The sequence below is a fragment of the Klebsiella sp. BIGb0138 genome (assembly GCF_004342285.1).
Classification (GTDB): Bacteria; Pseudomonadota; Gammaproteobacteria; order Enterobacterales; family Enterobacteriaceae; genus Klebsiella.
Window position 1 is genome coordinate 343,424 of the sequence record NZ_SMCV01000003.1, and the last position, 216,122, is coordinate 559,545.

Annotated in this window: 192 protein-coding genes, 7 tRNA genes and 6 pseudogenes; 93 read left to right on the top strand and 112 right to left on the bottom strand. The window is 58.0% G+C overall.

Features of this window, described 5'->3' with window-relative positions; all coding sequences use genetic code 11:
• The first annotated feature begins 167 nt into the window (after positions 1-167).
• The 6 genes from EDF73_RS09710 to EDF73_RS09735 all read left to right on the top strand — a co-directional run bounded on the left by EDF73_RS09710 (position 168) and on the right by EDF73_RS09735 (position 6,314).
• Positions 168-662 (top strand): DUF1097 domain-containing protein, encoded by a 495-nt coding sequence (locus tag EDF73_RS09710; protein WP_132728650.1) that lies wholly within the window; start codon positions 168-170, stop codon positions 660-662.
• Between the two features lie 159 nt (positions 663-821).
• Positions 822-1,778: a LysR substrate-binding domain-containing protein gene (locus EDF73_RS09715; RefSeq protein ID WP_132728652.1), complete on the top strand. Its 957-nt coding sequence runs from the start codon at positions 822-824 to the stop codon at positions 1,776-1,778.
• A gap of 150 nt (positions 1,779-1,928) precedes the next feature.
• A complete protein-coding gene (locus tag EDF73_RS09720; protein ID WP_243655212.1) occupies positions 1,929-2,273 on the top strand; it encodes a DNA breaking-rejoining protein in 345 nt (114 codons plus the stop codon).
• Between the two features lie 557 nt (positions 2,274-2,830).
• A complete protein-coding gene (locus EDF73_RS09725; RefSeq protein ID WP_132728655.1) occupies positions 2,831-3,754 on the top strand; it encodes a sugar ABC transporter substrate-binding protein in 924 nt (307 codons plus the stop codon).
• A gap of 33 nt (positions 3,755-3,787) precedes the next feature.
• Entirely contained in the window at positions 3,788-5,272 is a 1,485-nt protein-coding gene (locus EDF73_RS09730) for a sugar ABC transporter ATP-binding protein (protein WP_132728656.1), read from the top strand.
• 19 nt (positions 5,273-5,291) lie between these two features.
• Positions 5,292-6,314 (top strand): ABC transporter permease, encoded by a 1,023-nt coding sequence (locus EDF73_RS09735; RefSeq protein WP_207896633.1) that lies wholly within the window; start codon positions 5,292-5,294, stop codon positions 6,312-6,314.
• A 66-nt stretch (positions 6,315-6,380) separates the two neighbouring features.
• On the opposite strand, the gene EDF73_RS09740 is transcribed toward EDF73_RS09735, so the two are convergent.
• From EDF73_RS09740 to EDF73_RS09770, 7 genes are read right to left on the bottom strand one after another with little or no spacing between them, the layout of a single operon-like run.
• The gene (locus tag EDF73_RS09740) at positions 6,381-7,607 is read right to left on the bottom strand and encodes a Zn-dependent hydrolase (protein ID WP_132728660.1); all 1,227 of its coding nucleotides are present in this window, start codon (positions 7,605-7,607) and stop codon (positions 6,381-6,383) included.
• The gene (locus tag EDF73_RS09745; RefSeq protein WP_132728661.1) at positions 7,604-8,086 is read right to left on the bottom strand and encodes an L-2-amino-thiazoline-4-carboxylic acid hydrolase; all 483 of its coding nucleotides are present in this window, start codon (positions 8,084-8,086) and stop codon (positions 7,604-7,606) included. Before EDF73_RS09745 ends, EDF73_RS09740 begins: the two co-directional genes overlap by 4 nt.
• Positions 8,087-8,103: 17 nt before the next feature.
• Entirely contained in the window at positions 8,104-9,261 is a 1,158-nt protein-coding gene (locus EDF73_RS09750; RefSeq protein WP_132728663.1) for a branched-chain amino acid ABC transporter substrate-binding protein, read from the bottom strand.
• A gap of 27 nt (positions 9,262-9,288) precedes the next feature.
• Positions 9,289-10,008 (bottom strand): ABC transporter ATP-binding protein, encoded by a 720-nt coding sequence (locus EDF73_RS09755; protein WP_132728664.1) that lies wholly within the window; start codon positions 10,006-10,008, stop codon positions 9,289-9,291.
• A complete protein-coding gene (locus EDF73_RS09760) occupies positions 10,001-10,768 on the bottom strand; it encodes an ABC transporter ATP-binding protein (protein ID WP_132728666.1) in 768 nt (255 codons plus the stop codon). Before EDF73_RS09760 ends, EDF73_RS09755 begins: the two co-directional genes overlap by 8 nt.
• Entirely contained in the window at positions 10,765-11,871 is a 1,107-nt protein-coding gene (locus tag EDF73_RS09765; protein ID WP_132728667.1) for an ABC transporter ATP-binding protein, read from the bottom strand. Before EDF73_RS09765 ends, EDF73_RS09760 begins: the two co-directional genes overlap by 4 nt.
• A gap of 9 nt (positions 11,872-11,880) precedes the next feature.
• A complete protein-coding gene (locus EDF73_RS09770; protein WP_132728669.1) occupies positions 11,881-12,831 on the bottom strand; it encodes a branched-chain amino acid ABC transporter permease in 951 nt (316 codons plus the stop codon).
• Between the two features lie 171 nt (positions 12,832-13,002).
• On the opposite strand from EDF73_RS09770, the gene EDF73_RS09775 reads away from it, so the two are divergent.
• Positions 13,003-13,932, top strand: coding sequence for a LysR substrate-binding domain-containing protein (locus EDF73_RS09775; RefSeq protein WP_132728671.1), 930 nt, complete (start codon positions 13,003-13,005; stop codon positions 13,930-13,932).
• 14 nt (positions 13,933-13,946) lie between these two features.
• Here the strand turns inward: EDF73_RS09775 and EDF73_RS09780 are convergent, their stop codons facing one another.
• The 7 genes and pseudogenes from EDF73_RS09780 to EDF73_RS09805 all read right to left on the bottom strand — a co-directional run bounded on the left by EDF73_RS09780 (position 13,947) and on the right by EDF73_RS09805 (position 19,465).
• Positions 13,947-14,951: a LacI family DNA-binding transcriptional regulator gene (locus EDF73_RS09780; protein ID WP_132729021.1), complete on the bottom strand. Its 1,005-nt coding sequence runs from the start codon at positions 14,949-14,951 to the stop codon at positions 13,947-13,949.
• A 30-nt stretch (positions 14,952-14,981) separates the two neighbouring features.
• Positions 14,982-15,099 (bottom strand): annotated as a pseudogene (locus EDF73_RS27655) (hypothetical protein); the annotation flags it as partial.
• Positions 15,090-15,248 (bottom strand): annotated as a pseudogene (locus EDF73_RS09785) (PTS transporter subunit EIIB); the annotation flags it as partial. The pseudogenes EDF73_RS09785 and EDF73_RS27655, both read right to left, overlap by 10 nt.
• A 143-nt stretch (positions 15,249-15,391) precedes the next feature.
• Positions 15,392-16,315, bottom strand: a complete 924-nt coding sequence (locus EDF73_RS09790; protein ID WP_132728672.1) for an aminoimidazole riboside kinase — start codon at positions 16,313-16,315, stop codon at positions 15,392-15,394.
• Between the two features lie 142 nt (positions 16,316-16,457).
• Positions 16,458-17,261, bottom strand: coding sequence for an ABC transporter ATP-binding protein (locus EDF73_RS09795; protein ID WP_132728674.1), 804 nt, complete (start codon positions 17,259-17,261; stop codon positions 16,458-16,460).
• Complete coding sequence (locus EDF73_RS09800) at positions 17,258-18,286, bottom strand: iron ABC transporter permease (protein ID WP_165905692.1); 1,029 nt, start codon at positions 18,284-18,286, stop codon at positions 17,258-17,260. Before EDF73_RS09800 ends, EDF73_RS09795 begins: the two co-directional genes overlap by 4 nt.
• A 60-nt stretch (positions 18,287-18,346) precedes the next feature.
• Entirely contained in the window at positions 18,347-19,465 is a 1,119-nt protein-coding gene (locus tag EDF73_RS09805) for an ABC transporter substrate-binding protein (RefSeq protein ID WP_132728678.1), read from the bottom strand.
• A gap of 271 nt (positions 19,466-19,736) precedes the next feature.
• Between EDF73_RS09805 and EDF73_RS09815 the strand changes: the two genes are divergently transcribed.
• The 6 genes from EDF73_RS09815 to EDF73_RS09840 all read left to right on the top strand — a co-directional run bounded on the left by EDF73_RS09815 (position 19,737) and on the right by EDF73_RS09840 (position 24,594).
• The gene (locus EDF73_RS09815; RefSeq protein WP_132728680.1) at positions 19,737-20,159 is read left to right on the top strand and encodes a hypothetical protein; all 423 of its coding nucleotides are present in this window, start codon (positions 19,737-19,739) and stop codon (positions 20,157-20,159) included.
• 209 nt (positions 20,160-20,368) lie between these two features.
• Positions 20,369-20,851 carry an RcnB family protein gene (locus EDF73_RS09820; protein WP_132728682.1) on the top strand — a complete coding sequence of 161 codons (483 nt, stop codon included), beginning with the start codon at positions 20,369-20,371 and terminating at the stop codon, positions 20,849-20,851.
• A gap of 26 nt (positions 20,852-20,877) precedes the next feature.
• Positions 20,878-21,153 (top strand): hypothetical protein, encoded by a 276-nt coding sequence (locus EDF73_RS09825; protein WP_132728684.1) that lies wholly within the window; start codon positions 20,878-20,880, stop codon positions 21,151-21,153.
• A gap of 380 nt (positions 21,154-21,533) precedes the next feature.
• A complete protein-coding gene (locus tag EDF73_RS09830) occupies positions 21,534-22,712 on the top strand; it encodes a M20 aminoacylase family protein (protein ID WP_132728686.1) in 1,179 nt (392 codons plus the stop codon).
• A gap of 19 nt (positions 22,713-22,731) precedes the next feature.
• On the top strand, positions 22,732-23,508 hold the full coding sequence (locus EDF73_RS09835; protein WP_132728688.1) for an ABC transporter substrate-binding protein: 777 nt from the start codon (positions 22,732-22,734) through the stop codon (positions 23,506-23,508).
• 132 nt (positions 23,509-23,640) lie between these two features.
• Entirely contained in the window at positions 23,641-24,594 is a 954-nt protein-coding gene (locus tag EDF73_RS09840) for an aldo/keto reductase (RefSeq protein ID WP_132728690.1), read from the top strand.
• Between the two features lie 47 nt (positions 24,595-24,641).
• On the opposite strand, the pseudogene EDF73_RS09845 reads toward EDF73_RS09840, so the two are convergent.
• Positions 24,642-24,907 (bottom strand): annotated as a pseudogene (locus EDF73_RS09845) (MoaF C-terminal domain-containing protein); the annotation flags it as partial.
• A gap of 315 nt (positions 24,908-25,222) precedes the next feature.
• On the opposite strand from EDF73_RS09845, the gene EDF73_RS09850 reads away from it, so the two are divergent.
• The 6 genes from EDF73_RS09850 to EDF73_RS09875 all read left to right on the top strand — a co-directional run bounded on the left by EDF73_RS09850 (position 25,223) and on the right by EDF73_RS09875 (position 33,673).
• Positions 25,223-26,305: a YncE family protein gene (locus EDF73_RS09850; RefSeq protein ID WP_132728692.1), complete on the top strand. Its 1,083-nt coding sequence runs from the start codon at positions 25,223-25,225 to the stop codon at positions 26,303-26,305.
• A 56-nt stretch (positions 26,306-26,361) separates the two neighbouring features.
• Positions 26,362-28,560, top strand: coding sequence for a TonB-dependent siderophore receptor (locus tag EDF73_RS09855; protein ID WP_132728694.1), 2,199 nt, complete (start codon positions 26,362-26,364; stop codon positions 28,558-28,560).
• Positions 28,561-28,709: 149 nt separating this feature from the next.
• The gene (gene pheP / locus EDF73_RS09860) at positions 28,710-30,086 is read left to right on the top strand and encodes a phenylalanine transporter (RefSeq protein ID WP_132728696.1); all 1,377 of its coding nucleotides are present in this window, start codon (positions 28,710-28,712) and stop codon (positions 30,084-30,086) included.
• A 189-nt stretch (positions 30,087-30,275) separates the two neighbouring features.
• Entirely contained in the window at positions 30,276-31,481 is a 1,206-nt protein-coding gene (locus EDF73_RS09865; RefSeq protein ID WP_165905693.1) for an MFS transporter, read from the top strand.
• A 15-nt stretch (positions 31,482-31,496) separates the two neighbouring features.
• A complete protein-coding gene (locus EDF73_RS09870; protein ID WP_132728700.1) occupies positions 31,497-32,525 on the top strand; it encodes a sugar phosphate isomerase/epimerase family protein in 1,029 nt (342 codons plus the stop codon).
• Positions 32,522-33,673, top strand: a complete 1,152-nt coding sequence (locus EDF73_RS09875; RefSeq protein ID WP_132728702.1) for a Gfo/Idh/MocA family oxidoreductase — start codon at positions 32,522-32,524, stop codon at positions 33,671-33,673. The genes EDF73_RS09870 and EDF73_RS09875 overlap by 4 nt, the downstream gene beginning before the upstream one ends.
• Before the next feature lie 39 nt (positions 33,674-33,712).
• Here the strand turns inward: EDF73_RS09875 and EDF73_RS09880 are convergent, their stop codons facing one another.
• Positions 33,713-34,129, bottom strand: coding sequence for an Exc2 family lipoprotein (locus EDF73_RS09880; RefSeq protein WP_132728704.1), 417 nt, complete (start codon positions 34,127-34,129; stop codon positions 33,713-33,715).
• Positions 34,130-34,391: 262 nt separating this feature from the next.
• Between EDF73_RS09880 and EDF73_RS09885 the strand changes: the two genes are divergently transcribed.
• Positions 34,392-35,372, top strand: coding sequence for a LacI family DNA-binding transcriptional regulator (locus EDF73_RS09885; RefSeq protein WP_132728706.1), 981 nt, complete (start codon positions 34,392-34,394; stop codon positions 35,370-35,372).
• 3 nt (positions 35,373-35,375) lie between these two features.
• On the opposite strand, the gene EDF73_RS09890 is transcribed toward EDF73_RS09885, so the two are convergent.
• Together EDF73_RS09890 and EDF73_RS09895 are read right to left on the bottom strand one after the other, a co-directional pair.
• Positions 35,376-36,620: a mechanosensitive ion channel family protein gene (locus EDF73_RS09890; protein ID WP_132728708.1), complete on the bottom strand. Its 1,245-nt coding sequence runs from the start codon at positions 36,618-36,620 to the stop codon at positions 35,376-35,378.
• Between the two features lie 77 nt (positions 36,621-36,697).
• Positions 36,698-38,125, bottom strand: a complete 1,428-nt coding sequence (locus tag EDF73_RS09895) for an MFS transporter (protein ID WP_132728710.1) — start codon at positions 38,123-38,125, stop codon at positions 36,698-36,700.
• Between the two features lie 109 nt (positions 38,126-38,234).
• Between EDF73_RS09895 and EDF73_RS09900 the strand changes: the two genes are divergently transcribed.
• Complete coding sequence (locus EDF73_RS09900; RefSeq protein WP_132728712.1) at positions 38,235-39,104, top strand: helix-turn-helix transcriptional regulator; 870 nt, start codon at positions 38,235-38,237, stop codon at positions 39,102-39,104.
• Positions 39,105-39,136: 32 nt separating this feature from the next.
• On the opposite strand, the gene EDF73_RS09905 is transcribed toward EDF73_RS09900, so the two are convergent.
• Positions 39,137-39,907 carry a DeoR/GlpR family DNA-binding transcription regulator gene (locus tag EDF73_RS09905; protein ID WP_132728714.1) on the bottom strand — a complete coding sequence of 257 codons (771 nt, stop codon included), beginning with the start codon at positions 39,905-39,907 and terminating at the stop codon, positions 39,137-39,139.
• Between the two features lie 288 nt (positions 39,908-40,195).
• On the opposite strand from EDF73_RS09905, the gene EDF73_RS09910 reads away from it, so the two are divergent.
• From EDF73_RS09910 to EDF73_RS09940, 7 genes are all read left to right on the top strand, one after another.
• A complete protein-coding gene (locus EDF73_RS09910) occupies positions 40,196-40,927 on the top strand; it encodes a ribulose-phosphate 3-epimerase (RefSeq protein ID WP_243655213.1) in 732 nt (243 codons plus the stop codon).
• An 11-nt stretch (positions 40,928-40,938) separates the two neighbouring features.
• Entirely contained in the window at positions 40,939-41,496 is a 558-nt protein-coding gene (gene hxlB / locus EDF73_RS09915) for a 6-phospho-3-hexuloisomerase (protein WP_132728716.1), read from the top strand.
• Between the two features lie 16 nt (positions 41,497-41,512).
• A complete protein-coding gene (locus EDF73_RS09920; protein ID WP_132728717.1) occupies positions 41,513-41,932 on the top strand; it encodes a mannose/fructose/sorbose PTS transporter subunit IIA in 420 nt (139 codons plus the stop codon).
• Between the two features lies 1 nt (position 41,933).
• Positions 41,934-42,407, top strand: a complete 474-nt coding sequence (locus tag EDF73_RS09925) for a mannose/fructose/sorbose PTS transporter subunit IIB (protein ID WP_132728719.1) — start codon at positions 41,934-41,936, stop codon at positions 42,405-42,407.
• 10 nt (positions 42,408-42,417) lie between these two features.
• Complete coding sequence (locus tag EDF73_RS09930) at positions 42,418-43,215, top strand: PTS mannose/fructose/sorbose transporter subunit IIC (protein WP_132728721.1); 798 nt, start codon at positions 42,418-42,420, stop codon at positions 43,213-43,215.
• A gap of 8 nt (positions 43,216-43,223) precedes the next feature.
• A complete protein-coding gene (gene manZ, locus EDF73_RS09935) occupies positions 43,224-44,060 on the top strand; it encodes a PTS mannose transporter subunit IID (protein WP_132728723.1) in 837 nt (278 codons plus the stop codon).
• A 108-nt stretch (positions 44,061-44,168) separates the two neighbouring features.
• A complete protein-coding gene (locus EDF73_RS09940; protein ID WP_132728725.1) occupies positions 44,169-45,212 on the top strand; it encodes a DUF2157 domain-containing protein in 1,044 nt (347 codons plus the stop codon).
• Here EDF73_RS09940 and nfsB read toward each other — a convergent pair.
• From nfsB to EDF73_RS09955, 3 genes are all read right to left on the bottom strand, one after another.
• On the bottom strand, positions 45,209-45,862 hold the full coding sequence (gene nfsB, locus EDF73_RS09945) for an oxygen-insensitive NAD(P)H nitroreductase (protein ID WP_132728727.1): 654 nt from the start codon (positions 45,860-45,862) through the stop codon (positions 45,209-45,211). The genes EDF73_RS09940 and nfsB overlap by 4 nt on opposite strands.
• Positions 45,863-45,990: 128 nt before the next feature.
• Complete coding sequence (locus EDF73_RS09950; protein ID WP_132728729.1) at positions 45,991-46,371, bottom strand: MmcQ/YjbR family DNA-binding protein; 381 nt, start codon at positions 46,369-46,371, stop codon at positions 45,991-45,993.
• Complete coding sequence (locus EDF73_RS09955) at positions 46,371-46,952, bottom strand: TetR/AcrR family transcriptional regulator (RefSeq protein ID WP_132728731.1); 582 nt, start codon at positions 46,950-46,952, stop codon at positions 46,371-46,373. The genes EDF73_RS09950 and EDF73_RS09955 overlap by 1 nt, the downstream gene beginning before the upstream one ends.
• 189 nt (positions 46,953-47,141) lie before the next feature.
• Between EDF73_RS09955 and EDF73_RS09960 the strand changes: the two genes are divergently transcribed.
• Together EDF73_RS09960 and EDF73_RS09965 are read left to right on the top strand one after the other, a co-directional pair.
• A complete protein-coding gene (locus tag EDF73_RS09960; protein ID WP_132728733.1) occupies positions 47,142-48,242 on the top strand; it encodes an MBL fold metallo-hydrolase in 1,101 nt (366 codons plus the stop codon).
• Positions 48,243-48,274: 32 nt separating this feature from the next.
• On the top strand, positions 48,275-48,616 hold the full coding sequence (locus tag EDF73_RS09965) for a RamA family antibiotic efflux transcriptional regulator (protein ID WP_004859189.1): 342 nt from the start codon (positions 48,275-48,277) through the stop codon (positions 48,614-48,616).
• Between the two features lie 36 nt (positions 48,617-48,652).
• On the opposite strand, the gene EDF73_RS09970 is transcribed toward EDF73_RS09965, so the two are convergent.
• Entirely contained in the window at positions 48,653-50,797 is a 2,145-nt protein-coding gene (locus EDF73_RS09970) for a TonB-dependent siderophore receptor (RefSeq protein WP_132728735.1), read from the bottom strand.
• Positions 50,798-50,951: 154 nt separating this feature from the next.
• Here EDF73_RS09970 and EDF73_RS09975 point away from each other — a divergent pair, with 154 nt between their 5' ends.
• On the top strand, positions 50,952-52,568 hold the full coding sequence (locus tag EDF73_RS09975; RefSeq protein WP_132728737.1) for an alpha/beta hydrolase-fold protein: 1,617 nt from the start codon (positions 50,952-50,954) through the stop codon (positions 52,566-52,568).
• Here the strand turns inward: EDF73_RS09975 and EDF73_RS09980 are convergent.
• Positions 52,503-52,751, bottom strand: coding sequence for a DUF1158 domain-containing protein (locus EDF73_RS09980; protein ID WP_132728739.1), 249 nt, complete (start codon positions 52,749-52,751; stop codon positions 52,503-52,505). The two genes, EDF73_RS09975 and EDF73_RS09980, sit on opposite strands and share 66 nt — an antisense overlap.
• Positions 52,752-53,261: 510 nt before the next feature.
• Here EDF73_RS09980 and EDF73_RS09985 point away from each other — a divergent pair.
• Genes EDF73_RS09985 through EDF73_RS09995 form a run of 3 tightly spaced genes read left to right on the top strand, consistent with a single transcriptional unit; the run spans position 53,262 to position 60,220 of the window.
• Positions 53,262-55,976 (top strand): cation-transporting P-type ATPase, encoded by a 2,715-nt coding sequence (locus tag EDF73_RS09985; protein ID WP_132729027.1) that lies wholly within the window; start codon positions 53,262-53,264, stop codon positions 55,974-55,976.
• A gap of 58 nt (positions 55,977-56,034) precedes the next feature.
• The gene (locus EDF73_RS09990; protein WP_132728741.1) at positions 56,035-57,114 is read left to right on the top strand and encodes an efflux RND transporter periplasmic adaptor subunit; all 1,080 of its coding nucleotides are present in this window, start codon (positions 56,035-56,037) and stop codon (positions 57,112-57,114) included.
• Between the two features lie 13 nt (positions 57,115-57,127).
• The gene (locus tag EDF73_RS09995) at positions 57,128-60,220 is read left to right on the top strand and encodes an efflux RND transporter permease subunit (protein WP_132728743.1); all 3,093 of its coding nucleotides are present in this window, start codon (positions 57,128-57,130) and stop codon (positions 60,218-60,220) included.
• An 80-nt stretch (positions 60,221-60,300) separates the two neighbouring features.
• On the opposite strand, the gene EDF73_RS10000 is transcribed toward EDF73_RS09995, so the two are convergent.
• Positions 60,301-61,023, bottom strand: a complete 723-nt coding sequence (locus EDF73_RS10000) for a phosphodiester glycosidase family protein (RefSeq protein ID WP_165905694.1) — start codon at positions 61,021-61,023, stop codon at positions 60,301-60,303.
• An 83-nt stretch (positions 61,024-61,106) separates the two neighbouring features.
• Positions 61,107-62,222, bottom strand: coding sequence for a YbdK family carboxylate-amine ligase (locus EDF73_RS10005; protein ID WP_132728747.1), 1,116 nt, complete (start codon positions 62,220-62,222; stop codon positions 61,107-61,109).
• 538 nt (positions 62,223-62,760) lie between these two features.
• Here EDF73_RS10005 and EDF73_RS10010 point away from each other — a divergent pair.
• Genes EDF73_RS10010 through EDF73_RS10040 form a run of 7 tightly spaced genes read left to right on the top strand, consistent with a single transcriptional unit; the run spans position 62,761 to position 70,803 of the window.
• Positions 62,761-64,425: an ABC transporter substrate-binding protein gene (locus EDF73_RS10010; RefSeq protein ID WP_132728749.1), complete on the top strand. Its 1,665-nt coding sequence runs from the start codon at positions 62,761-62,763 to the stop codon at positions 64,423-64,425.
• Positions 64,426-64,442: 17 nt separating this feature from the next.
• Entirely contained in the window at positions 64,443-65,396 is a 954-nt protein-coding gene (locus tag EDF73_RS10015) for an ABC transporter permease (protein ID WP_132728751.1), read from the top strand.
• Positions 65,397-65,398: 2 nt separating this feature from the next.
• Positions 65,399-66,292 (top strand): ABC transporter permease, encoded by an 894-nt coding sequence (locus EDF73_RS10020; RefSeq protein WP_132728753.1) that lies wholly within the window; start codon positions 65,399-65,401, stop codon positions 66,290-66,292.
• Positions 66,293-66,295: 3 nt separating this feature from the next.
• Positions 66,296-67,339 (top strand): ABC transporter ATP-binding protein, encoded by a 1,044-nt coding sequence (locus tag EDF73_RS10025; protein ID WP_132728755.1) that lies wholly within the window; start codon positions 66,296-66,298, stop codon positions 67,337-67,339.
• A complete protein-coding gene (locus EDF73_RS10030) occupies positions 67,329-68,339 on the top strand; it encodes an ABC transporter ATP-binding protein (protein WP_132728757.1) in 1,011 nt (336 codons plus the stop codon). Before EDF73_RS10025 ends, EDF73_RS10030 begins: the two co-directional genes overlap by 11 nt.
• A gap of 21 nt (positions 68,340-68,360) precedes the next feature.
• On the top strand, positions 68,361-69,545 hold the full coding sequence (locus EDF73_RS10035) for an amidase (protein ID WP_132728759.1): 1,185 nt from the start codon (positions 68,361-68,363) through the stop codon (positions 69,543-69,545).
• The gene (locus tag EDF73_RS10040; RefSeq protein ID WP_132728761.1) at positions 69,535-70,803 is read left to right on the top strand and encodes a Zn-dependent hydrolase; all 1,269 of its coding nucleotides are present in this window, start codon (positions 69,535-69,537) and stop codon (positions 70,801-70,803) included. The genes EDF73_RS10035 and EDF73_RS10040 overlap by 11 nt, the downstream gene beginning before the upstream one ends.
• A 102-nt stretch (positions 70,804-70,905) precedes the next feature.
• Here the strand turns inward: EDF73_RS10040 and EDF73_RS10045 are convergent, their stop codons facing one another.
• Positions 70,906-72,372, bottom strand: a complete 1,467-nt coding sequence (locus EDF73_RS10045) for a PLP-dependent aminotransferase family protein (protein WP_132728763.1) — start codon at positions 72,370-72,372, stop codon at positions 70,906-70,908.
• 233 nt (positions 72,373-72,605) lie between these two features.
• Between EDF73_RS10045 and EDF73_RS10050 the strand changes: the two genes are divergently transcribed.
• From EDF73_RS10050 to EDF73_RS10065, 4 genes are read left to right on the top strand one after another with little or no spacing between them, the layout of a single operon-like run.
• Positions 72,606-73,457: a transporter substrate-binding domain-containing protein gene (locus EDF73_RS10050; RefSeq protein WP_132728765.1), complete on the top strand. Its 852-nt coding sequence runs from the start codon at positions 72,606-72,608 to the stop codon at positions 73,455-73,457.
• A gap of 47 nt (positions 73,458-73,504) precedes the next feature.
• Entirely contained in the window at positions 73,505-74,146 is a 642-nt protein-coding gene (locus EDF73_RS10055; RefSeq protein WP_132728767.1) for an amino acid ABC transporter permease, read from the top strand.
• Positions 74,147-74,160: 14 nt separating this feature from the next.
• Entirely contained in the window at positions 74,161-74,826 is a 666-nt protein-coding gene (locus EDF73_RS10060) for an amino acid ABC transporter permease (RefSeq protein WP_132728769.1), read from the top strand.
• Positions 74,819-75,580, top strand: a complete 762-nt coding sequence (locus tag EDF73_RS10065) for an amino acid ABC transporter ATP-binding protein (protein ID WP_132728770.1) — start codon at positions 74,819-74,821, stop codon at positions 75,578-75,580. Before EDF73_RS10060 ends, EDF73_RS10065 begins: the two co-directional genes overlap by 8 nt.
• A gap of 44 nt (positions 75,581-75,624) precedes the next feature.
• Here the strand turns inward: EDF73_RS10065 and EDF73_RS10070 are convergent, their stop codons facing one another.
• Positions 75,625-76,389: an SDR family NAD(P)-dependent oxidoreductase gene (locus EDF73_RS10070; protein ID WP_132728772.1), complete on the bottom strand. Its 765-nt coding sequence runs from the start codon at positions 76,387-76,389 to the stop codon at positions 75,625-75,627.
• 180 nt (positions 76,390-76,569) lie between these two features.
• On the opposite strand from EDF73_RS10070, the gene EDF73_RS10075 reads away from it, so the two are divergent.
• Entirely contained in the window at positions 76,570-77,907 is a 1,338-nt protein-coding gene (locus tag EDF73_RS10075) for an aspartate aminotransferase family protein (RefSeq protein WP_132728774.1), read from the top strand.
• A gap of 30 nt (positions 77,908-77,937) precedes the next feature.
• Here the strand turns inward: EDF73_RS10075 and EDF73_RS10080 are convergent, their stop codons facing one another.
• The 5 genes from EDF73_RS10080 to EDF73_RS10100 all read right to left on the bottom strand — a co-directional run bounded on the left by EDF73_RS10080 (position 77,938) and on the right by EDF73_RS10100 (position 83,024).
• Positions 77,938-78,642 (bottom strand): ABC transporter ATP-binding protein, encoded by a 705-nt coding sequence (locus EDF73_RS10080; RefSeq protein ID WP_132728776.1) that lies wholly within the window; start codon positions 78,640-78,642, stop codon positions 77,938-77,940.
• Positions 78,629-79,465, bottom strand: coding sequence for an ABC transporter ATP-binding protein (locus tag EDF73_RS10085; protein WP_132728778.1), 837 nt, complete (start codon positions 79,463-79,465; stop codon positions 78,629-78,631). Before EDF73_RS10085 ends, EDF73_RS10080 begins: the two co-directional genes overlap by 14 nt.
• Complete coding sequence (locus EDF73_RS10090) at positions 79,458-80,291, bottom strand: ABC transporter permease (RefSeq protein ID WP_132728780.1); 834 nt, start codon at positions 80,289-80,291, stop codon at positions 79,458-79,460. The genes EDF73_RS10085 and EDF73_RS10090 overlap by 8 nt, the downstream gene beginning before the upstream one ends.
• Complete coding sequence (locus tag EDF73_RS10095) at positions 80,291-81,340, bottom strand: ABC transporter permease (protein WP_132728782.1); 1,050 nt, start codon at positions 81,338-81,340, stop codon at positions 80,291-80,293. Before EDF73_RS10095 ends, EDF73_RS10090 begins: the two co-directional genes overlap by 1 nt.
• Before the next feature lie 115 nt (positions 81,341-81,455).
• A complete protein-coding gene (locus EDF73_RS10100; RefSeq protein ID WP_132728784.1) occupies positions 81,456-83,024 on the bottom strand; it encodes an ABC transporter substrate-binding protein in 1,569 nt (522 codons plus the stop codon).
• Positions 83,025-83,220: 196 nt separating this feature from the next.
• Here EDF73_RS10100 and EDF73_RS10105 point away from each other — a divergent pair.
• Positions 83,221-83,527: pseudogene (locus tag EDF73_RS10105) on the top strand (GNAT family N-acetyltransferase); the annotation flags it as partial.
• Between the two features lie 113 nt (positions 83,528-83,640).
• Here EDF73_RS10105 and betA read toward each other — a convergent pair.
• From betA to betI, 3 genes are read right to left on the bottom strand one after another with little or no spacing between them, the layout of a single operon-like run.
• Positions 83,641-85,305 carry a choline dehydrogenase gene (betA, locus tag EDF73_RS10110; protein WP_132728786.1) on the bottom strand — a complete coding sequence of 555 codons (1,665 nt, stop codon included), beginning with the start codon at positions 85,303-85,305 and terminating at the stop codon, positions 83,641-83,643.
• A gap of 14 nt (positions 85,306-85,319) precedes the next feature.
• The gene (betB, locus tag EDF73_RS10115; RefSeq protein ID WP_132728788.1) at positions 85,320-86,792 is read right to left on the bottom strand and encodes a betaine-aldehyde dehydrogenase; all 1,473 of its coding nucleotides are present in this window, start codon (positions 86,790-86,792) and stop codon (positions 85,320-85,322) included.
• An 11-nt stretch (positions 86,793-86,803) separates the two neighbouring features.
• Positions 86,804-87,397: a transcriptional regulator BetI gene (gene betI / locus EDF73_RS10120; protein ID WP_132728790.1), complete on the bottom strand. Its 594-nt coding sequence runs from the start codon at positions 87,395-87,397 to the stop codon at positions 86,804-86,806.
• A 128-nt stretch (positions 87,398-87,525) separates the two neighbouring features.
• Between betI and betT the strand changes: the two genes are divergently transcribed.
• Entirely contained in the window at positions 87,526-89,559 is a 2,034-nt protein-coding gene (gene betT / locus EDF73_RS10125) for a choline BCCT transporter BetT (protein WP_132728792.1), read from the top strand.
• A 144-nt stretch (positions 89,560-89,703) separates the two neighbouring features.
• Here the strand turns inward: betT and EDF73_RS10130 are convergent, their stop codons facing one another.
• The 8 genes from EDF73_RS10130 to EDF73_RS10165 form a co-directional block, all read right to left on the bottom strand.
• Complete coding sequence (locus EDF73_RS10130) at positions 89,704-90,489, bottom strand: SDR family oxidoreductase (RefSeq protein WP_132728794.1); 786 nt, start codon at positions 90,487-90,489, stop codon at positions 89,704-89,706.
• A 35-nt stretch (positions 90,490-90,524) separates the two neighbouring features.
• Entirely contained in the window at positions 90,525-91,322 is a 798-nt protein-coding gene (locus EDF73_RS10135) for an SDR family oxidoreductase (RefSeq protein WP_132728796.1), read from the bottom strand.
• A gap of 64 nt (positions 91,323-91,386) precedes the next feature.
• A complete protein-coding gene (locus tag EDF73_RS10140) occupies positions 91,387-92,454 on the bottom strand; it encodes an ABC transporter permease (protein WP_132728798.1) in 1,068 nt (355 codons plus the stop codon).
• A gap of 17 nt (positions 92,455-92,471) precedes the next feature.
• A complete protein-coding gene (locus tag EDF73_RS10145) occupies positions 92,472-94,016 on the bottom strand; it encodes a sugar ABC transporter ATP-binding protein (protein ID WP_132728800.1) in 1,545 nt (514 codons plus the stop codon).
• A 1-nt stretch (position 94,017) separates the two neighbouring features.
• Positions 94,018-94,638: a DUF2291 domain-containing protein gene (locus EDF73_RS10150; protein WP_132728802.1), complete on the bottom strand. Its 621-nt coding sequence runs from the start codon at positions 94,636-94,638 to the stop codon at positions 94,018-94,020.
• A gap of 43 nt (positions 94,639-94,681) precedes the next feature.
• Positions 94,682-95,617, bottom strand: a complete 936-nt coding sequence (locus EDF73_RS10155; protein ID WP_132728803.1) for a D-ribose ABC transporter substrate-binding protein — start codon at positions 95,615-95,617, stop codon at positions 94,682-94,684.
• Between the two features lie 134 nt (positions 95,618-95,751).
• Positions 95,752-97,272 carry an FGGY-family carbohydrate kinase gene (locus EDF73_RS10160; RefSeq protein ID WP_132728804.1) on the bottom strand — a complete coding sequence of 507 codons (1,521 nt, stop codon included), beginning with the start codon at positions 97,270-97,272 and terminating at the stop codon, positions 95,752-95,754.
• A gap of 362 nt (positions 97,273-97,634) precedes the next feature.
• Positions 97,635-98,585: a sugar-binding transcriptional regulator gene (locus EDF73_RS10165; RefSeq protein WP_132728805.1), complete on the bottom strand. Its 951-nt coding sequence runs from the start codon at positions 98,583-98,585 to the stop codon at positions 97,635-97,637.
• Between the two features lie 365 nt (positions 98,586-98,950).
• Between EDF73_RS10165 and EDF73_RS10170 the strand changes: the two genes are divergently transcribed.
• Both EDF73_RS10170 and EDF73_RS10175 read left to right on the top strand, forming a co-directional pair.
• Positions 98,951-99,781, top strand: coding sequence for a transketolase (locus tag EDF73_RS10170; protein ID WP_132728806.1), 831 nt, complete (start codon positions 98,951-98,953; stop codon positions 99,779-99,781).
• Positions 99,774-100,709 (top strand): transketolase C-terminal domain-containing protein, encoded by a 936-nt coding sequence (locus EDF73_RS10175; RefSeq protein ID WP_132728807.1) that lies wholly within the window; start codon positions 99,774-99,776, stop codon positions 100,707-100,709. Before EDF73_RS10170 ends, EDF73_RS10175 begins: the two co-directional genes overlap by 8 nt.
• Before the next feature lie 56 nt (positions 100,710-100,765).
• On the opposite strand, the gene entD is transcribed toward EDF73_RS10175, so the two are convergent.
• The gene (gene entD, locus EDF73_RS10180) at positions 100,766-101,389 is read right to left on the bottom strand and encodes an enterobactin synthase subunit EntD (protein WP_132728809.1); all 624 of its coding nucleotides are present in this window, start codon (positions 101,387-101,389) and stop codon (positions 100,766-100,768) included.
• A 139-nt stretch (positions 101,390-101,528) separates the two neighbouring features.
• Positions 101,529-103,769, bottom strand: a complete 2,241-nt coding sequence (locus tag EDF73_RS10185; RefSeq protein ID WP_132728811.1) for a TonB-dependent siderophore receptor — start codon at positions 103,767-103,769, stop codon at positions 101,529-101,531.
• Positions 103,770-104,007: 238 nt separating this feature from the next.
• Between EDF73_RS10185 and fes the strand changes: the two genes are divergently transcribed.
• From fes to entF, 3 genes are all read left to right on the top strand, one after another.
• Positions 104,008-105,252 (top strand): enterochelin esterase, encoded by a 1,245-nt coding sequence (fes, locus tag EDF73_RS10195; RefSeq protein ID WP_279387995.1) that lies wholly within the window; start codon positions 104,008-104,010, stop codon positions 105,250-105,252.
• 98 nt (positions 105,253-105,350) lie between these two features.
• Entirely contained in the window at positions 105,351-105,569 is a 219-nt protein-coding gene (locus tag EDF73_RS10200) for an MbtH family NRPS accessory protein (protein WP_132728815.1), read from the top strand.
• Positions 105,566-109,447 (top strand): enterobactin non-ribosomal peptide synthetase EntF, encoded by a 3,882-nt coding sequence (gene entF / locus EDF73_RS10205; protein WP_132728817.1) that lies wholly within the window; start codon positions 105,566-105,568, stop codon positions 109,445-109,447. The genes EDF73_RS10200 and entF overlap by 4 nt, the downstream gene beginning before the upstream one ends.
• 134 nt (positions 109,448-109,581) lie before the next feature.
• On the opposite strand, the gene fepC is transcribed toward entF, so the two are convergent.
• The 3 genes from fepC to fepD are packed head-to-tail and all read right to left on the bottom strand — an operon-like array spanning position 109,582 to position 112,369.
• The gene (gene fepC / locus EDF73_RS10210; RefSeq protein ID WP_132728819.1) at positions 109,582-110,376 is read right to left on the bottom strand and encodes an iron-enterobactin ABC transporter ATP-binding protein; all 795 of its coding nucleotides are present in this window, start codon (positions 110,374-110,376) and stop codon (positions 109,582-109,584) included.
• Positions 110,373-111,365 carry an iron-enterobactin ABC transporter permease gene (gene fepG, locus EDF73_RS10215; RefSeq protein WP_165905687.1) on the bottom strand — a complete coding sequence of 331 codons (993 nt, stop codon included), beginning with the start codon at positions 111,363-111,365 and terminating at the stop codon, positions 110,373-110,375. Before fepG ends, fepC begins: the two co-directional genes overlap by 4 nt.
• On the bottom strand, positions 111,362-112,369 hold the full coding sequence (gene fepD, locus EDF73_RS10220; RefSeq protein WP_132728821.1) for a Fe(3+)-siderophore ABC transporter permease: 1,008 nt from the start codon (positions 112,367-112,369) through the stop codon (positions 111,362-111,364). The genes fepG and fepD overlap by 4 nt, the downstream gene beginning before the upstream one ends.
• Positions 112,370-112,605: 236 nt before the next feature.
• On the opposite strand from fepD, the gene entS reads away from it, so the two are divergent.
• Positions 112,606-113,847 carry an enterobactin transporter EntS gene (gene entS / locus EDF73_RS10225; protein WP_132728823.1) on the top strand — a complete coding sequence of 414 codons (1,242 nt, stop codon included), beginning with the start codon at positions 112,606-112,608 and terminating at the stop codon, positions 113,845-113,847.
• A gap of 103 nt (positions 113,848-113,950) precedes the next feature.
• Here the strand turns inward: entS and fepB are convergent, their stop codons facing one another.
• Entirely contained in the window at positions 113,951-114,895 is a 945-nt protein-coding gene (gene fepB, locus EDF73_RS10230) for a Fe2+-enterobactin ABC transporter substrate-binding protein (protein WP_243655214.1), read from the bottom strand.
• Between the two features lie 204 nt (positions 114,896-115,099).
• On the opposite strand from fepB, the gene entC reads away from it, so the two are divergent.
• From entC to EDF73_RS10270, 7 genes are all read left to right on the top strand, one after another.
• A complete protein-coding gene (gene entC / locus EDF73_RS10235) occupies positions 115,100-116,278 on the top strand; it encodes an isochorismate synthase EntC (RefSeq protein ID WP_132728827.1) in 1,179 nt (392 codons plus the stop codon).
• Positions 116,279-116,287: 9 nt separating this feature from the next.
• Positions 116,288-117,895, top strand: a complete 1,608-nt coding sequence (gene entE, locus EDF73_RS10240) for a (2,3-dihydroxybenzoyl)adenylate synthase EntE (RefSeq protein WP_132729031.1) — start codon at positions 116,288-116,290, stop codon at positions 117,893-117,895.
• A gap of 13 nt (positions 117,896-117,908) precedes the next feature.
• The gene (entB, locus tag EDF73_RS10245; protein WP_132728829.1) at positions 117,909-118,760 is read left to right on the top strand and encodes an enterobactin biosynthesis bifunctional isochorismatase/aryl carrier protein EntB; all 852 of its coding nucleotides are present in this window, start codon (positions 117,909-117,911) and stop codon (positions 118,758-118,760) included.
• Positions 118,760-119,515 carry a 2,3-dihydro-2,3-dihydroxybenzoate dehydrogenase EntA gene (gene entA / locus EDF73_RS10250; protein ID WP_132728831.1) on the top strand — a complete coding sequence of 252 codons (756 nt, stop codon included), beginning with the start codon at positions 118,760-118,762 and terminating at the stop codon, positions 119,513-119,515. The genes entB and entA overlap by 1 nt, the downstream gene beginning before the upstream one ends.
• Entirely contained in the window at positions 119,516-119,929 is a 414-nt protein-coding gene (entH, locus tag EDF73_RS10255) for a proofreading thioesterase EntH (protein ID WP_132728833.1), read from the top strand.
• A gap of 236 nt (positions 119,930-120,165) precedes the next feature.
• The gene (gene cstA, locus EDF73_RS10265) at positions 120,166-122,271 is read left to right on the top strand and encodes a pyruvate/proton symporter CstA (protein ID WP_132728836.1); all 2,106 of its coding nucleotides are present in this window, start codon (positions 120,166-120,168) and stop codon (positions 122,269-122,271) included.
• Between the two features lie 49 nt (positions 122,272-122,320).
• On the top strand, positions 122,321-122,518 hold the full coding sequence (locus EDF73_RS10270) for a YbdD/YjiX family protein (RefSeq protein ID WP_032688939.1): 198 nt from the start codon (positions 122,321-122,323) through the stop codon (positions 122,516-122,518).
• 92 nt (positions 122,519-122,610) lie between these two features.
• Here EDF73_RS10270 and EDF73_RS10275 read toward each other — a convergent pair whose 3' ends face one another.
• The gene (locus EDF73_RS10275; protein ID WP_132728838.1) at positions 122,611-123,708 is read right to left on the bottom strand and encodes an oxidoreductase; all 1,098 of its coding nucleotides are present in this window, start codon (positions 123,706-123,708) and stop codon (positions 122,611-122,613) included.
• A gap of 163 nt (positions 123,709-123,871) precedes the next feature.
• Here EDF73_RS10275 and EDF73_RS10285 point away from each other — a divergent pair, with 163 nt between their 5' ends.
• Genes EDF73_RS10285 through EDF73_RS10300 form a run of 4 tightly spaced genes read left to right on the top strand, consistent with a single transcriptional unit; the run spans position 123,872 to position 128,710 of the window.
• Entirely contained in the window at positions 123,872-125,374 is a 1,503-nt protein-coding gene (locus EDF73_RS10285; RefSeq protein WP_132728842.1) for a sugar ABC transporter ATP-binding protein, read from the top strand.
• A complete protein-coding gene (locus EDF73_RS10290) occupies positions 125,371-126,369 on the top strand; it encodes an ABC transporter permease (protein WP_132728844.1) in 999 nt (332 codons plus the stop codon). Before EDF73_RS10285 ends, EDF73_RS10290 begins: the two co-directional genes overlap by 4 nt.
• A gap of 19 nt (positions 126,370-126,388) precedes the next feature.
• Positions 126,389-127,456 carry a sugar ABC transporter substrate-binding protein gene (locus EDF73_RS10295; protein ID WP_132728846.1) on the top strand — a complete coding sequence of 356 codons (1,068 nt, stop codon included), beginning with the start codon at positions 126,389-126,391 and terminating at the stop codon, positions 127,454-127,456.
• Positions 127,457-127,465: 9 nt separating this feature from the next.
• Positions 127,466-128,710: an LVIVD repeat-containing protein gene (locus EDF73_RS10300; RefSeq protein WP_132728848.1), complete on the top strand. Its 1,245-nt coding sequence runs from the start codon at positions 127,466-127,468 to the stop codon at positions 128,708-128,710.
• A gap of 55 nt (positions 128,711-128,765) precedes the next feature.
• On the opposite strand, the gene mtnK is transcribed toward EDF73_RS10300, so the two are convergent.
• Positions 128,766-129,965, bottom strand: coding sequence for an S-methyl-5-thioribose kinase (mtnK, locus tag EDF73_RS10305; protein ID WP_132728850.1), 1,200 nt, complete (start codon positions 129,963-129,965; stop codon positions 128,766-128,768).
• A 103-nt stretch (positions 129,966-130,068) separates the two neighbouring features.
• On the opposite strand from mtnK, the gene mtnA reads away from it, so the two are divergent.
• The 4 genes from mtnA to EDF73_RS10325 all read left to right on the top strand — a co-directional run bounded on the left by mtnA (position 130,069) and on the right by EDF73_RS10325 (position 134,645).
• Positions 130,069-131,100, top strand: coding sequence for an S-methyl-5-thioribose-1-phosphate isomerase (gene mtnA, locus EDF73_RS10310; protein ID WP_132728852.1), 1,032 nt, complete (start codon positions 130,069-130,071; stop codon positions 131,098-131,100).
• Between the two features lie 386 nt (positions 131,101-131,486).
• Complete coding sequence (locus tag EDF73_RS10315) at positions 131,487-132,098, top strand: methylthioribulose 1-phosphate dehydratase (RefSeq protein ID WP_132728854.1); 612 nt, start codon at positions 131,487-131,489, stop codon at positions 132,096-132,098.
• A gap of 25 nt (positions 132,099-132,123) precedes the next feature.
• Positions 132,124-133,620: an FGGY-family carbohydrate kinase gene (locus tag EDF73_RS10320; protein WP_132728856.1), complete on the top strand. Its 1,497-nt coding sequence runs from the start codon at positions 132,124-132,126 to the stop codon at positions 133,618-133,620.
• Entirely contained in the window at positions 133,617-134,645 is a 1,029-nt protein-coding gene (locus tag EDF73_RS10325; protein WP_132728858.1) for a 2-hydroxyacid dehydrogenase, read from the top strand. Before EDF73_RS10320 ends, EDF73_RS10325 begins: the two co-directional genes overlap by 4 nt.
• Before the next feature lie 15 nt (positions 134,646-134,660).
• Here the strand turns inward: EDF73_RS10325 and EDF73_RS10330 are convergent, their stop codons facing one another.
• The 5 genes from EDF73_RS10330 to EDF73_RS10350 are packed head-to-tail and all read right to left on the bottom strand — an operon-like array spanning position 134,661 to position 140,128.
• Positions 134,661-135,605 carry a PfkB family carbohydrate kinase gene (locus EDF73_RS10330; protein ID WP_132728860.1) on the bottom strand — a complete coding sequence of 315 codons (945 nt, stop codon included), beginning with the start codon at positions 135,603-135,605 and terminating at the stop codon, positions 134,661-134,663.
• A gap of 11 nt (positions 135,606-135,616) precedes the next feature.
• Complete coding sequence (locus EDF73_RS10335; RefSeq protein ID WP_132728862.1) at positions 135,617-136,615, bottom strand: ABC transporter permease; 999 nt, start codon at positions 136,613-136,615, stop codon at positions 135,617-135,619.
• Positions 136,615-137,601 carry an ABC transporter permease gene (locus EDF73_RS10340; protein WP_132728864.1) on the bottom strand — a complete coding sequence of 329 codons (987 nt, stop codon included), beginning with the start codon at positions 137,599-137,601 and terminating at the stop codon, positions 136,615-136,617. Before EDF73_RS10340 ends, EDF73_RS10335 begins: the two co-directional genes overlap by 1 nt.
• Positions 137,598-139,103, bottom strand: coding sequence for a sugar ABC transporter ATP-binding protein (locus EDF73_RS10345; RefSeq protein WP_165905696.1), 1,506 nt, complete (start codon positions 139,101-139,103; stop codon positions 137,598-137,600). Before EDF73_RS10345 ends, EDF73_RS10340 begins: the two co-directional genes overlap by 4 nt.
• 44 nt (positions 139,104-139,147) lie before the next feature.
• Positions 139,148-140,128 carry a sugar ABC transporter substrate-binding protein gene (locus EDF73_RS10350; protein WP_132728868.1) on the bottom strand — a complete coding sequence of 327 codons (981 nt, stop codon included), beginning with the start codon at positions 140,126-140,128 and terminating at the stop codon, positions 139,148-139,150.
• Between the two features lie 416 nt (positions 140,129-140,544).
• Here EDF73_RS10350 and EDF73_RS10355 point away from each other — a divergent pair, with 416 nt between their 5' ends.
• The gene (locus tag EDF73_RS10355; RefSeq protein ID WP_132728869.1) at positions 140,545-142,863 is read left to right on the top strand and encodes a molybdopterin-dependent oxidoreductase; all 2,319 of its coding nucleotides are present in this window, start codon (positions 140,545-140,547) and stop codon (positions 142,861-142,863) included.
• A 51-nt stretch (positions 142,864-142,914) separates the two neighbouring features.
• Here the strand turns inward: EDF73_RS10355 and EDF73_RS10360 are convergent, their stop codons facing one another.
• Positions 142,915-143,457, bottom strand: a complete 543-nt coding sequence (locus EDF73_RS10360) for an acireductone dioxygenase (protein WP_132728871.1) — start codon at positions 143,455-143,457, stop codon at positions 142,915-142,917.
• Complete coding sequence (gene mtnC / locus EDF73_RS10365; protein ID WP_132728872.1) at positions 143,454-144,143, bottom strand: acireductone synthase; 690 nt, start codon at positions 144,141-144,143, stop codon at positions 143,454-143,456. The genes EDF73_RS10360 and mtnC overlap by 4 nt, the downstream gene beginning before the upstream one ends.
• Positions 144,144-144,313: 170 nt before the next feature.
• On the opposite strand from mtnC, the gene EDF73_RS10370 reads away from it, so the two are divergent.
• On the top strand, positions 144,314-145,459 hold the full coding sequence (locus EDF73_RS10370; protein WP_165905697.1) for a pyridoxal phosphate-dependent aminotransferase: 1,146 nt from the start codon (positions 144,314-144,316) through the stop codon (positions 145,457-145,459).
• Here the strand turns inward: EDF73_RS10370 and EDF73_RS10375 are convergent, their stop codons facing one another.
• The 4 genes from EDF73_RS10375 to dsbG all read right to left on the bottom strand — a co-directional run bounded on the left by EDF73_RS10375 (position 145,460) and on the right by dsbG (position 149,287).
• A complete protein-coding gene (locus tag EDF73_RS10375; RefSeq protein WP_132728875.1) occupies positions 145,460-146,086 on the bottom strand; it encodes a ParB/RepB/Spo0J family partition protein in 627 nt (208 codons plus the stop codon).
• Positions 146,071-147,294 (bottom strand): phosphoadenosine phosphosulfate reductase, encoded by a 1,224-nt coding sequence (locus EDF73_RS10380; RefSeq protein ID WP_132728877.1) that lies wholly within the window; start codon positions 147,292-147,294, stop codon positions 146,071-146,073. The genes EDF73_RS10375 and EDF73_RS10380 overlap by 16 nt, the downstream gene beginning before the upstream one ends.
• A 154-nt stretch (positions 147,295-147,448) precedes the next feature.
• Entirely contained in the window at positions 147,449-148,348 is a 900-nt protein-coding gene (locus tag EDF73_RS10385; RefSeq protein WP_132728879.1) for a LysR family transcriptional regulator, read from the bottom strand.
• A gap of 192 nt (positions 148,349-148,540) precedes the next feature.
• Positions 148,541-149,287 (bottom strand): thiol:disulfide interchange protein DsbG, encoded by a 747-nt coding sequence (gene dsbG, locus EDF73_RS10390; protein ID WP_132728880.1) that lies wholly within the window; start codon positions 149,285-149,287, stop codon positions 148,541-148,543.
• Positions 149,288-149,696: 409 nt separating this feature from the next.
• On the opposite strand from dsbG, the gene ahpC reads away from it, so the two are divergent.
• Both ahpC and ahpF read left to right on the top strand, forming a co-directional pair.
• Positions 149,697-150,260, top strand: a complete 564-nt coding sequence (gene ahpC, locus EDF73_RS10395; protein WP_086871483.1) for an alkyl hydroperoxide reductase subunit C — start codon at positions 149,697-149,699, stop codon at positions 150,258-150,260.
• 241 nt (positions 150,261-150,501) lie between these two features.
• Positions 150,502-152,067 carry an alkyl hydroperoxide reductase subunit F gene (ahpF, locus tag EDF73_RS10400; protein ID WP_132728882.1) on the top strand — a complete coding sequence of 522 codons (1,566 nt, stop codon included), beginning with the start codon at positions 150,502-150,504 and terminating at the stop codon, positions 152,065-152,067.
• A 68-nt stretch (positions 152,068-152,135) separates the two neighbouring features.
• Here ahpF and uspG read toward each other — a convergent pair whose 3' ends face one another.
• The 4 genes from uspG to dcuC form a co-directional block, all read right to left on the bottom strand.
• Complete coding sequence (uspG, locus tag EDF73_RS10405) at positions 152,136-152,564, bottom strand: universal stress protein UspG (protein WP_132728883.1); 429 nt, start codon at positions 152,562-152,564, stop codon at positions 152,136-152,138.
• Between the two features lie 195 nt (positions 152,565-152,759).
• Complete coding sequence (gene rnk / locus EDF73_RS10410; protein ID WP_132728885.1) at positions 152,760-153,170, bottom strand: nucleoside diphosphate kinase regulator; 411 nt, start codon at positions 153,168-153,170, stop codon at positions 152,760-152,762.
• 189 nt (positions 153,171-153,359) lie between these two features.
• Entirely contained in the window at positions 153,360-154,157 is a 798-nt protein-coding gene (gene rna, locus EDF73_RS10415; protein WP_132728886.1) for a ribonuclease I, read from the bottom strand.
• An 82-nt stretch (positions 154,158-154,239) separates the two neighbouring features.
• Positions 154,240-155,613 (bottom strand): anaerobic C4-dicarboxylate transporter DcuC, encoded by a 1,374-nt coding sequence (gene dcuC / locus EDF73_RS10420; RefSeq protein WP_132728888.1) that lies wholly within the window; start codon positions 155,611-155,613, stop codon positions 154,240-154,242.
• Between the two features lie 290 nt (positions 155,614-155,903).
• Here dcuC and pagP point away from each other — a divergent pair, with 290 nt between their 5' ends.
• Both pagP and cspE read left to right on the top strand, forming a co-directional pair.
• Positions 155,904-156,479, top strand: a complete 576-nt coding sequence (pagP, locus tag EDF73_RS10425; protein ID WP_165905688.1) for a lipid IV(A) palmitoyltransferase PagP — start codon at positions 155,904-155,906, stop codon at positions 156,477-156,479.
• Between the two features lie 195 nt (positions 156,480-156,674).
• The gene (gene cspE / locus EDF73_RS10430; protein WP_004859511.1) at positions 156,675-156,884 is read left to right on the top strand and encodes a transcription antiterminator/RNA stability regulator CspE; all 210 of its coding nucleotides are present in this window, start codon (positions 156,675-156,677) and stop codon (positions 156,882-156,884) included.
• A 57-nt stretch (positions 156,885-156,941) separates the two neighbouring features.
• Here cspE and crcB read toward each other — a convergent pair whose 3' ends face one another.
• The gene (gene crcB, locus EDF73_RS10435) at positions 156,942-157,325 is read right to left on the bottom strand and encodes a fluoride efflux transporter CrcB (protein ID WP_132728891.1); all 384 of its coding nucleotides are present in this window, start codon (positions 157,323-157,325) and stop codon (positions 156,942-156,944) included.
• 90 nt (positions 157,326-157,415) lie between these two features.
• Between crcB and EDF73_RS10440 the strand changes: the two genes are divergently transcribed.
• Together EDF73_RS10440 and tatE are read left to right on the top strand one after the other, a co-directional pair.
• On the top strand, positions 157,416-158,204 hold the full coding sequence (locus tag EDF73_RS10440) for a deaminated glutathione amidase (RefSeq protein ID WP_132728893.1): 789 nt from the start codon (positions 157,416-157,418) through the stop codon (positions 158,202-158,204).
• A 127-nt stretch (positions 158,205-158,331) separates the two neighbouring features.
• On the top strand, positions 158,332-158,538 hold the full coding sequence (gene tatE, locus EDF73_RS10445; protein WP_041144572.1) for a twin-arginine translocase subunit TatE: 207 nt from the start codon (positions 158,332-158,334) through the stop codon (positions 158,536-158,538).
• A gap of 238 nt (positions 158,539-158,776) precedes the next feature.
• Here the strand turns inward: tatE and lipA are convergent, their stop codons facing one another.
• From lipA to leuS, 14 genes are all read right to left on the bottom strand, one after another.
• Positions 158,777-159,742 carry a lipoyl synthase gene (lipA, locus tag EDF73_RS10450; RefSeq protein WP_132728894.1) on the bottom strand — a complete coding sequence of 322 codons (966 nt, stop codon included), beginning with the start codon at positions 159,740-159,742 and terminating at the stop codon, positions 158,777-158,779.
• A 280-nt stretch (positions 159,743-160,022) separates the two neighbouring features.
• Complete coding sequence (gene lipB, locus EDF73_RS10460) at positions 160,023-160,667, bottom strand: lipoyl(octanoyl) transferase LipB (protein WP_132728896.1); 645 nt, start codon at positions 160,665-160,667, stop codon at positions 160,023-160,025.
• Positions 160,668-160,770: 103 nt separating this feature from the next.
• A complete protein-coding gene (gene ybeD / locus EDF73_RS10465; RefSeq protein ID WP_004859527.1) occupies positions 160,771-161,034 on the bottom strand; it encodes a DUF493 family protein YbeD in 264 nt (87 codons plus the stop codon).
• Between the two features lie 113 nt (positions 161,035-161,147).
• On the bottom strand, positions 161,148-162,347 hold the full coding sequence (gene dacA / locus EDF73_RS10470; RefSeq protein WP_132728897.1) for a D-alanyl-D-alanine carboxypeptidase DacA: 1,200 nt from the start codon (positions 162,345-162,347) through the stop codon (positions 161,148-161,150).
• A gap of 142 nt (positions 162,348-162,489) precedes the next feature.
• Positions 162,490-163,599 (bottom strand): endolytic peptidoglycan transglycosylase RlpA, encoded by a 1,110-nt coding sequence (gene rlpA, locus EDF73_RS10475; protein ID WP_132728899.1) that lies wholly within the window; start codon positions 163,597-163,599, stop codon positions 162,490-162,492.
• Between the two features lie 10 nt (positions 163,600-163,609).
• Positions 163,610-164,722 carry a peptidoglycan glycosyltransferase MrdB gene (gene mrdB / locus EDF73_RS10480; RefSeq protein WP_132728901.1) on the bottom strand — a complete coding sequence of 371 codons (1,113 nt, stop codon included), beginning with the start codon at positions 164,720-164,722 and terminating at the stop codon, positions 163,610-163,612.
• Complete coding sequence (mrdA, locus tag EDF73_RS10485; protein ID WP_132728902.1) at positions 164,722-166,623, bottom strand: peptidoglycan DD-transpeptidase MrdA; 1,902 nt, start codon at positions 166,621-166,623, stop codon at positions 164,722-164,724. The genes mrdB and mrdA overlap by 1 nt, the downstream gene beginning before the upstream one ends.
• Positions 166,624-166,650: 27 nt before the next feature.
• Positions 166,651-167,118, bottom strand: coding sequence for a 23S rRNA (pseudouridine(1915)-N(3))-methyltransferase RlmH (gene rlmH / locus EDF73_RS10490; RefSeq protein WP_132728904.1), 468 nt, complete (start codon positions 167,116-167,118; stop codon positions 166,651-166,653).
• Positions 167,119-167,121: 3 nt separating this feature from the next.
• Positions 167,122-167,439 carry a ribosome silencing factor gene (gene rsfS, locus EDF73_RS10495; RefSeq protein ID WP_132728905.1) on the bottom strand — a complete coding sequence of 106 codons (318 nt, stop codon included), beginning with the start codon at positions 167,437-167,439 and terminating at the stop codon, positions 167,122-167,124.
• 221 nt (positions 167,440-167,660) lie between these two features.
• Complete coding sequence (locus EDF73_RS10500) at positions 167,661-168,290, bottom strand: adenosylcobalamin/alpha-ribazole phosphatase (protein ID WP_132728907.1); 630 nt, start codon at positions 168,288-168,290, stop codon at positions 167,661-167,663.
• Between the two features lie 95 nt (positions 168,291-168,385).
• The gene (gene nadD, locus EDF73_RS10505; RefSeq protein ID WP_165905689.1) at positions 168,386-169,036 is read right to left on the bottom strand and encodes a nicotinate-nucleotide adenylyltransferase; all 651 of its coding nucleotides are present in this window, start codon (positions 169,034-169,036) and stop codon (positions 168,386-168,388) included.
• Positions 169,029-170,060 carry a DNA polymerase III subunit delta gene (gene holA, locus EDF73_RS10510; protein ID WP_132728909.1) on the bottom strand — a complete coding sequence of 344 codons (1,032 nt, stop codon included), beginning with the start codon at positions 170,058-170,060 and terminating at the stop codon, positions 169,029-169,031. The genes nadD and holA overlap by 8 nt, the downstream gene beginning before the upstream one ends.
• A complete protein-coding gene (gene lptE / locus EDF73_RS10515) occupies positions 170,060-170,650 on the bottom strand; it encodes an LPS assembly lipoprotein LptE (protein WP_132728910.1) in 591 nt (196 codons plus the stop codon). The genes holA and lptE overlap by 1 nt, the downstream gene beginning before the upstream one ends.
• Before the next feature lie 14 nt (positions 170,651-170,664).
• On the bottom strand, positions 170,665-173,247 hold the full coding sequence (gene leuS / locus EDF73_RS10520) for a leucine--tRNA ligase (RefSeq protein ID WP_132728912.1): 2,583 nt from the start codon (positions 173,245-173,247) through the stop codon (positions 170,665-170,667).
• Between the two features lie 223 nt (positions 173,248-173,470).
• Between leuS and EDF73_RS10525 the strand changes: the two genes are divergently transcribed.
• The gene (locus EDF73_RS10525) at positions 173,471-173,953 is read left to right on the top strand and encodes a zinc ribbon-containing protein (protein ID WP_132729037.1); all 483 of its coding nucleotides are present in this window, start codon (positions 173,471-173,473) and stop codon (positions 173,951-173,953) included.
• A 64-nt stretch (positions 173,954-174,017) separates the two neighbouring features.
• Here the strand turns inward: EDF73_RS10525 and EDF73_RS10530 are convergent, their stop codons facing one another.
• The 9 genes from EDF73_RS10530 to miaB form a co-directional block, all read right to left on the bottom strand.
• The gene (locus tag EDF73_RS10530; protein WP_045854468.1) at positions 174,018-174,743 is read right to left on the bottom strand and encodes an amino acid ABC transporter ATP-binding protein; all 726 of its coding nucleotides are present in this window, start codon (positions 174,741-174,743) and stop codon (positions 174,018-174,020) included.
• Entirely contained in the window at positions 174,743-175,417 is a 675-nt protein-coding gene (gene gltK / locus EDF73_RS10535) for a glutamate/aspartate ABC transporter permease GltK (RefSeq protein WP_132728914.1), read from the bottom strand. Before gltK ends, EDF73_RS10530 begins: the two co-directional genes overlap by 1 nt.
• Before the next feature lie 2 nt (positions 175,418-175,419).
• On the bottom strand, positions 175,420-176,160 hold the full coding sequence (locus tag EDF73_RS10540; protein WP_132728916.1) for an amino acid ABC transporter permease: 741 nt from the start codon (positions 176,158-176,160) through the stop codon (positions 175,420-175,422).
• 163 nt (positions 176,161-176,323) lie between these two features.
• A complete protein-coding gene (locus EDF73_RS10545; RefSeq protein WP_132728918.1) occupies positions 176,324-177,232 on the bottom strand; it encodes an amino acid ABC transporter substrate-binding protein in 909 nt (302 codons plus the stop codon).
• 385 nt (positions 177,233-177,617) lie between these two features.
• Positions 177,618-179,156, bottom strand: coding sequence for an apolipoprotein N-acyltransferase (lnt, locus tag EDF73_RS10555; RefSeq protein WP_132728922.1), 1,539 nt, complete (start codon positions 179,154-179,156; stop codon positions 177,618-177,620).
• Positions 179,157-179,178: 22 nt separating this feature from the next.
• Entirely contained in the window at positions 179,179-180,057 is an 879-nt protein-coding gene (corC, locus tag EDF73_RS10560) for a CNNM family magnesium/cobalt transport protein CorC (protein WP_132728924.1), read from the bottom strand.
• 101 nt (positions 180,058-180,158) lie between these two features.
• Entirely contained in the window at positions 180,159-180,626 is a 468-nt protein-coding gene (gene ybeY / locus EDF73_RS10565) for an rRNA maturation RNase YbeY (RefSeq protein ID WP_132728926.1), read from the bottom strand.
• A complete protein-coding gene (locus EDF73_RS10570; protein WP_132728928.1) occupies positions 180,623-181,669 on the bottom strand; it encodes a PhoH family protein in 1,047 nt (348 codons plus the stop codon). Before EDF73_RS10570 ends, ybeY begins: the two co-directional genes overlap by 4 nt.
• A 153-nt stretch (positions 181,670-181,822) precedes the next feature.
• Positions 181,823-183,247 carry a tRNA (N6-isopentenyl adenosine(37)-C2)-methylthiotransferase MiaB gene (gene miaB / locus EDF73_RS10575; protein WP_132728930.1) on the bottom strand — a complete coding sequence of 475 codons (1,425 nt, stop codon included), beginning with the start codon at positions 183,245-183,247 and terminating at the stop codon, positions 181,823-181,825.
• A gap of 208 nt (positions 183,248-183,455) precedes the next feature.
• Between miaB and ubiF the strand changes: the two genes are divergently transcribed.
• Positions 183,456-184,631, top strand: a complete 1,176-nt coding sequence (gene ubiF, locus EDF73_RS10580; protein WP_132728932.1) for a 3-demethoxyubiquinol 3-hydroxylase — start codon at positions 183,456-183,458, stop codon at positions 184,629-184,631.
• 101 nt (positions 184,632-184,732) lie between these two features.
• Here ubiF and EDF73_RS10585 read toward each other — a convergent pair.
• From EDF73_RS10585 to nagB, 12 genes are all read right to left on the bottom strand, one after another.
• Positions 184,733-184,807, bottom strand: a tRNA-Gln gene (locus EDF73_RS10585).
• A gap of 36 nt (positions 184,808-184,843) precedes the next feature.
• Positions 184,844-184,918 (bottom strand) — tRNA-Gln (locus EDF73_RS10590).
• A gap of 46 nt (positions 184,919-184,964) precedes the next feature.
• Positions 184,965-185,041, bottom strand: a tRNA-Met gene (locus tag EDF73_RS10595).
• Positions 185,042-185,061: 20 nt separating this feature from the next.
• Positions 185,062-185,136: transfer RNA gene (locus tag EDF73_RS10600), tRNA-Gln, on the bottom strand.
• Positions 185,137-185,172: 36 nt separating this feature from the next.
• Positions 185,173-185,247 (bottom strand) — tRNA-Gln (locus EDF73_RS10605).
• Between the two features lie 110 nt (positions 185,248-185,357).
• A tRNA-Leu gene (locus EDF73_RS10610) sits at positions 185,358-185,442 on the bottom strand.
• 9 nt (positions 185,443-185,451) lie between these two features.
• A tRNA-Met gene (locus tag EDF73_RS10615) sits at positions 185,452-185,528 on the bottom strand.
• Positions 185,529-185,754: 226 nt separating this feature from the next.
• Complete coding sequence (gene asnB, locus EDF73_RS10620) at positions 185,755-187,419, bottom strand: asparagine synthase B (RefSeq protein WP_132728934.1); 1,665 nt, start codon at positions 187,417-187,419, stop codon at positions 185,755-185,757.
• 279 nt (positions 187,420-187,698) lie between these two features.
• Positions 187,699-188,451: an HAD-IIA family hydrolase gene (locus tag EDF73_RS10625; RefSeq protein ID WP_132728936.1), complete on the bottom strand. Its 753-nt coding sequence runs from the start codon at positions 188,449-188,451 to the stop codon at positions 187,699-187,701.
• A gap of 45 nt (positions 188,452-188,496) precedes the next feature.
• On the bottom strand, positions 188,497-189,717 hold the full coding sequence (locus EDF73_RS10630; RefSeq protein ID WP_132728938.1) for an N-acetylglucosamine repressor: 1,221 nt from the start codon (positions 189,715-189,717) through the stop codon (positions 188,497-188,499).
• A gap of 7 nt (positions 189,718-189,724) precedes the next feature.
• Positions 189,725-190,873, bottom strand: coding sequence for an N-acetylglucosamine-6-phosphate deacetylase (gene nagA, locus EDF73_RS10635; RefSeq protein WP_132728940.1), 1,149 nt, complete (start codon positions 190,871-190,873; stop codon positions 189,725-189,727).
• A 117-nt stretch (positions 190,874-190,990) separates the two neighbouring features.
• On the bottom strand, positions 190,991-191,791 hold the full coding sequence (gene nagB / locus EDF73_RS10640) for a glucosamine-6-phosphate deaminase (protein ID WP_132728942.1): 801 nt from the start codon (positions 191,789-191,791) through the stop codon (positions 190,991-190,993).
• A gap of 313 nt (positions 191,792-192,104) precedes the next feature.
• Here nagB and nagE point away from each other — a divergent pair, with 313 nt between their 5' ends.
• Both nagE and glnS read left to right on the top strand, forming a co-directional pair.
• Positions 192,105-194,126, top strand: a complete 2,022-nt coding sequence (gene nagE / locus EDF73_RS10645) for an N-acetylglucosamine-specific PTS transporter subunit IIBC (RefSeq protein ID WP_132728944.1) — start codon at positions 192,105-192,107, stop codon at positions 194,124-194,126.
• 178 nt (positions 194,127-194,304) lie between these two features.
• Complete coding sequence (gene glnS / locus EDF73_RS10650) at positions 194,305-195,972, top strand: glutamine--tRNA ligase (RefSeq protein WP_132728946.1); 1,668 nt, start codon at positions 194,305-194,307, stop codon at positions 195,970-195,972.
• 200 nt (positions 195,973-196,172) lie between these two features.
• On the opposite strand, the pseudogene EDF73_RS27660 reads toward glnS, so the two are convergent.
• Positions 196,173-196,331, bottom strand: a pseudogene (locus EDF73_RS27660) (methionine synthase); the annotation flags it as partial.
• A gap of 96 nt (positions 196,332-196,427) precedes the next feature.
• Between EDF73_RS27660 and chiP the strand changes: the two are divergent.
• A complete protein-coding gene (chiP, locus tag EDF73_RS10660; RefSeq protein ID WP_132728948.1) occupies positions 196,428-197,831 on the top strand; it encodes a chitoporin in 1,404 nt (467 codons plus the stop codon).
• Positions 197,832-197,878: 47 nt separating this feature from the next.
• The gene (gene chiQ, locus EDF73_RS10665; RefSeq protein ID WP_132728950.1) at positions 197,879-198,211 is read left to right on the top strand and encodes a ChiQ/YbfN family lipoprotein; all 333 of its coding nucleotides are present in this window, start codon (positions 197,879-197,881) and stop codon (positions 198,209-198,211) included.
• A gap of 75 nt (positions 198,212-198,286) precedes the next feature.
• On the opposite strand, the gene EDF73_RS10670 is transcribed toward chiQ, so the two are convergent.
• The 3 genes from EDF73_RS10670 to EDF73_RS10680 form a co-directional block, all read right to left on the bottom strand.
• The gene (locus EDF73_RS10670) at positions 198,287-199,096 is read right to left on the bottom strand and encodes an SDR family oxidoreductase (RefSeq protein ID WP_132728952.1); all 810 of its coding nucleotides are present in this window, start codon (positions 199,094-199,096) and stop codon (positions 198,287-198,289) included.
• A gap of 33 nt (positions 199,097-199,129) precedes the next feature.
• The gene (gene iolD, locus EDF73_RS10675) at positions 199,130-200,974 is read right to left on the bottom strand and encodes a 3D-(3,5/4)-trihydroxycyclohexane-1,2-dione acylhydrolase (decyclizing) (RefSeq protein ID WP_132728954.1); all 1,845 of its coding nucleotides are present in this window, start codon (positions 200,972-200,974) and stop codon (positions 199,130-199,132) included.
• 157 nt (positions 200,975-201,131) lie between these two features.
• The gene (locus EDF73_RS10680) at positions 201,132-202,070 is read right to left on the bottom strand and encodes a MurR/RpiR family transcriptional regulator (RefSeq protein WP_132728956.1); all 939 of its coding nucleotides are present in this window, start codon (positions 202,068-202,070) and stop codon (positions 201,132-201,134) included.
• Positions 202,071-202,415: 345 nt separating this feature from the next.
• Between EDF73_RS10680 and EDF73_RS10685 the strand changes: the two genes are divergently transcribed.
• The 7 genes from EDF73_RS10685 (at position 202,416) to EDF73_RS10715 (ending at position 210,091) form a co-directional block, all read left to right on the top strand.
• The gene (locus EDF73_RS10685; protein ID WP_132728958.1) at positions 202,416-203,849 is read left to right on the top strand and encodes an NAD-dependent succinate-semialdehyde dehydrogenase; all 1,434 of its coding nucleotides are present in this window, start codon (positions 202,416-202,418) and stop codon (positions 203,847-203,849) included.
• Positions 203,850-203,858: 9 nt separating this feature from the next.
• Positions 203,859-204,677, top strand: coding sequence for an aldolase/citrate lyase family protein (locus EDF73_RS10690; protein ID WP_132728960.1), 819 nt, complete (start codon positions 203,859-203,861; stop codon positions 204,675-204,677).
• Complete coding sequence (locus tag EDF73_RS10695; RefSeq protein ID WP_132728962.1) at positions 204,677-205,669, top strand: hydroxyacid dehydrogenase; 993 nt, start codon at positions 204,677-204,679, stop codon at positions 205,667-205,669. Before EDF73_RS10690 ends, EDF73_RS10695 begins: the two co-directional genes overlap by 1 nt.
• Positions 205,670-205,695: 26 nt before the next feature.
• The gene (iolG, locus tag EDF73_RS10700) at positions 205,696-206,691 is read left to right on the top strand and encodes an inositol 2-dehydrogenase (RefSeq protein ID WP_132728964.1); all 996 of its coding nucleotides are present in this window, start codon (positions 205,696-205,698) and stop codon (positions 206,689-206,691) included.
• A 167-nt stretch (positions 206,692-206,858) separates the two neighbouring features.
• A complete protein-coding gene (locus tag EDF73_RS10705; RefSeq protein ID WP_132728966.1) occupies positions 206,859-207,785 on the top strand; it encodes a substrate-binding domain-containing protein in 927 nt (308 codons plus the stop codon).
• A gap of 71 nt (positions 207,786-207,856) precedes the next feature.
• Positions 207,857-208,909: a sugar phosphate isomerase/epimerase gene (locus EDF73_RS10710; RefSeq protein WP_132728968.1), complete on the top strand. Its 1,053-nt coding sequence runs from the start codon at positions 207,857-207,859 to the stop codon at positions 208,907-208,909.
• A 9-nt stretch (positions 208,910-208,918) separates the two neighbouring features.
• A complete protein-coding gene (locus EDF73_RS10715) occupies positions 208,919-210,091 on the top strand; it encodes a Gfo/Idh/MocA family oxidoreductase (RefSeq protein WP_207896627.1) in 1,173 nt (390 codons plus the stop codon).
• 42 nt (positions 210,092-210,133) lie between these two features.
• Here EDF73_RS10715 and EDF73_RS10720 read toward each other — a convergent pair whose 3' ends face one another.
• Positions 210,134-211,150, bottom strand: coding sequence for a substrate-binding domain-containing protein (locus tag EDF73_RS10720; protein WP_132728970.1), 1,017 nt, complete (start codon positions 211,148-211,150; stop codon positions 210,134-210,136).
• A gap of 144 nt (positions 211,151-211,294) precedes the next feature.
• Here EDF73_RS10720 and EDF73_RS10725 point away from each other — a divergent pair, with 144 nt between their 5' ends.
• A complete protein-coding gene (locus EDF73_RS10725) occupies positions 211,295-212,440 on the top strand; it encodes a phytanoyl-CoA dioxygenase family protein (RefSeq protein ID WP_132728972.1) in 1,146 nt (381 codons plus the stop codon).
• A gap of 62 nt (positions 212,441-212,502) precedes the next feature.
• Here the strand turns inward: EDF73_RS10725 and fur are convergent, their stop codons facing one another.
• The 4 genes from fur to ybfF form a co-directional block, all read right to left on the bottom strand.
• Entirely contained in the window at positions 212,503-212,955 is a 453-nt protein-coding gene (gene fur, locus EDF73_RS10730; RefSeq protein WP_004859602.1) for a ferric iron uptake transcriptional regulator, read from the bottom strand.
• A 292-nt stretch (positions 212,956-213,247) separates the two neighbouring features.
• Positions 213,248-213,778 (bottom strand): flavodoxin FldA, encoded by a 531-nt coding sequence (gene fldA, locus EDF73_RS10735; RefSeq protein WP_207896629.1) that lies wholly within the window; start codon positions 213,776-213,778, stop codon positions 213,248-213,250.
• A gap of 149 nt (positions 213,779-213,927) precedes the next feature.
• Positions 213,928-214,221, bottom strand: a complete 294-nt coding sequence (gene ybfE, locus EDF73_RS10740; protein WP_132728976.1) for a LexA regulated protein — start codon at positions 214,219-214,221, stop codon at positions 213,928-213,930.
• A 133-nt stretch (positions 214,222-214,354) separates the two neighbouring features.
• The gene (gene ybfF / locus EDF73_RS10745) at positions 214,355-215,128 is read right to left on the bottom strand and encodes an esterase (protein WP_132728978.1); all 774 of its coding nucleotides are present in this window, start codon (positions 215,126-215,128) and stop codon (positions 214,355-214,357) included.
• A 183-nt stretch (positions 215,129-215,311) separates the two neighbouring features.
• Here ybfF and seqA point away from each other — a divergent pair, with 183 nt between their 5' ends.
• Together seqA and EDF73_RS10760 are read left to right on the top strand one after the other, a co-directional pair.
• Positions 215,312-215,860 (top strand): replication initiation negative regulator SeqA, encoded by a 549-nt coding sequence (seqA, locus tag EDF73_RS10755; protein WP_132728982.1) that lies wholly within the window; start codon positions 215,312-215,314, stop codon positions 215,858-215,860.
• 32 nt (positions 215,861-215,892) lie between these two features.
• Positions 215,893-216,122: pseudogene (locus tag EDF73_RS10760) on the top strand (phosphoglucomutase, alpha-D-glucose phosphate-specific); the annotation flags it as partial.

Sequence of the window (216,122 nt, forward strand, 5' to 3'; positions counted from 1 at the left end):
TAAACGTCCTGATTATTGAATAATTTTTAATAGTCGATACAGGCTGTGCGGTAGTGCAATGTTTGTTTCTTTGCCGCGATAGTCCTCAGTACAAGCGGGGTTTCTTTGTATACAGTTGCCTGACGAAATCAATATTCAGCAACGGCTAAGATGATGAGGAGGGAGAGATGAACGGACTCACCGCAACGGGGGTTACTGTCGGCATTTGTGCCGGGGTCTGGCAGCTGATCTCCTCGCTGGTTGGGCTTGATCCGAGCTGGGGTCTGCTCGGAACGATTGGCTTCGTCGCCTTTTGCAGTTTTTATGCCGCAGGCGGCGGTAAAGAAGGGTTCATCAAGAGCCTGTTTGTTAACTATTCTGGCGCGGTCTGGGCGTTTCTCGCCGCACAGGCGGCGGCGGGGATCGCATCGGGCAGCGGGATGTCGAACTTCTGGGCGAGCGTGGTGACCACGGTACCCTTCTCCGCGGTGATTGTCTGGCAGGGACGGTTTGCGCTCACTTCTTTTATCCCCGGCGGCTTCCTCGGGATGACCTTATTTTTTGCCTCCGGGCTGAACTGGTCAGTGACCCTGGTGGGCTTTTTCGCCGGTAACTGCGTCGGACTGATTTCGGAATATAGCGGGCGTAAGCTGAGTGAAGCGACCTCTAAAAGCCAGCCCTGAGTCCTGTGCCGGCAGAGGATCTTCATTGTGCGCGTGGCGGAAAATAGTCCGTAGGGTGTTAAAAGTTATTCAAAAATGATTGCCTGACGATCGCAACGGCGCATACATTCAACGGCAGGGCCGAATGGAGGGTGGGTTAATGAGACAGGGCGCGGGCGCATGAACTCAATTTTTACTGAAGAAAATCTGCTGGCGTTTACCACGGCGGCGCGATTCGGCAGCTTTAGTAAGGCCGCGGATGAGCTGGGGCTGACGACATCGGCCATCAGCTACACCATTAAGCGCATGGAGACGGGGCTGGACGTGGTGCTGTTTACCCGCAATACCCGCAGTATTGAGTTGACCGAGTCCGGCTACTATCTTTTTCGCAAGGCCACCGATTTGCTCAATGATTTCCACGCCATTAAGCGCAGCATCGATACCATCTCCCAGGGGATTGAAGCGCGGGTGCGCATCTGCATTAATCAGCTGCTGTATACCCCGCGACATACCGCACGCCTGCTGCAGGTGCTCAAAAAACAGTTTCCAACCTGCCAGATTACCGTGACGACGCAGGTGTATAACGGCGTCTGGGATGCGATAATCAACAACCAGGCCAATATTGCGATTGGCGCGCCGGATACGCTGCTTGACGGCGGCGGTATTGATTACACCGAAATTGGCGCTATCCGTTGGGTGTTTGCTATTGCCCCGGATCATCCGCTGGCCTTTATCCCGGAGCCAATATCGGAAAGCCAGCTGCGCCTCTATCCCAATATTATGGTCGAGGACACCGCCAGCACCATCAATAAGAAAGTGGGCTGGCTTTTACATGGTCAGGAGGCGATTCTGGTCCCGGACTTTAATACCAAATGCCAGTGCCAGATCCTCGGTGAAGGAATCGGCTTTTTGCCGGACTATATGGTCAATGAGGCGATGGCGGAAAACAGGCTGATTATCCGCCAGATTCATAACCCGCGTCAGGATTCGGGGATGCTGCTGGCAACCCAGCATGCGGCCACCGGGCAGGTGACCCAGTGGATCAAAAAACAGTTTCGTCCGGGCGGGATATTAAGCGCGATTTATGCTGATTTACTCCACCGCGAGGCAGAGAGTCAAAGCATCAGAGGAAAATAGTGGCAACCGGTTTCCCGGGAATATTGTCCGCATACCTGATGTGATATAACACCCTGTATTAAAACAGAAGGTGTTAATTAAATGAAAAATTTAAAGTTAATTGTTGGTGGTTTGATCTGCGCAGGTTGTTTATTCACACCGCTATGGTCAATGGCAAATTATAAAATCAATACGCTACCGGTTCACTTCGCTAAAGGAACCGATGGGGCGACCATCAAAAACGCGGTCAGCGGTGCCGATGTGAAAGACTATACGCTGGTGGCGAAGGAGGGGCAGATGATGCACGTCAGTATGAAAAGCAAATGGCCTCATCCCTGTTTCAACGTTATCAACCCGGCAAACGAGACGATTTTTAACGGTTCGATGACCGAAGGTGCCTTTGAGCAACGTCTGGCAACCGGCGGAAAGTATACGGTGCGTGTTTACCAGATGGGGGGAGCGCGCGATGAGGGAAAAACCAGCGGCTATGAGCTGGAATTGAAAATCACCCCGTAGAATATCCTCAACTCTCTGCTTATCGCTTACCGATGAAGAACATCCCCTGCGGGCGGTGTTCTTCATCGTCAGCGTCTCCGCGCTAACCCCTGCACCCTGCTCTCATTACCCGGAATAACGGGACTAATGTTTCAAATATCCTCTTTATAACTATGGGTAATCGCTTCGCCCACAATGCCAGTGCCAGGCCGTTGGCTTGTGCGCAAACTGTCGGTGGCCTCTCATTTTTCGCTCGTTTATGCAGCAATGTTAGAGATCTGTCAAAGTTCTGTTATCGAGTGGTTTTAAAATTTTCATTTCAGTTATTTAATTATAAAAGTTTCATATGTGTTGTTAATGAAATAAAACAACTGAAATGTGACTGGCGATAAAATGCATGATTAATGAACTGCTGTTTTGATAATTCATTACAAATCAATTGAATTCAGCCGTTTTAATCCGCGTGGCTGCGTCGCTGCTGGCGGTGGAGACGACCGGTGACAGACCGCCGCTTAACGAAACGAATTTTTCATTTTATCGCAATGAACTGGCATATCACTGACCCTTAAGGATCAACTATGAACATCAAGAAAACGATTATTGCCTCTTTGTTAGTCTGTATGTTACCCGCTGCGGTCATGGCAAAAGATATTTCCATCGGGGTTTCCATGGCGCTGTTCGATGATAACTTCCTGACCATTCTGCGTACCGCCATGCAGAAAGAGATGCAAAAAGACGGTGTGAAATCGCAGGTGGAAGATGCCAAGGGGGATGTATCGCAACAGCTACAACAGGTTCAGAACTTCATCGGTCAGGGCGTCGATGCCATTATTGTCGCCCCGGTTGATACCGATGCGGTGAAACCGATTATCGATCAGGCCAGCAAAGCCGGCATCCCGTTGGTGTTTGTTAACCGCCGGCCACAGGTTCCACTGACGGACAAAATGGCCTTTGTGGGCTCAGACTCCGTGCTCGCGGGACGCCTGCAGATGGAAGCGCTGGCGAAAGCGATGAACGGCAAGGGTAACGTGGCGATTCTGCTGGGCGATCTGGCGAATGAATCCACCCGCGACCGAACTAAAGGCGTTGAAGAAGTCGTGGCGAAGTATCCGGATATTAAAATCGTCCAGAAGCAGACCGCGAAGTTTATGCGTAACGACGCCGTTGACGTGGTGAGCAACTGGATGACCAGCGGTGAAGATATCCAGGCGATTGCGTCCAACAACGATGAAATGGCTATTGGTGCCCTGCAGGCGCTGGGCAGCAACCCAAATCATATTCTGATTGCCGGTGTCGATGGCACGCCGGATGCCCTGCAGATGCTCAAAAACGGCAAGATGATCGCCACCGTTTTCCAGGATGCCAAAGGTCAGGGAGTCGGGGCGGTTGACGCCGCCATCAAACTGGCCAACGGTGAAACAGTAGCAAAAGTCATCGATGTCCCTTTCCAGCTGATTACCAAAGAGAATATGTCTGAGTTTATCAGTCGTAATCAAAAATAATCATTCCAGGACCCGCGGTACGGAGGTTGATCTATGAACGCTTTTGCACTTGAAGCCGAAGGTATCAGCAAGTTCTTTCCCGGCGTGAAGGCGCTCGATAACGTCTCATTACGCGTGCGCCCGGGAACGGTGCACGCCCTGATGGGGGAAAATGGCGCCGGCAAATCGACGCTAATGAAGTGCCTGATCGGGATTTATCGTCCCGATAAAGGTGCCATTCGGGTGAAGGGCCAACCGGTACAGTTTCAGGACACTATGGACGCGCTGCGCTCGGGGATCTCGATGATCCACCAGGAACTGAATCTGGTGCCGCACATGACGGTCGCGGAGAATATCTGGCTGGGCCGCGAGCCAATGAAGTTTGGCTTTGTCGATCATCGTCAGCTTACCCGTCAGACCCAGACGCTGCTCAATAAACTGAATATCCGTCTCTCCGCCGACCGGCTGGTGGGCGATCTGAGCATCGCCGCCCAGCAGATGGTAGAAATTGCCAAAGCGGTATCGTGGAACGCGGATATTGTGATTATGGATGAGCCCACCTCGGCGTTGACCGAAGGGGAGGTGGCGCACCTGTTCACCATCATTCGCGATTTACGCGAGCAGGGCAAAGCCATTATCTACATTAGCCACAAGATGGATGAGATTTTCACCATCACCGATGAAATCAGCGTTTTCCGCGACGGCGCCTGGGTGGGGAGTAAACAGACGACAGAGTTTACCCGTCAGTCGTTAATTACCCAGATGGTGGGCCGCGAACTCACCCAGCTATTCCCTAAATTTAATAACACCATCGGGGAGGAAGTCCTGACGGTGCGCAATCTGTCGCGGAAAGGCCATTTCGAAGACGTCAGTTTCAGCGTCCGGCGAGGGGAGATTCTCGGCGTGGCTGGATTAGTCGGGGCCGGGCGCAGCGAAGTGATGGAAACTCTGTTTGGCATGGCGCATTTCGACAGCGGTGAAGTGCTGATTGATGGCCTACCGGTCACCATCGACTCGCCCTCGGTAGCGATTGAAAAAGGGATGGCGCTGCTGACGGAGGATCGCAAAAAGTCCGGGCTGTTCCTGGTGCTGTCGGTGATGGAGAACATGAGCATCGTCAATATGCCGGAATATATTGGCAAAAGCGGGTTCGTCAAACATATGAAGATGGCGGAAGACTGCATGGAGCAGATCCGGCGCCTGAATATTAAAACGCCGACCATGGATCAGATTATTAATAACCTGAGCGGCGGTAACCAGCAAAAGGTGTTGATTGCCCGCTGGCTGTTAGCCCAGCCGAAAATATTAATTCTCGATGAACCGACCCGCGGCATCGACGTGGGAGCGAAAGCGGAAATTTATCACCTGATTAGCGAACTGGCGAACCGCGGCGTCGCGGTGATTATGGTCTCTTCCGAACTGCCGGAAATTCTTGGCATGAGCGACCGGGTGATGGTCATGCACGAAGGACGTATTACCGGCATCCTCGATAAAGACGAGGCCGATCAGGAAACCATTTTGTCGTTGGCATCCCATTGAGGCGTAGAGAATGAGCAATATGAAATTGACTGCAGCATCTGCAAATGAGCGACCTTCTTTCCTGGATAGTTTGCGACATAAGCTACCGAAAGATACCGGTATATTTATCGTTATGCTGGCGATCGCCCTGACGTTTGAAATTGCCGGCTGGTACGTCCGCGACCAGTCTTTCCTGCTGAATACCAACCGGCTGGTGCTGATTGTTCTGCAGGTCGCCATTATCGGGATTATCGCCGTTGGCGTCACCCAGGTCATTATCACCACCGGGATCGACCTTTCGTCTGGCTCGGTGATCGCCCTGGCGGCAGTGGTGGCGGCCAGTCTGGCGCAAACCTCCGATAGCCTGTCGCCGATGTTTCCGTCGCTGGTTAACCTGCCGGCGGTGATCCCGATTTTCGCCGGGATTGGCGTAGGGCTGATCTGCGGATTAACCAACGGTTTTCTGGTCACCCGTACCGGGATCCCGCCGTTTATCGCCACCCTCGGGATGATGGTCTCGGCACGCGGCCTGGCGCAGTATTACACCCAGGGCAATCCAATCAGTTTCCTGTCGGATAGTTTTACCTCTATTGGTCAGGGGGCGATGCCGGTGATCATTTTCTTCGTCATCGCCGCCCTGTTCCACGTGGCGCTCAAACATACCCGCTACGGGAAATATGTCTACGCCATCGGCGGCAATATGACCTCGGCCAAAGTGTCCGGCATCAACGTGAATAAGTATCTGGTGATCGTCTATACCATCGCCGGCGCCCTTTCTGGTCTTGCCGGGGTGGTGCTGGCGGCGCGCGTCAGCAGCGGGCAGTCCAGCATGGGGATGTCTTATGAGCTGGATGCTATCGCTGCCGCGGTTATCGGCGGCAGTAGCCTGATGGGCGGGGTGGGGCGCATCACCGGTACGCTGATCGGCGCGATGATTCTGGGCCTGATCAAAAGCGGTTTCACCTTCGTCGGCGTCGATGCTTACGTCCAGGATATCATTAAGGGCATTATTATTGTGGCGGCGGTCACTATCGATATGCGCCGCAACCGTAAAAAACACTAAGTCATATCCCAGAAATGGCCCGTCGTGTTGCCACTGCGGGCCATTTTGTTTGTCAGGCGCGCGGGATTACGGCTCTCTGGCGGCCTGCAAAACGCTGTGCAGCAGGACGTTCGCCCCTTTTGCGGCCCAGTCGGGGTGAATATTCTCCGCTTCATTATGACTAATCCCTTTCTCGCAGGGGATAAAGATCATACTGGCGGGCGCGACTTTGCTGATATAGCAGGTATCATGCCCGGCGCCGGAAACCATCCGCCTGGCGCTGTAGCCGAGCGCCCGGACGGCCTGTTCGCTGCGCGCCAGACACTGCGCGTCGAAAGCGATCGGGGCGTAGTCAAATATCCGCTCAACTTCGGCCGGGACGCCGCGCCCGGCCAGTTCGGCCGCGGCGCGATGCAACGCCTGCTCCATCGCCTCGAGGGCGCTGCTTTGCGGATGGCGGAATTCGACGCTGCATTCGACACGCCCCGGCACCACGTTGCGCGACCCCGGCGTCACCTGCACCATGCCAACGGTAGCCCGGCCGTCCGGTTGATGGGCAATGCCAATCTGTTCTACCGCCAGCGCCAGCCTGGCGAAAGCGGTCAGCGCATCGCGACGGCTGCCCATCGGCGTGGTCCCGGCGTGGGCCGCGAAGCCTTCCAGCGTGATAGTGAACCAGCGCTGGCCCATGGCCGCATGCACCAGCCCGATATCAACTCCTTCTTCTTCCAGAATCGGCCCCTGTTCAATGTGGACTTCGTAGCAGGCGTGGAGCGGAAAGGCCTGCGCCGGACGTGCGCCGCGGTAGCCGATAGCCTCCAGCGCCGCGCCGACGCTGATGCCGTCGCGATCTTCACGGGCGAGAGCCCAGTCTTCGCTGAATTGCCCGGACCAGACGCCGGAGGCGAGCATCGCTGGCGCAAAACGCGCCCCTTCTTCGTTGGTCCAGTTCACCAGCACGATATCGCGCTCGGTTTCTACGCCCTGGTCGTTGAGGCTGCGCAGCGCCTCCAGCCCGGCCAGCACGCCATAAATCCCGTCATAGCGGCCGCCAAGGGGCTGCGAATCGACGTGCGAACCGGTTAAAACCGGCGCCAGCGCCGGATTGCGACCCGCCCGGCGGATAAACATGTTACCCATGCTATCCACGTCGCAGCGAAAACCGGCTTCCCGCGCCCACTCGCGCAGCAGATTACGCGCCTGCCGGTCTTCTGCGCTCAGCGCCAGTCGGGTCACGCCGCCCGCCGGCGTTGCGCCGAGGAGGGCCATCTCGTTAAGCGTCGACCACAGGCGTTCGCTATTGACGGTGATCATGGTTTGTCCTTTTTTACGCGATAGCGGAAGTCGCAGCACGACCCGCCCTGCATGATGGTGGTGGTGCGGGTCAGCTCGACGTCCGGCGCGTAGCCGACGATAAATTTGTCATCGCGGGCGCACGAGAGCAGATGACCAATCTCACCCAGCCCCATTTCGTGATACATCTCGGCGTAGCGGCAGCGGTTGACGTTGTAGTTGTACTGCTGGTCGTCGGCGTCCAGTACTTTGACCTCCAGGGCGTTGTCTTTTTCCCACAGGTACTGCAGGGCGACAAAGCTGCGGATGTCCGCGCCGTTGGGCTCTTTGCTGGCAAACGCTTTTCCCGCCTCGATCGCGGCGTTCTCGATAGCTTCGCCAATCACCGCCTGCGCGCGCGCCTTGCCGATCTCGCGCACCAGGATGTCATAAATCGGCTTAATAATTTCTGCTTCAATTTTGCGGCGGGCGAGAATGCCCAGCTCATTATTATCACTCATCACATTGCCTCACTGCGTTACTGCGTTTTGGCACCGCCGAGTATGGTTTGCGGCTGCCATTTACCTTCAACGACCTTATAAACGGTAAAGGTCGGCGACTTGAGGTTACCTTCTTTATCAAAGGCGATTGGCCCGGTGACGCCGGAATAGCTGATGGCGCGCAGCGCGGGCAGATAGTCGGCCGGATCGACGGAGTCAGCTTTTTCCATCGCCGCCACCAGAACGCGGGTGGCGTCGTAGGCAAACGGCGCGTGGAGCTCGATATGGGTGTGATAGCGATCCTGATAGGCCTGCTCGAAGGCCTTACCGCCCGGCATCTGCTCAACCGGCAGTCCCGGCTCCAGCGCCACCACGCCATCGCCCTCTTTTTGCGCCAGCTGCAGGAAGGTCTGGCTGACGAAGCCGCCGGCGCCCATCAGGGTAGCGTTCATACCCAGCTGTTTGATACGCCGCGCCAGCGGAGCCGCCTGGCTGTCGACGCCGCCGAAGAAGATGAGATCGGCATTTTTGCTGCGGATAGCCGTCAGCACGGCGCTGAAGTCGACGGTTTTGTCATCGACATACTGACGGTCGACGATTTTTATCCCCTGGGCGGCCAGCGATTTAATGAACTCGTCGGCCAGGCCCTGGCCGAAGGCGGTGCGGTCATCAATCACCGCAATGCGTTGCGCCTTGAGGGTTTGCACCGCGTACTGTCCGGCGAACTGGCCGCCGTCGTCATCGTGACCCATCACCCGGAAGCTGGTATCGAAGCCCTGTCTGGTATAGGCGTGCCCGGTGGCCACCGGCGCCACCTGGGCAATACCCGCATCATGATAGACGCGGGCGGCGGGAATACTGGTACCGGTATTCCAGTGGCCGACCACGCCGGCGACGCCGCTATCCACCAGGCGCTGGGCCACGGCTACCGCGGTGCGTGGGTCCGACTGGTCGTCTTCGGATTGCAGCTTGAAGGTCACCGCTTTGCCGCCGATCGTCGGGTGCTGCTTGTTGATATCGTCAATGGCCAGCCGCGCGCCGTTTTCCAGATCCTTGCCGATACGCGCGGAAGGGCCGGTCAGCGGGCCTGCCAGGCCGATAATGACGGTCTCGCTGGCCGCGGACCACGCGGCAGATGAGGCAAAACCACTGAGCAGAATAGCGGCGCTAAGCGCACTGATGTTTACTGTTTTCATTATTTTTCCCTGATGCTGGTTGGTGTGTTAAGCGGGCATTTCGCCCAAATAAATCTGTGCGATACGGTCGTCGGCCAGCAGCGCCTGCGATGCGCCGCGCTCAACAATGCTGCCGCTGTCCATGACCCACGCGCTGTCGGTGGCCTCAAGCGCCAGGCGCGCGTTTTGCTCAATCAGCAGCAGGGCCACGCCGCGCTGACGCAGGGTGGCGATAACGCGAAAAACGTTCTCGACCATCAGCGGCGCCAGCCCCATCGACGGTTCGTCGAGGATCAGCAGACGCGGCCGGCTGAGCAGGGCGCGGTTCAGCGCCAGCAGCTGCTGTTCGCCGCCGGAAAGCAGCCCGGCCAGCTGATGCTGACGCTCGGCAAGACGTGGAAACCGGGTGAAGATCTCGTCCATCTCCTGGCGGACCGCCGCGCGATCGCGGCGTAGCCAGGCGCCCATTTGCAGGTTTTCCAGTACGCTCATGCGGGTAAAAATGCCGCGACCTTCCGGCACCATCACCAGGCCCTCGCGCAGCAGGGATTCGGCCCGGCATTTGCGGACCGCTTTGCCGTTGAAAAGAATCTCGCCGCTGAAGGGTTCCAGCCCGGTAATGGCGCGGACGGTGGAGCTTTTCCCCGCGCCGTTGGCGCCAATCAAGGTGGCCTGTTCGCCCGCTTTAACGCTGAACGAGACATCGCGTACCGCCTGAATGCCGCCGTAGTGCACCCCAAGGCCGGTGACGGTTAACAGATCAGACATGGGCGCTTCCTCCAAGCCAGGCGGCGATCACCGCCGGATCGCGGCGTACGGTATCCGGCGTGCCGCTGGTCAGCGTTTTGCCGTAATCAAGAACCATCAGGCGATCGCAAATGCCCATCACCAGTTTGACGTCATGCTCAATCATCAGCAGGGTTTTACCGTCGTCGCGAATGCGCAACAGCAGCTCGCCAAGCGCCATCTTCTCGGCGGCGTTCATCCCGGCGGCCGGTTCATCCAGCGCCAGCAGACGCGGGTCGGTAGCCAGCGCGCGGGCAATTTCCAGCCGCCGCTGGTGGCCGTAGGCGAGGTCGCAGGCGCGGTAGTGGGCAAACTGCGCGATGCCGGTATATTCCAGCCAGTGCCACGCCAGTTCACGGGTCTGCGCCTCTTCGGCGCGCGCGCGCGGGTGGCGGCTAAGTGCGGCCCACAGTCCGTTACGGGTACGCACGTGACGGCCGACCATCACGTTTTCCAGCACCGACATCTCATTAAACAGCCGCACGTTCTGGAAGGTGCGGGCGATGCCCGCCGCGGTCACCTTCGCGATATTGTGCGGAAAATAGGGCCGACCGGCGATGGCGAACTCGCCGCTGTCCGCCGGATAAAGCCCGGTAATCAGGTTAAAGCAGGTGGTTTTCCCCGCGCCGTTGGGGCCAATCAGGCCATAAATTTCGCCTTGATTGATGCTCAGCGACACGTTATCGACCGCCGTCAGGCCGCCGAAGCGTTTCGACATATTACGTACGCTTAACAGGCTCATGCTTTCGCTCCCTGACGGCGTGCCGGCCAGATCCCCTGCGGACGCAGCAGCATCACCAGCACCAGCGCCAGGCCGTAGAACAGCTGCCGTAGAATTTCCGGGTCAATCAGCACTTCGCCAAACAGCGCCTGTTGTACCGGCGCGGCCTGACTGCGGAGCAGTTCCGGCAGCGCGGTGAGCAATACGGCGCCGAGGATCACCCCCGGGATGTGCCCCATGCCGCCGAGGACCACCATCGCCAGTACCGCAATCGACTCCTGCAGGGTAAAGGATTCCGGGGAGACGAACCCCTGGAAGGCGCCGAACAGCGCCCCGGCAACGCCGCCGAACGAGGCGCCAATGGCGAAGGCCAGTAGTTTGTAGTTACGCACGTTGATGCCCATGGCGCGGGCAACATCTTCATCTTCGCGGATGGCGTGCCAGGCGCGGCCGATACGGGAGTGCTGCAGGCGCAGGCAGACGAAAATAATCGCCACAATCACCAGCATCAGCAGGTAGTACCACAGCCACAGCGCCGGGACTTTAAAACCGAACCAGTGATAAACGCCGCTAAACTTCAGGCCGAACAGATTCAGCGTATCGACGCCAGAGATCCCTTTGGCGCCGTTGGTGATGTTGACCGGGCGGTCGAGGTTACGCATCAGGATGCGGATGATTTCACCGAAGCCGAGCGTGACAATCGCCAGATAGTCACCGCGCAGCTTCAGCGTCGGCGCGCCGAGGAGGATGCCGCAGCCCGCGGCGACCAGCGCGGCAAGCGGAATAATCAGCAGCCACGAGGTATGCAGGCCGTCGGGCAACCAGGTCTGTAGCCCCGGGAACGCCTCCAGCAGATGTGGGGAGGCGAGCAGAGCGGCGAGATAGGCCCCTACGGCGTAGAAGGCGATAAATCCCATATCCAGCAGGCCGGTGTAGCCGACCACGATATTCAGTCCCAGCGCCAGCATGATGTAGAGCAGGGCAAAATCGATAACCCGCACCCAGTAGTTGCCGCCGAGCTGGCTGGCCACTATCGGGGCGATCAGCAATGCGCAGATAAACAGGGCCATACCGGACCAGAAGCGGCGCGAGACGGCGGGAGCATCTAATTGTACTGTGGTCATGATTGTCTCCTATGCCCGGTGCGCCACGCGCTCGCCAAGTAAACCGGCGGGACGGAAGACCAGCACCAGAATCAGCACCATAAAGGCGAAGATATCCTGATAGTTGCTGCCGAAGACGCCATGGGTCAGATCGCCGAGATAGCCGGCGCCCAGCGATTCGATAATCCCCAGCAGCAGGCCGCCGACCATCGCGCCGCGAATATTGCCGATCCCGCCGAGCACCGCGGCGGTGAAGGCTTTAATCCCGGGCAGGAAGCCCATCGAGAAACCGGCGCTGCCGTAGTTGCTGGCCATCATCACCCCGGCCAGCGCCGCGAAGATGCCGCCGATGGCAAAGGTGAGGCTGATAATGGCGTTGGGGTTGACCCCCATCAGCGTGGCGATGCGCGGGTTTTCAGCCACCGCCCGCATGCCGCGGCCCAGGCGGGTAAATTCCACCAGCAGCCACAGACCGAGCATGACCGCCAGCGCCAGCGCGACGGTAACGATACCGGTGACGGTGATAATGGCCGGCGGATGCGCCTCGCTGCCGTGAGTGATGGCGATCGGATCCATCGGCAGAATTTGCGGAAACATCAGCGGATTGCGGCTCCAGATAATCATGGCGACGGTCTGCAGCAGCACCGATACGCCGATCCCGGAGATCAGCGGGGCGAGACGCGGGGCATGACGCAGGCGACGATAGGCAAAGCGCTCTACCGCCATCGCCAGCAGCGCGCACACCGCCATGGCCAGCATCAGCGCCAGCGCCAGCTGGGCCAGCGGCGGCAGGCCGGGAAAATGGGCATGCAGCGCATTCATCCCGGAAAGGGTGGTTAATGCGCCCACCATCAGAATATCGCCGTGGGCAAAGTTAATAATGCGCAGAATGCCATACACCATGGTATAGCCGAGTGCGATCAGGGCGTAGATGCTGCCGAGCATGACCCCGTTGATAAGTTGTTGTATGAGAGTGTCCAACTGAAGTACCCGACAATGTGCTCAAATTACCGCTACCCTCTTACAAATGAATTAAATTGTAAAATACGGATATATTCTTTCTTATGATGATTGTGAATTTAACTATCATTATGATTTTTAATAATATTAAATAATGAGATGACGGGCGTTTTGCACTAAGAAAATCAACATATGAAAAAAACAGAACAATTAAGCGAGCAGGCAGCGGCTCCGCAAAGCCTGCTGAACAACGATCCGCCGCTACGTGCGGTGCGGGCATTTGAAGCTATCGCTCGCCTGGGCAGCGTGACCCAGGCCGCACGCGAACTGGCGATCTCGCCGTCAGCGGTAAGCCACCAGCTGAAGGTGCTGGAGGAGTATCTGCAAATTCCGCTGACGGAAAGAGCGGGGCGGCGGCTGACGCTCAGCCAGCAGGGGCGGGAGTACTACCGCTCGATCCGCGCGGCGTTTAATGTGCTGCGCCAGGCCACCGAGCACCTGGTCGATCAGGCCCAGACCCAGCAGGTCACCATCAGCCTGATCCCGCTGTTCGGCATGGGCTGGTTCATCCCCCGGCTGCCGTCATTTGTTCACGCTAACCCGCAGACCGAAATCAATGTGCTCTACGCCAACCACCGCAACTACCTCAGCGATGCCTCGGATATGTCTATCCGTTTTGGCGACGGGCATTGGGTGGGGTATCAGAGCGAAAAACTGATTTCCGGCAGGATGGTGCCGGTATGCAGCCGGGCGTTTCTCCGCCTGCATGGCCATATTGATACCCCGGAACAGCTACTGCAGATGCCGCTCCTGCATGATGAGGAGCGCACCACGTGGAATCAGTGGTTTGTTCAGCAAGGGGTAAAACGCCCGCCGCGCTCAACCGGGCCGCTGTTTGAAGACGGTCTGCTGACCCTTGCGGGCGTGCAGGCCGGCCTCGGCTGCGCCCTGATGCGCGAACCGTTAATCGCCCCCTATCTGAAAAGCGGCGAGCTGGTGAAAATCTTCGACGCGGCGATTGAGGATGGCCGGGATTACTACCTCTGCGTGCGTCACGACAGCGACATGACGCCCAACGGTAAGCTGCTGCAGAGCTGGCTGCGCAACGAGGCGCTAAATTAAGCGCCTTGCGCAGGTCAACGGTGGCGGATCTGCAGCGTCGCCGGCAGGTAGCGCTGCAGCGGATCCGGCGTTTTCCCGTCGATAAGCTGGCTGAGCAGGTCATAGCAGTGCCACGCCAGCTGGCGGTTGTCCTGCTGGACGGTATCGATACGCAGCGACAGCGAGTCGTAGAGATAGTGATCGTCAAAGCTCGCCAGGTGAATGTCGGAATCCAGTAAATGGTGCTGGCTCATATAGCGCAATACCCCTTCCAGCAGGCCGCAGGCGGCGGTAAACAGCGCTTTCGGCGGGCGACCGAGACGCGCGCACAGCGCGGCGAACATCTCATAGCCGGAGCTCGGATGATAGTTACCGTTAATCACCCATTCGGGACGCAGCTCGACCCCCGCGTTTGCCAGCCCCTGGGTGAAGCCCGCCAGGCGGTCGCGCGACGGCGAGAGGCGCGGCTGCCCACCGAGGAACCAGAACTCATCGCTGTGCCCGGGGGCAATGCGCGAAATCAGATCCGCCGTCGGGCTGATGGCGTCGGTCATCACCAGCGGCAGGGGGCTTTCGCTGGGGCAGCGGTCAAACAGCACCACCGGCAGCTGTTCGCTAAGTTTGCGATAATCGGCGTCGTTGTGCAGGCAGGAGGCGACAATCAGACCGTCAACCTGACGGGCAATCATATTATTGACCACCACGTTTTCCTGGGCCGGGTTTTCATCGGTACAGGAGATAAGCAGCTGCACCCCGGCTTCGCGACAGAGCATTTCAAGCTCGTGAGAGAAGACGGCAAAACCGTAGTTGGTGATTTCAGGTACCACCAGACCGATGGTATGGCTGCGGTTATCGCGCAGCGAACGGGCGTGGATGCTGGGCTGGTAATGTTGTTCGCGGGCAATCGCCAGCACCCGCTCGCGGGTTTGCCGGGCGACACGGAGCTCTTTGCCGCGACCGTTCAGCACCAGGCTGGCGGTCGCTTTTGAGACCCCCGCCAGCCCGGCGATATCTTTAATGGTAACGCGTTTGGTTTTCATCACGGCAACATGCGCCTGAAATTAAAACGCTTATTCTACCATGCATGGACGCAGCGGCCAGTAGCAGAATGTCATCGGGCGCTGCGCCGTTGAATACGATCTGCGCGGGATAGCGCGGGAAGCAGCGGCAGCTCATCACCCCTTTACCCCCTCAATTTTGCCGATGGCCTGCTGCCTGGCCAGCGCGCCATTCACCAGAACCAGGCGCAGCCGCGTGGCGCAGGGTGCGGCGCTGGCAATATTGTCCTTACCCCCCAGAAGCGGAAGCCGCGAGCGGGAAATCTGCTGAAAATCCATAATCCCCTCTGAATGCATGATTATTTTTGCGCAGCTGACGGTGCGGATTGCGCCCGTCGCGGCGGCGTGGGTTATGTTGGCTAAACCGGTTTAATCAGTGTGGCGGAGATAACAAAGCGGGCCGCAATATCGGCCCGTGAGAATCAGAACTGACGGTTAAGATCGCGCTGGTAGGGCAGGGCGGTCATGGCGCCTTTGGCGGTGGTCGCCAGCGCTCCGCAGGTTTGCGCCAGCGCAATGGCGGGTTCCAGCGTCGCCGCATCCGTCGGCATGCCGCGGTCGGCCAGGCTGGCGAGCAGCCCGGCAACGAAGGCGTCGCCGGCACCGGTGGTATCAACGCTGACCACCGGCCTGGCCGCAAAACGCGTCACCTGCTGCTGGAAAGCGGCGAGCACGCCCGCTTTGCCCTGGGTAACCAGCAGCAGCGCGGGCCGATAGCGCTGGGTCAGGGTGGCGATCCCCTGCTCAAGATCGTGGCTGCCGCTGATGAACACCAGCTCTTCCTCGGAAAGTTTCACCACGTCGGCCAGCGTGAGGGCTCGATCGAGGCTGGCGTGCAGCAGTTCCACATCCTGCCACAGATCGGGGCGGATATTCGGGTCAAAGCTGACCCGCCCCCCGGCATGTTTGATCTGTTCCATCGCGGTGAACGTGGTGCTGCGGCTCGGTTCGGCGCTCAGCGCGATAGAGCAGACGTGCAGCCACTGGTCTGGGGCAAACGCCGGGAGATCCTCCGGCTGCAGAAACAGGTCCGCGCTGGGGCGAACCATGAAAGTAAAGGTTCTTTCGCCCTGATCGTCGAGATCGACCACCACGGTAGAGGTCCGATGCTGCGCATCGCGCTGCATATAGCGAATATCCACCTGCTCCTGGCTGAGCGTTTGCTGCATAAAGCGGCCAAAGGGATCGTCGCCGACGCGGCCAATAAACCCGCTATGGCCACCCAGGCGGGCGATACCCACCGCGACGTTGGCCGGCGCGCCGCCGGGGCACTGCAGCAGGCGTCCTCCGCTTTCCGGCAGCAGATCGACAACCGCATCCCCAAGAACCCATACTTTTGCATTCATGCTGATTTCACCTCAATGCTAAACTAAATTAAACCGGTTTAGCTTATTAAAACATAGCTTGCTGACGATCGGAACGCGGCGATCGAGAAAGTGCGAGGCAGGGCAAAAAAATAGCTCTACTGACGCGGCGCCGGAGGCAAGCTTACGCCGCCGTCCGGGCCAGACCGTCGATAATCACCTGCATGATCCCCTGCGAACAGGGTTCGATACGCCCGCGTACGCCGTATACCGCGGCGAGTATCTCCGGGGTAATGACCTGCGAAGGGGCTCCGTCGGCCAGCAGCTGTCCCTCTTTTAGCATCAACACATGATCGGCATGACGCAGGGCGATATTAATGTCGTGGACCACCACCAGGGTGATGATATTACGGCTGCGGGTCTCCCTGCGCACCAGATCCATCACGTGAAACTGATAGTTCAAATCCAGGGCGCTGAGGGGTTCATCCAGTAGCAGCAACGCCGGCTGGCGGATAAGCGACTGGGCCAGACCGACGAGCTGTTTCTGCCCGCCGGAAAGCTGGTCAAGGTAGCTCAACGCCAGGTGCTCAATACCCAGCTGGCGCAGCAGGGACATCACCTCCGCCTGCTTATCCGGGCGCATAAAACCCCCGGCGGCGCGCTGGGCGACGATAATCGACTCCAGTACGTGCAGATGGACGCCCGCAGGCAGCGTTTGCGGCAGATAAACCACTTTTTCCGCGCGGCGGGCGAACGGCAGCGCCAGCAGATTTTCCCCGGCCAGCGACAATTCCCCCGTCGACGGACCGAGGCCCGCCATCGCCCGCATCAGGGTCGATTTTCCACTGCCGTTAGGGCCGAGAAGGGCGGTGATTTGACCGCACGGCAGGTGAGGGACCGTCAGATCGCGGATAACCTGACGTTTCGGATAGCCGGCGCTGAAGCGGGTGAGCGCCAGCCCCGGCGGCGCAGCGGTATACTGGGTCATACGTTCCCCCGGTGGCGTAAAATAATACTCAGGAAAAAGGGGACTCCGACCAGCGAGGTGACGATACCCACCGGAATAATGGCGCCGGGGATCAGGTTCTTCGACGCCACCGACGCCAGCGAGAGTACCAGGGCGCCGATGAAGGCGCTGGCGGGCAGATAAAAGCGATGATCTTCGCCAAAAATCAGGCGCGCGATATGCGGGGCGACGAGGCCGATAAAACCAATCGGGCCGACGAAGGCTACCGCCAGCGCCGACAGGATGCTGATGCGCAGTAGCGTGGTCAGCCGCAGGCGGCGAACGTTAATGCCGAAGCTGATGGCCCGGTCTTCGCCGAGGCGCAACGCGGTCAGTTTCCACGCGCTCATCATCGAGAGCGGCATGACCACCGCCAGCACGGCCAGTAAAATTCCCACCTTTTGCCATGAGGCGCGATCGATACTGCCCATGGTCCAGAACACCAGCCCCTGTAAGGTATCTTCGTTAGCCACAAACTGCAGCATCGACACCAGCGCGTTAAAGGTAAAGACCAGCGCGATACCAAACAGGATCACCCCGGAGGTGGCCACCTGGGTCCAGCGGGTAATTCCATCCAGCAGCAGAGCCGCCAGCAGGGCGAAGATAAAGGCATTGGCGGAGATAAACCACTGGCTGGGGATCCCCGGAATGCCAATCCCGAGGACGATGGCCAGCGCCGCGCCGAACGCCGCCGCCGAAGAGACACCAAGGGTAAAGGGGCTGGCGAGCGGGTTATTGAGGATGGTCTGCATCTCCGCGCCGGCGAGACCGAGCGCGAGCCCTACCACCACCGCCATCAGGGCGTAAGGCAGACGAATATCCCAGACGATCGCCCGCGTTCCGGCGTTCGCGCTGTCGGGGTCCGTCAGGGTTTGCCACAGCGTATGCAGCGGCATTCCGGAAGGCCCCATCATGAAGTCGAGCAGCAGCGAAGCGCCGATCAGCAGAAGTAACAGCAGCATAAAAGCGATGCGGCGGCGCAGGATCCGGCGATAGTTTAGCATCACCTCATCAGCTTCCAGCTTCAGAGCGTCGATGGCGGGTTCTGTGGTCGCACTCATGGGCGTTTACTCACCTTGTTTCCAGGAGAAGACGAACGGCAGATCGGGCAACGTGGTGAAGTGACGCACGATGTAGCGATAGGTCTCGTCCGGGTTCAGGGTGCTAAAAGAGTGCGGATAGATATCTTTCGCCAGATATTCCATGCCGACGATATTCCACGGATGATTGTAGAAATGGTGGTAAACTCCGTAGGCACGCTGCGCTTGCACCGCCGGGATCTCGCTGACGCCGGTACGCGCTAGCAGCTTCTGCCCCTGGGCGTTAACCGCCTGCTGGCTGACCTGGTAACCTAACGGCAGCACCTGACTGTTGCCGCGTTTCGAGCCGGTCATGATGTAAGCATCGGGTTTCAGACTGATAATTTTTTCCAGCGCCGCAAAACCGGAGGCGCCTGGCAGGACCTGTGAGCCAATATTATTGGCGCCTACCGCTTCCACCAGACCACCCCAGCCGCTGTGACCGTGGGTAAAGCAGCAGGCGTCGCTGTTCCCGGCCAACGCTTCGACAAACACCGTGGCTTTCGGCGACAGGGTGGCCGTTTTCTGCTGGATTGCCTGCAGGTGCTGACGATAGTAATCGGTATAGGCTTTGGCCTGGCTCTCGCGGTTGAGCACCCGGCCAAGCAGATCGATACTTGGGGCGGTATCTTTGGCAGGATTCACTTCATAATCAACAAATAACACCGGAATATTCAGCGCAGCGAGCTTACTGATAACGCCGCTTTCCGTCAGCGCGGGCTTAGCGCGCAGCTGAGCAATCATCAGATCGGGCTGGCGGGAGAGGACGCTTTCGAGGTCGACATTGCCTTTGTCGCTAAAACCCATATCAAGAATCGTCGCCGACTGCGGCCACTTGTGCTTTAGCATTTCCCAGGTAGCCACGTCCTGTTTCTTTGCCAGGTTATTCCAGGCCACGACCCGTTGAAAAGGGTTATCGCGGTCCAGCAGCGCCAGCGTCATCAGGTCTCGTCCATCCTGCAGAATGACGCGCTGCGGCTCGTGCTGGAGGGTAATACTGCGGCCGTCGAGGTCGGTTACCGTGAGGGGATACTGCGTGGCGTAGCTGAAAAAGGGGGCTGCGATCAAGGCTGTAAAAATAAATGAGCTTACTGATTTTCTTGCCATAAGGTGAGTTCCGTTTGCGAATTTATAAATATAATGATTTTGATAATTATTCGCGGCTGAAAATAAACGGCAGGTATATGAGGCCGGAATTTCATAAAATGTAACAAACTTGTTAGGGCTAACGGGCTGCCAGAGGCGCGGCGGTGGACTAGTCTGAAAAGCCGATGGGAAGCGCAAAGGATGGTTTTAAGAACTATCCCTAAAGTCATCACCAGAATCTTCTGCCATGATGGTGACGACTCATAACATTAAGCACGTTAGAGAGGAAATTATGAAAAAAGCAATGATTGCGTTATCTGCGATTCTGGTAGCAGCCCCTGTTTTGGCTGCGACAACACACGCTACTGATGACACCGTCGCGGCGGCCCATGAAGGGGCTAATACCGCGAAGGAAAAACTGCACCAGGCTCAGAACGAAGGCGATGAGCTGAAGCTGAAATCGGAACACGCGGCGCAAGGTAAAAGCGACAGCGTCGGCAGCCAGGTGAGCGAAGGCGCGCAGAAAACCTGGAATAAGACCAAAGAAGGGACCGAGAAGGGTTGGGACAAGACCAAAGAAGGGACCGAAAAAGGCTGGAATAAAACCAAGGCCGCCACCGAAAAAGGGTGGGATAAAACCAAAGAAGGCGCCGCCAAAGGCTGGGATAAAACCAGGCAGGGTGCTGAAGACTTAAAAAATAAAGTCACTGAATAATCACTGCCGGTTCGTTATAAAAAGGTCGCGAAAGCGGCCTTTTTTGTTCCTCATGATCTCATCCCTCTGCTTCCTGCCTCTCTCGCCTGGTTATCCTTTTCGCGTCGGAGACGCTTCACCAGCCTGCCAGGAATCGTCCTGGTTATCCTGATATTCACTGTTTCTCCACATTGCGGCGGTACAAAAGGAGATATATCAGGAGGTGTACAATGAAAAAGATGATTTCTCTGGCTGTGATCGTGTCCTGCGTATTGAGTTCGTTGGCGTATGCCGAAGGGCCGAATGACAACCGCAACCCTGGCCAGCAGCAGGAGTGGCAGAAGGGCGCTGGCCACGGTGGTCAGGACGGTAATCGTCAGCAGGGGCCGGGTAATAATGGCCCGCAGGGGTATGCCGATAACCGTGGCGCGGATCGCGGCAATCACGGCAACGGCCGGGCGCAGGGCCAGTCCCATCCGGATCGCCACGAACAAGATCGCTTTACCTGGAACGGCAACGATTTCCGTAAAGGGCAGCCGGCACCGGAGCATTTCCGCGGCAATGACTATCGGATCAGTGACTGGAACGATCGCGGCCTGCCGCGGCCCCCTCAGGGTCAGCACTGGTCATACATTAACGGCAACTATGTCCTGATTGCGGCAGCCACCGGCATCATTACCTCTATTCTGGTGAACGGCGCGCTGAGTCGCTGATCCCCCTGCCACGACATCTGACCACCATGAGCTCCTCTCTCGTCACGGGAGAGGGGACGCCCTGCGGAGTGATGCGCTTTTTTATTCAGCCCGTCATCCGGGCAGGACTTATCACCGTTGACCACTGCCTGCACGGTAAGGCCTTTCCCGGTAAGTTCGTACGCCTTACTTTCGACGGCAGCGAAGAGATCTCGTTGGCGACGCCGTTTGCCGGGGCGGCGGCCGGTGCGAACCCGGTATCATTATATTTCGCCGCGCCGTTGGTTTCCGCACCGATCATAAATATGCTGTTCTCAGTGTGATATTTGTAGAATAAACATGTGTTAATAATCTCTTATTTAAATGTTTATATTTTAATATAGCCCTTAGGTTAGTCTATTTCACTGTTAATGGCTTACTTAATAGCATGGCCTCTTTGGCTTATTCTCCTGCCGACACACATTGGATTTCATCTGGCGCTATGCCGGGTAACTCTCTGAATAATCATTAGTAAATGAGATGAGGCCGGTTCCAGAAATCAGAAATCTTGCTTGCATTCAACGCTTATCCAGATAAGTTATGGAGTCTGAGTATCTTCGCCATACGTTAATCTGCAGGTGTGCTGGCTTTTTCACTGACCTGGCCGCCCGTGGTCTGATGCCTGAATTATGCAGAATATTGATTCTATTTCCCGGAGACCGGCATGACCGATTTTGTGATTCCCGAAATTAAAGCAGCTGAAGAAGAAATGATTGCGATCCGTCATTATTTGCATGCCCATCCGGAATTAAGTCTGGAAGAGTTTAATACCAGTGAGCTGGTGGCGGGGAAACTGGCGGAATGGGGCTATACGGTGACCCGCGATGTGGGGAAAACCGGGGTGGTGGGGACCTTAACCAAAGGCAACTCGCCGCGGACCATCGGGCTACGCGCCGACATGGATGCGCTGCCGATCTTTGAAACCACCGAATTACCGTGGGCCAGCACCGTGCCGGGCAAAATGCATGCCTGCGGTCATGACGGCCACACCACCATTCTGCTGGCGGCGGCGAAATATATCGCCTCGCCGGCCTGCCAGTTTAACGGCACGGTACATCTGATTTTCCAGCCGGCGGAAGAGGCTATCGGCGGCGCCGACCTGATGATTAAAGACGGTCTGTTTGAACGCTTCCCGTGCGATTGCGTATTCGCCCTGCACAATATGCCGGGGCTGCCGGTCGGCAAGCTGGGCTTTTATGCCGGCAACTTTATGGCTTCGGCCGATACGGTCAAGATCACCATCCATGGCTATGGCGGCCACGGCGCTCATCCTGACCGTGCGGTCGATCCGATTCTGACCGGTTCCGCGTTGGTGATGGCGCTGCAAAGTATTGTGGCCCGCAACGTGCCGCCGGGGGAAACCGCCGTGGTGACCGTCGGGACCTTCCAGGCGGGGATCGCTTCCAACGTGATCCCGGAAAGTGCGGTGATGGAGCTGACCGTGCGGGCGATGAAGCCCGAAGTGCGCGATCTGCTGATTAGACGCATTACCGAGATCGCCGGGTTCACCGCCAAAAGCTACGGCGCAACCAGCGAGATTGAGGTCTATGACTCCTATCCGGTGCTGACCAACAGCGCGGACGAAACCGCCTTCGCCAAAGCGCTAGCCCTGGAAGTTTTTGGCAGCGAGCAGGTGCTGCCGGCGATTTCGCCGATGAACGCCAGCGAGGATTTCGCCTTTATGCTGCAGGCGCGTCCGGGCTGCTATTTCCTGCTGGGCAACGGCGAGAAGGGCGGCAAGGGGAGCTGCATGGTGCATAACCCAGGCTATGACTTTAACGATGACATTATTACCACCGGCGCGTCGTTCTTCGCCCGGTTAGTTGAAACACACTGCCGTTGATCTCTGGAGCTCGTAAATAATGAAAAAATCTCTTCTGCTGTGGGTCGCGCTGATGGCGTCAACATCGGCGCTGGCCGCAGAACAAAAGGAAATTCGTTTTGGCGTCGATCCCACTTTTGCGCCGTTTGAATGGAAAGACCCGCAGGGCAAGCTGGCGGGTTTCGATATTGATTTAGGCAACGCCATCTGCCAGCAGCTGCAGGCGAAATGCGTGTGGGTGGAAAGCAACTTCGACGGTATTATTCCGGCGCTGAAGGCGCGCAAATTCGACGCCATTCTCTCCGGTATGTACATGACCGAGAAGCGCAAAGAGCAGATCGCCTTCAGCGATAAGCTGTATAACGGCCCGGTGTTCCTCGTGGCGCGCAAAAATACGCTGACCGGTAATACGCCTGAGCAGCTCAAAGGCAAAACCATCGGCGTGGAACAAGGTTCGGCGCAGGAGACGTACGTCAATCAGCACTGGCGTCCGGCGGGGATTAACATTGTGGCCTACCAGGGCGCCGACAGCGTGGTGCGGGATCTGGAGTCCGGGCGTATCGATGGCGCGGTACTCTCCGGGATGATGGCCGACTACAGCTTCCTGCAGCAGCCGCAGGGTAAAGACTTCGCCTTTGTCGGCGGAAGTTTGCAGGATAATACACTGTTTGGCGCCGGCGCGGCGATTGGTCTGCGCAAAGATGACGAAGCCCTGCGTCAGGAAATTAACGGTGCGATTGCCAAAATTCTTGCCGACGGAACCTATAAAAAACTGTCGGGCAAATATTTTAGCTTTGACGTCTATTCCGGGACATAATGTGGTAATGCGTCCGGCGGGCATCAACCGGCCCGCCGCAAGATTCCTTTTCTGACTATCCAGTGATTGTCCTTTATCAGCCCTCGCGGTGTATCGAAGGATACAGAATATAAGCGATAAGGAGTGCACGGCATGAATACACGTCCATTGGGCAAAACCGGATTTTCCATCGCCCCGCTGGTCTTCGGCGGCAACGTTTTTGGCTGGACCTGCGATGAAAAAACCAGTTTTGCCATTCTTGATGCTTTTGTCGACCACGGCTTTGATGCCATTGATACCGCGGATGTTTACTCCCGCTGGGCGGATGGCAATCAGGGGGGAGAGTCTGAAACCATTATCGGCCGCTGGCTCCAGGCGCGGCCTGCCATGCGTGATAAGGTAAAAATCTTCACTAAGGTAGGCTCTGATCTAGGGCTTCCCGGGCAAAAAGGGCTGAAAAAAGCCTGGATCCAACAGGCGGTGGACGATTCGCTGCGCCGTCTGAATACCGATTATATCGATCTTTACTTTGCCCACTGGCCGGACCCGGAAACGCCGGTCGCCGAGACCCTGGACGCTTTTCAGGCCCTCCAGCAGGCGGGAAAAATTCGTGCGATGGGGGCATCCAACCTTGATGCGCAGCAGCTTTCCACCGCGCTGGAAGTAGCGCGTAAAGAGGGGCTGCCGGCCTGGCAGGTGCTACAGCCGGAATATAACCTTTATCACCGTTCCGCGTTCGAAGGCGCGCTTTGCGACCTGTGCATCAGCCGTGAGATTGGCGTTGTCACCTATTACAGCCTGGCTTCCGGTTTCTTAACCGGTAAATATCGCCAGCAGTCCGATCTGGCGCAGAGTCAGCGCGGTGGCGGCATCGGTAAATATCTTAATCCGCGCGGAATACGCATTATCGACACCCTGGAAGAGGTCGCCGGCCAGCACAATGCCAAACCGGCAGAAGTGGCGCTGGCCTGGCTGATGAGCCGCGAAGGGGTCACGGCGCCGATCGCCAGCGCGACCAGCGTGTCCCAGGTGGAGAGCTTTGCGCGGGCGGCGCATCTGACGCTGAATGCCGCTCAGCTCGCCCGCCTGGAGATTGCCAGCGCCTGATCGTCTCGTGCCGGAGCCTTCAGGCTCCGGCGTTTCCCCGATGATACGTGGTGTGTCATATTCAGCATTTGCGCGCTGGCTCCCTGCGGGAAATTGCTCAGCGCGGCAAAATCGCTTCCCTGATAGCCCATGATCTTACCGTCGGTGCGCGCCTGTTGCAGATCGATCGGGATCCCCCCGTGTTGGAATGATTTTTTCGCGCCAGACAAACAGCGTCAGATCGTCGGCCACCTGCAGATTGTGGCAACCCGACATCCGTCAGCCCTTTCTCCACGCCGTCCAGACACTGCCAGGCATAGACGTTGTCGTTGAGAGAAGCCGTTTGCTCCTGCGAGGCGGTGGTCAGCGGCACATTCGCGGATGCGCTTCGCAACTTAATGTCCGGAAATCAGTGGATTATCGCTTTTGCCTATCCCGGGCGCGATTAGGCTTGCGCTCAATAAGATAATGAGTATAGTTCTCATTCTTCTTTTTGTTTGCAGGCTGAGTATGGAATAACCTGCGCCAGTGAGTCGTTCACAAGGAAACAGCGAAGGCGTAGGGTGGGGCTCAGCGTTACAAGGCCGGAAAATAACAATATCGGCACGGAGCTACCACCGGGTTATTGATTTTGTTAAGGATTTCTACAATGAAATACACCATCCCGGCATTAGCCCTGGCGATTTCTGCGGTCTTAAGCGGCTGCGCAGCCACCCGCTCCACTCCTGCTATCCCTGCCGCTGTCGAGAAAAGCGCAGCCACCGTCGGACAACCGTTAAAACGTGAACTGGCTGACGGGCTGTATGAAATGGCGCTCAGCCCGCAGGGCGACGCCCTGTACGTGGCAAGCGCCGAAGGTTTTAAAGATGTGCAGGGCGGGGCCGTTTACAAGCTCGACCCGAAGACCCTGAAGACCCTCGGTCTGAGCTATACCGACCTGAAAAATTTCGCCGTACAGATAACGCCGGATGGCAAAACGCTGTTTGTCACGAACTCCCTTGACGGCGGCATCAGCGCCATCGACACCGCAACCGGTAAAGTCAAAAAACGGCTGCTGTTTAGCGAGCGTAATGAAAAGGGCCTGCCTTACGGCGCGCGGCAGATCCTGCTGCTGGATAATACCCTGTACGTCGGCGCCGTCGCCGACCCGGCGCAAATCTGGGTGGTGGATGCCACCACCCTGAAGCTGAAAACGCGGATTAAAAACACCGGCAAGTGGATGACCGGGCTGCACTATTCCGCGCAAACCGGCCGCCTGTACGCCGCCAACGGCAGCGGCGAGATCCTGGTGATTAATCCGCGCAGCAACCGGATTGAACAACGCTGGAAACCGCTGGGCGACAAACCGGCGCTGCTGCTGAACATCGCGGAAGACAGCGAGACCGGGCGCCTGTTTGTGACCGATAACTCGAAGGCGAAAACCACCCTGGTGCTGGATATTCACAGCGGCAAAGTGATTAAGCAGCTGGAGGTGGGTGACTCTTTGGCGGTGCTGTTCAACCCGAAACGCAATGAAATTTATATCTCTCAGCGTGAATCCGGCAAGGTTATCAGCCTCAACGGCACCACCTATGCGCAGAAAAAGCAGTGGGATATCCCGGTTAATCCGAACAGCCTGCTGCTCTCAGCGGATGGTCAGACGCTGTTTGTCACCGTCAAACAGCCGTTCAACAAAGATCACTCGACCAAAGGTCCGGACAGCGTTGCCCGCATCGACCTGAGCGCCCAATAAAAATTCTGGCCCGGCAACGGGCCCTTGGTTTCATTTATCGTCATCACGGACTCATTATGTACACCACCTCTTATTCCTCTTTCCCGCTACGTAAAACGCTGCTGGCGTTAACGATTGGCGCCATCACCCACGCCGCGGCAGCGGCGGACAGCAGCAGCGACAACAAGAAAAACGAAGAGGTCATGGTCGTGCAGGCGACCGAAGGCAGCGATTTTAAAGCCGGCGGCGATCTGGTGGTTCCGGCGTTCCTTGACGGGCAAATCGCCCACGGCGGCCGTCTCGGCATGCTTGGCGAACAAAAGGCGATGGACGTACCGTTTAACGTCATCGGCTATACCGCGAAGATGATTCAGGACCAGCAGGCGCAAACCATCGCCGATGTGGTCAACAACGACGCCGGCGTCCAGACGGTGCAGGGGTACGGCAACTTTGCGGAAACCTACCGCATTCGCGGCTTTAAGCTTGATGGCGATGATATGACCATGGGCGGCCTGGCCGGCGTGGTGCCGCGCCAGGTGATGGATACGCAGATGCTGGAACGCGTCGAGGTTTTCAAAGGGGCGAATGGTCTGCTGAACGGCGTGGCCAGCAGCGGCGTCGGTGGGATGATCAACCTCGAACCTAAACGGGCGGAAGAGATGCCGACCACCCGCGTTGGCGTGGACTACACCAGCGATTCTCAGGTCGGCGGCAGTCTCGACGTGGGCCGTCGTTTTGGCGATGATAACCAGTTTGGCGCCCGGGTGAATCTGGTGCACCGCGAAGGCGAAGGCGCGGTGGATAATGACCGGCGCCGAACCACGCTGGCCTCCCTGGGGCTGGACTATCGCGGCGATCGTTTCCGCTCCTCGCTCGATTTTGGCTATCAGAAAAAAACCTTCCACGGCGGGACGATGGGGGTCAATATCAGCGGCGTCGACGTCGTGCCTGCGCTGCCGGATAGCCGTAAGAACTATAGCCAGAAGTGGGGCTACAGCGACATTGAAAGCGAATTCGGCATGGCGAAAGGCGAATATGACCTGACCGACAGCTGGACGTTATACGGCGCCCTCGGCGGCCAGCACTCGCATGAAACCGGCATCTATAGCGCGCCGAAGCTGGTTAATGAAAACGGCGATGCCACCGTCGGTCGTCTGGATACTAACCGCATTATCGACGCCATTAGCGGGATGGGCGGCGTACGCGGCAATTTCACCACCGGCGCCATTTCGCATCAGGTCAACGTCGGATATGCCGCGCAGGTCAGAACCGACGCTACCGCCTGGCGGATGTCGGCCAACAACCCGGCTACTAACATCTATGACAATCACGATGTGGCGATGCCGGACAACGCCTACTTTGGCGGTAACTACTTCGATCCGCTGACCACTTCGCGCAGCCGTACTCAGGGCTGGCTGTTGAGCGACACCCTGGGCTTCTTTAACGACAAAGTGCTGCTCACCGCCGCCGCGCGTCATCAGAAAGTGGTGGTGCGTAACTACAGTAACAGCACCGGGGTGGAAGAGACCTCCTCGCGTTATACCCAGAGCCGCTGGACGCCGACGGTAGGGCTGGTTTACAAACCGTGGGACACGCTGTCGCTGTATGCCAACCATACCGAAGCTCTGCAGCCAGGGAGCGTGGCGCCGAACACCGCGGCAAACGCCGGGCAGAGCACCGGGATCGCCCATTCGAAACAGAATGAGGTGGGGGTGAAAATGGATTACGGCACTCTCGGCGGGTCGCTGGCGCTGTTTGAAATTACTAAGCCCAACGCGATCTCTGACGCCAGGGGCCGCTACGGCCTGGATGGCGAGCAGCGTAACCGCGGCGCCGAGCTGAACGTTTTTGGCGAGCCGGTACTGGGGCTGCGCCTGAACGGCAGCGTGCAGTGGCTGGATCCGCAGCAGACCAAAACCGCCGGCGGCGTCAACGACGGTAAAGATGCCATCGGGGTGTCTAAATTCTATGCGGTGCTGGGCGCGGAATATGACATCAAGCCGGTTGAGGGGCTGACGGCGACGGCGCGGGTGAACCATACCGGTTCGCAGTATGCCGATGCGGCGAACAGCAAAAAACTCGATAGCTACACCACTCTCGATCTGGGCGTGCGCTACCGTCTGTCGCTTAATCAGAACCAAAACCAGATGGTGGTTCGTGCGGGCGTGGATAACGTCACCAATGAGAACTACTGGCAGGGTGTTGATGATACCGGCACCTATCTGTTCCAGGGGCAGCCGCGTACCGTCAAGGTCTCAATGAGCTACGATTTCTAAGCGTAAAGCGGGGCGGGCCGCAGCTGCTCGCCCTTTCTCTCCCCTGTTAACCCTCTCCGCTTGTCGCTCCCCGGCGCATCTGTAACTTGAAGTCGGGCGAGCAGAAGTGTTAAAAGGTGCCCCTTCATAAAAACTAACAGGGGATCGACGTGAAAGACGCGTCAACGCAGTCAGATGCCACAGCGGAGCGCGGCCCGACGCTTCATCGCGGTTTACAGAACCGACATATTCAGCTCATTGCCCTTGGCGGCGCTATCGGTACCGGGCTGTTTCTCGGCATCGGGCCGGCGATTCAGATGGCCGGACCGGCCGTGCTGATCGGCTATGCCGTCGCCGGGATCATCGCTTTTCTGATCATGCGCCAGCTTGGCGAAATGGTGGTGGAAGAGCCGGTATCCGGCTCCTTTGCCCACTTTGCGTATAAATACTGGGGCCCGTTTGCCGGCTTTCTCTCCGGCTGGAACTACTGGGTGATGTTCGTGCTGGTGGGGATGGCGGAGCTGACCGCCGCCGGTATCTATATGCAGTACTGGCTCCCGGAGGCACCGACCTGGGTCTGGGCGGCGGCCTTCTTCACGATCATCAACGCCGTTAACCTCGTTAACGTTCGTCTGTACGGCGAAGCGGAGTTCTGGTTTGCGTTGATTAAAGTGCTGGCGATTATCGGCATGATCGGCTTTGGCCTGTGGATGCTGTTTGGCGGCCACGGCGGCAGCAAAGCGGGGTTCGATAATCTGTGGCGGCACGGCGGCTTCTTCGCCACCGGCTGGCATGGCCTGGTGATGTCGCTGGCGGTGATCATGTTCTCGTTCGGCGGCCTGGAGCTGATTGGCATTACCGCGGCCGAAGCGCAGAATCCGCAAAAAAGCATTCCGAAAGCGGTAAACCAGGTGGTGTACCGTATTCTGCTGTTTTATATCGGTTCGCTGGTGGTGCTGCTGGCGCTCTACCCGTGGGTGGAAATCAAATCCGACAGCAGCCCGTTTGTGATGATATTCCATAATATGGACAGTAACGTGGTGGCTTCCGCGCTGAATTTCGTCATTCTGGTGGCTTCACTGTCGGTCTATAACAGCGGCGTTTACTCTAATAGCCGGATGCTGTTCGGTCTGTCGGTGCAGGGCAACGCGCCGAAGTTTCTCGCCCGCATCAGCAAGCGCGGCGTGCCGGTGAATTCGCTGATCCTGTCCGGGGTGATTACCTCGCTGGTGGTGCTGTTGAACTATCTGCTGCCGCAAAAAGCGCTGGGCCTGCTGATGGCGCTGGTGGTAGCGACGCTGCTACTGAACTGGATTATGATCTGCATGGCGCACCTGAAGTTCCGCGCCGCGCAGCGCCGTAAAGGGCGGGAGTCGAAGTTTAAAGCGCTGCTGGCGCCGGGCGGTAACTATCTCTGCATCGCCTTTCTCGCGCTGATTCTGGTGCTGATGTGCACCATCGACGGCATGCGTCTGTCGGCAATTTTACTGCCGGTATGGATCCTGGTCCTGTTTATCGTCTTTAAGCTGCTGCGCCGCCCGGCGTGACGCCCTGTCGCCCTGACGTTCGTCGGGGCGATCTTGCCTTTTATTGTGATCTTCTTCGCGCTTAGCGTATTTCGCGGAGGAACTTCTTTTTGTAATCGATTACTTTTCATTTCGAAGCGGTTTGTAATCGATTACTTTTTGAGGGCGGTCAAAATGGTATCAACAACTGAAGGTCGTGAAAGTGCCCGCGTGCAGCAGCGGTTTCTGGTGCCGCGCCTGTCGTTAATGATGTTTATGCAGTTTTTTATCTGGGGAAGCTGGTCGGTGACCCTGGGCCTGGTGATGACGCGTTACGAGATGTCGCTGCTGATTGGCGATGCGTTTTCTGCCGGGCCCATCGCCTCGATTCTCTCGCCGTTTGTGCTGGGGATGCTGGTTGACCGCTTCTTTGCCTCACAGAAGGTGATGGCGGCGATGCACCTGGCGGGGGCGGTTATTCTGTGGTTTGTCCCGCAGGCGCTGGTCGCGCAAAATGGCGCGTTGCTCATCGGCCTGCTGTTCGGCTATACGCTGTGCTACATGCCGACGCTGGCGTTGACCAACAATATTGCTTTCCACAGTCTGAACAATGTCGATAAAACTTTCCCGGTGGTGCGTGTCTTTGGCACCATCGGCTGGATCGTCGCCGGGATCTGTATCGGCGTAACCGGGATTTCCGATACCACGGCGATCTTCAAGCTGGCGGCTTTGTGCTCGGTGGCGCTGGCTCTCTATAGTCTGACGTTGCCGCATACCCCGGCGCCGGCGAAAGGCATACCGGTGAAATTTCGCGATCTGCTGTGCGCCGATGCTTTTGCGCTGCTGAAGACCCGCCATTTCTTTATCTTTTCGCTCTGCGCCACCCTGATCTCCATTCCGCTGGGTACCTATTACGCCTTCACCGCCTCCTATCTGGCGGATGCCGGAGTGGCTGATGTCAGCACGGCGATGGCGTTCGGCCAGATGTCCGAAATTGCCTTTATGCTGGTGATCCCGCTGCTGTTTCGTCGCCTGGGGGTGAAATACATGCTGCTGGTCGGGATGGCGGCGTGGTTTGTGCGCTATGCCTTCTTTGCCCTCGGCGTCAGCGAAGAGGGACGTTTTCTGCTTTATCTCGGCATTCTGCTGCACGGCGTGTGCTATGACTTCTTCTTTGTCGTCGGTTTTATCTATACCGATCGCGTCGCGGGCGACAAGGTCAAAGGCCAGGCGCAAAGTATGATCGTTATGTTTACCTACGGCATCGGGATGCTGCTGGGCTCGCAAATTTCCGGGGCGCTGTATCACCAGTTGGTGGCCGGGCAGGCGGTACCGCAGGCGTGGGTGACCTTCTGGTGGATCCCGGCGGTAGCCGCGGCGCTTATCGCGCTGATTTTCCTTTTCTCTTTCCAGTACAACGAGAAAGAGCCGCAATAACAATCGGGAGGAAGTATGAAAACGATCAAGGGACCGGGGATTTTTCTGGCGCAGTTTATCGGCCCGCAGGCGCCGTTTAATACCCTGGAAGGGATTGCGGCCTGGGCCGCCGGCCTTGGCTATCAGGCGCTGCAGATCCCGTGTAATCATCCGGCCATATTTGATGTCGAACGGGCGGCGGCGAGCCAGACCTACTGCGATGAGATTCGCGGGCGGCTGGCGGAGTATGGCCTGACCATCAGCGAGCTCTCCAGCCATCTTGAAGGCCAGCTGGTGGCCGTACATCCGGCCTATGACGCGGCTTTTGACGCCTTTGCCCCCGCTGCGCTGCGCGGTAACCCGCAGGCGCGCCAGCGGTGGGCGGTGGAAAAAGTGCAGCAGGCGGCGGTCGCCTCCGGGCGCCTGGGATTATCGGCCCATGCCACTTTTTCCGGGGCGCTGGCGTGGCCCTATTTTTACCCCTGGCCGCCGCATAACGCGCCGTTGCTGGAGGAGGCATTTGACGAGCTGGCGCGGCGCTGGCGGCCGATACTCGACGCTTTCGACGAGCAGGGCGTCGATCTGTGTTACGAAATCCACCCGGGGGAAGATTTACATGATGGCGTCACCTTTGAGCGTTTCCTGCGGCGAGTGGAGAACCATCCGCGCTGCAATATGCTCTACGATCCCAGCCACCTGCACCTCCAGCAGATGGACTACCTGGCGTACATCGATATCTATCATTCGCGCATCAAAGCCTTTCACGTCAAAGATGCCGAATTCCGCCGCGATGGCCGCTGCGGGGTATACGGGGGATACCAGCCCTGGCTGCAGCGGGCGGGGCGCTTTCGTTCATTGGGCGACGGGCAGATTGATTTCAAAAGTATTTTCAGCAAGCTGACCGAATACGACTTTGATGGCTGGGCGGTGCTGGAGTGGGAGTGCTGCCTGAAAGAGGCCGAGACCGGGGCGCGGGAGGGCAGCGAGTTTATCCGTCGCCATATCATTCCGGTTTCCGGGCGGGCGTTTGATGATTTTGCGGCGGGAAGCGGGGGGCCGGGATGATTCAGGTCGGGATTATCGGCAGCGGGTTTATCGGCCCGACGCATATTGAAGCCCTGCGCCGGGTGGGCGATATCGAGGTGGTGGCGCTATGCGATAGCCATCTGGCGCAGGCGCAGCAAAAGGCGCGGCAGCTGAATGTGGCCCATGCCTACGGGCGGGTTGAGGATCTACTGGCGCATCCCGGCTTGCAGGTGGTGCATAACTGCACGCCGAACCATCTGCACGCTGAGATTAATCGTCAGGTGCTGCGCGCCGGGCTGCATCTCTTCTCGGAAAAACCGCTGTGCATGCGCCCGGATGAGGCGCGTGAGCTGGTGACGCTGGCGGAAAGCGCCGGCGTGGTACATGGCGTGAGCTTTGTCTACCGCCAGTTCGCCATGGTTCAGCAGGCCGCCAGCATGATGCGCGAGGGGCAGATCGGACGGCTGTTCTCGGCGCACGGCAGCTATTTACAGGACTGGATGCTGCGGCAAAGCGATTACAACTGGCGGGTGGAATCCGCGCTGGGCGGCGCATCGCGGGCGGTGGCGGATATCGGCTCCCACTGGTGCGATACGGTTCAGTTTATAACCGGCCGCCGCATCACCGAGGTGATGGCGGATCTGGCGATCGTCTGGCCGACGCGCCATGCCCCGCTCGCCGGCCACGCCACCTTTGGCCTGCAGGATGAGAAGGCGGGTTATCAGGAACGCCCGGTGGATACGGAAGATATGGGGTCGGTGCTGTTTCGCTTTGATGATGGCAGCAAGGGCTGCTTTACCGTCTCGCAGGTTAGCGCCGGAAGAAAGAACCGTCTGGCGGTGGAAATCAACGGCAGCGTCTGCTCGCTGGCGTGGGATCAGGAGCTCCCGCAGCGGCTGTGGATTGGCCAGCGCGCGCAGCCGAACCAGATGCTCAGCGATGACCCGAGCCTGATGCAGCACGATGTTGCCGCCAGCGCGCATTTCCCCGGCGGGCATAGTGAAGGCTGGCCGGACGCCTTTAAAAATATGATGCTGTACTTCTACCAGGCGGTACGCGCCGGAAAGATGCCGCCAGAAAACCTGCGGCGTTTTGCCTCATTTTATGAAGGGGCGGATGTGATGTATATCATCGATGCGATTGTGCAAAGCCATCAGCAGCAGCGCTGGGTCCGCGTCGGGCGCTAGCCGGAGGATACTGCGCCACCGGCGGTGGCGCAGGGCGTCTTACTTCACCCCGAGATAACCATCCAGATAGGCGCCGGAAAGTTCATTCCCGAACAGGACGGCGTCTTTGTTCTCCATCTCGTTGCTCCACTTATCGCCGGCGTTGCCGGTAAATGAGTGCTGCGTTTGGGCGCCCTTGGCCACCTGCTGCTTAATCGCATCGGCGTTGCGACGGGCATCGCTTTCGCTGACCCCCGCCGTCCGGTCCTGCTTGCCGCGCTGATAGGCTTCGCTGAAGGTCGGCAGATTTAAGCGGTAGTTCTCCTGCTGATTCACCGCAAAATTGCCGCCGACAAAATCGGAACGGTGGGCGACAAAATAGTAGGCGTGGCGCTCCGGTGACGATTTGGACGCGGTGCAGCCGTTGAGCGCGGCCAGCGAGCAGCCGAGGGCGAGAAACACGAGTTTGCTATTCATTGATGGCATCATCCCTAACGTATTAATAAGTGAAAAGATACTGTTTTTGTCACCGCACCTGCGCGGCTGGCGGGCGGTGTCTGGTGTACCTGTAAAATCATCCCTCGTAACGAGCGGGGAAAATAGCCCTGATAATTAATAGCTTCGCGGCACATTAACGAGGGCGGCAACCCGCGCGGCGGCGCTCTTCTGCCGCTGCGCATCCCGGCTTATTTATGATAGCCTGCGCACTATCACCTTCATCGCAGGAAGTGCAGTCTCTATGTCAATTCAGAAAATCGCTCGCCTGGCGGGGGTCTCGGTGGCGACGGTATCGCGGGTGCTGAATAACAGCGATACGGTCAAACCGAAGAACCGCGAACGCGTACTGCAGGCGATTAAAGAGAGCAACTATCAACCTAATCTGCTGGCTCGCCAGCTGCGCACCGCGCGGAGCTACATGATTCTGGTGATGGTATCGAATATCGCCAACCCGTTCTGCGCGGAAGTGGTGAAGGGTATCGAAGAAGAGGCGGAGAAACATGGCTACCGGATCCTGCTGTGTAACTCCGGTTCGGACCTGGCGCGTTCCACCTCCGGGCTGCAGCTGCTGTCGGGAAAAATGGTGGACGGTATTATCACCATGAATGCGCTCTCCAGTCTGCCGGAGCTGACGATGATGATCGGCGACGCGCCGTGGGTGCAGTGCGCGGAATACGCTGACGCCGGCACAATTTCCTGCGTCGGAATTAACGATATTGACGCCGCGCAGGGGGCGGTGACGCGGCTGGCGGAGAGCGGTCGCCAGCGAATCGCCCTGATTAACCACGATCTCAGCTATCGCTACGCCCGCCTGCGCGAGCGCGGCTATAAAGACGTGCTCCACGTCCGGGGGCTGGGCTATCAGCATGTGGCCTATGCCAGCGATCTCAGCGCCGCCGCCGGTAAAGCGGCAATGGAAACGCTGCTGGCGTTAACCGAGAGACCGGATGCGGTATTTGCCGTCGCCGACTCTCTGGCGGCAGGCGCGCTGCGCGCGATCGCCCAGGCGGGGCTGCGGGTGCCGGAGGATATTGCGGTGATGGGCTTTGATGGCACGGAGCTGGCGGAGATGGTCTCGCCGCAGCTGACCACCGTAGAACAACCTTCGCGAGAGATTGGCCGCACGGCGGTGACGCTGTTGCTGAAAAAAATCGACAACCCGGATGCCGCCGCCGAGCGGGTGATGATGGACTGGCGCGTTATTGCCCGCGCCAGCGCCTGAGGATCAGCTGCTGACCGCGCCCGTCAGCGCACGAATATCGTTGCCGGTGGGGGATTGATGAATACGTAAACCGAATTCGTCGACCACCGCAAAAATGTGGTCGAAAATATCCGCCTGAATGCCCTCATATTCCGCCCACACCACCGTGTTGGTGAAGCAATAGATTTCAATCGGTAAACCGTTGGCATCCGGGGCCAGTTGGCGGACCATCATCGTCATATCTTTGCGCAGTCGCGGGTGGTTGCGTAAATACTCCTGCAAATAAGCGCGGAAGGTGCCGATATTAGTCATCTTACGCAGATTCAATACTGAACGATCCTCCGCGTGTTGCTGGTTCCATTCGCTAATTTCCTGATGGCGTGAATCCATATAAGGTTTGAGCAGCCGGGCCTGAATTAAACGCTGCTGTTCCTGTTCAGCAAGAAAATGAATACTGGTGGTATCAATATTCAGGCTGCGTTTTATACGGCGGCCGCCTGAGGCCGACATACCGCTCCAGTTTTTAAAGGAGTCGGACACCAGCGACCAGGTGGGAATGGTGGTAATGGTATTATCCCAGTTGCGGACTTTTACCGTGGTCAGGCCAATATCGATGACCGCGCCATCGGCGCCGTATTTCGGCATCTCCAGCCAGTCGCCGAGTTTCAGCATGTCGTTGGCTGAGAGCTGAATTCCGGCCACCAGGCCAAGAATCGGGTCTTTGAACACCAGCATCAGTACCGCAGCCATCGCCCCGAGGCCGCTGATCAGAATCGCCGGCGACTGGCCGATGAGTAAGGAGATCGCCAGAATGCCGACGATAATGGCGCTGACCAGTTTAACCCCCTGGAATATCCCTTTCAGCGGCAGCTGAGAGGCGCTGGCCAGCTTTTGCGATAAATTAAAGATCACATCGAGCAGCGAAAAGAACGACAGTAGGGCATATATCATGACCCACAGCTGGGCGCCGGTGGTTAATATATCCGCGGCTTCGCTACCTTTTTGTAACCACAGTACCGCCTGGACGTTAACGATAATCCCTTGCAGGGTAAAGGCCAGCCGGTGAAACAGTTTATTCTGCGTGATGATCTGCAACCACAAATGGTTGCTGGCCTGCGCGCGTTTTTCGAAGGTGCGCAATACCACTTTATGCAGAATGAAATGAATGACGATCGCCGTCAGTAAAATAATGCCGAAGATAATGATGAGTGAAGTAGTGGCGGTAATTTTGATGCCTGATGCGGCAATTTGCGATATTAATTCCTGCATAACGTCTCCTGTACATCCAGCGGTTATGATGACCGCTGGATGTATATTATGCAAATCAGACGTGACGCCAATGTGAATTACGAGGCGGTAGCCACCGGACGGATATTCAGATGATGACGCAGCCGCAGGGCAATGGCCCCTAAGAGCAGCATCATCCCTGCTTCGACGGCCAGAAAGTCGATCAGCGCCTGCGGATAGTCGCCGCCGCTGCGCTGGGCGAGGGTTAAAAACAGCGAACCCAGAATCGCCGGCCCCAGTCCTAACGTCGCCTGCTGGAGCGTGCTCAGAATGGCGCTCCCGGCTCCGGCATCGCAGGCGCTGATATCACGCATGCCGATGCGGTAGAAGCTATTGACGATCAGCGCCTGACCGTAGCCGATCAGCGCGGTAGAGGGCACCAGCGCCAGCGTAGAAGTATGGCTGGCGAAGTGATTGAAGGTCGCCATCAGCAGCAGCAAACCCGCTATCTGCACCACCAGACCCATCAGCAGAATGCGTCCCATACTGTAGCGGGCAATCAGCTTCGGCGCGTACAGCGCGGAGAGAAAATAGGCCACGCCAAGGGCGATAAAGCTGTTGCCCGACTGCCACGGCGCCATCCCCAGACCGGCCTGCATCGTCAGCGCCATGCAGAACATAAAACCCGACCAGGCGCTGAAGAACAGCAGGGCGATGGCCATCCCGAAGCGGATGCTGGTCAGCTTTAGCAGCCGTGGCGGCAGCAGCGGCTGTTCACCGCGCTGCTGTTTACGCAGGGCGCTTACCCGCATCCAGGCCAGCAGCGGCAGCACCGCCGCCAGCAGGATTTGTAACGACCACGGCCAGTGTAGCTCCGGGCCCAGCGCCATCGGAAACAGCAGACAGCAGAGGATCAGCGCCAGGCTAAAGGTGCCCTGCCAGTCGATGCGCGAATGCGCTTCGCGCCGGGTTTCCGGCACATAGCGCTGGCTAAAGCCCAGCACCAGCAGGCAGATCGGCACGTTGATAAAGAAGGCGTTACGCCAGCCGAGGCCGGCGATATCCGCCGAGACCAGCCAGCCGCCGCCCATCTGCCCGACGATAAAGGCAATCCCGCCGATCCCGCCATACAGGCTGATGGCGCGCGCGTGGGCGCTCCCCTTCAGGGTGACGTGTAGGGTGGCGAGTATTTGCGGCACGATCAGCGCCGCCCCGGCCCCCTGCAGCGTACGCGCCGCCAGCAGCGCGTTGATGGAGTTCGCTATCCCGCACAGCAGGGAGGCGAGGCCAAAAAGCGCGACGCCCCACATAAACAGACGACGGCGGCCATAGTTGTCGCCAAGCTTGCTGCCCATCGCCAGACAGACGGCAAAAGAGACGCCGTAGAGGGCGACAATCAGCTCCAGTTGGGTAGCGTTGGCATTCAGCGAATGGGTGATCGAATCCAGCGCCACGTTGGTAATTGAGGTGTCGATCAGCGGTAGCATCTGGCCGGTCAACAGCAGGAGTAAACCGGCGCGGCCGGGTGAAACAGCAGACGAATTCATCGGATCTCTCCATTGCGTCATTCAGCGGATGGTCGTAGCATTACCGATAAATTAAACGGGTACCAGTTCCTGTCTATACTGGTATTGGTACTACCATGCTGGAGGGGATATGACGGGGATGCCGCAACGTGAATCGGGGCCGATCGCGCCCGATGATAGCCGCAAGCAGCTGGGAGCCTTTCTGCGCGCCCGGCGTGAAAGCCTCGATCCCCAGCGTCTGGGCCTACCGCGGGTCGGGAGGCGGCGCACGCCCGGGCTGCGCCGCGAAGAGGTGGCGATGCTGGCGGACGTCGGCGTCACCTGGTACACCTGGCTGGAGCAGGGGCGGGAGGTCAATCCGTCAGAAGCGGTACTGGTGGGCGTGGCGAACGCGCTACAGTGCAGCCCGCTGGAGACGCGGCACCTGTTTGTGCTGGCCGGGCTGACGCCGCCGGAAGCGCCCCAGATCACGGTCTGCGAGGGGATAAGCCCCGGAACCCGGCGGCTGCTTGATAGCCTGATGCCGCAGCCCGCCAGCATCCAGAAACCCAGCTTCGACATCGTGGCGTGGAACGACAGCTTTTGCCGCCTGATGGGCGTGGATTTCGCCGCGCTGGCCGAAGAAGATCGCAACTGTATTTATCTCTATCTGACTAATGATACCTGGCGCCGCCGCATCGAAAACCGCGATGTGCTGCCGACGTTTGTCTCCTACTTCCGCGCGGCGATGGCCGAGCACCGGGGCGATCCGCTGTGGGAAAATAAGCTGGCGCGCTTTTTCGCCGCCTCCGCCGAGTTTGAAGCGCTGTGGCACCAGCGGTATGAGGTGCGCGGCGTGGAAAATCAGGTCAAAAATTTCAACCATCCGCAGCTCGGGCGCTTCAGCCTGCAGCAGATGTACTGGTATTCCGCACCGCGCAACGGTTCGCGGCTGCTGGTCTATCTGCCGATGGATGAGGCCGGCGAGCGGGCGCTGGCATGGCTTGATCAGCAGGATTGAAGGGCATCGTGTTAAATCACGGAACGAGCCACTCAATCGACCACGATGACTTCCGTCAGTTTAGACAAATGGTTGAGCTCTTCTTCCGGGATGGCGCTATCGGTAATGAAGTAGTCTATTTCAGACCAATCGCAAAACTGGAATAGACCTGAGCTGGTGAATTTGGTGCTATCGCTCACCACCACCTTGAGGCGGGAGCTTTTTACCATCGCGGCCTTGATTTCCGCCTCCTCGTAAGAGGCCGTACAGGGGCCTGTACGATTTTTCAATCCATCCGTCCCCAGAAAGACAATATCCGCATTGATGGACTGATAAGCATGAATTCCCCACATGCCGACTAAGGCCAGACTATTTGGCCGTAGTTTTCCCCCGACCAGAAAAACGTCGTTATCCGTGCCGCTGAGCGGCTGGATGATATTGATCGCATTAGAAATAATGGTGAGTTTGCTTTTGCTCGTTAACGCTTTGGCAACGCACTGAACGGTGCTGCCGGTATCGAGAATCACCACGCCCCGATCGGGAATCAGTTGAATGGCGAGCTGGGCTATTTGATCCTTAAGCTGTAAATGTTCGGTATTCTTCTGCGCCAGGGGCTGTTCGATAGCCAGAATATTGCCAGAGGCAATCGCGCCACCGTGGCCTTTGGTTGCGATGCCTTTTTTATCAAGATAAATCAGATCCTTGCGAATCGTTTCCGTCGAGACACCGAACATTTCTGCGATTTTGCCAACCTTGACGCTACCTTCCGCAATCAGTATTTGCGCCAGCTTATTCCGTCTTTCAATGGTTAACGAATTTGCCATCTCTTACCCTTGTTGACCGCGTTAAAACCCAATGAATCCCAACCATGTCGCGCATAATACCATGCTTATTCGCCGTCTGCTTGCGGTCGGTTGGCAGGTAGCCTCTCCTGCCGACGGGCCTTGCAGAATGCTTTTCCGGCGGGGAAGCGCTTGCTGAGCGGATGTCCAGACCTCTCCATTTCTGTCTTTTCACAATGGATCACAATTTTATTAATTGTGATCCAGACGATACTTTGCGATCTCTGCGCTTGTTGTTGCGTTTGTTTGCGATGATATTGCGATTATGTATTGCGTTTGCTTGTGTTGTATTGCGAAAAAATAGGTGCAGGGGATAATGTGAACCGAAAAATATGGCTTTCTCCGTCAGTGATGTGTGCTGACTTAGCGGACTTAAAATCCTCAATACGTGAACTGGAATCCGTCCAGGTTGATGCGCTGCATATCGATATTATCGATGGCGCATTTAGCCCGGCAATGCCGCTGGGGCTGGATACGATTAAACGGTTAAGGGAATTGACCGACCTGGATTTTGATATTCATATCATGGCGTTAAATAATGAGTTTTTCGTCAAGAAAGTGCTGGATATTGGCGTGCAGCAAATCTCTTTTCATTATGAATCGAGTCTGCATGTTGAACGGTTACTCAATATGATCAGAGCGCAGGGGGTTAAAGCCGGTATCGCGCTTAATCCGGCAACACCATTATCCGTGCTGGAGTATATTTTACCGCAGCTGGATAACGTCCTGCTGATGTTAATTAATCCGGGTTATGCCGATAATCAGAATGAGCAGCAGGTGAGTTACGCCATAGAGAAGACTCAACGCCTGGCTGAATATATCAGCAGGCTCGAACGTCGTCCTGCTATTCAGGTTGATGGCCGGGTTTCATTCTCCACCATTCCTCAACTGCTCGCCGCCGGAGCTGATAATCTGGTTCTTGGTAGCACCAGCCTGTATCGCTCTGGATATACGCTTGCGGAAAACCGAAAAGCGTTAGCCGATCTCATTTTAAATATGTAATGGAGTCTGCAATGGATTATCTTATCTCGGAACGTATTATTGTGCGGGAAATTAGTCAGACTCTTGAGAGAATCGATATTGAACAAGTCTCACAGCTTATTTTAGCTATAGAGAAAGCGGATAAGGTTTTTTTTGTCGGAGTCGGCAGGGTGCTACTTTCCTTACAGGCGATTGCTAAACGATGGTCCCATCTTGGCATCAATACCGTGGTTGTCGGGCAAATTACTGAACCGGCAATTACGGCTAATGACCTCTTGATAGTTGGTTCCGGAAGTGGCGAGACGCTTTTGCCACTGGGGGTTGCTAAAAAAGCGAAGGGTTTTGCGGCCACGGTCGTTCATATCGGGGCGAATCCGCAGAGTTCCATGCGGGAATATTGCGATCTGTTTGTGCGTATTCCCGTTCAGGGTAAGCAGCACTGCGACGATGAGATACCTTCGCAGCAGCCGATGACCAGCCTGTTTGAACAATCATTGCTGCTGCTGGGGGATACCATCGCGATGATGATGATTACAAAGAAACGGCTTGATATTCATAGTCTGTGGCAGTTTCACGCCAACCTGGAGTAATAAATCCGGAGATATTATGGCTATTTCAGTGGTGATAGTGACTCATGGTCGTAGCGCTGATGTATTATGCGAGACGGTACAAATGATTATTGGCGAACAGCATCAGCTTTTTGCCGTTGATTTTTTACCGGGTGAAAATATTGACTCCCTGGTGCAGAAGATAAAAAACTTAACACTCTCTGGCGCGGTGCTTTTTCTTGTCGATTTTTCCGGAGGCAGCCCATTTAATGCTGCTGCTTTATATAGTAAATATATGACGAAATGTGAAGTCGTCACTGGCGTAAATATACCTATGCTGGTGAATGTTTTAATCGAAAGGGATGGGGTGACAACGCTTGCGGTATTAGCTGAGCTGGCAAAGCAATCAGGCTCGGAGGGGATTGTTCGGTTACGTACTGACTTTATTATTGCTGAGGCGGATGAAGAGGATTTATAACGTGAATATAGTACTGGCAAGAATTGACGATCGTTTTATTCATGGGCAAGTTGTTACCCGCTGGGTAAAATCTTTTCCCGCAGAACGTATTATCGTTGTTTCCGATATTATTGCGGCGGATGAAATGCGTAAAGCATTGCTGATTTCTGTTGCTCCTCCCGAAATGAAGGCCAGCGTCGTAACGGTAGATAAGATGATCCGCGCCTGGCATAGCGAAAAATATCGGGAGGCGACGGCGATTTTGCTTTTTGCCCGTCCCGGAGATGTGCTGCGCCTTGTTGAAGGCGGTGTGAAAATCGACAGCATCAACGTCGGTGGGATGATTTTTGAAGAAGGGCGACAGCAAATTACGCGTTCTGTCAGCGTGGCGCCGGACGATATTACCGCCTTCCGCCAGCTTAACGCGCGAGGGGTCAACCTTGAGCTTCGACAGCTGCCATCTGATAACCAGGTTAATTTAATGGACAAACTGTGAGGGGGGACTTATGGACACATGGCAAATTGTGGCGTTAGTGATCATCGCGGCCCTGGCAGGAATGGGGAGTGTACTGGATGAAGGGCAAACTCACCGCCCGCTGATCGCGTGTACGCTGGTTGGCCTCGTCCTGGGGGATATGACGACGGGAGTCATTCTTGGCGGTACGCTGGAGATGATGGCGCTCGGTTGGATGAATGTTGGCCTGGCCATGGCACCTGATACCGCGATCGCGTCGGTGATTGCCACTATTCTGGTGATTACCACCGGGCAGGGGGTCGGGGAGGGAATCGCGATCGCGGTTGCACTGGCGGCGGCCGGTCAGGTACTGACGATTTTTATTCGCACGATTACGGTCTTCTTTATTCACCGGGCGGATAAATATGCCGAGCGCGGCAGCACGCGTGGTATCGAGCTAATGCACGTCAGCGCGCTGGTGTTACAGGGCTTGCGCGTTGCGTTACCGACTCTGGCGGTGCTGATGATGAGCGTTGAAACGGTGCAGTCGATTTTAACCAATATCCCTCATGTGGTCACGCGTGGTTTGCAAATTGGTGGCGGTATCGTGGTCGTGGTGGGCTATGCGATGGTCATCAATATGATGAATGTGAAATATCTGATGCCGTTCTTTTTTGGCGGATTCCTGATTGCGGCGTTTACTTCCTTCAACCTGGTTGGTTTCGGCGGTATGGGGTTGGTGATTGCGCTGCTGTGGATGCAAATCCATCCGAAATATCAAAGCAGAGTACCCGCGGTAGCCTCAGCGGCTCCGGCTACTGTCTCTGATGATGACGATCTCGATGCCTGAGGTGAATAATGCAAACTGATGAAATGAAAAAAACGCTGACCCGCGGCGATCTTCGCAGCATGTTCTGGCGATCCAATATTCTGCTTGGCTCATTTAACTTCGAACGTGCTCAGGCATTGGGGATCTGCTTTATTATGATTCCGGCGATTAAACGTCTTTATGGACCGGGGCCCGAACGTGCCGAGGCGTTGAAACGTCATCTGGAATGGTTTAATACCCAACCTTATGTCGCCTCGCCGATTCTGGGCGTCACCGCAGCGATGGAGGAAGAAAAATCGCATGGTGCCGCGATTACCGGCTCAGGGATTAGCGGGGTGAAGATTGGTCTGATGGGGCCATTTGCCGGCGTTGGCGATCCCATTTTTTGGGGAACGGTACGTCCGGTCCTCGCGGCTTTAGGGGCGTCAATCGCCCTGACCGGTAACGTTCTTGGGCCGATTTTATTCTTTGTCTTATTTAACCTGATTCGCCTGGCGCTGAAATACTATGGTCTCAATTACGGCTATCGGAAAGGGCGAGAAATCCTCAGTGAACTGGGCGGCAACCGTCTGCAAAAATTGACCGAGGGGGCATCGATTCTGGGGTTGTTTGTGATGGGGGCACTGGTGTGCAAATGGACAACGATCAATGTTCCCGTCGTGGTGTCAAAAATAACCGCGGCCGATGGACAGGTGGTCACAACCACGCTGCAAAACATTTTCGATCAGCTTTTACCTGGGGTGCTGCCGCTGATTTTGACGCTGTTTGTCGCATCACTATTACGCAGGAAAGTGAATGCCTTGCTGATGATTCTGGCGATTTTTATCCTGGGGGTTGCCGGCTATGCTGCCGGAGTTTTAGGTTAGCGTATTTTAGCGCCGCCATGGTGAATATTTGACCGGTCTGGTTCAACATGCCGCGGCGCTTTTTCCGTGTCATACTTACGCGATATTGCCGTAGGGATATGACGCCAGATGAAAGTCACTCGCCAGCAGGAAAAAGTTATTCGCCAGGCCTTGAGTCGCTGGCGGCAAGATAACGTCATTGATGAGCGGATGCTGCAGCATTTAAGCGCGCATTTAACTCGCTCTACCTTCGACTGGCAGCGCCTGAGCCGTTACGCTTTCTGGACCGCGCTGGCCTGCCTGCTGATTGCTCTGGCCAGTCTGTTCGCCGATAGCCAACTGATCGACTGGCTGGTGAGCCTGTTCAACGACTCGGCGCTGGCGCGTATCGCCCTGCCGGCGGTGATTGCTCTGGCCTGTTACCTGTGGGGGTTTCGCCGCCAGCGGCGAGAATCGTCGTGGCGCTACAGCAACGAGGCGATTTTGTTCACTGGCGTCGTGTTTACCGCGCTGGCGCTTTGGCAGCTCGGCGAGCGGCTCGATAACGGCAGCGGCCATATCGCTCCGTTATTCCTCGCGGGCTGTGCGATTTACGGCGCTATCGGCTTCGTTGCCCGTTCCGGGCTGGTGTGGCTATTTTTCCTGCTGGCGCTCGGCAACTGGTTTGGGGCGGAAACCGGCTATGTCTCGGGGTGGGGCGCTTACTGGCTGGGCATGAGCTATCCGATTCGCTTCGTGCTGTTTGGCGGCGCGCTGCTGGCACTCTGTTTTGCGCTACAAAAGCGGCTGCGGCAGCGTCGGCTGTTTACCGTCAGTAAAGCCATGGGTCTGACCTATCTGTTTATTGCGCTATGGATTCTGTCGATTTTTGGCAATTTCGATCCCGATAGCGGCTACAGCCTCTCGCAAATGTCGCTGCTGCCGTGGGCATTGTTATTTGGCGTGGCGGCGGGAATCTGTATTTATATCAGTCTGAAAACCGATGACGGAATGCTTCGCGGTTTTGGCCTGACCTTCCTCGCCCTAAACCTCTACACCCGCTTCTTCGAATATTTCTGGGGGAGCATGCATAAGGTGGTGTTCTTCCTGATTCTGGCAGTGTCGCTGGCCGTGCTTGGCCGCTACGCGGAAAGAATCTGGCACGCCGGCGAGCGGCGTGCCCAGGGAGATTAAATCTCGGTAATGGTCGTCGCCTGCGGCAGGCGTGATTTCGGCAGGGCGGCGTTGAAATCTTCAACGCTGTGATGGCCGACCGGAACGACTACCAGGCTGGTATAGCCCTGCGCGTTCAGGTCGAACTCCGCATCGAGGATCGCGAAATCGACCCCTTCGATCGGTACCGCATCCAGCCCCATCGCCGCCACGCCCAGCAGGAAGTTACCGACGTTCAGGTATACCTGCTTCGCCATCCACTGACTGTCGTCATGCAGATCTTTGCGGTGCATATCGGCAAAGAACAGGCGGCCTTTATGGTTAGCGGCTTTGGCTTCCGGGGTGGCAAAACGCCCGTCGGCCTCTTCCTGGTCTACCACACGCTCCAGCCAGGCGTCATCGAGAGCGGTTTTGGCACAGAAAACCACGACGTGAGAAGCATCAAGGATTTTACGTTCGTTGAAAACATAGGTGCCGCTGGCGGCTTTTGCGACCCGCGCTTTTCCTTCATCCGTGCTGGCGACGATAAAGTGCCATGGCTGCGAGTTGGTGCTCGACGGGCTGAACTGCAGCAGCGTTTTCAGGTTCGCCGCCTCTTCAGCCGTCAGCTTTTTGCTGGCATCAAAGGCTTTCGTGGAGTGACGTTTTAAGGCAACGGAGACGATATCCATAACTGTTCCTCACGGTTTATTCTCTGGATAATAGGTGCTTACAGCCGTTACGGCTGCGTTGAGTGGGGGAAGAGTACAGCGAAGGCAGGGAAATGATAAGAGACAAAAATGCGATAACACTTATCGCGCTAACCTGAAAATCTCTCCGGGCGCAGCCGCAGCTGAACTTTTTTCGCCAGTTTGTTCACCACCTGATTCCAGGAATCATCGATCAGCTCAGCCAGCAGGTCTTCGCTGATATCGTCGCCGGGCACGACGGTAATCCAGTGCTTTTTATTCATGTGGTAGCCGGGCTCAATGCTGCGGTAAATCTCCCGATTCAGCAGCGACTTTTGCGGGTCGGCCTTCAGATTGACCAGCGCCCGGCCGCGAAGGGTCATGGTGAGCATAAAAATGCGCCCGCCGACTTTAAACACGTCGTACTCCGGGCCAAACGGCCAGCAGTGCTCGGTAAACGGATATGCCAGCGCGATGCGGTGAGCGCTGGCGTGCAGCGAGGCGCGATCCATCAGGCGACCTGCTCGTGGAGCGCCTGCCACATGCTTTCAAAACCCAGGGCGATCAGCTCGCGGGCGCGCTCGGGATCGTGGCTGGCGAATTCGATGGTGGTTTCCGCCAGCGAAAGAAACAGCGCATCGCCAAAGGCGCGGTAGGCATCGCTCTGAAAAATCTCTTTGACCGACAGCTGGCACATTTCGTTGAGCTCGGGAAACATCTCTTTGACCCGGGTACGGGTTTCGTCGGTGATCCTTTCGCTCAACGCCATCCGGCGGATCGCTTTGTGCTCCATCGGGTGGTGAATGCCCCAGTCGATATAGCTGTGCCAGATGTTACGGGCGTTCTCTTTGGGCCGCTTTTCGTTTGGCGTCAGCCGGGACACCATGGCTTGCACTAATCCGGACTTGATTGTGAGGTACAGTTCGTTGAGCAACTCATCCTTGGTGGCGAAATAACGGAACAGCGTCCCCTCGGCGACCCCGGCGCTGCGGGCAATCGCCGACGTTGAGGCGGCGATACCTGATTGGGCAAAGGCGGCGGTTGCGGCCTCCAGTAACGCTTGCTTTTTATCTTCACTCTTAGGACGAGCCACTGCATTTTACCTCACGCGAAATGAAACCCCGATCTAACCATGCCTGGGGACGGCACTGCAACGGTGGATGTCAAAATTTGAAAATCGTCTTGACGACTTTCATATTCATCTTAATAATGAGTGCTTACTCACTCATAATCAAGTTTTATCACCAAACGTTCAGGATCGAGCGTTTCATCTGGTCAGGTTATGAACCGTGTCATTTTCAGCGTGGTCGCCATCATGTTATTAGCCTCAGCAACAGCTTTGCCGTTTGTGTTAAATGCCGGGTTTGGTCGGGCGCCGCAGGGCGCGCAGCTCAGTCTGGTGGAACAGTCGCCGCACTATCATGACGGCCAGTTTCATAATCAGCTGCCAACACCGGGCTTCACCGGGCAGAAAAACATGCTGGCCGCGTGGTGGGAGTTTCTGGTCGCTAAGCGCGAGAATGCCCGTCCTGCGCAGCCGCTGCCGCTGGTGAAGACCGATCTTGCCAGCCTGCCGTCCGGGCAGGATGCGATGGTGTGGCTTGGCCACTCCTCCTGGTATCTGCAGCTGGCGGGCAAACGTATCCTGATTGACCCGGTATTCAGCGACTATGCCGCGCCGTTCTCCTTCATCAATAAAGCCTTCCCGGGAGAGTATCCGTGGAGTGCGGAGCGTATGCCGGAGATCGACCTGCTGATTATCTCGCACGATCACTATGACCACCTCGATTACGCGACCATCAAAGCGCTGATGCCGAAAATCAAACGCGTGGTGACGCCGCTCGGCGTGGGTTCCCACCTGCGCTATTGGGGAATGGATGGCGCCATCATCAGCGAGGCTGACTGGAATCAGGCGCTGCCGGTCAGCGACGAACTGACCGTACATGTGCTGCCCGCCCGTCATTTCTCCGGGCGCGGGCTCAAGCGTAATCAGACGCTGTGGGCGAGCTTCATGTTCGTGACCCCGCAGCAGAAGATTTACTACAGCGGCGATAGCGGCTACGGCCCGCACTTCAAAGCCATCGGCGAGCAGTTCGGAACGGTGGATCTGGCGATTATGGAGAACGGCCAGTACGACCAGGACTGGAAGTACATTCACATGATGCCGGATGAGACCGCGCAGGCCGCCGACGATCTGCGCGCTCGTGCGGTGTTGCCTGGGCATGCGGGGCGCTTCGTACTGGCGAAACATAGCTGGGACGACCCCTACAAACGGCTGGCGGCGGCCAGCGAACAACGACCGTGGCGTCTGTTAACGCCGATGCTGGGCGAGCCGGTTTGGGTCGCCGATAAGAGACAATCGTTTAATGCCTGGTGGCGCTAATCGCCAGTTTGGTTCAAGAGGAGAGAGGACTTATGACTATTTCCGCTCAGGTGATTGAGACTATCGTCGGATGGATTGATGATAATTTGCATCAACCGCTGCGTATTGATGATATTGCTCGCCACTCCGGTTATTCAAAATGGCATCTGCAACGACTCTTTTTACAGTATAAAGGGGAGAGTCTGGGGCGCTATATTCGCGAGCGCAAACTGCGTCTGGCGGCGCGTGACCTGCGCGATACCGATCAGCGGGTCTATGATATCTGCCTGAAATACGGCTTTGATTCCCAGCAAACCTTTACCCGCATTTTCACCCGCACCTTTCATCAGCCGCCGGGCGCCTACCGGAAAGAAAATCACAATCGCGCCCACTGAGGCGCGTCCGCCGGAGGAGACCGGCGGACCGCTTGGTTACCAGGCGTAGTTCACCGTGGCGGTTACCGTGCGACCAATGCCGTAGAAACAGGCGCTATCGCTGGCGCATGAAGCGACGTATTTGGTATCGGCGATATTGTTGACGTTGAACTGGACTTTGGCTCCTTGCAGCGCCGAATTCAGTTCCCCCAGCTCATAGCTGACCATGGCGTCATACAGATCCACCGCCGGCACTTTGAAGGTGTTTTTGGCGTCGCCGTAGCTGGTGCCGATATAGCGCATCCCCACGCCGGCGGTCAGGCTTTTCAGCGCCCCGTTCGGTAGGGTATAGCTGGCGAAGGCCGAGGCCATATGCGTCGGGATACGCGCCGGCGTTTTGCCTTCGGTCCCGGCGACGGTGGTACTGACGGTTTCGGCATCGGTCCAGGTGTAAGAGGCGATCAGATTCAGGTTATCAAAGACCGTGGCGTGGGCCTCGGCTTCAATGCCTTTCGAACGCACTTTACCGCTATTTTCAAACCACCCGGCCGCGCTGTTATACGTCGCCACGTTGCTCTGGGTCAGGTCATACATCGCCAGCGTCATCAGCGCCGATGGGGTCGGCTGATACTTCACGCCGGCTTCCACCTGCTTCCCTTCACTCGGCGCAAACGGCTCCACGCCCGGCGCCCGGTTGGTTTGCAGGTTGGGCTCGAACGAGGTGCTGTAGCTGATATAGGGCGAGAGGCCGAAATCAAACGCGTACAGCAGGCCGGTACGCCAGGTGAACTTGCTGTCGTTTTTCTGCGTGCGGCTGTTATCGGTAAAGTCGCTGGTGCGAACTTCCGCCCAGTCGTAGCGGCCGGAAAGCAGTAGCTCCCAGTTTTCCCAGCTCAGCTGATCCTGAAGATAGAGACCCAGCTGATCGAGATTCTGCTGTTCATCGCTGGCGGTGCTGAAGGTGCTTTCATCGACCTTCACGCCATAGACCGGATGACGCCAGTCGAGATCGTACTGCGACCCACCGGCGCGGCCGAGATATTGCTTATCCTTACTGGTTTTGTAATCCAGCCCGCCAATGGCGGTATGCGTCAACTCGCCGGTGGCGAACTGCGCCTCGAGCTGGTTATCGATGGCAAACTCGTCGGTTTGCCGCTCTTCATGCTGGGCGCGACGCGAGAGCACTGAACTGCTGGCGGCGCTGTTGGTATACACCAGATAGCGATATTTCTGTTTGATCGTCGCATAGCGCGCGTTCTGGCGCAGAGTGAGCGTATCGTTGAGCTGGTGCTCAAATTCGTAGCCGACCAGGGTCTGCTCGCGCCAGGATTGATCGTAGCTGGGGTCGCTGACGTTAAAGTCGCGCGGAATATAGCTGCCATCGACGCTGCTGACGGTGCCGTAGTGCGGCAGGAAGTTGCGATAGCCGGCATCGGGATCTTTTTGATAGCTGGTCAGCAGGGTGAAACGGGTGGCGTCGTTGGGGTACCAGGTCAGCGTCGGGGCGATCGCCATCCGGGTCTCTTTATAGTCGTCGACCTGATTGTTCTGAGTGCGGGCGATGCCGTTCAGGCGGTAGAGCAGGCGTCCGTCATCGCTCAGCGGGCCGCCGAAATCAAAAGCGCCTTCCGCCAGCTGGTGATTACCGGTGCGGAACTGCACTTCATGCACCGGCTGGCTGGTGGGGCGTTTGCTGGTCATGCTGATAAGCCCGCCGGGGTTGACCTGACCAAAAAGCACCGAGGCCGGGCCGCGCACCAGCTCGACGCGCTCCAGCAGCCACGGATCCATCGTGCCGGTTTGTGACGAGGCGGTGGCACCATAGCTCAGGCCGTCGAGAAACTTCGGCACGTAGCTGAAGCCGCGAACAAAGACTTCATCGTTGCGGTTGGACGATCCGCGATACTCGGTGAACACCCCGGCGCTATAGCGCAGCGCCTGGGAGACCGATGTGACGTCCAGCGCTGCCATCTGGTCACGGGTGATCACGGAAACCGACTGCGGGGTTTTCACCAGCTCGGCGGCGGTTTTAGTGGCTGAAAGGGTTTTCGTCGCCACGATGCCCTTGACCGGGGCGGTGGGGTCTTCATTACTGCCCGCGCTGACAACGAGAGTCTCCTCCGCCGCCAGCGCCTGTCCTGCGAGTGTCGCCACGGCAAGACCTGTTAACCAGAGTTTTGTTATCTTATTATATTTAAACATATTTTTCGCTGTATCCTTGGTTTAAATTGCCATAATCATCCATTTTCCCCATCAGAAAAATCTAATGGCTGTCACGAGCGAAACTGATGTTATTGCAAATCATTACCATTTGCATTAGCGTTATTAACAAATTTTTACACGGGTAAATCAGGCAATGAAGACGGCATGGAGTGGTCTGCTGATGGGCATGAGTACGCTACCGGCAGCAGCAATGAACTGCGAGTCTCCCTCGCTGCAGGGGGAGCTACAGGGACGATTCGATGCCAGCGGAGAGGTCTGTTTTGACCTGCCGACATTGGGCGAGAACTACGTCACGGCGACGATTTCCGGCGTCACGGATGCCCGGCTGCTGGATGAAAACAACCGTCGCCTGCGTACCCTGCTGGCGGGTGGGCCGCCGGACGGGGAACAGACGCTGCTGTTTTCTCTGCCGGTAAACCGGTCATCGGCGCTGGTGCTGCACGGTGAGGAGGGGGCGAGCTGGCGTTTCCGCTGGCGGATGAAAGAGACCACCGCGCTGGCCAAAAACCAGGCGCTGGATCCGGTCAGTCCCCGCCTGCAGCAGCTGACGCAAGAGCTGGCGGCGGGCGGTTCGACGGCGAGCTTCTGGCGGGAGCGTGAACAGGAGGGGACGCCGATGGTCGAAGCGGTGGATGCGGGCCACAAGCGGGTCACCTTCCTGTGGCGCGGCGCGAGTCAGAATGTCTTTATTCTTGGTTCACCGGCGGGCGATCACGACCCGCTGTTTCGCCTCGCTCATTCTGATGTCTGGTTTCGCAGCTATGTGGTGCCGGCAGATACCCTGATGCAGTACAAACTGGCGCCGGACGTACCGCTGATCGAGGGAAACGGCCGCGAACAGCGGCGGGCGATTCTGGTCAGCGCCCAGGCCGATCCGCTGAATCCGCAGAGCGTTAACCGCGCCAGCGATCGCTGGAACCGCTATTCGCTGCTGGCGCTCAATCCTGCGCGGTACTGCACGCCGCAGCGCATGGCGCAGCCGCTGCGTTATGGCACTTTGACCCGGCATCAGCTGCACAGCGACTTTTTGCACAATACCCGGGAAGTGATGATCTATCGCCCGCGTTTGTCGCAGCCCGCGCGCTGGACCTTAATGCTGTTCGATGGCAAAACCTATCAGGATGAATACCACTTCGCCAACGTGCTGGACGGCCTGATCCCCAATCATCTCCTGCCGCCGGTTAACGTGGTGTTTATCGATAGCCTCGATCACCCGCGACGGGCGAAAGAGCTGCCGCCAAATCCCTTCTTTGCCGACTTTATGGCGCATGAACTGCTGCCGTGGCTGCGCCAGCAGGGGCTGAATTTAACCCGGCAAAAAACCGTCGTCGCGGGCTCCAGCTATGGCGGGTTGGCCGCATCGTGGGTGGCGCTGCGCTATCCGCGTCAGTTTGCCAACGTCCTTAGCCTGTCGGGGTCCTACTGGTGGGCTCCCCAGGGCGAAGAGGCCAGCTGGCTGACGCGGCAGTATCAGAAGTCGCCGCGCTATCCGCTGCGTTTCTGGCTGCAGGCGGGCAGGTTCGAGACCTCGGGGCCCGACGGCGGAATTTATCGTAATACCCTTGAGTTTGAACGGGTGCTACGCGATAAAGGCTATCGCGTCAGCTTCCACCCCTCCTCCAGCGGCCACGACTACGCCGCCTGGTGCGAGGCGCTGGTCGCAGGGATGCGCGATTTTACCGGCTTAACGCTCAAGGGAAAACCAACGACGCCAGACCCAGCGCAGCAGCACATATTCAATCGCACCTAGCGCCAGGAACCACAGGCAGAAGAGCAGGGTATAAAACTGGTTGAGATCCATCAGATGGAAGGTATCAACCAGTTTTTGCGCCAGCGTCAGCCCAAGGGAAGGCGCTGGCAGCAGCAAACAAGAGATCAGGGCCAGCAATAAAATGCCGGCGGCAGAGATCAGCGTTTCGAGCGGATGTTTCATTACTTGTTAATCATCAGTTAAAAAACATATTGTCCGGGAAAAGGACATTTAACGCAATATACTTTCCTGCGTTATTGTTTTCCGTCATTAGTCATTACCCTGATATTATATGTTCCCATTCCCTTGTTAATCTTTTTGGTATTATTTGTGATTAAGTTAATGACAATATAACGTCAGTTAATGTCATAATTAAATCATGAACTTTACAAAACTATAAGTACTATATCCTACTAAAGTGGCAATACCGATAGCGAGCAGTATGTACAGCGCCAGCCGGCGTCCGCGATAGATTCCAAACATAATCGACCTCGTTTAATTTATGTTTATTAATATTCTGCAATAGTTGTTCTCAGAATTAACTTATCACAGATTTTAAATATTGCGAGAGGTTGAAAATTGTTTTAGATCAATTTTTATCGCGCTAAATAAAATCATATTCATTCATTGGCCAGAAATGATTTCAGGCTTTCCGACTCACGGAATTTAAAAGGAAACTTTATTTTGACCAAAATGATAAACCCACATAATACCCCTCCAGCCGTCGCCGCCGCGTCGTCGCCGGCCTATCGACAGACCGTTGAAGCGGTGCTGGCGCAGAAACAGAGCCGCGTCGACGGGCTGAGCTCTGCCGAGGCCGCTGAACGCCTGAAATCCTGTGGGCCTAACGCTCTGCCGGAAAAGAAAAGTCGGCCGGCCTGGCTGCGTTTTCTGGCCCATTTTAATGATGTCCTGATTTTTGTCCTGCTGGCAGCGGCGGCGCTGACCGCGGTGATGGGCCACTGGGTGGATACCCTGGTCATTCTTGGCGTGACGGTAATTAACGCTCTGATCGGCCACGTCCAGGAAAGTAACGCCGAAAAATCCCTGCAGGGCATCCGCAACATGCTTTCCAGCAACGCGCGAGTACAGCGCAACGGCAAACACGAGACCCTCCCCACCCGCGATCTGGTACCGGGAGATATCGTCATTCTGCGCGCCGGCGACCGCGTACCGGCGGATATGCGCCTGATTGAAACGCACAACCTGCGGGTGGAAGAGGCGATCCTGACGGGGGAGTCGACGGTCGTCGATAAAATGACCGCCGCGCTGCAGGGGGAACTGCCGCTGGGCGACCGCACTAACATGGTCTTTTCCGGCACCACCATTAGCGCCGGCGGCGGCGTTGGCGTGGTGACGGAGACCGGGCAGGATACCGAGCTCGGGCACATCAACCAGATGATGTCGGGGATTGAGAAGCATCGCACCCCGCTGCTGGTGCAGATGGATAAGCTGGGGAAGGCGATTTTCGCCATTATCCTCGCCATGATGGCCGCGCTGTTCGCCTTCAGCCTGGCGCTGCGCGATATTCCAATGGGGGAGCTGCTGCTGTCGCTGATTAGCCTCGCGGTCGCCGCGGTCCCGGAAGGTCTGCCGGCGATTATCTCCATTATTCTCTCCTTCGGGGTGCAGGCGATGGCGCGTAAACGAGCCATCATCCGCAAGCTGCCGACGGTAGAGACGCTGGGGGCAATGACCGTGGTGTGCTCGGATAAAACCGGTACCCTGACGATGAACGAAATGACGGTCAAAGCGATTATTACCGCCGACTGCTGCTACCGCGTCGAAGGGGACAGCTACGAGCCGCAGGGCAACATTTGTCTGGAAGGCAGCGATGAGCCGGTACAGATTAAAGCGGGAAGCGTGCTGGAAAGCTGGCTGCGGACCATCGACCTGTGCAACGACAGCCAGCTGGTGCAGGACGAGCGCGGCCTGTGGGGGATCACCGGCGGCCCGACCGAAGGGGCATTAAAAGTGCTGGCGGCGAAAGCCAAACTGCCGCCGGTGGCGACCCGGCTGGTAGCCAAAATTCCGTTCGACTCACAGTACAAGTATATGGCGACGCACCAGGACATCGCCGGCGAAGAGCGCGTGCTGATTACCGGGGCGCCGGACGTCATTTTCACGATGTGCCGCCAGCAGATGACGAAACAGGGGGCGGCGCCGTTCGAGCGCCAGTACTGGGAGGAGCAGATATCGCGCTTCGCCAGCCAGGGGCTGCGAATGGTCGCCGCCGCCAGTAAACCGGCCGACGCCGGGCGTACCGAGCTGACCCATGACGATCTGCGTGAGGGCCTGGTATTCCTCGGCATCGCCGGGATGATGGATCCGCCGCGCCCTGAAGCCATTGACGCTATCCACGCCTGCCAGACCGCGGGGATCCGCGTGAAGATGATCACCGGCGATCACCCGCAGACGGCGATGAGCATCGGCCAGATGCTGGGGATCACCAACAGCAGCCAGGCGATGACCGGCTATCAGCTGGAGCACATGGATGATGCTGAGCTGGCGAAAGCGGCGGTTGCATACGATATTTTTGCCCGCACCAGCCCGGAGCATAAGCTGCGTCTGGTCAAAGCGCTGCAGGAGAGCGGCGAAATCGTCGGGATGACCGGCGACGGCGTTAACGACGCCCCGGCGCTCCGTCAGGCTGACGTGGGCATCGCCATGGGGATCAAAGGCACCGAAGTGACCAAAGAGGCGGCCGATATGGTGCTGACGGATGACAACTTCGCCACCATCGCCAGCTCGGTGAAAGAGGGGCGTCGCGTATACGACAACCTGAAGAAAACGATCCTGTTTATTATGCCCACCAACCTGGCGCAGGGGCTGCTGATTATCATTGCCCTGCTGGCGGGGAATATCATCCCGCTGACGCCGGTGTTGATTCTGTGGATGAACATGGCAACCTCCGCCACGCTCTCCTTCGGTCTGGCTTTTGAAGCCGCTGAGCGCAATGTGATGCACCGGCCGCCGCGTAAAACCGGCCAGCACGTGATGGATGCCTTCGCCGTCTGGCGCGTGGCGTTCGTCGGGACCATGATTGCCGTCGCCGCCTTTATGCTTGAGGCCTGGCTGGCGCCACGCGGCCACAGCGCCGAGTTTATCCGCACCGTGCTGCTGCAGATGCTGGTGACCGCCCAGTGGGTGTACATGATTAACTGCCGCAGCAGCGAGAGCTTCTCTTTGAATCGCGGCCTGCTGCGTAACAAAGGTATCTGGCTGGTCAGCGGCGTGCTCCTGCTTCTGCAACTGGCGATTATCTACCTGCCGTTTATGCAGACCATGTTCGGCACCGCATCCCTGCCGCTGCGCTACTGGTTTATTACCCTGGCGATTGGCGTCGTGATGTTCCTGGTGGTGGAAGTTGAGAAACGTCTGACCCGTCCGTTACGTAAAGCTGTCTGACCCTTCCTGCATCCCTCTCCGTCGGGGAGGGATGCAGCCATCCCAGCAAGGAATCCCGATGAGAAACATTCTGCGTCTGGTCTTTCTGACCGTTGGCCTGGCAGGCTGCGCCCTGACGGCCGCCGCCGCTCCCGCCGTTGCGGTACGCGCCGCTGCGGTCCAGCTGCTGCCGCACGCTGAGGAGCATCGCCTCCCCGGCCGCATTGAAGCCATTCATGAAGTGGAGATCCGCGCCCGTACCGAAGGTACGATCCTGCAGCGCCATTTCCACGACGGGCAATACGTCAGGAAGGGTGAACGGCTGTTTACCCTTGATGACGCCCAGCCCCGCGCCGCGCTGGCGCTGGCGAAGGCCGAACTCAAAAGCGCTCAGGCGTCGCTGCGTCAGGCTCAACAACTGCTGAACCGCTACCAGCAGCTGAAAAATAACCACTCCATCAGCCGCAACGATGTCGATACCGCGCAGATGCAGCGCGATGTCGCCGCCGCCGCCGTTGAGCAGGCGAAGGCGCGCGTTACGGCGCAGCAAATCACCCTCGATTACACCGGTATCGATTCGCCGGTGAGCGGGCGCATCGGCCACAGCCGTTTTCACGTCGGCAGCCTGGTGGGGCCGGGTAGCGGCACGCTGGTGGATATTGTGCAGCTTGATCCCATACGCGTCTCTTTCGCATTAGATGAGGCCGCTTTTTACAGCAAAGCCGGGCAGCATGCCGATATCAGCGCGCTGAAGCAGGCGTGGCTGGCGCAGATTGCGCCCAACGGCCAGTGGGAAGAGGGGCGGCTGACTTCGGTAGATAACCGGATTGACGCCCGCACCGCCAGCGTGGTGCTGCGCGCCGAATTCGCCAACCCGCAGCATCGCCTGCTGCCGGGCGGTAGCGTACCGGTGATCTTCCGCCCGCGGCAGCGGCAGGAGAGCCTGATGATCCCGGCCGCCGCCGTCCAGCAGGATGCGCAGGGGTTCTATAGCTGGGTGGTGTCGCAGGACAATACCGCCGCGCTGCGCCGCGTTACCCTCAACGGGCAGCAGGGGCAGCAGTTTGTCGTGGCGGATGGTTTGCAAGCGGGCGAGCGCGTGGTGACGGAAGGCGCCCAGCGCCTGCGTGACGGCGTAGCCGTTCAGCTGCTGAAATAAGGAAGGAGAGGGGATGCTGACGTTTTTTATTCGTCGCCCGCGTTTTGCGATGGTGATTGCCCTGCTGATAACCTTTATCGGCGCGCTGGCGCTGAAGCTGATTCCGGTCGAGCAATATCCGCAAATTACGCCGCCGGTGGTCAATGTCAGCGCCAGCTGGCCGGGCGCCAGCGCGGCGGACGTCGCGGAGGCCATCGCCGCGCCGCTGGAAACCCAGCTCAACGGCGTTGATCATATGCTGTATATGGAGTCCACCAGTTCCGATGAGGGGGCCTACAGCCTGAGCCTGACCTTTGCGGCAGGTACCGATGCCGATCTGGCGGCGATTGACGTGCAAAACCGCATCTCCCAGGCGGTGGCGCAGCTTCCGGCCGAGGCGCAGCAGAACGGCGTGCAGGTGCGCAAGCGGGCGAGCAACCTGCTGATGGGCGTCAGCCTTTATTCGCCGCTGGAGACGCTCTCGCCGCTGTTCGTCAGCAACTACGCCAGCACCCAGGTCCGCGAGGCGCTGGCCCGTCTGCCTGGCGTGGGCGAGGTGCAGATGTTCGGCGCCCGCGATTACAGCATGCGGATCTGGCTGCGGCCGGATCGCATGAATGCGCTGAACATCACCACCGATGATATATCCCAGGCGCTGCGCGAGCAGAACGTGCAGGGGGCGGCCGGGCAGGTGGGGACGCCGCCGGTGTTCAATGGCCAGCAGCAGACGCTGACCATAAACGGTTTGGGCCGCCTGAGTGATGCGGAGAGCTTCGCTCAGGTTGTTATCCGCAGCGGCGAACGCGGCCAGTTAGTCCGTCTCTCTGAAGTGGCGACCATCGAGCTCGGTGCGCGCAGCTACAGCTCCGGCGCCCAGCTGAACGGTAGAGACTCCGCTTATCTCGGCATCTATCCGACGCCCACCGCCAACGCCCTGCAGGTCGCCAGTGCGGTACGCGCCGAACTGACGCGTTTGCATAGCCGCTTCCCGGCGGATCTGACCTGGGAGGTAAAATTCGATACCACCCGCTTTGTGGCGGCGACGATCAAAGAAATTGGCGTTTCGCTGGTGTTGACCCTGCTGGCGGTGGTGGTGGTGGTCTCGCTATTCCTCCAGAGCTGGCGGGCGACGCTGATTGTCGCCCTGGCGATCCCGGTGTCGCTGATCGGCAGCTTTGCCGTGCTTTATCTGCTGGGCTATAGCGCCAATACCTTGAGTCTGTTTGCCATTATTCTCGCCCTGACCATGGTGGTGGATGACGCCATCGTGGTGGTCGAGAGCGTTGAAACCCATCTGGCGGAAGGTCTGGACCGTGTGGCGGCCACCGGCCAGGCATTACGGCAGATCGCCGGGCCGGTTATCGCCACCACGCTGGTGCTGCTGGCGGTATTTGTGCCGGTGGCGCTGCTGCCGGGGATTGTCGGCGAACTGTATCGTCAGTTTGCCGTGACCTTGTCAACCGCCGTGACCCTGTCGAGCATTGTGGCGTTAACGTTGACCCCGGCGCTGTGCGCGCTATTGCTGCGCCCGCGACCGGCGCAGCCGGCCGCTATCTGGCGGGTGTTTAATCAGGGGCTGGATCGCCTGCGCAACGGCTATGGCGCGCTCGTCGGGCGGATGAATCGCCGTCCGTGGCTGGCGCTGCTGGCGACGGTCGCCGCTGCCGGGCTGGTGGCGTTCAGCTTTAGTACCATGCCGCGGGGCTTTTTGCCGCAGGAAGATCAGGGCTATTTCTTTGCCAGCGTGCAGCTGCCGGAGGCGGCGTCGCTGGAGCGCACCGAAGCGGTTATGGCCCAGGCGCGTACATTGCTGCTGGCTAACCCGGCGGTGGAGGATGTGATTCAGGTATCGGGCTTTAATATCCTCAACGGCACCAGCGCCGCCAACGGCGGCTTTATTTCGGTGATGCTGAAGGACTGGCATCTGCGGCCGCCGCTGGATGAGGTGATGGGTAAACTGCAGGGCCAGCTGTTGGGGCTGCCGGAAGCGAACATTATGGCCTTTGCGCCGCCGACGCTGCCCGGGCTGGGCAACGCCTCGGGCTTTAACCTGCGCATCCTGGCGCAGGCCGGGCAATCTTCAGCGGAGCTGGAACAGGTGACGCGGCAGGTGCTGCAGAGGGCCAACCAGCATCCGCAGCTGAGCCAGGTATTTACCACCTGGAGCAGCAACGTCCCGCAGCTGACGCTTAGCGTCGACCGTGATCAGGCGGCGCGGCTGGACGTGCCGGTATCGCGGATTTTCAGCAGCCTGCAAACGGCGTTTGGCGGCACCCGCGCCGGCGATTTTAGCATCAATAACCGGGTCTACCATGTGGTGATGCAAAACGAGATGCAGTGGCGCGAGCGGGCGGCGCAGATTGGCGAGCTGTATGTGCGCAGCAATCACGGCGAGCGGGTGCGCCTGAGTAATCTGGTGACCATCACCCCCACCGTCGGGGCGCCGTTTATCCAGCAGTACAACCAGTTTCCGTCGGTGTCGGTAAGCGGCTCCGCGGCGCAAGGCGTCAGCAGCCGTACGGCAATGGCCGCGATGGAGCACATTCTGCTGGCGAATTTGCCTGCCGGGTATGACTATGCGTGGAGCGGGATCTCATGGCAGGAGCAGCAGACCGGCAACCAGGCGATGTGGATTGTGCTGGCGGCGGTGGCGATGGCGTGGCTGTTCCTCGTCGCGCAGTATGAAAGCTGGACGCTGCCGGCCAGCGTGATGCTGTCGGTGCTGTTCGCGATCGGCGGCTCGCTGCTGTGGCTCTGGTGGACCGGTTACGCCAACGATGTGTACGTGCAGATTGGCCTGGTGTTGCTGATCGCCCTGGCGGCGAAGAATGCGATCTTGATCGTCGAGTTCGCCAGAACCAGGCGCGAAGAGGGGCTGTCGATTACGGATGCCGCCCGCGAAGGGGCGACCCGACGTTTTCGCGCGGTGCTGATGACCGCGGTCTCCTTTATCATCGGCATTCTGCCGATGATGCTCGCCACCGGCGCCGGGGCGCAGAGCCGGCGGATTATCGGCACCACGGTGTTCAGCGGCATGCTGGTGGCGACGGTGATTGGTATTGTGTTTATTCCGTCGCTGTTCGTGCTGTTCCAGCGTTTACGCGAGTGGGGCCATCGCCGGATATAGGTTCTCCGTGGCTGGCGTTGTGCCGCCCGGAGTCAGGCGTTGACGCCGCGGCCCGGGTGTTCTGACCGGGGTGGGTTCATTTACTGTTTCGTCTCCACCGCAATCATGGTGACGAACGGGTGATACTGCCACGGTACGCCGCCGCCTTTGTGGTACATCTTTGAAAGGGTGCCATCGAGATAGAGCATCTGCCGGACGTTAAGCTTCGCCTGCGCGTAGCAGGCGAAGTCGTAGAAGTTGGTTTCGCGCGCGCTGAGCATAAATATCACCTGGCCCTGGCGGGTGATGCCGACGGCATTGCGCAGCTTGCGCGAACTGGCCGAGGGTTTCAGCCGCCAGTTGATGGCGCCATTTTCAATGAGCATCGGCCCGGACTGCACGGCGTAATCCATCTCCGGCGTGCGCTTGAATTTGTCGATACGGACGATCCCCGCCCGCTGGCCCTGAAGATAAAACACTCCGCCGGGGCGAATAAAAAAGTTGCCGCCGCCGGAGGCGCGATTAAGCGCCACCTTTTGCTCGCCCTTTTCGATATACAGCCCCAGCGGCTCGTAGGCCTTATCGTAAATCCCGCCGTTCATTGCCATCTGTACGCGCCCCTTCTGATTGATATCACTCAGCAGCGCGCGCAGCGAACCCCAGGCCTTGCCGTCTTCCTTTTGCCAGTACATCACGATGCGCTCGCGCTGCGGATTGACGGTATAGCTTTGTAGCGTCAGCGACGGGTCGGTGAGGGTACATTTCCCGCCGGCCAGTGCGGACAGGGGGAGCAGCAGCGCGGGCAGCAGCGGCGAAAGGCGCAAGGTCATGAGAACGTTCCTGATGGGCCGCAAACAGAAGCGGGGCGGCGAAATCAATATTGCCCGCAGTATACCTTTTTGCCCGACTACGCTGCCCAGATTTCGCAGTGTTTCCGCACCAGGCCGATCAGCGAGCCGCCGCCGGCGACAAACTCGCGCATCTGTCGGGCTTCGCTCTTCTCCTGCTGCAGCTGGCGCGCGATCGCCTCAAGGGCGCTGGCGGCATTGAGCGTGTCGGCGTAGGGCATGATGCGGGGGATTAGCTGCAAAATCTCCTCGCGAAGCTGACGCTGCTCGCCGCTGTGCACATCCGTATTAATGCCCTCCAGCCCGTAGCGACAGGCCTGGTAGCGGTTGAAAGGATAAAGCAGGTAGTCATCGGGGTGAGGTTTAAACGGCCTCTCCGTCAGCAGCCAGCAGGCAAGCGTCTGGATGAAGCCGGCGATATTGACCGCCTGAGCGAGAGTGAGCGGAGTATCCATCACCCGTACTTCCACGGTGCCAAAGCGCGGGCTGGGGCGAATATCCCAGTGCAGATCCTTCATACTGTCGATCATGCTGGTATAGCTGAGGCGGCGAAACAGGCGGGTAAACTCCTGCCAGCTGTTGACCCACGGCATCGGCCCGTTGTCAGGATAAGCGGCAAACAGATTCAGGCGCGAACAGGCAAAACCGCTGTCGGCGCCGTCGAGCCACGGTGATGCCGCATTGAGCGCAATACAGTGCGGGACGAAGCGCGACAGGCCATGCAAAAGATAGATCGCCTCATCGCCATTCTGGCAGCCGACGTGGACGTGCTGGCCGAATATCGTGGCCTGTTGCGCCAGGTAGCCGAAGTGCTCCACGGTTTTCAGATAGCGCGGATTATCGCTGATCTGCTGGCGCTGCCAGGTCTGGAAGGGGTGGGTTCCGCCGCCGCAGATTTGCAGATGGTGCCGGGCGGCAGCGTGTAAAACCGCCTGCTGGAGGGTGCCCAGCTGCGCCGCGGCCTGGTGGATATCTCGACAAACCCCGGTGGCGATTTCCAGCATGCTTTCGGTGATGTCATGTTTAGCCTCACCGACGCTGAGCCCGGCCTTCACGTCGTCGATAAGCAGCGAAGAGTCCTGGCTCAGGTCGTATCCCGGCGGGTTGACCACCTGCAGCTCCAGTTCAATCCCCAGGGTGAAGGGATCGGAACGGTGAAAGTCGGGTAATGGCATGGTAACTCCCGGATGATTATCGCGATATCCCCGTCATACCTTAAGTGGTATGCGGGTTGGCTTTGTTACCCGGCTCATCCATGAGCCTCGCCCTTACGGACCGCCGCGACGCGGCGTTCAAATCTGTTGCGGACAGATTTGCCGCAGACTCCCGTCGCTTACTGGAGCCCGCTCCTGCGGACTCCCTGCGTCGCCGCCTTCCCGCAACTCGAATGATTTAGGGTATAAACGAAGTATAGTTGGGATCGCCCGGGGCGGATAATGGTACGAAAATGAGCAGATTAATTTATATAAAGTGACGCTACGTTATTATTATCGGGCTTTGCGGTGCGCCAATAAATAGCCTGGTGCAATTCTGCAACCTGTTTCACCCTGGTGGTGCGCTAAGATAAGGTTTGTTTATTTTTTCAATTAAAATCATTTGGATATAATAGGCTGTGCTTATTTTATAAGCGCTTTAACACTTATTTTTAGCGTTGATAAACTGGTATGCATCTTGCCTGTTAAATAACGACTTTTATTTAACAGGGACAATGTGATGCTAAATAACACCGTACTTTTACGCAAACGTCATCTCGCCGTTGCTGTGAGCGGCGCGTTGGCGCTATTTGCCTCCCTACAGGCCAATGCCTCCACCCTGCGGATCGCGATGACCGCCGCCGATATTCCCCTGACGCTTGGGCAGCCCGATCAGGGGTATGAAGGCAACCGCTTTACCGGTATCCCGCTGTACGATGCGCTGGTCGAGTGGGATCTTTCACAGGGCGAAAAGCCCAGTGGCCTGGTTCCGGGCCTGGCGACGGAGTGGCACGTTGACCCGCAGAATCAAAGTCGCTGGATTTTTACCCTCCGTCCCGGAGTGAAGTTTCATGATGGCAGCGAGGTGAACGCCGAGGCCATCGTCTGGAACGTCGACAAGGTGCTCAATAAAAATGCGCCGCAATACGCGCCAGGGCAAATTGGCAACACCCTCTCGCGGATGCCCACCCTGACCGGCGCGGAAAAGATCGACGATCGTACGGTGGCGCTCACCACCTCCGAGCCGGACGCGCTGCTGCCGTACAACATCACCAACCTGTTTATCGTCTCGCCGACGGCGTGGCAGAAGCTGTATGACGCGGTACCGGCCGCCACCGGCGACGCGGCGGCACGCGGTAAGCAGGCGTGGACGGAGTTCGCCGCGCATGCGGTGGGCAGCGGCCCGTTCAAAATGGAAAAGCTGGTCCCACGTCAGCAGCTTATTCTCGATAAAAACCCCGATTACTGGAATAAAAAGCGTATTCCACGCGTCGATAAAGTGGTGCTGATCCCGCTGCCGGAAGCGAACGCCCGCACCGCCGCGCTGCTTTCAAAACAGGTGGACTGGATTGAGGCCCCGGCGCCGGACTCGGTCGATCAGATTAAAGCCCAGGGCTTTAAAATTTACGCCAATACCCAGCCGCATCTGTGGCCGTGGCAATTCTCCTTTGAAGAGGGCTCGCCGTGGAAAGATATTCGCGTGCGCCAGGCCGCCAACCTGTGTCTTAACCGCGCCGAGCTCAAAAGCTATCTCGGCGGCTATATGACCGAGGCGACCGGCGTGTATGAAGCCGACAGCCCGTGGCGCGGCAAACCCACTTTCCAGATCAAATATGACCCGGATACCGCCCGCAAGCTGATGAGCGAAGCCGGATTTAGCGCCGCAAAACCGCTGCACGTGACGGTCGCGACCTCCGCCTCCGGCTCCGGGCAGATGCAGCCGCTGCCGATGAACGAATATATCCAGCAGAGCCTGAAAAGCTGCTTCTTTAATGTCGATATCAAAGTGACGGAATGGAACACCCTGTTCACCAACTGGCGTCTTGGGGCAAAAGATCCCTCGGCGAAGGGGATCGATGCGATCAACGTCAGCGCCGCGGTCAACGATCCTTACTTTGGCATGATCCGCTTCTCGACGGCCAAAGCCTTCCCGCCGGTCGCCACCAACTGGGGTTACTTCTCGACGCCGGAGACGGAAAAGCTGGCGACGGCGGTGAAGCACGCCTTTACCCCGGCGGAGATGGATAAAGCCGCCGGGGAACTGCACGCGGCGCTGGTGGATCAGGTCCCGTTCCTGTTTGTCGCTCATGATGTCGGGCCGCGCGCCATCTCGCCTGCGGTGACCGGCGTGGTGCAGCCGCAGAGCTGGTTTATCGATCTCAGTCTGGTGAGCAAGAAAGAGTAATCACCCAGGGGAAAAAGATGATCAATACGCTGCTATACCGCATTCTGCTGGCCATTCCCACGATGCTCGGGGTGGCGCTGATCTGTTTTATGCTGGTGCAGATTGCGCCGGGCGATCCGCTGGTCTCGGTGATGCCGCCGGACGCCTCCGAAGCGCTGCGTCAGACGTTAATGCAGGCCTATGGCTTCGATAAACCGCTGCCGCTGCAGTTTGTACACTGGCTGTGGCGGGCGCTGCACGGCGATCTGGGGATGTCGGTGGCGACCGGACGGCCGGTGATCGACGAGGTGATGACCGCCGTCAGCTACTCGCTGCGCCTGGCGCTGCTGGCAACCATCATCGGCTTTGTACTGGGCAGCCTGTTTGGCTTCGTCGCCGGCTACTTTCGCAACAGCATCATTGACCGTCTGGCTTCGCTACTGTCGGTCTTTGGCGTCAGCGTGCCGCACTATTGGCTGGGTATGCTGTTGGTCATCGTCTTCAGCGTCAAATTTGCTCTGTTGCCGGCCACCGGCGGTGGGCCGATTGGCGGCGGCGGCTGGCAATGGGACCAGCAGCATCTGCAGTTTATGCTGCTGCCGGCGATTACGCTGTCGGTGATCCCGACCGGGATTATTGCCCGCACGGTGCGGTCGCAGGTGGCCGATATTCTCAGCCAGGAGTTTATTGTCGGCCTGCGCGCCCGCGGGCTCAACGAGTCGCGCATCTTCCTGCACGTGGTGAAAAACGCCGCGCCGACCGCGCTGGCGGTGATGGGGCTACAGGTGGGGTATTTGATGGGGGGCTCGATCCTCGTCGAAACGGTCTTTTCCTGGCCTGGCACCGGCCTGCTGCTGAATACCGCCATCTTCCAGCGCGACCTGCCGCTGCTGCAGGGCACCATCTGGGTGCTGGCGCTGTTCTTTGTGCTGCTCAATCTGCTGGTGGATATTCTGCAAACCACCCTCGATCCGCGAATTAAGAGGAGCTGACCATGGTGGATACCGCGACGACGAAAATGGCACCGGCTTCCCCGACCCGACCCCCTCGGCAGGGCTACTGGCGCGGGGTGTTTTACCGCTTAGTGCGCGATCCCGGCGGTCTGATCGTCGGAACCCTCATTCTGTTTTTGCTGGCGCTGGCGCTGTTCGGCCCCTGGCTGATAGTGAAAGATCCTTATCAGACATCGATGTTTTTACGCCTCAAGCCCGTGGGGAGCGAGGGCTTCCCGCTGGGGTCCGATGAGCTGGGGCGCGACATGCTTTCGCGTTTGATTCTCGGCGCCCGGCTGTCGCTGTTTATGGGGATTGTCCCGGTGGTGTTCGCCTTTTTTATCGGCGGCGCCATCGGCATTATTGCCGGCTATGCGGGCGGTAAAACCAATACCCTGATTATGCGTACCGTCGACGTCTTCTATGCCTTCCCTTCGGTGCTGCTGGCGATTGCGCTTTCCGGCGCGTTGGGGGCGGGGATCGGTAACGCGCTGCTGTCGCTGACGCTGGTGTTTGTGCCGCAGGTGGCGCGAATTGCTGAAAGCGTCACCGCCCAGGTCCGCCATATGGACTATATCGAGGCCGCCCGGGCGACCGGCGCCGGCGCTTTTACCATTATTCGCGTGCAGGTTCTCGGCAACGTGCTGGGGCCGATTTTTGTCTTCTCTACCGGGCTGATTTCCGTGTGCATGATCCTCGCCTCGGGCCTCTCTTTTCTCGGCCTCGGCGTGCGCCCGCCGGAGCCGGAATGGGGGTTGATGCTCAACACCTTACGCACGGCCATCTACACCCAGCCGTGGGTGGCGGCCTTACCCGGTCTGATGATTTTTATCACCTCCATTTCGTTCAATATCCTCGCCGACCGCCTGCGCACGGCCATGGCGATTAAGGAGTAAGCGATGCAACCTTTTCTCAATGTCGATCTCGGAGGGCCGGCCCAGCCGCTGCTGAAGGTCAATAACCTGTTGAAATATTTTCGCGCCGGCGGCGCAAAAAGCCGTGAAGTGGTGCAGGCGGTGGATAACGTCAGCTTTACGGTGCTGAAAGGGGAAACGCTGGGCGTGGTGGGGGAGTCGGGGTGCGGCAAATCGACGACGGCGCGGCTGCTGATGCAGCTGCTGCATCAGGATAGCGGCGAGCTGATCTTTGACGGTCTGGCGGTGGGGTCAACGCGCCTGCCGATGAAAGCGTATCGCCGCCAGGTGCAGATGGTGTTCCAGGATAGCTACGCTTCGCTTAACCCGCGTATGACGATGGAGGAGAGCATCGCCTTCGGCCAGCGCGTGCACGGGGTGAGCGCTCAAGAGGCCAGCGAATACGCGCGCTACCTGCTCGCCCACGTCGGCCTGGAACCTGAACGCTTTGCCCACCGCTATCCGCATGCGCTCTCCGGCGGCCAGCGCCAGCGCGTGAATATCGCCCGCGCCCTGGCGATGAAGCCGCGGCTGGTGATCCTTGATGAAGCCGTATCGGCGCTGGATAAATCGGTGGAGGCGCAGGTGCTGCAGCTGCTGCAGGAGCTCAAGCGCACCCTTGAGCTGACCTACGTGTTTATCAGCCATGACCTGCACGTGGTGCGCTGGCTGTCGGATCGCATTCTGGTGATGTATCTCGGCGAAGTGGTGGAAATTGGCCCCGCGGAGCAGCTGTTCACCGCCTCGGCTCACCCCTATACCCGCGCCCTGCTGAGCTCGATGCCGTCGATGGATCCCGAGAATCGGACCCTGATCTCCCCGCTGAACGGCGACCCGCCGAGCCCTATTTCTCCGCCAGCCGGCTGCCGGTTTCACACCCGCTGCCCGCATGCCAAAGCGGTCTGCTCGCAGGTGAAACCCCGGCTGGAGAGCGTGGGCGACGGCCACCACAGCGCCTGCCTGATGGCGCAACCGACCTCGCCCTGGCACCGCGTCATTGCCGTACAGGAGGTGAGCCATGTCGCATGACGCTTTTGTACATATCCGCGATCTGCGGGTGGAATTTCGCCGCGATGGACAGACGGTGAATGCGGTTAACGGCGTCTCTTTTGATGTCCGCAAAGGGGAGGTGATGGCGCTGATCGGCGAGTCGGGATCCGGCAAAAGCGTCACCCTGAGGGCGCTGATGCGTCTGCATCCGCCAAAAAGCAGCGTCCTTTCCGGGACGCTGCGGGTCGGGGAGGAGGAGGTGCTGAGCATGAACGCCTCGCAGCTGCGGCGCTATCGCGGCGCGCGCTGTGCGATGATTTTTCAGGAGCCGCTGCTGGCCTTTGACCCGGTGTACACCGTCGGCCAGCAGATCGTCGAGGGGCTGCGCCGCCATGAAGGCCTGTCGCGTCAGGCGGCAAAAGAACGGGCGCTGGAAGCGCTGCGCCAGGTGCGGATCCCCAGTCCGGAACGGCGGCTGGACGCCTATCCGCATGAGATGTCCGGCGGGATGCGCCAGCGGGCAATGATTGCCCTGGCGCTGTCGTGTAATCCGCAGCTGCTGCTGGCGGATGAGCCGACGACCGCCCTCGACGCCACGGTGCAAATCCAGATTTTGATCCTGCTGCGCGAGCAGCAAAAGCAGCGCGGCCTGGCGATTATCTTTGTCACCCATGATATCGGCGCGGCGGTGGAGATTGCCGACCGGGTGGCGGTGATGTACGCCGGGCGGATCGTTGAAGAGGCCGCGATGGCGGATATTTTGTCCGGTCCCCGTCATCCCTATACCCAGGTGCTGCTGGGCAGCCGTCCCAAAGAGGGGCTGAAAAAAGGCGATGCCTTGCACTGCATTCCCGGTTCGCCGCCGGACCTGTCCCGTCTGCCCGCCGGCTGCGCTTTCGCTGAACGTTGCCCGCACGCGAGACCGGTCTGTACGCAAACCCTGCCGCAGACCGAAGCGGCGGGTCCGCGTCATGTGGTGAGCTGCCATCGCTGGCGCGAGCTGACGTCGGCCGTCGCCGCCCCGGCGCTTTACGCCTGAAGAATAAAGGAGGAGATACGCATGCAGGATGAGAATCACGCATTTATGCCCTATCCGGCGCATCCGGTAGTGCACGCGTTGAGCGGGCCGCTGAGCGGGATGACCTTTGCCGTGAAAGACCTGTTTGACGTCGCCGGCTACCCGACCGGCGGCGGCAACCCGCATATTCTGGCGCGCTCCGGCATTAAACAACGTACTGCCCCGGTGGTGCAGACGCTGCTGGATAACGGGGCGCGCTTTATCGGCAAAACCCATACCAGCGAGCTGGCCTACTCGATGAGCGGCCACAATGTTCACTACGGTACCCCGCGCAATGGCGCCGCGCCGAATCACATTCCCGGCGGCTCCTCTTCGGGCTCTGCGTCGGCGGTGTCGAACGCGGTGTGTGATTTTGCGCTCGGTACCGATACCGGCGGCTCGGTGCGCACGCCGGCCAGCTACTGTGGTTTGTTCGGCCTGCGTCCCACGCACGGACGCCTGTCTCTCGACGGCTGTCAGCCGCTGTGCGCAACGATGGATACCTGCGGCTTCTTCGCCCGCACGCCGGAGGTTTTTCGCGCGGTCGCCGATTGCCTGCTGGACAGTTCCCCCCCGGCGGTGACCGCCGTGAAGCTGGTGAGTCATGATGCGCTCTTTGCCCGCCAGCCGCTGCGTAGCCAGCAGGCATGGCTGCCGGTTTGCCAGCGACTCGGGCGCTTTTTTGGCGCCATCGCCCCGCTGAACGCGCCGCTCCCGGACAGTGAGGCGATTTATCTCGCCTTTCGTCAGATTCAAGGATATGAGGCCTGGCAGGCGCAGGGCGAGATCATTGAGCGCGATGGCTTACAGCTGGGGCCGGATGTGCGTGAGCGGTTCCTGTGGGGGAAAGCGGTGACCCCCGCGCAATATGACGCCGCCTGCCAGCAGCGAGAGGCCTTTAGCGCCTGGTGGCAGGCGCAGTTGGGCGACGCGGTACTGGTGCTGCCGACCGTGCCCGACGGCGCGCCGCTGCTGACGGCGCAGGCCGATGAGATTGAGTCCACGCGCCGGCTTGCCCACGATCTGCTGTTGATTTCGGTGATGACCCGGCGGCCGCAGGTGACGCTGCCGGTCGCCCAGGTCGGCGGCCTGCCGCTGGGGCTTTCATTTTTAGGGCCGCGCGGCAGCGATCGTCTGCTGGTGGAGCTGGCCGTTGCGTTCGCACAAGGAGACAAAGATGAGCAGTGAGGTCCTTTTTACCCCGGTTGCAGAAACCGCCGGCTGGCGTATTAACGGCGAGCGGTTATGGGATTCGTTGATGACGCTGGCGGAAATCGGCGCCACGCCGAAGGGCGGCTGCTGTCGCCTGACCCTTACCGATCTCGACAGGCAGGGACGGGATTTAGTGATTGGCTGGGCGCAGGCGGCCGGGCTCAGCGTCGCCATCGATAAAATCGGCAATGTGTTTATGCGCCGTGAAGGGCGTAATCCGCTGCTGCCGCCGATCGTTGCCGGTAGCCACATCGATACCCAGCCCACCGGCGGCAAATTTGACGGCAACTACGGCGTGCTGGCGGCGCTGGAGGTGATGCGCACGCTTAACGATCTGCATATTGAGACCGAGGCGCCGATGGAAGTGGTGTTCTGGACCAACGAAGAGGGGTCGCGTTTTGTCCCGGTGATGATGGGCTCTGGCGTATTTGCCGGCGTCTTCCCGCTGGAAACGATCTATGCCGCGCAGGATGCCGCGGGCAAAACGGTGGGGGACGAGCTGGCGCGGATTGGCTATATCGGCAGCCAGACCCCGGGCGACCACCCGATCGGCGCCTACTTTGAGGCCCATATTGAACAGGGGCCGATCCTGGAAAATGAACAACAAATCATCGGCGTGGTGCAGGGCGTTTTAGGCATCCGCTGGTACGACTGCGTGGTCACGGGCCAGGAGTCTCACGCCGGGCCGACGCCGATGCGCCTGCGCCAGGACGCTTTGCAGGTCGCGACCCGTATTATGCAGGAGGTGGTGGCGATTGCCGGGGGCAGCGAAGAGGGGCGCGGCACCGTCGGGATGGTGCAGGTCTATCCGAACAGCCGCAACGTGGTGCCGGGCGAAGTGACGTTCTCTATTGATATGCGTAATATCAGCGATACGGCAGTGGATGACATGGACCGCCAGCTGCGCGCCTTTATCGCCCGCGTGCAGCAGGAGAGCGGGCTGACGGTGCAGTTGAACGAGGTCAGCCACTATCCCGCGGCGCCGTTTCATCCCGATTGCCGGCAGGCCATTGCCGACGCGGCGGCACTGCTTGGCTATCCATCGCGGGAGATTGTCTCCGGCGCCGGGCATGATGCGGTGTATATGAGCTATCTGGCTCCCACGGGAATGATCTTTATTCCCTGCAAAGATGGGATCAGCCACAACGAAATCGAATATGCCTCGCCGGAACACGTTACCGCCGGCGCGAACGTGCTGCTGCAGGTCATGCTGCAATACGCGCGGGTGGCGTAACCTGGAGAAAGGATCCCCCGGCTGGCGTTGCGCCTGGCCGGGCTACGGAGTGTGCTTCCAGGGGCCACGGGGCGGGTCGTCCGGATAAGGCGCAACGCGCCGCTATCCCATCTGCGCCAGCTGGTGGCACAGGACCTCCACCCCGGGCTCTATCGCATCGGGATTGATGGCGTGAAAACCCATGCGGAAAAAATTATCCGGCGGGGTGGCGTTGAGAAAATGGCGTGCGCCGGGCTCAATCAGCACCCCGGCGTGGGCGGCGCGCCAGGTCAGCTGCTGGGTATTGATCTGCTCCGGCGTCGCCAGCCAGAAGGCGTTGGCGTGCTCGCTGCCGGGAATAATCCGGCACTCCGGCAGGTAATTTTGTAGCGCGCTATTCAGGCGCTCCCAGCGCTGCGCGGAGTCGTAATGATAGCGCCGCAGATGGGTTTCGTAATGGCCCTGGGCGAGGAAGTGCGCCATCTGGTACTGGATATTGGTCGGCGGATGGCGATAAACCAGCCGCCGCAGCGCCCGCGCCTCATCAATCAGGTCCGGGTCGGCCACCATAAAGCCCAGCCGCAGCCCTGGCGACAGGGCTTTCGACAGGCTGCTGACGTAAATGACCCGCCCGCAGCGGTCGCTTGCTTTCAGCGCCGGCAGCGGGTTGAGCGTAAAGTTACTTTCCGAGTCGTAATCATCTTCAATAATCACCGCATCGTGGCGGGCCGCATGCTCCAGCAGCTGGCCGCGCCGCGCCTGGCTCATCGCTACGCCGGTCGGCACCTGGTGGCCGGGCGTCACGTAATAGTAATCGCAGGGCGTATCGTTGAGCACCATCCCTTCCGCGTCCACCGGATGCGGCACGATATCGGCGTCCGCCAGCAGGAAGGTGTTGATCGCCTCGCGAAAGCAGGGGTTCTCCACCCCGACCCGGGTGGCGGGCGACATCAGCAGGCGAGTAAGCAGATACAGCGCATTCTGCGAGCCGAGGGTAATCAGAATTTCATCCGCCGCGGCGACGATACCGCGTTTCGGCAGCACCCGGGTGCGGATCTGTTCAATCAGCATCGGCACGTCCTGGTCGATATGATCGACCACCCAGGCCGGATCGCGTACGCCGCCGTGGAGCCAGTTGGCCGCGGAACGCCAGGTGGTCAACGGGAACTGGCGGGTATCCGGCTGACCATAGATAAACGGATAGCGGTAGTTCATCCAGCCGGCGGGTTTCAGAATCGACTCCTGCTGACTGGGGGTCATTTGCAGCCGGGTGCCCCAGCGTGGTGCAGCGCTCGGGTCATCGGGTGCACTTTGAACCGCGACGGCGGTCGTGGAATGTTGAAAATCCGGGTGCAGATAGTAGCCGCTGCGCGGCCGGCTGATCAGATAGCCTTCGCTGACCAGACCCTCAAACACCAGCGCCGTGGTATTGCGCGACACCCGCAGCTGGCTGGCCAGCTGGCGGCAGGAGGGGAGCGGCGTATCGGCGGCGAAAATACCGCTCAGAATGGCGTTAACCAACGTCTCCCGCACCTGTTCCTGCAAACCGCGACGTTGGTCGAACTCGACGTGCAAAAGGTGACGAATCATGCGGGGCTCCTTACGTGAACACACACTCCCTACACTGCAGCAAATTCCATACCATCCTGAGGGAGACTGACACACTGGCGTGGTGAAACTGGCTCTATCCGGAAAACAAAAACGCTCCCTACAGTAAAAACGCATTCATCAGTCGCGGACCGGAACTTCCGTCGGCACATATTTTGCAAAACCTTTTCATGTTCGGGAATGAACACGTCTGGCGAATTAATTAGGGTGGATTGATGAACAAATCATTGGCTTCAATGTGTCTGGGCGCCGTTATGGCGATGGCCTTTACCTATCACGCCGCGGCAGCGGATCTTCCGGTAATCGAAAAATCCGGCACCCTGAAGGTCGCGACTGAAGACGACTACGCGCCGTTTAACTTTATGAGTAACGGCCAGGCCGACGGCTTCAACAAAGATATGCTGGAGGAGTTGCGCAAGTATGCGAAATTCCACGTCGAACAGAGCATTCTGCCGTGGACCGGACTGTTAGCGGCGGTCTCAACCGGCCAGTACGATATGGCGTTAACCGGCGCGGTGATCACCGATGACCGCCTGAAGGTCTTTGACTTCACGCCGCCATGGGCTTCGGCGCAGCACTACTTCGTGAAACGCGCTGGGGATAATTCACTCGATACCATCGCCGACCTGAGCGGCAAAAAAGTGGGCGTACAGGCGGGCAGCGCGCTGCTGGCGCGGCTGCCTGAGCTGAAGGCGATGCTGGAGAAAACCGGCGGCAAGCTGGGGCCGGTGGTGGAGTATCCCTCCTATCCGGAAGCCTACGCCGATCTCGCCAATAAACGTCTCGACTATGTGATTAACGTGGTGATTTCGGTTAACGATCTGGCGAAAGCCAAACCGAAGGTCTTCGCCAAAGGGCTGGCGGTTTCCGGTCCGGGCTATATGGCGTGGCCCATTCCGAAAAACTCCCCGCAGCTTTTGGCCTATATGACCAAGTTTATCAATCATATGCGTGAAACCGGCAAGCTTGCGGAGCTGCAGAAAAAATGGTTCGGCGAAACCTACGACACTCTCCCGACGGAGGCGATTACCAGCCCGGAACAGTTCCATAAGCTGGCGGGTCTGTAACATTTCGCGGCGGGTCACCGCCGCCTGTTAATGCGAAGGAGGGCCACATGGATGCAATTTCCTGGCAGTTACTGATTGAAGGCGCATGGACGACCCTCTGGATTTCAGCCATCGCCATCGCCTTTGGGGTGGTGATTGGCCTGCTGATCGCCCTGGTACGGATGCTGCGGATCCCGGTTATCGATCAGCTACTGGTGGTGTATATCAGCCTTGCCCGCGCCACGCCGCTGGTCACCCTGGTGCTGTTTTTATTTCTCTCGTTGCCGACGGTGGGCATTAATCTCGACAAAAACGTGGCGGCGATTGTGGCGCTGACCCTCAACACTTCCGCTTTTAACGCCGAAATCTGGCGCAACGCGTTCCGCACGTTTCCGCGCGAACAGCGCGAAGCGGCCGAGTCCGTAGGGATGCGGCGCTGGACCTATTTTCGCTACATCATGCTGCCGCAGATGTGGATCGAGAGCCTGCCGGCGCTGGTCAACGAAATGTCGTTCCTGATTAAAGGCAGCCCGGCGATCGCGGTGATCGGCGTGGTTGATTTGACCCGCGTGACCAACCGCATCTCATCCGTGACCTATGAACCCCTGTCGCCGATCCTTGCGGCGGGTCTGCTGTACGTGGTGATTATCGGCCTGCTGCTGAAGCTGCAGGGGATGGCGGAGCGGAAAGCGAAACGCCTGGCACGATAACAACAGGAGGAGCTATGAATCAGTGGGCCATTATCTGGTCAGCGCGCGACAGCTTTATCGCCGGGTTATTCGCCACCCTTGAGCTCTTTATTCTCGCCGCCGTGGCGGGGCTGGCGCTGGGAATTGTGCTGTGTTACCTGACCGAATATCAGAAGAAGCTGCTTAACCGCCTGATTATTGGTTTTGTCAGCCTGATGCGCGCGATCCCTTTTTTAATTCTTGCCTATCTGCTCTATTACGGCCTGCCGGAAGTGGGGATCAGTATGGAGGCCTGGACCGCGGGTCTGCTGGCGCTGATTATCTACCACGGCGCCTATTTCTTTGAAATATTGCGCAGCCAGCGGCGGGTCTTTTCCGCCGGCTATATTGAGGCGGCGGTGGCGCAGGGCTTTTCACGTTACCAGATATTCCGCCGGATTATTTTGCCTAATATCGTCTCGTCGGCGCTGCCGCTGATGGGCAACCAGCTGATTATTTGCCTGAAAGATACCGCGTTTCTCAGCATTATCACCGTTCAGGAAATTACCGCTGCGGCCAACAGCGTCCAGGCGACCTGGTTCATCCCGTTTAACGCTTTTATCGTCGCCATTGCGCTTTACTGGGCGATCAGCATTTTGCTGGAGTTGCTGATTAAGCGACTGAGCGCCTGGGGAATCAAAAGAGGAATGAGTCATGCCTGATACGACTGCAGTTAGCATCAAAAACGTCTCCAAGCAGTTTGATAATGTTGAAGTGTTACGTGACATCAATCTGACGGTTGAAAAGGGCTCGGTGGTGAGTATTCTGGGCTCGTCGGGCTCGGGGAAATCCACCCTGCTGCGCTGTATGAACTGGCTGGAACAGCCGGATCGCGGCGAAATTCATATCGGCGGCCAGCGCCTGGGCTTTGATGAACACAATGGCAAAGCGATGTCCCATCGCCAGCTGTCGAAGATTCGCGAACGGGTGGGGATGGTGTTTCAGAGCTTTAACCTGTGGCCGCACCTGACCGTGCAGCAGAACGTCAGCGAAGCGCTGCTGCATGTGAAAGGGATGAAGCGCGATGAGGCCCACGCCATCGCCCTGCGGCAGCTGGAGAAGGTCGGCATGGCGCACAAAGCGGACGCCTGGCCGATTACCCTCTCCGGCGGGCAAAAGCAGCGGGTGGCGATTGCCCGTTCGCTGGCGATGTCGCCGGAGGTGATTCTGTTTGATGAGCCGACGTCGGCGCTGGACCCGGAACTGGTGAATGAAGTGCTGGGGGTGATGAAAGCGCTGGCGGCAGAGGGCTACACCATGGTGGTGGTGACCCATGAGATGGAGTTCGCCCGTCAGGTCTCGGATGAGGTGGTGTTTCTCGAAAAAGGCCTGCTGATTGAGAAAGCGGCGCCGGAGAAGTTCTTCAACAACCCCGATTCAGAACGAGTACGTCAGTTTTTGCAGAGCAGCCGTTAGCCGCTAAAAAGCCCGGGCGGGTCGCCGCCCGGGCTGGTGGTGCGTTAGTCCCGGTCAATGGCGAACGGCTGCCAGGCCTGACGCACCGGCATGACCTCCACGCGGTTGATATTCATGTGATCCGGCAGGGTGGCGATATAGTACATCTGCTGCGCGATATCCTGGGCGCTCAGCGGCGTGGTGCCGCGGTAGAGATTATCGGAGGCCGCCTGGTCGCCTTTGGTGCGTACCAGGGTGAATTCGGTCTCCGCAATCCCCGGGGCGAGATCGGTCACCCGCACGCCGGTGCCGAGCAAATCGCAGCGCAGGTTGTAGCTGAACTGTTTGACGAATGCTTTGCTGGCGCCGTAGACGTGACTGCCCGGATAGGGCCACTGGCCGGCGATAGAGCCAATGTTGATAATGCTGGCGCCGGCGCCGTGCTGAATTAACGTCGGCAGCAGCGCGTGGGTGACGTTGACCAGGCCGGTAACGTTGGTATCGATCATCGTTTTCCAGTCCTGCAGATCCACCTTTTGCGCCGGCTGCGGCGCCAGCGCCAGTCCGGCGTTATTAATCAGCGTCTTGATATCGGCAAACCCGGCGGGAAGCGCCGCCACCGCCGCCGCGACGGCATCGCTGTCGCGCACGTCAAGCTCGATAATATGCACCGGCACCTGCTGGCCGAGGCGGTCCTGCAGTTTCTCCAGGCGCGCCAGGCGACGCCCGCTGAGCACCAGCGACCAGCCCGCGTCGGCAAACACCTGTGCCGCCGCTTCCCCAAAACCGGAGGTCGCCCCGGTAATAAACACCACGTTCTTGGTCGTCATTTCATTCTCCTGTGCTCGTTATCCTCCCCACTATAAAAACGCCGGACGCACGGGCACAGGGACAGTCGCGACATGACGTTGTGACACGGTGTCACAACGTTTTCAACGCACTGGCTCTATCCCTTTTGGCGCCACGGGACCAATGATGGTGACAACAACAACGACATCAGAGGGCAGGGTATGAAGCTGGCAATAGACAACGACGTAACGGTAAGCAACGACGAAGTACGCCAACTGGATCGCGCTTATGTCTTTCACTCATGGTCGACGCAGGGCAACCTGAGCCCGCTGGTGATTGCCGGGGCCAAAGGCTGCGAGCTATGGGATTATGCAGGGAAAACCTACCTTGATTTCAGCAGTCAGCTGGTTAACGTCAATATCGGCTATCAGCATCCTCGCGTGCTGGCGGCGATGAAGGCGCAGCTGGAAACGCTGGTGACGATTGCCCCCGCCACCGCCAACCTTGCCCGCGGCGAGGCGGCGAAGCGCATCGTGGCGCTGGCGCCGGAAGGCTTCAGCAAAGTGTTCTTCACCAATGCCGGGGCCGATGCCAACGAGAACGCCATCCGCATGGCGCGGCTGTATACCGGGCGCGATAAAGTGCTGTCGGCCTATCGTTCCTATCACGGCAACACCGGCAGCGCGATTGCCGCCACCGGCGACTGGCGGCGGGTGCCGAACGAATATTCGCGCGGCCACGTGCACTTTTTTAACCCCTACCTCTATCGCAGCGAATTTAATGCGACGAACGAAGCAGAGGAGTGCCAGCGCGCGCTGGCGCACCTGCGGCGCATCATTGAGTGCGAAGGCCCCACGGCGATAGCCGCGATCCTGCTGGAGTCCATTCCCGGTACCGCCGGGATCCTGGTGCCGCCCGATGGCTATATGCAGGGCGTTCGGGCGCTGGCCGATGAGTTTGGCATCGTGCTGATCCTCGACGAGGTGATGGCCGGGTTTGGGCGTACCGGCAGCTGGTTCGCCTTTGAACAGGATGGCGTGGTGCCGGATCTGGTCACCTTCGCCAAAGGGGTCAACGCCGGGTATGTTCCGGCGGGCGGGGTGCTGATTAGCGAACCGATCGCCCGTTACTTTGACGACCATTTCTTTGCCGGGGGCTTAACCTATTCCGGCCATCCGCTGGCGATGGCGGCGATTGTCGCCACCATCGATGCGATGAAAGAAGAGCTGGTGGTGGAAAACGCCGCGCAGGTAGGTAATGAAGTCCTGCGCCCGGGGCTGGAAGCGCTGGCGGCGAAATACGCCATCATCGGCGATGTGCGCGGGCGGGGTCTGTTCCAGGCGCTGGAGCTGGTGAGCGACAAGACGCAAAAAACGCCGTTAACCGCGGCGGATATGGCGGCGATGAAGGGGGCGTTAACCGACGCGGGGCTGCTGGCATTTGTGGTGGAAAACCGCATTCACGTGGTGCCGCCATGCACCATCAGCGCCGCGCAGGTACAGAAAGGGCTGGCGATTTTTGACCACGTCTTCGCACGCTTTACCCACCTGGCGAAATAAGCCGCCGGTTATTCCCGGATGGCTGGCTTATCATGCCATCCGGTGTTCGCCCTGTATCAGCGCTTCGCGGTCGAAGAAGCGCTGAATCACCCCTTCGGCCATCAGCGCCGCCCGATCCGACATATGCGCAATCACATCGGCATCATGGCTGACCAGCAGATAGGTCATCCCGTGCTCCTGCTTCAGCCGGTTCAGGAGGTTGAGGATCTCCGCCTGCACCGACATATCCAGCGCCGAGGTCGGCTCATCCAATAGCAGAATCCGCGGACGGAGCAGCAGCGCCCGGGCGATAGCCACGCGCTGGCGCTGGCCGCCGGAGAGCTGATGCGGGTAGCGGCGCGCGGCGTCGGCGGGGAGCCCCACCTGCTCCAGCGCGGTATTCACCCGCTGCGAAATGTCGCCGATGCCGTGGATTTTCAGCGGCTCGGCCAGGGTTCGCCACAGGGTATGATTCGGGTGCAGCGACGCGTACGGGTCCTGAAATACCATCTGCACATTACGCCGCAGCTCGCCCTGAAAGCGCACCCCGGGCGTCATCGCTTTGCCGAACAGCTCAACCTTGCCGCGCCAGTCGCGCTGCAGACCGGCGAGAACCCGTAGAATGGTCGATTTCCCGCAGCCCGAGGCGCCGATCAGGCTGAAGGTTTCTCCGGCCTCCACGCGGAAACTGGCGGCGGAGACCGCCGTTTTTGCTGCGAAAATCACCTGGAGTGAGTCGAGATTAACCAGCGCCATGGGTCGCCTCCGTAAGATCCTGATTCCTGTCGAGAGTGGGCAACATCTGGCCGTAAGTGCTGGCAGCGGGGCGGCAGGTCCACAGCGTACGGGTATAGGGATGCGTCGCCAGCGGCAGCTCGCGCGCCGCCATCTCATCCACCTGTAAGCCTCGATACATCACCAGCACCCGGTGGCAGTGTTCCGCCACCAGCGGCAGATCGTGGCTAATGAGCAGCATCGCCATCTGCCGCTGTTCGCACTGCTCAACCAGCAGCTTGAGGATCTGATTGCGCAGGCGGGAGTCGAGCGCCGAGGTGGGTTCGTCAGCGATCAGCACCCTCGGGTTATTCAGCAGGGCAATGGCGATCATCACCCGCTGCCCCATGCCGCCGGAGAGCTCGCCGGGATAGCGGCTGAGCACCGGTAAATCGAGGCCGACGGCGGCAATGGCGGCTTTCACCGCCTCCAGCCGCGCGCGACGGTTCAGACGTTGATGCAGGGTCAGCGCCTCTTCCAGCTGCGCCTGAATACTCTGCACCGGGTTCAGCGCATAGCGCGGATCCTGCAACACCATGGCGATATCGTTACCGCGAAGCGCGCGCCAGCCGCGATCGTTAAGGGTCAGGAGATCGCGCCCCAGCGCATTCAGCGTCGTGGCGCTGACCGCGCCCGGCTTGCGCACCAGCCCCATCAGGGCGCGGGCGGTCATCGATTTCCCCGAGCCGGATTCGCCCACCAGCGCCAGACGTTCGTTGCCGAGAGTAAAGCTGACGTTATTCACTACCCGGGCGGAGGGGTAGTCGATAGATAATCCTTGTACGTCAAGGCGGGTATCAGTCATGTTGCGGCTCCAGAATATCGCGCAGGCCGTCGCCCAGCAGGTTAAACGCCAGGCTGGCGATCAGGATCGCCGCGCCGGGTGCGGCGGCAATCCACCACTGATCGAAAATGACCTGCATACCATCGGCGATCATTGCCCCCCATTCCGCCATCGGCGGACGGGCGCCGAGGCCAAGGAAGCCCAGACCGGCGGCGGCGAGAATAATCCCGGCGAGATCCAGCGCCAGGCGCACGATGGCGGAAGGCAGGCACAGCGGCAGAATGTGGCCGATCAGCAGCCGCCAGCCGCGAATGCCCATCATCTCCGCCGCGGCGAGGTAATCGCTATGGCGCAGGCGCTGAATTTCGCTACGCGCCTGGCGGGCATAGGCGGGCCAGGTGGTCAGCGCCAGCGCCAGCGCGCCGTTGACCAGCCCCGGCCCCAGCATGGCAACAAACGCAAAGGCCAGAATCAGCCGCGGCATCGACATCACCACGTCGGTAAAACGCATCAGGATACGCTCCAGCCAGCCGCCGTAGTAGCCGGAAAGAATGCCTACCAGCAGACCGGCAGGCAGGGTGATGAGGGTGACCAGCGCCACCAGCCCCAGCGCCGGACGCGCGCCGTAAATCAGGCGCGAGAGCTGGTCGCGGCCGTAGCTGTCGGTACCGAGCCAGTGCCGGGCGCCGGGGCCTTGCAGACGGGCCGCGGCATCCTGCCAGTTGGGATCGAGCGGCGCCAGCCACGGGGCGAACAGCGCCACCAGCAGGAACAGCGTAATCATCGCCAGCCCGCAAAAGGCGGCGGGGGAGCGGCGCAGGCGACGCCAGAACAGATAAGTCGGCATCAGCGCACCCTCGGGTCGGTTAACCGCACCAGCAGATCGGTGAGGTTATTGATCAGGACAAAACTCGCGCCAATCAGCAGCGTGCCGCCCATGATCGCCGTGGTATCCCCGGCAAACAGCGCGGTGGTCAGGTAGCGGCCAATTCCCGGCCACGAGAAGACGGTCTCGGTCAACACCGCGCCTTCCAGCATCGAGGTCCAGGCCAGAGCGATAACCGTCAGCAGGGTGCCGCGAATATTCGGCAACACGTGGTGAATCAGGATCGTCATCTCGCTGGCGCCTTTGGCGCGCGCCAGCAGGATGTACTCTTTATTCATCTCGCTGAGGCAGGCGGAGCGGGTCAGACGGGTGATGCTGGCCAGAGAATAGTATCCCAGCAGCAGCACCGGCAGCACCAGGTGGCCGACGGCGTTTTTGAAGGCCTCTTTATCGCCGGAGAGCCAGGTATCAATCAGCACGAAGCCGGTACGCGGCTCGACGGTATATTGATAGATATCGTCCAGTCGCCCCGGTCCGGGGGTCCATTGCAATCGGGCATAGAACAGCGCCAGCATCAGCAGGCCGAGCCAGAAAATGGGTACCGAGTTGCCGAGCAGGGTAAAGGTACGGACGGCCAGATCCCCCGGGGAACCGACGTAGCGGGCGCACAGCACGCCGGCAATGACTCCCAGCAGGGTGCCCACGATCAGCGCCAGCGTCGCCAGCTCGAGGGTGGCGGGGAAGGTGGCGAGCAGATCGTGTAGCACCGGCTGGCCGGTGGAACTGGCGATGCCCAGATCGCCGTGGGCAAGATTGACCAGATAGTGCCAGAACTGGACCGGCAGCGGCCGATCGAGGCCGAGCTGGTGGCGAACCTGATCGTAGGTGGACTGGCTGGCATGGTCGCCGACGATTTGCAGCACCCGGTCGACCGGCGACAGCGCCGAAAGCGCAAACGTCGCCAGCAGCAGGCCGAGCAGGGTCAGCGCCAGCGTGAGCAGCCCCTGAAACAGCGCGAGCAGAGGACGCCTGCTGCGCCGCTCTGCTCTGGTGGGTAAAACAACTGACATGTGAATTCCGTTGGTTAAGCCGGTCGGTTTGTGCCGGTAGCCGGCGAAGCGCAGCGCCAGCCGGGGCTTGCCCCGGCTGGCGGCGAAAAGCCTTCTCCGGACGACAAAAAGCGCGTTACTTGGTTACCCGATCATACCAGACCATATCGGCGTTCAGGCCCTGCTGATAACCCTTCACGTTATCGCGTACCACGATCTGGGTTTTGCCCTGGTCAACGAACACATACGGCGAACTGCGCTGCAGCTCTTCCTGCATTTTTTTATACCGGTCAAGGCGTTTTGCCGGGTCCGGCTCGGCGAGCGCCGCCTGCGTTTCCTGATTCAGCTGCGGGATCTGCCAGCCGTTCAGACCGGCGACGGTGCTGGATTTACCATCATTCCAGGCGAAGGCGCTGGCGTTGGAGTGGGCATCGAAATAGTCCGGGATCCACAGACGGATCGCCGCCTGATGCTGTTTCGCCCGCACGCGGGCATACACCTGGCTGCCGGCCGCCGGCAGCAGATCAATCTTCACGCCGCCCTGGGAAAAACTGGCCTGCATCGACTGGGCGATGGTGATAAACGGCGGTTTGTTCTCCACATCAAGGGTGAAGTGCGCATCTTTAATCCCGGCTTTAGCGAGGATCGCTTTGGCTTTCGCCGGATCGAATTTAAACGGGTTATTCTCCAGCGCGCCCGGCAGGCCGACCGGCAGGAAACTTTGATGAACGAAATACTGCCCTTTGAGCAGATCTTTGGTGATGCCGTCGTAGTCCACCAGCCAGCGCGCGGCTTCCCAGAGGGCCGGGTTTTTCAGCAGCGGGTTGGCGCTGTTGCCGGTGTTAAAGGCCAGGTAATTCTGCTCGGCTGACGGGATACTCAGCACCTTGACGCCGGGTTTATCCTGCAGGGCGGCGATCTGATCGGCGCCGAGATCGCGCGCCACGTCGGCATCGCCCTGTTGAATCAGCAGGCGGCGGGAGGCCGGATCGGGAACGTTTTTAATAATGATGCTTTTCAGCTTCGGCGCGCCGGTGGGCGAGCTGTCGTTGGCTTCCAGCACGATGGCCTGGTGCGGCTGATAGACGCGCATTTTAAACGCGCCGCTGCCTGCGGAGTGCATCTTCAGCCAGCCGTTACCGAAATCATTGTCTTTCACGTTCGGGGCGACCAGCTTCTCATCGACGATCGAGGCGATCGGCGTCGAGAGGATATTCAGCGCCACCGCCGGGCTGACGTCGGCGCTCCAGCGCAGCTGCAGCGTGTGGTCATCCACTTTTTTCAGCTGGCTGGCAATATTATCCGGCTGCCAGCCGAGGACGTTGAGAATAAAAGCGGGGGACTTATTCAGGGTTACCGCGCGGGTGTAGGAGAAAATAATATCTTCCGGGCGCAGCGGGTTACCGGAGGCGAACCTGGCGTCCGCTTTCAGCTTGATGGTCAGCGTTTTCGCTGCCGCGTCCGCCTGCCAGCTTTCCGCCAGAATCGGGGTGATTTTTTCAGGGTTATCGCGATCCGGCTGAACCAGGCGCTGATAGAGACTCGGTACCGTCTGAATGCTGGAAAGCTCGTTGGCTTCCGCCGGGTCGAGGCTGACGATATCGTCGAGGCCCTGGGCGACAACCAGAGTGGTCGGCGGCGTAGCGGCATGGACGGCGGCGGAGAGCGCGGTCAGCACCAGGAATGAGAGCAGTTTTTTGGTCATGAGCAATCCCTGAAAAATGTTGTTTTGATTATTTATGCTTCGCTACGTTAGGCCGCTTCCTCGCAGCCGTAAAGTCAAAATACGGATAACCTTATGCATAAAAAGAATAATTCATATCTTCGGGTTATGAATAAAAAAAGCGCCGCGCGCTTTTTGTCCATACCGCTTCTTGCCATAACAAATTTATTACAATTCAATGCGGTGTCGGTATGGCGGAAATCAATCCAATCAGTACGGGCAGACGGTGAATGATATTGTCGCGGGCTGGCAGGGCGCGAGGCTCCTGAAGCGTGCGCCGCTCTGCGGGCGGTTTTGCCGGCTTGAGCCGCTGGATGTGACGCGCCACGCCGCTGATTTGTTTGCGGCCTACGCGCTCGGCGATGAGGGCGGCTGGACATGGCTTGCCAGCAGCTGTCCGGCAAACGTGGCGGCCACCGCTCACTGGGCGGCGGGAAAAGTGAACGATTGAGGCGCTGGTGCCGTTCGCGGTGATTGGCCTGCGCGTGGCTGGCGACGGAGAATTTCGATACTCAGGGGAGGCAGCGGCTGGAGGTCTTCAGCGCGTCGTTTGCCGAGGCAACCTGACCTCTCCCCGCGGGGAGAGGAGGTGAGCGTGTTACCGGCGTACCGGCGCATCGCCCGCGACATAATAGCTCGCCGTGCTGCGCGGCAGCGGCTGGCGGCCGCGGATGGCATCCGCCATCTTCTCGCCAATCATGATGGTGGTGGCGTTCAGGTTGCCGGTGATAATCTGCGGCATAATTGACGCATCCACCACCCGCAGGCCTTCCAGACCGTGCACGCGGCCTTCGCCATCCACTACCGCCATCTCGTCGTAGCCCATTTTACAGGTACCGCACGGGTGGAAAGCGGTCTCGGCGTGATTGCGCACGAACTCATCCAGCTCGGCATCGCTCTGGCAGTCGAGGCCGGGGCTGATTTCGCGTCCGCGATATTTATCCAGCGCCGGCTGGTGCATGATTTCGCGGGTGATGCGTATCGCATCGCGAAACTCCTGCCAGTCCTGCTCGCTGGACATATAGTTGAACAGAATCGCCGGGTGCTCGTGCGGGTCGCGCGATTTCAGGCGCACGTGGCCGCGGCTTGGCGAACGCATAGAGCCGACGTGGCACTGGAAACCGTGCTCCTTCACCGCGTTCGAACCGTTGTAGTTAATCGCCACCGGCAGGAAGTGGTACTGAATGTTCGGCCAGGCGAACGTTTCCCGGCTGCGGATAAACCCGCCGGCTTCAAACTGGTTGCTGGCGCCGATACCGGTACCGCCGAACAGCCATTCGGCACCGATTTTCGGCTGGTTCCACCACTGCAGCGCCGGATAGAGCGACACCGGCTCTTTGCATTCATACTGCAGATACATCTCGAGATGGTCCTGCAGGTTTTCGCCGACGCCGGGCAGGTCGTGAACCAGCGGGATATCAAACTGGCGCAGCAGATCCGGGTTGCCGACGCCGGAGCGCTGCAGGATCTGCGGCGAGGCGATAGCGCCCGCGCAGAGCAGCACTTCTTTACTGGCCGTCGCTTTTGTCGGCGCGGTGCTGTCGCCCTCCAGCCATTCGACCCCGACGGCGCGTTTGCCGGCAAAAATAATATGATCGGTCATGGCGTGGGTACGAATGGTCAGGTTCGGGCGCCCGCGGGCCTGGTCGAGGTAGCCGCGGGCGGTGCTGGCGCGGCGGCCCTGGGGAGTGACGGTACGATCCATCGGCCCGAACCCTTCCTGCTGATAGCCATTCAGGTCGTCGGTGCGCGGATAGCCCGCCTGCACACCCGCTTCCACCATCGCGTGGAACAGCGGGTTATTATTCTGCTTCGGCGTGGCGACGCTCACCGGGCCGTCGCCGCCGTGATAATCATTCGCGCCGATGTCGCGGGTTTCCGCTTTACGGTAGTAGGGCAGGCAGTCGAGATAGCTCCAGCTCTCCAGGCCCGGCGCGGCGGCCCAATTGTCGAGATCCATCGCGTTGCCGCGGATGTAGCACATGCCGTTAATCAGCGAGGATCCGCCGAGACCTTTGCCGCGTCCGCACTCCATGCGGCGGTGGTTCATATACGGCTCAGGTTCGGTTTCATAGGCCCAGTTGTAGCGTTTGCCCTGCAGCGGGTAGGCCAGCGCGGCCGGCATCTGGGTGCGAAAATCAAAGCGATAATCCGGACCGCCGGCTTCCAGCAGCAGAACGGTGGTGTGCGGATCTTCCGTCAGCCGTGTCGCCAGTACGTTGCCGGCGGAGCCGGCGCCAATAATAATGTAGTCAAACTGCAAAAATGACCTCCTGGTTAAAATATGGAGTGAAACTGAGCCATCTCAACCTGGATGGATTTTACCTGGGTGTAGCTCTGGAGCGTCATGACGCCGTTTTCGCGGCCGATACCGGAGTGCTTATAGCCGCCGACCGGCATCTCCGCCGGGGATTCGCCCCAGCTGTTGATCCAGCAGATCCCGGCTTCAAGCTGATGAATCACGCGGTGGGCGCGATTTAAGTCCGGGGTGACCACTCCTGCCGCCAGACCGTATTCGGTGGCGTTGGCGCGGCGAATCACTTCCGCCTCGTCTTCATAGGTCAGAATCGACATCACCGGGCCAAAGATCTCTTCGCGGACGATGGTCATCTCGTCATGGCAGTCGCTAAAGACGGTCGGGGCAACCCACGCGCCGCTGGCGAAGGCGTCGCCTTGCAGCACGCCGCCGCCGCACAGCAGACGCGCGCCTTCCCGCTTACCGCTCTCGATATAGCGCAGGACGTTGTCGCGGTGCGGGAAGCTGACCAGCGGACCAAAGTTGGTGTGCTCATCGAACAGATCGCCGGGACGAATCCGCGCCACGCGGGCGAGGATTTTCTCTTCGAACGCCGCTTTCGCGCGCGCCGGGATAAACACCCGGGTGCCGTTGGTGCAGACCTGGCCGGAACTGTAGAAGTTGGCCATCATCGCGATATCGGCGGCGAGGTCGAGGTCGGCATCGTCGCAGACGATCAGCGGCGACTTGCCGCCCAGCTCCATGGTGACTTCCTTCAGCGACGAAGCGGCAGAGTTTGCCATCACTTTTTTGCCGCTGGCGACGCCGCCGGTGAACGAGACTTTGGCGATATCCGGGTGTTCAGTCAGATACCGCCCGGTTTCGGCGCCGATCCCCGGCAGGACGTTAAAGACGCCGTCCGGCAGGCCGGCTTCGCGGTAGATCTCCGCCAGTTTGAGGGCGGTCAGCGGGGTCACTTCACTTGGCTTAAAAATCATCGCGTTTCCGGCGGCCAGCGCCGGCGCCGATTTCCACAGCGCGATCTGGATCGGGTAGTTCCACGCGCCGATGCCGGCAACCACGCCCAGCGGCTCGCGGCGGGTATAGATAAATGAACTGTCGCGCAGCGGGATCTGGCTGCCTTCCAGCGCCGGGATCAGGCCGGCGTAATACTCCAGCACGTCGGCGCCGGTAACGATATCGACCGCGGCGGTTTCGCTCAGCGGTTTACCGGTATCCAGCGTCTCCAGACGCGCCAGCTCGTCGTTACGCTGGCGCAAAATATCCACCGCTTTACGCAGGATACGCGAACGCGCCATGGCGCTCATCGCCGCCCACACCTTTTGCCCCTGTTGGGCGCTTTTTACCGCCCGGTCGACGTCTTCGCGACCCGCAGCCTGGACCGTCGCCAGCACTTCCCCGGTGGCAGGGTTGATGGTCTCGAAGGTTTTCCCGCTGGTGGCAGGGACGTAACCACCGTGGATATAAAGCTGCTGTTCGGCCATTCGGGACATGGTTTCCTCCATTATTGAGAAGTCGGTGGCAGATACTGGCTGATGAAATGGTCGGCGAGCGTTTCGGCGCGGGCTTTATCGAGCGGTTTACCGCTCAGCGCCGCGCGTAGCCACAGCCCGTCGATTAAGGCGGAGAGGCCATATCCGGCCTCCTGCGCCCGTTCGCGCGGCAGTTCGCGCTGAAATTCATACACGATATTCGACAGCAGGCGCTTGCTGCTCACCTGCTGCAGACGATAGAGCATCGGCTGATGCATGCTGCTGGCCCAGAAGGCGAGCCAGGCTTTCATCGCCGCACCGCTGATCTGGCTGTCGTCGAAGTTGCCGGCCACGATGGCCCGCAGCCGTTTGCCGGCGCTGGCGCCGGGCAGGGCCTGCAAACGGCTCAGCACCGCCAGCCGGAGCTGGCCGGTGATATCCCGCATCGTCGCTTCCAGCAGCCCGTTCTTATCCTTAAAGTAGTGACTAATGATGCCGGTCGATACGCCTGCCCGTCGGGCAATCTGCGCGACAGTCGCATCATGCATCCCCACCTCGTTTATCGCCTCCAGGGTAGCGTCAATGAGCTGCCGCTGGCGTATCGGTTGCATCCCCAGTTTGGGCATTTCGTTGGTTCCATTCATCAGCTTTGTTTATCTATTAAAGCGGTTTTTGATTGGACGTTCAATATAAAATGTGTCTTAATTGTTACCGTTTTGGATTTCAATAGTTGCAAAAACAGTGAGGATACTGGATGACAGACCTTTCGCCGAGCAGAGAAAAGGACAAAATCAATCCGGTGGTTTTTTATACTTCCGCCGGACTGATTTTGTTGTTTTCCCTGATGACTATCTTCTTCAGCGATTTTTCCGCGGCCTGGATTGGCCGTACCCTGAACTGGGTTTCGAAGACTTTTGGCTGGTATTATTTGCTGGCAGCGACGCTGTATATCGTGTTTGTGGTGTGCATCGCCTGCTCGCGCTTCGGTTCGGTGAAGCTCGGGCCTGAGCACTCGAAACCGGAGTTTAGCGTCCTGAGCTGGGCGGCGATGCTGTTCGCCGCCGGTATCGGCATCGACCTGATGTTCTTCTCGGTCGCCGAGCCGGTCACTCAGTATATGCAGCCGCCGGAAGGGGCGGGGCAGACGATGGAGGCCGCGCGCCAGTCGATGGTCTGGACGCTGTTCCACTACGGCCTGACCGGCTGGTCGATGTATGCCCTGATGGGAATGGCGCTGGGATACTTTAGCTATCGTTATAATTTACCGCTCACCATCCGTTCCGCGCTGTATCCGATCTTCGGTAAAAAGATTAACGGACCCATCGGCCATAGCGTTGATATCGCGGCGGTGATCGGCACCATTTTTGGCATCGCCACCACCCTCGGTATCGGCGTGGTGCAGCTCAATTACGGCCTGAACGTGCTGTTTGATATTCCGGACTCGCTGGCAGCGAAGGCGGGGCTGATCGTACTGTCGGTGATCATCGCCACCATCTCGGTGACCTCCGGCGTCGATAAAGGGATTCGTATTCTTTCCGAGCTGAACGTGGTGCTGGCGCTGGGGCTGATTCTGTTCGTCCTGTTTATGGGCGATACCGAGTTCCTGCTTAACGCGCTGGTGCTGAACGTCGGCGACTACGTGAACCGCTTTATGGGCATGACGCTCAATAGCTTCGCCTTCGACCGCCCGGTGGAGTGGATGAACAACTGGACGCTGTTCTTCTGGGCGTGGTGGGTGGCCTGGTCGCCGTTTGTCGGCCTGTTCCTCGCGCGGATCTCGCGCGGGCGGACCATTCGTCAGTTTGTGCTGGGGACGCTGATTATTCCGTTTACCTTCACTCTGCTGTGGCTGTCGGTGTTCGGCAACAGCGCGCTGTATGAAATTATCCATGGCAACGCCGCCTTTGCCGCAGAGGCGATGGCCCACCCGGAGCGCGGCTTCTATAATCTGCTGGCGCAGTATCCGGCGTTTACCTTCAGCGCCTCGGTCGCCACCATTACCGGCCTGCTGTTTTACGTGACCTCTGCCGACTCCGGCGCGCTGGTGCTGGGGAACTTCACTTCGAAGCTCAAGGATATCAACAGCGATGCGCCGAACTGGCTGCGCATCTTCTGGTCGGTGGCGATCGGCCTGCTGACTATCGGGATGCTGATGACTAACGGTATTTCGGCGCTGCAGAACACCACGGTGATCATGGGGCTGCCGTTCAGTTTCGTGATCTTCTTCGTGATGGCCGGGCTTTATAAATCGCTGAAGGTGGAAGATTATCGCCGCGAGAGCGCCAACCGCGATACCGCGCCGCGTCCGCTCGGCGTGCAGGATCGCCTGAGCTGGAAGAAGCGTCTGTCGCGACTGATGAACTACCCGGGGACGCGCTATACCCGCCAGATGATGGAGACGGTCTGCTTCCCGGCGATGGAAGAGGTTGCCCAGGAGCTGAAGCTGCGCGGCGCCTACGTCGAGCTGAAAAGCCTGCCGCCGGAAGAGGGGGATAATCTCGGTCATCTCGATCTGCTGGTGCATATGGGCGATGAACAGAACTTTGTCTATCAAATCTGGCCGCAGCAGTATTCGATTCCGGGCTTTACCTATCGGGCGCGCAGCGGCAAGTCGACCTACTATCGCCTGGAGACGTTCCTGCTGGAGGGCAGCCAGGGCAATGACCTGATGGACTACAGCAAAGAGCAGGTGATTACCGATATTCTCGACCAGTACGAGCGCCACCTGAACTTTATCCACCTGCACCGCGAAGCGCCGGGGAACAGCGTGACCTTCCCGGGAATGTAGCCAGACTGACGCTTTTCGGCAAACGGCGTGGTCCGGTTAAATCGACGGGGTAAAACGCCGGGAAATGTCGGATGCCGGCGGGCAAGAGTAAAAATGCGGAGGAGGATCCTCCGCATTTTTGTACGTCCGTCAGGATAGGGCCGATTACCAGCAGACAAATCCGCCGTCGACCACCAAATCCACCCCGGTACAAAATGAGGCCGCATCGCTGGCGAGAAACAGCGCGGGGCCGGCCATCTCTTCCACTTTCGCCATCCGCTGCATGGGGGTCTGGCTTTCAAACTCGCGGGTCTGATGCACCATCTCCGGGCGAGTGTTCATCGGCGTGGCGGTGTAACCCGGGCTGATGGAGTTGACGCGAATCCCTTTATTTACCCACTCCATCGCCAGGCTTTTGGAAAGATGAATCACGCCGGCTTTCGCGCTGTTGTAATGCGCCTGTTCGAGCCCGCGGTTAACGATAATGCCGGACATCGAAGCGATATTGATAATCGAGCCGCCGCCGGATTCCAGCATCAGTTCCGCTTGCGCTTTACAGGAGTTCCAGACGCCGGTGAGATTGATATCAATAACCCGTTGCCACTGCGCCGTTTCCATTTCAAGCGCCGGGTTGGCGTTGGCGATGCCGGCGGCATTGACGGCGATATCGAGACGGCCAAAGCGACTTTTAGCCAGCGCGACGGCGGCGCGAAGCTCGCTGAGCTGGCGTACATCGCCGGTGTACAGGCAGGCTTGTCCGCCGATAGCCTCGATATTGCTGACGGTCTGTGCGAGACCGCCGTCTTCGCGCAGATCAAAGCACACCACCCGGGCGCCCGCGCTGGCAAGGCCGTAAGCGATCGTCTGGCCGATGCCGCTGCCGGCGCCGGTGACGAAGGCGACGCGGTCCTGCAGATTAAACAGCTGCTGAGCAAAATCTTTTGCGATCATAGTGATTACTCTTGTGGTCAATACCCTGGCGGGCATTACGACATAATTAAGCCGCCATCAATGTTAATGGTTTGCCCGGTGAGATAGCGCGCATCGTCAGAGGCGAGAAAGGCCACCAGCCCGGCGACATCTTGCGGTTTACCGGCCCGTTTCAGCGGTATGCCTTCAACCCATTCCGCCATCAGCTCACCTTTGCCGTAGCGCTTCTGCTCGGTGCTGAGAATTTCGCCCCACACGCGGTCGTTGTAGTCCCACATTTCGCTTTCAATAATGCCGGGGCAGAAGGCGTTAACGGTGATATTCCATGGCGCCAGCTCGTGGGCGAGGCTTTGCGTAATGCCGATCACGCCCATCTTGCTGGCGGCGTAATGTGGGGTATAGATAAACCCCTGACGTCCCTGACCGGAGGAGGTATTGATCAAACTCCCGTGGTTTTGTTTAACCATGTATTTGGCCGCCTCCCGGCAGCACAGCCAGACGCCGGTGGTGTTAACCGCCAGCACTTTTTCGAAATCCGCTTTCGGCATGCGATCGAAATAATCGATGGTGATCACGCCGGCGTTTTGAATCGAGACGTCGATAGTGCCAAAGCGGGCCGCGGCTTGTGCATAGAGGGACTGAACCTGCGCTTCATGGGTGACATCGACCTGCAGCGACAAAATATCGGCCTGATAGCGCTGGCGTAGCGTTTCGGCGGTTTCATGAACCCGTTCGGCGTTGGACACCATGACCAGATTGGCGCCATCGCGGGCGAAGCGTTCTGCAATGCCCGCACCGATACCGCGGCAGGCGCCGGTAATAACAACCGTTTTGTTATGGAAATCTCGTTGCATGTTTTTTTCCCTTTCGATAAGCCGGGCGCCAGGGCCCGGCGGAATAAGTGAATGCGTCAGGCCGTTAGCTGGAGGTGACGCCGTTCGGTGGAATGGCGGCCAGCTTCTCTTCGTGGCGGCGCATCAGGATGACCTTGTTCTGCAGCTTTTGCTGGAACTGGTCGACGACGACGGCGGTGACGATAACCACGCCTTTGATCACCATCTGCCAGAAATCGCTAACGCCCATCATCACCATGCCGTCGGCGAGGAAGACGATCACGAAGGCGCCGATAATCGAACCGGTTACCCGGCCACGGCCGCCGGCCAGCGCGGTGCCGCCAAGAACGGTAGCGCCGATCGCATCCATTTCGAACATGTTGCCGGTCATCGGGTGGGCGGTTTGCAGCTGCGAGGCGACAATCAGCCCGACGAAAGCGGCGCAAAGCCCGGAGAAGGCATAAACAAAGATCTTGGCCTTAACAATCGGCACGCCGGCCAGACGGGCGGCGGATTCATTGCCGCCGATGGCGTAGATATAGCGGCCCAGCGGGGTCTTCGTCGTCAGCCAGTAACCCAGCACGAGGAAGGCGATCATCAGCCAGATCGGCAGGTAAATCCCCAGTACGGTACCGGAGCCCAGCGTGGCGAAACCGGTATTGCCCAGCGCTTCCATGCCGTTGAGATTGGGGTAGGTGCTCCCATCGTTAAACAGCAGGGCGGAGCCTCGGGCGACGTACATCATGCCGAGGGTGCAGATAAAAGGAGCCACGCCAAAGCGGGTGATGACGGCGCCATTAATAAAACCGACAATCACGCCAAAAATGGCGACGCACAGGATGACTTCCGGAACGTTGAAAAAGATGACGCTGCCGTTCCACAGAGGCAGACCATTCGTTAATAACGCTCCGGCAACCATGCCGCAGATCCCGGCTACGGCGCCCACCGAAAGATCGATACCCCCGGTCAGAATAACCAGCGTCATCCCAATGGCCAGCAGGCCGGTAATCGCCACGTGCTGGGTCATGATCAGCAGGTTAGACGTGGTCAGGAAGTTGGGTACCATCACGCTGAAGAACGCAACAACCAGCAGCAGAGCGATAAACGTTCTGGCCTTCAGCAGGTACATATAAATCATATATTTCTGGTTCATGATGGGTTCCAGCCTGATTAATCTTGAGGTGTTGAAGCCGCGATCAATTTTTCGCGGGTAACCGCATGACGCGGTAAATCGGCGGTAATACGGCCATCGGCCATCACCAAAATACGATCTGCCAGAGCCATCACTTCATCCAGCTCCGAAGAGGAGAACATCACCGCCAGCCCTTGATGAGCCATTTTGCCGATGAGGTGATAGACATCCGTTTTCGCCCCGACGTCGATGCCGCGGGTCGGCTCATCCAGGAAAACGACCTGTGGTTGCGTCATTAACGCTTTGCCCAGCACCACTTTTTGCTGGTTGCCGCCGCTTAATGAGGTGATGGGAAGCTCGGGATCGCTGACCTTGATGGCGAGCTGGCGAATCATCTCTTTAACGCTGGCCTGCTCTTTATGCGGATTCAGCCATTTCCAGGCGCGACGAAAACCTTGCAGGCTAAAGTCAGAGAGCGTCATGTTGGATTGAATCGACATCATCTGTACGACGCCTTCACCCTGTCGGTCCTCCGGAACCAGCGCCAGCCCTTTTTTCAGTCTCGCCTGAAAGTGCGCCTGAGCAATATTTTCACCGTTGAGGTGGATGTCGCCATTTTGGCAGGGCATCAGGCCGACCAGCCCTTTGAACAGCTCGGTGCGCCCGGCGCCCAGCAGGCCGTAAATGCCGATCACCTCCCCTTTACACAGGGTGAAGGTCACGTCATTAAGTTTGTAGCCTCCGCTATGATGAAGCGCGGTCAGTCCTGCCACCGCCAGAACGGGGTCGCCTTTCGGGGCGGGTCGGTAGTCGAAATGCTTTTTCTTGTCGCCGACCATTTGTTCAATGATCCAGGGAATGCTGGCTTCGCTGACGGTACGTTCGCTGATGAAACGGCCATCGCGGAAAATGGTAATGTGGTCGCCAATTTCCATCAGCTCTTCCAGGCGATGGGAGATATAAATGATGGTGACGCCGCGGCGTTTAAGCTGTTCAATGACGTTAAACAGTACTTTGACTTCCGACTGGCTGAGCGCAGAGGTGGGCTCATCCATGATCAGGACGCGCGTGTCTTTGGACAGCGCGCGTGCAATTTCAACCAGCTGCTGGTGGCCAATACCGAGTTCCCCGAGCGGGGTATAAGGATCGACATCAAGCTCCAGCCTTTGCAGCAGCGCTTTGGCTAACTCATACTGGTATTTTTCGTTGATTTTCCCGTTCTGGAAAAACTCATTAGCCATGAATATATTATCCATGACGTTCATGTTGGGGAATAAATTCAGCTCCTGGAAAATAATACTGATGCCCTGTTTTTCTGCCTGATGGGTAGAATTTAATGAAACAGGGGAACCATCCAGAATAATTTCTCCGGAGGAGGGGGACTCGACACCAGCAAGCATTTTCATCATGGTGGATTTGCCCGCACCATTTTCTCCGATCAGAACGTTAACTTTATTTCGATAGACCCGGTAATCGACATTATCTAAGGCGATCACGCCGGGATAAACGCGAGATAAGCCACGGGTTTCGATAATAACTTCAGCTTCGACTGGTTGAGGAGCGACGATTTCTTGCGCCAGCATCTTATTGTCCTCCCAGGCGAACGATTTTCGCGGGGGTAATGTCAGGGACGGTTTGCGGGATATCCCAGGCGGAGAATACGCCATAGACCTGAACCGTTTCGCCGGATTTAATTTGCGCGGCGTGGATCATTTTTACCGCCTGCTGGTTAATGGCCCGACTATATTCACCAAACAGTACCTGATCGTTAAAGTCCTGATAGCTGGCACCGTTATAGCCGTCGCGTAATTGCGTTCCGCGCAGCGTTGGGCCAATTTGCACCACGATGTTGCTGCCGGCGGGATCCTGTATCGTCATTTTTCCACTGCGCGAGGCGGCATCGATTTTATTAATCTGCCCTTCAACTTTGACGAAGAAGATGCATGGGTTTTCTTCCTGAGCGCGATAGCCCAGGGTTTTGCAAGCGCTATCGATATCTTTGGCCGCATGCAGGGCGGTCATTAATTCCTCTGCGGGACGGGCCTGCGCCACGACCTGCGGGACGATTTTCTCCTGCCACGTCTGGTCGATATGCGCCATGTGCGGATTGGGCGGGGATTTAAGATCGGCCAGCTCTTGCTGAGAGACAATACGACAGCCTCCGAGTGCCAGAACGGCCACTGCCAGCCAGGTTTTTTTATACATGAGACTCTCCTCTGCGCCCCCGCAGGGGCGCAACAACCCGAACTCAGGATTTGATATTGAAGTCCTGAACTTTATCTGCGTTATCTTTGGTGATCAGGATGCCGCGGAACATCACGCGCTGTTTCGCCGGTTTTACCCCTTTTTGCAGGTAGTTATCGAGGTCGTTAACCCCTTGTGCGGCGATGGCCTGGGCCTGCAGCATCACCGTAGCCTGTAGCGTTCCGGCTTTGACGGCATCACGCTCATCATTGCTGCCGTCGATGCCCACCACGACCACATCACTGCGGTTCGCCGCTTTCAGCGCGGCGATGACGCCAAGAGCGACAGGACCGTTACCGCAAATCACCCCTTTGACATCAGGATGAGCCTGCAGAATGCTATCCATAATACGTTTGCCGTCGATGAGGGTACCTTTCGCATCCTGTTTGGCGACGCTGACCATATCCGGATACTGATCGATAACCTGATGGAAGGATTTAGAACGGGTTACGCAGTTATTATCGGCAAGGTTGCAGGTCAGTTCCGCATACTTTCCTTTTTCCGCCATTTTCTCGACAAATACGTTGGCGACTTCCGAACCGGCCTGGAAGTTATTATGCGTAATTTGTTCAAGGGCCACGTCATCGACCGGGATTTCCCTGTTGATTAAGATAACCGGAATTCCCGCGTTCTTCGCTTTTTCAATGGCGGCGACGCTGGCGGTAGAGTCAGCATTATCGAGAATAATTCCCTGAACTTTTTTACCGATGGCAGTATCAATAAGTTCGTTCTGTTTTTTTACATCTTCGCCATGTGACAAAATGGTCGTTTTATATCCCAACTGTTTAGCTTTTTCGCTGGCACCTTTGGCTTCAGAAGCGTAATAGGGGTTATCCAGCGAGTTAACCATAATCATAATAGTCCCTTTTTCCACCGCCTGTGCGGTAAAAGAAAAAGCGGTCAGGGTCGCAGCAGTTAAAAGCGTTAAACGTAATTTCATGACAATGTTCTCTCTCTGTTGTTATTGTCGGGTACGGTGAAACAACGCAAGGCCTGAAAATCAGTGTTATGGGCCGGAATCCTCCTTTAGTGAATGACTCAGGTTCGTCGCGCAATGGGATCCCTGGTGGGACGTCAGGCGGACGGCGCCGGTTTCCATAATGTTCTGTCCACCGCATAGCGCCACTCCTGCCATCTCTTGTGTAAACGCAGATGGCGTGCCATATCGGGGCGGAATTCGCTGTGTGGGGTTAAAAAGGCTTTTAAATCAATCAGCGTGCCCGGATAAATGGCCTTACGGGCCAGCAGGGCGGCGCCGATAGCAGAAAGCTCGGGGACATCGCTGCGCATCACCGGACAACCCAGCAGGTCTGCCTGATATTGCATCAGCCAGTCATTTTTTGTCGGTCCGCCATCCACCATCAGCGCCGATAAGCTGAAATCCTCATGCTGACGCATCGCGACCACCACATCGGCTATCTGGTACGCGATTGATTCCAGCGCCGCGCGAATCAGGTGGGCGCGCTTCACCCCACGACTTAAACCGCAAATGACGCCGCGTGCGCTATCGTCCCACCACGGGGCGCCGAGCCCGGTTAGCGCGGGCACAAAATAGACGCCCAGCGTCGAGTCGACGGAGGCCGGTAGGGTGTTGAGCTCGTGGGCCAGCTCGCTGGCGGAAAGTTCGCTTAACCCGGTACTGTCAGCCATCCACGCTACGGCGTCGCCGGTATGCGGGATATTGCCTTCCAGCCCGTAAGTGAGGCTTTCACCATCATGCCATGCGATGGTGGTGGCCAGGGCATCGATATCGCACTGCGCTGATTTCACCGGCGCCATGACGGAGGAACCCGTTCCGTAAGTGGCCTTGACGCAGCCTTGCTCCCCTAAGGCGTGACCAAACAGCGCAGCGTGTGAATCGCCAACCATCGCCATCACCGGGATGCCATCAGGAATGGCGGCCAGCCCCCGGGTGTAGCCGAATAAACCGCTGGAGGGTTTAATTTCCGGCAGCGCGGCGCGCGGGATCTGAAACAACCCCAGCATCTCATCATCCCACTGCCCGGTATGCAAATTGAGCAGCTGCGTTCGGGCGGCATTGGAATAGTCACAGCTAAAAGCGGCGCCCTGCGTCAGATTCCACAGGATCCAGCTATCGATGGTGCCGAGACAAATCTCCCCGCACTCAGCCAGAGAGCGACCTTCTGGGACCGACTCCAGTAGCCAGCGCATTTTGGAGGCGGAAAATAACGGGGCGATCGGCAGCCCGGTGATGGCCTTAATGTGCTGCTCTTTGTGGTCGCGGCGCAGCGTCTCACAGAAGCTGGCGCTACGGGTACACTGCCAGGTGATGGCGGCATTAATGGGTTTGCCGCTCTGCCGATACCAGCCGATTGCCGTTTCACGTTGGTTACTGATGGCTAACGCCGCAATATTTTCTGCGCCCACGTGGCTGATGGCCTGCGCAATCACGTTGAGCGAGGCCGCGATCAACGCCTCCCCTGATTGCTCTACCCAGCCATCGCAGGGGGTCTGAATCGCTAAGGGTTGAGAAAACTTCACAATAACGTTGCCATGGCCGTCAAGTACCACCGCTTTGGCATTGGTGGTGCCTTCATCGAGCGCAATGATGAACTCTTTCTGTGTTGCCAGCATTAGATCGTCTCCTGAGTCACTCTTCGTCCTGGCATTGCGGGAAAGGCGAACTTCCTCGTTATCGCATTGCTGCTTAGCAGGCCATAATGTGACATTCTGTTATCACTTTTTTAATCACTGAATATATATTCGATAGTGATTATTTATTTAATACCTTAGCCAGAAACCTTCCGTGGGGCTAGAGGAAAAGTTATCAATTGTGCTGGCAATCACACTTATCGGGATCGACAAATGCAGGGCTTATGTTGAAGGAGTGCCGTTTTTTAGCGGTTTATAAGATTGAAATATAAGAGTTTATTTGACGTGCCTCTGCGTTTATCGGGATAGCGCAAAGGCAGCAGAAAAGACGTTTTGCCGCGGAATCAGCCCGTGACGAGCAGTCTGGCGGTCGGGTAGTCGGTAATTAACACGTCAATATAACCGCCGGAGAGGGCGCCTTTGATGGCGGCGACTTTATCGCTACCGCCAGCCAGGGCGACGACATTGGGACATTTTTTGACTTTCTCCAGCGCCATGCCGATAACAGGATCTTCATCATCGCGTAACACGGCCTGACCGTTTTTATCGTAATAGTGCAGGCAGATGTCGCCCACTGCGCCGCGCTCCGCCAGCACCTGAAGCATATCTTCGTGATAGTAGTTGCCTGACGTTTTCAGTAGCTGTGAAGGTTCGAGGATACCAATCCCGACGATGGCGATATCGACTTCATCAAAGCGCGCTATCACATCGGCGACATCATGGCTGGCGACAAGACGGTTTTTCTCTTCCATGGAGCCTTCGATGCTTTGCGAAGGCAGCAGCCACGCTTCGCAGTTTAAGCGCTGGGCGAGGGTCTGGGTCAGAATTGTCGCCTGCACATTGCCATTCGGCCCGACGCCGCCCAGCAGCTGGATCACGCCGTTGGCTTTCAGGCTCTGCGCGTGGACTTCGTCGACCATGGCCCGAATGGTCGAGCTCCATGAAGAGACGCCAATCAGATCTTTTGGCCGTAATCGCGTTTCCAGATAGTGCGCCGCAGCGGAGCCAATGGCGCGTTTGATGGTGTGATCGCTCGCATCTTCTTCGGTATCCACCACGATGGCCTGTTTAATGCCGTAGCGATCCTCAATCCCTTTTTCAAGATTCAGGAAAATATTTGATGGCTGAACCACGCTAATTTTAACGACCCCTTCTTTTTGACAACGGGTGATGGCGCGGGAGACAAATGACTGAGAAAGCGAGAGAAGTTGAGCGATGTCGGACTGCTTTCGTCCTTCAAGGTAGTAAAGAGTGGCAATCTTAACTAATAGCCGTTGTTCATCCTGCTTAGCCATATATATCCCCGAAAATCATTAACGTGCAGCCATTATGTTAGAGGTTTTTATCATACGCGAAAAAAAAAGACAGTTAAGTGTGATGAGACTCTAACTTTTATCAATCCTCTAAAACAGCTATGGACAAAAACAGCCTCGTCGCGGCATAATTGAATAAAGAATCATCATTGAATATATATTCATTATGGTTTCAGATCAACTGAAAAATTATCCAGGCGCCGGTATGCCTGATGGTGAGGAGGCAGAATGTTCCTGAGTTTGGTGTAGCGGCGCAAGTCATACGATGCCCTGCCAGGGGATGTCTGGTTTTTTTAGTCCCTTACGGAATAAATATTCCAAGTTGAAATTAAATTCAGAGGTATTAAATGAATCCCTACAACTACGATGTCCAGGCACTTGAGCGTCAGGCCCGCGCTGTACGCCGCCACATTGTCCGATTGAATGCCAACAGCCCGGCTGGCGGTCATACCGGTGCCGACCTGTCGCAGGTGGAGCTACTCACCGCGCTGTACTTCCGCGTGTTAAATGTTTCCCCGGAACGCATTGCCGATGATGAGCGTGATATTTATATCCAGTCCAAAGGCCATGCGGTGGGGTGCTATTACTGCGTACTGGCTGAGGCGGGTTTCTTCCCGGTGGACTGGTTGAGCACCTATCAACACGCCAATTCTCATCTTCCTGGCCACCCGGTTCGCCAGAAAACGCCCGGCATTGAGCTGAATACCGGGGCGCTGGGCCATGGTTTGCCTGTTGCGGTGGGGCTGGCGCTGGCGGCGAAAAAGAGCAACAGCCCCCGCCGCATTTTTTTAATCACCGGGGATGGTGAACTGGCAGAGGGGAGCAACTGGGAAGCCGCGCTGGCTGCGGCGCATTATGGCCTTGATAACCTTATTATTATCAACGACAAGAACAATCTCCAGCTGGCCGGGCCAACACGCGAAATTATGAATACCGATCCGCTCGCCGATAAATGGAAGGCCTTCGGTATGAACGTAACCGAGTGTCAGGGAAATAATATGGCCTCGGTGGTGGCAACCCTGGAAGGGCTACGGCAGGAAGGAAAACCTAACGTCATTATTGCACATACCACGAAAGGCGCCGGTATCTCCTTTATCCAGGGGCGTCCGGAATGGCACCACCGGGTACCGAAAGGTGAGGAGATTGAACTGGCACTGGAGGAACTGAAAGATGAGTAATGCAGAACACCTGGCGAACGTGATGGTTCAAGCGTTTATTGAGGCCGTCGAAAACGGTGTTGATCTGGTGCCGGTTGTCGCCGATTCAACGTCGACGGCGAAAATATCCCCTTTTATTAAACACTTTCCTGACCGTCTGGTTAATGTCGGTATCGCTGAGCAAAGTATGGTGGGGATGGCGGCCGGTCTGGCGCTGGGGGGGAAGGTGGCGGTGACCTGTAACGCCGCACCATTCTTAATTTCCCGCGCCAATGAACAGATTAAAGTCGATGTTTGTTACAACAACACCAACGTGAAATTATTTGGTCTGAATGCGGGAGCCAGCTATGGCCCGCTGGCGAGTACCCACCATTCGATTGACGACCTGGCGATCATGCGCGGGTTTGGCAATATTCAGATTTACGCGCCGTCGTCACCGCGCGAATGTCGGCAGATCATCGACTATGCCATTCAGTATCAGGGACCTGTTTATATCCGCCTTGATGGTAAAGCGCTCCCGGAACTGTACGATGAAAGCTATCGTTTTGTGCCCGGCGCGGTAACCGTGCTGCGTGAAGGCCATGATCTGGCGCTGGTTGCCACCGGCTCGACGGTGCATGAAATTGTCGATGCTGCGCAAACACTGGCTGAATCAGGCATTCAGGCTAAGGTGATTGGCGTGCCTTCGATTCGTCCTTGTGATACCGCAGCATTACTCGCCGCGCTGAAGGGCAGCAAGGCGGTGATTACGGTTGAAGAGCATAACGTGAATGGCGGTCTGGGGAGTCTGGTGGCCGAGGTGCTGGCGGAAGCGGGGGTCGGCATCCCTCTGAAACGGCTGGGGATCCCAGATGGCGAATACGCGGCGGCGGCGGACCGGGGCTGGATGCGCCAGTACCACGGTTTTGATGCGCAGGCGATTGCCACACTGGCGCAGACGTTGTGCTGACTCTGGCTCATTTTCCCGTGCGGGTTTACCGTACGGGTTCTTTCCTTGCGTGCATCTTATGCGCTGCAGAGGGTGATAACGTGTGCGCCCTCTGCTAACCACCGTAGCCGCTGGCGCTGCTTTGCTACCTGTAAAGTAACGATATCGTCGGTTATGCCTGTTATCTGAAAGTGCATAAATCCCAATCCCGCCTGCTGAGAGAGGGGTAGGGCCTTAAACCCGCTCTCTTTCGCCGAGAACGCCAGCGTCAGCGCCAGCTCAGCGGGCAGCCCGCTGGCTTGCAGCACCGCGCTTTCCGCTGCGCTGACGATGCTGCTTTCCAGCTCTGTGGCCAGCGCGGGCGTTAATACTCTTTCAATATCAATGCCTACCGGCGCGGGGGAAACCACCGCTAGTGCGCGAGTATCGCAGTGGCTGATGCTGCCGGACCACGGGGCGGGCCACAGCGGTTGGCGCTGTTCGCCGATATCCGGAACGCCTGTTGCTCCCGCTTCACGCAGGGCATGAACGGCGGCGATACGGCCGGCGAGGTGTTCCATCTGCCGTTTCCGGCCGCTGTTGGCGAGCTGCGCATAATGCGGTAACCACAGGAGATCATGAGGCTGAAAGGTCGCCGGGTCGAAATCAACCTGATGGAGCTGATGACCGGCAAAGGAGAAAGTGGCGTATATAGTCTGCATCCAGCCATCATACTTCAGTTGGCAGGGAAAGGGCGATGCTCGTTGGTTCCAGCCGAAAGATGTTGTGGTATCTATCCTGTCATTCAGAAGTCCCCGGCCGCCCTCCGGAGGAAGAGGGAGGCCGGGTTCAGCCACGCAATCAGAAGTGGGTGTTGACGCTCATGTACCAGGTCCGACCCGATTCGTTATAGGTGGCGGCGCCTGCGCCGTACATATAACCAGTATCACCGCCGGTGCTCTGGGCGTTACCCGCACGCCAGTGGCGTTTATCGAAGACGTTATCCACGCCGCCGGTCAGGCTGACGTATTTGGTGACGTCCCAGGTCGCGCTCAGGCCGAGGATGCTGTAGGGGCTAACCTCGTTCTTCTCGCTGCCGGTAACCGGCTGACCTTTGTAGTTGTACTTCTTCGGCTGCTGCTTGCCGTACCAGGTGAAGGTCGACTGGACGGAAACATCGTCATATACCTGCCAGCTCAGGGTCGAGTTGAGGGTATATTCCGGGATAATCGACAGGCGGTCGCCGGTCTCTTTGTTCTTACTTTGCAGCATCCAGGTGATGTTATTGGTCCAGTTAACGGTATCGCTAACCGGGACGTTCAACGTCCCTTCCAGGCCTTCTACCACCGCTTTCGGCACGTTTTCCCACTGGTAAATATCGGTTTGGACTTTACCCGTTCCGGTCTGGCCAACCGGCGCATAGCCGGCTTCAATCTTGTTGCGGTAGTCGTTACGGAACCAGGTCACGCCCGCCAGCCAGCCGTCGCGTTTAAACTCAAGGCCGATCTCTTTGTTGATGCTGGTTTCCGCCTTCAGGTCATCGTTACCCATCATGTAGCAGCCGGTACCGGTGGCGCTGGCGTAACAGCCCTGGCCTTTACTGTACAGGATGTAGTTCGGGTTGGTTTGGTACAGGCTCGGCGCTTTATAGGCGCGGCCAATGCCCATTTTCAGGGTAAAGTCATCGCCCAGACCCTGCGACAGGTTCAACGACGGGCTCCAGTTATTGCCGACGATGCTGTGATGGTCAAAGCGCAGCGCCGGGGTCAGCATAGTGGAGTCGGTCAACTCAACGTTGTCTTCAGCGAACAGCGAGAAGATTTCCGCCTGTGAATACGGGCTGCGGCCGGTGCTTGTTGAACCCGGGATATCGCCGCCCATAAAGGTCTGGGTGTTGGAGGCGTTATCCTTCATACGCTGCTGGTTCCATTCGGTACCCAGCGTCAGGTTCTGATTGACCCACAAATCGAGCGGGAGGTTAATTTCGCTGTGCAGCATGACGTCGGACAGGTCGATATCGGAGAACCGATCGCTGCTGAAGATACCTTCCGTGCCCCCGGCCAGGCCTTCGCCTTTGCGCGAGTTGCGGGTGTGCTCGTACTGCGCCCAGTTGCTGGTGGTGATGCCGTTATCCCAGCCGCCGTTCCAGGTCACCGAGTAGGTCTGGCGATAGAGACGGTTGGTCTCTTTGCCGTAGTTTTCTTTCACCAGGTCGTTGGTGTTGGTGTTCTGCGTATCCCCGGCGTACAGGTTACCCTGGCGGCTGTAGCCCGCTTCAAACTCCAGCGAGTTCATCGGCGCAAAATCCCAGCGCACGACGCCGTTGATATTTTTGTTCTCGACCCCTTCACGACCGGCAGGCAGAGTATCTGTGTAAATACCGGTACGTTCTGACTGATGGCCCTGGTTGATATCCCACGCATCGGCCTGGGTTTTATCGAGGTTACCTAACAGGCGGAAGCTGAAATCGCCGCCCAGCGGGCCGTTGAGGCTGAAGTTAGTGCGTTTGGTGGCGCCTTCATCTTTATGCTCCGGGGCGTTCATGTAGGTGTTCCATGAACCGTGCCACTCGCTATCGCCTTTTTTAGTAATAATGTTGACCACGCCGCCGGCGGCGCCGTTGCCGTAGCGTACCGCAGCCGGGCCGCGAATGACTTCAATGCGTTCGATAAGCTCCGGCGGCACCCAACTGGTATCGCCGCGGGTATCGCGCTCGCCGCGCCAGCCGAGGCGGATGGAGTTACGGCTGGTGACCGGTTTGCCATCAATCAGGATCAGGGTGTTTTCCGGACCCATGCCGCGAATATCGATCTGGCGGTTGTTACCGCGCTGGCCGCTGGTGGAGTTGCCGGTCAGGTTCACCCCCGGCATGGTGCGAATAATTTCGGAGACATCGCGCGCCGGCGGACGTTTACGAATTTCATCGGCGGTGATTGTTGATACGCCCGGCGCCTGAAGGTTTTGCTCGGCGGCGGTGACGACCATCGTTTCCTCGGGGGCCGTTTTTTTGCCGGTGCTGGTCTCTTCCGCACACAGTGGGAAGGCGACCCCATAAATTCCCAGATTGACCAGTAACGCCAGGGATTTGATCCTGTTATTCATTTTAGTAAGTCCTGCTCTTCGTTGCCGCTATCCCCGTTAACCCCTTCCCACCGGGAGAGGAGGCGGCATAAATGTTGCCACATAAATGTTGTCAGTCGGGTGCGAAGGCGACGCCATCACTGGAGCCGTACGCGCGCGCTGACCTGTTTAATTAGATATGACGCTTCCAAAAGTGCGCTAATACGCTATTGCAAATGAAAATAGTTATCAATAATATTATCAACAAAATATTACGTTTATTGATAAATATCACGATAAACATAAGGTTAATGAAGGAATGCTAAAGACAGGAAGTGATGACTGGTGGCAGGGGATAACGGGCCCACGGTCTGAGGCGCTGGACGATGCGTGTCGGGTCACCTTCTGGTGGCGGGATCCGGCGGGCAGCGAGGCGACCTCGGCGACCCGACGGGTGTGGATTTATATCACCGGCGTCACCGACCATCATCAAAATGCCGTACCGCAAACTCTACAGCGGGTGCCCGGCACCGATGTCTGGCACTGGCAAACCACGCTATCACCCACCTGGCGCGGCAGCTACTGCTTTATTCCCTCCGATCGTGATGACGATTTCGCCCCCGAGATTTTCGCCGGCGGCAGCCCGGATCGCACCCTGTTGCGCGAAGGCTGGCGCAAGCTGCTGCCGCGCGCCATTGCCGACCCGTTAAACCCGCAAAGCTGGAAGGGGGGACGCGGCCATGCGGTCTCGGCGCTGGAACTGCCGCAGGCGCCGGAACAGCCGGGCTGGTCGCGGCGCGATGCGCTTTATCAACCGCCGGTCTGTATCGAATGGCACAGCCCGCGCCTTGGCAATACGCGGCGGGTATGGGTTTACGCCACCGGCGATGACGCGCCTGAAGAGCGCCCGCTGGCGGTGTTGCTGGATGGCCAGTTCTGGGCCGAAAGCATGCCGGTCTGGCCTGCGCTGGCCGGACTGACGCACGACGCTAAACTGCCGCAGGCGGTCTATCTGCTGATCGATGTCATTGATAACGTCCATCGCGGCCGGGAGCTGCCCTGCAATCGTGATTTCTGGCTGGCGCTACAGGAAGAGCTGCTGCCTCAGGTGCGCCGCATCGCTCCCTTCAGCGATCGCGCCGATCGTACCGTTGTCGCCGGGCAGAGCTTTGGCGGCCTGGCGGCGATGTTTGCCGCTTTGTACTGGCCGCAACGGTTTGGCTGCGTCCTGAGTCAGTCGGGCTCCTACTGGTGGCCGCATCGCGGCGGCGCGCAGACGGGCCTGCTGATTGAACGCCTGAGCCAGGGGGAGATTCATCCGCGCGGTTTGCGAATCTGGCTGGAAGCCGGTGAGCGTGAACCGCTTATTTTTCGCGCCAATCAGGCGCTTTTATTACAACTACAGCAGACACAGCAGACGATTTTCTGGCGTCAGGTTGACGGCGGGCACGATGCGCTTTGCTGGCGCGGCGGGCTGACAGCAGGGTTAATCCAGCTGTGGCAGCCTTTGAGCCGCGCGCAATAGCAGAGCGCGCTTCAGACTCAACATCATTCGGGATGCATCGAGGCGGCAGCCACCGCCGGGATTGCTTGCAGGATGTAGAGTAAAGACAGGAGTTTGGTATGCAATTCAGCAACCCCTTCGATAATCCGCAAGGGCAGTTTTACATTTTGCGCAACGAACAACAGCAGTACAGCCTGTGGCCGCACCACTGCGCATTGCCGCAAGGCTGGGCGGTGGAATGCCCGCCGCAGTCCTTAGAAGCGTGTAATACCTGGCTGGCGGCGAACTGGTCAACCCTCACCCCCGCGCACCATGCGACCTCAAGGAGCCGATCATGAGCACTCGTTTACCGCTGGTGGCGGCACAGGCAGGGATCTGGATGGCGGAGCGTCTCTCTACGCTGCCCGGCGCCTGGAGCGTGGCCCACTATGTTGAACTGCGCGGCAATCTGGACCCGGCGCTGCTGGGCAGAGCGATTGTCGCCGGGCTGGCGCAGGCCGACACCCTCAGCATGCGTTTTTGCGAAGATAACGGCGAAGTCTGGCAGTGGGTCGATGAGCACCGCGCCTTCGCCGAACCTGAATATGGCGATCTGCGCGAAGCGAGCGACCCGCACGGCGCCGCGCTGGCGTTAATGCAGGCCGACCTCGGCCAGAATCTGCGCGTCGATGGCGGGAATCCGCTGGTCTGTCACCAGCTGCTGCGCGTGGCCGATGACTGCTGGTACTGGTATCAGCGTTATCACCATTTACTGGTCGATGGCTTCAGTTTCCCCGCGATTACCCGCCAGATCGCCGCGATTTATCGCGCCTGGCAGCGTGGCGAAGAGACACCGCCTTCTCCCTTTACTCCCTTCGCCGAGGTGGTGGAGGAGTACCAGCACTATTACGGCAGCGATGCCTGGCAGCGCGATAAGCAGTTCTGGATGGAGCAGCGTAAAATGCTGCCGTCGCCGGCGTCGCTCTCTGCCGCGCCGCTAGCCGGGCGCGCGACCAGCACCGATATCTGGCGTCTGAAGCTGGAGCTGGATGCCGGTCTGTTCAGCCGTCTGGCCGCCGGCGCCCCGCAGTGCCAGCGTGCCGACCTGGCGCTGGCGCTCACCACGCTTTGGCTCGGGCGCTTATGCAGCCGGATGGATTACGCCGCAGGCTTTATCTTTATGCGTCGGATGGGATCGGCGGCGCTGACCGCCAGCGGACCGGTGCTTAACGTCCTGCCGCTGGCGGTGAATATTGATGCGCAAGAGACGCTGGCGGAGCTGGCGCTGCGTCTGGCCGCGCAGCTGAAAAAAATGCGCCGCCACCAGCGCTATGATGCCGAACAGATCGTCCGCGATAGCGGCAAGGCGGCCGGCGATGAGCCGCTGTTTGGCCCGGTATTAAACGTCAAAGTCTTTGATTATGTCCTCGATATCGACGGCGTGCAGGCGGTGACCCACACCCTGGCGACCGGTCCGGTGAATGACCTTGAACTGGCGCTGTTCCCGGATGAGTCCGGCGGCCTGTCGCTGGAAGTGCTGGCGAATAAAGAGCGCTATGACGAAGCGACGCTGCGAACGCACGTGGCGCGTTTATCTGCGCTGCTGGCCCAGTTTGCCGCCGACCCGGCGCTGCGCTGTGGCGAGGCCAATCTGCTGTCAGACCACGAGACGGAACGACTGGCGCAGGTCAACAATACCGGCGTCGCGCTGCCGGTGACGACGCTGAGCGCGCTGGTGGCGGAGCAGGCGGCGAAAACGCCGGATGCCCCGGCGCTGGCGGACGCGACCTGGCAGTTCAGCTACCGGGAAATGCGCCAGCAGGTTGTGGCGCTGGCCCGGCTGCTGCGCGATCGCGGCGTGAAGCCCGGCGATAGCGTGGCGGTGGCGTTGCCGCGTTCGGCGTTCCTCACCCTGGCGCTGCACGGGATCGTCGAGGCCGGCGCGGCCTGGCTGCCGCTGGATACCGGCTATCCGGACGACCGCCTGCGTATGATGCTGGAGGACGCGCGTCCTTCGCTGCTGATTACCGCGGAAGATCAGCTGGCCCGCTTTAGCGATATTCCGGGTCTTGAAACCTTGTGTTATCAGCGGCCGCTTGCGGCGGATGATGACACTCCGCTGGCGCTCTCCCGGGCGGAACACACCGCCTACATTATCTTTACCTCAGGCTCCACCGGCCGTCCGAAAGGGGTGATGGTCGGGCAAACGGCGATCGTTAACCGTCTGCTGTGGATGCAAAACCACTATCCGCTCACCGCCGAGGATGTGGTGGCGCAAAAAACGCCGTGCAGCTTTGATGTGTCGGTCTGGGAGTTCTGGTGGCCGTTCATCGCCGGCGCACGGTTGGTGATGGCCGATCCGGAAGCGCATCGCGATCCGCTGGCGATGCAGCGGTTCTTCGCCCATTACGGCGTGACCACCACCCACTTTGTCCCCTCAATGCTGGCGGCGTTTGTCGCCTCGCTGGATGCGGACAACGTCGCGAGCTGCCGGACGCTGAAACGCGTTTTCTGTAGCGGCGAAGCGTTACCCACCGGCCTGTGTCGCGAATGGGAGACCCTGACCGGCGCGCCGTTGCATAACCTCTATGGCCCGACCGAAGCGGCGGTGGACGTCAGCTGGTACCCGGCCTGTGGGGCGGATCTGGCGGCGGTCACCGGCAGCAGCGTGCCGATTGGCTGGCCGGTCTGGAATACCGGGCTGCGTATACTCGATGCCACCCTGCGTCCGGTGCCGCCGGGGGGGGCCGGGGATCTCTACCTGACCGGGATCCAGCTGGCGCAGGGCTATCTGGGACGCCCGGATTTGACCGCCTCGCGCTTCATTGCCGACCCGTATACCGCAGGCGAACGGATGTACCGTACCGGCGACGTGGCGCGCTGGCTGGATAACGGCGCGGTCGAGTATCTTGGGCGCAGCGACGATCAGCTGAAAATTCGCGGACAGCGCATTGAGCTGGGGGAAATCGATCGGGTGATGTCGGCATTACCGGACGTCGCCCAGGCGGTGACCCATGCCTGCGTCTTTAATCAGGCGGCGGCGACCGGCGGCGATGCCCGCCAGCTGGTGGGGTACCTGGTTGCAGAATCAGGGCTGCCGCTCGATACCGCGGCGCTGAAAGCGCGGCTTGCGCAACAGCTACCGCCGCATATGGTGCCGGTGGTGCTGATACAGCTGGCGGAGCTGCCGCTGAGCGCCAACGGCAAACTGGATCGTAAAGCGCTACCGCTGCCGACCTTGGACAACGCGCGCGGCGGTCGTCCGCCGGAGCCGGGTATTGAAGCTACGGTCGCGCAGGCGTTCAGCCGGCTGCTGGGCTGCGAAGTGAACGACATCGAAGCCGACTTCTTCGCCCTTGGCGGTCACTCGCTGCTGGCGATGCGCCTGGCGGCGCAGCTTGGTCGCGAGCTGGATCGTCAGGTCACGCCAGGGCAGGTGATGGTGGCCTCTACGGTCGGGAAACTGAGCGCGCTGCTGGCATCCGATCTCAGCGATGAACAAGCGCAGCGCCTGGGCTTTGATGCGATTCTGCCGCTGCGTGACAGCGACGGCCCGACGCTGTTCTGTTTCCATCCGGCATCGGGTTTTGCCTGGCAGTTCAGCGTGCTGGCGCGCTACCTCAACCCGCGCTGGTCGATTACCGGCATTCAGTCGCCGCGCCCGGAAGGGCCGATGATGCGCGCCGCTAATCTCGATGAGGTGTGCGAGCAGCACCTGCAAACCTTGCTGGCGCAGCAGCCGCACGGGCCGTATTACCTCTTTGGCTATTCCCTCGGCGGGACGCTGGCGCAGGGCATTGCCGCCCGTTTACGCCAGCGCGGCGAAGAGGTGGCGTTCCTCGGGCTGCTGGATACCTGGCCGCCGGAGACGCAGAACTGGGCGGAGAAAGAGGCTAACGGTCTGGATCCGGAAGTGCTGGCGGAGATTGACCGCGAGCGCGAAGCCTTCCTCGCCGCCCAGCAGGGGCAGGCATCCGGCGAACTGTTCAGCGTTATCGAGGGCAACTATGCCGATGCGGTGCGTCTGCTGACCACCGCCCACAGCGCGAAGTTTGATGGTAAAGCGACGCTGTTTGTGGCGGAAAAAACGCGCCAGCCGGGGATGGATCCGCACGTGGCGTGGGGACCCTGGGTCGGTGAACTGGAGGTCTTTAGCCAGGACTGCGCTCACGTGGAGATCATCTCGCCGCAGGCCTTTGCAGCGATTGGCCCGGTCATGCGGGACATTCTGGGTTAGTTCATCTTGCTCCCGGATAGCGGCGCAGACGCCTTATCCGGGCTATCCGACCCGACCGCACCATCCCGTAGCCCCGGTAAGCGCAGCGCGACCGGGGTTTTTTCATGCTTAAGATCCGGTGGGAAAAGAGGCGCTTAACGCCGCCCCAGCGGCACGACCAGCGGCGTATGCGCCACCGGATCGTCAATGATCGTACAGCGCAGGCCGTAAATCTGCTCGATCAGCTCCGCGGTCACAATCTCTTTCGGCGCCCCCTCGGCGACAATTTTGCCGTCGCGCAGGGCAATCAAATGCGTCGCGTAGCGGCAGGCCTGGTTGAGGTCGTGCAGCACCGCCGCCAGCGTGTAGCCCTTCTCGCGATTCAATTCGCTCAGCAGCTCCAGCAGATCGATTTGATGGCTGATATCCAGCCAGGTGGTGGGCTCGTCCAGCAGCATGATGGCGGTTTCCTGGGCCAGCACCATCGCAATCCATGCCCGCTGCCGCTGGCCGCCGGAAAGGGTATCCACGCTTTGCTGCGCCAGGTCGCGAATACCGGTGGCTTTCATCGCTTTGTTCACCGCCTCGTCGTCCTCTTTACGCCAGCGGGTAAACAGCGGCTGGTGCGGGTAACGACCGCGCGCGACCAGCTCCTGAACGGTGATGTCGCCCGGCGTGGTGGCGTTTTGCGCCAGCAGGCCGATGCGTTTTGCCACCTCTTTACTGGCATAGCGCTGGATCTGTTCGCCATCGAGGTAAACGTGACCGCTGGTCGGAGTCATCAGGCGGCTCAGGGTTCGCAGCAGGGTTGATTTCCCACAGCCGTTGGGGCCGATAATCGCGGTGAAATGACCGTCCGGGATGGTCACATTCAGCGATTCGGCGATGATCTTTTTGCCGTACGCCAGGGTCAACTGGTCGCCGCGCAAACGGGGAGAGACTGCGGTCATTTTTTGCGGGACTCCTGAATTAACAACGCGATGAGATAAATACCGCCGATGCTGACGGTGACCACACCCACCGGAAGCTGATAGGGCATAAACAGACGCTGGGCGCTGTAGTCAGCCAGCGCCAGCAGCAGCGCGCCGCACAGCGCCGATTGGGTCAGCCCCCAACGCGCGGTGCCGCTCAGACGGCGAGCAATATGCGGCGCCACCAGGGCAATAAACGAAATCGGCCCGGCCAGCGCGGTGGCGGCGGCGGTCAGCACCACGCCCACCAGCATCAGCAGCAGGCGGGAGCGCTCAACCCTTACGCCGAGCGCGCAGGCGGTATCATCGCCCATTTCCAGCAGCCGCATGCGCCGCGCCAGCAGCGCCGCGCAGACCAGCATCAACAGAATCAGCGGCGCGGAGGGCCAGGTTTTACCCCACGTCAGGCCGTTGAGCGACCCGGCATTCCACAGCCCGGCGGAGAGGGCGGTTTCCAGCGAGGCGCGCAGCAGCAGCCAGGTATTGAAGGCCACCAGCATGGCGCGAACGCCGATCCCGATGATAATCAGGCGAAAGGTCTCGATGCCGTTACGCCAGGCCAGCAGCCAGACCACCAGCGCGGTCAGCACGCCGCCGGCCATGGCCGCGAGGGCGATCGCCGTCAGGTTGTGGCCGAAGATCACCATCGCCACCAGCACGCCGCTCCAGGCGCCGGTGTTGAACCCCATGACATCCGGGCTGCCCAGCGGGTTGCGCATCAGCGACTGAAAAATGGCTCCGCTAACGCCAAGCCCCGCGCCGATCAGCAGGGCCATCAGCACCCGCGGCAGCCGCCATTCGGTGACCACCATGGTGATGTTACGCGGCGCATCGCCCAGCAGGGCGGAAATGACCCGATCGACGCTTAGCGGGACCAGACCGCTGCCGAGGCCGCAAAGGGAGACCAGCAGGCTGGCGGCCAGCAGAATCAGGCAACTGAGCAGCAGACGGCGGGAAGGGGCGATCACATTGCACCTCCACGCGGCTGGCGGCGGACCAGCCAAATCAACACCGGCGCGCCGATAAAGGCGCTGACCACCGAGACCCGCAGCTCGCCGGGAACCAGCAGACGGCCCAGCACATCGGCAAACAGCAGCAGGGCAGGGGTAGCCAACAGGGTGACCGGCAGCGACCAGCGATGGTCGGCGCCCACCAGCCAGCGCGCCATATGCGGCATCATCAGGCCGATAAAGGCGATCGGGCCGACGACCGCCGTGGCGCTGCCGCAAAGAACGGTAATCGCCAGCAGGCCGATAAACTGCGTGCGCGCAACCCGGCTGCCGAGCGCGGTGGCGGTGTCGTTGCCGAGGCTCAGGCTGTTCAGCGCCCGGCTTAACAGCAGCGTCACCGCGGACGCGATCAGCACCGGCAGCAGGACGATTTTCAGCGTTTGCAGCGTGCGCACATCCAGAGAGCCGGCCTGCCAGAAGCGGAGCTGGTCGTAAACATCGGGGTTGAGTAGCGCAATACCGTTAGAGAGCCCTTCGAGCACCGCCGCCAGCGCCACCCCCGCCAGCGTCAGACGCACCGGGCTGAGCTGGCCGCCGCCCTGGCTGCCGGTAAAGGCCACCAGCAGCGAGGCGGCAAAGGCGCCGCAGAAGGCCATCAGCAGCTGCTCCTGCGGCGAATGGATGCCAAACAGCGCCGCGCCGAGCACGATGGCGAAACTGGCGCCGGAGTTGACGCCGAGAATACCCGGGTCGGCTAGCGGGTTGCGGGTCAGGGTCTGCATCAGCGAGCCTGCCAGACCCAGCGCAGCGCCGGCCAGCAGCCCCGCGAGGGTTCGCGGTAGTCGGGCATCAAGTATGATGGTGCAATCGGCGCTCTGACAGGTGCCGGAAAAGGCATCCACGACGACGCTCAGTGGAAGAGGTTTGGCGCCGACGAGCAGGCTGAGCGCAATCGCAACGGCTAAGACGAGCAACAGACCAGGTACGGCAACGGCGCGCACCGTGGTCGTAGAAAACGACATAATTCACATCCCTGGCTTGATAATGATAGTAATTATCGTTATCGATTCTATGCAGTTATGTTAGCATGGCCGCCCACCAGAATGGTATACGCAAGATCATTCAGAATGCATCGCGGCGGCAAACGCTCCCCTGCCTGGAAGTACAGCTAACCGTATGAGCGGGCTATGGAATTGCCGCCGACAGCGACGCAGCCTGAAGGATAACGCGGAGATGGAAATAATCACAAGGCGCTGTCATGAACCGACAATCCCGGCTGCTGAACCTCAGCCTGCTGAAAACTCACCCGGCGTTTCGCGCCGTGTTTATTGCTCGTTTTATCTCAATCCTGTCGCTTGGCCTGCTGGGCGTGGCGATCCCGGTGCAGATCCAGATGATGACCCACTCCACCTGGCAGGTGGGGCTATCGGTAACCTTGACCGGCTGCTCAATGTTTATCGGGCTGATGGTCGGCGGAGTGCTGGCAGACCGCTATGAGCGTAAACGCCTGATTCTGCTGGCACGGGGAACCTGCGGCGTCGGGTTTATCGGCCTGTGTCTCAATGCGCTGTTGCCCGAGCCGTCGTTAATCGCCATCTATCTGCTGGGTATCTGGGACGGTTTCTTTGCCTCGCTTGGCGTGACGGCGCTGCTGGCGGCGACGCCGGCGCTGGTCGGGCGCGAGAATCTGATGCAGGCTGGCGCCATCACCATGTTGACGGTGCGTCTGGGGTCGGTGATTTCGCCGATGATTGGCGGCCTGTTGCTGGCGACCGGCGGCGTCGCCTGGAACTATGGCCTGGCGGCGGCCGGAACGTTTATCACCACCTTGACCCTGCTGCGTCTGCCGCTGCTGCCACCGCCGCCGCAGCAGCGTGAACATCCGCTGAAGTCGCTGCTGGCGGGGTTGAAATTCCTCTTCAATAGTCCGCTGATTGGTGGTATTGCGCTGTTGGGCGGTCTGTTAACCATGGCCAGCGCGGTGCGAGTTCTTTATCCGGCGCTGGCCGACGGCTGGCAGATGTCGGCCTCGCAGATTGGTTTGCTATATGCCGCGATTCCGCTGGGGGCGGCGCTGGGGGCGTTGACCAGCGGTCAGCTGGCGCAAACCGCTAAACCGGGGGCCCTGATGCTGATGACCACGGTCGGGTCGTTTTTTGCCATCGCGCTGTTCAGCCTGATGCCGTTCTGGGAGCTGGGGGCGTTGTGCCTGGCGCTGTTTGGCTGGCTGAGCGCGATCAGTTCGCTGCTGCAGTACACTCTGATTCAGACCCAAACCCCGGAAGCGATGCTCGGGCGGATCAACGGCCTGTGGACCGCGCAGAACGTCACCGGCGATGCCATCGGCGCGGCGCTGCTGGGTGGGCTGGGGGCGATGATGACGCCGGTCGCCTCGGCGAGCGCCAGCGGTTGGGCGCTGGTTATTGTCGGCGTGATGCTGATCGGGCTGCTGGGGGAGCTGCGCCGCTTCAGGCGTCCTGAAACGGTCGCCGAGGTCTGAAACCGCTAGCCCGGATAGCGGGGTCAACGCCTGATCCGGGTCACAGAGAGATGATTGGCGGGTGAGTCGCCCGGCAAAGCGCGGTGCCCGCCGGGAACAGGCATTAGCCGAAGAGGGTGGCGAGACGCTGCAGCACCAGCATGGCGCTGTAGTAGTCGAGGCGGAAGGTTTCCGTGCCCAGTGGATAAACGCGTTTGTTCTCGACCGCCGGAAGATGGGCCAGCAGCGGGTTGGCGTAAATTGCCGCCGCGTCTTTGCTATCGCCGGCGAACAGGAACAGGCTTTGCCCGTTGAGGCCGGTGGCTAAATTCTCTCCGCCCAGCTGGACGATATCGTGGCGTTTCCCCTGGCTCTGGCTGGCATGCAGCCCGGCGGGTAAGGTCGCCAGCGTAAAGCCCAGCTGTTCAAGCATCTGACCCTGCGCCGACGCCGGCGTCCACAGGTTGGCGCTATGGGCGGCGGCAGTATAAACCAGCGCGCTAACCGGCTGCGGCGGCAGTTTCATCTGTTGCTTCAGCGCGGCGAGCTGTTTGTCGAATTCAGCAATGCGCGCCGAGGCCTGTTTTTCCTGACCGGTGATTTGCCCCAGTTGGCTCAGCAGCCCCTGCCAGCTTTTATCGTCGTAATTAATGATAAGCGTTGGGGCAATGGTAGAGAGCTGGTCGTACAGCGGCAGCGCGGAATCTCCGCCGGTGGCGCTAATCAGGATCAGGTCCGGCATCTGTGCGGCGACGGCTTCCGCGCTGGGTTCGCCGATATACAGACGCGCCAGCTTACGTTCCTTCGCGACGGCGCCCCACTGACGCAGGAACCCCTGGTCGTCCGCCACGCGGTTGTTCGGCGTGGTTGCTCCGCTGGCAACCACCGGCGCGTCAATCGCCAGCAGTGAGCCGGTGAGGGTCACGCTGGTGGAGACGATACGCAGGGGTTTGCTTTCCAGCGTGTGCGTGCCGCGGCTATCGGTCACCTGGCGCGGCCAGTCGGCCGCCAGGGCTGAGGTAATTCCTAAAAGCGCCAGCCCGCAGGCCAGGAAGGTACGGCGACACAAAGTGGACAAATTCACGAATTCGCATCCTGATTAAGTTGAGATAAATGCGTCTCATTTTCAACTTTGTATCGCGCGGATGCAAGCCTAAGTAGCACAACATGTCGTTTGTACGGTTGACATGGCAGGCAATACCTTTTAGGTTAGCCAACCAAAATATAAATGATAATTATTCGTAATATCTTTATCGTTTTTTTGGAGGATGATATGGAAACGTCACTGGCCGAGGATATACAGGAAAAGAATATGACCCTGGCAGCGGAAAGCTTCTTCTTTATGTCGCCGTACCGCAGTTTCAGTACTTCAGGCTGCTTTCGCCGTTTTTCCCATCCGGCCGCCGACGGCGCGCTGTTGAGCGGGGAATTCCAGCAGCAAATGGCGGCCGCGTTTACGCAAGCGAAGGCTGCCGGGATCCGCAAACCGGTGATGGTCGGGGCGATTCCGTTTGATACCAACCAGCCGTCTGAACTGTTTATCCCCGAGAGCTGGCAAAATTTCTCCCGCACCGGGAAACAGCAGTCGGCACGCTATGCTTCCTCCCGGACGCCGCCAATGGATATCGTTCAGCGCCAGGAAATTCCTGAGCAGAATGCATTTATGGCGATGGTTGAACGCGCCGCTGAACTGACCGCCACGCCGGAAGTGGACAAGGTCGTGCTGTCGCGTTTAATCGATATCACCACCCGCGATCGCGTGGACAGCGGCGCGCTGCTTGAACGTCTGATCGCGCAAAACCCGGCCAGCTTTAACTTCCATGTGCCGCTCTCGGACGGCGGCGTGCTGCTGGGCGCCAGCCCGGAACTGCTGCTGCGTAAAGAGGGCGAGCGTTTCAGTTCTCTGCCGCTGGCCGGTTCCGCCCGCCGTCAGCCGGATGACGTGCTGGATCGCGAAGCGGGCAACAAACTGCTGGCTTCAGGTAAAGATCGCCATGAGCACGAACTGGTGACGCAGGCGATGAAAACGGTGCTGACTCCGCGCTGCCGTCAGCTGTCGCTGCCGGACTCCCCGCAGCTGGTCACCACCCCGACGCTATGGCATCTGGCGACGCCGATTGAAGGCACCGCGCTGGCGCCGGAGAACGCCATGTCGCTGGCCTGCCTGCTCCACCCGACGCCGGCTCTGAGCGGCTTCCCGCACCAGGTGGCGAAACGTCTGATTGCCGAGCTGGAGCCGTTCGATCGCCAGCTGTTCGGCGGCATTGTCGGCTGGTGCGATGACGAAGGCAACGGCGAATGGGTGGTGACGATTCGCTGCGCCCGCCTGCACGAGCGTACGCTGCGTCTGTTTGCCGGCGCCGGCATTGTCCCGGCCTCCTCTCCGCTGGGAGAGTGGCGCGAAACCGGCGTCAAACTGACTACCATGCTGAACGTATTCGGCTTGAATTAAGAGGCGATGATGATTGAATTTAACCGCTGGCCGGAAAGTTTTGCCGCCCGCTACCGTGAGAAAGGTTACTGGCAGGATCTGCCGTTAACCAATCTGATTACCCGTCACGCCGACAGCGATGCCGTCGCCATTATCGACGGGGACAGGCACTACAGCTATCGTCAGTTCAACCAGCTCGTGGATAATCTGGCCTCCTCGCTGCAGCGTATGGGGCTGAAACGCGGTGAAACCGCGCTGGTGCAGCTGGGTAACGTCGCCGAATTTTACGTGACCTTCTTCGCGCTGTTGCGGATTGGGGTGGCGCCGGTCAATGCCTTGTTCAGCCATCAGCGCAGCGAACTGAACGCCTACGCGACGCAAATTGAACCCGCGCTGCTGATTGCCGATCGCGATCATGGGCTGTTTGCCGACGACAGTTTCCTTAATGCCTTTGTCGAACAGCATGGCTCGGTGCGGGTGGTGCTGCTGCGTAACGATCGCGGAGAATATGACCTGGCGGCAGCCATCGAGCAGCAGGCGGATAACTTTATCGCCAATCCGACTCCTGCCGATGAAGTGGCCTTTTTCCAGCTCTCCGGCGGCAGTACCGGGACGCCAAAGCTGATCCCTCGCACCCATAACGACTACGACTACAGTATCCGTCGCAGTAACGAAATTTGCGCTATCAGCGCCGACACGCGCTACCTCAACGCGCTGCCCGCCGCCCACAACTATGCCATGAGCTCACCGGGTTCGCTCGGCGTCTTCCTCGCCGGAGGCCGGGTGATCCTGGCCGCCGATCCGAGCGCGACGCTGTGTTTCCCGTTGATTGAACAACATCAGATCAACGTGGCTTCGCTGGTGCCGCCTGCGGTCAGCCTGTGGTTACAGGCGATCCGCGAGGGCGCCGGGAACGGCCAGCTGCGTTCGCTGACGCTGCTGCAGGTTGGCGGCGCGCGCCTGTCAGCGACGCTGGCGGCACGCATTCCGGCGGAGATTGGCTGCCAGCTCCAGCAGGTCTTTGGCATGGCGGAAGGGCTGGTGAACTACACCCGCCTCAACGATAGCCCGGAACGCATCATCAATACCCAGGGCTGTCCGATGTGCCCGGATGATGAAGTGTGGGTCGCGGATGCCGATGGTAATCCGCTGCCGCGTGGAGAAGTCGGACGCCTGATGACCCGCGGGCCGTACACCTTCCGCGGCTACTACAAAAGCCCGCAGCACAACGCAGAAGCGTTTGATGCCGACGGTTTTTACTGTTCCGGCGATCTGATCTCGATCGACGAGGACGGCTATATCACCGTGCAGGGGCGTGAAAAAGATCAGATCAACCGCGGCGGCGAAAAGATCGCGGCGGAAGAGGTGGAAAACCTGCTGCTGCGTCACCCGGCGGTGATCCATGCCGCGCTGGTCAGCATGGAGGACAGCCTGCTGGGCGAGAAGAGCTGCGCTTATCTGGTGGTGAAAGAGCCGCTGCGTGCGGTCGCGGTCCGCCGCTTCCTGCGCGAACAGGGCGTGGCAGAATTTAAACTGCCGGATCGCGTGGAGTGCGTTGATGCACTGCCGCTGACGCCGGTAGGTAAAGTGGATAAAAAACAATTACGTCAGTGGCTGGCCGCACGCGAGCCGGGCTGAAGGAGAAGACAGAATGGCCATCCCTAAATTACAGGCTTACGCGCTGCCGGAAGCCAGCGATATCCCGGCGAACAAAGTCAACTGGGCTTTTGAGCCGTCCCGCGCCGCGCTGTTGATCCACGATATGCAGGAATATTTCCTCAACTTCTGGGGGGAAGACAGCGCCATGATGGCGAAAGTGGTGGCGAACATTGCCGCGCTGCGCGATTTCTGCAAACAGAATAACATTCCGGTGTTTTACACCGCGCAGCCGAAAGAGCAAAGCGATGAAGACCGTGCCCTGCTCAATGATATGTGGGGACCGGGTCTGACCCGCTCACCGGAGCAGCAGCAGGTGATTGCCGCCCTGGCGCCGGATGAACACGACACCGTGCTGGTGAAGTGGCGCTACAGCGCGTTCCACCGTTCGCCGCTGGAAGAGATGCTGAAAGAGACCGGCCGCGACCAGCTGATCATCACCGGCGTCTATGCCCATATCGGCTGCATGACCACCGCCACCGACGCCTTTATGCGCGATATTAAGCCGTTCTTCGTTGCCGACGCGCTGGCGGATTTTAGCCGTGAGGAGCACCTGATGGCGCTGAAATATGTCGCCGGGCGTTCCGGCCGGGTGGTGATGACCGAAGAGCTGCTGCCGCTTCCGGCATCCAAAACGGCGCTGCGGGCGCTGATTCTGCCGCTGCTGGATGAGTCCGACGAGCCGCTGGATGATGAAAATCTGATCGACTACGGGCTGGACTCGGTGCGCATGATGGCGCTGGCCGCGCGCTGGCGTAAAGTGCACGGCGATATCGACTTCGTGGCGCTGGCGAAAAAGCCGACGATCGATGCCTGGTGGGCGCTGCTGTCCCGTGAGGTGAAATAATGGCCGGGCTGGATTTTCAGGGGCAAACCGTATGGGTCACCGGCGCCGGTAAAGGCATTGGTTACGCGACGGCGCTGGCGTTCGTTGAGGCCGGCGCGAAGGTGACCGGTTTCGATCTCGCCTTTGACGGGGAGACCTACCCGTTCGCCACGGAAACGCTGGACATTGCCAACCCGGAACGGGTGGCTGAGGTGTGCGGGCGGCTGCTGAACGGCATGGCGCGTCTCGACGTGCTGGTTAACGCGGCGGGCATTCTGCGCATGGGCGCGACCGATGAGCTGAGTCTGCAGGACTGGCAGCAGACCTTTGCCGTCAACGTAGGCGGGGCGTTTAACCTGTTTCAGCAGACGATGGCTCAGTTCCGTCGCCAGCAGAGCGGGGCGATTGTCACCGTGGCCTCTGACGCGGCCCATACGCCACGCATCGGGATGAGCGCCTATGGCGCATCGAAAGCGGCGTTGAAAAGCCTGACGCTGACCGTTGGCCTGGAGCTGGCGGGAAGCGGAGTGCGCTGTAATCTGGTTTCACCGGGTTCCACCGATACCGATATGCAGCGCACGCTGTGGGTTAGCGATGATGCCGAGCAGCGGCGTATCCGTGGTTTCGGCGAGCAGTTTAAACTCGGTATTCCGCTGGGGAAAATTGCCCGTCCGCAGGAGATCGCCAGCACGATTCTGTTCCTCGCCTCCCGTCACGCCAGCCATATTACGCTGCAGGATATCGTGGTCGACGGCGGCTCGACGTTGGGGGCATAAATGGTCTGGAAACGTCAGCTGACGCTGGATGCGCTTAACGCCACCAGCGAGAATACGATGGTGGCCCACCTGGGCATTATCTACACCCGGCTGGAAGAGGGGCTGCTGGAAGCGGAAATGCCGGTTGATGCCCGTACCCACCAGCCGTTTGGCCTGCTGCACGGCGGCGCGTCCGCGGCGCTGGCGGAGACGCTTGGGTCGATGGCCGGCTGGCTGATGACCGAAGAGGGTCAGTGCGTGGTGGGCACCGAACTGAATGCCACCCACCATCGGGCGGTCTCCAGCGGTCGCGTACGCGGCGAGTGCCGCCCGCTGCATCTGGGGCGCCAGGGCCAGAGCTGGGAAATTGCGGTGTTCGACGAGCGGGGCCGTCGCTGCTGCACCTGCCGCCTGGGCACCGCGGTGCTCGGCTAAATAATCTGCTCGCTCCCCCTACGCCGCGATCCGGAGGGGGGGACTGACGATGTATCATGTAGCGCTTTCTTGCGGGCGATACATTCCATTTTCCCCTCAGAAGTGATCTCGCTAGCAATGTGAGATAAATCCCTGCCTTTGCACGACATCTGTACGGTTTCAATGTTGTTAAACCCGGCGTTGTGTTCTAGAAACAAAATGTAACATCCTGATTACCCTACCTGTGGAACACAACGATGAATCATTCAGGGAAATACCTCATCTGGACATTGCTCTCCGTTGTCGGAGCCTTTGCCCTCGGCTACATCGCCTTAAACCGGGGTGAGCAGATTAATGCGCTATGGATTGTCGTGGCGGCAGTCTGTATTTATCTGATCGCCTATCGTTTCTATGGACTCTACATCGCCAACAATGTACTGGCGGTTGACCCGACGCGGATGACGCCCGCCGTGCGGCATAACGACGGGCTCGATTATGTCCCGACGGATAAGAAAGTGCTGTTCGGTCACCATTTTGCGGCCATTGCCGGCGCGGGGCCGCTGGTGGGGCCGGTGCTGGCGGCGCAGATGGGCTACCTGCCGGGGATGATCTGGATCCTCGCCGGGGTGGTGCTGGCGGGGGCCGTGCAGGACTTTATGGTACTGTTTGTCTCCACCCGCCGCGACGGGCGCTCGCTTGGCGAGCTGGTGAAAGAGGAGATGGGGCCGACCGCCGGCGTGCTGGCGCTGGTCGCCTGTTTTATGATCATGGTGATTATCCTCGCGGTACTGGCGATGATCGTGGTGAAAGCCCTGACCCACAGCCCGTGGGGGACCTATACCGTCGCCTTCACCATTCCGCTGGCCATTTTTATGGGGATCTACATTCGCTACCTGCGCCCGGGGCGCATTGGCGAAGTGTCGGTGATCGGTCTGGTGATGCTGGTGTTCGCCATTGTGTCCGGCGGATGGGTGGCGGAAAGCCCAACGTGGGCGCCGTGGTTTGATTACACCGGCGTACAGCTGACCTGGATTCTGGTGGGCTATGGCTTCATCGCTGCCGTTCTTCCGGTATGGCTGCTGCTGGCGCCGCGTGATTACCTGTCGACCTTCCTGAAAATCGGCACCATCGTCGGCCTGGCGATCGGCATCCTGATTATGCGCCCGACGTTGACCATGCCGGCGTTGACGAAATTTATTGATGGCAGCGGCCCGGTATGGTCCGGCAGCCTGTTCCCGTTCCTGTTTATTACCATCGCCTGTGGCGCGGTCTCCGGTTTCCATGCGCTGATCGCCTCCGGCACCACGCCGAAGATGCTGGCGAACGAAGGCCAGGCCTGCTTTATCGGCTATGGCGGTATGCTGATGGAGTCTTTCGTCGCCATTATGGCGCTGGTGGCGGCCTGCGTTATCGACCCGGGCGTTTACTTTGCCATGAACAGCCCGATGGCGGTCCTCGTGCCGGCGGGCGCCACCGATGTCGTCGCTTCCGCCGCGCAGGTGGTGAGCAGCTGGGGCTTTAGCATCACCCCGGAAACGCTGCGCCAGATAGCCAGCGAAGTGGGCGAGCAGTCGATTATCTCCCGGGCGGGCGGGGCGCCAACGCTGGCGGTCGGGATGGCCTATATCCTGCACGGTTCGCTGGGGGGGCTGATGGATGTCGCCTTCTGGTATCACTTCGCCATTCTGTTTGAAGCGCTGTTTATTCTGACGGCGGTGGATGCGGGCACCCGTGCGGCGCGCTTTATGCTGCAGGATCTGCTGGGGGTGGTGAGTCCGGGGCTGAAGCGAACCAACTCGCTGCCGGCGAACCTGCTGGCCACCGCGCTGTGCGTACTGGCCTGGGGGTACTTCCTGCATCAAGGGGTGGTCGATCCGCTCGGCGGGATTAACACGCTGTGGCCGCTGTTTGGTATCGCCAACCAGATGCTGGCCGGTATGGCATTGATGCTCTGCGCGGTGGTACTGTTTAAAATGAAACGCGAGCGCTATGCGTGGGTCGCCCTGTTGCCGACGGCCTGGCTGCTGATTTGTACCCTGACCGCCGGGTGGCAGAAGTCGTTCAGCCCGGATACGAAGGTGGGTTTCCTGGCGATTGCCAATCAGTTCCAGGCGATGATCGATAGCGGCAATATTCCTGGCCAGTACACCGAATCACAGCTGGCGCAGCTGGTCTTTAACAACCGACTGGATGCGGGATTAACCATCTTCTTTATGGTGGTGGTGGTGGTACTGGCGCTGTTCTCAATCAAAACCGCGCTGGCGGCGTTGAAAGAGGAGCAACCTACGTCAAAAGAGACGCCGTACGAGCCGCTTCCTGCCAATGCTGAGCAGCTGGTGACCCAGGTGAAGCGCGCACATTAACACTTAGCCCCTTTCTGCCTGCGGAAAGGGGCTGTTCTGAGAGGCCAACATGTTTGATACCCTTTCCAAAGCCGGGAAGTATCTGGGCCAGGCGGCAAAAATGATGATTGGCGTGCCCGATTACGATAACTACGTCGAGCATATTCGCCAGACGCATCCCGAGCAGACGCCGATGACCTATGAAGAATTTTTCCGCGAGCGTCAGGACGCGCGCTATGGCGGTAAAGGCGGCGCAAAGTGCTGTTAAACCGTTCCCTCAGTCCTTCACTCCCCCGTCCCTCCGGCTCTCGCCTGAGCCGGCGCGGCGGCCCGCTGGCCGTTTCCGCGTTTTTTTAGCCGTTAATGCACCTGCCGACGGACGTTTTCCACTTTCTCAAAGGCCGCCTTCAGGGTCTGCGGGGTCAGCTCGACCGGCAGGAAGTGGATCGACTCCCCCGGACGCAGAGTATGGGCGATAACCTTATCCAGTTCGACCGGGTTGTGGATATCCACGTCGAGCTCCGCCAGCGTGGTGGGCAGGTTAAAGCGCTGCCAGGCGCTCACCAGCTGGGCTAAAACATCGTCCTGGCCGAGCAGAGCGCTCTGCACCAGAATGCCGTAGGCCACCTTGGTGCCGTGCAAAAATTTGTCGGTCTGCGGCAGCACCGTCAGGCCGTTATGTACCGCGTGCGCGGCGGCGACGCGGGTATAGCGCTCGCCTAAACCGCCCACCATCCCGCCGCCGGCGATAATAGCGTCGATTACGTCGCGAAGCGCCTGGGTCAGTTCACCGCGCTGCCGATCGGCCAGCGCCGTTTCGCTGCTTTCCAGCAGCACATCGCGAATCGCCAGCGCGCCGTTAATCCCCAGCCGTACGGTCAGCGGCAGCGTTTCCGGCTGCGGCGCCAGCACGACCGCTTCGTACCATTTCGCCAGCGTATCGCCGATCCCCGCCAGCAGATACTCCGCCGGGGCGTGGAGGATGATGTGCGGCTCTACCAGCACCAGGAAGTTGGCGTCGTCGAAGATTTCAAAATGCAGCGCCTGCCCGGCGTCGTTGTACCACACCGACAGCGGGGTCCAGGCGGCGCAGGTCGCAGCGATGGTGGGGATTGCCACCACCGGCAGAGCTAAGCGCCGGGCCACGGCTTTGGCGGTATCCAGCAGCGCGCCGCCGCCGACGCCAATGACCACCGCGCGGTCATCACCGGCAGTCTGCGCCAGCTGCGCCACGTCGCTTTCGCTGCAATGCCCTTTAAATAGCACCTTTTTGGCACCGACGGCGTGGAACGCTGGCGGCAGGAAGGGCTCAGCGCCGGCGATCGCGCGCTCACCGTAAATCCAGAGCGCGCGGGAAAGCTGCTCTGCGCTGTAAAAATCCGCCAGGCGCGCCAGGCTGCCGGGATGGGAAAAATAGTTGGCGGGGCCGGGTACCACGCGGATATCGCTGTTGCTCATGAACGCTGTCCTTATTCTCGTTTCGCTAACCTGATGTTATGTCTGGACATCCAGATGGCTAATATTATTTCGTTTTATCTTATGCCTTTTACGCAGTTGTCAGTCAAGGTCAGCTGTGAAAAATTCGTTAAATCAGAATATTAATCGTAAAGGGTAGCAGGGGATGGCAGTGAATCGCCTTGAGATGAACAACATTAACCTCGCCTTTTCCGGCTTTCGGGCGCTCAGCAACGTGGCGTTCACCCTGCATGGGGGATCGGTGCACGCGCTGACCGGCGCGAACGGCGCGGGGAAATCGACGCTGATGGCGGTGCTATGCGGGACGCACGCGCACTATGAAGGTGAGATTGTTATCAATAACCAGCCGGTGAATATTCGCTCGCCGCGCGATGCTAAGCTGCTGGGGATCCATCTGGTGCAGCAGGAGGTGGACGTGGCGCTGGTGCCGGGCTTAAGTATCGCGGAAAACATTATGCTGGATCGCCTCGCGGAGCCGGCTCAGCGCTTCAGCTGGCGGCGGGTGCGCGAACAGGCGCGCGAGGCGCTGGCCCAGCTGGACGTCGCCCTTGACGTGCGGCGTCCCATCGATAGCTGCACGCTGGCGGAGAAGCAGCAAATTCTGCTGGCCCGCGCGCTGTCGCACCATTGTCGTTTTCTCATTCTTGATGAACCCACCGCGCCGTTGGACCGGCATGAAAGCGAACGGCTGTTCACGGTGGTGCGCCGTCTGCAGCAGCAGGGGATTGGCGTGGTGTTTATCTCCCACCGTATTCATGAACTGAAGGCCATTTGCGACACCCTGACGGTACTCCGCGACGGTCGGCTGATTGAAAGCGGTCCGATGGCGGATCTCAGCGGCGAGCAGATTGTTGAGAAGATGCTCGGCCACGAGCTGAGCGACATTTTTCCAGCGCGGCGCCCGCCGCACGGCGAGGAGATTCTGCTGCAGGTGGAAGGTCTGCACGACGAGGGGCTACTGCAGGACATCTCGCTACGCCTGCGCAAAGGGGAAATCCTGGGGATCGCAGGGCTGGCGGGGGCGGGGAAAACCGAGCTGTGCAAAGCGCTGTTCGGCGCCAGTAAAAGCCGCCTGACCCGCGGGGAGCTGAATAGCCAGCCGTGGCGGCCTCGCGACCCGGCGGACTCGGTGACGCGCGGGCTGGCGCTGGTGCCGGAAGAGCGGCGCAAAGAGGGCATTTTTATTGAAGAGCCGATCGGCATGAACCTGGCGGTCAGCGCCGATAATAGCTTTTCGCGCTGGAGCCTGTTTGGCCACCGCCAGGCATGGCGCTGGGCGGAGGAGGTGATTGCCCGTATCGGCATTCGCACCACCGGCCCGGCCCAGACGCTACGCCGTCTGTCCGGCGGCAACCAGCAGAAGGTGGCGATCGGCAAGTGGCTGCGCGGCAACGCCAACGTGTTGATTTTCGATGAGCCGACCAAAGGCGTCGACGTAAAAGCAAAAACCGACCTGTTCAACCTGATCGACGGGCTGGCGCGAGAGGGCAAAGGGGTGATTTACGCCTCGGGCGAATTCTCGGAGCTGGTGGGGTTGTGCGACCGTATTTGTGTATTGTGGGATGGCCGCATTGTGGCAGAAATTCCGGGCGCTGAGGCCCGGGAAGAGACTCTACTTTATTACTCCACCGGAGGAGCAGCAGCGTGAGCAAGGCCCTGGCAGTGAACGCGACGGCATCGGGCCGTCAGCGATTTTTTGATTTTCTTTATAAATGGGGCATGTTGCTGACCGTGGTGCTGTTGATCGCCGTATTTGGCCTCGCCGCGGACAACTTCCTTGACCCGTTCAATATCATCAACATTTTGCGTTCTATCGCCATCGTGACGGTGATTGCCATCGGCGTCTCCGTCTCGCTGACCATTGGCGGTTTCGACCTCTCGGTAGGGTCAACCGCCTCGCTGGCTAACGCGCTGGTGATTTCGCTGTTTGTCTGGCACGGCTTCGGCACCACGGAAGCGATTCTGCTCACCCTCGCGCTGTGTACGCTGGTGGGGCTGTTTAACGCCTTTTTAATCGTGGTACTGCGTATTCCCGACATGCTCGCCACTCTCGCCAGCCTGTTTGTGATTCAGGGCGTGGCTATGACCTACAGCTACGGCGGGTCCATTACCGAGAACATGGTCATGCCGGGCGGCGATATGGCTGAAGGGACGATTCCGGCAGCCTTTGGCTCGCTGGGGCAGGTGCCGACCATCGTTATCGTCATGCTGGTGGTGACGCTGGTCGCGCAGCTGGCGCTCTCTTTCACCACCCACGGGCGACGGATGTACGCCATCGGCGGCAATCCGGAAGCCGCGCGGCTCTCCGGCCTGCGTATCACCCGTTATAAAGTGGCGGCCTACGTTATCGCTTCGCTGTTGGCCGGGCTGGGCGGGATTTTGCTGGCCTCGCGTATCGGCTCTTCACAGGTTAATGCCGGCGGCGGCTATCTGATGGATGCGGTGGCGGCGGCGTGGATCGGCTTCTCCCTGGCGGGGTCAGGTAAACCGAACGCCCTCGGGACGCTGGTGGGGGCGGTGATTCTTGGCGTCCTCTCCAACGGTCTGGTGATGCTGTCGGTGCCGTACTACGCGATGGACATTATTAAAGGACTGGTGCTGGCTGGCGCGTTAGCACTGACTTATTTTCAGCGCCGCACTTAATCATTTACAGGGTATACACATGAAAAAAATCACGCTGTCTGTTATTGCGCTGGGGCTGTTGAATTCCGTGGCGGCCTGGGCTGAAACACCTGCGCCGGTACCGGCCGCTATCGCCGAACATAACGGACCAATCCGGATTGCGGTGATCCGTAACCTCGGCTCTGACGATAACACCACCCAGTTTGTCTCCGGCGCGATTCAGGAGGGCAAAAAGCTCGGTTTTAAGATGAGCACCTTCCTCAGCAACGGTGATGATGCCAAATTCCAGGATTTCGTTAACCAGGCGATTAGCCAGAAATACGACGGGATTATTCTCTCCCAGGGGCGCGACCCGTATGCCACCGCGCTGGTGAAGAAGGCGGTGGATGCCGGGATTAAAGTGGCGGTGTTCGATACCGCCATCAGCGGCGAGATCCCGGGGGTTACCGTGTCCCAGCAGGATGACGCCTCGCTAACCGATCTCTCCTTTGGCCAGCTGGTGAAAGATTTCAACGGCAAAGCCAATATTATCAAGCTGTGGGTTGCCGGTTTCCCGCCGATGGAACGCCGTCAGGTGGCTTATCAGGCGCTGCTCAAGCAAAACCCGGGGATTAAGGAGCTGGAATCGATTGGCGCCGTCTCTTCCGATGTGCAGGGCGATACCGCCAATAAGGTCGGGGCGATTTTAGCCAAGTATCCGAAAGGCAAAATTGACGCGATTTGGGGGACCTGGGATGCCTTCAGTCAGGGAGCCTATAAGGCGCTGAAGGAGAACGGGCGGACCGAAATTAAACTCTACAGTATCGATATCTCCAACCAGGATCTGCAGCTGATGCGTGAATCAGGCAGCCCGTGGAAGGTCAGCGTCGCGGTGGATCCGAAACTTATCGGGGCGACTAACGTCCGTCTGGTGGCGAATAAAATCGCCGGCGAACCGACCCCTGCTACCTATGACTTCAAGGCGGCAGCTATTCCGCAAGCGCTGCTGGCGGCGCAGCCGGGGGCGGTCAACGTCGCGTCCCTGGGGAAAATTATCCCGGGCTGGGGGCAGACCGAGGACTTTATCGCGCCGTGGTTCGCCACGCTGGAAGCGAAAAACAAAGGCTAAGGAGCAGCGATGGCGACGGCACTTCCGCGTCCCGATTACAGCCGCAATATGCGGCTGATCGGGCATAGCGATCAGGGCGGCCGGCCGGACGGCGTTCAGCTGATGGTTCACCGCGGCTACGCCTACATCGGCCATATGGTGTCGCAGGGCTTTTCGATTGTCGACGTGCGCGATCCGCGGCATCCGCAAACGGTGAACTACATCGCCGCGCCGGCAGGCACCTGGAACGTTCATCTGCAGGCCCATGATGATTTACTGTTGGTGATCAACGCCCGCGACCTGTTTGCCGATACCCGCTTTGCCGATGAGAAGGTCTATTACACCCGCTCGGTCGGCGAAACGGTTAGCGATGTCCAGGATCGCGGCTGGAGCGCCGGGCTGCGTATTTTTGATATTTCCCGTCCCGAACAGCCGCGGGAAATCAGCTTTCTGTCGCTCAACGGCATCGGTATTCATCGCATCTGGTACGTCGGCGGCCGCTGGGCCTATGTTTCCGCGCTGATTGACGGGTTCAGCGACTATATCTTCCTGACCATTGACCTGGCCGACCCGCGTAAGCCGGAGGTCGCCGGGCGCTGGTGGCTGCCGGGGATGCATCAGGCGGCGGGGGAGCAGCCGAGCTGGCCGCAGGGGAAACGTTACGCGCTGCATCACGCCATTATCGCCGGGGATACCGCCTACGGCAGCTGGCGTGACGGCGGCCTGACCTTGCTCGACGTGAAGGACAGGACTCAGCCGAAGCTGATTAGTCACCGTAACTGGAGCCCGCCGTTTGGCGGCGGCACCCATACGGCGCTGCCGCTGCCGCAGCGTAATCTGCTGGTGGTGCTGGATGAGGCGGTACTCGATAACCAGCAGGACGGTGAAAAACTGATCTGGCTGTTTGATATCCGCGAGCCGACCAACCCGGTGAGTATCTCGACGTTCCCGCAGCCGCAGGAGACCGACTATGTGGCGAAAGGGGCGCACTTTGGCCCGCATAACCTGCATGAAAACCGTCCCGGCAGCTTTATCAGCTCAACGCTGATCTTCGCCACTTACCAGAATGCGGGCGTGCGCGCCTACGATATTTCTGATCCCTATCGGCCGGTGGAGACCGGCGCGCTGGTGCCTGCCGCCCCAGCGAAAATGATGGATACCCGTCCGGGTCGCCCGCGGGTAATTCAGTCGTGCGACGTGTTCGTGGATGCGCAGGGGATCATCTACAGCACCGACTATAACGGCGGACTGTCGGTGATCGAATATCTGGGGTAAGGGATCGCGAGCCCCGGTAAGCGTAGCGCTACCGGGGTGCTATGGCCTACGGGGCTCAGCTGTACTGACGAATGCGGGCGATCAGATCGTCGACGTTCTCAATACGTTCGGCAATCACGATCAGCGCTTTGCCGAGCGTGATTGCATGACGCAGGCATTCATGGCGCATCGCGTCATCCTGGATCGTGTCGATATCGGCGACGTGGGACAGCCCGACGCTGCGGCGAATCAGCTCGGTACCGCAGAAGCCAATCGCGTCGGTCCAGACCTTTTTCAGGAACAGCGAGGCGTAGCCGGGGTAAGCCAGCGCCGCATCGCGCGTTTTCTCCGTCGCCAGCGCCTGGAAGCGCTCGGCGAAGGTGCTCCACAGCTGCTGGATATCGCGCAGACGCTGTTCGCGGGCGGCGGCGGCATCGCGAATGCCCAGATGCCCCGGCAGGCCGCAATAGTTCAGCAGCAGGTTGCCGATGGCGGTGCCGATATCAAAACCTATCGGGCCGAAATAGCCGAATTCCGCGTCGATGGCTTTAAAACTGCCCTCGGCCACGAAAATGGAACCGCTGTGAATATCGCCGTGCAGCAGCGCTTCGGCATGCGAAAAGAAACGCTGCTTCAGCGCGGCCACCGCCAGTTTGAGCTGCGCGTCGTCGCGCAGGGCGGCGACGTCGGCTTCCAGTGCGGCCGGGTAGTTGTTGCGCTCGTGAACCTGATAAGGGTCGTTGAAGAACAGGTCTTCGGTGATTTCGCACATCTCCGGGTTAATAAACTGCGCCACCTGAGCTTTTTTGTCATGCGGGTGGAGATAAAAGTCGCTGGTGTGAAACAGCGCCTGCGCCAGGTATTCTCCCAGCTGACGCGCGGCCTGCGGATAGTAAACGTTGGCGATCAGCTCGCCGCGCCAGATGCGATGATCGGAGAGATCTTCCATCACCATCACCGCCAGCTCGGGATCGAAATGGTGGATTTTCACCGTGTGCTGCGGGCAGTGCTGATAGTGCGCCACCAGCGTTTGCGCCTCAAGACGGGCGCGATCGAGGGTCAGCGGCCAGGATTCGCCCACGCAGCGGACGTAGGGCAGGGCCTGCTTAACGACAATGCGGCTGACGCCCTGAGTATCAAAAATCTTAAAGACCAGGTTGAGGTTGCCATCCCCCACTTCCTGCGCGGACACCAGTTCCGACGGATTATCGATGCCGCCAAATTGTTGTGCGTAAGCCACGGCATCGCCGGGGGTGAAGGTATGGTATTGCGACATTGCCTCGATCCTCAAAAGTTCTGATTAAGCCGTTCAGACGTCTATACTTCTGGATTTCATCCTGACACAATGTAATACAACAACGCAACAGGGATTTAACGATATGCAGACACTACAGACCACCAGCCTGCGGGTAAGCGAAAATCAGCTTTTTATTCTTGATCAGCAGGCATTGCCACAGGAAAAACGCTGGCTGGCGGCGGATAACGTTGCGTTACTGGTGGACCATATTCACGCGCTGCGGGTGCGCGGCGCGCCGTTAATCGGCCTTTCGGCCAGCCTGTTGCTCGCACTTCTGGCGCAACGCGGCCTCAGCCGGGATGAACTGGCGCAGGCGCTGGACACATTGCGCGCGGCGCGTCCGACGGCGGTTAACCTGATGAACAACCTCGATCGCATGAAGCTGGCGCTGGCAGAAGAGAACTATTCCCTGGCGCTGGAAGCGGAAGCGCTGCGCCTGATTGAAGAAGATAAACAGCTGTGCGCCAGCATTGCTGAGACCGGCTGCGCGCTGGTGAAAGCGGGCAGTCGCCTGTTAACCCACTGCAATACCGGCGGCCTGGCGACGGCCGGCGTCGGTACCGCGCTGGGGGTGATTGCGCTGGCTCATCAGCGAGGGCTGGTGGCAAACGTCTGGGTTGATGAGACGCGCCCGCTGCTGCAGGGCGGCCGGCTTACCGCCTGGGAGCTGGGGGAGCTGGGCGTGCCTTACCAGCTAATTACCGATTCGATGGCCGCCAGCCTGATGGCCAAAGGGCAGGTGGATGCGGTATGGGTCGGGGCCGACCGTATCGCCGCGAACGGCGATGTGGCGAATAAGATCGGCACCTACTCGCTGGCGGTGCTGGCGAAATACCACGGAGTTCCGTTCTACGTGGCGGCGCCGCAAACCACCCTCGATCGCCATTGTCCGAACGGCGAGGCGATTCCGATTGAGCAGCGGGCGGCAGCGGAGGTCACCGGGGTGGCCGGGAGTTTCGGTTCCGTGCAGTGGGCACCGCAGAATGCGCCGGTTTACAACCCGGCGTTTGACGTCACGCCGGCCGCCTTAATCGACGGCTGGGTGCTGGACAGCGGGGTGGTGACCCCAGCCCAGGTGGCCGCCGGGGCGTTCGCCCCGCAGAGCGACTCATGAACTCTTCATATTTCACTTTACAAAACCGCTGGCCGAAAGGCCTCTGCAGCTGAGGCCAGCCGGGTGAACCGCCTGGCGACGGTAAAGGGAGGCGGCGCGCCGTCGCCGTTTTTTTCGTTGCTTCCCGGCGCTCCGCTCTTCTTTTCCCCCCATCTTTTGCAGTATGAATCACTGCCTTAACACGCTCCTGCCAGCGGTAATATTGCCATCATGCAAACCTTCAGTTGTTTGATTGTTAAAAGCTGGGGTTTTATATGAATATCGAGCATAACGGTGTCTTTAAGTTGCCTGATGGGAAATATTGTTCCGTCGCGCGGGCGGTGTTAGTATCGGGTAAATAGCCATTTAGACGGCTAAATACATCATCGCTAAATTAAGGAACTGCTATGTGGCAAGAAAGACTCGCGCAACTGGTCACCACCTGTCATTGGATCGGCGCGAAAGGCTGGGCGCCGGCGACCGGCGGCAACATGTCGGTGCGCCAGGATGAGACCTGGTGCTGGCTCAGCGAGTCGGGGCGCGATAAAGGCAGCCTGACCACCGACGATTTCCTGCAGGTTGAGATTGCCACTAACCGGGCCCCTTCCGGGCGTAAGCCCTCTGCCGAAACCGGCCTGCATACGCTGGTTTATCGCCTGTTCCCGGAGGCTAACGTCGTTCTGCACGTACACACCGTCAACGCCACCGTGCTGTCGCGAATTGAGAAGGGAGATACCCTGGCGCTGCAAGGTTACGAAATGCAGAAAACGTTGACCGGACAACGCAGCCACCTCGATACCGTACCGGTGGCGATTTTCGATAACGATCAGGATATTGATGCCCTGGCGGCGCGTATCGAAGATGATGCGCAGACCCGCCCGCTGCGCTATGGCTTTCTGCTGCGCGGCCACGGCCTGACCTGCTGGGGGAAAGATATCGAAGAAGCGCGACGCCAGCTGGAAGGGCTGGAATTCCTGTTCGAGTGCGAGCTGCTGCGTCGCCGCTACGAGCGTGACTAAGTTTATCTCAGCGATCGGATCAGGCATGGATTTTTATCTGGGAATCGATATTGGTACCTCGCGGGTGAAGGCGGTGCTGTTTGATGAGCACTTTCAGGCGCGAGCCAGCGCGGCGGCGAATACCGGGCCGCATCTGTCGGCGAACGGTTTTGCCGAGCAGGATATGGCGCAACTATGGCAATCGGTGATTGCCATTTTGCAACAGATTGCCCGGCAGCCGGAACTGAAGGCCGGACGTCTGCGGGCGATTGGGCTTGCGGGGCAGGGCGAAGGCGTCTGGCTGAGCGATGCCGAAGGCGAACCGGTTGGCCCGGGGATCTTGTGGAGCGACACCCGCAGCCGCGCGCTGATGAGCGAGCTGTTACGCCGCCCGGGGTTCGACCGGCGCTTTTTCGCCGACACCGGCACCCATCTGCAACCGTGCAATACCAGCATGCAGCTGTGCTGGCTCCAGCAGCATCAACCGGAGCGGCTGGCGCAGGCCAGCTACCTGTTTTTCGCCAAAGACTGGGTGCGTTTTCGCTTAACCGGCGTGGCGGCGCTTGATTTTACCGACGCCAGCACTTCGCTGCTTAATCAGCAGAGCGGCGAGCTGTCCGAAGTCGTGCTTAACGAAATGGGGCTGGCCGATCTGCGGCACCTGTTCCCGCCGCGGCTGGCTCCCGATGCGCCGGCAGGCACGCTGCGTGATGAGGTGGCCGCCCTGACCGGGCTACCTGCCGCCACGCCGGTGGCCGCCGGCGCGCTCGACGTATGCAGCGCCGCGCTGGGCTGCGGCGCGGTCAACGATGGCGATATCTACACGATTCTTGGCACTACCTGCTGTACCGGGATTGTCTGCCACGGCCGCCAGACGGTGAATGAAGGCACGCGCTACGTGACTCACACCGAGTCGGGAAGCTTTATCAATCTCTTCCCGATGCAGGCCGGCACGCCGAATATCGACTGGCTGCAACAGCATATTTCGCTGACGGCGGACCTCCAGCTGCTGGAGCAGTCTATCGCCGCCGTCGAGCCGGGCAGCGGCGGCGTGTTCTGGCAACCCTATCTTAACGGCGAACGGGCGCCGTTTTTCAGCCCCGATGCGCGGGCCGGTTATTTTGGCATTAGTCAGCACACCACCCGCGCCGAGCTGCAGCGGGCGGTGTTTGAGGGGCTGGCCTACGCGATTGTCGATGCGTTGCAGGGATATCCCCGCGGGGGAGAGCTGTACCTGACCGGCGGCGGCGCGGCGTCCGCCACCTGGCTGCAGATTATTGCCGACTGCACCGGCCGCACGGTGGTCTCCAGCGCCTTTAATGAACTCAGCGCCCGCGGGGCGGCGATACTGGCGGCCCGTAGCGTCGATGGGCTGGCGCACTATCCGCAGCTGGAGCAGACCCGCTATCAGCCCGATTCGCAGGCTCACGCCCGCTACGCCGCGCTGTACCCGGTTTACCGGCTGTTGCGCGAGCAGATGCTGCCCGTCTGGCAAGCCCGACAGGATGCACTTCAACGTCTTTCTCAGGAACCCTATTCATGAAAATCGTTTTTACCGCCGAACATTCCGGCGATCTCGCAGCCTTCCAGCAACTCGGCGAGCTGCTGGTGGAAGGATGGGCGCTGGGCAAACCGAAACTGAGCGCGCGCCAGCTGATTGACCTCGCGCACGATGCCGATGTTCTGGTCACCAGCTATGACGATGTTACGGAAGAGGTGATCGCGGCCTGCCCGCGTCTGAAGGTGATTGCCTGTACCCGCGCCAATCCGGTCAATATCGATACCAAAGCGGCGCAGGCGCGGAATATCCGCGTGCTGTATACGCCGGGTCGTAACGCTGACGCCGCGGCGGAGCTGACCATCGGGCTGATGCTGAGCCTGGCGCGGCATATTCCGCAGGCCCACGCCGCGCTGAAGCGCGGGGCGTTCACCAATGCAGAGAACGCGGCGGTGGCCACTCAGGCCGGACTGCGCCGCGATGTGGTCTGGGACGTTAGCCCCGAGAGCCCCTATGAAGTGTTTAAAGGTAGCGAGCTGCGCAACAAAACGCTGGGGCTGATTGGCTATGGCAATATCGGTCGCCGCGTGGCGCGTATTGCGCGGGCGTTTGGTATGGCGGTGCTGGTGGTGGACCCGTTTGTCGCCGGCGAAGATATCAACGAACCGGGACTGCGGAAAACCACCCTGGAGGCGTTATTCCGCGAAGCGGATATTGTCAGCCTGCATCTGAGCAGCGGCGCGCACAGCGACGGCCTGGTGAATGCCGCCCTATTGAACAGTATGAAGCCCGGAGCGTTGTTGATTAACACCTCGCGCGCCGCGGTAGTGGATGAAGAGGCGTTGATTCACGCGCTGCGCCACGGTCCGCTCGGCGGCGCGGCGCTGGATGTCTACCACCGTGAGCCGCTGTGGCGCGACCATCCGTTTATCACCGGGTTAGATAACGTGATCATCACGCCGCATATCGCCGGCGCCACCCGGGAGAGCATCGCTAAGCATACGGCGATGATTGCCGCCGACCTCCAGCGCTATGTCGCTGGCGAACCGCTGCTCTATCAGTGGCGCTAAGCCGCGGGCCGGAGATTATCCGGCCCGGTTGGCCGCCATAAACGCCAGGGTATGATCCCAGTCGACAACCCCGGCGTCTGATCCCAATCCGGTCGCCACCAGCGCGGCGACCGCCGATGCCACTTCACAAGCCGCTTTTACGCTCAGCCCACGGGCCAGGGCGGCGATAAAACCGCCGCAGTAGCTGTCGCCGCAGCCGGTGGTGTCTACCGCGTTAACGCGCCACGGGGCGATATGTTCGACGCCGCCGTCGCCGCTCAGCAGCCACGAGCCGTTTTCGCCATCCTTCAGAATGCAGTTGCCGACGCCAAGATCGAAGAAGAAGCGGGCGATGTCGGCGGGATCGGTGCGTCCGCTAAGGTAGCTTGCCTCTTCCAGCGAAGGCATAAAATAGTCCACCGAAGGCAGCAGCGGGCGCAGCAGTTCCAGCGTGTTCTCATGCGGGGCGATTAAATCGAAGCTGGTGACAATTCCCCGGGCTTTCGCCGCCGCCAGCAGACGCGCGCTTTGGCCCCGATCCATGGCCGCCAGCAGCCCGCTGCCGCCGTGATGCAGAAAGCGGCAGTCGAGAATCGCGGCGAACTGCTCTTCGCTGACGAACAGGGCGTCAGAGGCGCCGCGGCAGTGCAGGGCCGGGCGCTCGCCGTTGGGGCGGATCGGCAGAATAGTCGCCGAAGTTTCCAGCCGTGAGGTTCGCTGAATCAATGAACAATCGATTCCCAGGCGGCGATAGCTGGCGAGAATAAAATCCGCCTTTTCATCTTCGCCGAGGCAGGCGACCGCTGCGGTACGCACGCCGAGTTTCGCGGCGTTGATGTTGGCGCCTGCGGCGGTACCGGCCGGGTTCAGCCGGATTTGCTCGATAAAGGCCACCCCGCCGCGCGGCGGGATGTCGCTCACCGGGCGACCGGCGATATCCAGAATAGTCAGGCCGACAAATACGGCGTCAAAAGCTGCCATTAAAGCTCCGTTTAACGATGCTGCTGGCGCAGACGCGCCTGCCAGAAGGAGAGCGCGAGGGCCACCACCAGAATGACGCCGACCAGCGCATCTTTAACCAGGTAGTTAAGCCCCATCAGATTCAGGCCGTTATCGACGATGGCGAGAAACAGCACGCCGCCGAGGGTGCCGGCGATGCTGACCCGCCCGTGGCGATTAAAGGCGGTGCCGATAAACACCGCGGCGATGGCATCCATCAAATAGGCCTGGCCGGCCAGCGGGGTAAACTGGCGCAGGTTGGCGGAGAGAATCACCCCGCCGACGGCGCAGAGCGCTGAGGCCGCCACCAGCACCCACAGCAGGGTCAGACGGTCACGGATCCCGGAGATTCGCGCCGCTTCGGCGTTCTGGCCGATGGCGCGGACATATTTGCCAAACAGGGTGCGTTCGGTAACCAGCCAGGCCAACAGCCACAGCGCGAGGACAATCACCACCGGGGTTGGAACGCCGGCGATATTCCCGACCGCGAGGTCATGATATTCAGGGGCCATTCTCCGGTAGGAGATGGAGCCGCCGCCATCGGTATAAATCCGCTCCATGCTGCTGGCGATAAACCAGGTCCCAAGGGTGGCCAGGAACGGACGAATCTGACAGATAAGAATCAGGAAGGCATTCAGCAGGCCGATAATCACCCCGCCAAGCAGGGCGCAGCCCACCGCCGCCTGCCACGGCAGGTGCCAGGTTTTTAAGGCCACCAGCGCAAAGGCGGCACCGAAATCGAGCGCCACGCCCACCGAAAGGTCGATGGCGCCGGCGCTGACGATTAAGGTCATCGCCATCGCCACGATCAGCAGAATGGCGCTTCCCTGCAGTAAGTTCGCCCAGTTATCGAGCGTCAGAAAGACCGGGTTGGCCCAGCCAAACAGGGCGATCGCCAGCAGGGTGATAATGCCGAACCCGGCCCGCGACAGCCACGCCAGCGGGCGGCTACCCGCCCCGCTGGCTGAGGATTTGAGCGTCAGCTGGCTCATCAGCGGCCTCCTTGATGTCTGACCGCCGAGGCCGCCAGTACGATGAGGATCAGGCCGCCCTTGATGGCGCCCATCCAGAAGATATTCACCCCCAGCAGGCCAAGGCCGTTGGAGAGCGCGTTCACCAGTACCGCCCCGAGCAGCGCGCCCCAGATGGTGACCACGCGGCGGCGTGAGAAGGCCGCGCCGATAAAGGTCGCCAGCACGGTTTCCAGCAGCAGTGGCGTAGCGGTTCCGCTGGAGCTGCCGGAACCCTGGCTGAGCAGCGGTAAAATCGCCAGTCCGGCGGCGATCCCCGCCAGTAGCCAGACCATAATGGTCAGACGGCGGACGTTGAGGCCGCTCATTTGCGCCATATCGCGGTTGCCGCCTACCGCCTGTAAGTGCTGGCCGAAGCGCGAGTGGTGTACCAGCAGCTGAAACAGGATGAACACCGCCAGCAGATAGATCAGCGGCCAGGGAACCCCGAGCACCGCGTTGTCGCGAAAAGCGACCATCAGCGGGTCGTTGACCGCGATGCGGCGCTGGCCGGTCAGCAGATCCGTCAGGCCGGTAAAAGCAACGGAGGTGGAGAGCGTCGCCAGCAGCGGCGGCAGGCCGGCGGCAAGCACCAGGATGGCGTTCACCGCTCCGCAGGCGAGACATACCGCGATCAGCAGCAGTAACAGCAGCAGATACGGGGTGTTCCATTCGACCATGCCGAGGCTCAGCAGCGCGACGCCGAGGACGGCGATAGCGGGAAGCGAGAGGTCGATACCGCCGGATACCACGTCATCGCCGCCGACGGCAATCACGCACACCAGGCCGAAACAGAGAATCGCCAGCGGGACGCTTTGCACCAGCATCATGCTGATATTCTGCCAGCTTAAAAAGAAAGGCGACTGGAGGCTGAGCCAGACCAGCAGCGCCAAAAAGAGAATCAGCGGAAATTTTTCGATAAGCGTCGTCATGCCCGGCAGAGCGCGACGCTGGATACCAGCACTCATATCTGTTGTTCCTGTCCACCGTTAATCGTCGCCAGCAGCGCGTCGAGCGTGAGGCCCTGGGTGGCGAGATTGGCCACCAGCGTGCCGCGCCACATCACGAGGATCCGATCGCATAATCCCAGCAGCTCCGGCGCGTCGCTGGAGGAGACCAGTACCGCGCGTCCGCGATCCGCCAGCTGACGGGTACGTTGATAGATATCGCTGCGGGCGCCGATATCGACCCCGAGGGTGGGTTCATCGAGAATAAACAGCCGCGCGTCGGTACCCAGCCAGCGGGCCAGAATGGCTTTTTGCTGGTTGCCGCCGCTCATAAAGCGCACCGCTAATTCCGGGCGTCCGGGACGGATGGAGAGCTGTTCTATCCACGTCTGCGCCTTCTGCTGCGCCCGGCCGCGGTGTTCCCAGCCCAGCGTCGCGGTCTCCGACAGCGACGCGAGATTGATATTATCGGCGGTGGAGAAGGGTAGGATCAGGCCCTGATGGCGACGGTCGCGCGGCACCAGCGCCATCCCGGCGCGGATCGCCTGTTTCGGCGTACGAATGCGTTTGGCTTGCCCGTCGATGCGAATCTCGCCGCTGCCGACGCGCTGCAGGCCGTAGAGGAGATCGACCAGTACGTCGCGACCTGCGCCCAGTAATCCGGCGATGCCGACGATTTCGCCCGGCTGAATATCAAAGCTAATATCGTGCAGCTGCTGGCCATCGCTGAGGTGGCGAACCGAGAGCAATGGCGCGGCGGCATCGGTTTGCGGCGCGCGGGTTTGTCGTGGGGTGTAGAGCTGTTCGATTTCCCGACCGACCATCATTTTGATCAGCGCATCGGTATCCTGCAGCAGGGCGCTGTCCGGGTAACCCACCACTTCGCCGTTGCGCAGAACGGTGCCGCGATCGCAGAGGGCGGCGATTTCGTTGAGGTAGTGGGAGATGTAGAGAATCGCGATCCCCTGTTCCCGCAGCCGCAGAATCGCCGACGACACCAGGCTCGCCTCCTGGGCCTCCAGCGGGGCGGTGGGTTCATCGAATACCACCAGCCTGGCGGCGCCGTCGATCAGCGCGCGGGCAATCTGCACCAGCTTGCGTTCGGCAAGGCTCAGATGGCGGATCAGCCGGCGCGGATCGATCGTCAACTGCCAGTTATCGCGAAAAAAAGTCTCGGTGGCGGCATTCATCCGACGTCTGTCGAGGGTTCCCCAGCGGGTACGGTATTCCTGGCCGAGAAACACCGATTCGGCGACGGTAAAGTGGGGGATCAGGTTGAGTTCCTGATGGATAACGCGGATGCCCAGCGCCTCAATGGCCGCCGGGTTGCCGAGCGGCAGCGTTGCACCTTCGAGGGTGGCGGTGCCGCTATCGGCCTGGTAAACTCCGGCGAGAATTTTTATCAGGGTCGATTTCCCGGCGCCGTTTTCGCCGATCAGACCGTGGATCTCACCGGGTTTGAGCTGCAGGGTGACCGCATTTAATGCCGTGACGTTAGCGAACTTTTTGCTGATCTGATTCATGACCAGACCAGCGGCGGGGAGCGCCCCGCCGAGGTGTTGATTGATCACTGCAGTTCGCCATATCCCAGCTGTTTATAGACCGCTTTCGCCTCCTGCGGCCCTTTTACCGGGACCACCGGGATAAAGGTTTGCAGCGGCAGTTTCTCTTTGGCGAAGTAGCGCGCGACGTTGTCGGCGGAGGTCTGGCCAATCAGATGCGGCTGCTGAGCCACGTTAGCGACGAACGGGCTGTCGGGTTCCGCCATGATCTCCAGCGTTTCCGGACCGGCATCGATAGCGGTGACCTTCACGTCTTTGTCGCGGCCGGTCTCTTCCAGAGCCTGAACGATACCGATAGCCGGCTGATCCCAGCAGGCGACGTGAATCGCATCGAGTTTGCCTTTAGGATACTGGCTGAGTAATTCGAGGGTTTTCTTACGTGCGTCTTCCGGGGAGTTAGCAAACTGTTCGGCCAGCTCCGGCTGAATAATATGAATATCCGGATAATCCTTAAGGACATATTTCCACTGATCGTAACGAATGCCACAAATACGCAGTGAACTGGAGAATGCATTGAATACGGCAACGTTGCCTTTACCGCCTAATTCATCCGCCATATAGCGGCCAATGGTCGAACCCAGGGTGTAGTTGTCGGAAGTGGTGTTATTGACCGAATATTTTGACACATGGTCAACGGTAAATACCGGAATGCCGGCATCGCGCAGGGCTTTAAATTTAGGCTCAACCGCGCTGTCGCCGAGAATACTAATTACCGCATCGACCTTGCGTGACAGTAAAATATCGTGGTTGTTGGCATGGACCTGATTATCGCGGCCGCCGTCGACGCCAATGACCTTGCCGCCGAGTTTTTCCACCTCCTCCGTTGCGCCTTTGTAGGCTTCACGATCCCAGAAGTGCTGGGTGCCAACCACGGCGACGCCGATGGTTTTCCCCTGAAGCGACAGGGCTTCAGCGGCCGATGCGCTAATGGAGACGAGCGAGAGCAGACCCAGTGCGGCGGGTAATAATTTTTTTCTCTGCGACATTCTTATTATGATCCTGTGATGAAGGTGGCTGCGGAGTCGTAGCATGACAATAACGAGCACGCAACCTCAAATACGAAATATGTCTAAGTTATTCCAACAATGTTATATCGCAGGATTAGCCGAGGAAAACTTAATTTTATCATTGGTAAGCTGAAAATATTTCATGATGCAAAAATTAACCCTCTTTTATATTGTGGATATAACGACTGAGCTACTATTTTTAGTACAAATAATCGTTGCTGCTTAATTATTATGATTTAAGTGGTGTGATATCTGGTAAATAAGCCGTCGGGGCGAGCGGTGTGGGGCGTTAATTGCTATATACCCAGCATATTATATGGTGGGTGGCGTTTTATCTTCCCGAGGATCGCGCTCTATGATAGCGCTCTTTATCGGGCGAGAAGAAAACAGGCACTATGAGAAAACAGCATAATCTGACCGTGATGCATTGGGGAACCTGGCAGGTACAGGCCCGCGATGGCCATATCGATGCGGTCACGCCGGTCCCCTGGGATAAGCATCCTTCGCGTATCGGTCAGTCGCTCCCCGATGCCGTCACCGGCAATACGCGCATTCGCCGTCCGGCGGTGCGGGAAGGCTATCTGAAAAACGGCCCGGCTTCCCGCGAGGGGCGTGGCAAAGAGCCATTCGTGGAGGTGAGCTGGGAGGTGGCGCTTGACCTGCTGGCCCGCGAGCTGACTTCGGTGAAGGCGCGCTGCGGTAACGAGGCGATTTTTGGCGGCTCCTACGGCTGGGCCAGCGCCGGACGTTTTCACCATGCCCAGAGCCAGCTGCATCGTTTCCTGAAAACCTTCGGCGGCTACACCGCCAGCACCAATACCTACAGTAGCGCCGCCGGGGAGCGCATTTTACCGCATGTGCTCGGGCCGCTCAGTCCGCTGCATCGCCAGCATACTCATTTCTCTGAGCTGGCGCGCGAGTGCCAGCTGTTTGTCGCCATCGGCGGTTTGCCGCTGCGTAATTCGCAGGTCAACGGCGGCGGCGCCAACGACCATATGCTGAAGCACTGGCTGGATAAAATGCAGGAAGGGGGGACGCGCTTTGTTAACATCAGCCCGGTACGTAACGATCTGAGCGCCGTGGAAAGCGCGCAGTGGCTGGCGATCCGTCCGGGCACCGATACGGCGCTGCTGCTGGCGCTGTGCCACGTACTGATCGTGGAATCGTTGTACGATGCGCAATTTGTCGCCAGCCATACGGTAGGCTTTGAGCCGTATCGCGCCTATCTGCTCGGGGAGAGTGACGGGGTAGCGAAAACGCCGCGCTGGGCGGCGGCGATTACCGGTATTGCTGAACAACAGATCGTCTCTCTGGCGCGGATGATGGCCAGCCAGCGCACGATGGTGAATATCTCGTGGTCCATTCAACGCGCGCGCCAGGGCGAGCAGGCCTACTGGGCTACGGTGGCGCTGACCGCCCTGCTGGGGCAAATTGGCACACAGGGCGGCGGGTTGGGCTTCGGCTACGCCTGCACCAATCTGGCAGGGGCCCCGCGTAAAGCCTTCTCCGGCCCGCGCTTGCCGGCCGGGGAAAACGCGGTCAGGAGCGTGATCCCGGTGGCGCGGCTGGCGGATATGCTGCTGCATCCCGGTGAGGAGTACGAGTTTGACGGCCAGCATCTGCGCTACCCCGATATCCGTCTGGTGTACTGGGCGGGGGGGAACGCGTTCCATCACCATCAGGATCTCAACCAACTGTGTGAAGCGTGGCGGCGGCCGGAAACGGTGGTGGTCCACGAACAGTACTGGACCGCGCAGGCCAAATTCTCCGATATCGTGCTGCCGGTGACCACCTCGCTGGAGCGTGAAGATATCGGCAGCGGCGGTCACGACGGCTTTATGATCGCCATGAGCGCCCAGATCCCGCCGGTGGGCGAGGCGCGCGACGATTACGCGATTTTCTGCGATCTCGCGGCGCGCCTCGGCGTTGGCGAGCGGTTTAGCGAAGGGCGGGACGCCGGCCAGTGGCTACGGCAGATTTACGAAGCGTCGCGGCCGCGGGCGCAGGAAGAGGGGATTGAGCTGCCTTCGTTCGATGAGTTCTGGCAACAGGGCGTGCTGGAATATCGCGCCCCGGAAAAACCGCAGGTCTTTCTGGCGGAGTTTCGCGCCGACCCGCAGCGCTATCCGCTATCCACCCCCTCCGGCAAAATTGAACTCTACTCGGCAACGATAGCCGCTTTTGGCTATCGCGAATGCCCGGGCCACCCGTGGTGGGACACAGAAGAGGCGGCCCGGCAGCAGGCAGAGGCCGAGCGCTGGCCCCTGCATTTGCTCTCCAGCCAGCCGCGCACCCGCCTGCACAGCCAGTACGATCACGGCAGCGTCAGCCGGGCGACGAAAATTCAGGGCCGGGAGCCGCTGTGGATGCATCCGCAGGATGCACAGGCGCGGGGTATTACCGAAGGCAGCGTGGTGAAGGTGTATAACGCCCGCGGGGCGATTCTCGCCGGGGTGCATCTCAGCGAGCAGATCCTCAAGGGGGTGGTGCAGATGTCAACGGGGGCCTGGTACGATCCGCTGGATCCTAAAGTCAAAGGATCGCTGGACAAGCATGGCAACCCGAACGTGTTGACCGAAGATCGCGGCAGTTCGCGCCTGGGTCAGGGCTGTAGCGCCCAGACCTGTCGGGTGGAGATCGCGCCGTGGCGTGAACCGCTGCCGCCGATTACCGCCTTCGACCCGCCGACGTTCGTCAGCGTGGAAATGCCGTAGTCGGTAAGGAACCGGTGGCGCGGGGGGCGCCGCCGGGGAGTATGCCGGAGGTTACGCCAGCCGCGGGTAAGCGTCGGCGATGTCGTCGCCGGTAAATTTCGCCACCCAGCCTTCCGGGTTATCAAAAATTCGAATCGCGGTGAAGTTAGGCTCTGAACCCATATCAAACCAGTGCGGCGTGTCGGCCGGTACGGAAATCAGATCGTTCTTCTCACACAGCACCTGAAAAACTTCGTTGCCGATATGCAGGCAGAACAGCCCCGCGCCTTCGACGAAGAAACGGACTTCGTCCTCACCGTGGGTGTGCTCGCTGAGGAACTTCGTGCGCAGCGCCTCTTTCTGCGGATTATCGGCGCGCAGGCTGATCACGTCCCAGCTCTGATAGCCTTTTTCCGCGACCAGTTTGTCAATCGCGTGCTGATAGGCCTCAATCACCGTTTCCGGCGTCGGGGAGACGCCGAGATCGCGGTCGGCCTGCCAACGTTCGAAGCGTACGCCTTTGGCGTTTAACTGCTGCTGAATTTCATCGCCATCCGTGCTGTGCCAGATGGCGGTCGCCGCGTCCTGATCTGAATAAATTGTTAATGCGCTCATGCTGGGATCTGCTCCGGGTGAATGTCGTCAAAACGCTGAACCTGCGGATGATGGCTGGCAGGGTCACGGTCGCCACGTACCAGCTGGATAGTGCGAAAACCGGCTGCTTCCGCGGCATCCAGCTCCTGATGAATATCGGACAGGAACAGGATGGCGGCAGGGTGGTGCCCCAGTTGTTCAGCAATGTTACGGTAGGACTGCACTTCGCGCTTCGCGCCTACCAGGGTATCGAAATAGCCGTTGAACAGATGAGTAATATCACCTTCATCGCTGTAGCCAAATAACAATTTCTGCGCCGCCACCGAGCCGGAGGAATATATATATAAATCAATTCCCTGAGATTTCCATTTTTCCAGAGCCGGCAAAACGTCCGGGTAGAGATGGCCGGTAAAGTCGCCGTTAACATAGCCCTCGCGCCAGATAATGCCCTGGAGCGCCTTCAGCGCCGTCGACTTGCGGTCTTCGTCCATAAAGGCCAGCAGCGTATCAATCAGCTCGGCGCTACTGGCGGCGGGGTTGCCGATTTCCGTACGCAGATTATCGAGGATCGTCTGCACCGGCTCAGCGTACTGCTGGGCGCTGACAAACCCTGCGATGCGTTCACGGGCATACGGAAACAGAATGTTGTGTACAAAGCGAATGTCGCTGGTGGTGCCTTCAATATCGGTCACGATAGCGCGGATCATGGTCTCTCCAGAGTGGGCGGTGCGCCGTGATGTTGGCTGCTTCAGGCGGTAACCGACATAACATTATCATTTAGACGTCTAAGCGTCTTGATTGCCAAATATTAACATCGTGTTATAGTGGCTTCAACAACAGCATTACAATCGGTAATTATAAAATGAGCAATAACCCACTGATTCCTGAAAGTAAACTCCCTTCGCTGGGCACCACCATTTTTACGCAGATGAGCGCCCTCGCGCAGCAGCACCAGGCGATAAATTTATCGCAAGGATTTCCGGACTTTGACGGGCCGCGCTACCTGCAGGAGCGCCTGGCGTTTCATGTCGCGCAAGGGGCTAACCAGTACGCGCCGATGACCGGCGTTCCGGCATTGCGTGAAGCGATCGCCGATAAAACCGCAGAACTGTACGGCTATCGTCCGGATGCGAATAGCGAGGTTACCGTGACGGCGGGCGCCACGGAAGCGCTGTACGCGGCGATCACCGCGCTGGTGCGCCCCGGCGATGAGGTTATCTGCTTTGACCCCAGCTACGACAGCTATGCGCCGGCGGTCGAACTGTCCGGCGGCGTGTTGCAACGCATTGCCCTGCAGCCGCCGCACTTTCGCGTTGACTGGCAGGCGTTTGCCGCAGCGCTTAGCGAACGCACCCGGCTGGTGATCCTCAATACGCCGCATAACCCTTCGGCGACGGTCTGGCAGCGTGAGGATTTTGCCGCGCTGTGGCAGGCAATTGCCGATCGCGAAATTTATGTGATCAGCGATGAGGTCTACGAGCATATCTGCTTTGCCGCGCAGGGGCATGCCAGCGTGCTGGCCCATCCTCAGCTGCGCGAGCGGGCGGTGGCGGTGTCATCATTTGGCAAAACCTTCCACATGACCGGCTGGAAAGTCGGCTACTGCGTGGCGCCGGCGGCGATAAGCGGCGAGCTGCGCAAGGTGCATCAATACCTGACTTTTGCGGTGAACACACCTGCTCAGCTGGCTATCGCCGACATGCTGCGCCACGAACCGGAACACTATCGCCAGCTGCCGGAGTTCTACCGCCAGCGTCGCGACCTGTTTATCGATGCCCTGCGCGCCAGCCGTCTGGAGATCTTGCCCTGCGAGGGCACCTACTTCCTGCTGGCTGACTACCGCGCGATTTCCGATCTGGATGACGTGAGCTTCTGCCGCTGGCTGACCACCGAGGTGGGCGTGGCGGCCATTCCGCTGTCGGTCTTCTGCGCCGATCCGTTCCCGCACAAGCTGATCCGTCTGTGCTTTGCGAAACAGCCGGCGACGCTGCTCGCCGCGGCGGAGCGCCTGTGCCGGCTGTAGCTATTTCACGGTCCACGCCTGAGAGAATTGCCGGTCGCTGAACATTTCCAGCAGCCCGTTAATTTGTTTCAGGCGTAATACTTCGTCGGCGTCCATCCCCAGCTCCTGACTGATTTTGTCATCGCTCCAGCCGAGATGCGCCAGCTCCTGCACGATGTCCGCCATGGCATGGATCTGATGGCGGCCCCGCGCCCGGTTATGGCGAATGGTTGCCGCCATTAAGGTATCGCGCGTGGCGCTATCGCTCGCGAGGCAGCTGACCGGGAGATAGCCGTTTAGCTGCGTGCTTAACCGTCCTTTGTCTTTTGCCAGCAGGTGGCGATGGAAGCCATCAACGATGGTGTACTGCTCATCCGCCTGTTTGAGCACCACGATAGGCTGAGTAAAACCGTTCGTATTCAGCGACGTGCGCAGCAGACGCTTTTCCGGCGGGGCGAGATTATTGGGGTTGTAATCATTGGGGGAAACGCGCTCCTGCCTGACCCATAAGACACAATCAACGGGCTGCGACCGGAACGGGCTATAGTGATGCAATAGCTGGCGCAGCTCATTCAGCGCGGCGATTCTTTCCGCACCCTGCAGAGCGCCGAGATAGCGCGCAATGTCTTCGCTTAACTGTTGTCGCATAAGATTCCCCATTGCTGACGTTTTTGGCTCATTCGTGCGCGGTAGCGCTGATAGTGGCGGGATTTTGTCGGGCTGAAGGAGAGCATCCGGCACCAGTAATCGTTATTCAGCAGTACCTTACAGATACGCCGCCAGGAAGGAATATCTTTCACCCCGGTATCGGCTTTCTGGCTGTCAGGAATCTCCGGCATCCCGTGCTTTTGATACCAGTGCAGGTAGACGGCAATTTTATTGCGATAATGCTCGGCCGTTTTTTCCGGCATGCTGTCGAGGAGAAACAGGGCGTAGCTCTTCCAGGTGTGATGATCGGGTTTGACCAGCTTGCGATGGCCGTAAAACTGATTATCGTACCCGGCATAGATGCCGCCGCAGCGCACGCCGCTCACGCGCTGGCACAGCGTGGCCCAGCGCTCAGGCTCCAGCACGTGATAAAGCCACAGCCCCTGGCGCTGCTCCGGGCCGAAAGGTTCACAAATGCGCATGTAGCGCAGCGGTACGCCGGCCTGATACATCAGGTTGTAGAGCGGGTTGTAGGCAAGCCCGCTTTTGGCAAACCAGGTCCAGATATCGGCGGTTTTCCAGTCATAAATCGGATAGATATACCAGGCGTGGCCGCCCGGCGCGGAAGTCGTCCACGGCCTGTCGTCGGCGAAGCGCTGTTTGCGTTGTGAAGCGATAGTCATAAAGCGATTAAGCGACTCATCTGCCCGGATCCCCACCAGCACGGCGGCGGGGCGGTTTTGTGCAAACCAGTCGGCGAATTCGCGGACAAAGGTTTCGAAATTCATGCCCGGACAGTAAAAAGGGAAATAGTGCGGATCGGTAATGGCGTGTGGCGGAGGTTGCCGGACCCAGGCAGTGCCGGGTTCCCAGCATTGCCATTCCGGGGTGAACTGGCTGAGCGAGTTTTGGGTGGTGAGCGGCAGGGCCACCCAGAAAAACTGTTCAATCACGTCCTGATACATTTGCCGAAGCGCCTCGCAATGGGCGATGGTGCAGGAAAACTGCGCCTCCCAGTCGATAAACAGCACGCTGATTTTACGTCCCATCCGCCGGGCGCAAAGCGCGGTCAGATGCAACATGGTGGTAGAGTCTTTGCCTCCGGAAAAAGAGACGCACAGACGCGGGAAATTAGCCATTACCCATTCGATTCGTTGCTCCGCGGCCTGCAGAACGGATTCTGGTAATGGATACTTGATTAATGTCACGACCACTATTCCTTGAATACAATTGACGATGCGGGTTCAATAATATGCTACCCCAGAAAATAACGGTCGTCATTTTTAGTTGTTTTTGTATTTGGTATTTATATATATTGGTTTTTGATATTTATGTGGTGAATTGTTTAAACGTGACGTCTGTTCAGGAAATAGTTATTTTTTCAATGAGAGAGGCGAAAACAGGGCTGCCCATCTGCGTATGATGGTAAATGAGATAAATCATCAATGAAGGCAGAGGAATATTAAGCGGAAGGACTTTCAGCCCGCGATTAAAAAAGGGATGTCGGCAGACGGTTTCAGGGATAAAACCGATCAAATCAGTTTGATTAATCATATTGAGAATAGCGATGAGCGAGTCGCTGCGAAAGGCGATGGTGCGCGCAGGAAAGAGCTTTTTTATCTGCGAATGGAACGCTTTGACTCCCGGCTCATTGGTGAGGTAACAGGTGAAACCCTCCTGGACGATGGCCTCGGAAGAGGTCAATAGCGCCGCCCGCGGGTGGTGCTGGCGACAAACCAGCGCCATCCTAACCTCGTGGAAGGGCTGGCATACGGTCTCCGGGTGGGACAGCGGGGATAAACTCAAGATCAGATCGGCCTTACGGTATGAGAGTAAGCTTTCAACCGACCCGGCGCTGAGCTGAAGTTCGTGGTGTTCCACCTGCAGATTGGGAATCTGGTAGATCGCCTGAATCAAGCGCGTGGATTCGGGGGACATAAAGAGCTGCGGGCTATAAATGACAAAGCGGGTTGTTAAATCAGAATCGTGGCTGAGATTAATCATCTGTTCGAGCTGGTGAAGACTTTTCTCCAGCTGATAATGCAGATTGATGCCCACCGTCGTCGGCGTGATTCCTTTTCCGCAACGAATAAACAGCGGGTCGTTGAGCTGATTGCGCAGGCGTTGCAGGGATTGACTCACGGCGGAGGGCGTAATAAACAGCGTTTCTGCCGCTCTGCTGATGCTCAGGTGTTGATAGATGCACTCAAAAATAACCAGCAAGTTAAGATCGAATTTTTTGAGGCCGTAAAGATTCGCCATGGCTAACATCCGGTTGCAGTCAGAGATAAAAGAATAAATTATCTGTTAATTATATTTTGTTGTGCTTTATTATTGGCTTGATGAATTATTTGAGCCTTTTTAATCGACCACAGTCGAATGTATATTACCGCAAGGAATTTAGCCAGGCTCTTTTATCCCCGGGAGCCTGGCGGTGAAGATAAGAATAAGCGGTTATTTTTCACCCATCATGAGCGGTAATTTATCGGCTTCCGGCAGGCCGACGACCTGCTGCAGCATGTTCTCTTTATTCATATAATAAATGGCAGGTGTCGCATTCGCTCCCAGCTCATCCATCAGCTTTTGGTTATCGCTGACGATCTTCATCTTTTCCGCAGAGAGATCCGCCGGGATGGCGATTGTCATTTTCCCGGCGGATTGTTCGTAGTCATGCCAGGTTTTGGCCGGATCGCGGGTGCTGAGAATCGCCGCCGCCGTCGCCGGACTTTCCGGTTTGATGACGCCCACCAGCAGCGTGCGAATTTGCACTTTGCCCGCTTCTACCCATGGGCGAGCCTGCTGCCAGAATTGTTTGCAGTACGGGCAGAAGGGATCGGCAAAGACATACAGAATGACCGGGGCCTCTTTGTTACCGTCCAGCAGCCAGCTGGCGGCCGCCATTTTCTGCCACAGCGCCTGGCCCGCCGGCGTGTAGAGCTCTTTCTGGAACAGCTGTTCACTCAGGTTGTTGCCATTTTCGTCATACATATAGCCCGAAATAGCATGCTTGCCGTCGGGGGTCAGGTAGATGGCAACCCCCATATCCTGATATTTACCCAGCCAGCCTTTTACCCCACCCGGCGCGGTAAAGGGCTTAATAATGGTAATACCCTGTTTTTCTATCGCTTTTACGGGAGCGGGGAGCTCCTCAGCATAGCTGCAGAGGGGTAAAAAACAGAGCAAAAACAGACGTTTTAACATGACTATTCCTTGTTAAATCAACGGATAGGGTGAACAGATGGCGCAGCCTATTACAGCTATAGGTATGACCTGCCCAAAGACGGATTGCCCTTTGGGGGGGCGGATGGTGTAATCGGCCCTGCTGTGACATTAAGGTAATGTAGAGCGCAACACATAGCCAGCCTGTCTGGCACTGAACCTACCTGTGGGTATTTCAGGTAACGGGGCCGCCTGAATAAGGCGGCCTTTTTACTTTCCGCTCCAGGGGATGCGAAAAGTGGCGAAACATGGCGATCGCCGCGACAGATTCACAAAGCTGTCTTGTTGCGGTTGTTAGATATCGCTGATTGATTTGATAATGCAAACGCATTGGTCGAATCGGCAAAAGTTCGTTAACTTAGACCTCAACGAAAACACGGAGGAAGTATAGATGTCCTTAATTAACACTAAAATCAAACCTTTCAAAAACCAGGCATTCAAAAACGGTGAATTCATCGAAGTTACCGAGAAAGACACCGAAGGCCGTTGGAGCGTTTTCTTCTTCTATCCGGCTGACTTTACCTTCGTATGCCCGACTGAACTGGGCGACGTTGCAGACCATTACGAAGAGCTGCAGAAACTGGGCGTAGACGTGTATTCCGTTTCTACCGACACCCACTTCACCCACAAAGCATGGCACAGCAGCTCTGAAACCATCGCTAAAATCAAATATGCGATGATCGGCGACCCGACTGGCGCGCTGACCCGTAACTTCGACAACATGCGTGAAAATGAAGGCCTGGCAGACCGTGCAACCTTCGTCGTTGACCCGCAGGGCATCATCCAGGCTATCGAAGTTACCGCTGAGGGTATCGGCCGTGACGCTTCTGACCTGCTGCGTAAAATCAAAGCGGCTCAGTACGTTGCTTCCCACCCAGGCGAAGTTTGCCCGGCTAAATGGAAAGAAGGCGAAGCGACTCTGGCTCCATCCCTGGACCTGGTTGGTAAAATCTAAAAATTCCGGCGTCTTTCATGCCACAGGTGCGTTGGCTACGCTTATCACCCCGGTCACTTACCCCTGTAAGTTCCCGGGGCTTCATAAGCCTGCCGCCTTCCTGTGACAAGAAATAGTGGGAATTTGCCTCATATCCGGGCGCGTTTGCGCCCGTTTTATTCCAGCACCATGATGCAAGCGTATTCAGGCAGCCTGAACGAGGCCGTTTGCATGATGATGTTTTTTAAGCAGGAGATTAAAAATGCTCGACACTAACATGAAAACCCAGCTCAAGGCCTACCTTGAGAAGCTGACGAAACCTGTTGAGCTGGTTGCCACGCTGGATGACAGCGCAAAATCGGCAGAAATCAAGGAACTGCTGGCTGAAATCGCCGAACTTTCGCCGAAGGTGACCTTTAAAGAAGACAACAGCTTGCCTGTCCGCAAGCCTTCTTTCCTGATCGCCAATCCTGGCTCTTTGCAGGGTCCGCGTTTTGCCGGCTCTCCGCTGGGGCATGAGTTTACCTCTCTGGTGCTGGCGCTGCTGTGGACCGGCGGCCATCCGTCAAAAGAAACCCAGTCGCTGCTGGAGCAGATTCGCGATCTGGACGGTGAGTTCGAGTTTGAAACCTACTACTCGCTCTCCTGCCACAACTGCCCGGATGTGGTGCAGGCGCTGAACCTGATGGCGGTGCTGAACCCAAATATCAAGCATACGGCTATCGACGGCGGGACCTTTCAGAACGAGATTACCGACCGCAACGTGATGGGCGTGCCGGCGGTCTTTATGAACGGTCAGGAGTTTGGTCAGGGCCGTATGACGCTGGCGGAGATTGTCGCTAAAGTTGATACCGGCGCGGAAAAACGGGCGGCGGAAGAGCTGAACAAGCGCGATGCCTACGATGTGCTGATTGTCGGTTCCGGCCCATCGGGCGCTGCCGCGGCGGTCTATTCCGCCCGTAAAGGGATTCGTACCGGTCTGATGGGCGAACGCTTCGGCGGCCAGGTGCTGGATACCGTTGATATCGAAAACTACATCTCGGTACCGAAAACGGAAGGTCAGAAGCTGGCCGGGGCGTTAAAAGCCCACGTCAGCGACTATGATGTGGATGTTATTGATTCGCAGAGCGCAGCGAAACTGGTACCGGCAGCGGTAGAAGGCGGCCTGCATCAGATTGAAACCGCCTCCGGGGCGGTGCTGAAAGCGCGTAGCGTGATCATTGCCACCGGGGCAAAATGGCGCAATATGAACGTACCGGGCGAAGATCAGTACCGGACCAAAGGGGTTACCTACTGCCCGCACTGCGACGGCCCGCTGTTTAAAGGCAAACGCGTCGCCGTTATTGGCGGCGGTAACTCCGGCGTTGAAGCGGCGATCGATCTGGCTGGGCTGGTGGAGCACGTGACGCTGCTGGAGTTTGCGCCAGAGATGAAGGCCGACCAGGTTCTGCAGGATAAAGTCCGCAGCCTGAAAAACGTCGATATCATTCTTAACGCTCAGACCACTGAAGTGAAAGGCGACGGCAGCAAAGTGACCGGCCTGCAGTACCGTGACCGGGTCAGCGGCGACGAACATCACGTCGAACTGGCGGGGATTTTCGTACAGATTGGCCTGCTGCCAAACACCAACTGGCTGGAAGGCGCAATCGAGCGCAATCGTATGGGTGAAATTATCATCGATGCGAAATGTGAAACCAGCGTCAAGGGCGTGTTTGCCGCCGGGGACTGCACAACCGTACCGTACAAACAGATTATTATCGCCGCGGGCGAAGGCGCGAAAGCCTCGCTGAGCTCGTTTGATTATCTGATTCGTACCAAAACCGCATAATAAAGTAAGACTACACCTGCATATGCAAGAGGCTACCCACGGGTAGCCTCTTTTTTTATCGGCCTGCGTTACCTGACAACCATCACCGGGATATGGGCATGGCGGATGACGCTTGAGGCATTCGAACCGAGCAGATGGGTACTGATAGAGGGATTACGCGAACCAATCACCACCACATCGGCTTTAATTTCGTTCGCCAGTTCATTGACCATGTCGCGTACGTTCCCAAAACGCACGTGCATTTTGATCCGCGCCGGATCGATGCTGAAATGACCCGCCATGGTTTTTAGCCGGGTTTCCGCTTCATGCTGCAAATGCTCTTCAAAGCGGCGCAGGTCGGCGGTAAAGCGGCTCATCGTGAAGCTGGACGAGCCAGGCAGGACGTGGAGCAGGTGAATAATCCCCTCCTGCTGGGCCAGAAACTCCGCATGGCGGACGGCCTTATCGCTTAACTCCATCTCAAAAACGTCAACGGGCATAATGATAGTGTTATACATATGCATTCCTCCTTGTTCGACTGTTTCTATATCAACATATTATAGGAAGATATAGTGTCATTCAGGTCGCAAAACTGTCAGTTCAGGCGCAAGGGGGCGTAAACTTTTGTCAGAAACAGGGAGAAGAAAGAGACAGAAAGAGGATGCGTGGACATCCTCTGAATAAAGCGTTAGACGCCTCAGGCAGCGGGGGGATTAACGATGAAACTCGCCTGCGGCTTCCGGTTGGTAGAGCAGTTCCAGCACTTCGAGATGGGCCGCCGCGCCGCCCGGTAATTGCCAGTGAATGGCGCTACCGACTTTTAGCCCAAGGAGGGCGGCGCCGACGGGGGCCAGCACGGAAAGCTGCGTTGCGCTATCGGTGACCTGCGAGGGAAACACCAGCGTCCGCACGCGCTCTTCACCGCTGGTTAAATCGCGGAACCTGACTTTACTGTTCATGCTCACGACGTCATGCGGCATTGCTTCCGGCGCCAGCATTTGCGCGCGATCCAGCTCGTCGTTCAGCGCATCTGCGACCGGGGAATTAGCAAAGGCCGGCTGCTCGAGCAGCCTGTCGATACGCTCGGCATCGAGCTCATTAATGATGATTGCGGGTCTGGTCATCGCATACTCCGTGTTATCCAGGAACCTGTCCGTAAAAGAAAACCCTCACCGAAAAAGGGCAAGGGTTAATGTCATCCCATCATACTGAGACTTGCCGGTGGTTTGAAGTGATTAAACGCACAATCAGCGATGATAGCCGCAAGGGGCGCCTGGGGGCTGGTAAAACCGGCGGCCTGTGCCGCCGCATCGTTAACTGCCGACTTTATCAATGACAAATTGCTTACTGCAGTTGCCTGGATGAGGCTGGGGCAGGAAGGCGTCTGCCGTCAGCGGCGTATTGATGGCCGTCGCCTTGATGGAGATTTGCATCTCGGTCAAATAGGCCGGGTTGCCGTTGCAGGTCAGCTTGAAGGCCTTCACACTCTGCTTGCCGTAGGCCTGCGCTACCGCCGCATCAAACGCTTCGCGACTCACGCTCTGCCCGTAGTGCTGCGCCAGGAAAACGCCGAGCGCGCTTTGCTTCACTTCGCCGCCGAGGCGGACCATCGTGCCGAAGTAGTTATCCGGGTCAAAGCCAAAACAGACGCCGTGTTTTGCATATTCATAACGCTCAAGGCATGAATTCCCGCCAGCGCCCGGCATCACGCTATTGAGTTTGTTCGCTATCTCGAGCGACAGCCCGGTTTCTGCGGCCTGGCATTTACGCCCGGCTTTCACCTCCGGCATGTTGGGCACGGGGCGGGTGGCGCAGCCGAAACGCATCCAGCGCCGGTCGTCGACACCGCGGGCGGCGATGGATTTCGGCAGGCTGGGCCACAGACCATGTACCGTCAGGAAGTCGGCTTTGTCTGGCGTCTCCTGCTGCAGACGACACTCTTCCGGCTCGGTGCGGTTGCTGTCATGCATGCTTTGGCAGAATCCCGTTTGCCAGGATAGCGCCAGTACGTAGCGGTCAAAGTCGCCATATTGCGTGGCGACAAGCGGTTCAGCGCCGGCCTGAGTTGCCGTTAGCAAGAGGGCAATGGCGACGAAATCCTTCCTGAACATTTTTATTCCTGATAGTGGATGGCAATAATTTACAGGAAATTATTAAAGCATAAAAAAGGCGCCTGCTGGCGCCTTTTCGCGTTTATTGAATTGCGGTGCCCGGCACCAGAATTTCGGTGGCGATAATCACCACCAGCAGGCCGACGATCGCCGGCACCGAGGTCCGTTTCACCACTTCGAAGGGGGAGATTTTCGCCATCCCGGCCACCGCGACCACCACGCCAGAGACCGGCGAAATGGTACGGCCGAGATTGGAGGCCTGCAGCATCGGAATCGACAGGTAAGCCGGGTTGATGCCGGACGAGTGGGCAAGCCTGGGGATCATCTCGACGAAGGCGTAAAACGGCGCGTTGCCGGAGCCGGTGGTCATCGCCGCCAGCATGGTCAGAATGACCAGCACCAGCATTAAAATAATACTCGCCGAGCCAAACGACGTGGCAATCGAGATCAGGCTGGTAATAAAGCCGATGGTGCTCAAGCCCTGAGCAAAGACGCCCGCGGCGACTAACAGCATGACCACGCCGGCGAAGGCATCGGCCATCCCGCGGTAAGCGACCTCCAGCCCGGCAAAAACGTTTTTGCTATTAAAGCCGCGCAAGAATTCCAGCACGGCGGTCAGCAGCATGCAGAGCACGAGGATAGCGATAATATGCAACTCAGGCCCCCACTTGCCATCAAAAATCAGCACGCCAATAATCGGCGTAAAGGGCAGAAGCGCATAGAAAGATGGCGCGGTGGTGGTTATCTCATTTACGTCGAGCATTTCATGAACCACGTTCTCTTTTTTATCCAGATAGCGTTGCCAGAAGTAGTGGGCAATGGCCATAGCGACAATCGCGACGATGGAGATCGGCAGGGTGGTTTTAAAGGCGAAATCGATCAGCGGCATTTCTGCCGCCTTCGCGGCCAGTACCACGTCGCCGGAGGTCGGCGAGAGAATAATGGCGGCCGGCGAGGCGCAAATCGCCGCCGCGGCGCCGCGACTGATACCGACGTTGACCATGACCGGGAACAGGGTCGCCATCAGCAGGACGCCAAGGCCGGTGGCCGAGGAGACGGCCAGCGACATCAGGCAGGCCACGAAGTAGGCGGCAATCATCAGCAGGTAGGGGGAGTTGATATAGCGCAGCGGCTTTGAGGCCAGCTTCACCACCATATCGTTAGCGCCGATGTGGGTCATATAGGTGGCGAATCCGCAGAGCATCATGATCATCATGCCCAAATCGCCGCCGCGGCTCATCAGGAGGATTTTGACGTATTCGATAATATCGGTGGCGGAATAGCCGGTGCTTTTGGTTTCGCCAGGTAAAATCTTATGCCCCATTAACGCACTGATGATAAGCAGCGTCAGGCCGCCCACAAAGAGCACGCCGGTGGCGGAATAGCCTTTAATGATATAGCGGGCGACGCCCACAATGACCACAATCCCGATAAGGATCTCAACTAGCGTAAGCATGATTTACCCCTAAGCCCTTAACCCAAAGAATATGCTGATAAATAAGCTGATGAAAAAATTAAGTGAGCGAATGTGCCTAATAAATTGGCTAAACATGCTGATGCAAATCAATAAATCGATGAGATCCCGCTAACGATCGTCAGAGAGGCGGCGGCCATCACAAAAGCGCAGGGGGAAAAGAACGGTCCTTTTTGCGCGTAAATCAGGATTTTGCCTAATGTCGTTAAGGTTATATTAAGATTATATTTGTTACTTTAATCCGCTTTAATATAGATATTGGTAATAGAGAAGTGTTAAGACTACGTCAGTTCGTACTGTTTTCCTTTGGTTTTCTGGGGTTTTTGCTCGCCTGTGGCCCGGCTAACGCGTCATTTTCTTCGACGATTCGCGACGGTTACGACACCTTAAGCGATAACGTCGCGCAAACCTGGCAGCAGCCTGAACACTACGATCTGTATGTGCCCGCGATTACCTGGCATGCCCGCTTTGCTTACGACAAAGAAAAGACCGACAAGTATAACGAGCGTCCCTGGGGGGCGGGGTTCGGCGCATCGCGCTGGGATGAGAAAGGCAACTGGCATGGCCTGTATCTGATGGCGTTTAAGGACTCCTTTAACAAATGGGAGCCTATCGGCGGCTATGGCTGGGAAAAAACCTGGCGTCCGCTGGCGGACGATAATTTTCATCTTGGGCTGGGCTACACGCTGGGCGTGACGGCGCGTGATAACTGGAAGTACATCCCGATTCCGGTGGTATTACCTTTGGCATCAATCGGTTATGGCCCCGCAACTTTTCAGATGACCTATATCCCGGGGACCTACAATAACGGCAACGTCTACTTTGCGTGGGCCCGCTTTCAGTTTTAAATTTGGCATAACTTAGCCACAAATGAGATAAACCGTTTGTCCTGTGGAAAAACAACAACTAAAGCGTGACCTCCTAAAAAAGATAGCGACTTTTGTCACTTTTTAGCAAAGTTGGACTGGACAAAAGGCACCACAATTGATGTACTGGTGTCCGACACAGTATTAGTGTCGTTTTTTCATATAAAGGTAATTTTGATGTCTAAGATTAAAGGTAACGTTAAGTGGTTTAATGAGTCCAAAGGATTCGGTTTCATTACTCCGGAAGATGGCAGCAAAGATGTATTCGTACACTTCTCTGCAATCCAGTCCAACGGTTTCAAAACTCTGGCTGAAGGTCAGCGTGTAGAGTTCGAAATCACTAACGGTGCCAAAGGCCCTTCTGCTGCAAACGTAAACGCTATCTAAGCCTTGCGTCAGTAGAATATAAAAACCCGCGTTTAGCGGGTTTTTTTTCGCCTGTTGCTAGCGGCTGGCGGCGTGAGAAAAGAGCCAGAATGCTGCGGCGGTCATGGCGAATGAACCCAGCAGGTTGACCAGAATGTTCAGCAGCGCCCAGCTGATGCGGCCCTGCTGCAGCAGGAAGACAACCTCGGCGGAAAACGTGGAAAAGGTGGTCAGACCGCCGCAGAAACCGGTGGTGATCAGCAGCTTCCACATCGGGTCAATATCCGTCAGGCGATTAAACCACGCCAGCCCGGCACCAATAATAAACGCGCCCAGCAGGTTGGCGGTGAGTGTGCCAATGGGTATGGCATGATGCATCGGATTGAACTTCATTCCTAACCACCAGCGTAATACGCTGCCGGTACCGCCGCCGACAAAAACGGCTAAAAGTAGTTGTGACACTGTCGTTCCCTGCTATTTGGTTAATATAGGGATTTAAGTTTAACGCGCAAAATACGTGGCTGGCTACGAATTACCTGACGGGAGACGAAGATGTTGGTTGCTGCTGGACAATTTGCTGTAACGCCAGACTGGCGAATCAATGCGCAAACCTGCGTGACGCTGATGGAGCAGGCGGCCGGGCTGGGAGTTGCATTGCTGGTTTTACCGGAAGCCCTGCTGGCTCGTGACGACAATGACCCGGATTTATCGGTAAAATCGGCGCAGGCGATAGACGGCGGCTTTATGCAGCGGCTACGCGAGGAGAGCCGGAATAATAACCTGACCACGATCCTGACGTTACACGTGCCGTCTGGCGACGGTCGTGCGAGCAACACGCTGGTGGCGATACGCCAGGGTGAGGTGATTGCCCAATATCAGAAGCTCCACCTGTACGATGCGTTTAATATGCAGGAGTCACGGCTGGTTGATGCCGGGCAACACATCCCCCCGCTGATTGACGTCAACGGCGTGCAGGTCGGGCTGATGACCTGCTACGATCTACGCTTTCCCGAGCTGGCGTTAGCGCTGGCGCTTAAGGGGGCTGAGGTGCTGGTTTTACCCACCGCATGGGTACGAGGACCGCTGAAGGAGCATCATTGGGCCACGCTGCTGGCCGCCCGAGCGCTGGATACCACCTGCTATATTGTGGCGGCTGGCGAGTGCGGAACGCGTAATATTGGCCAGAGCCGTATTATCGACCCCCTGGGAACGACGCTGGCGGGAGCGGCGGACAGGCCGCAGCTGATCATGGCCGATATTTCGCTGGACGCACTGCGCCAGGTTCGCGAGCGTTTGCCGGTGTTGCAGAACCGTCGTTTTGCGCCACCGCAATTATTGTGATGTTTTTTTAAACAAGGCTTGATTCACCTTGTTACAGATTGCTATTGTGTCCGCGCGTCAAATAGCCGTTAATTGTTCGCGTGTATGATGGCGTATTCGCAGCTTGTTTTAGAGAAGAAGGTTAGCTATGGGTGAGATTAGTATTACCAAACTGCTGGTTGTCGCAGCACTGATTATTTTAGTGTTTGGTACCAAAAAACTACGTACGCTGGGTGGAGACCTGGGTTCCGCTATCAAAGGCTTTAAGAAAGCCATGAACGACGATGACGATAGCGCGAAGAAAACCAGTGCGGAAGAAGAAACTCCGGCACAGAAGCTCTCTCATAAAGAGTAATTAACGGCGCCTTCCCCGACGACGGGAGGGGCTAACCGACAGGCGCGAGTCTGAAGGTGAAAGAGGCTGCAACGACGACCGTTGCGGCCTCTTTTTATTGCCTGCAATCGGCGCAGTATAAAAAAGTGCAAGCAAGTGTTACCAGATAAGTGGGGCAGGCGGCAAAGAAAGCGGTGAAGTGGGGGATAAACGGACCGCTGCGTGAGGTGTTCCACGCAGCGGTCGGGGGAGGCGAAACTTATTTCACTTCCATCCCTTTGGCTTGCAGGTCGGCATGGTAAGACGAACGAACGAACGGACCGCAGGCGGCATGGGTGAAGCCCATTGCCAACGCTTCGGCTTTCATCTCTTCAAACTCATCCGGGCTGACGTAGCGCTGAACCGGCAGGTGGTGACGGCTTGGCTGCAGGTACTGGCCTAAAGTCAGCATTGTCACGCCGTGGCGACGCAGGTCGCGCATGACGTCGATAATCTCTGCGTTGGTCTCACCCAGACCGACCATCAGACCCGATTTGGTCGGGATCTGCGGGTGCGCTTCTTTAAAACGCTCCAGCAGCTTCAGCGACCAGTTGTAATCGGCGCCTGGACGAACCTGGCGATACAGACGCGGCACGTTTTCCAGGTTGTGGTTAAACACGTCCGGTGGAGTCACCTTGAGAATATCCAGCGCCCGATCCATACGTCCACGGAAGTCAGGGACCAGAGTCTCGATCTTAATCGATGGGCTTTTCTCACGAATAGCGCTGATGCAATCGGCAAAGTGCTGGGCGCCGCCATCGCGCAGATCGTCGCGGTCAACGGAAGTGACCACGACATAGCGCAGACCCATATCGGCGATAGTCTGCGCCAGTTTCTGCGGCTCATTGGCATCCGGGGTAACCGGACGGCCGTGTGCAACGTCACAGAACGGGCAGCGGCGGGTACAAATCGCGCCGAGGATCATAAAGGTTGCTGTTCCGTGGTTGAAGCATTCCGCAAGGTTCGGGCAAGAAGCTTCTTCGCACACGGAGTGCAGACCGTTCTTACGCATCGCTGCTTTGATACCCTGGATACGGGACGAGTCAGCCGGAAGTTTGATTTTCATCCATTCCGGTTTTCTGAGCAGAGCTTCACGCTCAGTTGCCACGTTTTTCACCGGGATAAGGGCCATTTTATCGGCGTCGCGGTACTTAACACCGCGTTCCATCACAATGGGTTTACTCATAGCGTGCGTGTTCCAGTTGCGAGTCACGAAGGAAAGCGAATCAATTCAAGGAAATGTTGTATTTATCAACTATTTTTGAATTAAGGACAGGCAGTATACCATTGAAATGGGACAGAAAGCAGCCTACCTGTTCGGCAAATTGTAAAATAGTTGTTGTTTTATGCTTATCCTCACGTGCTTTATTGTTTAAATGCCGGTAGAGCCGCGTCGAGCTTCTTGTCAGGCAACGGCTCCTGCGCGCGACGGGTAAACTGTCGCGCCCCGGCAAGGCGGGCGAGCATTATGCTGCGGCAATAAATTCGTGCGGCGGGTTGCCCAGCAGGGTCAGCAGGTTAGCGACCAGATGTGGAGCTACCTCCAGCGGCTGAACATCCGGCCGCCACTGACGCATTTGCGCCATCTCCATTCCGGCGTAGCCGCAGGGGTTGATGCGCAGAAACGGCGACAGGTCCATGGCGATATTCAGCGCCAGGCCGTGGAAGGAACACCCTTTACGGATGCGCAAACCGAGGGAGCAGATTTTTTGCTCGCCGACATACACGCCGGGCGCATCGGCGCGCGGGTGGGATTCAAGCCCATACTCCGCCAGCGTATTGACCACGGTCTGCTCTAACAGCGTCACCAGTTCGCGCACGCCCAGCTTGCGGCGCTTGAGATTCAGGAGCACGTACATTACCTGTTGCCCCGGGCCGTGATAGGTCACCTGGCCGCCGCGATCGCTTTGAATCACCGGAATATCGCCCGGAACCAGCACATGTTCGGCTTTGCCCGCCTGGCCCTGAGTAAAGACCGGATGATGTTCGACCAGCCAGATTTCATCCGGCGTCGCGTCATCGCGGGCGTCGGTAAATTGGTGCATCGCCTGCGAGACTGGTTCGTAAGGTTGCAGGCCAAGTTGCCGGATAAGGATTTTGTTATGCTGCAAAACAACGTCTCCGCAGAGAGAGAAGTGACTTAGGGGGGCGAGTATATCACAGCAAAGCGGGGGGAGAGAGATGACCCGGCACGGGGCCGGGTCGCGGAATGGGTTACAGCACCATCCGGACAATGTCGATATTGCCCAGCTCTTCGTACAGGGTTTCAACCTGTTCGATATGGGTCGCGTTGATGGTGATGGAGACCGAGTGGTAGTTACCTTTGCTGCTCGGCTTTACCTGCGGGGAGTAATCACCAGGCGCATGGCGCTGTACCACTTCCACCACCTGATCAACCAGCTCAGGCAACGCCTGCCCCATTACTTTGTAAGTAAATGGAGTAGGGAATTCAAGCAGTTCGTTAAGTTTGGTTTTCATGTCAGCTCCGGTGTTACGACAAAAAATAATAACTCCCACAGGGGTGGGAGTTATCAGGTTACTTAGATAGTAAGTATATGGGGATGTAAATCACACTTTCAAGCGTTCGATTTTTAACCAAACCAGTGGTGGAACATTAACTTAATGTAATCAATCATTTTGCCGAAGAAATTACCTTCAGGAATTTCTTGCAGGACCACCAGCGGGCGCTGATCGATCGTCTTGCCATCCAGCTGGAAGTTAATGGTACCGACCACCTGATTTTTCTGCAGCGGCGCGTGCAGTTCGGTATTGTTCAGGACGTAGCTGGCCTTCAGGTCTTTCATCCGGCCGCGCGGGATGGTCAGATAAACGTCTTTGTCGACCCCCAGCGAGGCGCGATCGCTATCGCCAAACCAGGCCGGTTCAGAAGAGAACTCTTTGCCGGCTTTCAGCGGGTTAACGGTTTCGAAGAAGCGGAAGCCCCAGGTCAGCAGCTTTTTGCTTTCAGATTCACGGCCTTTATAAGTACGACCGCCCATCACGGCGGAGATCAGGCGCATCTGGCCTTCGGTGGCGGAGGCCACAAGGTTATAACCCGCTTTGTCGGTGTGGCCGGTTTTAATTCCGTCGACGTTCAGGCTGTTATCCCACAGCAGACCGTTACGGTTCAGCTGGCGAATGCCGTTGAAGGTAAACTCTTTTTCTTTATAGATGGTGTATTCGTTCGGCACGTCGCGGATCAGCGCCTGGCCAATCAGCGCCATATCGCGCGCGGAGCTGTACTGACCTTCGGCATCCAGGCCGTGAACGGTCTGGAAGTGGCTGTTCTTCAGGCCCAGCGCGTTGACATAGCTGTTCATCAGGCTGACGAATGCATCCTGGCTACCGGCGACATAGTCGGCCATCGCCACGCAGGCGTCGTTCCCGGACTGCAGGTTGATCCCGCGGATCAGCTGAGAAACCGGGACCTGCATACCAGGCTTAAGGAACATCAATGAAGAGCCTTTGAATACCGGGTTGCCGGTCGCCCACGCATCGTTACCCACCGTGACCAGATCGGATTCTTTAAACTTACCCGCTTTCATGGCCTGGCCGATAACGTAGCTGGTCATCATTTTGGTCAGACTTGCCGGGTCGCGACGGGCATCGGCGTTATTCTCCGCCAGCACTTTGCCCGAATTGTAATCGATAAGGATCCATGATTCGGCATCAATCTGCGGGGCGCCTGGGATCATGGTTTTGAGATTCAGGTCATCGGCGTGGGCAGCGGAAGAGAGTGCTGCAACGGAGAGGGCCGTAACGAGTAAACGTGCGGTGAAAGAGGTCTTCATGGTGTGAACAACGGCATCCGTGATGAAGTTAAAAAAGTGCCCTACTATAACAAATGCTCTGTGGACCGGCATCCGACATTGCGCATGACTTTGTTAATGACTTTGTCATGCGCATAGTCCCGCGGACAACGGTCCTGCGTGTTTAGTTGGCGTGAGTAATAAATGATTGCAGCTGCGCTTCGCTTTGCAGGCGCTGCTGTACGGTGCTGGCCTGCGCTTTACTGCCGAACGGACCTAGCTGAATGCGCCACACCGCGCCGTTCTGCACAACACGGCCAGGCACGGAAAACTGCTGGCTGAGGCGCTGCTGATATTGCTGCGCGCGGCCCCGATCGCTGACGGCACCGACCTGCACGACAAAGTCGCCGCTGGCGGAGGCCGCGGAGGCGGCGACCGCGGTCGTTGCGGCAGCCGCCGCAGGCGCTGCAGGGGTTACGCTGCCTTGAATAGAGCCGGGAGCGGTGACCGGGGCCGCCTGAACGACGGGTTCGCTGCTTTCCAGCACGCCGTTATTCAGCGGCGTCGGCGCGCCGAGGAAGCCGCTGCTGTTTACCGGTGCGCCGACGCTATCTTCCGGCTTCAGCGTCGAATTGCTGATCGGGCGAACGTCGGCTTGCGTCGGCTGATCGGGCGAGACGCTGGTGCCGCCGTCAAGATCCGGACGCGCCGGTAAGGCATAGGTTTGTTTCGCGACGGTGGTACAGGCCATTCCCGGGCCTGAGAGCGAGCCGTCCGGCGCGACGATGATCGGATCGATGCGCACTTTGGTGTTATTCGAGGTGTTCAGACGATCGGCGGAGGCGCGTGAGAGCGAAATGACGCGATCGTTGCCATACGGCCCGCGATCGTTAATCCGCACCACGATCATCCGACCGTTCGCCACGTTAGTCACCCGCACATAGCTGGGAATCGGCAGCGTAGGGTGCGCGGCGGTCAGCTGCGTCGGGTCGAAGGCTTCGCCGGAGGCGGTCAGGTTGCTGTTGGGTTCCGCGTCATAAATGGCGGCCAGACCGGTCTGGGTAAAGTTAGACGGATCCTGGACGATTTTATAGCGCTTGCCATCGCGCTCATAATCCTGATTCGCCGTCGCATTCGGCGTCTCATAATGCGGATCGGCGCCGCTGATTTCCACGCTCGGGCCATTACACACTGCCGGCTGCGGAGTGCTGACCGTTTTCTGTTGAACGTCTTCACCCGAACATGCCGCCAGCAGCCCCGCTGCTATGCAGATCCCCAGCCATTGCTTACGCATCGCGAACCCCTTAAACGCTTTTCGACAACATTTTTCTGTGGGTATGGATCGACATCACGATACCAAACCCGGCCATCAATACGATCAGGGCTGAGCCCCCATAGCTGACCAGCGGCAACGGTACCCCCACCACTGGTAAAATACCACTCACCATACCAATATTTACGAAGACATAAACGAATAAAATCAACATTAAACCACCGGCCATGACCCGGCCGAAGGTGGTTTGCGCCTGGGCGGCGATCCACAGCCCGCGCATAATAAGCAGGATATACAGCGCCAGCAGCACCAGAACCCCAATCAGGCCAAGCTCTTCGGCGAGCACCGCGAAGATAAAGTCGGTATGGCGCTCCGGCAGGAATTCCAGCTGCGACTGGGTACCGTGCAACCAGCCTTTGCCGCGTAGGCCGCCGGAACCAATGGCGATTTTCGACTGGATAATGTGATAGCCGGCACCCAGCGGGTCGGTCTCCGGGTCAAGCAGCATCATCACGCGCTGCCGCTGATAATCATGCATCAGGAAGAACCATAAAATCGGGATAAAGGCGGCCACCAGCACGACCGCCACGCCGATCAGACGCCAGCTTAATCCGGAGAGGAACAGCACGAAGAGGCCTGACAGGGCGATCAAAATAGAGGTGCCGAGGTCGGGCTGCGCGGCGACCAGCAGGGTGGGCAGGAAAATCAGCACCAGCGCAATGGCGGTATTCTTCAGCGAAGGCGGACAGACATCGCGGTTGATGAAGCGCGCTACCATCAGCGGCACGGCGATTTTGGCAATTTCCGACGGCTGAAAGCGAACGACGCCGAGATCGAGCCAGCGCTGCGCGCCTTTGGAAATGGCGCCGAAGGCATCGACCGCCACCAGCAGGATAATACAGAAGATGTAGAGATAGGGCGCCCAGCCTTCATACACCCGCGGCGGAATTTGCGCCATGACGATCATGATCACCACGCCCATGGCGATCTGGCCAATTTTGCGCTCCATCATCCCGATATCCTGGCCGCTGGCGCTCCAGATAACCAGCGCGCTGTAGGTCAACAGCGCCAGCAAAATCAGCACCATCGTCGGGTCGAGATGGATTTTATCCCATAGCGATTTTTTATTCGGATTATCAGTCATTATTGATCCTCCCCCGCCGTTACCGCCGGGTTTTCACTCGGCAGATTGGTGTTGTTATCACCCAGCATAATGTGGTCGAGAATCTGGCGCATAATGGTACCGACCGCCGGGCCGGCACCGCCGTTCTCAAGAATGATAGCGACAGCAACCTGGGGGTTGTTATAAGGGGCAAACGCCGTCATCAGTTTATGGTCACGCAGACGTTCGGCGATTCTGTGTGCGTTATACGTTTCATTGGCCTTCAGGCCAAAGACCTGCGCCGTACCGGATTTCGCCGCAATTTTATAAGGCGCGCTGGCGAAGTATTTATGCGCGGTACCGTTGCCGCGGTTAGCCACGCCAAACATCCCATCCTTGGCGATTTCCCAGAAGCCGGAGTGAATATCGCCGACCGGCGGCTCGTGCGGCTGCACCCACGGCACCTGTTTGCCATCTTCAACGGTGCTTTGCAGCAGGTGCGGCACTTTTACCACGCCGTCGTTAATCAGGATCATCAACGCTTTGTTCATCTGAATCGGCGTTGCGGTCCAGTAGCCCTGGCCGATGCCAACCGGAATGGTGTCGCCCTGATACCAGGGTTTCTTAAAGCGCTTCAGCTTCCATTCACGGGTGGGCATATTCCCGGATCGCTCTTCCGACAGATCGATGCCGGTATAGTGACCGTAGCCGAATTTACTCATCCATTCGGAGAGGCGGTCGATCCCCATATCATAGGCAACCTGGTAGAAATAGGTATCCGCCGACTCTTCCAGCGCTTTGGTGACGTTCAGGTGTCCGTGGCCCCATTTTTTCCAGTCGCGATAGCGTTTATCCGAGCCGGGCAGCTGCCACCAGCCGGGATCGAACAGGCTGGTATTGCGGGTGATGACATTCGCGCTCAGCGCCGATACCGCGACATAGGGCTTCACCGTCGACGCCGGCGGATAGACCCCCTGCGTCGCGCGGTTGACCAGCGGGGTATTCGGGTCGTTCAGCAGGCCGGAGTAATCTTTGCTGGAGATCCCGTCAACGAACAGGTTCGGGTCGTAGCTTGGGGTGGAAACCAGCGCGAGGATGCTGCCGCTGCGCGGGTCGGTGACCACCACCGCGGCGCGGCTACCGGCCAGCAGCGTCTCGATATACTGCTGCAGCTTAAGATCGAGGGTTAAATAGATATCGCGCCCGGCCTGCGGCGGCACCTCTTTGAGCTGACGAATGACGCGGCCGCGGTTGTTGACTTCAACCTCTTCATAACCGGTCTGACCGTGCAGGACATCTTCATAGTAGCGTTCGATACCGAGCTTGCCGATATCGTGCGTTGAGGCGTAGTTCGCCAGCTTGCCTTCTTTATCCAGGCGCTCGACGTCTTTATCGTTAATTTTTGAGACGTAGCCGATAACGTGGGTAAGGGCGGAGTTATAGGGGTAGTAGCGGCGTTTATAGCCTTTGACTTCGACGCCGGGAAAGCGGTACTGGTTAACCGCGAAGCGGGCGACCTGTACTTCGCTGAGGTTCACCTTGACGGGAATCGAGGTGAAGCGATGGGAACGCGCGCGCTCTTTTTTGAAGCCGGCAATATCATCGTCGGTCAGATCGATCACATCGCGCAAGGCATCCAGCGTTTGCTGCACGTTATCCACTTTTTCCGGCATCATCTCCAGCTGGTAGATGGTGCGGTTCAGCGCCAGCGGCGTGCCGTTACGGTCATAGATAATGCCGCGGCTTGGCGGAATGGGAACCAGCTTGATGCGGTTTTCATTGGAACGCGTCTGATAGTCGGTGTAGCGAACGATCTGCACGTTATAAAGATTGGCAACCAGTATGCCGGTAAGCAGCAAAATCCCCAAAAAAGCGACCAGCGCCCGGCGCACGAACAGCGAGGATTCAGCCGAATAGTCGCGGAAAGAATTCTGTAATTTCATTCGCTGCTTAGTCTACCCTGGTCATCATTATTCACGGTGGTAAGGGTGGTTGGTGGTAATGCTCCACGCCCGATACAGGCTCTCAGCGACCAGTACGCGTACCAGCGGATGAGGCAAGGTGAGCGTGGAGAGCGACCAACTCTGTTCCGCTGCTGCTTTACACGCCGGAGAGAGGCCCTCCGGGCCGCCAATGAGCAGGCTGACATCGCGGCCATCCTGTTTCCAGCGTTCCAGTTCACGCGCCAGCTGCGGCGTATCCCACGGTTTCCCCGGAATATCCAGGGTCACGATGCGGTTTTTGCCCGCGGCCGCCAGCATCATTTCGCCCTCTTTTTCGAGGATCCGCTTGATGTCCGCATTTTTACCGCGTTTACCGGCGGGAATTTCCAGCAGCTCGAACGGCATATCTTTTGGAAAACGGCGCACGTATTCACTAAAGCCGGTCTGCACCCAGTCCGGCATTTTGGTGCCAACGGCCACCAGTTGCAGCTTCACGCATTAACTCCAGAGTTTTTCCAGCTCGTACAGACGACGGCTCTCTTCCTGCATGACGTGAACCATGACATCGCCGAGATCGACAACAATCCAGTCGGCGGCGCTTTCACCCTCAACGCCCAGCGGCAGCATACCGGCGGCGCGAGACTCCTGCACCACGTGGTCGGCGATGGACATGACGTGGCGCGTGGAGGTGCCGGTGCAAATAATCATGCAATCTGTAATGCTGGATTTGCCTTGAACGTCAATGGCAACGATGTCCTGACCTTTCAGGTCATCAATTTTGTCGATAACAAAATCCTGGAGTGCTTTACCCTGCAAGAGTTCCCCCTGGGTGAGTGAAGTTTGATAATAATAAACAGCCTGACAGTATACCTGAACTGGTGTAAAAGTCGGGATAAATGTCGGCCGACAGGCGTTGAAGGCGGCTATCATCCCATCCATCGCCCGCGATTGCATCGCCATTTTTGTAAAACAATTTCTGCCTGCATGGATTGGCGGATGCGTTCAGGCTGCGGAGAATAACAGCCTGCTCTGACCTGTCAATGGTCTGCGCGGAATTCTTCTTCCCTCTGCCAGACGGCCTGGCTATTTAGTACCCGCAGCGTGACGAAATCATGGCGCAGATCGAATGCGCTCCATGCGCCATGCGCGATAGGGAAATGCCACATCGCCGCCGCCGGCAGCTGTAGCAACCGCGCGATTAGCAGGCTCAGAACCCCCTGATGGCCGACGATCAGCAGATGGTCAAGGTGCTGGTACTGCGGCAGCTTATCCACAACGGTGTCGACGCGGCGGGCGAAAGTCTGAAAGTCCTCGCCGTTAGTGGGCGCGCTATGCTGCCAGTCCGCGCACCAGGCGGCATAGTTTTCCGCATCTTCACGCTGTAAATCCCGATGGTGGCGCATTTCCCAATCACCGAAAAACATCTCATTGAGTTCAGGGACAATCTGGCGGGGAATTTCGCGGCCGCCGAGGAGCAGGCTGGCGGTACGTTGGGTCCGTTCCAGCTCACTGCACAACACGAGGTCGAACGGCACCGCCTGCAAGCGTTGGCCGAGGGTTTGCGCCTGCATGACGCCGCGCTCGGTCAACGGGGTAGGGGCGTGTCCGCTATAGAGGCCGGCTGCATTGGCCTGGGTTTCGCCATGACGAACTAACCATAATCTCACTATCGTAAGGCCTTCTGGCAACGTGAATGATGCTGAGTATAAGCCAAACGACACGGCGCTGGCAGATCCGCGGCCGGGGCTGCCTTAGCGAAGGGTTAGCAATAGAGCTTTTGCTGGTGGATATACTCCAGCACCGCGGCGGGCAGCATATCGGCGCAGGATTCACCCTGCTCCAGGCGCTGACGAATCAGGGTGGCTGAAATATCAAACCATGGCGTCTCCGCCAGGTAGATCGCGCCGGCTGGGCGGCTGTGCAGCAGTTCAACGTCGTGAGTTAAATGCGCATCCAGCCACTGCTGATCTTCATCACGCTTCATGACCAGCGGATACCCCGGGCGTCGGCAGACGATCAGATGCGCATTATCGAGAATCGTGGCGTAATTGTGCCAGGTCGGGAAGGTCAGCAGCGAGTCCTGGCCAATAATAAACGCCAGCGGCCGCTTCGGGCCTTGCTCCTGTCGCCACTCTTCAAGGGTTTGCGCGGTCCAGGAGGGCGTCTGCCGCTGCAGCTCGCGCTCATCAAGCACGAACAGGGGCTTATCGGCGATGGCCAGTTCCAGCATATGTTTACGCTGGGCGCCGGTCGCCTCAGGCTGCGGGCGATGTGGCGGCACATTATTCGGCACAATAATCACTTTCCTCAGGCCTATCTGGTTTGCCAGAATCTCGACCGGTTTGAGGTGACCATAATGCACCGGATCGAAGGTGCCGCCGTACATTGCCTGCAACTGAGTCATATCAACCATCAATAAACACGTCCGCCAACGCTTTATGGCAGAGCAATAAAGAGAGACTTTCTAATTCCGGCCAGATGGCGCTGCCGTAATCCTGCTTAAAGGTGATTTCCGCGCGGGTCAGCAGGGTTACGGCCTGGCGCAGCTGGTCATTGCTGAGGCGCGCCAGCGCGTCGCTGAGCAGCTGACGACGATTCTGCCACACCCGATGCTTATCAAACAAAGCGCGCAGCGGCGTCTGGGCCGACTGGCGCTTCAGGTTAACCAGCAGCAGCAGCTCGCGCTGAAGCGTACGCAGCAGAATCGCCGGCTCGCTCCCTTCCAGACGCAGCTGTTGCAGGATATGCAGCACCCGTTTGCTTTTGCCGGCCAGCAGCGCATCCACCCAGTGGTAGGGCGTAAAGTGGGCGGCGTCGTTCACCGCCTGCTCGACGCGCGGCAGCGTGAGTTTGCCATCCGGCCACAGCAGGGAGAGTCGTTCCAGCGCTTGCGCCAGCGCCAGCAGGTTGCCTTCGTAGCAATAGCACAGCAGCTGGCTGGCGGCGTCATCAAGCTGCAAATGATGCTGTTTTGCCCGTGCCGCCAGCCAGCGCGGCAGCTGCGCATGTTCCGGCGTCTGACAGCTGACCTGCACCGCGCGGCTGGCCAGGGCGGTGACCCAGGCGGCGTTTTCCTGCGCTTTAGTCAGCTTATTGCCGCGAACAATCAGCAGCAAATCATCGTGTAGCATGCCAACCAGGGTGGCGAGCTGTTCGTTAATCGCCGCGTTGGGGCCGTTTTCCGGCAGGACGAGGAGTAGCGTCTGACGGCTGGCGAACAGGCTCATTGCCTGGCTAAGCGAGAAGAGGGCGGGCCAGTCGGTACTGGCGTCGATGGTCGCGGTATGGTGTTCGGTAAAGCCCTGAGGCGTAGCCGCTTCGCGAATCGCGTCCTGACTTTCCTGCAGCAGCAGAGGGTCGCTCCCGAGGAGTAAATAGGCCGCGCGCAGCCCTTCGGTGAGCTGCGCGCGGAGTTGTTCAGGGTACAACCGAATCATCAGTTACCCAGCGTGGTGGAGACGCGGTTGCCAGAGGTCGCGGAGGCGGCAGTCGGGGCGACCGTCTTCTCTTCCTCTTTCGTGGCTTCGACATCGGCAACATGGACGCTTGGCAGCTTACGAATCAGCTGTTCTGCGGCTTTGTCGTACATCTCCTGGATGATCATATCCTGCTCGGCATCTTTCGCTAACGCCGCCTGCGGGTTATCGAAGAACGAACGGTAGACCTTGGTGTTGATCGGATAAATATCATGACCCGGGATCAGTACGCTGGCCTGAACCGTCATCACCATCTGGTATTCAGCCGTACGGCCGTCCTGGAAAATGGAGGCCGTGTCTTTCTGAATCGACGATGAATCCAGACGCAGAGAAGGGACATCCTTACGCAGCGTGCTGGCATCGATCAGTTCGACCCCATTCAGGCGCAGCTGATTGCGGAGTGAACGACTCAACGGACCATTCGGATCGCTCGACTGAAAGATCATGGTTTTCATCGCGGTGGGCACCTGGGTGGTGCTCCGCAGATGCCAGCCGCATCCGGCGGTGATTAACACCGCCAGAGATAACAACAATGTTGCCAGATATCGCACGCTTCCTCCTGCGCTTAGCCAACGACCAGATTGAGCAGTTTACCCGGAACGTAGATCACTTTACGTACGGTTACACCGTCGAGATACTTCGCGACCAGATGTTCCTGACCAGCACGTTCACGCACCTGATCTTCGGTGGCATCGACCGGAACGGTAATTTTACCACGAACTTTACCATTAACCTGGACAACCACCAGGGTGGTATTTTCAACCATCGCGCTTTCGTCGGCGACCGGCCACGGTGCGTTATCGATATCGCCTTCACCGCCCAGCTCCCGCCACAGGGTGAAGCAAGCGTGCGGGGTGAACGGGTTGAGCATGCGCACCACCGCCAGCAGAGCCTCACGCATCAGCGCGCGATCCTGCTCGTTTTCCTGCGGCGCTTTCGCCAGTTTGTTCATCAGCTCCATGATCGCGGCGATCGCGGTGTTGAAGGTCTGACGACGGCCGATATCATCGGTGACTTTGGCGATGGTTTTGTGCACATCGCGACGCAGCGCCTGCTGATCTTCGCTCAGGCTGGCAACGTCCAGTGCGGCAACCGCGCCCTGGGTCGCGTGCTCGTAAACCAGTTTCCAGACGCGTTTCAGGAAGCGGTTAGCCCCTTCTACGCCGGATTCCTGCCATTCGAGGGTCATATCTGCCGGAGAGGCGAACATCATAAACAGGCGCACGGTATCCGCGCCGTAGCGCTCAACCATCACCTGCGGGTCGATGCCGTTGTTCTTCGACTTGGACATTTTGCTCATGCCGGTATAGACCAGCTCACGACCTTGCGGATCGTAGGCTTTGACGATACGGCCTTTCTCATCACGCTCAACGCTGGCATCCACCGGGGAGACCCAGTTACGCTCGCCGTTTTCACCCACGTAGTAGAAGGCGTCAGCCAACACCATCCCCTGGCACAGCAGCTGTTTCGCCGGCTCGTCGGAGTTCACCATGCCCGCGTCGCGCATCAGTTTGTGGAAGAAACGGAAGTACAGCAGGTGCATGATCGCATGCTCGATCCCGCCGATATAAATATCGACCGGCAGCCAGTAGTTGGCCGCTTTCGGATCCAGCATGCCGTCGTCGTACTGCGGGCAGGTGTAGCGCGCGTAGTACCAGGAAGATTCCATAAAGGTATCGAAGGTGTCGGTTTCGCGCAGCGCCGGCTGACCGTTTACGGTGGTTTTTGCCCACTCGGGGTCGGCCTTGATCGGGCTGGTGATGCCATCCATGACCACGTCTTCCGGCAGGATAACCGGCAGCTGGTCGTCCGGGGTTGGCATTACGGTGCCGTCTTCCAGCGTCACCATCGGGATCGGTGCGCCCCAGTAACGCTGACGGGAAACGCCCCAGTCGCGCAGACGATAGTTAACTTTACGCTCGCCAACGCCCATGGCCGCCAGTTTATCGGCGATGGCGTTGAAACCGGCTTCATGGCTCAGGCCGTTGAATTCGCCGGAGTTGAACAGCACGCCTTTTTCGGTCAGCGCCTGCGCGGACAGATCCGGTTCCGAACCGTCCGCCGCCAGGATAACCGGCTTAATGTTCAGGCCGTATTTGCTGGCAAATTCGTAGTCGCGCTGATCGTGACCCGGAACGGCCATGACGGCGCCGGTGCCGTATTCCATCAGCACGAAGTTTGCCGCCCAGACCGGAATTTCTTCGCCGGTCAGCGGGTGAATCGCTTTAAAGCCGGTATCGACGCCTTTTTTCTCCATCGTCGCCATTTCGGCTTCTGCGACTTTGGTGTTGCGGCATTCGTCGATAAACGCAGCCAGCTCCGGGTTGGTCGCCGCCGCCTGCTGCGCCAACGGGTGACCCGCGGCAACGGCCAGGTAGGTACAGCCCATGAAGGTATCCGGACGGGTGGTGTAGACGGTCAGCTTGTCGGCGTACTCGTTAACGTTGAAGGAGATTTCTACCCCTTCAGAGCGACCAATCCAGTTGCGCTGCATGGTCTTCACGGTATCCGGCCAGTGATCCAGCTTATCCAGATCGTTCAGCAGCTCGTCGGCGTAGGCGGTGATTTTGATAAACCACTGCGGGATCTCTTTACGCTCCACTTTGGTATCACAACGCCAGCAGCAGCCGTCGATAACCTGTTCGTTGGCGAGTACGGTCTGGTCGTTCGGGCACCAGTTCACCGCCGAGGTCTTCTTGTACACCAGCCCTTTTTTATACAGCTCGGTGAAGAATTTTTGCTCCCAGCGGTAATATTCCGGGGTGCAGGTCGCCACTTCACGGCTCCAGTCATAGCCGAAGCCCAGCTTTTTCAGCTGGTTTTTCATGTAGGCGATGTTGTCGTAGGTCCACGGGGCCGGGGCGGTGTTGTTTTTTACCGCCGCGCCTTCTGCAGGCAGGCCAAACGCATCCCAGCCGATGGGCTGCAGAACGTTTTTGCCCAGCATACGCTGGTAGCGGGCGATGACGTCGCCGATGGTGTAGTTACGCACGTGGCCCATGTGTAGTCGGCCAGAAGGATAAGGAAGCATCGACAGGCAGTAATACTTCTCTTTGCTCTCGTCTTCAGTGACTTCAAATGTACGATTATCGTCCCAGTGAAGCTGGACTTTCGATTCTATCTCTTCCGGGCGGTATTGCTCTTGCATGGCAGCCAGTGGTCCTGTTTTCAATACAGCTACAAATGTAGCCAATGGATGTGTTATCAGATCGGCATAGCATAGCCCAAACGCCCACGTCAAAACAGCCTTTCGCACATTAACATCGGCAAAAGCGGCGGAGAATATTTAGCGACTCTGTGGGCCAACTGGCAAAGCAGATGGCAAATAACGTCTATTATTAGAAGAAGTTAACCACAGCGGAGGCGAAATGATGAACAAGGTTGCTCAATTCTACCGTGAACTGGTGTCGACGCTCAGTGAACGGCTACGCAATGGAGAGCGCGATATTGACACTCTGGTGGAGCAGGCGCGGGTGAAAATGAGCCACTCCGGTGAGTTAACGCAGCGCGAAGTGGAGTCACTGACCACCGCGGTCAGACGCGATCTCGAAGAGTTCGCGCGCAGCTATGAAGAGAGTCAGGATGAGCTGTCGGACAGCGTATTTATGCGCGTGATAAAGGAAAGTCTGTGGCAGGAGCTGGCGGATATTACCGATAAAACCCAGCTGGAATGGCGCGAGGTGTTCCAGGATCTTAACCATCACGGGGTGTACCACAGTGGGGAAGTGGTGGGGCTGGGGAATCTGGTATGCGAGCATTGTCATTTTCATCTGGCGGTCTATACCCCGGACGTGCTGCCGCGCTGCCCGAAATGCGGCCACGATCAGTTCCAGCGTCGTCCTTTTGAACCCTGATGAGCGAGGTCGATCGCCGCGGGGAAGGGGAGCGGGCGCGCACCGAACGGCGCGCGCCGCAGGATTAATGCAGGATTTTGGCGAGGAAATCTTTTGCGCGTTCGGATTGCGGGTTGGCGAAGAACGCTTCCTTGTCGGCGTCTTCGACAATCTTCCCCTCATCCATAAAGATTACCCGGTTGGCCACCTTACGGGCAAAGCCCATCTCGTGGGTGACCACCATCATCGTCATCCCTTCATTCGCCAGCTCGACCATGACATCCAGCACTTCGTTGATCATCTCCGGATCCAGCGCTGACGTCGGTTCGTCAAACAACATGGCAATCGGATCCATACATAGCGCCCGGGCGATGGCCACACGCTGCTGCTGGCCGCCGGAGAGCTGCGCCGGGTATTTTTCTGCATGGGCGGAGAGGCCCACGCGCTCCAGCAGCTTCAGGCCCTTGGCACGGGAAGCGGCTTTATCGCGGTTGAGCACTTTCACCTGCGCCAGCGTCAGGTTGTCGATAATCGACAGGTGTGGAAACAGTTCAAAGTGCTGGAACACCATCCCCACGCGGGAGCGCAGTTTGGCGAGGTTGGTTTTTTTATCGTTCACCTGGGTGCCGTCAACGGTGATCTCGCCCTGTTGGATCGGCTCCAGCCCGTTAACGGTTTTAATCAGCGTCGATTTCCCGGAGCCAGAAGGCCCGCAAACCACCACCACTTCACCTTTTTTCACTTCCGTGGAGCAGTCGGTCAGCACCTGAAAGTGACCATACCATTTTGAAACGTTTTTCAGGGTAATCATTACACAGTCCTTTTCTTCAACCAGCTGACCAACAGCGATGCGCTGAGACTAATAACAAAATAAACGGCGCCTGCGAACAGGATCATCTCGACCTGGGTTCCGTCACGCTCGCCGATGGTGGAGGCGGTACGGAAGAAGTCGGCCAGGCTCAGGACGTAGACCAGCGAGGTATCCTGAAACAGTACGATGCCCTGAGTGAGCAGTAGCGGGACCATGGCGCGAAACGCCTGCGGCAAAATAATCAGCTTCATGGATTGCCAGTGGGTCATCCCCAGCGCCAGCGCGGCGCTGGACTGGCCGCGGGAAATACTCTGAATACCGGCGCGGATAATTTCCGAATAGTAGGCCGCTTCAAACATCGAGAAGGCCACCATGGCTGAAATCAGCCGGATATCGCTCTTTGGCGACAGGCCCAGCACGTTCTGCAGAAAGCCGGGGACAATCAGATAAAACCACAGCAGCACCATAACCAGCGGGATGGAGCGAAACACGTTGACGTAAGTCCTGGCAAACCACGCCAGCGGCAGGAAGCTCGACAGGCGCATAACCGCCAGCAGCGTCCCCCAGACGATACCGATAATAATGGCGGTCACGGTGATTTTCAGGGTGATAACCAGCCCGGCCAGCAGGTAGGGCATGGAAGGAACGATGGAACTCCAGTCAAAATCGTACATGATTATTTGCCCCCCATATTGCCCGGCAGGCGGACCTTGCGTTCAACCACATACATCACCAGCATAATCACCGCATTAATAAACACGTAGGCAAGGGTAATCGCCGTAAAGGATTCCCAGGCGTGGGCCGAGTAATCCAGCAGCTTGCCCGCCTGCGCCGCCATATCGGCCAGCCCGATGGTCGATGCGATGGCCGAGTTTTTCACCAGGTTCATCATTTCGGAAGTCATCGGCGGCACAATCACGCGATAGGCGTTGGGCAGCAGCACGTAACGATAGGTCTGCGGCAGCGTCAGGCCCATCGCCAGCCCGGCGTTTTTCTGTCCGCGCGGCAGCGACTGAATGGCGGCGCGAACCTGTTCGCATACGCGCGCCGCGGTAAACAGGCCCAGACACATCATCGAAGAGAGAAAGAACTGAATATTGGGATCCAGCTCGGACTTGAACCACATGCCGAGGTTTTCCGGCAGAAGTTCCGGCACCACCAGATACCAGGTAAAGAACTGAACGATCAGCGGGACGTTACGGAACAGTTCGACGTAGCAGGTACCGATGCCCGATAGCCAGCGATTGGGGGCGGTACGCAAAATGCCAAACAGTGAACCAACGAAAAAAGCGATAATCCAGGCGGTGACCGACAGGGCGACGGTGACCTGAAAGCCGCTCCATAGCCAGCCCAGATAGGTAGTGTTGCCGAACGGGGCCTGTTGCAGGAAAATACCCCAGTTCCAGTCTATTGACATAAATGACTCCTGGAAAAAAAAGGGTAGCAGCGCTACCCTCGAAGATCATTGTTCAGCCTGTTTCGGTATTCGCGGCGGCTGGGGAACGACCAGCCACCGTATAGTCTGTCCGTGCTATCACAACGATCGGGAGGGCAGGATTTCCCGCCCCTTGTTTTTTTAATTAGTTAAGAGCTTTGTCGTTAGGTGATTTGAACAGCGCCTTCATGTCGTCAGAGAGTTCGAAGTTCATATTCAGGTTTTTCGGCGGAATCGGGTTTTTGAACCACTTATCGAACCATTTCGCGGCTTCGCCGGAGGTCTGGGCCTGGGCGACGGTCTCATCTACCAGGGCTTTAAACTGCGGGTCATCTTTACGCAGCATACAGCCGTAGGCCTCTTTCGACTGCGGCGTACCGATGATTTCCCAGTTATCCGGTTTCTTCGCTTTCGCGCGTTCGCCGGCCAGCAGCGCATCATCCATCATAAAGGCCACCGCGCGGCCGCTCTCCAGAGTACGGAAGGAGTCGCCGTGGTCTTTCGCGCTGATAATACGCATGTTCATTTTCTTCTCGTCGTTCAGCTTATGCAGCAGAATTTCCGAGGTGGTGCCGGAAGTGACGACCACCGCTTTATCTTTCAGATCCGGGAAGTCTTTAATCGCACCGCCTTTCTTCGCCAGCAGGCGGGTGCCGACGATGAAAATAGTATCGGAGAAAGCCGCTTGCTGCTGACGCTCGAGGTTATTGGTGGTGGAGCCGCACTCAAAGTCATAGGTACCGTTTTGCAGCAGCGGAATACGGTTTTGCGAAGTGACCGGAACCAGTTTGACCTGCAGGTCAGGTTTATTCAGCTTCTTCTTGATGGCATCAACGATAGCGTTGGAGTAGTCCTGGGAGTAACCGACCACTTTTTGCTGATTGTCGTAGTAAGAGAACGGTACGGAGGATTCGCGGTGACCCACGACGATCACGCCGTTTTTGGCGATTTTGTCCAGGGTGCTGCCTGCTGCCGGGGCGGCATCTTCCGCATGCGCCAGACCGGCGGTCATACCCATAACCAGCATTGCTGTAGCCAGTTTACGTAATTGCATATCCAACTCCTTATCCGCAGCGTCACTGACGCTATTGATACCCATTGTGAATGTGTGTGTGCGTTATTATGGCTGCCATATATACGTGCAGCATTTGTATGTGTTTGTTAGCATTTAGTTTGGCTTAATGTAAAGATTTTGCTGTTATATTGTTTATTTTTGCGAACTACTCCGCACCATTTAAAGGCAAAAATCGTTCATTGCACCAAAGTGGAGCGTCACCCGTTCCGTGTCGGTGCAACCGGGTTATACCCGGACGGGATGGCATCGCTACCTGAGTATATTAAGCAATGGTCGTGCCAGTTTGGGGTGAACGGGGGGAGGTGACCCCGGCGACAGGCGTCCGCCGGGGCAGAGCGGAGGTCAATCCGCAGAAAGAAAAGGCTTAGCGGCGGCGCTGACGCAGGCTCATCACCAGTGCGCCAAAAGCAAACAGCGCGGTCAACGCCCACAGCGGCCAGTTACCGGTACGCGCGTACGGCGTCAGGCCGGTGGTCGGGGTGACTTTGGTGGTCAGCACCGCGCGGGTGAACTGCGGGATCATGTCCTGAATTTCGCCGCGTGGGCCGATGACGGCGGTAATACCGTTATTGGTGCTGCGCAGCAGCGGCCGGGCCAGCTCCAGCGCTCGCATCCTCGCCATCTGGAAGTGCTGCCACGGACCGATCGACTTACCAAACCAGGCATCGTTTGAGATGGTCAGCAGGTAGTCGGTATCCGGACGGAAGTTATCCCGCACCTGCTCGCCGAGAATAATTTCGTAGCAGATCGCCGCCGTCAGCTTCATATTATGCGCCATCAGCTGCGGCTGCACGTACGGACCGCGGCTGAAGGAGGACATCGGTAAGTCGAAGAACGGCGCCAGCGGGCGCAGAATGGACTCCAGCGGCACGAATTCACCGAACGGCACCAGATGATTCTTGTTGTAGCGATCTTTGGAGTCGTAGCTATAAGGATTGTCTTTACCGAGGGTGATGATGGTGTTGTAGGTGTCGTAACGGTTCTTCTGGTTAAGGCGGGCGTCGACGATGCCGGTAATCAGCGAACTGTTTTTCGCCCGCAGCAGATCGTCCATCATGCTCAGGAAATGCTGTTGGTTGATTTCCAGATCCGGGATCGCCGATTCCGGCCAGACGATCAGCTGGGATGTTCCCATATGCGGCTGAGTCAGCTCCAGATAGGTCTTCAGCGTATTGACCAGCTGATTTTCATCCCATTTCAGCGCCTGGGGAATATCTCCCTGTACCAGCGATACCTGGGTCGCACGTTGCGGCTGCAGCTGATACCACTGGATGTCGCGCAGCGGGAAGGGCAGGGTGAACAGCACCGCGGCGGCGATCAGCGGTTTCCAGCGACGTTGCACGAGGGCCAGCACCAGCAGGCCGCTGACCATCATCAACAGGAAGTTAATGGCTTCAACCCCCATTACCGGCGCGAGCCCTTTCAGCGGGCCGTCAATCTGGCTGTAGCCAAACTGCAGCCACGGGAAGCCGGTCAGGATCCAACCGCGCAGGAACTCGGTTATCTGCCAGACGACCGGGGCGGCGATAGCGACGCGAACCCAGCTGGTTTGCGGCCATAAACGCGAAAGCAGGCCGGCGAACAGCCCGGTATACAGCGACATATACGCCGCCAGCAGCACCACGAGGAACACGTTGACCGGGCCCGGCATGCCGCCAAACTGCGCGATACTGACGTAGACCCAGTTGACGCCGGAACCGAATAGCCCCATCCCCCAGAAAAAGCCAATCCAGGCGCCTGACAACGGACGACGATTAAGGGTTAATCCCTGCAGGCCGATTAACGAAATAATCGCCGCCGGCCAGATATCATAAGGAGAAAAAGCCAGCGTTCCGCTGGCTCCGAATAATAGCGCCAGCAGCAGGCGTACGCGCTGGCGTTCGATAAGTGAGGCAAATACCATTTAGGCTAATCGTCCCGTGTAATTAATCTTCCAGCTTCGGCTGCGGTGCGTCGTCAGGAAGTTTGACATGAACCTGGATGATACGTCGGCTATCCGCCATGGCGACCTTGAATTGGTAACCATCGATGTCGATCGACTCCCCGCGCGCCGGCAGATGGCCAAAGGCCTGCATCACCAGCCCGCCAATGGTATCCACTTCTTCATCGCTGAAGTGGGTGCCAAAGGCTTCGTTGAAGTCTTCAATGGAGGCCAGGGCGCGTACCGTCCAGGTATGGCGGCTCAGCTGACGAAAATCGATATCTTCTTCTTCATCGTATTCGTCTTCGATCTCGCCGACGATAAGTTCGAGGATGTCTTCAATGGTCACCAGACCAGAGACGCCGCCGAACTCATCAATCACGATAGCCATATGATAACGCTGGGAGCGGAACTCTTTCAGCATGCGGTCCACCCGCTTGCTTTCAGGCACGACAACCGCCGGGCGTAACACTTTTTCCATGCTGAAAGCGTCGGAGTCGCTGCGCATAAACGGCAGCAGGTCTTTGGCCATCAGAATCCCTTCAATGTGATCTTTATCTTCGCTGATGACCGGGAAACGCGAGTGGGCGGATTCGATGATCACATCGAGGCACTCGTCCAGCGTCTGGTTGCGTTTCAGGGTAATCATCTGCGAGCGGGGGATCATAATATCGCGGACGCGCTGGTCAGCGATATCCATGACCCCTTCGAGCATATCGCGGGTATCTTCGTCGATAAGATCGTTTTGCCCGGAATCACGGATCAGCGCCAGCAGTTCATCGCGGTTTTTCGGTTCTCCGTGAAAAAGCTGGCTGAGTAACAGGGAGAAGAATCCCTTTTTGCTGTTTACTGTGTCACTACTGTGTGAATTGTCGTCGCTCATGGCGTCGTGTGGGTTCTCATGTCAGTTAATTTGTCGCTCGTCGCGCGTATGTTCAGCGCCGGACGGCATGGGCGCGCGCCGCCGGTTAAACCGGCGGCAGGCTATTCCTTCTCGGCAATGTACGGATCCTCATAGCCCAGAGCAAGCATTATCTCTGTTTCGATGCCTTCCATCTCTTCCGCTTCTTCATCAATGATATGGTCGTAACCCAGCAGGTGCAGACTGCCGTGAATCACCATATGCGCCCAGTGCGCTTCCAGCGGTTTACCCTGCTCTGCGGCCTCCTGCTCAACGACCTGACGGCAGATAATCAGATCGCCAAGCAGCGGCAGCTCGATCCCCGGCGGCGCTTCGAAGGGGAATGACAGCACGTTGGTCGGCTTATCCTTGCCGCGATAGGTCAGATTCAGCTCGTGGCTTTCGGCTTCGTCGACCAGGCGGACGGTCACTTCCGACTCCTCCTGGAACTGGGGAATGACGGCATCGACCCAGCGTTGAAACTGAGCTTCATCCGGCAAACCGCCGTTATCTTCGCAAGCCAGCTGTAAATCGAGAATAACCTGACTCATTTCTGCTCCTGTTCCTGGGCTTCGCGTTTGCGCTCGGCGGCCAGGTCTGCTTTACGTTTTTGGTCAGCCTCTTCCCATGTTTCATACGCATTAACGATACGGGCCACCACCGGGTGACGCACCACGTCTTCGCTATGGAAGAAATTGAAGCTGATTTCATCGACCTCTGCCAGCACCTCAATGGCATGGCGCAGGCCGGATTTGGTGCTGCGCGGCAGGTCAATCTGGGTAACGTCGCCGGTGATCACCGCCTTCGAGTTAAAGCCGATACGGGTCAGGAACATTTTCATCTGTTCGATGGTGGTGTTCTGGCTCTCATCAAGAATAATAAAGGCATCGTTCAGCGTACGGCCGCGCATATAGGCCAGCGGCGCGACTTCGATAACGTTGCGCTCAATCAGTTTTTCGACCTTCTCGAAGCCGAGCATTTCGAACAGCGCATCGTACAGCGGGCGCAGGTACGGATCGACTTTCTGACTCAGATCGCCGGGCAGGAAGCCCAGTTTTTCCCCGGCTTCAACGGCGGGGCGGGTCAGCAGAATACGACGTACGTCCTGGCGTTCGAGCGCGTCTACCGCCGCGGCAACCGCCAGATAGGTTTTCCCGGTCCCGGCCGGGCCGACGCCGAAGGTAATATCATGGTCGAGGATATTGGCGATGTATTGCGCCTGGTTTGGCGTACGGGGCTTGATGACGCCGCGTCGGGTCTTGATATTGACGGCTTTGCCGTACTCCGGCACGCTCTCGGCGCTCTGTTCCAGCACGCGAGCTTCTTTGATAGCCAGATGGATCTGTTCCGGCTCAATGTCCTGAATCTGTCCGCGCATTGGCGCGGTATCGACGTACAGGCTGCGCAGAATATCTGCCGCCGCGTTCACGCATATCATGCGCCCGGTCAGTTTAAAGTGATTGTCACGGCGATTGATTTCGATGCCCAATCGGCGCTCCAGCTGTTTGATGTTGTCGTCAAACGGGCCACACAGCCCCAGCAGGCGTGCGTTATCCGCTGGCTCCAGGGTAATTTCACGGGTTTCTATGTTCAAGCTGTTCCTCTTTACGCGTTTTGCCGGACAGCAAACGTCTCCGGCCAGTAAGGAAATTATTCACGTCATCGGAATATGGCGCAAGCATTGCTATGAATATTGGGCCAGGGAGGGGAAATACAAGGCCTGCCGGGGTCGGCAGGCCAGAGTGGATCACGGCTGATAAGTCCCTACGCCGAGGTCGTTTTCTTTGCGGGTGCGCGCGATGACCGATTCCGGAGATTCCGCGATACGCAGCCCCATCTCCTCTTCGGTGCGCACAATTTTACCGCGCAGCGAGTTGGTGTAGACGTCAACGATTTCGACATCGACAAACTTACCGACCATATCCGGGGTGCCTTCGAAGTTGACTACCCGGTTGTTCTCGGTGCGCCCGGAAAGCTCCATGATGTTTTTGCGCGAGGTGCCCTCGACCAGAATGCGCTGGGTGGTGCCGAGCATGCGGCGGCTCCAGGCCATAGCCTGCTGGTTGATGCGCTCCTGCAAAATATACAGGCGTTGCTTCTTGTCCTTTTCCGGGACGTCATCGACCATATCCGCCGCCGGGGTGCCGGGACGCGCGGAGAAGATAAAGCTGTAGCTCATGTCGAGATTGACATCGGCAATCAGCTTCATGGTCTTTTCGAAATCTTCGTTGGTTTCACCAGGGAAGCCGACGATAAAATCGGAGCTAATCTGGATATTCGGGCGCGCTTCATACAGCTTGCGGATAATCGCTTTGTATTCCAGCGCCGTGTGGGTACGCCCCATCAGGTTCAGCACCCGGTCGGAACCGCTCTGCACCGGTAAGTGCAGGAAGCTCACCAGCTCCGGGGTGTCGCGATAGACATCAATGATGTCGTCGGTGAACTCAATCGGGTGGCTGGTGGTAAAGCGAATACGGTCAATACCGTCGATCGCCGCCACCAGACGCAGCAGGTCGGCGAAACTGCCGGTCGTTCCGTCGTAGTTCTCGCCGCGCCAGGCATTCACGTTCTGCCCCAGCAGGTTGACTTCACGTACGCCCTGGGCCGCCAACTGAGCAATTTCAAACAGAATATCGTCGCAGGGACGGCTGACTTCTTCGCCACGGGTATAGGGCACCACGCAGTAAGTGCAGTATTTGTTGCAGCCTTCCATAATCGAGACGAAAGCCGTCGGGCCTTCGGCGCGCGGTTCCGGCAGACGGTCGAATTTTTCGATTTCCGGGAAGCTGACATCCACCACCGGGCTGCGGTTGCCGCGCACTGAATTGATCATTTCCGGCAGACGATGCAGCGTCTGCGGCCCGAAAATAATATCGACATAGTGGGCGCGTTGACGGATATGGTGCCCTTCCTGAGAGGCGACACAACCGCCGACGCCGATAATCAGATCGGGGTTCTTCTCTTTCAGTAGCTTCCAACGGCCTAACTGATGGAAAACTTTTTCCTGTGCCTTCTCACGGATTGAGCAGGTATTGAGCAGCAGCACATCCGCTTCCTCAGCCACTTCGGTCAGTTGATATCCGTGCGTGGCATCCAGCAGATCGGCCATCTTTGATGAATCGTATTCGTTCATCTGACAGCCCCAGGTTTTAATATGGAGTTTTTTTGTCATCGACTTGCTCATGCTTAAGTATATATACCCAAAGTCATTTTCTTCACCGGGAATGAATCTGCAATGTGAAGGTCGACGGGTATAAAGCCAGGATTGCAGGGCGCGTATTGTAATGCTTTGGTTGCGCCCTGACCAGTGCGAGCGTTATCCCCGCAAGGCGGAGAAAAATCCGGTAAACTTAACGGATTCGGGTTTAAGGATAACGGCCATGACAATTCATGCAACAGATGTCGCCATTGTAGGTGGCGGAATGGTTGGCGGAGCCCTGGCGCTGGGGCTGGCGCAACACGGTTTTACGGTGACGGTTATTGAACCATCGGCACCGCCGGCATTTGATGCGTCGGCGCCGCCGGACGTGCGGATTTCGGCAATCAGCGCCTCTTCCGTGGCGCTGCTGCAGAGCCTCGGCGTCTGGGAGGCGGTACGGGCGATGCGGACGCATCCCTACCGTCGGCTGGAGACCTGGGAGTGGGAGGATGCGCATGTGACCTTTGACGCCGCTGAGCTGAAGCTGCCGGAACTGGGTTACATGGTAGAAAACCATGTCCTGCAGCTGGCGCTATGGCAGGCGCTGGCGGCGCATGAGGCCGTCACGCTGCAGGTTGGCGCCTCGTTACAAACGATGTGTCGGGAGCCGACGCACGCCACGCTGCGCCTGAGCGACGGCGGTGAGTGCTGCGCCCGGCTGGTTATCGGCGCCGATGGCGCAAACTCGCAGGTGCGCCAGCTGGCCGGCATTGGCGTTCATGCCTGGCAGTATCAGCAATCCTGCATGTTGATCGGCGTGCAGTGCGCGGGCTCTCCCGGCGAGAGTACCTGGCAGCAGTTCACGCCCTCAGGACCGCGCGCGTTTCTGCCGCTGTTCGACAACTGGGCTTCGCTGGTGTGGTACGACACGCCGGCCCGTATTCGTCAGCTGCAGGGGATGAGCATGCCGCAGCTGGAGCGCGAGATCGCCCATCATTTCCCCTCCCGTCTGGGTAAGGTTACGCCGCTCAGCGCCGGCGCGTTTCCGCTGACCCGTCGCCATGCGTTGCAGTATGTGCAACCGGGGCTGGCGCTGGTGGGCGATGCCGCGCATACCATTCATCCGCTGGCGGGGCAGGGGGTTAACCTTGGCTATCGTGACGTTGATGCGCTGTTGGATATTCTGGCTGAGGCGAAAAGTCATGGCGAAACCTGGGCCAGCCTGGCGGTGCTTAAACGCTATCAGGCGCGTCGCAGAGCGGACAATTTTATAATGCAGTCGGGAATGGATCTGTTTTATGCCGGGTTCAGTAACGATCTGGCGCCGGTGCGCGTGCTGCGCAATATCGGCTTAATGGCGGCGGCTCATGCCGGCGTTTTAAAGCGTCAGGCCCTGAAGTACGCGTTAGGATTGTAATCCGCGCTTCCCGGCTGGCTTAGCCGGGAGCGCAACCGGGACGATACGCTCGCCCGTAGAAAACAAAAAAGCTCGCCGAAGCGAGCTTTTTTGCTATTAAATGGCTGGGGTACGAGGATTCGAACCTCGGAATGCTGGTATCAGAAACCAGAGCCTTACCGCTTGGCGATACCCCAACGGGTGCGTCCACAGTGTGAACGACTTTTTTAAATTGGCTGGGGTACGAGGATTCGAACCTCGGAATGCCGGAATCAGAATCCGGTGCCTTACCGCTTGGCGATACCCCAACAATTCTTTCTGGATTTATCGAAATGAATCAATAAGCCCTTTATATGGTGGCTACGACGGGATTCGAACCTGTGACCCCATCATTATGAGTGATGTGCTCTAACCAGCTGAGCTACGTAGCCAATTTTATCATATTCTTCGATGGCTGGGGTACCTGGATTCGAACCAGGGAATGCCGGTATCAAAAACCGGTGCCTTACCGCTTGGCGATACCCCAATAACCGTCGCGGTGAACCGCAAACATCGAAGAAAATGGCTGGGGTACCTGGATTCGAACCAGGGAATGCCGGTATCAAAAACCGGTGCCTTACCGCTTGGCGATACCCCAACAAAAAAATCTTTTACTTTCAGAAGAGGTTATCTACAAACTTATTACGGCAGCCTTGATGACCATCTTACAGCCTGGATATACCCCATCCGCGCAACGCTTTGGGTGAATGGTGCGGGAGGCGAGACTTGAACTCGCACACCTTGCGGCGCCAGAACCTAAATCTGGTGCGTCTACCAATTTCGCCACTCCCGCAAAAAAAGATGGTGGCTACGACGGGATTTGAACCTGTGACCCCATCATTATGAGTGATGTGCTCTAACCAGCTGAGCTACGTAGCCATCTTTTTTTCGCGTTACCTTATCGGCGTTGCGGGGCGCATTATGCGTATTGGGCCTGCGAGCGTCAACCCCTTTTTCAAGGAAAATCGCTGGAATGTGACTGTTTGGTTAGGTTGCGAACAGCGTGATGCAATAATCGGCAATTATTGGTTATTTATCGCTTTTCAGCGGCAAATAAAGCAATAAAAAAACGGGCCCCGCAGGGCCCGTTGATGGTGCAAAACATTTATTTATAAGCGGACTGGTGTACGCCAACGGCGCGTCCTGACGGATCGTTCATGGTTTTGAACGTTTCATCCCATTCAATCGCTTTGGCGGAAGAACAGGCAACGGACGGGCCGCCTGGCACACACTCCGCCGCGCTCGGAAGCGGGAACAGTTCTTCAAAGATTTCGCGGTACAGATACGCTTCTTTAGAAGACGGCGTGTTGTACGGGAAACGGAAGCTGGCGGTTTCCAGCTGCTGGTCGGAGACCTGTTTTGCCGCCACCTCTTTAAGAGTATCAATCCAGCTGTAGCCCACCCCATCAGAGAACTGCTCTTTCTGGCGCCATGCGACGCTGGCCGGCAGGTAGGATTCAAAACATTCGCGCAGAATATGTTTTTCCATTTTGCCGTTGCCGCACATCTTGTCCTGCGGGTTAATGCGCATCGCGACGTCGAGGAACTGCTTATCGAGGAACGGTACGCGCGCTTCCACGCCCCAGGCCGACATCGCTTTGTTGGCGCGGGCGCAGTCAAACATGTGCAGCGCCTGTAGTTTACGCACGGTCTCTTCATGCAGCTCTTTGGCGTTCGGCGCTTTGTGGAAATAGAGATAACCGCCGAACACTTCATCAGACCCTTCGCCTGACAGCACCATCTTAATGCCCATCGCTTTGATTTTACGTGACATCAAATACATCGGCGTGGAGGCGCGGATGGTGGTCACGTCGTAAGTTTCAATGTGATAGATAACGTCACGGATGGCGTCGAGGCCTTCCTGCACGGTGAAGTGGATCTCGTGGTGCACGGTACCCAGATGGTTTGCCACTTCCTGCGCCGCCTTCAGATCCGGCGAGCCCTGCAGACCGACGGCGAACGAGTGCAGCTGCGGCCACCAGGCTTCGCTGCGCTCCTGATCTTCAACGCGGCGAGCGGCGAATTTTTTGGTGATGGCAGAGATAATCGACGAGTCAAGGCCGCCGGAAAGCAGCACGCCGTAAGGCACGTCGGACATCAGGTGGCTTTTGACCGACTCTTCCAGCGCCTGGCGCAGCTCGTTTTTATCCGTGACGTTGTCTTTAACCGCGTCATAGTCAAACCAGTCGCGCTGATAGTACTGACGGATTTCACCGTCTTTGCTCCACAGGTAGCTGCCGGCCGGGAACTCTTTAATGGTGCGGCACACCGGAACCAGGGCCTTCATTTCCGAGGCGACGTAGAAGTTGCCGTGCTCGTCATGGCCCATATACAGAGGAATAATCCCGATATGGTCGCGGCCGATCAGATACGCGTCCTGCTCGCTGTCGTACAGGGCGAAGGCAAACATCCCCTGCAAATCGTCAAGAAATTCCACGCCCTTTTCCTGGTACAGAGCGAGGATGACTTCACAGTCGGAACCGGTCTGGAAGGTATAGCGATCGCCGTATTCGGCGCGCAGCGCCTGGTGGTTGTAGATTTCACCGTTGACCGCCAGCGCATGGGTTTTTTGTTCGTTGTACAGCGGCTGGGCACCGGCGTTAACGTCGACGATAGACAGACGTTCATGAACCAGAATCGCTTTATCGCTGGCATAGACGCCGGACCAGTCTGGCCCGCGATGGCGCATCAGGCGGGAAAGCTCCAGAGCCTTTTTACGCAGTTCGACCGCGTCAGTTTTAATATCCAGTACGCCGAAAATTGAACACATAACCTTCTCCATTACCCTATCGTGTTGTGATGTTGCGTAGACCTCGTCTTATTGCGAAGTCTCAGTGCATGGGTAAGAAAATGCCGTAAAGGAGAGTGGGGCGCAAGGGATTTACGGCCTGTGTAAGAAAAAACGCAATGACGATTGTTGAATATTAAAAAAAGAGCATGTTTTGAGCGTCTTTATTGATGAATATTCAGTATCAGGCCGTTTTTATTAAATGAAGTTTTTTTCAGTAAGCGGGTAAATGAAAAACCACGTCCTGAGACGTGGTTTTATTCAGAAAACATCAATTTCCGCCACGGACGGGTAGATCCACGATGGCCGGAACGGCAGGCTGTCGATATCATCAAGCGTTGAGACGCCGGAGAGAACCAGAATAGTTTCCAGGCCAGCCTGGAAGCCGGCCAGAATATCAGTACGCAGATTATCGCCGACGATAACCGTCTGCTCGGAGTGCGCCTGCATTTTATTCAGCGCCGACCGGATAATCCATGGGCTGGGTTTGCCAACGTAAAACGGTTTGCGCCCGGAGATCTTCTCGATTCCGGCGCACAATGCGCCGCAGGCCGGGTAGTAACCGCGGCCATGGGTGTCCGGGTTGGTGGCAATAAAACGCGCGCCGTTGGCGACGAAGAAGGCCGCTTTATGCATCATATCCCAGTTAAATGAGCGGGTTTCGCCGACGATAACAAAGTCAGGATTGACGTCGGTAATAGTGAAGCCGGCTTTATAAAGCTCGTGAATCAGCGCACCTTCGCCGACCACGTAGGCCTTTTTGCCTTCCTGGCGGCGCAGGAAGTCAGCGGTGGCCATGGCAGAGGTATAAAAGGCGCTATCCGGTACCTCGATACCGGCGGTCGCGAAGCGGTTTGCCAGGTCCTGCCCGGTCTGGGAAGGGTAGTTGGTCAACATCACCAGCGGCATATCTTTTGCAAGAATACGTTTGATAAATTCAGCAGCGCCCGGCACGGCCACATTGTCGTGCATCAGCACGCCGTCAATATCACAGATTACGTTTTGAATGGTCATGGACTGTCCGACATCGTTGAAGAAAGGCGAAACTATATAGCCACCTTAGCTTTCCAGCAAACGCTGGAGCAGAATACCGTTGAGCATGGCGCGTTTCACCAGCGCAAAGGCGCCAATTGCCGAACGGTGATCCAGCGTGGAGCGTACCACCGGCAGATTTTTGCGAAACGCCTTCAACGCCTGGGCGTTAATACAGCCTTCAATCGCCGGTAACAGCACTTTCTCCGCTTCGACGATCTCACCGGCGATCACCACTTTCTGTGGGTTAAACAGGTTAATGGCAATCGCGATGGTTTTGCCCAGATGGCGGCCAACGTATTCGATGACTTCACAGGCCAGCGCGTCGCCTTTATTGGCGGCTTTGCAGATGGTTTTAATCGTGCAGTCATCGCTGGTCAACTTACTCGGGTAGCCCTGCTCAAGCAGATGACGCACGCGTTGTTCGATGGCAGCGTTCGCCGCGACGGTCTCCAGACAGCCAAAGTTGCCGCAGTGACAGCGTTCGCCGAGCGGGTCGACCTGAATATGGCCAATCTCACCGACGTTGCCGTTACGGCCGATAAAAATGCGCCCGTTGGAGATAATTCCCGCGCCGGTACCGCGGTGGACGCGCACCAGAATAGAATCTTCGCAGTCCTGGCTTGCACCGAAATAGTGCTCCGCGAGCGCAAGGCTGCGGATATCGTGGCCGACAAAACAGGTGACTTTAAAGCGTTTTTCCAGCGCCCCGACCAGCCCCCAGTTTTCCACCTGAATGTGCGGCATGTAGCGAATCACGCCGCTTTCCGGGTCGACAAGCCCGGGAAGAATGACCGAGATGGCGATAAGCTCGCGGATTTTACGCTGGCAGCGCTCAATAAAGGCCGCAATGATATTCAGCAGCGCATGTTCCAGGGTTTCCTGGGTGCGTTCCGGCAGCGGGAAGTGTTCTTCTTCCAGCGTCTTGCTGCTTAAATCATACAGGGTCAGGGTGGCGTCGTAGCGCCCCAGGCGCACGCCGATGGCGTGGAAGTTGCGGGTTTCCGCAATAATAGAGATAGCGCGGCGGCCCCCGGTGGAGGCCTGCTGATCGACTTCTTTGATCAGCCCGCGTTCTATCAGTTGACGCGTGATTTTCGTCACGCTGGCAGGGGCAAGCTGGCTTTGTTCCGCGATCTGAATGCGCGAGATGGGGCCGTGCTGGTCAATTAGCCGGTACACGGCCGCGCTGTTCAGCTGTTTTACGAGATCAACGTTACCAATTTGAGCATGTCCGCCTGCTGTCATACTTTACTTACTCAGTGACGACCTCGTTACCATTAACGATGGTCTTGATGATTTTATAATCGCGGGTAAAGGCGGTCAGGTTAGCGACCATGCCCGGCGCAATGCTGCCGAGCTGCTTTTCCACGCCAATCGCGCGCGCGGGGTAGAGGGTTGCCATACGCAACACTTCGTCCAGCGCGATACCGCAATGTTCGACGAGATTACGGACGCCTTCAATCATGGTCAGAGCAGACCCGCTGAGGGTACCGTTTTCATCTACACACAGTCCATTGCGGTAGTATATTGTTTTACCAGCAAAAATGAACTGGTCAATATCCGCCCCCGCCGGCGCGGTGGCATCGGTCACGAGGCACAGCTTGTCGCCTTTCAGACGTTTCGCGTTACGCACGTTAGCATAATCGACGTGCAGACCGTCGACGATAATACCGCAGTAAACGTCCGGCTCGTCGAAAATAGCGCCCGCGAGGCCCGGCTCACGACCGGTGATGTACGGCATCGCGTTATACAGATGGGTGGCGAAAGTGATGCCCGCACGGAAGCCGATTTTGGCCTCTTTCAGCGTGGCGTTAGAGTGGCCCGCGGAAACCACGATCCCGGCGTCCGCCAGTTGGCGAATCACCTCGGTGCCGACGCGCTCAGGGGCAAGGGTGACTTTGGTGATCACATCGGCGTTTTCACACAGAAAATCGACCAACGCCGGATCCGGTTTACGTACGTAGTCTGGGTTGTGCGTGCCTTTTTTCACCACGTTCAGCCATGGACCTTCGAGGTGCAGACCCAGCGCCTGGTTAGGATATTTTTGCAGGTACTCGCGCATCACGCGCACGCCCTGTTTCATCAGCTCGTCGCTGGAGGTGATAAGCGTCGGCAGATAGCTGGTACAGCCGGAGCGCTCGTTGGCCTTCTGCATAATTTCCAGCGTTTCGACGGTGACCGCATCCGGGCTGTCGTTAAACTGCACGCCGCCACAGCCGTTCAGCTGGACGTCGATAAAACCGGGGGCCAGAATGGCGCCGTTAACCGAGCGTTGCTCAATTTCAGACGGTAAATCAGCCAGTGAACAGATACGTTCGATAAGGCCATCAGCGACGATAATCGCATGGTCATCCAGAATTTCATGGCCGGTATAAATCCGACCTTCGGTTAATGCATACATTACGACCCCCGGTTTACACACACTCGTCTATAAGCTATTGACCGTGCTGGCGCTCAATGGCGCGTGTGTATCAGAAAAATGAAATGTCCCGCGGATGGGCCGCAGGACGAGACTACCTTACAGCCCTTTGACGCTTTCAGCTTCTAATTCATTGAAGTATTTCAGCGTCTTCACTTTCAGTTCCATGGTAGACGGCTCGTCGCACACCACCACCGCTTTCGGGTGCAGCTGCAGACAGGTGATGGTCCACATATGGTTGACGTTGCCTTCCACCGCCGCCTGCAGCGCCAGCGCTTTCTGATGACCCAGCACCAGAATCATCACTTCTTCGGCATCCAGCAGGGTACCCACGCCGACGGTCAGCGCATATTTCGGCACCAGATCGACGTCGCCGTCGAAGAAGCGGGAGTTTGCCACGCGGGTGTCATGAGTCAGGGTTTTAATCCGGGTACGAGAGGCCAGAGAAGAGGCCGGTTCGTTGAAGGCGATATGACCGTCGTTGCCGACGCCGCCCATAAACAGGTTAATCTTACCGTAAGAGCGGATTTTTTCTTCATAACGACGACATTCTGCATCGATGTCTGGCGCATTGCCGTTCAGCAGGTTAATGTTTTCCGCAGGAATATCAACATGATCAAAGAAATTACGGTGCATGAAGCTATGATAGCTTTCCGGGTGCTCTTTCGGCAGGCCAACGTACTCGTCCATGTTGAACGTCACAACATGCTTAAAACTGACCTGGCCCGATTTGTGCATCTCAACCAACGCTTTGTAAGCGGTCAGAGGCGTACCGCCGGTAGGCAGACCCAGAACAAACGGGCGATCGGCAGTCGGTTTGAAGGCGTTGATGCGGTTTACGATGTGGCGAGCAGCCCATTTACCGACTTGTTCAGCTGTTATCAGGGGGATCAGTCTCATTCTTCACCTCTATAGTTAAATTAGAACCTGGCGGATTGGCGCCAGCATACTATTAAGAGTATCGCAGTCACTACGCCAACCGGGGTCAATCCGTGTTGATTTTTTGAATGATAAAATAAGTTTTCGATGTTAGCCAGTCGAAGGGAGGGGTTAATACGATATTTGGTGATTATAGTCACAAAAAATACGCATTTAATTTGCGATACGAATTAATTTTCCACACACTTTGCAAGTAAGTTAAAAAACCAACCTGGTTACACAATAAAAAAGTGGCTTTGAATGAGCCTTATCGGGGTCTCATAGGGGGAATAAAGTGAGTATTCTAGGTTATCTACAAAAGGTTGGCCGCGCGCTTATGGTGCCGGTCGCCACGCTGCCGGCGGCAGCGATATTAATGGGCGTCGGTTACTGGATTGACCCGGTAGGCTGGGGTGGAGACAACGCGCTGGCGGCGTTCTTCATTAAATCCGGTTCCGCGATCATCGACAACATGTCCGTACTATTTGCCATTGGTGTGGCTTATGGTATGTCCAAAGATAAAGACGGCGCGGCGGCGCTAACCGGTTTTGTGGGCTTCCTCGTGTTGACCACGCTCTGCTCTCCGGCTGCGGTTTCCATGATCCAGAAGATTCCGGCGGATCAGGTTCCAGCGGCATTCGGGAAGATCAGCAACCAGTTCGTGGGGATCCTCGTGGGGATCATTTCTGCGGAGCTGTATAACCGCTTCAGCAGCGTTGAACTGCCGAAAGCACTCTCCTTCTTCAGCGGCCGCCGGCTGGTGCCGATCCTCACCTCTTTTGTGATGATCGTTGTCGCGTTCATCATGATGTATATCTGGCCGGTGATCTTCGACGGTCTGGTGAACTTCGGTGAACATATCCAGAAGCTGGGTTCCGTCGGTGCGGGCGTGTATGCGTTCTTCAACCGTCTGCTCATTCCGGTCGGTCTGCACCATGCGCTGAACTCCGTGTTCTGGTTTGACGTTGCCGGTATTAACGATATCCCTAACTTCCTCGGCGGCGCTCAGTCCATCGAAGCAGGTAAAGCGGTTGTCGGGATCACCGGTCGCTATCAGGCTGGCTTCTTCCCGATCATGATGTTTGGTTTACCTGGCGCGGCGCTGGCCATCTATCACTGCGCGCGTCCTGAGAACAAGGCGAAAGTGCTGGGTATTATGATGGCGGGCGCGTTTGCTGCCTTCTTTACCGGTATCACCGAACCGCTGGAATTCTCCTTCATGTTCGTTGCTCCGGTGCTGTATGTGATTCACGCGGTGCTGACCGGTATCTCCGTGTTCATCGCTGCCAGCATGCACTGGATTGCCGGTTTCGGCTTCAGCGCCGGTCTGGTGGATATGGTGCTGTCGTCCCGTAACCCGCTGGCGATCCACTGGTGGATGCTGATCCCGCAGGGCCTGGTATTCTTCGTTATCTACTACGTGGTCTTCCGCTTCACCATCACCAAATTCAACCTGATGACCCCGGGTCGCGAGCTGGCCGTTGCCGGTAGCGAAGCGGATGGTCAGGACGTGAATGTCAGCGGTGATAAAGAGCAGGATGTCTCGGGGCTGGCGCGTCAGTACATCGCAGCCGTCGGCGGGTCTGACAACCTGACCGGTATCGATGCGTGTATCACCCGTTTGCGTCTGAACGTTAAGGACTCCTCTCTGGTCAACGAAGCGCTGGCGAAACGTCTGGGCGCGTCTGGCGTCATTCGCCTGAATAAAACCAGCGTACAGATTATTGTCGGCTTCGTGGCGGAAAAAATCGCTAACGCGATGAAAACGACGGGACCCGTGGCGGCGGCAGAAGCCAACGCTGCACCGGCCGCGGCCGCTGCGACGGCTAAGCCGCAGGCGGTCGCAAATGTCAAAACCATCGCCGCGCTGGTGTCACCGATTACCGGCGACATCGTTGCGCTGGAGCAGGTGCCGGATGAAGCATTCGCCAGCAAAGCGGTAGGCGACGGCGTGGCGGTGAAACCGACCGACAAAACCGTTGTGGCTCCGGCCGCCGGGACCGTGGTGAAGATTTTCAATACCAACCACGCGTTCTGTCTGGAAACGGAAAACGGGGCGGAAATCGTGGTCCATATGGGTATCGATACCGTTGCGCTGAACGGCCAGGGCTTCAAACGCCTGGTCGAAGAGGGGGAAACCGTCACCGCAGGCCAGCCGATTCTGGAAATGGATCTGGCGTTCCTCAACGCCAACGCCCGTTCGATGATTAGCCCGGTCGTCTGCAGCAACAGCGATGATTACAGTGCGCTGGTGATTCAGGCAAGCGGTCAGGTTGTCGCTGGCCAGACGCCGCTGTATGAGATTAAAGGCAAGTAAGGCTCCTGAGTAGCGTTTATGCCTGAGCGGCGGGGGGAAACCCCCGCCGCTTTTTTTTACCGCAAATGACCCCATAATCTTCTTCAGATAGGTATTTTCCGTAACTAATAGTTGTCTCAACGTCCTGCTTGTAAGATCATGTGCCGTTATATGTTGTTTACGCTTTGAGGAACCCACGATGAGTGAGGCAGAAGCCCGCCCGACTAACTTTATTCGCCAGATTATCGATGAAGATCTGGCTACTGGTAAGCACACCACCGTTCATACTCGTTTCCCGCCGGAGCCGAACGGTTATCTGCACATTGGCCACGCGAAGTCTATTTGCCTGAACTTTGGTATTGCTCAGGACTATCAGGGCCAATGCAACCTGCGTTTCGATGACACCAACCCGGTGAAAGAAGATATCGAATACGTTGAGTCGATTAAAAACGACGTGCAGTGGTTAGGTTTCCACTGGTCCGGGGAAGTTTGCTACTCGTCTGATTATTTCGATCAACTGCACCAGTATGCCATTGAACTGATTAACAAAGGTCTGGCATACGTAGACGAACTGTCCGCGGATGAAATTCGCGAGTACCGCGGTTCGCTGAAAGCGCCGGGCAAAAACAGCCCGTACCGCGATCGCAGCGTAGAAGAGAACCTGGCGCTGTTTGAAAAAATGCGTGCCGGGGGTTTTGAAGAGGGTAAAGCCTGCCTGCGCGCGAAAATCGATATGGCTTCGCCGTTTATCGTGATGCGTGATCCGGTGCTGTATCGCATTAAATTTGCCGATCACCATCAGACCGGCAGCAAGTGGTGCATCTACCCGATGTACGACTTCACGCACTGCATCAGCGATGCGCTGGAAGGCATTACCCACTCCCTGTGTACCCTCGAGTTCCAGGACAACCGCCGTCTGTATGATTGGGTGCTGGATAACATCAGCATTCCGGTTCACCCGCGTCAGTACGAATTCTCGCGTCTGAATCTCGAATACACCGTGATGTCCAAGCGTAAGCTGAATCAGCTGGTGACGGAGAAGCACGTGGAAGGCTGGGATGACCCGCGTATGCCGACCATTTCCGGTCTGCGTCGTCGCGGCTATACCGCCGGGTCCATCCGTGAGTTCTGCAAACGCATTGGCGTGACCAAACAGGATAATACCATCGAGATGGCGTCGCTGGAGTCCTGCATTCGTGAAGATCTCAACGAAAACGCGCCGCGCGCGATGGCGGTCATCGATCCGGTCAAACTGGTCATCGAAAATTATCCGCGGGGCGAGAGTGAAATGGTGACGATGCCAAATCATCCGAACAAGCCGGAGATGGGCAGCCGTGAAGTCCCGTTCAGCGCGGAGATCTGGATCGACCGTGCCGACTTCCGTGAAGAAGCGAATAAGCAGTACAAGCGTCTGGTGCTGGGTAAAGAAGTCCGTCTGCGCAATGCCTACGTGATCAAAGCCGAGCGCGTGGAGAAGGATGCGGAAGGCAAGATTACCACCATCTTCTGTACCTATGACGCCGAAACGTTGAGTAAAGATCCAGCTGATGGCCGCAAGGTGAAGGGCGTTATCCATTGGGTGAGCGCCGCTCACGCGTTGCCGGTGGAAATCCGTCTCTACGATCGTCTGTTCAGCGTGCCTAACCCGGGCGCCGAGGACGATTTCCTGGCGGTGATGAACCCTGAGTCGCTGGTGATTAAGCACGGTTTCGCTGAACCGAGCCTGGCGCAGGCGCCAGCCAGCAAGGCCTACCAGTTCGAGCGTGAAGGTTACTTCTGCCTCGACAGCCGCTATGCAACCGCAACCAATCTGGTGTTTAACCGCACCGTCGGTCTGCGTGATACCTGGGCGAAAGTCGGCGAGTAAATTTCCTGTCGTCCTATCGCTGTACTATCAGTGTAAAAAACGCCGCACCCAGCGGCGTTTTTTTTAGTTCAGAATCAGGAAATTAAATCGGGTTATTTTCGCGATGCGAATTAATCCCGTTTGCAGCTTGTCATTTCTGCACGAATTTATTATCTACGCTGGCACGCTAAAACAGCTGTAAGCGCTTTCATTTCCTCTTTTTTCCTTGATTTAGCAAGCCCTTCCACGCAAAACGCATGACATCTAAGAATGTAACAAAAAGAAATAGAATATGTGCGCTTTGTCATAATCTTAAGCTTTGATCGGCGAAAGAGATTGATAATTCGCGTCACGAAAAATAGTCTATCAATAGTGGTTATGTGGCTTTTTACCGCACCACTTTTTAGCTGTCTTATTTATTTTTTCGCGGTTTGCCTTTGGCTCCGCGTTTTTAAAACGTCAAAGAGGATATGCACATGCGTACGTTTAGTGGCAAACGTAGTACGCTGGCGTTGGCTATTGCCGCCGTCACCGCGATGTCGGGCTGGATCGTTGTTCCGCAGGCCAGCGCAGCAGGTTTTATCGATGATTCCACATTAACCGGCGGTATCTATTACTGGCAGCGTGAGCGTGACCGGAAAGATGTGACCGACGGCGACAAGTACAAAACCAACCTTTCCCATTCGACCTGGAACGCCAATCTGGATTTCCAGTCCGGCTATGCCGCTGATATGTTTGGTATTGATGTGGCTGCCTTTACCGCAATTGAAATGGCGGAAAGTAGCGAAAGCGGTCACCCGAACGAAATTGCCTTCTCTTCTATCAATAAAGGCTACGACGAAGATTACTCCGGCGATAAGAGCGGGATCAGCCTGTATAAGGCGGCGGCCAAATTTAAATTCGGCCCTGCGTGGGCGCGTGCCGGCTATATTCAGCCGACCGGGCAAACTTTGCTGGCCCCGCACTGGAGCTTTATGCCGGGGACCTATCAGGGAGCGGAAGCCGGGGCCAATTTTGATTACGGTGACGCCGGTGCGCTGAGTTTCTCCTATATGTGGACGAACGAATATAAAGCGCCCTGGCACATTGAGATGGATGATTTCTATCAAAATGACAAGAAAACCAAAGTCGATTATCTGCACTCTTTAGGCGCCAAATACGATTTTAAAAATGACCTTGTGCTGGAAGCGGCATTTGGCCAGGCGCAGGGCTATATCGATCAGTACTTTGCCAAAGCCAGCTATAAATTTGATATTGCCGGAACGCCGTTAAATACCAGCTACCAGTTCTACGGCACCCGCGACAAAGTCAGCAACGGCGGCGCGAACGATATTTACGACGGCACCGCCTGGCTGCAGGCGCTGACCTTTGGCTACAAGGTTGCCGATGTCCTCGATCTGCGTCTGGAAGGCACCTGGGTCAAAGCGGACGGCCAGCAGGGTTACTTCCTGCAGCGTATGACCCCAACCTATGCCTCCTCCAACGGTCGTCTGGATATCTGGTGGGATAACCGCTCCGACTTTAACGCCAACGGTGAAAAGGCGGTGTTCTTCGGCGCGATGTATGACATGAAAAACTGGAATATGCCGGGCTGGGCGTTCGGCGCGTCATACGTTTACGCGTGGGATGCTAAACCGGGCAAAATGTCCGCGCCGGACGCTTACTACAACCCGGACAAACGCCTGGAAGAGTCCGCCTATAGCCTCGATGCCATGTACACCGTCCAGGACGGCCGCGCGAAAGGGACGTTGTTCAAACTGCACTTCACCCAATACGACAACCACTCCGATATCCCAAGCTGGAGCGGCGGTTACGGCAACATCTTCCAGGACGAGCGTGACGTTAAGTTCATGGTTATTGCCCCGTTCACTATTTTCTGATGCCGTTGCGGCAGGTATAAATCTGCCGCAAGCCTGAGAGGTCGAATATGAAGAAGCTATTGCTCATCGCCGTGATGGCATCGGGTCTGGTGGCCTGTACGCAGTCCCCCGCACCGAAAGAAGATACGAAGTTAAAAGATGCCTACAGCGCCTGTATCAATACGGCGGAAGGGAACCCGGACAAAGTTGAGGCCTGCCAGAGCGTGCTGGACGTGCTGAGACAAGAAAAGCAGCATCAGCAGTTTGCAAACCAGGAAAGCGTGCGGGTACTGGATTACCAGCAATGTATTCAGGCGACCCGCACCGGCAATGATCAGGCGGTGAAAGCGCGTTGCGATCGCATCTGGAAAGAGATCCGCAGCAACAATACCAGGCCCTGATCGCGGGCGCCAGACCCTGTCGGTAAAAACGCCTGATGTTGACCATCTGGCGTTTTTCATGGCACGCAATCCGGTTTACAGCGGCGCGGCCGGAGCAGGGGACTGATCGTAACCGCCCCAGACGGACTGATCGAATTCAATCACCGATCCGGTCATTAACCCGGACTCATCGCTGGCGAGGAAGGCGACCGCGCGCGCGACCTCTTCCGGCTGAATCAAACGACCAAAGGGCTGTGCGGCGGCGGCTTTTTCCAGCCAGTCATCCTGTGCTCCGTGGTAGGTCTTCATGATACGGTCCTCACCTTCCGAGGCCATCCAGCCAATATTCAATCCGTTCACGCGGATCCGGTTGCGCAATAGCGCGTAGGCGGTGTTGCGGGTTAAGGTCGCCAGCGCGCCTTTTGAAGAGCAGTAGGCGGCAATAAACGGTTGACCTGCCAGGGACGACATAGAGCAGATATTGACGATGCTACCGGCAATGTTTTCCCGGCGCATGACTTTGATGGCCTCCTGCATCAGAAAGAACGGGCCACGTACGTTGGTGGCGAAAATGCTGTCAAAACGCTCTGGCGTGGTATCGAGAATCGATCCCCGGTCGGTCATTCCACCGGCATTGACCAGCACATCCACCCGCTTGAATAGCTCGTCTGCTTTGGCGATCACCGCCCGACAATCTTCTACCGAAGAGAGATCGGCACGTACGAACGTCACCTGGGTTGTCGTACGACTCATAATCTCGTCGGCGACGGCACGCCCTTTATCCTGGTTTCGGCCACAGATAATGATGCCGCTGGCGCCATTCTCGGCCAGCTGACGAGCGATAGCGGCACCCACACCCTGGGTACCACCGGTGACAACGGCGACTTTGCCTGCGAAATTGTTCATGATCGTTCACCTTTTCTGCATGTTGTATTGTTGTCAGAAGCCGACACGTTGCTGTTGGCGTCCGGTAAGATGTTCGGTGTAGGCCTGATTCACGGATTCACGGGCGCTGACTTCGGGCACCCCGACATCCCACCAGGCATCGCCCGGCGTCCAGCTATAGGGATGAGTGGCGATAGAGATGACGGTCGTGCGGTCGTTTCCTTTCGCCCACTGAATGGCCGTTTCCAGCTCTGCCAGCGTATTGACCTTGCGGGCGCAGGCGCCCATTGACTGCGCGTGCGCGACAAAATCGACATGAAAAGGCTCCTGCACCCGGCAATCTTTCAGCAGGTTATTAAACGATGCGCCGCCCTTGGCGTTTTGCAGGCGGTTGATCACCGCATATCCCCCGTTATCGCAGACGATCAGGATAAATTTATGCCCGGAGAGGACGCTGGAGTAGATATCCGAGTTCATCATCATGTAGGTGCCGTCGCCGATCATCACGAAGACATCGCGATCGAGGCCCGCCATTGCGGCGCCCCAGCCCGCGGAAAGCTCGTAACCCATGCAGGAGAAGCCGAATTCACAGTCGAAAGTACCGGGGTTTTTCACCCGCCAGCCTTTAACCAGCTCGCCCGGTAGCCCGCCGGCGGCGCTGATGATGTAGTCCTCCGGCGCCGCCTGCGCGTTGACGATACCCACGACCTGGGCGTAGGTCGGGTCACCTTCTGCCGGAGTCGGTTCCTGTTTTTCGGCGATCAGCGCATTCCACTTCACGAACGCCTGACGCCCCCTCTCCAGCCATGCCGCGTCCGCTCGCCAGCTGCCCAGCGCCGCGTGTAGGTCATTGAGTCCTTCACGAGCGTCGCACACCAGCGGCAGCGACTGGTGCTTATGCGCGTCGAAACGCGCGGCGTTGAGGGTAATAAACTGCGCGTCATGGCTGAATACGGTCCACGAGCCGGTAACAAAATCCATCAGCCGGGTGCCGATAGCGAGGATCACATCGGCATTCGCCGCCAACTCATTGGCGGAAGTGGAGCCGAGAATGCCAATCGGGCCCATGTGCAGCGGATGGTGATGAGTGAAGGTGCCTTTGCCGGCAATGGTCTCCACCACCGGGATCCTATGTTCTCTGGCGAAATTCTCGAGGGCGATTTCCGCCTGCGAATAACGCACTCCGCCGCCGGCGATGATTAACGGCCGTTCCGCCCGCTGCAGCCGTTCTGCGGCGAGGGCCAGCTGTACCCGATCGGCCCGTGGGCGCGCCGCATGATGCACCCGCGGCTGAAAGAAGGCTTCCGGATAGTCATACGCCATCTCCTGAACATCCTGGCAGATACCGATAAACGCCGGACCACAGTCGCCGGGATCGAGCATCGTGGCGACCGCCTGCGGCAGAGAGGAGAGGAGCTGCTCCGGGTAGGTAATGCGATCCCAGTAGCGGCTGACGGCTTTGAAGGCGTCGTTAACCGTTTGGGTGGGGTCGTTAAAGTGTTCCACCTGCTGCATCACCGGGTCCGGACGACGGCGGGCGAAGCTATCGCCACAGATCATCAGCAGGGGTAAGCGGCTGGTATGGGCGACACCTGCCGCCGTCAGCAGGTTAGTCGTACCAGGGCCGATCGAGGCGGTTACCACCATAATCTGTCGCCGAACCATCGCCTTAGCAAAACCGACGGCGGCAAATGCCATGGACTGTTCGTTCTGTCCACGCCAGGTCGGGAGGGTTTCCTGTGCGGCCTCCAGGGCTTCCCCTAAACAGGTGACGTTACCATGACCAAAAATGCCATAGACCCCCGGAAAGAGAGGAACCTGTTTCCCGTCCACTTCAGTAAACTGATTGCTCAGATAACGCACTATTGCCTGAGCCGCCGTACAACGAACAGTAGCCATGTTTTTACTCACTCTAAAAGGGGATGCCGTTTAAGGACATCCTGGTTACGGGTGACAACAATCATTGCTTTTTATTTTTTCTAAGCAATAAAAGTTGTAAAAAAAGGCTGTGGCCACCCCTTCCCGGCAGGCCGGGAGAGAGGGTAAATATTAATCCTCAGTCGCGCTGGCGTTTACGCCCCATGCTTGCGTGCTGAGCTTGTTCAGTCAGCGTTTCAATCCGTGGTTCTGCTTCCTCCGGCGAAAGCGCCGAGGCCAATGCCATCGCAATGCTTTGTGCCAGGCACACCGGGGCCGCCAGCGAACGCGAGAAGCTGTACTCTTCTTCCGGGATGGTAAACAGAACGCGGGCATTTTTGGCTAACGGCGAAAGCTGGCTATCGGTCATGGCGATGACAGGGATCTGCCGGGTGGCCGCTTCATCGGCGATGGCAATCACCTCTTTGGCGTAATGGCGAAAAGAGATGGCAAGCAGTACGTCGCCTTCACGCATATTGCTGGCTATCTGTTGGGCCAGGCCCCCGGAGGAGTCCAGCAGGCAAACCCGGCGATTCAGCATGGTGAGCAGATAACGCAGCAGCTGCGCTACCGGTGCTGAACGTAACTGGCCGGCGATAAAAATCGTATCCGCCTCTTTTAACAATTTGGCGGTAACATCCAGGTCCTGCTCGCTGACATTGCTTAATAGCTCCTGCAGGGTTGCGATGTCACGGATCACCAGGCTTTGCAAAAAGCCCAGATTGCCCTGTTGCTGGTTTTTTTTCAGATCGTTTTCCAGAGCGGTAATCCGCTCATTATATCCCGGTGCCGCCGTGGCCAGCCGGGTCTGGAAGACGCTTTGCATCTGTTTAAATCCGCTATAGCCAAACGCCTGAGCAAAACGGACCAGCACGGAAGGGTGCATGCCGCATTTCGCGGCAATGGCGTTAATCGACTCCAGCGCCACGGTATTTGGATTTTGCGTAATGTAACGCGCGGCCTGCTGAAAGCGCTCCGACAGCTGCGGATAGCGCCGGGTGATTTCATTCACGACCTGCTCATAATTGCGATGAGGGATCGTGTTATCCGGCACCGGGTTGTGTTTCTTTTCACTCATTTCGTTCGCCTTCCTGAACAGTACACCGTTGTGCCTGCACCTTACTGCAATAAAAATTGTGAGTAAAAGCTCATCTGCAATTATTTCTATCCGATCGTTCGGCAACAGGGAAAAAACTTGGGTGAAATTTGTGATATCTATCGTAAAAATAAATTTTCATTTTTGTTTATTTTGAAATAAATGTTGCGAAAACGTTTTTTATCTTACTGATTTTTATTGACTAAAAGCACTTTTTCTTCCTTGTTCTGACTATGAAATTCATCATTGCAATTTTCATTGCTTGTAATCTATGTTTGCAATTAATGGTGATTTTAAGGCAGTGAGGCAGGCGGAGGAATGACAACAATGTACGACGATTATGGGCAGTTTATTGCGGGAGAGTGGCGTCGGGGGAGCGGTCCGGAATCGATCGAGGTATGCGATCCGGGTAATGGGCAGATTATCGGCCAGATTACGGCGGCGGCAGAAAGCGATACTCAGGATGCGCTGCGTAGTGCCGGGCAGGGGCTGGCGCTTTGGCGGGAAACTCTTGCCTGGCAACGTGCCGATATCCTGCAGGCCGTGGCGCGAGAAATGGTGGCGATGGCGCCGGAGGCGGCGCTGACGATCTCCCGGGAAAGCGGTAAACCGTTGGCCCAGGCGAAACGTGAATGGGAGCTGTCGGTCGATCAGTTTGTCTGGTACGCCGAAGAGGCGCGGCGTATCTACGGCCGCATTATCGAAAGCCGCGTGCCGGGCGGGCGTCTGGAGGTACACCATGAACCGGTGGGGATCGTCGCCGCATTTACCGCCTGGAATTTCCCCGTGGTGCTGGTGGCACGCAAACTGGCTCCTGCCCTGGCGGCCGGCTGTGCCGTGGTGCTACGTCCCTCCAGTGAAGTCCCCGGTTCGGCAATGATGATTTTTGAATGCTTACGTCGGGCGGGTCTGCCCGCCGGCGTGGCGAATCTGGTGATCGGGCCGACCTCTGCCACCTACGAGCCGCTGGTCAGTTCGCCGCTGGTGAAGAAGATCTCGCTCACCGGGTCGACCCGGCTGGGGCAGCAGATGATCCGCGACTCCGCTGCCACAATCAAACGCCTGAGCATGGAGCTGGGGGGGAACGCACCGGTGATCGTCTGGCCGGATGCCGACATCGATAAGGCGCTGGATCTCTCGGTAGCCACCAAATTTGCCAACAGCGGTCAGGTGTGTGTGACCTGCGATCGTTTCTATGTTCATGAGAGCTGCTATGCCGCATTTGTCGACGGCTTTGCCGCGCGCGCCAGCAGACTGAAGGTCGGCTACGGGCTGGAGCCGGATACGCAAATGGGGCCGCTGATTCATCCCCGCCGTCTGGAGGAGATGGCAAGCATCGTCGAGGATGCCAGGCGTAAAGGCGGCCGGGTGGTGACCGGTGGACGGCGTATCGAGCGCAATGGCGGCTATTTCTTCGAACCGACGGTTATTGCCGACCTGCCGGATGAAGCGCGGGCGCTGGCCGAAGAAAACTTTGGCCCGATTGCCGCCATCACCTCTTTTGGCGATGACGATGACCTGTGGGCGCGGGTCAACAATAGCGGTTTTGCGCTTTCCGCCTACGCCTTCACTCGTGATCCGGCCAGGATGCGTGAAACCGTCGCGCGTTTCGAATCCGGCATGGTGGGGATCAACAGCTATGCGCTGGCGGCGGCAGAAGCGCCGTTTGGCGGCATTAAAGCCAGTGGCATGGGGCGGGAAGGGGGAAGCGAAGGTCTCCTCGACTATATGAATGTCAAGCTGGCACAAATTGTGGTGTAAGGAGCAGCGATGAAAACGAATAACATCAAAGCCTGCTGGGCGGCGGGGATACCGGTGCTGAACGGGTGGCTGAGTATCGCCAGTGCTTTCAGTGCCGAAATCATGGCGGAGCAGGGTTACGATGCGCTGACGATCGACCTGCAGCACGGTTTTATCGGGTATGACGATGCCAGGCCGATGCTGCAGGCGATGCGCGCCAGCGGCGTGGCGCCGATGGTACGCGTCCCGTGGCTGGAACCGGGGATGATTATGAAGGCGCTGGACGCCGGCGCCTGGGGGATTATCTGCCCGATGATTAACACCGCGGAGCAGGCGCGCGAGCTGGTCTCCTGCGTGCGCTATCCGCCTGCCGGCAGCCGCAGCTTTGGCCCAACGCGCGTGACGTTCTCCGCCGGCCAGGATTACGGCCAGCATGCCGATGAGCAGGTCGTCTGCTTCGCCATGATTGAGACCGCAGAAGCCGTACGCAATCTTGACGCGATTCTCGATACCCCCGGTCTGGATGGCGTTTACATCGGCCCGGCGGATTTAACCCTCGGTCTGACGGGACGTCAATACCGCACCGGCTTCGATCGGCAAGAGCCGGAGATCGTCGCGGCAATCCAGCAAATTGTCGCGGCGGCCCACCGCGCCGGGAAGCGAGCCGGTTTGCATAACGGCACGCCAGAATATGCGGCGAAGGCCGTCAGCTGGGGATTCGATCTGGTCACCGTCTCTAATGATGTACAGCTGCTGCGTTCCGCCGCCGCCGCCAGCGTTCAACGCTTTCACCAGCTGCAGGGGAATACCTCGCCGGCCGGGAGCGTTTCGCCGAAGGGGGGTTACTGATGCCGCATGTTCTGGTGGCCGGGAAAATTCATCCCGCAGGAATTGAGCTGTTGCGTCGTGCCCCGGGATTTACCGTCGAACTGATTTCGCCGGTGAGCGTTGACAGCTATGCGCCGTTTTTGCCGCAGGCCGATGCCTTATTGATTCGTACCCAGCCGCTGACGGCCGTAGAGATTGCGAGTGCCCGGCAGTTGAAGATCGTCTCACGTCACGGCGTAGGTTATGACTCGGTCGATATCGCAGCGCTGAGCGCCCGGCACATTCCGCTGGCCGTGGTGGGCGATGTGAATTCGCGTTCGGTGGCGGAGCATACCCTCGCGCTGCTGCTCGCGTTGGCGAAGCGGGTCTGTTACTTCGACCAGGCGATTCGTGCAGGAGACTGGAACAGTCGGAACACCTTTTCTGCCGTCGAACTGGCGGAAAGAACGCTGTTTATCCTCGGATTCGGCCGTATTGGCAGGGAGGTCGCCCGACTCGCGCAGGCTTTTCGCATGAAGGTGGTGGCCTGGGATCCTTATGTGGCCGATAGCGCGTTTGCCGATCTCGGTGTTGCCCGGGTTCGGGATATTGACGCCGGGCTGCAGGAAGCGGATGCCGTCACTGTACATCTGCCGCGGGTAGGCGATCGGCCGCTGATCGGTCGGGCGGAACTGGCGCAGCTCAAACCCGGAGCGTTGCTCATTAATACCGCCAGAGGGGGCATCATTGATGAGCAGGGGTTGGCCGACGCGTTGGCCGCCAATCGTCTCGGCGGGGCGGCGCTGGATGTTCTGGAATGCGAACCGGCGGATCTGGCCTCCGTGCTGCTGGAACACAAAGACCGCCTGATCCTGACGCCACACAGCGCCGGGTTGACCGGCGAAGCGGCGATGCGCATGTCGGTATCGGCGGCGCAGAATATTATCGATTATTTCAACGAACGTCTGGAACCGTCGCTGGTCGTCAACCCTGAAGTGCTGGCGATCAATGCGGTGATGAACCCATTACCTTGAAGCCTGAAGACCCTGTGGAGAATACCATGATAAAAGTTGCTGTCCTTGGCGCCGGGCGCATCGGCCATGTTCATGCGGCTAACGTAGCAGGCCATCCCGATGCCGTGCTGGCGGCGGTTGCCGATCCCTTTATTGAAAGTGCGCAGAAACTGACGGCGGCATATGGCGGACGAGCGATAAGCGATCCGCTGGAGGCTATCGCCGACCCGACTATTGATGCGGTGGTGATCGGAACGCCGACGGATACCCACGTGAGCCTGATGCTGGCTGCGGCGCAGGCTGGGAAGGCGGTATTATGTGAAAAGCCGGTCGATCTGGATATTCAAAAAGCGCGCGCAGCCCAGCGGGCGCTGGGGGAAAATGCCTCCCGGGTCATGTTGGGGTTTAACCGCCGTTTTGACCCGGGTTTTAGCGAAATTCACCAGCGTCTGCGGGCGGGAGAGATTGGCGAGCTGCATCAGCTGCTGATTACCAGCCGCGATCCTGGCCTGGCCCCGATGAACTACCTCAAACATTCCGGTGGCATATTCCGCGATATGGCGATCCATGATTTCGATCTTGCGCGCTGGATCCTCGGCGAGGAGCCGGTGGAAGTCTTTGCCAGCGGTAGCCGGCTGTTTGCACCTGAACTGGAGACGCTGGGCGACTACGATACCGTGATGGTGCAGCTGCGTACCGCTTCCGGCAAGCAGTGTCAGATTAACTGCAGCCGACAGGCGGTGTATGGCTACGACCAGAGGATCGAAGCCTTTGGCGCGGGCGGCATGCTGCTTAACGACAATCAGCGTGAGACCAGCGTACGCCGCTACGGCGCCCAAGAGACGGAAGTCCGTGGCCCACTGCTTAATTTCTTTATGCAACGCTATACCGACGCCTATCGTCTGGAGATGGCGGCGTTTATCAGTGCGGTAAAACAAGGGGGAGATGTACCGGTAAATATTCACGATGGCTGTGCGGCATTAGCCCTGGCAGACGCCGCACAATTATCGGCGGATACCCAGCAGGTCGTAAGATTGAATTAACAGTTTTCTACAAAATATATCTGGATGAGTTGATGCCGCTGGCTATTTCCCTATGGTGGGACGGTGAACGCTTTGCTGAATATAGCCATTCAACGTAACGAACCGGGAAATTTTATTTATATTTTTCGGTGCAAATTTAAAGCTAATCATTTATCTGGAAGATGAACATGAAAAAAATAACCTTACTGTGCCTTGCCTCATTATTAGCCAGCCCTGCCGCCATGGCTCTTCAGGTTGGTGTAACGATGGCGCAAATGGATGATGTTTTCCTTTCACGGCTGCGCGGTTATATTGCCGAACGGGCAAAAACCTATCCCGATATGAAAGTGCAATTTGAAGATGCTCAGGGGGCGGTCGATAAATCCCTTGGCCAGGTGCAAAGTTTTATTAATGCCAGGGTCGACGTCATTATCGTTAACCCGGTCGATACTCAGGGGACAAAAAATATTACCGAGGCGGCCCGGGCGGCGAAGATCCCGCTAATCTATCTCAACCGTATGCCCTCTGATTCGAAAATGGGCGACGGCGTGAGCTATATCGGCAGCGACGAAATCGAAGCCGGGCGTCTGCAGATGCAGTATCTCGCTGACATGGTAAAGGATCGCAAAAGCGTCAACGTCGCGATTATGAAAGGGCTGTTAAATAATGACGCTACCCGCTTCAGAACCCAGGGGGCCAAAGAGGTGATCGCCAAACACCCAAATATGCATGTGGTGCTCGAGGACACCGCCAAATGGATGCGCGAAGATGGCATGAATCTGATGAATAACTGGATCTTAACCGGCCAAAAAATCGATATTCTTTCGGCCAACGCGGATGAAATGGCTATCGGCGCGGCGATGGCGATTAAAAGCAACGGTATGAAGGTTGGTAAAGATATTCTGGTGGGCGGGACCGATGGCGGAAATAATGGTCTGCAGGCCATGAAAACCGGCATGATGACTGTTACCGTATTTCAGGATGCCAAAGCCCAGGCCTTCGGCGCCGTCGATATGGCTGAGAAAATATCGAAAGGAGAAAAGGTTAAAGATATTGAATTTATCCCCTTCCAGCTTATTACCCCGGAAAATTATCAGAAATTTATGACCCATTAATCACGGGACAGTCAACGCACAATAAGTGCACTGATGAGGTTTATTAGTGCACGTTCTATTACGGAGTTTTTATGCTTACGATGAAAGGTCCTGGCGTTTTTCTTGCGCAGTTTGCCCGGGATGAAGCGCCTTTTCATTCGCTGAACGCGATTGCCGGCTGGGCGGCAGCAAAAGGGTTTAAAGGGGTGGAAATTCCCAGCTGGGATTCGCGCCTGATTAACCTCGAACGCGCGGCGGAGAGCCAGACCTATGCCGATGAAGTGCTGGGCGTCCTCGATGAACACGGGCTGGCATTGACCGACCTCGCCAGCCATCTGCAGGGACAGCTGGTGGCGCTGCATCCGGCTTTCGATCTGCCTGCCGATAGCTTTGCCCCGTCGGCGCTGCGCAATAATCCACGGGAGCGCCAGCAGTGGGCAAGCGAGCAGCTGCTGCTGGCGGCAAAGGCTTCGCGGCGGCTGGGATTGACGAAGCATGTCACCTTTTCCGGTACCCTGCTGTGGCCCTATCTCTACCCCTATCCGCAGTGGCCGGAAGGGTTGATTGAAGAGGGGTTTACCGAGCTGGCCCGCCGCTGGACGCCGATCCTCAACGCCTTTGATGAACAAGGCGTCGATCTGTGTTACGAAATCCATCCCACTGAAGATCTTCATGATGGACTGACCTTTGAGCGTTTCCTGGAAAAAACGGGTAATCACCGGCGCTGCAACATCATGTATGACCCGAGCCACTTGATCTTACAGGGCATGGATTACCTGACCTACATCGACCATTACCACGAACGCATTAAAGCATTTCACGTTAAGGATGCCGAGTTTCGCCCGGACGGCAAAACCGGCGCCTATGGCGGCTATCAGCCGTGGAGTCGCCGGGCGGGGCGCTTTCGTTCGCCGGGAGACGGGCAGATCGACTTCGGGGCGATCTTTTCAAAACTGACCGGCTATGACTTTGACGGCTGGGCGGTTCTTGAATGGGAATGCTGTTTTAAGAATCCGGAAGACGGAGCCCGGGAGGGGGCGCAGTTTATCGCGGAACACATCATAAAGGTGACCGATCAATCCTTTGATGATTTCTGTAAATCCTATGCCGATCGTTCGGTAAACCGAAGCATTCTCGGACTTTAAGAGGGCAAAATGAGCAGACAAACTTTGCAGGGACGGCGTATTCGCTTAGGAATGGTGGGCGGCGGAGAGGGGGCTTATATCGGCGGAATTCATCGCTTTGCCGCACGGCTTGACGACCGTTACGCGCTGGTGGCCGGCGCATTTGACGTCGATGCGGAAAGGGGACGGGCGTTTGCTCTCGACAATTTGATCGCCGAAGATCGCGCCTATAGCGATTATCAGAGCATGATTGCCGCCGAAGCGGCCCGCGAGGACGGCGTTGATATCATCGCTATCTGTACGCCGAATTTTACCCATTTCCCGATAGCCCGCGCCTGCCTTGAAGCGGGGATTGATGTCATTTGCGAAAAGCCGCTCACCACCACCCTGGCGGAGGCGGAGGCGCTGCAGGAGATCGTGGCGCGAACCGGGCGTTTCCTCGGCGTGACCTACACCTACTCGGGTTACCCGATGGTTGTGGAGGCGCGTGCGCGGATCGCGGCAGGGCTGCTGGGTAAGGTACGCACCGTGCAGGTGGAATATCCACTGGAGTGGATGGCCACCGGCGTGGAGCTGAAGAATAACCAGCAGGCGGCCTGGCGGGTCGACCCGCTGAAAAACGGCCGCGGCGGGTCGATTGGCGATATTGGCACGCACGCCTACCATCTGGCCGGGTACGTCACGGGGCTGAAGGCGCAGAGCGTGCTGGCGGATTTAGCCACTTTTGTTGAAGGCCGCGCTCTGGATGATAATGCGCATGTGCTGATCCGCTATGAAGGCGGCGCGCGTGGGATGTTGTGGTCTTCGCAGGTGGCTATCGGCTGCGCCAACGCGCTGCGTCTGCGGGTTTTTGGCGAAAAAGGCAGTTTGATCTGGTTCCAGGAGCAACCCAACGAACTGGTTTTCACTCCGTTAGAAGGGGTGACGCAAATCATTAAGCGCGGGCGCGCGGATCTGGATGCGCTAACGCAAGCGCGTACCCGCACGCCGCCGGGCCATCCTGAAGGCTATATCGAGGCGTTCAGCAACCTCTACAGCGGCTTCGCCGCAGCCTTGCATAGCCGTGAGGCGCAGCAGGCGCTCAGCGTGACGGGGGCCGCCGTACCGCAGGTATACGATGGGCTTAAAGGCGTGGCGTTTGTCGATGCGGTTGTCGACAGCCATGAGCAGGGATCGGTGTGGGTCACGCCAGCATACCGCTGAGGCGACGTGGATGCGCATTCTTCATCGAGTGCGCATCTTGCTTCAGGTATACATATTGAACCGGGTGATGATGTTGATCCGCGAATAGGGTTTGAGCGAGTCGGCCTCAGGGATAAAACCATGGAAGGCCAGCAGGGAGCGGAATGCGGTTTGCGCATCCAGCTGCAGATTGTGTTCTATCAGCGCATCGATTTTCCCCGCCTGCATCAGAGCCCGGTTTTCCCGGTCAAAATCATGGCCGATAAAGGTCTTTATGCGTCTGTTTCTCTCCGCGAAGGCGCGGATAATCCCCGCGTTGCCGCCGCCGACGGTATAGACCGCTTCGGTATGCGGATGAGCATCAAGGTACTGGCACAGACATGCGTACATCTGATGGTCAATTCCCAATCCGCCGGCGACGACATTGACGCTGTTGCGCGGGGCAAACTGTTCAATTCCGGAGATAAATCCGGCAATACGCTCCCGCTCACCGATGAAGTCGTTGCTGCCGGTGACGGCTGCAATTTGGGTACTGTCGGCGCCCAGCCATTTTGACATCAAAAATGCCGCGGCTTGGCCCGCATCAACATTATCCATACCGATGTAGCGCAGACGGGCGCTGGACGGAATATCGGTCACGATGGTGACAACCGGAACGCGGCGTTTGAGCAATGCATCGATGGTGGGGACCAGAGAGGGAGAGTTCATGGCCTTTAAAATCACGCCGTGGCTGCTGAGCGCGCTTTTTTTCAGCAGCGCGTTCATCTCTCGCTCGCTGATGTCTTCGTAACAGTGGAAGCGAAGTTGAATGCGAAAGGGGTTGAAGCTGGCTAACTGGCTGCTGAGCGCCTCCCTGACCAGCTCGCTGAAGCGTTCCGGGGTATGCATGATGACATCGAAATAGAGCGTTCTCCCCTGGGCGAGCCCGGACTTTTGCAGCAGTTCCAGATCGGCCAGCGCCTGCTGAATACGATGCAGCGTTTGCGGGTGTACCTGCCCCCGATTATGTAGCGCCCGATCGATCGTGGCGAGACTCAGTCCTGACTGAGCGGCTATCTGCTTTTGGGTAAATTTTGGCATCGATCACATGAGGTTTTTATGAGGTGTTTTTGAGGTTCTTGATGTGGAGTCTAGCTGCTAAGTTATTTCTTAACAACGTTCGTTTTCGAGACGTTGAACAAAAAAATAATATCCCTCTGTCCCCATTATCCCGTGGAGCTGCTCATGACATCGCAATATTTTATCCGACCCGATCGGGCCTCAGTTGAGGATTTCAACACCTTCTGCCAGCAGCAGGTTAACAGGCAAGACTATCCGCTGGTCAGCGAAGTCGCAGAAGAAATCCTGATTTACGACCATGATGTATTAGCGCAGGCCGCGGCGGCCAATAAGCATGCGGTATTAAGTGAGCTGCATCAGGGGCTGTCTTACGGTCCCGGCGTGCTGGTGGTGCGCGGGCTTTATCAGGATATGGATGTCATCGACCGCGCCTCTGAGGTGTTCGAGACCATCATGGCCGATGAGTCTCGCACCCGGGTTCAGGCCGATCATTTTTCACGCGCCGGTAATAATGGCCGGATCTGGAATGCGTTACAAAAGCTGGCGGAGCGTAGCCCGCGGACCTTCTGTGACTACTATGCCAACGAAATGCTGGGGTTAATTTGTCAGGCGTGGCTGGGGCCCGCGTGGAGCATGACCTCCCAGGTTAATCAGGTTCGTCCTGGCGGAGAGGCGCAGCAGCCCCATCGCGATTATCATCTCGGCTTTCAGCAGAGCGAGTTTGTTGCAGAGTTTCCCATTTCGGTGCAGATCCTGTCGCAGTATTTGACCCTACAAGGGGCGGTTGCGCACAGCGATATGCCGCTGGCGTCGGGGCCGACGCGCCTGCTGCCGTTTTCGCATCAGTATGAGCTCGGCTATATGGCCTACCGTCAGCCGGCGTTCGTCGACTACTTTAACCAGCATTACGTGCAGCTGCCGTTGCAAAAAGGCGACGGGCTGTTTTTTAACCCGGCGCTGTTTCATGCCGCCGGGAACAACACGACCGCTGACTGGATTCGTACCGCTAATCTTTTGCAGGTCTCCTCGGCGTTCGGCGTGCCGATGGAAGATGTGAACCATGAACGGGTGCTGAAAAAAATCTATCCGCAGCTTCAGCACGGACAATATCGCGCGGGAGATTTTCAGGCGCTGATTGCCGTGGCTGCCCGGGGTTACTCATTCCCGACGAATCTTGATACCGATCCGCCGTTAGGGGGAATGGTGCCGAAAACTCAGCAGACATTGGTGCTCGAAGCGCTTGACAATAACTGGGATGAGGAACAGTTTGCCCACGCCCTGGATGAGCATACCGCACGAAGAAAAGGGTAGGCCTCCGGGCATAAAAAAAGCCAACCTGCCGGTTGGCTTTTTGCTGTTTGCACTACGGGAAATTATTTTTCCACCGCGTCGTGCGCGTGTTCATCTTCGCGGCAGTCGCCTTCTGCACAGTGGCCGTACAGGTACAGACTGTGGTTGGTCAGACGGATGCCGTGGCGGTGGGCAATTTCACGCTGACGCGCTTCGATAGACTCATCGCTGAATTCGATCACTTTGCCACAATCGAGGCAGATAAGGTGATCGTGATGATGCTGTTGGGTCAGTTCGAAGACAGATTTGCCGCCTTCGAAGTTGTGGCGGGTAACAATGCCGGCATCATCAAACTGGTTCAGTACGCGATAAACAGTAGCGAGACCAATTTCTTCACCCATGTCGATCAGGCGCTTGTATAAATCTTCCGCACTGACGTGATGGTTATCCGGTTCCTGCAGGACTTCCAGGATTTTTAATCGTGGAAGTGTGACTTTCAGGCCAGCCTTCTTTAATGCGGTATTGTTGTCAGTCATGCGGAATCTGTCCTGTTGCTAAACGATCTACTTCCATCAGCGGAAGTAATACAGAGAATCACCCGATGCAATGCGTCTCATTATAGAACTGCCATCGTTAAATGAAAACTGCAAGTATTGGGCCTTGTATGCTGTCAAAAACGAGGTATCAGCTACAAACTGTGTCACCTGACCTCGTTAAATCAGAGGACATTGTACAGATATGTGATTAAAAGTTAAAAACTTGTAGCTATTAGTTTGATTGTTTCTATCTATTAATGCGGCGAAACTTAACGGTAACGCCGCTTAATTATCAGGCGTTTTTGATTTCTTCGAGGTGCAGCTCGTCAGAAATCTGTTTAACCCATTGGCTGACGCGTTCGTTGGTCAGCTCCGGCTGGCGGTCTTCATCGATAGCCAGACCGACGAAGTGATCGTCATCCGCCAGGCCCTTAGAGGCTTCGAAGTGGTAGCCAGCAGTCGGCCAGTGGCCAACGATGGTCGCGCCGCGCGGTTCGATGATATCGCGAATGGTACCCAGCGCATCACAGAAGTATTCGGCATAATCTTCCTGATCGCCACAGCCAAACAGCGCCGCCAGCTTACCGTTGAAATCGACCTCTTCCAGCGTCGGGAAGAAATCATCCCAGTCGCACTGGGCTTCACCGTAGTACCAGGTTGGGATACCGAGCAGCAGAATGTCGTAGGCTTGTAGATCTTCTTTGCTGCTCTTGGCAATGTCGTGAACATCAGCAACATCTTTACCAAGCTGTTTTTGAATCATTTTTGCAATATTTTCGGTGTTGCCAGTGTCGCTGCCAAAAAAGATGCCGATGATTGCCATGAGTAAAATAACCTCTTGAAACTTAATGATGTGGTAGTGGCGTAATGCCCGCAGATAACGGCAATCATAGCAGAACAGGGGAGGGCGCGGAAACAGCAATCACGCCCGACTGCACACTCTGCTACATGAAAGCGTGTTTTTGAGGATTTTTAGACTTTATCCTGGCTGTGCAGGGTCGCCAGCTGGCGCATCAGCATCTCTTCGATCAAATCGCTGCGGTTCATATTGCGGGCTTCCGCCAGCTCATTGAGCGCATCAACGGCCTCGGCGTTAAGTTTTAACTCCACGCGCTTCAGGCCGCGAACCTTGTCGCGTTTGAGCTGATTGCGTTTGTTTATGCGCAGCTGTTCATCGCGCGAAAGCGGATTGGTCTTTGGTCTACCCGGGCGACGCTCGGTTGCGAACAAATCTAATGTCGTACGGTCCGTTTGTTCTTTTGCCATGATTCAGAGTGACTTCGGGGAAACAAGTTGCCGGGCTATAGCCGACACAGATAGCGCGCCATAATACATCAGGCGAACCGCTGCGCCAACGACCACGGGCATTCTGCCGCGCGGTCGGGCAGTTTTTAGCCAGTTACGCCGCTAAAGAGCCGAGATAGCGGCGAATTGCGCGCAATACGGCTTCAGGTTTCTCCGCATGCACCCAGTGACCGGCGCCGGCAATGACGTGCGCCCGCGCCTGCGGGAACTGCGCCAGCAGCGGGGCGCGATATTCATCGGTCACGTAGGGGGAGTTGCCTCCGGGAATGAACAGCGCCGGATGGGGCCAGGCGGGCACGGTTTGCCAGCCCACGATGTGCGGGTATTGATCCCACAATACCGGGACGTTGAAGCGCCACTGGCCATCCACGAAGGATTTCAGCAGAAACTGAATCACGCCTTCTTCCTGCAGATGCTCTCTCATCACCGCCGCCGCCTGCTGGCGAGAGCTGGCCCCGGCGGCGGTTACGGCATTAATGGCGGTAAAAATTTCATCATGGCGGCGTATATGATAGTCCACCGGGGCAATATCAATCGCCACCAGGCCAGCGATGCGTTCCGGCGCCAGGGCGCTGAGGGCCATCACCGCTTTACCGCCCATCGAGTGACCAATAAAGGTCGCTTTTTCGATCTGGCGATCGTCAAGGGTATCGAGCAGATCCTGGGCCATCGCCGGGTAGGTCATCTCCGGCGAACGGGGGGAAAGACCGTGGTTGCGCATATCGACCTGCAAAATATCGTAGTCGGCGACCAGGTCGCGAGCGAGGATGCCCAGGTTGTCGAGGCTGCCAAACAGGCCGTGGACCAGGACGACAGGGGAATTATTGTGCGGGTTTTGTGCAGATTGCGCTCGGCTATTTAATTTCATGGCAAAGTTCTTTTTTTCGCTCCGTCGGGTTAGGGTATTATGTTGGACATTCTGCCATTCGGCTGCAAGACCCAGAGCTATCTGAGTTTTACCGCCATCCTGGTTTGACGCTATCCGCGGTCAGGATTTGTCCTTATAATCCTGACAACTTGTATTCAGAATAAGATATCGTACTGGATTAAGATGAAAACAATTGAAGTTGATGATGATCTCTATCGCTATATTGCCAGCCACACCCAGCATATCGGCGAGAGTGCATCCGACATTTTACGGCGCATGCTGAAATTTTCCGCCGTTTCCCAGCCTGCCGCACCGGTGGCGAAATCCGCCCTGGCCCCGGCAGCGACGCCTGCCGTAGAGGTGAAGCCCGCGAATCCGGCAAAAGATAAAGTCCGCGCGATGCGCGAGCTGCTGTTATCTGATGAATACGCCGAACAAAAACGCGCGGTAAACCGCTTTATGCTGGTATTGACTACGCTCTACTCCTTAGATGGCAAAGCCTTTGCTGAGGCCACCGAGTCTCTGCACGGGCGTACCCGTGTCTACTTTGCTGAAGATTCGCGAGTCCTGCTGAAAAGCGGCAATCAGACCAAGCCTAAACAGGTTCCTGGTACGCCGTGGTGGGTCATCACCAATACCAATACCGGCCGTAAATGCAGCATGATTGAGCACATCATGCAGTCGATGCAGTTCCCTGCGGAATTAATTGAGAAGGTCTGCGGCACGATTTAGTTTTATTCACCTTGCATCAGAAGGATCAGGCAATGGCAATCGATAAGCGTGCGGGTCAGCCTGCACAACAGAGTGATTTGATTAACGTCGCTCAGCTGACCGCGCAGTACTATGTACTGAAGCCGGAAGCGGGCAACGCCGAACATGCGGTGAAGTTTGGCACCTCTGGCCATCGCGGCAGCGCCGGGCGTCACAACTTCAATGAGCCGCATATTCTGGCGATTGCGCAGGCGATTGCGGAAGACCGTGCGAAGAACGGGAT

What these genes read in the sequence shown, in the direction of transcription:
- glnS (WP_132728946.1), top strand. Translation starts at nt 194,305, where the DNA reads ATGAGTGAGGCAGAAGCCCGCCCGACTAACTTTATTCGCCAGATTATC.
- betI (WP_132728790.1), bottom strand. Translation starts at nt 87,397, where the DNA reads ATGCCCAAACTGGGGATGCAACCGATACGCCAGCGGCAGCTCATTGAC.
- EDF73_RS10680 (WP_132728956.1), bottom strand. Translation starts at nt 202,070, where the DNA reads ATGAGTGAAAAGAAACACAACCCGGTGCCGGATAACACGATCCCTCAT.
- EDF73_RS10040 (WP_132728761.1), top strand. Translation starts at nt 69,535, where the DNA reads ATGAGCAGTGAGGTCCTTTTTACCCCGGTTGCAGAAACCGCCGGCTGG.
- EDF73_RS10300 (WP_132728848.1), top strand. Translation starts at nt 127,466, where the DNA reads ATGGCGACGGCACTTCCGCGTCCCGATTACAGCCGCAATATGCGGCTG.
- uspG (WP_132728883.1), bottom strand. Translation starts at nt 152,564, where the DNA reads ATGTATAACACTATCATTATGCCCGTTGACGTTTTTGAGATGGAGTTA.
- EDF73_RS09975 (WP_132728737.1), top strand. Translation starts at nt 50,952, where the DNA reads ATGAAGACGGCATGGAGTGGTCTGCTGATGGGCATGAGTACGCTACCG.
- EDF73_RS09805 (WP_132728678.1), bottom strand. Translation starts at nt 19,465, where the DNA reads ATGGCAAGAAAATCAGTAAGCTCATTTATTTTTACAGCCTTGATCGCA.
- fepC (WP_132728819.1), bottom strand. Translation starts at nt 110,376, where the DNA reads ATGACCGCAGTCTCTCCCCGTTTGCGCGGCGACCAGTTGACCCTGGCG.
- entS (WP_132728823.1), top strand. Translation starts at nt 112,606, where the DNA reads ATGAACCGACAATCCCGGCTGCTGAACCTCAGCCTGCTGAAAACTCAC.
- mtnC (WP_132728872.1), bottom strand. Translation starts at nt 144,143, where the DNA reads ATGATCCGCGCTATCGTGACCGATATTGAAGGCACCACCAGCGACATT.
- EDF73_RS10630 (WP_132728938.1), bottom strand. Translation starts at nt 189,717, where the DNA reads ATGACAGCAGGCGGACATGCTCAAATTGGTAACGTTGATCTCGTAAAA.
- EDF73_RS09930 (WP_132728721.1), top strand. Translation starts at nt 42,418, where the DNA reads ATGGACACATGGCAAATTGTGGCGTTAGTGATCATCGCGGCCCTGGCA.
- EDF73_RS10295 (WP_132728846.1), top strand. Translation starts at nt 126,389, where the DNA reads ATGAAAAAAATCACGCTGTCTGTTATTGCGCTGGGGCTGTTGAATTCC.
- dacA (WP_132728897.1), bottom strand. Translation starts at nt 162,347, where the DNA reads ATGAAGACCTCTTTCACCGCACGTTTACTCGTTACGGCCCTCTCCGTT.
- tatE (WP_041144572.1), top strand. Translation starts at nt 158,332, where the DNA reads ATGGGTGAGATTAGTATTACCAAACTGCTGGTTGTCGCAGCACTGATT.
- asnB (WP_132728934.1), bottom strand. Translation starts at nt 187,419, where the DNA reads ATGTGTTCAATTTTCGGCGTACTGGATATTAAAACTGACGCGGTCGAA.
- ybfF (WP_132728978.1), bottom strand. Translation starts at nt 215,128, where the DNA reads ATGAAATTAAATAGCCGAGCGCAATCTGCACAAAACCCGCACAATAAT.
- EDF73_RS09890 (WP_132728708.1), bottom strand. Translation starts at nt 36,620, where the DNA reads ATGCAGGAATTAATATCGCAAATTGCCGCATCAGGCATCAAAATTACC.
- EDF73_RS10070 (WP_132728772.1), bottom strand. Translation starts at nt 76,389, where the DNA reads ATGACGACCAAGAACGTGGTGTTTATTACCGGGGCGACCTCCGGTTTT.
- EDF73_RS09960 (WP_132728733.1), top strand. Translation starts at nt 47,142, where the DNA reads ATGAACCGTGTCATTTTCAGCGTGGTCGCCATCATGTTATTAGCCTCA.
- EDF73_RS10695 (WP_132728962.1), top strand. Translation starts at nt 204,677, where the DNA reads ATGCCGCATGTTCTGGTGGCCGGGAAAATTCATCCCGCAGGAATTGAG.
- EDF73_RS10025 (WP_132728755.1), top strand. Translation starts at nt 66,296, where the DNA reads ATGCAACCTTTTCTCAATGTCGATCTCGGAGGGCCGGCCCAGCCGCTG.
- EDF73_RS09850 (WP_132728692.1), top strand. Translation starts at nt 25,223, where the DNA reads ATGAAATACACCATCCCGGCATTAGCCCTGGCGATTTCTGCGGTCTTA.
- nagB (WP_132728942.1), bottom strand. Translation starts at nt 191,791, where the DNA reads ATGAGACTGATCCCCCTGATAACAGCTGAACAAGTCGGTAAATGGGCT.
- EDF73_RS10175 (WP_132728807.1), top strand. Translation starts at nt 99,774, where the DNA reads ATGAGTAATGCAGAACACCTGGCGAACGTGATGGTTCAAGCGTTTATT.
- EDF73_RS10160 (WP_132728804.1), bottom strand. Translation starts at nt 97,272, where the DNA reads ATGCTGGCAACACAGAAAGAGTTCATCATTGCGCTCGATGAAGGCACC.
- EDF73_RS10130 (WP_132728794.1), bottom strand. Translation starts at nt 90,489, where the DNA reads ATGATCGCAAAAGATTTTGCTCAGCAGCTGTTTAATCTGCAGGACCGC.
- EDF73_RS10185 (WP_132728811.1), bottom strand. Translation starts at nt 103,769, where the DNA reads ATGAATAACAGGATCAAATCCCTGGCGTTACTGGTCAATCTGGGAATT.
- EDF73_RS10715 (WP_207896627.1), top strand. Translation starts at nt 208,919, where the DNA reads ATGAGCAGACAAACTTTGCAGGGACGGCGTATTCGCTTAGGAATGGTG.
- EDF73_RS09715 (WP_132728652.1), top strand. Translation starts at nt 822, where the DNA reads ATGAACTCAATTTTTACTGAAGAAAATCTGCTGGCGTTTACCACGGCG.
- EDF73_RS10055 (WP_132728767.1), top strand. Translation starts at nt 73,505, where the DNA reads ATGGATGCAATTTCCTGGCAGTTACTGATTGAAGGCGCATGGACGACC.
- dsbG (WP_132728880.1), bottom strand. Translation starts at nt 149,287, where the DNA reads ATGTTAAAACGTCTGTTTTTGCTCTGTTTTTTACCCCTCTGCAGCTAT.
- EDF73_RS10540 (WP_132728916.1), bottom strand. Translation starts at nt 176,160, where the DNA reads ATGTCAATAGACTGGAACTGGGGTATTTTCCTGCAACAGGCCCCGTTC.
- entD (WP_132728809.1), bottom strand. Translation starts at nt 101,389, where the DNA reads ATGCAGACTATATACGCCACTTTCTCCTTTGCCGGTCATCAGCTCCAT.
- mtnA (WP_132728852.1), top strand. Translation starts at nt 130,069, where the DNA reads ATGCAGACACTACAGACCACCAGCCTGCGGGTAAGCGAAAATCAGCTT.
- entH (WP_132728833.1), top strand. Translation starts at nt 119,516, where the DNA reads ATGGTCTGGAAACGTCAGCTGACGCTGGATGCGCTTAACGCCACCAGC.
- EDF73_RS10145 (WP_132728800.1), bottom strand. Translation starts at nt 94,016, where the DNA reads ATGCTGGCGCAAGAAATCGTCGCTCCTCAACCAGTCGAAGCTGAAGTT.
- EDF73_RS09775 (WP_132728671.1), top strand. Translation starts at nt 13,003, where the DNA reads ATGAAAAAAACAGAACAATTAAGCGAGCAGGCAGCGGCTCCGCAAAGC.
- rlpA (WP_132728899.1), bottom strand. Translation starts at nt 163,599, where the DNA reads ATGCGTAAGCAATGGCTGGGGATCTGCATAGCAGCGGGGCTGCTGGCG.
- EDF73_RS10315 (WP_132728854.1), top strand. Translation starts at nt 131,487, where the DNA reads ATGTGGCAAGAAAGACTCGCGCAACTGGTCACCACCTGTCATTGGATC.
- EDF73_RS09795 (WP_132728674.1), bottom strand. Translation starts at nt 17,261, where the DNA reads ATGACCCAGTATACCGCTGCGCCGCCGGGGCTGGCGCTCACCCGCTTC.
- EDF73_RS09735 (WP_207896633.1), top strand. Translation starts at nt 5,292, where the DNA reads ATGAAATTGACTGCAGCATCTGCAAATGAGCGACCTTCTTTCCTGGAT.
- EDF73_RS09725 (WP_132728655.1), top strand. Translation starts at nt 2,831, where the DNA reads ATGAACATCAAGAAAACGATTATTGCCTCTTTGTTAGTCTGTATGTTA.
- EDF73_RS10345 (WP_165905696.1), bottom strand. Translation starts at nt 139,103, where the DNA reads ATGAATCAGATCAGCAAAAAGTTCGCTAACGTCACGGCATTAAATGCG.
- EDF73_RS09750 (WP_132728663.1), bottom strand. Translation starts at nt 9,261, where the DNA reads ATGAAAACAGTAAACATCAGTGCGCTTAGCGCCGCTATTCTGCTCAGT.
- EDF73_RS10360 (WP_132728871.1), bottom strand. Translation starts at nt 143,457, where the DNA reads ATGAGCGCATTAACAATTTATTCAGATCAGGACGCGGCGACCGCCATC.
- cstA (WP_132728836.1), top strand. Translation starts at nt 120,166, where the DNA reads ATGAATCATTCAGGGAAATACCTCATCTGGACATTGCTCTCCGTTGTC.
- nadD (WP_165905689.1), bottom strand. Translation starts at nt 169,036, where the DNA reads ATGGTTGATATGACTCAGTTGCAGGCAATGTACGGCGGCACCTTCGAT.
- ybeY (WP_132728926.1), bottom strand. Translation starts at nt 180,626, where the DNA reads ATGAGTCAGGTTATTCTCGATTTACAGCTGGCTTGCGAAGATAACGGC.
- EDF73_RS10440 (WP_132728893.1), top strand. Translation starts at nt 157,416, where the DNA reads ATGTTGGTTGCTGCTGGACAATTTGCTGTAACGCCAGACTGGCGAATC.
- EDF73_RS10165 (WP_132728805.1), bottom strand. Translation starts at nt 98,585, where the DNA reads ATGGCTAAGCAGGATGAACAACGGCTATTAGTTAAGATTGCCACTCTT.
- EDF73_RS10340 (WP_132728864.1), bottom strand. Translation starts at nt 137,601, where the DNA reads ATGAGTGCTGGTATCCAGCGTCGCGCTCTGCCGGGCATGACGACGCTT.
- EDF73_RS09950 (WP_132728729.1), bottom strand. Translation starts at nt 46,371, where the DNA reads ATGGATCGCGCCTCGCTGCACGCCAGCGCTCACCGCATCGCGCTGGCA.
- EDF73_RS10725 (WP_132728972.1), top strand. Translation starts at nt 211,295, where the DNA reads ATGACATCGCAATATTTTATCCGACCCGATCGGGCCTCAGTTGAGGAT.
- EDF73_RS09835 (WP_132728688.1), top strand. Translation starts at nt 22,732, where the DNA reads ATGAAAAAATCTCTTCTGCTGTGGGTCGCGCTGATGGCGTCAACATCG.
- entF (WP_132728817.1), top strand. Translation starts at nt 105,566, where the DNA reads ATGAGCACTCGTTTACCGCTGGTGGCGGCACAGGCAGGGATCTGGATG.
- EDF73_RS09745 (WP_132728661.1), bottom strand. Translation starts at nt 8,086, where the DNA reads ATGAGTGATAATAATGAGCTGGGCATTCTCGCCCGCCGCAAAATTGAA.
- ahpF (WP_132728882.1), top strand. Translation starts at nt 150,502, where the DNA reads ATGCTCGACACTAACATGAAAACCCAGCTCAAGGCCTACCTTGAGAAG.
- fepD (WP_132728821.1), bottom strand. Translation starts at nt 112,369, where the DNA reads ATGTCGTTTTCTACGACCACGGTGCGCGCCGTTGCCGTACCTGGTCTG.
- ybeD (WP_004859527.1), bottom strand. Translation starts at nt 161,034, where the DNA reads ATGAAAACCAAACTTAACGAACTGCTTGAATTCCCTACTCCATTTACT.
- EDF73_RS10020 (WP_132728753.1), top strand. Translation starts at nt 65,399, where the DNA reads ATGGTGGATACCGCGACGACGAAAATGGCACCGGCTTCCCCGACCCGA.
- EDF73_RS09740 (WP_132728660.1), bottom strand. Translation starts at nt 7,607, where the DNA reads ATGATCACCGTCAATAGCGAACGCCTGTGGTCGACGCTTAACGAGATG.
- corC (WP_132728924.1), bottom strand. Translation starts at nt 180,057, where the DNA reads ATGAGCGACGACAATTCACACAGTAGTGACACAGTAAACAGCAAAAAG.
- EDF73_RS09895 (WP_132728710.1), bottom strand. Translation starts at nt 38,125, where the DNA reads ATGAATTCGTCTGCTGTTTCACCCGGCCGCGCCGGTTTACTCCTGCTG.
- EDF73_RS09710 (WP_132728650.1), top strand. Translation starts at nt 168, where the DNA reads ATGAACGGACTCACCGCAACGGGGGTTACTGTCGGCATTTGTGCCGGG.
- EDF73_RS09965 (WP_004859189.1), top strand. Translation starts at nt 48,275, where the DNA reads ATGACTATTTCCGCTCAGGTGATTGAGACTATCGTCGGATGGATTGAT.
- gltK (WP_132728914.1), bottom strand. Translation starts at nt 175,417, where the DNA reads ATGTACGATTTTGACTGGAGTTCCATCGTTCCTTCCATGCCCTACCTG.
- EDF73_RS10005 (WP_132728747.1), bottom strand. Translation starts at nt 62,222, where the DNA reads ATGCCATTACCCGACTTTCACCGTTCCGATCCCTTCACCCTGGGGATT.
- EDF73_RS10545 (WP_132728918.1), bottom strand. Translation starts at nt 177,232, where the DNA reads ATGCAATTACGTAAACTGGCTACAGCAATGCTGGTTATGGGTATGACC.
- EDF73_RS10705 (WP_132728966.1), top strand. Translation starts at nt 206,859, where the DNA reads ATGAAAAAAATAACCTTACTGTGCCTTGCCTCATTATTAGCCAGCCCT.
- EDF73_RS10030 (WP_132728757.1), top strand. Translation starts at nt 67,329, where the DNA reads ATGTCGCATGACGCTTTTGTACATATCCGCGATCTGCGGGTGGAATTT.
- EDF73_RS09790 (WP_132728672.1), bottom strand. Translation starts at nt 16,315, where the DNA reads ATGAATGCAAAAGTATGGGTTCTTGGGGATGCGGTTGTCGATCTGCTG.
- EDF73_RS09980 (WP_132728739.1), bottom strand. Translation starts at nt 52,751, where the DNA reads ATGAAACATCCGCTCGAAACGCTGATCTCTGCCGCCGGCATTTTATTG.
- EDF73_RS09990 (WP_132728741.1), top strand. Translation starts at nt 56,035, where the DNA reads ATGAGAAACATTCTGCGTCTGGTCTTTCTGACCGTTGGCCTGGCAGGC.
- EDF73_RS10385 (WP_132728879.1), bottom strand. Translation starts at nt 148,348, where the DNA reads ATGGCGAATCTTTACGGCCTCAAAAAATTCGATCTTAACTTGCTGGTT.
- EDF73_RS10355 (WP_132728869.1), top strand. Translation starts at nt 140,545, where the DNA reads ATGAGAAAACAGCATAATCTGACCGTGATGCATTGGGGAACCTGGCAG.
- EDF73_RS09830 (WP_132728686.1), top strand. Translation starts at nt 21,534, where the DNA reads ATGACCGATTTTGTGATTCCCGAAATTAAAGCAGCTGAAGAAGAAATG.
- iolD (WP_132728954.1), bottom strand. Translation starts at nt 200,974, where the DNA reads ATGGCTACTGTTCGTTGTACGGCGGCTCAGGCAATAGTGCGTTATCTG.
- holA (WP_132728909.1), bottom strand. Translation starts at nt 170,060, where the DNA reads ATGATTCGGTTGTACCCTGAACAACTCCGCGCGCAGCTCACCGAAGGG.
- EDF73_RS10275 (WP_132728838.1), bottom strand. Translation starts at nt 123,708, where the DNA reads ATGAGCAACAGCGATATCCGCGTGGTACCCGGCCCCGCCAACTATTTT.
- EDF73_RS09880 (WP_132728704.1), bottom strand. Translation starts at nt 34,129, where the DNA reads ATGAATAGCAAACTCGTGTTTCTCGCCCTCGGCTGCTCGCTGGCCGCG.
- EDF73_RS10140 (WP_132728798.1), bottom strand. Translation starts at nt 92,454, where the DNA reads ATGAACCAGAAATATATGATTTATATGTACCTGCTGAAGGCCAGAACG.
- EDF73_RS10685 (WP_132728958.1), top strand. Translation starts at nt 202,416, where the DNA reads ATGTACGACGATTATGGGCAGTTTATTGCGGGAGAGTGGCGTCGGGGG.
- EDF73_RS10050 (WP_132728765.1), top strand. Translation starts at nt 72,606, where the DNA reads ATGAACAAATCATTGGCTTCAATGTGTCTGGGCGCCGTTATGGCGATG.
- EDF73_RS09720 (WP_243655212.1), top strand. Translation starts at nt 1,929, where the DNA reads ATGGCAAATTATAAAATCAATACGCTACCGGTTCACTTCGCTAAAGGA.
- EDF73_RS09995 (WP_132728743.1), top strand. Translation starts at nt 57,128, where the DNA reads ATGCTGACGTTTTTTATTCGTCGCCCGCGTTTTGCGATGGTGATTGCC.
- EDF73_RS10065 (WP_132728770.1), top strand. Translation starts at nt 74,819, where the DNA reads ATGCCTGATACGACTGCAGTTAGCATCAAAAACGTCTCCAAGCAGTTT.
- entB (WP_132728829.1), top strand. Translation starts at nt 117,909, where the DNA reads ATGGCCATCCCTAAATTACAGGCTTACGCGCTGCCGGAAGCCAGCGAT.
- EDF73_RS09780 (WP_132729021.1), bottom strand. Translation starts at nt 14,951, where the DNA reads ATGAAAACCAAACGCGTTACCATTAAAGATATCGCCGGGCTGGCGGGG.
- EDF73_RS10200 (WP_132728815.1), top strand. Translation starts at nt 105,351, where the DNA reads ATGCAATTCAGCAACCCCTTCGATAATCCGCAAGGGCAGTTTTACATT.
- ahpC (WP_086871483.1), top strand. Translation starts at nt 149,697, where the DNA reads ATGTCCTTAATTAACACTAAAATCAAACCTTTCAAAAACCAGGCATTC.
- EDF73_RS10710 (WP_132728968.1), top strand. Translation starts at nt 207,857, where the DNA reads ATGCTTACGATGAAAGGTCCTGGCGTTTTTCTTGCGCAGTTTGCCCGG.
- seqA (WP_132728982.1), top strand. Translation starts at nt 215,312, where the DNA reads ATGAAAACAATTGAAGTTGATGATGATCTCTATCGCTATATTGCCAGC.
- EDF73_RS09825 (WP_132728684.1), top strand. Translation starts at nt 20,878, where the DNA reads ATGAGCTCCTCTCTCGTCACGGGAGAGGGGACGCCCTGCGGAGTGATG.
- EDF73_RS09985 (WP_132729027.1), top strand. Translation starts at nt 53,262, where the DNA reads ATGATAAACCCACATAATACCCCTCCAGCCGTCGCCGCCGCGTCGTCG.
- EDF73_RS10100 (WP_132728784.1), bottom strand. Translation starts at nt 83,024, where the DNA reads ATGACCAAAAAACTGCTCTCATTCCTGGTGCTGACCGCGCTCTCCGCC.
- rnk (WP_132728885.1), bottom strand. Translation starts at nt 153,170, where the DNA reads ATGACCAGACCCGCAATCATCATTAATGAGCTCGATGCCGAGCGTATC.
- EDF73_RS10325 (WP_132728858.1), top strand. Translation starts at nt 133,617, where the DNA reads ATGAAAATCGTTTTTACCGCCGAACATTCCGGCGATCTCGCAGCCTTC.
- EDF73_RS09840 (WP_132728690.1), top strand. Translation starts at nt 23,641, where the DNA reads ATGAATACACGTCCATTGGGCAAAACCGGATTTTCCATCGCCCCGCTG.
- EDF73_RS10035 (WP_132728759.1), top strand. Translation starts at nt 68,361, where the DNA reads ATGCAGGATGAGAATCACGCATTTATGCCCTATCCGGCGCATCCGGTA.
- EDF73_RS09755 (WP_132728664.1), bottom strand. Translation starts at nt 10,008, where the DNA reads ATGTCTGATCTGTTAACCGTCACCGGCCTTGGGGTGCACTACGGCGGC.
- hxlB (WP_132728716.1), top strand. Translation starts at nt 40,939, where the DNA reads ATGGATTATCTTATCTCGGAACGTATTATTGTGCGGGAAATTAGTCAG.
- EDF73_RS09940 (WP_132728725.1), top strand. Translation starts at nt 44,169, where the DNA reads ATGAAAGTCACTCGCCAGCAGGAAAAAGTTATTCGCCAGGCCTTGAGT.
- EDF73_RS10525 (WP_132729037.1), top strand. Translation starts at nt 173,471, where the DNA reads ATGAACAAGGTTGCTCAATTCTACCGTGAACTGGTGTCGACGCTCAGT.
- iolG (WP_132728964.1), top strand. Translation starts at nt 205,696, where the DNA reads ATGATAAAAGTTGCTGTCCTTGGCGCCGGGCGCATCGGCCATGTTCAT.
- EDF73_RS10625 (WP_132728936.1), bottom strand. Translation starts at nt 188,451, where the DNA reads ATGACCATTCAAAACGTAATCTGTGATATTGACGGCGTGCTGATGCAC.
- cspE (WP_004859511.1), top strand. Translation starts at nt 156,675, where the DNA reads ATGTCTAAGATTAAAGGTAACGTTAAGTGGTTTAATGAGTCCAAAGGA.
- EDF73_RS10015 (WP_132728751.1), top strand. Translation starts at nt 64,443, where the DNA reads ATGATCAATACGCTGCTATACCGCATTCTGCTGGCCATTCCCACGATG.
- ybfE (WP_132728976.1), bottom strand. Translation starts at nt 214,221, where the DNA reads ATGGCAAAAGAACAAACGGACCGTACGACATTAGATTTGTTCGCAACC.
- EDF73_RS09730 (WP_132728656.1), top strand. Translation starts at nt 3,788, where the DNA reads ATGAACGCTTTTGCACTTGAAGCCGAAGGTATCAGCAAGTTCTTTCCC.
- EDF73_RS09815 (WP_132728680.1), top strand. Translation starts at nt 19,737, where the DNA reads ATGAAAAAAGCAATGATTGCGTTATCTGCGATTCTGGTAGCAGCCCCT.
- EDF73_RS10010 (WP_132728749.1), top strand. Translation starts at nt 62,761, where the DNA reads ATGCTAAATAACACCGTACTTTTACGCAAACGTCATCTCGCCGTTGCT.
- EDF73_RS09970 (WP_132728735.1), bottom strand. Translation starts at nt 50,797, where the DNA reads ATGTTTAAATATAATAAGATAACAAAACTCTGGTTAACAGGTCTTGCC.
- EDF73_RS09870 (WP_132728700.1), top strand. Translation starts at nt 31,497, where the DNA reads ATGAAAACGATCAAGGGACCGGGGATTTTTCTGGCGCAGTTTATCGGC.
- mrdA (WP_132728902.1), bottom strand. Translation starts at nt 166,623, where the DNA reads ATGAAATTACAGAATTCTTTCCGCGACTATTCGGCTGAATCCTCGCTG.
- EDF73_RS09885 (WP_132728706.1), top strand. Translation starts at nt 34,392, where the DNA reads ATGTCAATTCAGAAAATCGCTCGCCTGGCGGGGGTCTCGGTGGCGACG.
- EDF73_RS10075 (WP_132728774.1), top strand. Translation starts at nt 76,570, where the DNA reads ATGAAGCTGGCAATAGACAACGACGTAACGGTAAGCAACGACGAAGTA.
- EDF73_RS10155 (WP_132728803.1), bottom strand. Translation starts at nt 95,617, where the DNA reads ATGAAATTACGTTTAACGCTTTTAACTGCTGCGACCCTGACCGCTTTT.
- fldA (WP_207896629.1), bottom strand. Translation starts at nt 213,778, where the DNA reads ATGGCAATCATCGGCATCTTTTTTGGCAGCGACACTGGCAACACCGAA.
- EDF73_RS10320 (WP_132728856.1), top strand. Translation starts at nt 132,124, where the DNA reads ATGGATTTTTATCTGGGAATCGATATTGGTACCTCGCGGGTGAAGGCG.
- EDF73_RS10690 (WP_132728960.1), top strand. Translation starts at nt 203,859, where the DNA reads ATGAAAACGAATAACATCAAAGCCTGCTGGGCGGCGGGGATACCGGTG.
- chiP (WP_132728948.1), top strand. Translation starts at nt 196,428, where the DNA reads ATGCGTACGTTTAGTGGCAAACGTAGTACGCTGGCGTTGGCTATTGCC.
- EDF73_RS10045 (WP_132728763.1), bottom strand. Translation starts at nt 72,372, where the DNA reads ATGATTCGTCACCTTTTGCACGTCGAGTTCGACCAACGTCGCGGTTTG.
- entC (WP_132728827.1), top strand. Translation starts at nt 115,100, where the DNA reads ATGGAAACGTCACTGGCCGAGGATATACAGGAAAAGAATATGACCCTG.
- fur (WP_004859602.1), bottom strand. Translation starts at nt 212,955, where the DNA reads ATGACTGACAACAATACCGCATTAAAGAAGGCTGGCCTGAAAGTCACA.
- EDF73_RS10270 (WP_032688939.1), top strand. Translation starts at nt 122,321, where the DNA reads ATGTTTGATACCCTTTCCAAAGCCGGGAAGTATCTGGGCCAGGCGGCA.
- EDF73_RS09855 (WP_132728694.1), top strand. Translation starts at nt 26,362, where the DNA reads ATGTACACCACCTCTTATTCCTCTTTCCCGCTACGTAAAACGCTGCTG.
- EDF73_RS10150 (WP_132728802.1), bottom strand. Translation starts at nt 94,638, where the DNA reads ATGTATAAAAAAACCTGGCTGGCAGTGGCCGTTCTGGCACTCGGAGGC.
- EDF73_RS10080 (WP_132728776.1), bottom strand. Translation starts at nt 78,642, where the DNA reads ATGGCGCTGGTTAATCTCGACTCACTCCAGGTGATTTTCGCAGCAAAA.
- EDF73_RS10720 (WP_132728970.1), bottom strand. Translation starts at nt 211,150, where the DNA reads ATGCCAAAATTTACCCAAAAGCAGATAGCCGCTCAGTCAGGACTGAGT.
- EDF73_RS10135 (WP_132728796.1), bottom strand. Translation starts at nt 91,322, where the DNA reads ATGCAACGAGATTTCCATAACAAAACGGTTGTTATTACCGGCGCCTGC.
- EDF73_RS10095 (WP_132728782.1), bottom strand. Translation starts at nt 81,340, where the DNA reads ATGTCAGTTGTTTTACCCACCAGAGCAGAGCGGCGCAGCAGGCGTCCT.
- EDF73_RS10060 (WP_132728769.1), top strand. Translation starts at nt 74,161, where the DNA reads ATGAATCAGTGGGCCATTATCTGGTCAGCGCGCGACAGCTTTATCGCC.
- EDF73_RS10530 (WP_045854468.1), bottom strand. Translation starts at nt 174,743, where the DNA reads ATGATTACCCTGAAAAACGTTTCAAAATGGTATGGTCACTTTCAGGTG.
- dcuC (WP_132728888.1), bottom strand. Translation starts at nt 155,613, where the DNA reads ATGCTTACGCTAGTTGAGATCCTTATCGGGATTGTGGTCATTGTGGGC.
- betB (WP_132728788.1), bottom strand. Translation starts at nt 86,792, where the DNA reads ATGTCCCGAATGGCCGAACAGCAGCTTTATATCCACGGTGGTTACGTC.
- nagA (WP_132728940.1), bottom strand. Translation starts at nt 190,873, where the DNA reads ATGTATGCATTAACCGAAGGTCGGATTTATACCGGCCATGAAATTCTG.
- EDF73_RS09875 (WP_132728702.1), top strand. Translation starts at nt 32,522, where the DNA reads ATGATTCAGGTCGGGATTATCGGCAGCGGGTTTATCGGCCCGACGCAT.
- EDF73_RS10330 (WP_132728860.1), bottom strand. Translation starts at nt 135,605, where the DNA reads ATGGCAGCTTTTGACGCCGTATTTGTCGGCCTGACTATTCTGGATATC.
- EDF73_RS10090 (WP_132728780.1), bottom strand. Translation starts at nt 80,291, where the DNA reads ATGCCGACTTATCTGTTCTGGCGTCGCCTGCGCCGCTCCCCCGCCGCC.
- EDF73_RS10350 (WP_132728868.1), bottom strand. Translation starts at nt 140,128, where the DNA reads ATGTCGCAGAGAAAAAAATTATTACCCGCCGCACTGGGTCTGCTCTCG.
- EDF73_RS09900 (WP_132728712.1), top strand. Translation starts at nt 38,235, where the DNA reads ATGACGGGGATGCCGCAACGTGAATCGGGGCCGATCGCGCCCGATGAT.
- EDF73_RS09820 (WP_132728682.1), top strand. Translation starts at nt 20,369, where the DNA reads ATGAAAAAGATGATTTCTCTGGCTGTGATCGTGTCCTGCGTATTGAGT.
- mtnK (WP_132728850.1), bottom strand. Translation starts at nt 129,965, where the DNA reads ATGTCGCAATACCATACCTTCACCCCCGGCGATGCCGTGGCTTACGCA.
- EDF73_RS09765 (WP_132728667.1), bottom strand. Translation starts at nt 11,871, where the DNA reads ATGACCACAGTACAATTAGATGCTCCCGCCGTCTCGCGCCGCTTCTGG.
- manZ (WP_132728723.1), top strand. Translation starts at nt 43,224, where the DNA reads ATGCAAACTGATGAAATGAAAAAAACGCTGACCCGCGGCGATCTTCGC.
- entE (WP_132729031.1), top strand. Translation starts at nt 116,288, where the DNA reads ATGATTGAATTTAACCGCTGGCCGGAAAGTTTTGCCGCCCGCTACCGT.
- ubiF (WP_132728932.1), top strand. Translation starts at nt 183,456, where the DNA reads ATGACAATTCATGCAACAGATGTCGCCATTGTAGGTGGCGGAATGGTT.
- nfsB (WP_132728727.1), bottom strand. Translation starts at nt 45,862, where the DNA reads ATGGATATCGTCTCCGTTGCCTTAAAACGTCACTCCACGAAAGCCTTT.
- entA (WP_132728831.1), top strand. Translation starts at nt 118,760, where the DNA reads ATGGCCGGGCTGGATTTTCAGGGGCAAACCGTATGGGTCACCGGCGCC.
- chiQ (WP_132728950.1), top strand. Translation starts at nt 197,879, where the DNA reads ATGAAGAAGCTATTGCTCATCGCCGTGATGGCATCGGGTCTGGTGGCC.
- EDF73_RS10285 (WP_132728842.1), top strand. Translation starts at nt 123,872, where the DNA reads ATGGCAGTGAATCGCCTTGAGATGAACAACATTAACCTCGCCTTTTCC.
- rna (WP_132728886.1), bottom strand. Translation starts at nt 154,157, where the DNA reads ATGTTCAGGAAGGATTTCGTCGCCATTGCCCTCTTGCTAACGGCAACT.
- betT (WP_132728792.1), top strand. Translation starts at nt 87,526, where the DNA reads ATGACAGACCTTTCGCCGAGCAGAGAAAAGGACAAAATCAATCCGGTG.
- EDF73_RS09905 (WP_132728714.1), bottom strand. Translation starts at nt 39,907, where the DNA reads ATGGCAAATTCGTTAACCATTGAAAGACGGAATAAGCTGGCGCAAATA.
- EDF73_RS10335 (WP_132728862.1), bottom strand. Translation starts at nt 136,615, where the DNA reads ATGAGCCAGCTGACGCTCAAATCCTCAGCCAGCGGGGCGGGTAGCCGC.
- EDF73_RS09920 (WP_132728717.1), top strand. Translation starts at nt 41,513, where the DNA reads ATGGCTATTTCAGTGGTGATAGTGACTCATGGTCGTAGCGCTGATGTA.
- lnt (WP_132728922.1), bottom strand. Translation starts at nt 179,156, where the DNA reads ATGGTATTTGCCTCACTTATCGAACGCCAGCGCGTACGCCTGCTGCTG.
- EDF73_RS10670 (WP_132728952.1), bottom strand. Translation starts at nt 199,096, where the DNA reads ATGAACAATTTCGCAGGCAAAGTCGCCGTTGTCACCGGTGGTACCCAG.
- EDF73_RS10170 (WP_132728806.1), top strand. Translation starts at nt 98,951, where the DNA reads ATGAATCCCTACAACTACGATGTCCAGGCACTTGAGCGTCAGGCCCGC.
- leuS (WP_132728912.1), bottom strand. Translation starts at nt 173,247, where the DNA reads ATGCAAGAGCAATACCGCCCGGAAGAGATAGAATCGAAAGTCCAGCTT.
- lipA (WP_132728894.1), bottom strand. Translation starts at nt 159,742, where the DNA reads ATGAGTAAACCCATTGTGATGGAACGCGGTGTTAAGTACCGCGACGCC.
- EDF73_RS09760 (WP_132728666.1), bottom strand. Translation starts at nt 10,768, where the DNA reads ATGAGCCTGTTAAGCGTACGTAATATGTCGAAACGCTTCGGCGGCCTG.
- EDF73_RS10085 (WP_132728778.1), bottom strand. Translation starts at nt 79,465, where the DNA reads ATGACTGATACCCGCCTTGACGTACAAGGATTATCTATCGACTACCCC.
- miaB (WP_132728930.1), bottom strand. Translation starts at nt 183,247, where the DNA reads ATGACAAAAAAACTCCATATTAAAACCTGGGGCTGTCAGATGAACGAA.
- EDF73_RS10375 (WP_132728875.1), bottom strand. Translation starts at nt 146,086, where the DNA reads ATGCGACAACAGTTAAGCGAAGACATTGCGCGCTATCTCGGCGCTCTG.
- mrdB (WP_132728901.1), bottom strand. Translation starts at nt 164,722, where the DNA reads ATGACTGATAATCCGAATAAAAAATCGCTATGGGATAAAATCCATCTC.